A 230,686-nucleotide genomic window follows, 5' to 3' on the forward strand; every position below is an offset into this window, starting at 1 on the left:
AACACTATTGAATGGCCAAATGGAGCTGACTTAGCACCAGAATATTTATATTCAAAATGCGAATAGTTTTCAGTTATTCGGAATCAGATTTGCAGATGCTCGGTTTCCGTATGTACGATAATGAAACTGGTCGCTTCACCACACCTGACCTTCTGTGGAGTGCCTTCCCAGCTCATACGCCATACCACTATGCATACAACTCACCACTGACTTATCGCGATCCGACAGGGCTGGCTCCGGAGAAGGAGAAGGAAAGAGAGGAGTTGATGGGTGTTTTCGAGAATCAATTCGCTGTTAGCCAAAAATTAGAAGATAATCTTGAAAGGGAGTCTTTAATAAACAATCCTCTTTATAATCCGCTTGGTGTTTCTCCGTTTGCGCTTGCTTTTGGTGTAGGTGGTGGAGGAAGTAGGATAGGAGTAGCGGGTGCTGGATATAATGGTGCTTATAAAACTATGGAACTTAATGTACCTAAAAATTGGGATACTGAATCCATAAATGAAGTTTGCAAGCCAGCAAATAACTATCTTAATCAAATTCAGACCGATTTTCCTAATAAAGAAGTTGGATTTTTACTAAGATATGATAGCGAATCCAATAGACTTTTTGCAGACTTTTTCATTGGAGAAAGTGAAACCAAATGGCTAGGTTTATATAAAAGTCCTTATAATAAACCATTAAAATCCAGTGAAATGATAATTGGGTTTGTGCATACTCACCCAAGAGACAAATCTTCTACATTTAGTCCTGATGATCTTAGTGTTATCAGTGATTTTTCACTTGGAAATTATAAATGGACTAATGTCCCTAATATGGCTGATTTTACAATTGAAAGAGGTTGGAAAGATAATTTGATACCAGAATCTACCAAGGTCTTACATAATAACCCGAAAACAATTGATAGGATGTACTTTGGCGTTCATTATTCAGAAGGTTATGATTCATTTAGTTGGCAATCAACTTATAAGAAATACCTTCCTATAATGTATAATAATATTTGGATAATGAAAGGCATTAATCAATATCTCAAGTTTTTAAAAGAACCAAAATCTTTTGGAGCAGATTATCATAATGGGAGTAAATAAATATGCGATATATAAAATTAACTTTGGTAATAATATTAATCTCTTTGTATATTTCAATGTCAGAAGTTAGTAAACATTATAACGATAATATAAATTATTTCTATGATACTTATGGTTTTTGTAAAAGAGATAATTGGCGGGGATTTTTTCTCAAAGATATTAATAAGCTAAGTGAGGTTAAAGGAACTTCTATTAAAGATGTAATGGACAAACTGAAAGTAAAGTATCGTCTTTCAGATATTATTATAGGATGGGAAAATTTTGAAATAGCAATTCTTGATTCTCAAAATTTAATATCTTTGAAACGAGATTATTTGAAAATAAATGGTGTGGCTTATAGATTTGAATATGATAAGCAATTTGATTATCGAATCATTATTTGCTTTGATTCTTTATTGATAAACAATAAACCAATAAAAATATCAAAACAAAAAAATGCTTATTTAAATAAAAATTCAAAAAAACTTCTGGATGCAATTCAGAATACAATAATTAGTAATAATGTGAAAATATATGAAGGCTTGGAATATAAGCCCATTCCAATACCTGATGCTAATAAAGAAGATATTAATGAATAGCATAATGCTTTTACGGTAACTTTACAAACTTATTTGTCATTGTTATTGATTTTATCATTCAAAACAACGCGAAATAAATCCTTTTACAATTTTTAGTAATATTTTGGCGTTCATTATTCAGAAGGTTATGATTCATTTAGTTGGTAAGCAACTTATAAGAAATACCTTCCTATAATGTATAATAATATTTGGTTAATGGGATATTACAGCAAAGGTTCTAACTTAAACAAGAAATTTTGGTGCTGATTATTTTAAAAAGAGGAGAAAATAAATGAGAAAGATTATTTTAATTCTTTGTTTCATTACTCAGATTTCATGCCAAAGCCATGAAATTGAATATCATGTTTTTAGTTATTATGATAAACCCGAATTCTATCATAATCTTGATTCAGATAGTAATAACTATATTGATAGCCTTGAATATAAAGAAAGTGAATTATTTGAGTTGCTCACTAAGAAAGCAGACGCAGAAAAAATTTACAATGTTTTATTAAAAGAAAACCGATTATTTGGTATAGCTGTTTATACTTATCAAGAAAATAAACGGATTAGTTTTGAAAGTGCTCTGTTCATGATTAAAGGTAAAAATAGAAATATTATTGAAATAAATATTTACTACAAAGTACCGACTGAGTTCGAAAACAGCAAGGATTATTCAAAATTAGATAATAAGAATAAAATCGAATTTATTCTTCAATTATCAATGAAAAATTTTGATTATTCTTATACATTTAATAAAGTACAGCGGTATGGTTTTCCAATACCAGTGCCAGATGCGAATAAAGAAGATATTAAAGAATAGCATAATGCCTTTACAGTAACTTTACAAACTTATTTGTCATTGTTATTGATTTAATCATTCAAAACAATGCGAAATAAATCCTTTTACAATTTTTAGTAATATTTTGGAGTTCATTATTCAGAAGGTTATGAATCTTTTAGTTGGGATAAGGGTCATGCAAGTTTGAAAGGATTCTACCAAAATATAAACTTTATCACAGGTATGGGTCAATCTTATAGTTGGAGAAAATATTTGAATAAAAACTATAATGTAGATTATTTTTTCAAAAAAAAGGAAAAAAAATGAAATTCTTAAATATCTTTATCTTTGTTTGCTCATTTATATGCGGTATTGTCAGTACAACATTTTTGGCAAGATGTTGCGATTACGAGATTCGTCAAGAATATATGGGTGAAATTGAAATCATGGAACAATTTAAAAAAGATGGTAAACATCCATATCGTTTTGATGATAAAATCTCAGTGGACATTCAAAAATATAATACAGTTGAAGATATATTATCATTAATTAAAAAAAGTGAAGAAATTGAATCTGTCATAATCGGTATTAAAGTAGAAGAGAATGTTCCAACAAACAGAATACATTCTATAACAGTTGAATGTGCTGGTGATAATGTAAATTCAAACATATATGTTTTAATTTTATCATCTGAAATTGAAGGTGAAAAGACCGAAAAGATTAAAAATCGATATAAGTTTATTGACGAAAAAGTAATCAAAAAGAATTACAATAGGGTACTAAAAGAAAAGATCAAAAGAGTATATCAATACCAACGAAGCAAACTATGGAAACCTGTTCCAGTATCAGATACAAAATAATATCAAATTTAGAACTAAATGAAGAAACGTTTTAATTCAGATACTATTTCTCACGAAGAATACAAATACAACACGGCAGGACGATTAGTGGAATACACCAAGAGCAATATTTCTGGATTTGGTTCGAGTTTCAACCAAAGTTTATTACCACATGAGTCTTTCACTGCAGACAAATGGACATGGGGCTATAAATATAATCATGCCGGAGTGCGTGAGCAAAAGCGTATGCTTACAAGTCCGCATGGGGATGATTGGTATGATGATGAAGGAATTAAAGTTTTCGCTCATCTTTGGGAGTATTATATGACCGGTGCTTTTGGAGAGGAGATTGTGCAATACAAGGGCTTTCAGACGTCTGCAGATGTTGGAATGGGACCGGAGAGAAAAGTATATCTTGGGGCTTATCGCTACCGGGCAGGTGGCGAATTGCTGTACCATCACGACGGGACAAAAGAGGTGAACTTCACGGACAATAACGGTTCTGTAAGACTGACCGTGCATAATGGCGGTGGCATACATCAATACGATTATAAACCATTTGGCGATACACTTTGGACATCAGCAGGCACTATGAACCGAGATAACTTCGACGGTAGTATTTATGATGCAGAATCTGATTTGCAGATGCTCGGCTTCCGTATGTACGATAATGAAACTGGTCGCTTCACCACGCCCGACCTGCTGTGGTCTGCCTTCCCGGCTCAAACGCCGTACCACTATGCTTATAACTCACCGCTGACTTATCGCGACCCGACTGGCTTAGCTCCAGAGAAAGAGAAGGAAAGAGAGGAGTTGCAAGTATTTCTTATACCAGACTTGGATTTGCATGATGGATTAATTAATGAGTTAAAAAATAATCCCGCATACAATCACTACTATATTATTGCAATGGCTGATCTTACATTTGCAAATGTAATGAAATTAAATGATTTTTATTTGTCTTATGGTGGTGGTAGCGGAGGAAGAACTGCGAAAGGTAAAGGCGCTGAGAATGGACAAGGAGGACAGGGGTCAGATAATAATACTAAATCTAATGAACAAGTTGGTAAAAAATCTGAAGATAAAGGAGATAGTGAACTTGGTTGGTTTGGCAAATTATTAGTATTGTTTGGATTAAAGGAAGATGAAGCAAAATATTCTGAAAATAATAAAAAGGGGGCATTTGTAGCTTCACGCAATATGAAGATAACTGGTAGTTCGGTCGATCAAGCACGAAAAGAAAATTTATTTGGAACTAGTAGTGAAAATGAAAAGCAACAAGAAGATGAATATGATGCATATCGTCATTTAATGTGGTCTGCTTTGAATTGTTGGATATTAGGAGAAAAAGAAGCAAGGAAAATTGGAAATGCTCATGAGAATTTTCCAGACAATAATCCAACATCAAAACAGATGGATTTGCATAATAATGAAATTGGTTTTAGAATTGGCAACCAATTAAGAAATATGGGAATATCAAACTATATGGATGCAATTAGAACTGCTCAAATACTATCACAATTTATGATAAGGTCTGGTACTGTAATAATAAATCATCCAATTGGGAAATAAAGTCATGAAAAATATCAAAAGAATTCATAAAGTATTGTTTTTCATATTTTTAATTTTTTTAACATGGATAATAATTAAACCGAATAAAGTAAGTATTCAGCATGAATTATTACTTGACAAAGAATTGCAATTAGGAGAAATGAAATATGATATTAACAAAAGATATCAGCTTAATCCTGAAAGTACTTATGAATGGGCTGATTGTGTTCTTGACACTTTAAAAATTAAAGAATATGAAAATAAATATAGTTTACAAATATTAATTGATAGAAGTGGGTGTTACACTTTTTCAGATGAACTTATTAATCCCGTATTTTATAGGTTAAAAAAATTTAGCATTTGTTTAGAGATTATATCTGATGAAGACAAATTTAATGAATTTAGCAACTATTTATTACAACAAACAAATCGTAAGTATGGAAATTATTCAAAAATAATCTCAAAAGTATCTGAAACAATTTATATTTGGAATTTGAATGACCACTATTTTGTAATATACTCAAATAATAAACCTAAAACATATTATGACCAATTTAAAAGAAGCATTAATCTAACTTGGACTAAGAATATTGACAATTATCTAGATTAATTTTATTAATGAGGTTTAAAACTAAAATAAAAAATATTTAATTGAATTTGATACTCAATAATTTAATTGGAAATAAAATAGATTGACTTTATGGCTATAAATATAATCATGCCGGAGTGCGTGAGCAAAAACGCTTTCCAAATTGAGAATATGTAAATGTGGAATCGTAAAAATAAATAAATGCCATATTAGTCAATAATTAATATCAATGATTGGAGTTTACAAATGGTTATAATTGAAAGAAATAGAATTGAGTTACCACCTTTAATATTTGAAAAATTCAAGGGCAAAAAAGTTGACATTAAACTTATAGATGAAAAGATAGTAATTTCTGAGGTGTCAAGTTTAATATATGATTTAAGAGGTATATTAAAAAATAAAAAAATGAGTACCAAATTATTTTCAAAGTTCAAGGAAGAAGAGAAGGAACTTGAAAAGTGAAAAACAATTTTGTCTTGGATGCCTGTGCAATGATTGCTTTTTTGTCAGATGAGGTAGGTGCTAATAAAGTACAGGAATTGCTTGATTTAGCAAATTACGGAAATATTTCTTTGTACATTCATCAGATTAATTTACTTGAAATTCACTATGGAATTGCAAGGTCTGATGGTATTGGATTAGCTGATAATATTCTAACAGAAATTAGAAAATTACCCATAAAAGTTGTTGATAAAATTGATAATCATTTGTTTGATAGTTCTTCTTACTTTAAGAGAAACTATAAGATTTCCTTGGCAGATTCAATTGCATTAGGTTTAAGTAGATCCCTGAAAGCAAAATTAATTACAAGCGACCACCACGAATTTGATATAATTGATAATGATAAAGAAGTCGAGTTTTATTGGATAGATGATGACCGACTTACAGATGATGGGCTTCCGAATGTACGATAACGAAACATGGTCGCCGGACGCCATACCTGACCTGCTGTGGTCTGTGTATCAATTTTAAAATAGGAATTAAAATATCAGGAAAATTATTCCGTTTACAATTATTTATTAAGGTATATAAAATGTCAGTAATACAAGTAGATTTGGATTTGCTCAAGAACCTCATAAAGGAATCTGTTGCAGAGGCATTAAAAGAAGAAAGAAATCTATTTTATGAAAATGTAATCCCTTTTGTTTCAGATGTGGAAATGCAGGATATAATCAATACTCACGGTGAAAAGCCGGACAAGTCGGAATATATTGATATGACAGAATGGTTTACAAATGCAAATTGAAGTATCAACAAAAGCACAAAAATTTTTAGTATCTCAAACAATAGATTCTCAAAATAAAATTAAACAAAAGATTAGCTCATTAAAACTATATCTTGAAGAAAATAACAAAATTCCTTTCAATAATATGGATATAAAAGTTCTGAAAGGGAAATGGTATCCATTCAAAAGATTAAGAACTGGAAAAATTAGAGTAATATTTGAGGTTGATTTCAAACTGAAAAAATTATATATTGAAGAGCTTGATAATAGAGGTGATATTTACTAAAATGTCTTATGAATATAATAATACGTGAACATCAAATCATTAAACTTTAACAATAAATCCGATTTACAGATGCTCGGCTTCCGAATGTACTTTTCAAATTGAAAATTAACAATTAACAATTGAAAATGAAATCAAATAAAAATATATTGCTTATAATTACTAATAATTGTCAATTTTCAATTATCCATTGTCAATTTGGAACGTGGTCTGCCTTCCCTGCACAAACGCCGTACCAATATGCGTATAACTCACCACTGACTTATCGCGATCCGACGGGCTTGGCACCTGAGAAGGATGCAATAAAATATTGAATAAGTGATTTCGTTACTACTATTATTAAAATTTTGAGACAATGATGCCAGAGATATCAAGGTTTTACGGCTTAATAATTACAATGTATGGTGATGACCATAATCCTCCACATTTTCATGTACAATATAATGAGTACCGTGCTATTATTGAAATTATTAGTGGGGAAATTTTACAGGGTAGTCTCCCATCAAAGCAACTAAAATATATTCAGGTCTGGGCTGACATTCATAAAGAGGAGCTCCTTGAAAATTTTGAAAATTTGAATAAAGATATCAAAACATATTCTAAAATAAAACCTTTGGAGTAACAAATGAAATGGATAGAAAAAGTTTTAGAAATAAAGCCGTTTGAAATAAAAACACTTTGGAACGACGGCAATATACGAAATATTGATTTTCAACCCTTCTTGGAAAGTAAAGGGAAAAAAGTTAATTCTTCTTACCATCAATTACTCAACAAAGATGTTTTTGTAAAGGCGCAATGCGATGGAACAACGATTTTTTGGCAAGACTTAATCGAATATAAAAATCTTGATGGCAGAATTTGCAAAGGCAACCTTGATATTTCGCCGGAAGTATTATATGAATTAGCCCAACATTGATTATTATGTGCTTATATTCTGGTCGCTTCACCACACCAGACCTCTTGTGGTCTGCCTTCCCTGCTCAAACGCCGTACCACTATGCGTATAACTCACCGCTGACTTATCGCGATCCAACTGGGTTAGCTCCAGAGAAAGATAAGGAAGGTGAGGAGTTGCAGGTATTTCTTATACCAGACTTGGATTTGCATGATGGATTAATTAATGAGTTAAAAAATAATCCCGCATACAACCACTACTATATTATTGCAATGGCTGATTTTACATTTGCAAATGTTATGAAATTAAATGATTTTAATTTATCTTATGGTGGTGGTGGAAGAACAGCTGATGGGACTGGTGCTGAGAATGGGCAAGGAGGATAAGGTTCTAGTGTTGGTGGATTTTGGAGCTCAGTATGGAATACTATTACAGGGATATTCAGTAGTGATGATGAAAGTGAAAGAGGTAGTGGATGGGTATGGAACGGTGTAGATTACGGTAGTAGAGAAGCATTAGTTGCTGCTTCAAAACGTATAACAGCCGAAGAGAATGCATCAAGACAGCCAATATCAAATGATGGTTTTAAATCGGCAGCTACTCAATATGCTGGTGTTGATGTCTGGGAAAAAAAAGAAAATGGTGATACAAATGATAATTTTGGTTTTGTACAAGATATAAATGGTGTTGCAGATTTTTCAGCATCATTAATGCAAACAAAACAATTAGGTGGTGTTGGTTTGGGTTCAAATGGAAAAGTATATGCAAATTCACTTCTGAAAGGTTCAAAACCTTTTTATGGAAATCAATCAACTACAGTTGTATTAGCAAAATCTATCGGTAAAAATTTGGGGTATGCTACTTTAGGTGCAGGGATTTTATTGGAACTTGGAGCAAGTGCAACAGGTGAACAATCCTGGTTTAGATTCGGTGTGGATGTGGGTGCAATGGGCGGTGCATGGTGGCTGGGTGGCTGGCCTGGGATCTTAGCCGGAGGAATTTATTCGATTGGTATGTCTGAATTTGACAGAAAACCGGATGGACCAGGTTGGAACACAGGTAACATGGGGCTTAATCCTTCAGATAATACCCGTACATATAGAAGAATCAAATAGGAGGAATTTAAAATGTATGCATTTATTTTTTATGGAACGTATAGAGCATTGAATTCTACTATTTTATCTAAAGGAAAAGAAAAGCAGGAAGATAGAAGAATTAGTGCCGTAGCTCAGACATCCACAATTATAGGATTACATATACTCACTATTTTATTCTTTTTACATAATAGATTAAATATTAATATTATTTTATTAGAACAATCTAATTTTAAAATTTTTGTTATCAGTTTAGTAGCTATTTTATGGATATTTTGTCATTTACGATACGTGAATAGGTTAAAACAATTATCAGAAAAATATAAACCGATTTTTGATAAATATAAATATTTAGATAGAATAGTCGGATTTGGCAGTTTTATAATAAGCGTTATTTTATGTATTTTATTTCTTGGCATACTTTGACCTCCTTTCTTTTTTAATGTTTTTGCATTTTATCATATTTTTATGAATTTATATAAAGAAATTTGAAAAAATACGACTACAAACCGTTTGGTGATACTTTGTGGACTTCAGCAGGCACTATGAACCGTGACAACTTCGATGGCATTACGTATGATGCAGAATCCGATTAATACCGACACCATCACCTAATATCAATATTACATTTTTTATAGAATCGCCACCGAAATTCTCAAGGGTTGAATAATCTCCGGGTACATCTTCAGAGAATTTCAAAGAATCATAAGTAAAAACTAAGATATCTCTTTTGGGCTTCTCATCAGAGCAGGAGCTTATTAAAGCAATTGCTAACAGAAGTGTTAAAATATAAGTCGTATTTCTTTTCATATCACTGCCTTAATTTCTTAAATATTTTATGATTGTCGAATAATTGATTTTCAATTCCAATTGCTTTTAAATCAATTGATTTACGGGTAACTTCAATTAACCAGACGTGTAAATCTTTTGAGGCGAAACCTCCCTTAAGAAACCATCTGTTTGTATCAGGTTCTCTTAAAGGCGCTCCAAGACCACCTTCTCCAATGTAAGTAATCCCACGCTCTAAATCAATTTTTCCATTTCTAATCGGAATTGTTCTTTTAAGACTGTGACCATCTGATTCTATTGCTAAATCAATATTATATTTTTCAAATAAAGGTATCCAATTATCTCTTACTCTTTTAAATTTATATTCATTTGTATCTTTTACGGCCGGGAAAGCCGGCTTGTGATAATTCACAAGCAGCCATTTTGATTTTTCTCTCAATTCAGGAAGTTCTTCTACAAGCTTATGATACTGCTCACCTGTTAATGAAATTTCAGTATTCAGAGTTATGAGTGAAATATCATTCGTAACTTTTGAACTGTAATAATAACTGAATGCAATATCCTCATTAATATTATTTTCTCCTAAATAAAAATTTTCAAGGAAGCCAATTTCAGTGTCGTGATTACCCATAGACACAAAATAAGGAAGTATTCTGTTATCTGAACCGTAGGAATATTTCATATCATCAAAAAACCAGTAAAGATGCCTCCAATCAGCCGTAGTGCCGAAATCGGCGCCATGTATCATAGCATATATATCAGGATTATCCTCAATCAGCTTAGCTATTAGCTTCATCACATTCTGCCTGTCTATATGCGGTGTTCTTCCTGCATATCTGGGTTTATCGCCACCAAGACGTGAATCTCCCCCAGCGACAAATTTGATTTTTTCAATATCATCCGGAGCCGTGATAAAATAATATTCATCGGAAAAATGTTGAGATGTTACCGGCAGGTGTGTATATCGTCGGGTTTGGTGATAGAGTAGAAAAGTTCGTGAAGATCTGACTAAGTTGAACGTTAAATGTTATTGAGTTGAAAGTTAAATAAGAGTTAGATAGTCGAGACTTCGCAAGTGTGGTACATCTTGCATTATTCTTTTATCCGCGAAATCTTTTTAATCCTTTATTCTGACCAAAATGAGCTGTAATATATAGAAATTTGTGAAGTTTTGATTTATGAATGATGGAAAAATTCAACATTGCCAAAACTAATTGTGTATATATTGCGTTTAACTACATAATGTATTTTTGTTTGAATACTTTATGATAAATGCCAAGAATTTATGTGATTTTTTTTTGGAAGAAAAATAATTTGAGGGGTAGAATCTATGTTACATGCAGATATCCATGCCGATGAATACACAAACCCTAATGTATTAGGTTTGACTGAATCTGATACACTTGTAATTAATGCACGCTCAAAACAACTCATGTCTGAAGGGAAGCAAGTTTTTAGATTTGGGTTAGGGCAATCTCCATTCCCTGTACCGGATAGTATTGTTGACTGTTTAAGATTAAACGCACCTCAAAAAGATTATCTGCCCGTTCAGGGACTTCAAGCACTCCGTGAAGCAGTCGCATACTTTCACAGAAGAAAAGACGGCATTGATATTAATCCGAATTGTGTAATTATTGGTCCAGGCTCGAAAGAACTTGTATTTCTTTTACAACTTGTTTTTAATTCTGAAGTTATTATAGTAAGCCCATGCTGGGTTTCTTATGTTCCGCAGGCGAAAATACTCGGCAAGGAAATATCAGTCATACATAGTCGGTATCAGGATAAATGGCATTTAACTCCAAAACTTTTTGAAGAATTTCTAACAAAAAGAAATGTGGGGAATAAACCTTCTTTGATGATACTCAATTACCCAGGTAATCCGGATGGTGGCTCAATAGAAGAGCGTGATTTGAAAGCTATTGCCGATTTAGCAAGAGAGCATCATATTTTCATTTTATCAGATGAGATTTACGGGCAGCTTCATCATCAAGGCAAGCATATTTCGATTGGCAGGTTTTATCCTGAGGGAACAATCATTAGTTCAGGATTGTCAAAATGGTGTGGTGCCGGAGGTTGGCGACTTGGAACTTTTGCATTTCCGGAGAATTTGTCATGGATCTTAGATAAAATGGCTATTGTGGCAAGTGAAACATATACTTCAGTTAGTGCACCGATTCAATATGCCGCTGTTCAAGCGTTCAGAGGCGGAAGCGAAATTGAGGAATATCTTTGGCAGGCACGAAAAATACTTTCTAATCTTGGCAAAGAATGTGTACAAATTTTGAAAAGAGGCGGCGTAAAAGTTTATGAGCCAACCGGCGGATTTTATCTGTTTTTGGATTTTTCTAAGTTTGCAAAGAAATTGAATGCTAAAGGCATTACAACATCAAAGCAACTTTGTTCACAGCTTCTTAATGATACTGGTGTAGCAATTCTGCACGGAAGTTCTTTCAGCAGACCCGAAAATGAATTTTCTGCTCGTATGGCTTATGTTGATTTTGATGGTGCCGGAGCACTCGCAACTGCCAGAACAACTCCGTTACATAAATCATTACCTGATGATTTTAATGAAGTTAATTGTAAAAATGTCATTGAAGGTGTAAATGAAATTGTGAAATGGTTCAAAGGGTTGTAGAATATCAAAAATATTTTTTCTGAATTAATAAATTAAAATAATCAATCGAGCAAGATTAGGATAATTTTAAAAATATTGGTTATTCTCAAATATTAAACTTAAGTGGAATTCATATCATACTTCAGGAGGTCATTTCTTATTATAAATTTACATAAAAAAACACTTAGATATTGGATTTTTCCTTACTTTTACAGTCTTATGTTATTGAATTTATGCAATTAATTAATTTCTATGCATATAAAGAGTATAAATATAAATAATTTCAGGAATCACTCCAATACTCAAATTGAATTTGGCGATGGCGTGAATGTTATTAGCGGGCAAAACGGTTCCGGCAAGACAACAATTCTGGAGGCTGTATCAGTTGCCTCACTTTCAAAAACATTCCAACCCTGCCTGGACATATCATTAATTAAGTCAGGAGAGGAATATTTTAGTATAAAAACTTCTGCCATCAGCAATGTTGATGCGCCATACAACGTTCAAATCGAATATCGCAAAAATCAACGAAAAAAAATCAATACATCAATTGGGGATAATCTAAATCCAAAAGATATAATCGGAATTATACCTTTAGTTGTTCTTTCTCCTGATTTTAAGTCCCTGACATTCGGCTCACCTCAGGACAGGAGGCAGTTTCTGGATATGATTCTGTCCCAATCAGGCAGGCACTATGCTTCAGAAACACTAAGATATCGTAAGTTATTAAAACAAAGAAATTCAATGCTATCAGAGTATTTGAAATCAGGTTCAACAAATCGCGATTACTATGAAATTCTCACAGATATGCTTATTAAATCCGCTGTCGAAATATATTTCAAAAGACTTAATTTTGTATCAGAATTTAAAAATTTCTTTGAAACATCATATAAATTTGTAAGTAATAATATTGAAGTACCTGAGATAATTTATATGCCTGATACAATCAAAAATGATGAAATAAAAGATAAAGATTCAATAAAAGAATTGTTGCAACGAAGATACAGCGATCTGAGCTCATCTGAATTCAGACGTGGCTCTACGTTGTTTGGACCCCACAAGGACGATATTATTTTCAAAATTAATGGTTTGAATTCCCGCGAAGCTGCCTCGCAGGGTCAGCACAAGAGTCTGCTAATAAGTATTAAACTTGCTGAGTTTGAATATCTAAAAGATATTTTGAATGAAACGCCTGTCATTCTTTTTGACGATGTGTTTTCAGAGCTTGATACCCAACGCAGCAATGCAGTTTTTAGCAAAATCATGGAAAATAAAGCTCAGACATTAATCACACTAACAAATGCCGAGAGATTTTCTGATTTAAATAACATTTCAACCGTTTATTATGAAGTTCAAAATGGAATTGTAAGGAGGCACAATGTTAATAAATAGAGATGCATTAACACTTGACGATTTGATTCAGGTTTACATAGAAAAAACAGGTCTTCACGAAGAGTATGAATTAGCATTAATAATTAATAATTGGGCAGAATTGGTAGGTGAAAAATTTGCGGAAGTTTCTAAGCCCGACACATTGAAAAATGGCGTTCTTACAACTCGATGCAGCTCTTCAGTGTGGCGTAGCGAACTGTTTATGAGAAGGCAGCAAATAATTGATAAAATCAATGATTATAGAAACAAAGAAGTGATAAAAAGCATGGTTATTCGCTGATTTATTCGTATATTTGTAAGTTATAATATTTACAAATTTCAAAAATAATTTAATTATGAGCGACGAGAAAGAAATCTTAAGTTCAGATGTAGCTTTTGAGGCTATAAAAGCAATTGAACAGGACTTGCCGATTACCAACGGCGATTACAGTGAAGGCAGTATAACAGTACTCGAAGGTTTGGACCCTGTCAGGAAAAGACCTGCGATGTACATCGGTGATGTAGGCGAACGCGGTCTTCACCATTTGATTCAGGAAGTTGTTGATAACTCTATAGATGAAGCACTTGCAGGTTACTGTAAAAATATCACGGTTATACTTCACAAAGACGGTGCTTGCAGCGTAGAAGATGACGGACGCGGAATTCCGACAGGTCCCCACCCTATAAAAAAAATATCTACTCTCGAAGTTGTAATGTGTACTCTGCATGCCGGAGGTAAATTTGACAAAGCATCTTATAAAGTATCCGGTGGTCTTCATGGTGTTGGGGTATCTTGTGTGAATGCCCTGTCAGAATATTTTGAAGTTACAGTACAGCGAGAGGGTAAAATATTCAAGCAAATTTACAAGGAAGGCGTTCCCCAAACAGAAGTCGAAGTGATTGGTGAATCTTCACTTACAGGAACCAAAGTTTACTTTAAGCCTGATTCAACAATATTCAAAACTACAACATTTAAATTTGATAAAGTTGCTGAAAGACTTCGCGAACTTGCATTTTTAAATAATGAAGTGACTATTAATTTCATTGACGAACTGGAAGAATTGAGTGAAACTTATCATTATGAACACGGTTTGCTTGACTTCATAGGCTATATTGATATTGATAACAAAACATTAGTCAATCCGATTTTGATAACAGGCTCTGATATTGGAGATTCTCAAGTTGAAACCATTGTTGAAATATGCTTCCAATATAACGGTGGTTATACTGAAAATGTACTTTCTTATGTAAATAATATCAATACAGTAGAAGGTGGTACACACGTTTCAGGCTTTCGTTCTGCATTGACAAGAACTCTTAATTCTTATGCCAATAATCTCAACAAAAAAAATAACGGCAAAGTTAATCTTACAGGAGATGATTTCCGTGAAGGTTTGACTGCAATAATATCAGTCAAAGTAGCTGAGCCGCAATTTGAAGGACAAACGAAAACCAAACTGGGCAATGGTGAAGTAGAAGGTATAGTACGCTCGATTGTGAATGATAAATTATCACAGTTTTTGGATTCAAGTCCATCAGAAGCAAAGAAAATAATTGATAAAGCTTTTGTCGCAGCACAAGCTCGTATTGCAGCAAAAAATTCAAGAGATTTGATCAGACGTAAAAATTCTTTGGAAACCTCTACCCTACCGGGTAAACTTGCAGATTGCTCTCTTGATTCACCTCAGGATACGGAAATATTCATAGTCGAGGGTGACTCAGCGGGTGGCTCTGCAAAACAAGGCAGAGACAGAAAATTTCAGGCTATTTTGCCTCTCAAGGGTAAGATATTGAATGTTCAGAAATCAGGTCCTGCCAAAGCTTTAGAAAATGAAGAAGTAAAGACAATAATCACTGCACTTGGTGTTGGTTTTGGTGACTTCTTTGATATGACAAGGCTAAGATACGGCAAAGTAATACTTATGGCGGATGCCGATGTGGACGGTTCGCATATCCGAACTCTTCTGCTGACTCTGTTTTTCAATTATATGAAAGATTTAATTATTGAGGGCAAACTTTTTATTGCCCAACCACCCCTTTACAAAGTTAAAAAAGGTAAACAAGAATTTTATGCTTTTAATGATTCAGAGCGTGACGAAATCATTGACAGATTCAGGAAAGAATCACCTAAAGCAAAAGTAGTTATTGAACTTGAAGAGGGAGAAGCTCCGGTTGATGCTGATGCTGTTGTATTGGAAGAAGCCCGAAAAGATGGTATCAATATTTCAAGATTTAAAGGACTTGGAGAAATGAACCCTGAACAGCTCTGGGATACAACTATGGACCCTGAAAAGCGAACGATTTTACTTGTAACTCTTGGCGAAGCGGCTCAGGCATCGCGTGTTTTCCAAATGCTGATGGGTGACAAAGTCGAACCGAGACGTGAATTTATAGAACGAAATGCTCAGTATGTTAAAAATCTTGATGTTTAAAATTATATTTGCCGGAATTTCAAAATGAGTAAATTTTTGTTTATTACAATTTCAAGTTTATTATTTGCAAGTATTCTGCTGGCAACTCCCAGCCATGAAGCAGCACGCGAGACAGCAAGACAGTTTTTGAAAGATTTTAGAAATAATGATGCTGAAGCTATGCAAAGCCGTTTTAATGAAACTGTTAAGCAACAACTTCCTATTGAACAAACTGCTCAAATTTGGGGTCAGATTACTTCATTATTCGGCAAATTTCTTAATCAAGGTGAAATTTTATCAAGTGATTATAATGGTTTTGTGATATGCAGTTCGCTATTATCATTTGAAAATGGTTTGCTTGAAGCAAAAATTACAATTGATAAAGATAATCTTATATCAGGATTTTTTATATCGCCAAAAGAAAGAGAAGAAGATTATATTCCTCCAAAATATGCAGATACTACTCAGTTTGCTGAAATCAGAGTTCGCTTCGGAGAAGAGCCTTTTATATTAAATGGTGCAATATCTCTACCCAAAAGCCAACAACCATCACCTGCAGTTGTATTGATTCATGGTTCGGGACCACATGATATGGATGAATCAATAGGTCCGAATAAACCATTTAAAGATATTGCTTGGGGACTTGCTTCCAATGGTATTGCTGTTTTCAGATTCAATAAACGAACAAAGCAATATCCTGAAAAAATGATGGAAATTTTCAACGATGCAGACGTTTATGATGAAGTAATTTATGACGCAGTTTATGCAGTAAATTTACTCATTGAGAATGCTGCACTGTACAATATTGATGTAAATAAAATTTATGTTTTAGGACATAGTCTTGGCGGAACTTTAGTTCCAAGAATTGCCAGAGAACAAAAAGCAATTGCCGGAATTATTAGTCTTGCAGGTATGTCGAGAAAACTTGAAAATACACTTCTTGACCAGTACAATTACCTCTTTTCACTTGATGGTGAAATTGATGATGAAGAAAAAGCAAAAATTGAAGAGTTGAAAATTCAAATTGACAGAATGCTCTCCCCTAACTTAAGCAAAGACACACCCTCTGATTCTTTACCTCTTAGTATGCCGGCAAAGTATTGGATGACATTCAAGGGTATTAATCCGGCTAAAGAAGCATCTGAACTTGATACCAGGATACTAATCATGCAGGGTGCCAGAGACTATCAGGTTACATTGCAGGATTTTGATATTTGGAAAAATGCTCTGAAGAATCATAAGAAAGCAGACTTCCTTCTATATGAAGACCTGAATCATTTACTCCAAACAGGTGAAGGCAAAAGTAAACCTGATGAATACTACAGACCTACTAAAGTTGATGAAAGAGTAGTAGAAGATATTATCAAATGGATTAAAAAATAATTTTTTTCAATTAGGGCGATTTTTGTTTCGCCCTAATTGAAAAATGTCACTTGGAAAAACTGCATTTCATACTAATAACATCTTTGGCTGAATAACCTGATATTGCCTCAAATCATTTGTTAACATAAACAGGTATCATATCAGGTTTGCGATAATCAGCAAAAGTTAACCCTTCGTATGCCAACTCAAATACTTTTGAATCCTTAAATGGCATGTGGTTAATTTGATTCTATCTAAACAGTTCGAATACAGAAATAATATTACATAATAATGAAAAAGATAATAAATTAAAAATAAATATTACAAATTACTATCCAAAAATTTGAATTTTTACAAAAACTGTTTTATTATTTGATAAAATGTTAGTAATTTTATTTTTCTGAATATGGAAAAAACAAAAATTTATTTTTATTAACTAAAAGGGAGTTCGAATGGCTGATAAAAAATTTGTACCATTTGTACCTGCAGATTCAAACATGGCTGAAATGACAATCAAAGCCCTGATTCTCGGGTTAATAATGGCAGTCGTACTTGGTGCTGCAAATGCATATTTGGGATTAAAAGCCGGTATGACTATAGCCGCAACATATCCAGCCGCAGTAATCGGCATGGCATTACTAAAGATACTAAAAGGTTCAATATTAGAGGAGAATTTTGCAAGAACTGTAGGCTCAATTGGTGAATCAGTTGCCGCAGGTGCAATATTTACACTTCCGGCATTTTTTATAGCCGGAATTTGGAATCCATTCTTTACATTTGAGAATTATTTTGCTGCATCTCTAATACTTGTATTTGGTGGTATTCTCGGTATTATGTTTGTTGCACTTCTGAGAAGAGTAATGGTTGACGATAAGGAACTGCCATTCCCCGAATCAGTTGCTGCAGCTGAAATCCACAAAACCGGGCGTTCCGGCGGAAGCAACTCGATATTTCTCTTTGGCGCTATGGGATTTGGAGCCCTTGTAAAATTGATGGCTGAATTCAAAATTTTCCCTGCAATATGGGAGAAATTTGTTGTATTTTCAAAGCAAACAATAACAGGAACTACGTTCTCCGGACAGGGTGGGATATTTCTGAGTTCTCCCGGTGTAAGTCCTGCATATATGGGCGTTGGTTACATAATCGGACCGAAGCTTGCTTCACTTAACTTCAGTGGTGGCTTAATCGCATGGGGACTTTTAACTCCGATGATATTTTATTTTATGTCCCCATTTATAGATTACAATCTTTGGGCAGCTGTATTGGCAGAAGCTAAGGGAATGACATTAGCTGAAGCTTCCACAAGAGTCAATGACCCGATATTCCAGATGTTCGAAATTTGGAAATATATAGTAAGACCAATTGCAATTGGTGGTATGCTTGTTGGCGCTGGTTTTACTCTTTTTAAAATGAGAAAAAGTCTCGCTGCCGGTATTGCACGCTCAGTAGGCGATGTAAAAAAAGCCGCTTTGGGTGAATCAACCGGAACTGACCGGACTGAAAAAGATATTCCTTTCAATTGGATAATTCTTGGTATTTTGATTGTAGCAATTGCAACATTCTGTATAACTTACTTTATTTTTGACACAACAATATTAGTTGCTGTAGTATCATCAACTATTATGATAATACTTGCCTTCTTCTTTGCAGCAGTGTCGGGATATTTAGTCGGGATTATGGGCTCAAGTAATAATCCTATTTCCGGTTTAACACTTACAGCATTGGTTGTAACAGCTCTTGTTCTTGTTGCACTTGGCGTGACAGGTGATGAAGGCGGAGTTGCTGCAGTTCTTGGTGTTGCTGCGATAGTTTGCGTTTCGGCTGCAGTTGCAGGCGAGATGCTTCAGGACCTGAAAGCAGGTCATATTTTGGGTGGTACGCCATGGAAAATGCAGGTTGGCGATATCGTTGGTGTCATTTTATCAGGCTTGGTTATGTTTTTCGTACTATCATTCCTAAATGACGGAGATATAGCCAAAGGACTCCAAGAGGGCTACGAGGGCGGTTTCGGCAGTAAGAGTTTATCCGCACCTCAAGCCGGTCTTATGGCAATATTATCTCAGGGTATAGTTGGCGGTCAAATGGCATGGCCCCTTATTATCGTAGGCATGATTATGGGATTTGCATTTATACTCATGCAGGTGAAAAGTCCGATGCTTGTCAGTGTCGGTATGTACCTACCTCTCGAAACTACATTCGCAATTTTTATTGGTGGTATGATAAAAGGTGTAGTAGAAATGGTAAATGAACGAAACAAATTCAATACTTTCCAAATGGCGAGAGTTGAAAATGTGGGCGTACTTCTCGCTTCAGGCTTAATAGCAGGTGAAGCATTGATGGGACTTATATTCGCAGGATTTGCAGTATTCGGTATATTTATGCCACATATTTTCCCGGGAGCTCCATTCCTTATAAGTCTTGGTGTAATTGGTCTCATTGCTTACATATTAGTTAAGATCCCGGTAAGCAAAGCAGGAGACCCGAATGAACCTGCTGCACCATCAGGTATGTAATTTATTATTGCGAAATACAAAAATTTCCCCGTTTTGAAAATTTTCAGAACGGGGATTTTTTAATTGATAATCATATTATTCTAATACAGTTCTTGAGAATTACCTAAACTCCCAATTTTTCCTTTAATAATTTTTGAGTATAAGGAATCAGACCACCCGCTTCCACTATGGCTTTTCTTGCAGCAGGAAGTGGTATTATCGGGAATGATTTTCCCTGAGTATGGTTAATAACAATATCAGGTTGTAACTCAATATCATCATTGATTTCTGCTTCAATCTCAGGACAAATGACAGTATTAAGACCAAGATTGATTGAATTTTGAAGAAAAATTCTCGCAAAATCTTTAGCAATAACCGTAAGATTATGCCCTTTCAAAGTTGATACAGCTTGTTCTCTTGAAGATCCACAACCGAAATTCTTACCACCAATCAAAATTGCTTGATCACTCTTCGGCTTTTCGTTCAACGACTTATTTAAATCTTTAATATCATCGAAAGCATATTGTGGAGTTTCAGTCGGAAGCACAGTAGCCATATATCTTCCCGGATAAATAATATCAGTAGATATATCATCGCCAATTTTATATATTACTTTTGGCATTTTAATTTTCTCCTTTTTGAGGGTTAGTAATTACGCCGGTCAGAGCTGAAGCTGCTGCAACTACCGGCGATGCAAGATAGACATCTGAAGTAGGATTCCCCATACGACCTTTGAAGTTTCTGTTGGTTGTGGCAAGAGCTGTTTCACCGTCGCCCAAAGCACCCTGATGCACCCCAAGACATGGACCACATCCTGAATTCATAACTACAGCACCGGCTTTCATAAGGTCGGTAACATATCCTGCTTCAACAGCCTGTGTATAAATCCTTGATGATGCAGGAAATACGAGCATTCTTACACCTTTAGCCACTTTTTTGCCACGAAGTATCTCAGCAGCTGCGGCTATATCGTCAAGCCTGCCGTTAGTACAGGAACCGATAACAATCTGATGCACTTTTGTACCCTCAACTTCGCTAACCGGCTTTACATTATCAACAGTATGAGGACATGCTATTTGAGGCTCTAGTTTGGTCGCATCAATCTCAACAATTTTATCATAAACAGCATCTTCATCAGCTGTAATTATATCAATAACTCCTGTTACCCCTGCTTCCTCTCTCAGATACCTGACAGTTTCTTCATCAGGTGGAACGATACCTGACGTAGCACCTGCTTCGACTGCCATATTGCAAATTGTAAGTCTTCCGCTGGTGCTCATATTTTTTATGGTTGAGCCATAGAATTCGAGTACTTTAAAATTAGCACCCTCAGCTGAGATTTTCCCAATAAGGTACAAAATTAAATCCTTTGGAGTTACAAATTTCGGTAATTCTCCCTCGATTATAACTTTGATTGTAGCAGGTACTTCGACATTCAGAATACTTCCCAGCGCCCATACCGATGCCATCTCCGTAGCACCTATACCGAAAGAGAATGCACCTAAAGCCCCGTGAGTAGTTGTGTGGCTGTCTGTGCCAACAATCACACTTCCGGGAAGTACATAACCCATTTCAGGTAAAATCTGATGGCAGATACCACCCTCATCTCCACGAACATCGTGAAATTTTGATATACCTTGTTGGTCAACAAATTCACGTACTTTCTTTTGATTAGTAGCTGTTTTCTTGCTCTCAGCAGGCACTCTGTGGTCAAATATTATGGATATTTTTGAAGGGTCCCATACATTGGCAGTCTCCCCTATTCCATTATAAATTTCAAGAAACTGGTTGAGTACAAGAGCAGCATTTTCATGTGACATTGCAAGCGATACTTTTGGTTCAAGTACATCGCCAACATTAACTTCTGGTTTACCTGAAGCTTTTGCCAATATTTTTTGTACAATTGTCTGTGGCATTATTTTCTCTGATAATAATTTGTTAATTATATTAAATATATAAAGTTAAGCCATTAATTCAAATAATTTATTTTAAAATTAAAAAAATGTCATACTTAACAAATTTTAAGACGGCATTATTAATACGATATTTTGATAGATTATATCAATTAGGATTATTGTAAATACATTAAAAGGTTGGTTTCAATTGCTTTTTTCTCTATTCAAAATTTATGAAAAGTTTATCCCCAGCAAATATTGGAATTAAACTGAAATAATGTTTGAATATTAAAAACAAACCGGACGAAAAATATTTATTTCAAATAATTTTGAAATTAATCAGTTAATTTATTTTATTATAAATTTATTTTGAAGAGGTAAAATGGAATTAACTTACTCAAGTTACTTAATGATTGATGAACTCAAAAAGCTTCAGTCTCTAAAATCAAATCCACCTGAGCATGATGAAATGCTTTTTATAATAATACATCAGGCTTATGAGCTATGGTTTAAACAAATACTTCATGAAACTGATGAACTTTGTCGCAGGCTTGATGCAAATTCAATCACCGATGCCCAAAAATCTCTTAAAAGAATCAATACAATAATGAAAGTTATTGTTCATCAGGTTGATATTTTGGAAACTATGACTCCACTTGAATTTCTTACATTCAGAAATTATCTCGAAAGTGCAAGCGGATTTCAATCTACTCAATTTCGTGAATTGGAGTTTGCACTTGGACTGAAAGACAGCAATGCATTGCGCCGCACTGATGCGGAATCTGATGAAAGGGCAAAGCTCGAAATGAGATATAATTCCCCAACTCTTTGGGATGTATTTTTAATTTATTTAAAGAATAATTCTTACAACATTCCTGATGATTTACTCAATCGTGATTTCAAGCAAAGAATTGAACCCAGCGCAGAGGTTCAGAAAATTCTTGTTGATATTTACAGAAATTCTCCTGTAATTTCTCAATTTTGCGAATTACTACTTGACCTTGATGAAGGGCTTCAGGAATGGAGATACAGGCACGTTCAGATGGTTATGCGGACAATTGGAACTAAAATGGGAACCGGTGGCTCTTCAGGGGCTGACTACCTGAAAAGTACTTTATTCCGTCAGGCTTTCCCTGATTTATGGATTATCAGAGCGGAATTTTCAATATGATAAATATTCAGTCTCTATATAACTCTCCAAATTCTCTTGAAAAATTTTACACTTCGTTCAATGTATCCGAGAGAATTTTACTTACAGGGCACTCTCATCAGGCGTGGCCCGATGTAGCTTATGACGGTCTTAGGCAATGCTGGAATGATGCCGCCGGACTAATTGACTACAAATGGTCTAAAGCATTTGAAAAGGCTGATGCTGTACGAAATGGCTATAAAAAACTGATGAATGACAGTAATGGAGAAATTGCGCTTGCTGCAAATACTCATGATTTATTACTTAAATTTCTATCAGCTATGGATTGGAAAAATCGAAGAAAAATTATAACAACAGATATGGAGTTTCATACTGTCAGAAGGCAATTAGACAGACTTTCAGAAGATTGGATTGAAGTAGTAAAAGTTCGGGCTGAACCATATGATGACCTTGCTGAAAGAATTTCTGATTTGGTTGATAATAATACTGCTTGCGTTATAGTCTCAAAAGTTCTTTTCAAAAATGGCAGGATAATCAACAATCTTGGATTAGTTGAAAATAAATGCATGGAATTTGGGACTTATTTATTAGTGGATGCTTATCATGTCCTGAATGCAATCCCATTTGATATTTGCAGCGAAGGACTGACAAACAGTTTCATCACAGGTGGAGGTTATAAATATTGTCAGCTTGGTGAAGGCAACTGTTTCTTGCGAATACCTGAAAATTGTTTGCTTAGACCTGCATTTACAGGTTGGTTTAGTGAGTTTTCCCAGCTCGCAGAAACAAAGTTTCCGGGTGAAGTTCCGTATGGTGAAGGACATTACAGATTTGCAGGCTCAACTTATGACCCGGTTTCTCACTACAGAGCTGCTGAAGTCTTTCAGTTTTTTGAAGAAAATGAGCTCACGCCCGAAATTCTTCGGGAAGTGAATCTTCATCAGAAGCAAGTTATGGCTGATTTATTTGACAGGATTGATATGGAAAGCAAAATAATTAAACGTGATAACGATGTTCCTCTTGAAGCATCAGGCGGATTTCTTGTACTTAAAACTAAGTTTGCCGGAATTATAAGTCAAAAATTATTTAAACATAATATTTATACTGATTATCGAGAAGACCACCTTAGACTTGGTCCGGCTCCATATATCTCCGATAAAAAACTTATTTATGCTATTGAAGCACTTCAAGAAATTGTTAAACAAATAAAATAAATCAAATGTCAGAATTATACAGTGAATATTCAACCAAGCTCAAATCATTCAGTTATTTATCATTTCTAATCATAGTGCTGAGCGGAGCATATTTAGTCAGCGGTTTAATTGCAGGCGATAAGCAATCGCTTTCTGAATCTGTATCGGGTGGACTATTAGGACTTTTTGCTGGCGGTTTTTTATATCATTTCAGCCGCAAGAAACGCACTTTAAAGTTATATCCCGATAAAATTGAGTATCTCAAGCCGCAGCCTGAATTTACTGCAAACTGGGATGATATTATACTTGTTAAATCATTTCAGGAAATGAACAGAAGAACTGAAAATTTAGTAATTATGACCAAAGATGAGCAGGTCTTATCTATTTCTACAGCTTTTTTTGACAGAGAAAAGTTAATTAATGCATTTCGGGATATACAAATTATTCTATCTGAAAGAAGTGGTATAACCTTTGAGGATGACCGTAAGTGGGGAAATTAAAAAAATAAGGCTGTTATGATGAAATATCGTAACAGCCTTAGACTAAGGATTATTTCCTTTTTTTATGACGATTCTTACGAAGTCTTTTCTTCCTTTTATGGGTAGCCATTTTATGACGTTTTTTCTTTTTACCGCAGGGCATAATCACTCCAAATGAAATTATTATAAATATTTTATTCTGCACTATATAAGTTTACAAATATAATGCAAAAATGTATATAAACCAAAAAAAAACGGAGATAATTATAAAATCATCTTATAATTATCTCCAAAAATAAAAATCTTAGTCGTTTGATTTTAAATTATCATTGACTTTATTCAAAAATTCAGGTGAAGGCTTAAAAACAGGTACGTATCTTTTTTCTAAAGGTACTAATTCACCTGATTTTGGATTGCGTGCCATTCTTGGTTTTCTACTTTTGTGTTTAAAAACACCAAATCCACGCAATTCAATACGCTTACCGGCAGTAATTGCATTTATAATACTTGCAAAAACACCATCAACGACTGCTTTGGTCTCGATTTTTGTCAGACCGGTTGCTTTTGATATTTCATCAACAATATCAGCTTTTGTCATAATTTCTTTTCCTATACAATTTTAATACAACATTTTATGAATTTTCATTTTTACAGAGTTCAAAATTACAAATAAGTTTTATAATTAAAAAGATTTATTTCATAATTTATTTTTTCTAACCTATTGTATTTTAAGAATTTTTTTATTATGGGAACATTCGAAATTGTAAATTATACATACAAATTAACGAAATTACTGTTAATAACCTATAAAATTTATTGCAAAAATTTAACACAAACTACTTTTTTATAAATTTTTTCAAGATTTCTATTTCATTCGAACCAAAGAATTTAAACAAATATAACATACAAAAGAAAATTATCAAAAGCGAAACTTTGAATACTATTAAAATATTATTTTCTATAAATCCTGTCAGATATTTATCAGTAAAGAAAATACCGGCAGTAGCAACAAGAATCAGAGCAACTCTCCTCCACTCATAGTTTACAGGAAATATCTTCATAACGATGAAATAAATAATCAATACCGATACAAAATATGCTGCCAATGTAGCCCATGCAGCTCCTTCGTAGCCCATTTTTGGTATAAGTACAAAATTGACAGCTATATTGACCAAAGCAGCAATCCCAACAGCCAAAGGAAGATACTGAGTTTTCTTCTCAATCAGAAGACCTGCACTCAAATTGGTAAATACACCGTTGAAATAATACGCAAAAAGTATAATTGGTATGATGTGCATACCTGACCAATACTCCGGATTGATAAAGTATTCCCCTCCTATTCCGGGTATTCTGACAATATAGCCTATAAACATACTTATTGTCAAAAATATCAGTGCTGCAGCAAGAGTAAAATATGTAAATATTCTAGCGAAAAGCTCTTTAGCGTGGCTGTCCTTGAAGTGTGACAGATAAAACGGCTTCCAGGCATATTCAAACACAGTAACAAAAATCATCATAGGGATTCCAAGCCGGTAATTGACCTGATATGTTACCACATCGCGGAATGAATCAGTAAGCTCAGTAAGAATCGGTCTGTCAGCCACTTGAAGGATTATTGCCGCAAGGTTTGCGGGAATAGTGGGAAGTCCGAATTTCAACATTCTAATAAATAACTTATTGTCAATCTGAGCGAGAAATTTTTTAACTATCATCGGCAAAAGATAAATAACTCCTATTGAAGAAGCTATTAGCTGTGCATAAAGCACTCCTTCTGCCTGCAATTCAAATCCAATCAGCAATATCAGATTAAATGCTACAGTAAGGAAAATCAATGAAAACCTGATTGTAGCAAATTTTTTCGCCTGATTTGTCATTCTCATATAACCCATTGGTATGAGAATAGCTGCATCAAGCATGGGGATAAGAGCAGCGAGTCGTATTAAATAAGCGGCTGATGTTACTTCAGGATTTGCAATAATTGAAGCAATGAAATCCGAACTTATCAATATAATTGCCGTAAATGCAACACTGATAATATTTATTATCAAAAATGAATGTGTAAAGACCTTTGAAGCCTGTTCTTTGTTATCGTGAGAGTAGAATCTGAAAAATGCTGATTCCATCCCGAAAGAATATATGACATTTATAAATGCCAGAAGTGCATATATGTAAATTATAAATTCATATTCGGTACCAAAAAGTAAATTGGAATATATTGGTGTCAATAAAAAATTAAGAAATCTGCCAAAAACTGTGGCAAAACCATATATTAAAGTGTCTGAACCGAGTTTCTTAATTTTGGAATACATTTTTCTTTAAGTTTTATAAGATACAAAAATAAACAAAATATATTTAATAATGAAATTATGAGAAAATCATACAATTTACAAATTAAATTTATTAAAAATAAATTTAATTGATTTAAATTAAAAAGATTTTTGTATTTTATATCTGTCAAGAGTGTTATTTTTTAAAATGTTAATTAAACAGGTCGTAAAATGAGAACTACTACTAAATCGCCACCTAGAAGACTAATTCTGAATCTTCTTATATTCTCATCCATAATAATAGCTTTCAGCAGTACCGAACTTATAGCTCAATATAAACGAAATATTGTCTTTGAGATATTTTCCGAAGTATGGTGTGGACCCTGTGCCTCTTTAACACCAATGCACAAAGCATGGCTGAAAAACCATCCAGATTATATACCTGTTTACTATTACTCATACTTTATGGTAAATAATCAAAAGGTTATAAACGCACAGGAAGATTATAATTATCGAAAAAACTTATATTCGGTACCATTCTTCCCATATGCAAGAATAAATGCAGTCAATGCGCCAAATGAAGCATATCCGGGCTTTCCTACAGATACGAACAGAATTAATGCTATAATTGACACGATGTCCAAAACAACACCCGTAAATGTAGATATTAATTTTGTCAATAATGGACATAGCGGCTCAGTAAAAATTGACATAACAAGCAATATCGAACTTAATAATAAAGTTCTCTTTGTTTATTTGATTGAGAAAGAACATATCTATTCATCACAGCAAAACGGTATGACTGACTTTAATTACATCATGCGAAAGTCACTTCCCAAAAGCAGTGGAGAAATATTTTCAATCAAAGCCGGTGAAAAATTGACTTATGATTATAATTACACGCTTGATACAAAAATTAATACTGATTTATATGCTACAGTTATTGTGCAGGATATATCAACAAAATATATTTATCAGTCCGGTAGTGTGTTTAAGTCTTTTGCAACATCAGTTAATAATGAATCTTCTTATTCCGAATTGCAAATTTACCCAAATCCGGCATATGATTTTATAACCATCTTTCCTATCAATAATGGACTTAATCCCTATGATAAAAGTACGAAAGTTCAGATATTTGATGTACTTGGAATAGAGGTAATGTCTACAGAGGCACTTCTTGAAATGTCCTCATACAGAGTTGAAATCTCTCGTCTACCCGTAGGAGTATATTTTATCCGTCTTGGTGATAGATTTCAGAAATTTATGAAAACAAATTGAAAAAAATTGTTATAATAAATTAAGCCCGAAAAATCAATTTCCGGGCTTTACTATAAAAAGATACTTATGCAGAATTAGTGACCTCCGCCACCGCAACCGCAAGTTTTTGCATTGTTCGGATTGTTAAATACAAATCCGCTACCATGCATATCATCCACATAATCCAAAGTAACACCCATCAAATAAAAAAGGCTTTTATTATCAATAATTAAATTTAGATTATGTAATTCAATAAGTTTGTCAAAATCATTCACTTCTGAATCGAAACCAAGTATATAATTCATCCCTGAACATCCTCCACTCTGAGTACCAAGTCTAAGTGAATATTCATCAGGTACACTGTTCTCTTGTCTGATTGAGCTGATTTTATCCAAAGCTCTGCGTGTAATCATTATCGCATCTTGCTCATCTGAGCCTGTTACACCGGTAGGGATAAGTTCAACTTCTGTATCATTGATTACTGCATTCATATTTACCTCAAATTTAAAAAAAAGAATTTAATAATAACTATAGGAACGATTTTAAGTTTTTATTATTATTAAAAATTATTTATTTGGAATTTTAAGTTTTAAAGCATCGTAAATATCGTTGATATAATCCTTATTTTCCACTAATACTATCAAAATATCTCCTGACTCAACGATTGTCGCTCCGTTAGGTGTAATGAAATTATTATTTCTGTTTATCATAGCAATTATAGCAGTTTTAGGAAAATTCAACTCTACAATTCTTTTTGAGCAGGCAAATGAGTTCACTGGAATTTCTATTTCAAGCATTTCTGTTTTAACCCTGTCAGTCATTTGAATTTCTATTGGGGATATCGGCTTTACTTTAGCCGGTAAAGATACTCTGAGCAATCTTGCAAAGAAACTCAAAGATGTACCTTGTACCAATATTGAAGTCAAAGAAATAAAAAATACTAAATTAAATATCATGTCTGCTTTTTCAATTCCGGCAAGCAGTGGATATGTTGCAAATACTATAGGAACAGCTCCTCTAAGCCCAACCCAAGAGATGTAAGATCGCCGTCTCATCTTCATTTTGAATGGAGCTAAAGCAAAAAATACACCAAGTGGTCTTGCTACAATTATTAAAAATAAAGATACAATAAGACCCAAACCTATAACTGGCATAATATGTGAAGGAAAAACAAGTAATCCAAGAGCTAAAAACAGTACGATTTGCATTAACCAGGCTAATCCGTCAAACATCTTGAATATTGTTTTTTTGTGAATGAACTCCTGATTGCCTATATAAACAGCACAAAGATATACAGCCAGAAAACCGTTTCCGCCAATAAAATCAGTAGCAGCAAATGATATGAACATCAACGATATAACAAGTACAATATAAAGACCCTCAAAATCAAGTTTGATATTATTTATAATGTATTTTGATAATTTCCCGAAACCCAAGCCTGCTATAGAACCGATAGCCATTTGTTGAAGAAATAAGGGTATCATTGTAAGAGGTGACAAATCCTGATTTATAACAAGACTTAAAAAACCAATTGTTAGCACATAAGCCATAGGATCATTACTACCACTTTCAAGTTCCAGAGTAGGTCTTAAATTACTTTTCAAAGCAAGACTTTTTGACCTTAGAATTGAGAAAACTGCAGCAGCATCAGTTGATGATACAATAGAACCCAATAACATAGCTTCATAAATTGTAAAATCTGTGATATACCAAATGAACGTTCCTAAGCTAACTGCTGTTAACAAAACTCCTATTGTTGATAATGAAACTCCCTGCCAAAGAACCGGTTTGATTGTCGTATAATTAGTATCAAGTCCACCGGAAAACAGAATGAAATTAAGAGCTACAACACCGATAAACTGAGCTAAAACAGGGTCATTAAAATATATACCTCCTATTCCTTCAGAACCGGCAAGCATACCGATACCTAAAAATAATATCAATGTCGGCACTCCAAAGCGATATGAAGTTTTACCGGCTATTACACTTAGAAAGAGCAATATCGAACCAACGAGTAATATGTTTTCTATTGTTAAATTCATTATCTATCAGCTAATAATTTGCTCGCCATTTATGAACACAGAAGAAACTTTTGATACTGAACTAATTGAATTTCCTTCAATTACTACAAAATCTGCTTTACACCCAATTTCAAGTTTTCCGATATTTTCAACATTTACAGAAATATACGGATAATCAGTATAACATTTCAGAGCTTCAGATTCAGAAAGCCTTTCATCAAAAATCGAATTATCAGTTTCCAAATCATATTGTCTGCTGATAAATGCATCTATTCCTAAAAATGGGTTATGAGATTCAATGGGAAAATCAGAGCCTCCGATTACAAGTACTTCATTATCAATAAAAGTTTTCCATGGGTAACCGGACTTCAGCAATCTTGCGTTGCCAAGCCTTTTTTGAGCCATTTTAGCATCACTAACAAAATGAATAGGTTGAACCGATGCAATTATATTTAATTGCTTATATCTTTGAATGTCATCAGGATGAACAGTCTGGGAGTGTTCGATTCTAAGATTAATCGTTGAATATGGTTTCAGCTCTCTGAATTTTTCAAACGCATCAATTACTTCTCTGACAGCTCTGTCTCCAATAGCATGAATGACAACATCAAATCCTGATTCATCAGCTTTTAGGATTTTGCCAAGCATATCATTTGATGTCAACAATAATAATCCCCTTTCACCGGTTTTGTCGCTGTAATCATCAATTAGTGCAGCTCCATACGAGCCAAGTGCACCATCAGAAAAAAGCTTGATTCCCTGTATAGTGAACATTTCAGATTTATAAGGCAAAATTTTCGCATTGAAAACTTCATCATTTTGACAGCTAACATAAGCGAAAACCCTTATTGGCAATTTGCCGGCTTCATTCAATTTGTGGTAAATACTTACCATTTGTGGGCTTACATCCATATCATGAACAGCAGTAATGCCGGATTTTAAGCACAAATCCAAACCTTTATCAATGAATGAAGTAATTTGAGATTCGGTGTATTCCGGTATATATGAATCAAGTAGATTCATTGCATTATCAATAAGCATTCCTGTGGGACTGCCATGTTCATCTCTCAAAATTTTTCCTCCGGCTGGGTCAGGAGTATCACAATCAATTCCGGCTAATTCCAAAGCTTTAGAATTGCACCAGATTGAATGTCCGTCAACACGTGTAAGTGCGAGTGGCTCATCAGGAAAAAATTTGTCTGCCTGAATTCTATCCGGCAGGTCAGTATTATTCCACAATTCATTATTCCAACCTCTGCCAATGACCCAATCACATTTTCTAAAATAGTTTTTTCTGGTAATTTCAAGAGTTTCTTCAGATGAAATCCCTCCTGATACATCCAGACCCGAATTCATCATACCCAAGCCCCACACATGGCAGTGAGAATCTGTAATTCCAGGAATAACTATGCAATCTGAAAATTTATATTCTTTTCCATCAGAGATAATTTCAACAAATTCGCTTTCCGATATTGAAGTAATAATCCCACTTTTTATGACAAGTTTAATTTTTTTCACGTTTTCTCGCCTTTGTTACCACATCCACCGGACAAACAGCCACACACTGAGGCTCGGAGTGATAACCCTTGCAACTCACGCATTTCTTGGGATTGATTTCATAAATATCATAACCCATATATATAGCATCAACAGGGCAGTGTCTGGCACATTTTCCGCAAATGATGCATCCTAAATTTATTTGATAAGCCATTGGTGCCCTTCCTTAAATTTTGAATTCCAATCAATTCCCGGAGCCATACATTGATTATCTAAATGTTGAGCAATTGATGGAATAGGTGTAAATAATTGATATTTCTTTCCGAATATTACTTGCAATGGAGTGTAAATCCATGCTTTGGCAAATATTCTTAAAGTTTGATTGTCTTTTATAAGTAATTTCATAAATCTTAATGGACTATTGACATTCTCATGAGTCAGAGTCAACCATAGACTGCTGTCATAATTTTTTCTTACATAACTTCGAAATACTTTTTCAGCAGATTTTAATGCTTTTTTTGTAGTTAAAAAAGTCATAGTAGTTGAGCCACAGGAACGCCAGTGCCTTTTTCCGATAAATTTCACGAAATACTTTCGATTGTGAAATTCATTTGTGTATAAATCAAGATGGTCATAAGGACTGATGAAGTCAATACCGGTTGTGTTCAAAGCAGACATCAGCTCATGGAAGGTATCAGGCAAATAAAAATAATCATCTTCTGCAAAATAAATTACATCACAATGATTTTGACTTAGCAGCAAATCCATTTGCATTCCAAAAGTTGCTCCGTTGCTTTTTACCTGAGTTTCGATATAATCGGTATCATACTTATTCAGGTACTTTTCAAACATTGTTTTATACTCTTTAGGGCAGTCATCAAGTATTACAAACCACTTAACGCTGAGATTTCCTAATGATTTTACGAGCGAAGCAAGACACAACTCTGAAAGCTTGAATTTATCGTCAGGATAAATTGGCGGTACTTTCGAAATTTTTGGGTAAATTCTGTAAGCTATCGCTAAATCGTATTCTTTATTCAATTTCTGCCTTTTTCCAAAGTTTTGATATTCTTAAATGTTCCTGACTTTTAGAGAAATATTTTTTACTAGTCGAGAATTTCGATAATATCAATTCAATAACGAATAAGTTGAAGAAATATGTCTTTTGAGTAAATTTGAAAAGTTTGGCTTCAGATTTTGTTCCGTGTTTTTTTAAAAATAAGAGCTTGGTTGATATTAACAATTTTTCTGCTTTCTCATTAAAATCACTTTTTTCTCTGCCGGCTCCGCGTATGTGTATCACTCTTGCTTTATTTGCAATTGAGACTTTGTATCCGGAATTCCAAACTCGTTTGCAAAAATCTGCTTCTTCAGTATAGAAAAAATAATCTTCATCGAAACCCAATAATCTGTCAAAAACACTACGTCTGAAAAGCAAAACTGCACCATCAGCGTATTCGGGATATATAATTCTGTTAGTATTCAATAAATATTTATTTAATACTTTTAAAAATGATGTAATAAAAAACATATCGAATATTCCCGAAATATAGCCCGGAAACCTGCCGTAACTTCTTTGATACTTCATTCCAGGATAAAGCTGATGAAAACCTGTTACAGCAATTGATTCGTCTGATTGTATTACATCCAGTGCCTCATTTATGCTACTTCTAAGAAATTCCACATCGGAATTGCTGACTATCACAAATTCTGAATCTGTATTTCTGACACCAATATTAACTGCTTTTGCGTATCCTAGATTTTCAGAATTATGGATAATTTTGATTTCAGGATATTTGCCTCTGATTTCCTCTATAGAGTTATCAGTTGAAGCATTATCAACGACTAAGATTCTCGCACTGCCAATTGTATCAAATACAGATTGAATACATCTGCAAGTGAGTTCACCCGTATTATAATTTATAATTACTATTTCTAACATAAATTGTAAAATTCAAAAATCATTATATTACAAAAATACATTATTTAATTATTCAGAACAATTTAAATTGGAACAATTTGAAAAAAATATACTTTAATATATCTTAATATTTCAATATATTCGTCACATCATAAATTAAAAAAGATTATTTTGATTATTAAAAGGATTCTGCTATGATTTTTGACCTCGATATGATAAAATCAATTTATGCAAATTATGCTAAAAAAATTGATTCCATCAGAAAAATTGTCAACAAACCTCTCACCCTGACAGAGAAAATTCTTTACAGTCATCTTGATTCTGAAACTGAAATTCGTGAATTTGCACGCGGTAAGGATTATGTGAATTTCCGTCCCGATAGAGTAGCAATGCAGGATGCAACTGCCCAAATGGCTCTTTTGCAATTTATGCAAGCCGGCAGACCAAAAACAGCAGTGCCTTCTACTGTTCATTGCGACCATTTAATTTTAGCTAAAGAAGGTGCTGAAAAAGACTTAGCAAGCTCAAAAGATTTGAACAGCGAAGTTTTTGATTTTCTTTCTTCGGTATCAAATAAATACGGTATCGGATTCTGGAAACCGGGTGCAGGTATCATTCATCAGGTAATTCTCGAAAACTATGCTTTCCCGGGCGGTATGATGATTGGTACGGATTCACACACGGTTAACGCCGGCGGTCTTGGAATGATTGCTATTGGTGTTGGTGGTGCAGATGCAGTTGATGTTATGGCAGGATTCCCCTGGGAACTGAAATTCCCTAAATTAATCGGTGTGAAATTAACAGGAAAATTATCCGGCTGGGCTTCTGCTAAGGATGTTATCTTGAAAGTTGCCGGTATTCTCACTGTAAAAGGTGGAACCGGTGCTGTTGTTGAATATTTCGGAGAGGGCGCCAAGTCTTTATCCTGTACAGGTAAAGGCACAATTTGTAATATGGGTGCTGAAATCGGAGCTACAACCTCAATTTTTGGTTACGATGAAAAAATGTATAATTATCTTGCCTCAACAAGTAGAAAGGAAGTTGCTGATGTTGCTAATGGTATTGCCGAACATCTGACCGGAGATGACGAAGTATATGCAAATCCTGAGAAATATTTTGACCAGGTAATTGAAATTAATTTATCTGAACTTGAAGCTCATGTAAATGGTCCATTTACTCCGGACCTCGCTACCCCAATATCAAAATTGAAAGATGCAGTTGTTGAAAATGGCTGGCCCGACAAAATCGAAGTGGGATTAATCGGCTCCTGTACAAACTCATCTTATGAGGATATTTCACGTGCAGCATCAGTTGCTAAGCAAGCAGTGGACAAAAAATTGAAAGTTCAGAGCGAATATACTGTTACCCCCGGCTCAGAAATGGTTCGTTATACAATAGAGCGTGATGGATTTATCAATGATTTTGAACAAATTGGCGGCGTTGTTCTTGCTAATGCCTGTGGACCTTGTATCGGTCAATGGGCTCGTCACGGTGCGGATAAACAGGAAAAGAATACAATTATCACTTCTTTCAACCGAAATTTTGCAAAACGTAATGACGGAAATCCAAATACGCACGGATTTGTTGCCTCTCCGGAAATCGTAACTGCTTTAACTATAGCCGGAAGTTTATCTTTCAATCCTAATACTGATACTTTAATCAATGAAGATGGAATAGCGGTTAAACTTGACCCGCCAAGCGGTGATGAACTTCCTGCAAAGGGATTTGATGTTGAGGATAACGGCTATCAGGCGCCTGCTGAAGATGGTTCAGGAGTAAAAATTAATGTTGCTCCTGATTCTAACCGCTTGCAGCTTCTTGATTCATTCCCTGAATGGAACGGTAGCGATATGACTGGTCTTAAGCTATTAATTAAAGCTAAAGGAAAATGCACGACTGACCACATTTCAATGGCAGGTCCATGGCTCCGTTTCCGCGGTCATCTTGATAATATTGCTAATAACACTTTGACGGGTGCAGTGAATTTCTTCAATGAAAAAACTAATTCTGTTAAAAATCAATTAACAGGTGAATTTGGTGAAGTTCCGGCTGTCCAGCGTCAGTACAAAGCAGCAGGAATTGGCTCAATCGTAGTTGGCGATGAAAACTATGGTGAAGGTTCATCACGTGAGCACGCTGCTATGCAGCCACGCCATTTGGGAGTAAAAGCAATTCTTGTCAAATCATTTGCACGTATCCACGAAACAAATTTAAAAAAACAAGGTATGCTCGCTCTTACTTTTGCTGATAAAAATGATTATGATAAAATTTTAGAAGACGATACTTTTGATATTATCGGATTGTCTGAATTTTCTCCTGAAACACCTCTGACACTTGTAGCACATCATTTAGACGGCTCGAAGGATTCAATCATTGTTAATCATTCTTATAATGCTCAGCAAATCGAATGGTTCAAGGCAGGTGCCGCATTAAATATTATCAAAAAGCAGTTTGCCTGATAATTTATGAATTAATTAATAAACGGCTCATAATAAAGGGGAAATCGCATTTTTTTGTTTTACCTTTTTTGTGACTGTAAGTTTGCTTTTCATAACTTTTTGAAATCATGAAAAAACCCCAAGCGAAACTATCAGTTTGGGGTTTTATTTATCTCTGCAATGAATAAATTTCAAATTTTACTTCATTAAAAAATCGAGATTATCTCCCGGATTGACTTCAAAAATTTCCTGTCCGTATTTAAATATACGTGCTTGTTTTAAGCCAATTAAACTTAATTTGTTATCAACAAACTGAAGACTACTGCCTTCCCTTAGACCAACAACATACATATTTTTATTTGCTTCAAGAAATTCTAAAAGTCTTTGCTCGCGGGTTTCCCCATGATGACCGTCCGGATGTGCATCCAAATAATGTGGATTAATCTGAAACGGTATCAGATTGAGTGCATTAAATGTAGGTGGTTCAACGATCGGCATATCATTAGTAGTTCGTATAGTTGGACAAGCCAAATTCGAGCCTGCACTCCAGCCGATATAAGGCATTCCTACAATAACTTTGGATTTAATCAGGTCTTTCAGGTCATTATCATAAACAGTTTTCAGTAAGTTAAAAGTATTACCTCCACCAACAGCTATACCATCAGCAGAATTAATTATCTCTTTAGCATCTCCTGTATGAACAGAAATAATCTCATATCCCAAATTTGAGAATACATCAGCAACTTTTTTTGTATATTCGTCCCAATTAATTGTAACACCTGCATACGGCACAAATGCAATTTTCTTTACGCCGTTTCCAAAATAGCTTTTAATTGTATCAAAAGCATGTTCAAGATATGTGTAACCTTGTGTTGTGGAGTTACTTAAGAGTAATAGATTCATAAATAATTTTCCTTTTTTATAAAACAATCATAATAATTAAAGTAATTTAAAAAATTTTAGTATAAATAGCAAATATTATTTTGCTTTTTTGAATAAATCACAAGTATTTTTAATTCACACAAATCAAATTAATTATATATTTATCCGTAATACGAGCATTATAAATATAATATAAAAATAATGATATGAATGACTTATTAACAACCGGAATTTTATATTTTACATCATTTTTTACTTTGATAAATCCTATCGGTACAATGCCTGTATTTATGACCATGACTAAGGATTTATCTGAAGCAGAGCGAACTAATACAGCAAGGAAAGCAAGTATAGTCGCATTGATTATTATAATTGCCTTTGCATTTTCGGGACAGCTGATGTTTAAGTTTTTTGGAATTTCAGTTAATAGTTTCAGAATAGTAGGTGGAATAATATTTTTTATGATGGGTATGGATATGCTCCAGGCAAGAATTGGCAGGGTCAAAATTAATGAATCTGAAGTAAAATCCTACGTTAATGACATCTCGATTACACCACTTGCTATACCAATGATAAGCGGACCCGGTTCTATTACTAATGCAATTGTACTTATGGAAGATGCTGATACCATTTCACTTAAATTGCTCCTTTTTGGTTCGATATTTGCAGTTATGGGTTTGACATTTATAATTCTATACAGCTCATCAAAAATTATAAAATTTATGGGTGAAACCGGAAAAAATGTAATGATGCGGCTAATGGGGCTTATTGTAATGGTAATTGCAGTTGAATTTTTCTTCTCGGGGCTTAAACCAATACTTATAGATATATTCAAATAATATGATGTCAGAAAAAAAATATAATTAATATCGTATAAAATAAAACAATATAGCCTGAATTAAATGAAATATGATTATTTTTGCTATTTATATTCAACTTGATTTAAAATAGAAAAAAATAATATGCTTCAGGTAATTCAATACCAAAAAAAAGGTGATATCGTTGTCAGTGAAATGCCTCCTCCTGTTTGTCCTGAGGGTGGCATTTTAGTTCGAAGTTCGTTTTCATTAATTAGTGCCGGAACGGAGAAAACATCTGTATCCAAAGCAAAATCTTCTCTACTCGAACGCGCTAAAAAGCAGCCCGAGGATGTGAAACTGGTACTTGATTTTATCAAAAAAGAGGGAATTCTCTCTACGTACAAACGAGTAAAATCCAAACTTGACTCTTATAAATCATTGGGATATTCATCATCCGGCATTGTAATTGAATCACGAAGCAGTCAGTTTTCCATTGGTGACCGTGTGGCTTGTGCAGGTGCAGGAATTGCAAATCATGCTGAAATTATAGCAGTTCCGTCGAATCTTGCTGTAAAAATTCCTGAAAATGTTGATTATCAATCTGCGGCTTATACAACAGTTGCGGCTATTGCTATGCAGGGCGTCAGACAGGCAGATGTCAGAATTGGAGAAACTGTAGCTGTAATCGGCTTGGGGCTTATTGGTCAGATTACAATTCAACTTCTCAGAGCAGCTGGCTGCAGGGTGATTGGTCTTGATATAAATGAGAAACTATTTGATACTTCAATCAGTTCAGGAGCTGAAATTTCACTTAAAAGTTCCGACGAATCATTAAACTCTGTAATGTCATTCACACGTGGTCTGGGTTGTGATGCTGTGCTGATAACAGCAGGGACAAGCTCAAATCAGCCGATTGAACTTGCTCTTAATATTACCCGAAAGAAGGGGAAAGTGGTTATTGTAGGTGCTGTCGGAATGAATATCCCACGTACACCATTTTATATGAAAGAAATTGACCTGAGAATTTCCTGTTCTTATGGACCGGGCAGGTATGATGTGAATTATGAAGAAAAAGGTATAGATTATCCTGCGGCTTATGTTCGGTGGACTGAAAACCGAAATATGTCATCAATTCTGGATTTATTGTCAAGTAAAACAATAGATTTCAATAAATTAACCACCCATTCCTTCAGGATTAAAGACGCACCTACAGCTTATGACCTTATTACAGGCAAAATTCAGGATGATTATCTTGGAATATTACTTGAGTATGACCTAAATAAAGAAATTTTAACTTCGACTGTTTCAATTAAAAAGATTAAATCCACATCCGAAATTAATATCGGTTTTATAGGACTCGGGACTTTTGCCCGTAATTACCTTATTCCACCACTTCAGAAATCCGGTACTCATTTCGCAGGAGTTTCTTCAAAAGACCCCGTGAATGCCAAATCTGCTGCAGAAAATTTGGGATTTGATTTTTTAACAGCTAATGGCGATGATATTATTTCTGACGATAGAGTCAATACTGTTTTTATAGCATCTCGCCATGATAGTCACTCGGGCTATGTTGTTAATTCGCTCAAAGCAGGTAAGAATGTTTTTGTCGAAAAGCCGCTTGCTGTTAATCAGCTTCAACTTGATGAAATTCGCGATACCTTGAAAGAAAGTACAGCAAGACTGATGGTAGGATTTAATCGAAGATTTTCAAAATCTTTTAAAACGATTTTTGAATATTTTTCAGCAAGAAGTGAGCCATTGTTCATTAATTACAGAATTAATGCAGGATTTATACCGAAATCGCATTGGGTTCAGCAATCGGAGCAAGGAGGCAGAATAATTGGCGAAGTTTGCCACTTTATCGATTGTATGCTTTATCTTACAAAAGCAAAGCCTGTAAGTGTATATGCATCATCTGTTTCATCAGCAAATAAAGAGCTTACTGACCACGATAATGTCTCAATAGTAATTAAATTCAGCGATGGTTCGCTTGGTACTATTTCATATATAGCTTCGGGAGGATCATCACTTCCAAAAGAGTTTTGCGAAGTACATTCCGATAGGAAAACTGCAGTTATGAATAATTTTGAGACCGTTGAATTTTACTCCGGCAGTGAAAGAAAACTAGTCAAGTCAGACGGTAAAAAGGGCATTGATGAGGAAGTTGAAGCGTTTATAAGTTCAGTCAGGAACGGCATTAGTATGCCTATCAAATTTGAAGAGATTTATCTTGTTACTAAAGCGACTTTTGCAGCATTACATTCACTGCAAAATGGTCAAACAATTTTTATAGAAGAATGATAATTGCTTAGGTGTATAATATGAAAATTAATTATATAATTTTACTGATTATTTCAATTTTATTTTTGCAAACTTTAGACTCCAAGAGTCAGCTTTCAAAAGAGCAACTTAAGGTTTTGATGCCATCTGAAAGTCGCTTTGTAACTGACCTGAGTGGGAATTGGGAACGGACAGAAAATATGCGTGACTGGACATCTGTAAGGATTCCTTTGTCTGAGCAGATAGATGAAAAAGTCATTTACAAAAGATTTGTCAAAATTCCTGCTGAAATGGTTGATAACTTTTCTTGGCAGTTGTATTTCCTTGGAATTGACCATAATGTCGAAGTATTCTGGAATGAGCAATTCATTGGAAAATATGTAGGCTCGTTAGTCCCTTTTAATGTAAGAATTCCGGATAATACAGTTAGAAACGAAACTAATGAAATAAGACTTGTCATAACACCTGCCACAAGCAAAATTAAACAAATACGTAATCAGCACCTTAACGCCAGACGTGAATTTTCCGGAATCATCAGGGAAGTGTTACTTTTTGGAACACCACAGGCTTGGATATCTGATATTAGACATAATGTAAAGTTAAAGGGACAAAATTCTGCTGACATTCAGGTTAAAGTCAGTTTGTCAACAGCAGAAATAAAAGCACTTATCAATAAGTTGAAAGTAAAGGATTCAATAAGTGTTGCCTCGAATGATAAAATTAAACTTTCAATAATGTCCGAACTCAGGAAGCAGGGTAGTGGTGATTTGATTCAAATTTCATCTGAGAAAAGCATAACATTAGAAAGTGAAAGAACTATTGATGATGAAATAGCAATGCCTGTATCAGGGATTAATCTCTGGAGTCCTGAAACACCTGATTTGTATTATCTCACAGTCAAGCTAAAAAGAGGCGATTTAACAATTGATGATTATACTGTTCCAATCGGTTTTCGCTCTCTGAAAACAGCAATGGATGGTGAAAATTCTATACTTCTTCTAAATGGTCAGAATTTTAAACTAAAGGGCGTATCTTATGTAGAAGACTACAAAGACCTTGGTCAATCTCTGACTGTTTCTAAGATTATTCAAGACATTGAATTAATAAAAAAATTGGGCGCTAATACTGTTAGAGCAAAATTCAATACCCCGCATCCATTCTTTGTTCATTTGTGTAATTCAAACGGACTGATGATTATGCTTGAACTTCCGATTTATGATGTACCCTCGAGCCTCATAAATCTCGATGAGATAAAAGTTTATAATCAAAATTTAGCTAAGCAATACGTAAGTAAGTTTGATATAAATCCATCTGTAATAGCATGGGGAGTCGGTGAAGGAGTTGATGAAAGCACTGAACATTATAAAAATTTTTCTGAATCAATATTAAAATTATTTGCTAAAGATTCAGATAAATTAAAATATAAAATTCTCCCTCATGGTATAAGCAAAGTTCATACAGAAGGATTTGATTTTATTGGATATTCCGACATCAGACAAAATGTAGATTTCAATCAAATAAATTATGAATTTAAAAGAATTCAGTCCATAATTGATAATAAACCACTATTTATGGCATTTGGTACTGAAATTCAAATAAATAATCATAATGGTTATTCCGACCCTCTTTCTTTAGAGTTTCAGGCTTATAATATATTAAACTCTTTTAAAATTGTTGAAAAGAATAATGGAATTGGATGTATAGTTAATACATACAATGATTATTTACAAAACAAACCTTCACTGACAACCAACAACGATTTACAGTATATCCAAACAAGCGGACTTGTTGACAGAAACCGCCTCGAAAGGCTTTCATTCTCGACTCTTCAGGCATTATTCAATAAAGAAAAAGAACCATTGCTTAACGCCGGCAGTCACACCCGAAGCTCGCCTCCAATTTATCTGATATTCGGAATTTTGCTGGCAATTTTACTTGTATTTTTAATCAACAGATTCAAACGCTTCAGAGAATATATGTTCAGGTCAATTCTAAGACCTTACAATTTTTATTCAGATATACGAGACCAGAGAATAATTTCAAGCATTCAAACTATATTACTTGGTGTGATTTTATCATCTACTGTAGGAATATTTTTATCCTCAATATTGTTTTATTACAAAGACAGTGAAGTTCTTGAATATTTTCTAATGATACTTTTGCCCTCAAATTCAATCAAAGAGTTTGTTTACAGTTTGATATGGATGCCTGAGCTGTCTTTTATTTTTATAACTATTGTAAGTTATATGCTGGCATTTATAACGGCATGGATAATCCGTGTTTTTGCAGTGCTTTCGCGAGCCAGAGTTTACTGGAATGACTGCCTGACAATTTCTATTTGGGCTGCACTTCCTGCTGTCATTCTTTTGCCGATTTCAATTGTTTTAATTAGATTACTGGTAGCTTCACCTGCTACAATTTGGCTGTTTTTATTACTTTATGCCACAACAAGTATATGGACTGTTGCAAGACTTCTCAAATCAATTTCTGTAGTTTTTGATATTCCTGTAATGAGATCATACATAATTGGATTTGTGATAATGTTCATTTCCATTGCAGCGCCACTTGGATATTATCATGTAAAATATTCATTTTTTGCATACTCATCATACTTTTTTGAAGTACTATTAAGCAACTAATGGAGATAATCAATATGCACTATATATTAGAAGAATTAAAATTAATCCGTAAAGGCAAGGTCAGAGAAGTCTATGAAGCCGGAAAAGATATTCTGTTTGTAGCATCTGACAGAATATCTGCTTTTGACGTAATAATGGCTCAGCCTGTTGCAGATAAGGGAAAAATTCTCACAGCAATTTCTGAATACTGGTTTCATGAAACAAAATCAATAATTGATAATCATTTCATTAGTTCGAATATTAATGACTTACCATCTGAAATAACAGAGAAACACTCTGATATGTTAGCCGGTAGGTCTATGCTTGTTAAAAAAGCAGAGCCACTACCTATTGAGTTTGTAGTCAGAGGTTATCTTGCCGGTAGCGGCTGGAAAGAATATAAGTTGAGTAAATCAGTTTGTGGCATTTCACTTCCTGATGGACTTCTCGAGTATTCTAAGCTACCGGAACCAATTTTCACACCTGCAACAAAAGCTGAAACAGGTCACGATGAAAATATTTCTTACAAACAAGCTTCAGAAATTTTAGGTGAAGAAACTGCTTCATATCTGAGAACTATTTCAATAAAATTATATAATTTCGCTCATCAACGGCTGTACGAAAAAGGCATAATACTAGCCGATACAAAATTTGAATTCGGTAAAGATGATAAAGGTAATCTCATTTTAATTGATGAAGCACTTACACCGGATTCTTCGAGATTCTGGTTAATGTCAGACTATGTTCCTGGTAAACCGCAAATGAATTTTGATAAACAAATTTTAAGAGATTATCTGGAAAGCATACCTTGGAATAAACAATATCCACCACCAAATCTTCCTGAAAAAATCCTACGTGGTACTTTAGAAAAGTATGCTTATGCATACGAATTGATTACCGGCAATAAATGGCAAATTGATTAATTATGAAAGCAGGCGGATTCTCACTTGAAAGTCAAACTGTAAGCTTTATTGATTGGAAAATAATAGTTTATACTCTAATCTTGCTCCTGGCAGGAATGTTTTCGCTTTATAGTGCTACTTACGGCTCTAATATGCAGGAATCATTCAATAGGCAAGTTATTTCAATGGGAATAGGAATACTTGGAGCTTTGGTTCTTGTATTTCTTCCTAAGAATCTAATGCGAAATTTAGCAGTTGTTTTCTATGGTATATCATTGATTATGCTTGTTGCTGTGCTATTTATCGGTGATGAGGTTTACGGCACAAAAGGATGGATAAGATTTGCAGGATTTTCACTTCAGCCTGCAGAGTTTGCAAAATTCGGTGTAATTGTGATGCTTGCATACTTTTTATCATCGAAAGGTACAGATATCAGCAACATTCGTGATTTTTCCATTTCTTCATTGATTGTGCTTGTTCCTATCGTATTGATTTTTCTACAGCCTGACCATGGTACATCATCAGTATTACTTGCAATTTTTTTTGGGATACTTTTTTGGAGTGGATTTAGTAAATTATTTCTTTATTTTATAGTATCATTACCATTCATTGTAATACTATCCCTTAAAGGTTTCTGGTTTATGTCGGGTTCTGTTTTGTTCTTTTCAGTTATAGCAGTTTTTTTTCGCAACAATTGGATTTCAAAAGGTTTGGTGATTGGTGTATTCATAGTTTTTGGTTATATAGCTCCGGTCTTGTACAATGGTCTTCTTGACCACCAAAAATCCAGAGTCGAGAGCTTCCTGAATCCGGGATCCGACCCAAGAGGTCAGGGTTACAATGTAATTCAATCAATGATGGCTGTTGGAAGTGGCGGGCTAACAGGCAAAGGATTTTTGCAGGGAACACAAACTCAGCTCAGATATATTCCAATGCAATGGACAGATTTTATTTTCTCTGTACCAAATGAGGAATTCGGTTTCATAGGAGGTTTTGTTATACTCTTATTCTTTGGATTGCTCGTTTTAAGAATACTTAATGCGGCTAATGAATCCGACGACAAGTTCTACAGCATAGCTATATTTGGAATTGCTTCAACATTTTTGTATCACATAATCATTAATGTGGGAATGGTTATCGGACTTGTACCTGTAATGGGGATACCGCTGCCGTTTTTGAGTTATGGAGGTACTTCTATGATAATGAACCTGGCATTTATTGGATTTATTTTAAATGCATACAGAAACCACAAAAGAAAAAGATTAGTTTAAATATTCGATATTAATTATGATTAAAAATAAGAAAATTATTGTTGTCCTTCCGGCTTACAATGCAGCATCAACTCTTGAAAAAACATATAGTGAAATTCCTTTTGATATAGTAGATGAAGTTGTATTAGTAGATGATTTCAGCCGTGACAATACAGCTGATGAAGCCGGAAGACTTGGCATAAAGCACATCATAAGACACGAAAAAAATAAGGGTTATGGTGGCAATCAAAAAACTTGCTACAACAAAGCATTAGAGTTGGGTGGCGATATTATAATTATGCTACATCCTGATTACCAATATACTCCACAACTGATTGAATCTATGTCTTATATCATTGCAAATGGAATTTATCCTGTAGTTTTAGGTTCAAGAATATTGGGAAAAGGGGCACTTAAAGGCGGTATGCCACGCTACAAGTATATTTCAAACAGATTTCTTACATTTGTTCAAAATATATTGATAAATCAAAAATTATCTGAGTATCATACAGGTTACAGAGCATTTTCGGCTGATGTTTTGAAAAGTATTCAATACAACAAAAATTCAGATGACTTTGTTTTTGATAATCAAATGCTTTCACAAATATTTTTTGCCGGATTTGAAATTGCTGAAATTACATGTCCAACAAAATATTTTCCTGAAGCATCATCTATAAATTTTTCCAGAAGTGTTAAATATGGTCTCGGAGTTTTGAAAGTATCTCTGACACATATGTTAAATAAAATTGGGATATTGAAATCAGATTTATACTACAATTGACAAATTTGCTTATAAAAATTCCGAGCTGAAAGAATACGGAAGCAATTCATCTAAAGTTGTTCTGAAAATATTTTTTATTCTGTATTTTTCATCTAAATTTACTAATAATATTTTACAGCTACCATCATTATTGAATTCTGATATTTTCTGACGGCAGAGTCCACATGGTGTTGGTGGCTTATTGCTTATTCCCCTTGCAGCAACAGCTATAGATTTAACTTCAATGCATCCGGTTTTGACCATCGAATCAATCGCTACCATTTCGGCGTGTGATGTCAGAGTAAAATCAACACTTTCAATATTACATCCTGAATGAATTTTGCCTGAACTATCCATAAGTGCAGCTCCGACTTTGTATTTGGAATATGGTGAATAGCTGTAATCAATCATTTCAACGGCTTTGTCAACCAATAATTTTTCTTCATCATTCATTTTTTTTAAATCAATTTGTTGCATTGTCTAATCTCCTGATTTCATCTTCAGTTAAGGTTTTTAGTGCATACAAGTGCCAAGTTACTCCGATACCAACAGCAATCAAAATCAATCTCACCCATAAAATTTCCACCAAAAAAAATGATACGCCAAGCGTAAGCCATGTCAAAATTAAGGATTTAATTCTTGCTTTTGATTCAATTCCTCTGAATTCGCGATAATTTCTTATCATTCTTCCAAACATTTTGTTTCTGATAAGCATCTCGTAATATTTTTCAGAGCTTCGAATAAAAAACCATGCTGCAAGTATTATGAATATTGTCGTGGGCCATACAGGTAAAAATATACCGATGATTCCCAAAATTACACAAAAAATCCCCATAAACTGATAGAAAAAACGCTTAAATATATTTGGTTCTATCTTGTATTCATTCATTAAATTTCATACTTAAATTATCAGATACGTTAAAAATGAATAAAAATTTTAATTTTGAACTTACTAGTAGGTTAAGTTTAGATCTACAAGTCAAAACATGGGAAATCATAAGCAACTAAATTATTGAAAATTTCATCAAAATCTTAAAAATATTGTAATTGAAAGCCACGATAATTTAATTATATTAAAAATTACAGATGCATTGGTTAAGCAAAATAATTTTAAAAATCAATGCGATTATAGTATAAGTTTGTGAAAGTATAAAATATGATAGAAATTTTTGAAAAAACAAGCATTTTTACTGATTTTATTTGGTTAACTAATTTTAACATTGTAAATTGCTTTTTATTTTAGTGTAATTTTAAAAAAGGTTATCAGAAAATGAAATTTGTCAAAATATTTTCCTTACTCAGCATTTTAATAATTGCTATAAGCTGCTCTGAGCAAAAAACACCAGAAAATAATTCAGGAAACGATATGTTGGATGAAATGACAAACAGAATTACCACTTATGCACCAATTGATTTGAAAGTTGATATTTCTCACCTGACAGAGCGTGAAAAAATACTGATTCAGAAATTGATTGAAGCAGGAGAAATAGTTGACCGTATATTTTGGAAACAAGCATCCCATGATGCTATTGCAGTTAGGGATTCACTAAGGGCTCTCAACACAGACGAGGCAAATAAATTTCTCGAATTCGTAATGATTAATTATGGTCCTTATGATGATTTAACAGACAAAGCCAGATTTGTCGGTATTGGTCCTGAAAGGCGACCTGTAGGTGGAGGTTTTTATCCCGAAGATATGACAAAAGAAGAATTTGATGCATTTGTTGAGGCAAATCCAACACTCGCAGATGTATATAAAAATGATTATACAATCATAACACGTGAAAATGGAAATCTTAAAGCAATTCCTTATGGAGTGTTTTACCCTGAGTCAATGGAACTTGCAGAAAAGCTTCAGGAAGCAGCAAATTTCGCAGATAATGAATCTTTGAAACGTTTTTTAATTATGCGGGCTGATGCTATTCGTACCGATAATTATTTCCCAAGTGATATGGCTTGGATGGAGATAGTTGGAAGTAATATTGACGTTGTGATAGGTCCAATTGAAAACTATCAGGATGAAATGTTTAACTATAAAACGGCTCACGAAGCTGTAATTATGGTTAAAGATATTGAAGCTACAAGAGAACTTGAAATGTACAAAGCAAATCTTGATAATTTCGAGCATAACTTACCAATTGACGATAAATTCAAGAATAAAACAATTGGAGATGGCAATATTATTCAGGTATGTAATGTGGTTTATTTTGGTGGCGACTGCAATCAGGCAATTAAAACTATTGCATCGGCACTTCCAAATGATCCGAAAGTTGCTGATGCAAAGGGTAGAAAACTTTCAATGTTCAAGAACCACATGGAAGCTAAATTTGAAGCCATAGTCAAGCCGATTGGAGAATTAATGTTTGTACCAGAGCGTGCAAAATATTTAAGCTCAAAAGCATTTACAAGTTTCGTTACACTTCACGAGGTCTCTCACGCACTTGGACCAAAATATACTTCAAATGCAAATAAGGAAGAAATCAGAGCAGCACTTAAAGAAAGATATTCAGCAATTGAGGAGACAAAAGCTGATATTTTGAGTATGTTCAATCACAAATATTTAAGAGCAACTAATCAATATACCGATGAGTATATAAAACAAGCTATGACAACATATGTTGCAGGATTATACCGGTCTATTCGTTTTGGTGGTGGAGCACATTACAGAGCAAATCTGATACAACTTAACTATCTAAAACAAGGTGGAGCTATTTTGCGCCTCCAAAACGGCAAATTCGACATTAACGAAGAAAAATTCTTTGACGTTGTTGAAAATTTAGCTAAAGAAGTTTTGATGATACAGGTAAACGGTGATTATGATAAAGCCGGTGAAATGCTTGACAAATTTTCGGTAGTTACTCAGGAAATTGAAGAAGAAATTAAAGCACTCTCGAATATACCGAGAGATATTAATCCTAAATACATTTTTTAAAAAATTAATGATGACAGGGAGGCGTTATGCCTGAAATTAAAGTAACAAAAACAGAAAAAACAAGAATTAATAACGTTAACTGGGATAATCTTGGATTTGGTGTTTATTTTTCAGACCATGTATTTATAGCTGAATATAAAGACGGCAAATGGAATGACGGAGAGATAGTCCCTTATGGTCCGATACCGATGGAACCGACAATGTGCACTCTGCATTACGGACAATCAATATTTGAAGGTATGAAAGCATTCAAAGCAGAAGATGGCGGTATAAATTTATTCAGACCTGACAGAAATGCTCACAGATTAAATCATTCAGGTTCGAGAGTATGCATCCCACCTTTTGACACTAATCATTTTGTTGATGCTTTGGTACAACTCATAAAAGTTGATAAAGATTGGGTTCCAACAAAAAGAGGACATTCGTTATATATTCGCCCGCTTGCTTTTGGTGATGGAAACTTTTTAGGTGTTCATTCATCCAAAACTTTCAAACTGATAATTATGACATCACCCGTTGCTTCTTACTATCCTGAAGGTCTTGCACCTGTGAAGATATTAGTTGCGAAAGATTTTGTACGTGCTGTTCGAGGTGGACTTGGTTCAGCAAAGACTGCTGCAAACTATGCTGCATCTCTTCTAGCAAGTGAAACTGCAAAGAAAGAAGGATATTCACAGGTGCTCTGGCTTGATGCAGTTAATCGTCATTTTGTTGATGAAGTAGGCGCAATGAACATTATGTTTGTTATAGGTGATGAAATAGTTACTCCCCCTCTTGATGCAGGTACTATTTTACGTGGTGTTACACGCGATACAGTTCTTGAACTTGCACGCGATTATGGTCTGAAAGTCAGCGAACGAACAATCACAATTGAAGATGTATTTGAATCTCATAAAAAAGGTGAACTCAGGGAAGTTTTCGGAACTGGTACGGCTGCAGTTATTTCGCCTGTAGGGCATCTTCATTATAATGGTGAAACAATCATCATTAACAATATGGAAATTGGTCCGGTTGCACAGCGCCTTTATGATAATATCACCGGTCTGCAATACGGTGAAATCGAAGATACAAAAGATTGGATTGTTAAAGTTAATGTGTAGTGTTAAAAAAAATGGGCTGACTTGATTTAATAAAAGTCAGCCCTTACTAATTTCATAATTTTCAATTCTTCTCAGAATTATTATTCGATGATTCTGAAATCTTTATATAAATTGGTATCAAATCAATATTTTCTTTATCGGCAATCTGGATTTTTTGTCTGCAAATTTCGATAAACAAAGTTTAAACTTCTTATACATTTGTATTTTTTTTTGAGAAAACTTTCTTATCATATTTCGGAACTAACCTAAATGAATCAGATTTCCTGTCGTTGTCTGAAATTAAATACATCAAATATTCTGAATTGTAAACCCAATTATATCTTGAATTCATTTTTGAACTTATTTGAGAATTATCCCTTAATTGACAAAAATGTTTGATCAAAAAAATCAACTACTTGCTTTAAATTGTCAATTAATAAAATTCTGCAACGACTCTGCATGAAGCTGAATCTGCATCAATTTTTAAGGGTAAAGCAATCACATTGAAGTTTCTAACATTTATTAATGATTTTAGATTTGTTAAATTTTCGATAATCAAAATATCATTTCCAAGAAGCATTTTGTGAATTCTATATGGGTGTCTGTCCGGACTTGGGCTGTCCATTCCGACAATCGAAACACCTTTATTTATTAATACATCTGCGAATGATTCTTGAATATCAGGATATGAGTTATAGTATTCCTCACTCCCAAAAATATCCTCAAAACTTGTATAAATCAAAACAATATCGCCAATTGAAATATCAACATTTTCAAGCAAATCCGAATTAATCTCCTTTTCTCTCGCATCTATCAAATGACCTCTACCGAAGAATTTATTAATAGGAAAATCACACAATTTTCTTCCTCCGTCTATCATGTGAAGCGGTCCATCCATGTGCGTTCCGATGTGCATTCCGGAATTGAGCACATAGTTATTATAACCTGATTCAACGTATTTAACAGTATGAGTTATTGAAGGTGATAAATCACCCGGGAATGCAGGCATTCCGTCCTGCATTAAAATAGATAAATCCAATATCTTATTATTCATTTTTTTGCTCTTAATGCTGTTGAATTAACTGTAAAATCAAGCCTTTTAAAACTTTCCGGCTCTTCATTATATTTTTTTTCACCAATGAAACCAATCATAGCGGCATTATCCACACAATACATAATATCCGGTGCAATCATTCTTATATAAATTTTTTGAGTCTCGAAATCCAGTTTTTCCCTTAGTCCGGAATTAGCTGATACACCTCCGGCAATAACTACTGAAGAAACTTTAAATTTTTTTGCCGCTTTGATGGTTTTATGAACCAATACATTAACAATCGCAGATTGAACTGAAGCAGCTAAATCGTAAGCGATATTATCGTCAATTTGTCCATTCAACTCTTTATGTATGAAATATCTCACTGATGTCTTCAAACCCGAGAAGCTAAAATCGAAATTATCATCATGAATCATAGGACGCGGGAATGTATATGCTGTCGGATTACCTGTTTTTGCCATTTTGTCAATAATAGGTCCACCCGGATATGGCAACCCCATCAGTTTAGCAATTTTATCAAATGCCTCACCGGCAGCGTCATCTTTGGTTAAGCCGATGATTTCATAATCTCGGTATGATTTTACATAAAATAATGCTGTATGCCCTCCGCTGACAACAAGCGCAATGAATGGAAACTCCAAAGTGCTATCCTGCAGGCAACCCGAGAAAAGGTGTCCTTCAATATGATTAACCGGCACAACAGGCAAATCATATCTTAGTGATAATCCTTTCGCAAAATTTGAGCCAACAAGTAAGCTTCCGGCAAGTCCGGGTTGATTAGTCACTGCAATTGCATTAATGTTATCAATTGAGCAATTCGCATTCTCCAAAGCTTCACGTGTTATAGCTGATACAGCTTGAAGATGAGCTCTTGAAGCAAGTTCCGGAACAACACCACCGTATTTTGTATGAAAATATTGCGATGAGATAATATTACTGAATACTTCAGAATTGCTTACTACAGCAGCTGATGTTTCATCACATGATGATTCAATTGCAAGTATCATAATTCCAATACCAGATTTCTGATTAATTCCAATGCTTTGCTTGCTGCTCTTTCCCGATTCAACAAGCGGTCATTTCCAAAATTATATAATTTAGCAGTTGTTTCTCTTTCGTTCGAGATTCCAATCCATACAGTTCCAACCGGTTTTTCATCAGTGCCGCCTTCAGGTCCGGCAATTCCTGTTATTGAAATTCCTATGTCTGAATGGAATATGCTTCTGATATTTTGTGCCATCTCAATAGCCGTTTTCTGGGATACTGCTCCAAAAGTATTGATAGTATCTCTATTTACTTTTAAGTTGTTATTTTTAACTTCATTTGAGTACGCAATTATACCTCCTACAAAGTATTCTGAACTTCCTGATACTCTGGTAAGCCATTCTCCAAGTAAACCACCTGTGCATGATTCGGCTACAGAAAGTGTAAGTTTTTTTTGTTTGAGAATATCTCCAAGAACACTTTCCATAGTTTCATTGCCGTAACCAATAATAAATTTTCCGGCTTTATCAATGATATGCTGTTTCATCTTATCAAGAATATTTAAAGCTTCATTCCGGGATTTGGCTCTGCTACCAATTCTCAGTCTTACACTCCCTGCAGATGGTAGATATGCTAAATTAGCACCTTCAGGAAATTCATCAGGTTTGCCGATTAAATCTGCAAGATTCGATTCGAAAATTCCGGCAGTTTTAATAGTCAGATAAAGCTGAACCGAATCAGAGTATTTTTTGAAAAATTCAGTTGCAATTGGAAGAAAATCATTTTGAATTATGTATTTCATTTCTGTTGGAACGCCGGGAAGAGCAAGAACTAATTTTTGGTCTTTATCAAATAAAATACCGGGTGCTGTCCCTACCCTATTTCTGAGTACTCTTGATTTTGAAGGAACTAATGCCTGCGCTCTGTTGACGTCAGTCATCTTGCGATTGCGGGATTCAAACCATGATTCGAGGTAACTTAAAGTTTCACGGTGTATTATAAGTTCATCATTAAAATACTCTGTCAGTACACCTTTTGTAATATCATCATGTGTTGGACCGAGCCCGCCTGTTATTATTACTACCTCAGAACCGCTGATTAACTTTTCAAGTTCAGACTTCATAATAACAGCATCATCAGGTACGGTTGAGTGCATATATACAGAATAACCGATATTTGTCATAAATTCAGAAATAAATGCCGAATTACTATTTATGACCTGCCCGATACAAATCTCATCACCAATAGTTAATACTGAAAATTTCATAAAATTACCATTTTTAAAATAATAAGGGATTGTCCGTGATATTTGAACAATCCCTTTTAAATCAATAACATAATTTAAGACAAATTACCGAAATTATGCCTGAGTTTCATCTTTAGTTTCAGCTTCTGTTTCTGTATTTTCAGTTGTAGTATCAGCTTCTGCTATTTCTGCAACTTTTTCCTCTTCAGGGGCAGCTTCAACAACATCAACATCTTCAACCGGAGCAGCTTCTGTAGCAATCACTCCTTTAGGGGTAAGTATTTTTTTATTCACTACAGTATCGTCGAAAACTATACCTTCGAAATCTTCATTTGATAATTTCTTATAGTCAAGATTATACTCTTCGCTGAAGAAACTGGCTTCTGAGCTGTCGTAAGTTACTTCCATTGGAGCACTGTCAGCATTTGGTACCGGATGAGCTCTGTTATAATCATCAATAATTTGCTTGTCTTTATTGCGGAGTGCTTCAACTACTGATAATACAATTTTCTTTGCTTCTTTGTCGAATTCAACAACTTTAAGCGGAAGCATATCGCCAATTTTGAAATATTCGCTGATATTCTTAACCGGAGCAAATGAAAGCTGTGATACAGGAACAAAACCGTCAACACCTTCAGGCAATTCTACTATAACACCTTTTTCGATAATTCTTTCAATTTTAGCTTCAGATTCTTGTCCGATGCTGTAAGTAGTTTCAAAAGTATCCCAAGGATTAGAATTAATTTGCTTATGACCAAGAGCTATACGTCTTTGTTCTGGGTCAATGCTAAGAACCATCACTTCGAGTCTGTCACCTTTCTTGACAAATTCACCGGGGTGACGGATTTTCTTAGTCCATGATAAATCACTGATATGAACAAGTCCATCAACACCCGGTTCCAATTCAACAAATACACCAAAATTGGTGAGATTGCGAACGATACCATTATGTTTTGACTCAACAGGGTATTTCTTCATTAAGTCTTCCCATGGGTCCGGATCGAGTTGTTTCATGCCAAGAGCAAGTTTTTTATTGTCTTTATCAATGTTTAATACCATTGCATCAACAACCTGACCCATAGAAACGATTTGCGACGGATGCTTAACGTGCTGTGTCCATGACATTTCGCTTATGTGGATAAGACCTTCAATACCTTTTTCAATTTCAATAAACGCACCATAATCAGTCAAGCTGACAACTTTACCTGTGACTTTAGTAGATTTTTCGTATTTGTCACCGATAGTATCCCATGGATGTGGAGTAAGTTGCTTCATACCGAGCGAAATTCTCTTCTTATCGCCATCAAAATCAAGCACGACAATTTTTACAACTTCATCAAGAGATACGATTTCTGAAGGATGCGTTACACGACCCCATGAAAGGTCAGTAATATGCACAAGACCGTCAACACCGCCAAGGTCAACAAACACACCGAAGTCTGAAATTGCTTTAACTGTACCTTCAAGTACAAGACCTTTTTCAAGGCGTGACATTATTTCATTACGTTGTTCTGATAATTGTTCTTCAAGAAGAACTTTATGCGAAACAACAACATTTTCACTTGGATGATTTACTTTTACAACTTTTACATCAATTGTTTTGCTTACCCAACCATCAAAATCTCTAACAGGACGAACATCAATTTGTGAGCCCGGAAGGAATGCTTCTATACCAAGAAGGTCAACAACCATACCACCTTTGATTCTGCGTAAAATCTTTACTTTGGTAACTTCTTGCTTGTCGAATAATGCTATAATATCTTCCCAGATTCTCATGAAATCTGCACGGCGTCTTGAAAGAAGCAGTTTTCCACTGGAATCTTCCATTTTTTCGATGAATACGTCTATTTCATCACCGATTTTGTAAGTTTCGGCATTAAGTAGTTCTGCTTTTGGCACTACGCCAAGAGATTTGAACCCTATGTCAACAAAAACTTCATCTTTAGTGATGTTGACAATTTTACCGTTAACAAGTTCATCTTCTTTAATTGTTTTGATTGCACTGTCAAACATTTTTGAAAATGTTTCATCATCAAGTTCAAATGAATCAAATCCACCTTCCAAAAAGTTTACAACAGCGTCTGCGTCGTAACGTTTGACCTGTTTTTGAATGCCGCTCATAGGATGTTTGGAATCAGCTCCCTGAAAATCGCCTTCTGCTACAGCGACAACATCCTGATTCATATTAGCATTTTCCGACATTAAAGTCCTCCAAAAAAAAATTATATTAGTTTAACAAATAGTGCAATATTGCACCGGAATTATTTTTTCGTTTTTGTAAATTTTAGCCTTGCAAAATAACACTTAATTTTATAATAAACAAATAATTTAAGTGATTTTTTTTAAATTAGATGAAATTTTTTTTAATAATGTCTTTTTTGAAGCGTCTATTTGATTTTAAATTTATAGAATGTGAAATAATAATGATTTCAAATAAAGCTACTTTTTCTGCAATTGAATTAGCTTCAATTTTTGGTGATAGTAAACTTATTAATTTTATAGAAGATCAATCAGTATGTGGAATTGTAACCGATACAAGAATAATTGAAAAGGGCAATATTTTCATAGCTTTGATTGGCGAAAAATTCAACGGACACGATTTGGTTTCTCAGGCTTTTGAAAAAGGTGCTTCAGCTTGTGTTATAGAAATAAAATATTCTGAAAATATCCTGCAAAACTTTCCCGAAAAATCATTCATAATTACTGATAATAATTTAGATGCATTAGGTAAAATTGCAAATTATCACAGAAGAAGATTTAATTTCCCTGTGCTTGGAATAGCCGGCTCAAACGGCAAAACAACAACCAAAGAAATGGCTGCGGCAGTACTTGCTAAAAAGTATAAGGTGCTCAAAACATTCGGAAATTTTAATAATAAAATTGGTCTGCCACTTATGTTACTTCAATTTTCTGAGGATTATAATTTTGCAGTACTTGAAGTTGGCACAAATACTCCCGGAGAAATTTACGACTTATCAAAAGTATCAGAGCCAACTGACGCATTGATTACAAATATCGGGAAAGAGCATCTCGAATTTTTAATAGACCTCGACGGTGTCGAACTTGAAGAGACATATATATTTTCTGCAGTAAGGTCAGGCGGACACGCTTTTGTAAATTATGATGATGAGCGATTGAAAAATTATGGACATATTCTAAGCAAATTTACAACTTACGGCGAACATGAGCATGCCACAATAAAATGTAGTTACGAACTAAATACTAAATTAAATCCACGAATTACAGTATTCAAGCAAGACAAAACCAGCTATTCGTTTGATATGCAAACCGTTGGTTATGCTTCAGCTCTCAATGCAATAGCGGCAATCGCAGTAGGAACTCATTTTGATGTAAAAGATAGCGAAATTGCAGAAGCATTATCAGATTTCAAGCCGCTTGAAGGTGAATCGGGATATGGCAGGATGGCAATATTTTCAAAGAATAATATCACAATTATTAATGACACATATAATTCTAATCCTGACTCAATGAAAGCGGCACTAAAAAATATTGAAATGTTCAAATCCGATGGACTCAAAATTGCTGCGCTCGGTGATATGCGTGAGCTTGGAGAATCAGCATTTGAAGAGCATCAGAACACTTTAAAAAATGCTTTAGAAGTATGTGATTTGATTTTTGTAACAGGAAATGAGATGAGTAAAGCTGCTGAAATTCTTAAATCTGATAAAATTAAAGTTTATGAAGATAAACAGACTTTATCAAATGCAATAGCTGCTTCTCTCAAACAAAATGATTGCCTGCTGGTCAAAGGCTCACGCGGTATGCAGATGGAACAAATAGTAAATAATTTAAAAGAAATTTTATAAGAATATTATAATGAATACATATAATAATGATAATATAAAGAATAAAGTTCGCGAAGATTACAGCAAAGTTGCACTTTTAAATACTTTAGATAGTAGTAGCGGTTGCTGTGGTTCACCAATATTAGTTAATTCAGAATTATCGCTTAATATGGGTTATAAAAATTCGGATTTAAAAGCTGTACCTGATGGTTCCAATATGGGTCTTGGATGTGGCAATCCACAAGCAATCGCATCAATTAAATCAGGGGAATATGTACTTGACCTTGGCAGTGGAGGCGGGTTTGATTCTTTTCTTGCTTCACCTCAGGCAGGAGAAAGCGGCAAAGTTATTGGTGTTGATATGACCCCTGAAATGGTCAGCAAAGCTCGAAGCAATGCCGAGAAAAGCGGGTTTTCAAATGTGGAATTCAGACTTGGTGAAATTGAGTATTTACCGGTTGCAGATAATTCGATTGATGTGATAATATCTAACTGTGTAATCAATCTCTCACCCGATAAGCAGCAAGTGTTTAATGAAGCATTTCGTGTACTAAAGTCTGGAGGCAGGCTTGCTATTTCAGATGTAGTTGCATTTGCTAAATTTCCTGATGAGGTTCGTTCAAACCTGACTCTTTACTCAAGCTGTATTTCGGGTGCTGAAGAAATTGACAAACTTGAACAAATTATTCGTAATTCAGGTTTTGAGAATATCGAAATCAAGCCAAAGGATGAAAGCAAAAAATTTATGAAAGAGTGGGCTCCGGGAACTAATCTAACTGATTTTGTTGTATCAGCCACAATTGAAGCTGTAAAACCATGATTATATTACCCTTGAAATAATAATTGAATTATAGAATGATGAGCAATAACGAAGTATAAATATCAATAAAAAAAATTACACCTAAACTAAATAGATTTTAAATTAAACAGCCTAATTATAAAAAAGCCCTCAACATAATTTGAGGGCTTTTATTATTTTAATCAACCAATGAATATCAAGCAGCCCAAGATATTTTTAACAGATAACTAAGCAAAATACCGGCTGCAACTGCAGAGCCAATAACACCTGATACGTTTGGGGCCATTGCATGCATCAATAAGTGATTATTTTTATTTTCTGCAAGACCTAATGCCTGAACAACTCTTGCACTATCCGGAACTGCTGATACACCCGCTGCACCAATCATAGGATTAAGTTTATTATCTCCCTTAAGGAATAAATTCATTAACTTAGCAAACAATACTCCGCTTGCGGTAGCAACCATGAATGATAACGCACCTAAAACGAAAATGAGTATTGACTGTGGCGTTAAGAATGTTGTAGCCTGAGTTGAAGCACCAACAGTAACACCAAGCAATATTGTTACAATATCAATCATTTGTTTACTGGCAGTATCTGCAAGTCGTTTTGTAACACCGGATTCTTTGAGTAAATTACCAAAGAAGAGCATTCCGAGAAGTGGCAATGCACCCGGCGATATGAATGTCGTCAGCAATAACCCAACAACGGGGAAGAACATTTTTTCCAACTTGGAAACTGCACGCGGCGGTTTCATTCTGATTAAACGCTCATCTTTTGAAGTCAGAAGTTGAATAATCGGCGGTTGAATAACTGGCACAAGAGCCATATATGAATAAGCAGCAATTGCAATCGCACCGATAAGTTCGGGAGCGAGCCTCGAAGCAAGAAATATCGCAGTAGGACCATCAGCTCCACCGATGATACCGATAGCGGCTGATTGTTCGAGAGAAAAACCCATTGTAAGTGCAGCTAAAAATGTTATAAATATACCAACCTGAGCAGCAGCACCCAAAAGCATCAGCTTTGGATTTGACAATAGGGTTGAAAAGTCCGTCATAGCACCGATACCGAGGAAAATTAAGGGTGGATAAATACCCTGAAGTACACCAAAATACAGGTAATTCATAACACTGCCGGACTCATAAATTCCAAGCTGCAAACCAACACCTTCCATAAAAGGTATATTACCAATTAAAATACCAAATCCGATAGGAACAAGCAATAGTGGTTCGTAGTCTTTTTTTATAGCTAAATAAATAAAGATTATACCAACAGAAATCATTATCAAATGTCCCCAGGTTACGTTTGCAAAGCCCGAGAACTCAAGAAAATGCATCAAACCTTCCATGATTAATTGCCCCCTATCTCAACCAGAACATCTCCTTCGAGTACTGAATCGTTCACATTAACCTTAATAGCAGAAATAACTCCATCTATGTCAGCTTTTATGTCATTTTCCATTTTCATCGCTTCCATGATCAGAATAGTATCTCCGACTTTAACTGTATCCCCAACCCTTCTCTTAATTTCAAGAATTGTACCTGGTAAGGGTGACTTTATTGACATAGTCGTTGAAGCTGTCGGTACGTTTGTTTTTTGTCCGGGATTATTGTTGGGAGTAGTGATTGAACGAACAAGTTTTGGAGTTTTTATAATAGGCTTATCTAATTTTATGTCAACTTGATAAACTGTACCATTTACTTCAACTTCCGCAACATTATCCTCTATGTCTCTAACTTCGACATCATAGTCGTTCCCGCGAATAGCAAATTTAAATCTTTTCATTTTTTTTCCTGATTGATATTTTTATACATGTTTTCTGATATTGTAAATTTTCGAACTCCATGGAGCATAAGGTCGAGGAACTCTATCTATTGTCAGAATAGCACTTTCCTGGTCGTGTACCTGTGCGAAATACAAGTGAAGCGCCATGCTGATAGCAGCATTGATTTCACCTGAAACATCTTCCTGATTTGCAGAAGATACTGCCACTTTTTCAGAAGGGCGTACATTTCTAAGTTGTATTTTTTTTATTACTTTAGCTGTGCCTGCAACTGCAAATGCTGTAATCGTCAATACAGCAAAAACAATCACAATCCCTACAACCGACATTACTGTAGCATCGTCCATGTACTGATTTTGCAAATCGAAAGTGATACTATTCAGACTTTTAACACCCGCATCCGATAATCCCGCGATTAGTTTTGTCATACCATTTAAAATTTCGTATGTCATCATCATATCTCCTTATAATGGTATGTTGTCATGTTTTTTGAGTGGATTGTTATCCTTCTTAGAAGCGAGCATCTGTAAAGCACGAATAATTCTAAATCTTGAATTTCTTGGCTCTATAACATCATCAATATACCCATATTTTGCGGCAACATAAGGATTTGCGAATTTATCTTTATACTCCTGTTCTTTTTCAGCAAAATATTTTGCTCTGTCATTCGGATCAGCAAATTCAGCAAGTTCTTTACTATATAATACTTCTATTGCACCTTTTGGTCCCATTACTGCGATTTCTGCTGTGGGCCAGGCGTAGTTTATATCACCGCGTAAATGCTTTGAACTCATTACATCATAAGCACCGCCATAAGCTTTTCTCAAAATGACAGTTACCTTAGGTACTGTTGCTTCTCCGTAAGCAAATAACAGCTTAGCACCGTGAATAATGATGCCGCCGTATTCTTGTGCTGTACCCGGCAAGAATCCGGGAACATCTACAAGAGTAAGAATTGGAATGTTGAAAGCATCTGTTAATCTTACAAATCTTGCCGCTTTACGTGAAGCATTAATATCAAGTACACCTGCAAGATAGTTTGGCTGATTAGCTACAATACCAACCGGCATTCCATTGAATTTCGCATAACCTGTAACAACATTCTGGGCATAATTTCTTTGAATTTCTAAAAATTCGTCATCGTCAACTATTGAGTGAATGACATCCTTCACGTCGTAAGGTTTGTTCGGATTATCAGGAATAATATAATTTAATTTATCTTCTAATCTGTCAATTGGGTCAGAGCAGGAGTAAATAGGCGGGTCTTCCATATTGTTTTGTGGAAAGAAGCTCAATATTTTGCGAATAAGCAATAATCCTTCTTCCTCATTCTCTGCCACAAAGTGATTAACACCTGATTTAGTTGCATGAACGTGTGCGCCGCCAAGCTGCTCAACTGTTACATCTTCATTTGTTACTGTCTTAACAACTTTTGGACCGGTTACGAACATATAGCTCGTACCTTTTGTCATGATTGTGAAATCTGTTAATGCCGGCGAATAAACAGCACCACCTGCACAAGGACCGAAAATTGCAGAAATTTGAGGAACAACACCCGATGCCATAATATTACGTTGAAAAATATCAGCATACCCACCGAGTGATTTCACACCTTCCTGAATTCTCGCTCCACCACTGTCGTTGATACCGATAATTGGGGCACCGACTTTCATGGCTTTATCCATTACTTTGCATATTTTCTGGGCATACATTTCTGATAATGAGCCACCAAAGACTGTAAAGTCCTGTGAAAATACAAATACTAATCTACCGTCAATCGTTCCATAACCTGTTACAACACCATCAGATAAAACTTCGGTACCTTCAAGTCCGAAGTCGCGTGTTCTATGTGTAACAAACATATCAAATTCTTCAAAACTTCCCTCATCCAAAAGCATACTGATACGTTCGCGTGCTGTGTATTTTCCCTTCTTATGTTGGGCTTCAATTCGTTTTTCACCACCACCGAGGCGTGCTGTTTCACGCATCTTCATCAGCTCTTTGATTTTTTCTTCAATCATCGCCATAATATTTCCTCAAAAAGAGTAAAACTAAATAAAAATTAATTTTCAAATTAATAAAATTCATTAATACAAAAATACATACATAATTGTAAATAGACAAGTTTATTGTGAAAAACATTGTCAAAAATTTGTTTTTTATAATAATATATTCACAATAAATTCATTGTTAGTGTCATATTTATAAAAAAATCCCTGATATTACATATCATTGTTATAATATCAGGGAATTTAAGATTTCAAGTAGGAATATTTTTATGCTGTAATTCTTACCGGCATAACTAGCATTAATAATTCATTTGCATCTGATTTAGGAGTTATTAAAGCAGGGCGATTCGGTTCTGAGAAGGACATATTAAAAATATTATCCTGTGTATCTTTTGTATCAATATTTTCAAGTGCATCAAGAACAAATTTATAATTAAATGCAATAGAAAATTCAGGTCTGTTAAATTCACATGATATAATTTCATGACCATGTTTGCCGGTTTCTTCATCTTCAGCAAACACTTTAATTTGATTTGATTCGATGAAAAATCTCACCTGACGGGATTTTTCATTCGAGAAGAGTGAAACACGCTTCAATGCAGTAATAAACTCATTAAGATCGGCTGTAAGCAAAAGCTCATTTCCCTTTGGAAGCACTGATTCATAAGGTGGGAATTTCTCATCAATGACTCTTGTCATGAATGTGGAGTTTTCCATATCAAATCTTGCGTGAGTTATCTTACCATAATTTTCTATGGTAGTCATAATAACATCTGAATCAACTTTCTTTAAAATTTCAACCGCTTTCGCTGGGAGTAACAAGTCAAAATTTTGTGGAAATATGGGTTTATCAGAATTAACCGTACATTTAGAAAGTCTGAAGCTATCTGTAGCAACAGCATTCACAAAAGTTTCGCGGAATTGAAAGAATACACCTGTCATAGCTATTCTGTATTCATCAGTCGAAACACTGAATATTGTTTTGTCAGCTAAGCGAACAATTTGCTCACGTGTAAATTCAGCTCTGTTATGCATTGATGAAACAACTCCTTCTGCTTCATCAAATGCTGCTTCAGTATCGAAAAGTTGAGGTATGTCTATATAATCATCCGGGTCAAGTCCTTTCATTTCGTAAGTGCCTTTAGCTGAAATAATTTTTACCTCAAAATTTTCGAGATTAGTCTCAAATTTGATGGAGCCGACAGTTCCCAAAGCTTTAATGATTTCATTCAGCATTCTTGCAGGAACTAAAATCGCTCCTGCTGTTTCGCTGATAACTTCAGTATTTGCAACTATTGTAATATTTTGATCAGTAGCAATAATTTGCAACCTGTTACCGTCAAGTTTGAAATAAAGATGCTCCAAAACCGGAACTGTAGATTTTGGTGGTACTGCCGGAAGTACCTTTTGGAGTACTTTCTGTAAATCCGAAAGTAATACTGTAAATTCCATTTTTACGCCTGTTGTATGATATTAAAAAACTTTTTATTATTTTGCATAAATTAAAAAGTAAATTTACAAATTTAGTTTTTGAAAACAAAAATAAATATTGATTTTTTCACTTATGGAACTGCTATGTTGATAACTAAATATGGAGTAGATAATTTTTTAGCTATAATTGTAATATCATTACTTTTAATAGCTTTAGGTACTTTTTTGCCAAAATCATGGTTCAACTATATACCCCTAAGCTTTGGTATAATTTTATTTATATTTGCCTTTGTCTTTTTCAGGGACCCTGAAAGAGTGATACCTACTGAAGTTTTGGAAAATGATAAATTCATTTTAGCACCTGCTGACGGCAAAGTAGTTGAAATAACTGATGACATTGAAAAAGACTACGTTCAGGGTGAGGCAATCAGGATAAGTATTTTCCTATCTCCGCTTGATGTTCATGTTAATCGAAGTCCTGTATCGGGCAAGGTTGAGTATTACAAATATTTTCCCGGTGAATATCTTGTAGCCTATCATCCAAAATCTTCAGAGCTTAACGAACACAGTAAAATCGGCGTGATTACATCATCAGGAAAAGTAGCTTTCAAGCAGATTGTTGGAGTGCTTGCCAGAAGAATTGTATGCGATGTTAACGTTAACGACAATCTAAAAGCCGGTGATAAAATCGGAATGATGAAATTCGGTTCCCGAATGGATATTTTCGTGCCTAAAGGAACTGAGTTTATGTCAAAAGTTGGAGACCGTGTAGTTGCAGGTGAAACTATTATGGCAAGAATGCCATAATTATTTACTAATTTTTCTCGCTCCATTTTGTAAATATTTCAGTTAATATTTTCAGCCCGTCTGATAGTGCGGCAGGACCGGGTTGGAGAATTATACCCGAATCAATTTCGAAAATATTATTACTTTTTACAGCATTGATGTTATCCCAGCCCTTTCTTTTTAGCATAGTTTGTTTTCGGAAGGGCTTTCCGCACCATGAAGCTAATATTATGTCGGGATTTCTTATGATAATTTCTGTATCATCTTCTACAATTCTGCCATTTGCATTATGCGATAAACGATGCTCTTCAAAAATATCTTCTCCACCGCAAATTTCGATTATTTCACTAACCCAACAAATTCCGGTAATTATCGGGCTAAACCACTCCTCAAAATATACTTTAGGTTTTCTTTTCAATTTTTGGGCTGCAAGTTTTGCTTCTTGTATATTATGATTAAGCTCTTCAATCAATCTGTCAGCTTCAGATTCAAAACCTGTGATTGCGCCCAATTTTAAAATCATAGATAAAATCCCTTCGACACTTCTATGATTAAATGTATAAACCTCTACCCCATTTTTAATCAAATCACTAACAATATTTGCCTGTAAATCAGACCATGCGAGAACTAAATCCGGCTTCATATCAAGAATTTTGTCAATGTCAGCATCAAGATATCTTGATACAATTTCTTTCTCGAGTTTAGCTTTTTCAGGTCTTACAGTATATTCTGTAATGCCTGTTATCAGCTTGTCTGCACCAATCCTATAGAGAGTTTCAGTAGTTTCTTCAGTCAAGCAAATAATTCTTTCAGGATATTTTGGGTTTATGATATTCATTTTATTTTTTCCAATTTAATTTATTTTTATGTAAACGTTTAATTTATTCAAATATTCAATTTAAAAAAAAATGCCCACTTCATTTAATAAAAGAGGGCATTGATTTATAGAAATCTAAAAAAATTATTTGAGACTATTTAGAAATCTTTCCCAGATTTCGAGTTGTTCTTCATTTAAAAGTTCAGCAATAGCATCAAATAATTCATCACGACAATCTTTTAATCCTTCACGGATTTCAACTAAAGCAGGATTGTTGATCATAGCTTCCCTAACCTTTTGATTAAGCTGATTAATCAACCTCTGAGCCTGTTCACGAGTAATATCTCCGCTTTTGACCTGCTGCATAATTTCACGTCTTTCAACATTAGCACGCTGTACGATTGCTTGCCTTACAGCTTGAAGCTTACGGAACCACTGAATTTCGCAAATATGGTGTTTATTGAGCAATTCTCTAAGAGCTGCCATTTGCTCATCATCAAGTTCCATTGCTCTGATTACTCTTTGCAATATAATTTTGTTTCGGACATGTGGCGGCAATCTTCTTTCGTCTAATTTGCCATCAGGGCGCATTGGCTGTAATTCGTCCAATTTGATGTCACTGTCAATAGTGGCTTCAGTGATTTCAAAGTTTTCGACATTGTATTCGAAAACTGAAAGTTGATCGGGTGAAAGACTATCACTACCTGCGATATTGTTACTTTCACTGCAAGAGCTTAGAAAGGCAAGAGAAATACTCGTTACAATTATTAAAGATAATTTCAGAAAATTCATAGAAAACCTCAAATATTTAAAAAGAAATTATTTATTTACGATTTTTAGACATACAAAATTATAAAAAGGTTTAATCTTTCAATCAGAAAAAAATGAAATTTCAAATATTTTCAAAAAAATTTAAATAAATATTTCATTCAGACGATATATATTAAAGTAAAGTATTGAGTTAGTTAGAAATGGAAGACCTAAACCTACAAATGAAAATTAAGGACGGAATCGAAAAAATTGGTCCACAAAGCTATGGTGTTAAGAATTACTATGTCCGTCAGAGTAGTAATAAATCTCAGCCAAGGCTAAAGCATTTCAGAGTAGGAGAAATATTGCAAGGAACTATACTCACAACAGACGGAAATGGAACAGGACTTGTCAGACTTCCAAGCGGAGACTTTAATTGTTATCTGCATAAAGGGCTCAAAAAAGGAGATGAGCTATTTTTTAAAATTACAAGTGTTGAACCCGGACTTGTGATTAAAGTTCACGCAGTACAGTCATTTTTTAAAAGAGTAAAAAGAAAAAAAGAAGATATTGTCAGAATACTCGATCTTCCACAGGATGATATTTACTATTACACAGCTGATATTTATCTTACTTTTAAAAATATGATATACAAAGATGATCTGCTGAATTTTTATAAATTCTATGAGCGGGTACCGAATAATAACGTTTATGATGTTGAAGCTCTTAGCAGGACACTTTTCTGGCTCTCAGAGTCAGGTATTTCATTCGAATTTGATATTTTCAGTACCTCATATAAATATTTTTATGGCATGAAATATATGGATAGTTATATTAGCAGTGTACTTCTAAAAAAATTTTCGGAACTACCTGAAAATCTAAAAGCGATATTAAACCCCTTCAGAATGAAATATTATAATTCAAAAAATGAACCAAATTTAGGTGTTGACTTTTTATCAGTAAATTCAGAAACTCAGGGCTTAAATTTTTATACTTTAATGAAAAAATTATCTTCATCTCAATTATTTGACAACAATGAATATCTTACAGGCAGAATTTCTGATTTTATCCAGTCAATGTACTTTTGGAATACGATTTGTACAGGTAGTGATGCTGCTTATCACTGGACATTTCCTTTTATGATTGCCGGAAAGACTAAGCTTATCACATTAGTAGTCAGATCTCAATTTAATATACGACGAATGATGGGAATAAGCACTGGATCGTACGAGGATATTGATGTTGGAAATATTTTTAGCATTATTTTCAATCGTCACAGCAACGAACTCAAAAATTATTTTGATAAATCACCGAATATTAAACAAATATTGGAAATTTTCGAAAAATATTTATCTGAGAGTGGATTAAAATTGCTCGCCATCCATTATTATGACGACGAGCTTATTACTGTTGAGTCTGCAGAAGGTGCTGTAATATCTACAAACAGAAGCATTTCATTTGTGGTTTAAATTAGTCCACATCAATTCAGGTTATAATTAATCTTTCAATTTTTTGTATTTAATTCTGTGTGGACCTGTATCACCAAGTCTTTTCTTCTTATTTTCTTCGTATTCGCTATATGAACCTTCAAAGAAATAAACTTGTGAATCCCCTTCAAAAGATAAAATATGTGTAGCAATTCTATCCAAAAACCATCTGTCGTGGGATATAATAACAGCACAACCGGCAAAATTTTCCAAACCTTCCTCTAATGCTCTGAGAGTATTCACATCAATATCATTTGTAGGCTCATCAAGAAGAATTACATTTCCTTCACCTTTTAAAGTTTCTGCAAGATGCAATCTGTTGCGCTCACCACCTGAGAGTATTCCGCATTTTTTTTGCTGGTCAGGACCTGTGAAATTAAATTTTGCTACGTAGGCTCTTGAATTTACGGTTCTACCACCAAGTGTCATTAAATCATTACCACCCGAAACCTGCTCATAGACGGTCTTATCCAAGTCAATACTGGTATGAAGCTGATCAACATAGGACATTTTCACAGTTTCACCGATAGTAATGTCTCCATTATCAGGATTTTCTAATCCCATAATCATTCTGAATAATGTAGTCTTACCTGCTCCATTGGGTCCGATTATACCAACGATTCCGGCAGGCGGTAGCTCAAAACTGAGATTCTCAAATAAAATTCTGTCGCCATAAGCTTTTGTAAGATTATTTGCCTGAATCACATTATTGCCTAATCTTGGACCGTTAGGAATGAATATTTCAAGTTTTTCTTCTTTTTGTTTCACATCTTCATCAAGCATTCTTTCATAAGCCGAAAGTCTTGCTTTTGATTTAGTTTGCTTGGCTTTAGGTGACATACGCACCCATTCCAACTCACGTTCGAGAGTTTTCATACGTTTTTCATTCTGCTTGCCTTCTTCTTCCAGCCTCTTAGACTTTTGCTCAAGCCATGAAGTATAATTACCTTTCCAAGGAATTCCTTCGCCGCGGTCTAATTCAAGAATCCAGCCTGCAACATTATCGAGGAAGTATCTATCATGTGTTATTGCAATTACAGTGCCTTTATACTGCCTCAGGTGTTCCTCAAGCCACTGAATTGACTCAGCATCAAGGTGGTTAGTAGGCTCATCAAGAAGAAGTATGTCAGGCTCACTAAGAAGCAATCTGCAAAGTGCAACTCTTCTTCTTTCACCGCCTGAAAGAATTTTTATAGGAGTATCCCCATCCGGACAGCGGAGAGCATCCATAGCACGATCGAGCTTATTGTCAAGTTCCCAGCCACCATATCTCTCGATTAAATCAGTCAGCTCACCCTGACGGTCAATGACTTTCTGCATTTCGTCATCTTCCATTGGTTCGGCAAATTTTGCTGAAATATCTTCATATTCCTTAAGAAGGTCAACTATTTCCTGAACACCTTGTGATACAACCTCTTTTACAGTTGCATTTTCATCAAGTTCAGGCTCCTGAGATAAATGTCCAACCTTATATCCGGGGGAGAAAACCACATTACCTTCATAGGCTTGGTCAAGTCCGGCAATGATTTTTAATAGAGTAGATTTACCCGAGCCGTTTAATCCTATAATGCCAATTTTGGCACCATAGAAAAATGAAAGGTAAATGTTGTTAAGAACTCTTTTATTTGGAGGGAAAACCTTTCCAACTCCAACCATAGAAAAAATAATTTTATTGTCTTCTGCCATTTTTTTAATTATAATATTTTACAAATCTTAATTTACTGTTTTAAATGAATTTATCAAGCTAGGAATTTTTGATTAACCTGACTGCAAAAGCTCCATCCATCTTGGTTATATGAGGAATTGAATAATAAAAACCGTTCTTACAAAGAGCCGGATGAATATAATTTTCTGCAGGGTCAATTGAAAATTCAGGATGGTTATTTAGGAACCAATTGATGTTATCTTCATTTTCTTCCGGTTCGATGGTGCATGTAGAATAAATGATTACTCCACCCTTTCTTACAATTTTAGATGCATTTTCAAGAATTTTTCTTTGATGGGGAATTAATTTTGCGAGGTCCTCAGTTTCTTTTTTCCACTTAATATCAGGTTTTTTTGCAATTGTTCCAAGACCTGAGCAGGGAACATCTGCAAAAACAATATCAGGGGATTCATCAAATTTGTTAGTTTCGGCATCTTTGGTTACTGTTTCGATAATATCAAGCCCCAATCTAACTTTTCCGTCATTGATAAAGCGAAGTTTGGATTCATGTTTATCAACAGCCAGAACCTTTCCTTGATTTTCCATCATTTCAGCAAGTAAAAATGATTTCCCACCCGGAGCGGCACATAAATCAATAACCGACTGACCGGGCTTTGCGTCAGCAAGTCTTGCTGCTATCGAAGCGCTTGGATCCTGAATTGTAATTTTACCGGATTTAAAAATTTCGCTTGATGATATATCATATCTTGGAGATTCCAAAAGTAATGTTGATTTGTGAAACGGAGACTCGGAGTATGTAATATTATGTGTTTTGAAGATTTCCTTAATTGAATCAATGTCAGTATTTGTTTCAACAACTCTCACCGGAACATAAGGTCTCTGATTGTTGTAATCCATAAGTTTTTCGGCTTCCTGCAAACCGAAACGTTCAATCCATCTTTTGACCATCCATTTGGGATGAGAATACAAAACCGCAAAGAAATAAATTTCATCCTCAGCCCTATCCGGGTATCTTATATTCTCAACATTTCTTGCAATATTTCTAAGTACACCATTAACTATAGCAGCTGTTTTATCGCCCTGTATTTTCTTGACAATTTCAACTGATTCGTAAATTGCAGCAGGGATAGGTATTCTATTCAAAAAAAGCATTTGATATAATGCAATTCTCATAGAATTTTTTACTAAATTCAAACATTTCTGATAATCTCCATGATAAAATCCTGTAAGAATCCAGTCAATTTTTCCTCTCCATCTGATTACACCATTAACAATTTCATTTAGTAATGCTTTATCCCTATGGTCAATATTTTCTTGCCTGAGTTCGTTACTAAGTAGTTTATCAATATAAGAATCACTTCTGTCATATCTATTCAAAATTCTTACTGCAAGTTGTCTGACGGTCGGTGAATATTCAGAATTTTCAATAAATTCTTCGCTTCCTGAAAATTTTTCCATAATAAATATTAGTTTAAATAGTTATTTACATAGTTTCAAAACCATATTACGTAAAGTATAATGCGTCTATTGTATATTTATATTGTTATTATTTTTAGTTTGACCTTTGCATCACTTGGTCAAACACCTTATGTATCAACTCCTTTAATGCCGGCAAAGGATAGAGTGCCGGGATATTTTGGAGTATTAATCGGATTGGGGCAGAATTTTCAATCCGGGGAATTTTATGTTGATTGCTCCGATTGCATTTTTGAATCTGGAGTTGGTACCGGTTTTACTATTGGAGCCGCCTATGACAGAGTTGCACTTCCATGGCTAAAATACGGCATTGCCGGTTTCTACGATTACTCTGCTTTAAGCAGCACGTTCAGGGAAAATGAAATAATACCATTTGAGCTTGAAAATAGTGGAATCAGAGAAAATATCAATGTACAATTCCGGCATACAGCCGACCTGAATATTCATAATTTAACAGCGATGCCATATATCAAAATGGAGCCTTTCAGTTTTATGTTTTTCAGACTCGGATTTGGAGCTTCATATATTTTCTCTTCATCTCTTAAGCATGACAAGGAATTACTTCAAAAAGAAGCAACGCTTAGTAACGGTGCTGTCGTAACGATAAGAATTCCGGGTAGGACAGGATATCGGGTTAATGTACAGGATTCTGAGATAAGGCAATTAAACAACTTAGTATTAAGTTTGATGCCGGCATTAGGTTTTAAGATTAATTTCAGCGAAACGACCTATCTGATGCCATACCTACAATACAACGTACCTTTTAATGATATTTCAGATGAGGGTCAGAACTTCAGATTGAACCAATGGAGATTTTTCATTGAATTAGGATTCAAGTTGCATTAATTAATTTTCATATATGATTTTTTTAAGTACATATTGTAAATTTTTATCGCAAATCAACTAAAATTTCTTTGTCTTTTGAATACTTTTCACTAAATTAGTTTTTTACAATTTACAAATTGTGAAAAACTTTTTTTTTATTAATTTATGATTAAAACTTGATAAAAGTGATTTTTTTTTTGGTTTCATAAAAAAAGTTTATTAACTTGCTGTGAAGTTTGTGTAAATTTTGAATCATAAATTTTGTTTTTTGAAAACTTGATTATAAGTACTTGTAAAATCATATTATTATGAAATTTACCGGGAATAAACGGAATTTTTAATTAGCAATAAATATATTTTAAGTTATTTTAAACAGGTATGAGCTTATGCAAAGAATTATTACAGTTATGTTTGCTCTGACATTTATGTCTTTACTAACGGGTATAAATCTTTTTTCACAGGCTACCGGTACAAAGTCTGAAGCAATGCAGATTAATGCCCCGGGGTCACTTTATTTACTGAGTGCTGAAATAGTAGTTCAGCAGGGTGATAAAGGAATTTTAGGCAAAACACAAAGGATAAAGATTATTAATCTCGGTCCGATTGTAAATTCACCGGGTGTAGATTATGCACCTACTGTCAGTGCTGACGGTAAAACTTTGTTTTATGTATCTGATCGCCTGGGTTCAAAGGAAAATAATGGCACTCCCTCGCATGATTTCTGGGCAGCCAAGAAGAATGATCGCTTAGATACTGTATTCTTCACACCATACAATATTGATACATTAACCGGCTTAAATTATCTCAATGTAAATACAGAGCTTAATGAAGGCGCTGCATCAATTTCGGCTGACAGACAAACTCTCTATTTTACAGCTTGTGACCGTCCTGATGGCTTTGGGAAGTGTGATATTTACAAGTCCACTATAGAAGGCGATAAATGGGGCAGACCTGTAAACCTTGGCGCTAATGTAAATACTGATAACTGGGAATCCCAGCCATCAATATCTCCTGACCAGAAGCGTATATATTTTGTTTCTACAAGAAAAGGTCCAAACAGTAACGGAAAACCTGTCATCGAAAATATGGATATATGGTATTGTGACTGGGATGATGATCTTGAAGACTGGAAACCGGCAGTAAATCTTGAAGCTATCAACACTAAAGGATGGGAATATACACCGTTTATTGCTGCTGACAATTCTACATTGTTTTTTGCTTCTAACAGCCATAAACCAAATTATGGTGGTTTAGACTTTTATTTTACAAGGTATGACCCGGTATCTGATTCATGGTCTAAACCTGAAAATCTTGGACAGCCTATTAATACTAAAGATGATGAAGCATTTATTACTTTGCCTGCATCAGGTGACATAATTTATTTTTCTTCAACAAGAAAAGATTTACCCGGATATCAGGGAAATCTTGATTTATTTATGGCATTTGTGCCTTCGTTCTTCCGTGCTGTTACAGTCCTTACAACAGTAATTGACGAATGCTCTCAAGAATTCATCCCTGCTGTTGTTACAGTTAAGAATCCTGTTACAGGCAGAGTTGTTAAGGACAGCATAACTACATTTAAACCAAAATTTGAAGTAGTGATATCAAATCCAGATTATGGCAATCCTAAAGACTCATTGAAATATGTTGACCTTGAAATTACAGCAGCACACCCGAAATACGGCAGTAAAACTGTTACTCAGCGGGTTACACGTCCTGATATGACAGAAGATCCGGATGAAGTCAACAAGCCTGCTGATGAAATTGATGTTGTTATTACTCTTGGACAAAGACCAACTCTTGCACCGGAAATTGATGAAGCTGAATATATTGCTCAGCAAAAAATCAATAAACCAAGTATGGGTAGCTGGAGAGGTCTTGTGATGAAAGAAACAAAAACCTGGAATCTTTATCCCTTGCTTAATTATGTATTCTTTGACCAATGCTCTGATGAACTTCCTGAAAGATATATACTTTTTGATTCACCTGAGCAGACAGAAATATTTACTGATACTACAATTCTTGGTGGTACATTAGATAAATATTATCACTTATTAAATATTTACGGATACAGATTACGCAATAATCCTGATGCCAAAATTGTTATTAATGGTACTAATGATGGGCTAACGCAGTGTGAAAAGAATAACACTAAACTTGCTGACTCAAGAGCTCAAAAAATATACAATTACTTGCGGGATATTTGGCAAATTAGCGAATCAAGAATGAAACTTGAACTTCATAATAAACAAGGTACTCCAAAAGTTCCAACAAGTACCAGAGTTGACTCAATCGGTGTTGAAGAAAACCGTCGCGTTGAAATCTGGTGCAGCGATTGGGAAGTTGTAAAACCTGTATTTGATATTGGTTCTGTAACTGAGCCACAGCCAAGAAATATGACATGGGCTATGAAGAACGGTATAGAAGATGCACTTGTTGTTAAGAGAAGAATTGAAATTAAACGTAATAACGAAATGTGGAGAACTATCTCTGACATTGGAACAATTGACGAAAAGAAAGAATGGAACTGGCAAAGCACTGCAAGAGTTTATCCTACTGATGAAGTTGCATTCACTGCTCAGCTTGTTATCACGACTCAAACCGGCGCTGAATGTACTTCTGACGAGGTTGATATTCCTGTTCTTCAGGTCACACAATCAAGACTCCGTACTGAAGGTACAATGGATACTACTCGTGAAATTTACAATCTAATTCTATTCCCATTTGATAGTGATAATGCAGGACCTCTCAATGAAAGAATCATGAGAGATTACGTTTATTCAAGATGTCGTCCAACTTCCAAAATCGAAGTAATCGGACACACGGATGTTGTTGGTATGTATGACCATAATATGAAATTATCAACAAGACGTGCTAACTCAGTTCAAAATGGAATCAACAAGGAAACTAAGAGTACATACAATCAACTTAATTCAAAAGGTGTAGGTGAGGAAGACCCACTTTACACAAATGACCTTCCTGAAGGCAGATTCTATAACAGAACTGTTCAGGTTATTGTCCGTACTCCGCTTAGTGAATATGAAGATTAGTATTTTAGAAGTATCATAAAAGAAATCTCCTTTAGCCGTCTGGAAAATTAATTCAGACGGCTTTTTTTTTATGTAACTTTTTGGACTTTAGTTTGTCTATATATTTTATAAATTATATCATTTTGTGGATTAAATTTTATGAAGCGTTCGATACTCTTTTTGTATATATTTTCAATTTTCGGTGCTAATATTTTTCCGGTTTTTAGCTATTATCCTAAATTCGAATATAGTAACAAATATTTTGATTTTATGGATTATTCAAAATTGATAGTCAAAGTAAATGGCTTTAACGGCTATGATAATTTGATAAATCATCCGAAAATTTCAAATCTCAGGATTAATTCATATTTCCATATAAATCATGATGCAAATCCACCATTAGGCAGTCAAAATGTATATACGATTTCATCATATAATGAATTAACAAAGTATTTCGAGATTCACTTAGAAGATTATACAATTAAGCAAGCATCAGAACTTGCTGATGAATTGAATCAAATGGATTATATTCAGGTTGCATATTTTGAGCCCTATCCTGTCCCACCATCGAATGCAACACCTGATTTCAGAAATAGACAGGAATATTTCAAACCGGCAAGCCTTGGTACAGGATATTCGCAGATAAAGCACCTGCCCGGGGCAAAAGGTAGTGGCATAAAGTATTGTGATGTTGAGTATGCTACAATATTAGACCATGAAGACTTTGACGATGAAAAATTGAAGGTCGCTAATGCAGAATTTTCTTACCCTTCAACCAGCTGGCATGACCATGGTGCAGCAGTTCTTGGAATTGCATATGCTTCTGAGAATGATTTTGGAATTGACGGAATGATAGGAGATGCTGAAATTTATATTGCATACCCTTGTTACAGCACTCCAAATTGCAATTATAACGTAGCACGGGCAATACTTGATGCTGCTAATATACTTGATTTTGGAGATGTAATTTTAATTGAACAGCAAACCAATATTCCTTACCCTGCCACCGGTCGCTATGGACCTGTTGAGTTTTATGCCGCGTCTTTTGACGCAATCAAATTTGCAACAGAAAAGGGTATAACTGTTGTGGAAGCCGGAGGCAATGGAGGATTGAACCTTGACACTAATTTTCTTAATGGAGTTTTTGATAGAACTGTCCGAAATTCAGGCGCTATTATGGTAGCAGCCGGATCTCTGGAAAGTAACCGAATACTCGGTTTCTCTCCCTACGGAAGTCGAATTGATTTATTTGCAAATGGAGAAAAAACTACAACAGCAGGTTATGGTGCAGCATTTAATGATCCACAAGCAGGTAAAACAAGGGCTTATACTCATTCGTTTGGAGGTACTTCCGGAGCATCAGCAATTGTAGCACCTGTTGCCGTATCTCTTCAGGGTATGTTTCACGCAATGACAGGTGCTAAGTTAGACCCAAAAACACTAAGAGATGTACTTTATGATACGGGAACTATCTCAGCTACTTTGGATAAAAATATTGGTAAAATGCCTAATCTGGCTGATGCTTATAAATACATTTTAGATAATTACACATCAGTTGAAGACAATAATCAAACAGATGAAATTGATATTACTATTCTTGGAAATTCTACTATATTGATTGCTAACCTATCAGCAAATCTTTCGGATAAATCAATACAAATATTCGATGTACTGGGAATTGAGGTTATATATGCAGGTGCAGGACTTTGCGTATCCACAAAGAGAATTGACATATCCCATTTGCCGGCAGGTGTATATTTTGTCAGAATTGGTATTAAGGTAGAAAAATTTATTAAGATGTAGGGAGTCAATTCTTACGAATCTAATTAATTAAGTGGAAAGTGAGCATCCTAACCGGTGGATTATTTTTTTTTTGCTTGTGAATAATAGTGTATCTGCTTGCTCGATAACTGATACTTAATCCTATTAAGTAAAAATGTCAAACTAATATTACGATTAATTTGACATTTTTTTATTTGATTTCACGGATATAATTACATCAACCTTACTTCTTTGGAGCTGATTTAGTTGCTTTTGTATCGCAACAATCTTTGCCGGATGATTTAGTTGATTTATCTGTTGAGCAGCATCCATCACTTTTTTTATTAGCAACAACTTCTGCATCATAACCCATTTTAGAAATTGCTTTAGTTATTTTTGTTTCATCAGTTTTCGAGGCATCATACTTCACAGTTACAACTTTGCTTTCTACATTTGATTTAGCCTCCATCACACCAGAAGATTTTTTCAAACCTTTTTCAATCTTAGATGCGCATGAGCCGCAATGCAGATTAGTTTGAATGTTTACTTCTTTTGTATCAGCAGCAAATAAATTCGTTACAGCAAGAAGTAAAATTGCTGTAATCAATGATAAATTCAGTTTTTTCATAAAAATTCTCCAAAAACAAATTAATAAATATATTTAAAAGTAATCATTTTTTAATTAATTCTAATGCTTTGAGTATAAAATTGTCATATTCAACAGCAAGATTTGTTACTTCATAATCCATAAGTATATCAGGCTGAATTGAACTTCCAAAAATTGCTTTACCTTCTTCAGGTGAGTTTACCATTAGCCCGGCAAATGATACTCCCATATTGCCATACAGTCTGAAAGCAATTGATTCCGAAGCATATCCGCTTGTCGGTTGACCGAGAGTCTGACCTATTTTGTTGGCTTTAGCCATAGAAATAATAGCTTCGGCATAACCTGTAGTTTTCTCGTCAATCAAAAATATCAACTTCTTATCTGAAAGTTTACCATTTCCTGAAATATCTTTACCACCGAACTCAATATTCGTTAACTCATGATGATTTGGGAAAGTGTAAACAGGTACAGACCATTTTGGAGTGCTTAATTCTCCGGTTTTGAAAAATGCGAGCAGGTATTCACTTACCGATGTAAATCCACGCAAATCAAGTATCAATCCTTTTCTTTCTGACAAAGGCTCAATATAATCTCTAAGTCTGACATCATTCATCTCGGTTAAATCAATATAAACATAGCCACTATCAAGCTCAGCAATTGCAGGAGGGCGAAATTCAAATACATTTTGCATCAAGAAGTTACGTTTGTACTTATCTTCAATTTCCGAACCGTCACTTTTGCGGAATTTCAAAATAGCTTCTGAGTCTTTATTACCGGAACGTATTTCAGTCAGAGCTTTTAGAATTTTTAAACTATTATTATTTCCCGGAATTATGTGAATTATATTATTGAGAATATTATTAATCGGAATGCCGTCAATGCTAACCAATTCATCACCATAAGAAAGGTTTAAAGTAGTATCAACAACATTGCTGACTAATACTCTGTCATTAATATAACGCAAAACAAATGGGAAAGAATAATCAATTGCTATTTCTGGATGCCAGGCTGCAGACCTTCCGTCTTTCGTTATAAGTAAAAGTGACCTTACAGTTGCATGAAAATCATAAATATCCTTATCCGTTGACGACTTTTTTAAAGCCACGGTCAGTGCTGAATCAAGAGTTCTTTCTTCAATCGGATTTGGAGAAAAGTGCTTAATTATATTCCACAGCTTTATTGTTGCTGCTATTCTTGTATAATTGTCATTATAATTCAGATTATAACCACTTGGTTTAGTTACTATATCTTTTTCAGCTATATTTATTTCTGGAAGCGGCTTATCACCATCACCATAGTAAATATACGGGTGATGCAAATATAAATCGTTAGAAATTTTGTGTGAATAATATTTTCCAATTAAAGGATAATTTAATCTTCCATTATTATCAGATTCAATTTTTAGAGAGAACTTTCCTTTTGTACTTTCAAGACTATCAGTCAAAATTGAGTAACCTGCTTGTATCACTGCATCTTCGATACTCCAGTATTCAGGCATACCATTTTCAGCAATTAATTCAAATCCTGAATTGAAAACAGTAATTTCATCAATTTTTTTTCCATTCTCGACAATATCAATTTTTACATCATCAAAATATGATTTACCCTCTCCCAGAAATACCAATGCTAACTTAATAACATGAATATCATCAGGCAAATCCATTGAAACTTCGTATCTTTTCCAGCTTGATGACATAGCCGGTGTTTCAGCTGAAGTAGCGGCGACATACTCTCTTGATGCTATTTTGTCTGCTCTTGCCCAAATCTGAGCATTAGCACCGGGTGATGCTTGTTCTACTTTAATTGATGCACTGATTTTTACTTGTTTACCCTTATACTTTACCGCATCAATTAACTGTACCGCAGATGCTTCCCTTGCTCTTAGGGTTGAAAAAGCATTGATTGTAACAGCTGAAAATAATTCATCAGAGCGATCAACTGGTCCCCCGTTATATTTTTTTAATAAAGCGAAATGGTCAATACTTTTATCCGGCTTTGGAACCATAGATTCATAAGCTTGTTTTTGATTTATCAATGCAAGAGGCGAAAGAGATTTTGCATAATTTTGAATATTTGAAATTAGTTCTTTCTGATTTTTGCTTCTGCTGACTTTTGCAATAGCGTCAAGTGTCAGAATTTCTTCCTGACTTGAGATTAATGTATTGGCAGGATTGAAAAAATGTAAATAACCATAAGCTTCAGATAAAGCTTTTAAATTGGATAACTCAATATTTGTAAGCTCTTTTGAAGGCTCATCTTTTGAATTATCGGGTTGATGTATTTCAATTTTGAAATCATCAAGCCATAGCTTGCCTGTGCCTCGAATAAGTCCACCGATACGTAATTCATTAGTCTCAGGAGGTACAATGAATGTAATACTCTGCTCACCCCAAGTATTTGACGTTATAGGTTTTTCTTCCTGATATATTGAAAAAGTTATATCTTCCTTTGTTGACCTGCCAATAGCCCATAATTCGCCCTTAGACATCGTGTTTGTTGATTCGAACTTAGCCATAGCCTTAATTGTAATTTTGCGATTTCGGTAAGGTATAGCATCTAAAATCTGATAAATAGGTAAAGTTGTTGCTTCTATGTCTGATATATCAATATGTTTCTGAGGATTATTAAGAAAAATGCACAATTTGCCTTCAGCAGGTGACTGATCACTTGTTTCGATTATCATTCCTGCCTCTAACTGCTTTCTGGAGTAGCTCCACGAAGGAGGTAAATATCCAGGCATCCCTTTTTCAAAATTCAAATTGTCAGGATGAAACAAAGCCTGAGAATTTGTAGTAAAATTATTTAAAAATAGAACTAAAATTAGTAAAAATAGTGTTTTTTTCATTTTGAAACAGTATTATTTAAAATATATCTATAATAATTTGATAGGACGATTAAATCAATGCTTAATTAGCATTTTTGTTTATAAAAGTTAACTCTTTTTTTATTTTCAACATTTCTAATCATCAATTATATAGAAATTTTGAGAACAAAATCATTAAAATTATAAAATTCATAGTTTATTTAATAATATTTTATAAATTTGCATAATTAAAATCTATCATTTAAAAATTAGTTTTGGAGAATTTGACATGTTAAAATATCTGAGTTTGTTGATAATTTTGGTCCCGGCGATTTTGTTATCAAATCCATTTTCAACAAAAAAGGGCGGACACTGCTTTACAATTGATATTCCTGATTATATGTTACCCACATATCAGTTGAATGATGTTGCCTCACTTCAGTATGAAAATATCACACGCGAAGCATATACTCTCGTAATTGATGATTCAAAAGATCGCCTTGAATATCTTGGTATGAAGTTTATGAATCCAACAGAATTTTTATTGAAATTTACTGACAGTTACTTGCTTGAAGCTGAAAATCGCAAGATTTCTGATGTTAAGGAATTTTCAAATAACGGAAATCTGATTGCTCAAGCTGAACTAAGCTGGACTCAGGAAGGTAATGACTTTTTCATGATAATTAGCGTTATTGAAACAAAAACTCACTTTTATAAATTACTAAGTTGGTCACTTCTCGAAAACCGCGATCAGCAATACGATGATTTTATCAAAATATCAAAATCTCTTAAAGATTAGGATCCTATAATTATGGATGAATTCATAAAAGCAGCAATTGATGAGGCTAAACGAGGAATTGAGGAAGGTGGTATTCCTATTGGCTCTGTAATTGTTCATAACGGTAAGATAATCGGCAGAGGTCATAATCGCAGAGTGCAATCAGGAAGCGTAATACTCCACGGCGAAATGGATGCTTTGGAAAATGCCGGAAGATTACCCGCAAAAGTATATCGCGAGAGCACGATTTATACTACTCTTTCTCCTTGCTCTATGTGTAGCGGTGCAATTGTGCTTTATGGAATTCCTAAAGTTGTAATTGGAGAAAATCAGACTTACATTGGCGAAGAAGAATTGCTTCGAAGCCGCGGTGTTGAGGTGGTTAATCTCAACAACGAGGAATGTAAGTTGATGATGAATGATTTTATTAATAAATTTCCAGATATTTGGAACGAAGATATTGGAATTTAGCACGATTATTGATAATATACATATTATATTCAATCATTATGCTTTTTTAAATATTGATTTAATATAATTTTAGTTATTTTTGTTTGTATAATTAATACAATGAACTTAAATAAATGATATTTAACGAACAAAATCCGGTAAGTTTGGTATTTGCTGACGATCACGAAGTTGTCAGAGCGGGCATCAGACGTATGTTGTCACTTGATAAAACCTTCAAGATAATGGACGAAGCAAATAACGGCAGAGATGCTCTGGACTTAATTCTTTACCACAAGCCTGATATTGCTTTGCTTGATATTATGATGCCGCAAATGTCAGGTGTTGAAGTTACACGCGAACTTAAAGAAAGAAATTCTGAAACTTTTGTTGTAATACTCACTGCATTTGAAGACGGAGCTCACCTCGAGAAAGCACTTTCAGCAGGCGCTGACGGCTATCTTACAAAGGATATTCCATCTAAAGAGCTTATAGCGGCACTACATACAGTAGTTACAGGAGAGAGAGTTTTTTCTAAATCAATTGTTCTTTTGGCTCAGAACAAATTTATGACACGTGGCTCACAAGTCGAGCCTCATATAAAAATTACTAAGCGAGAGCAGGAAATACTGAATTTGATAGCAACCGGAAAATCAAGTGTGGAAATTGCCGAAACACTCTATCTATCAGTCAGGACTGTAGAATCCCATCGTTACAATGTTATGCAGAAATTAGGAATCAAAAATACAGCCGGATTGATAAGATTTGCAGTACTTAATTCTGATACTTTTAATCAATAGTTTGCATATTGAATCATAATATTTAAAAATACTTATCTGCTCATATCGTTTTTGAATATAATTATATTATGAGCACAATAAATGAAATTTGACCGCATTTTAGATTATTTGATGTTCCGCGAAGGCGGGCAAGAAGATAATTTCACAGATAATCCGGCAGTTACCACCGGATCTATTGTTTGGGGTGTTATTCTCAGAACTTCTATAGTAATAATTGTAACATTAATTTTATTAAAACAATACGATTTTCATCAGTATTGGTGGTATTCCTTTTTTGCTATCTGGTTTTTTGTTGGATTTCCTGCTTTCAGGCAGTACCAGAAATTTAAAGAAAGAATCAAGGTTTTGGAGGAAGAAACTCTTTGCGGTAAATGCAGACATTTCAATGAAGGTGCCCAAGTCTGCCAGATTTACGATATGCACGTAAGTAAAAATCATATTCCTTGCGAAGGTATGAGCTGGGAACCAAAATTATAAGCATTAATATCTGCTTTAATAATTTGTATTTGATTTATGCCAATACAAAACAATTATTTGGAGTCACATTTTCTGAAGTAGATGAGTATTTATTTCTATTAAAATCTTTTTTGATATACTTTAATAAAATAAATAAATCATTCAGGATTTATTTCCCATTACAAATGACTTTAAAAAAATTTGAAGAAATATATTATAAATAAAATCCACACACATATTGATACAAAGAATGCGTTTTATGTTAATATTCAATAAAATATTATTCAAAATTCAATAAATATTTTTTAGTAATTTATAATTGTGTTACATTTGCACTTCTTAAAATATTTTCTTTAATAAAAGTACTTAATATATATCTAAAAGATTGTAACTATGTATAAATATTTGATTTTTTTACTGTTAATATGCTTAACAAGCAAAATTTACTCTCAAAATGAATGGGGTGGTACCCCATATGGCTATGTTAAAGCTGACGTTTTTTTGGATACAAGGCAAGTAGTAAACGTTAGAGATGGTCACGTACTCCTCTACCCCGCTCCGCGTCTTGAAGCAAATGGTGAAGATGCTAATGAAGGATTGAACTTCAACATTTTGGCAATTCAATCAAGATTTGGATTTAGAATTAAAGCTCCTGATTTCCTTGGAGCTAAAGCAAGTGGTGTAATTGAAGGTGAATTCTTTGGCTCCACAAATACTGATATCGGGAGTGTAAGACTTAGACTTGCTAATGTCAAACTTGACTGGGGTAAACACGAAGTAGTTGCCGGTCACGACTGGCATCCATTATTTATTGCTGAAGCATTAGCTCAGACAATATCTTTCAACACAGGAATACCTTTTGTAGCATTTGCAAGAAATCCGCTTGTTACTTATACCTATAAAACTGATAACTTCAAAGCTATGCTTTCAGGAGTAACTGAGATGGAGTTCCCAAGTACAGGACCTCAGGGACCATCTACTTCATACCTTAGGAATGCAGGATTTCCTATGCTGAATCTCGGACTCAGATACTCGATTGATAAGTTTTACTTTGCAGCAAATGCAAATTACAAAGAACTGAAGCCGCGTTTAATAAGTGATCAGGGATTCAAAGACCATAACGTTACTTCCGGATTTACTGCAAATTTTCTAATGAGATACAAAACTGATGATTTCTATATTACTGCTTCAGTTCTTCAGGGACAGAATACTTTTGATTTGTTGATGTTGGGTGGATATGCAGTTAAAAGCATTGACCCAACTACAGGAGTATGGGAATATTCCGCAATGAATACCCGCTCTGCATGGCTTGATATGCAATATGGTAAAGACCTGACCTTTGGAGTTTTTGGTGGCTTTGAAACCAATTTGGGTGCGAATGATGAAATCGTAGGTAATTACTATGCACGAGGTATAACTCAAAATAAAGACGCCGGTACGGATATTGATTATATTTATAGATTATCTCCACGTATTGCTTATAAATTAGGTAAGACACAAATCGCCACAGAGCTCGAATACTCGGCAGCCGCTTATGGCAAAAGAGACAACAAGGGTAAGGTAAGTGATTCGCAAGAAGTAAGAAACCTGAGAATACTCGTTGCTGCTTTTATTTTCTTTTAATATGCTTATAATCACTGACAATAATTAGAAGTGCTATATTATTATTAAACTTCCGAAGTTTTGAAAACTTCGGAAGTTTTTTTTTATCTTTCATGAAATTGTCAATTGTCAATTGGTGAAAGCTACGTAGTTGCGAACTATTAATAGCAAAAAGATACCCAACACCACCACAAAAATCAATGTTCCCAAAAATCTTTGTGCAATCAAATACCTGAAAGTAGTCTTGTGCCACTTTCATCTGCAATTCTTGATGTTTGTTTTGTTGGGCATAAGGCAAAATTTGATAAAATGATTCACTAATTAATTATCATCAATATATGAAAAGGATTGTGGTGGTGCCATATTAAACTCTGCTTTAAGGCATTTAGGGTTCTTATACTTAAAAAACTTCTTAATTTTTATTGCAAACCCTCTTTCTTTATCTGAAAAATATCTATAATAAAAGTCTTCTGAAACCCCTGAATACTCGTGAGTTAAATGCCAAAGTGTATCAATATCAAAATTTAATATTTCATCTATTTCAAATTCACCAATGACCTGTTGAACTGGAGATGAAGCATAAACAATTATTGACTTGACACGTTTATTTTTGAATATTGATCTTCTATACTCAAATTTTTTTGTTCCATCAAAAATTTTAAATGCAAATTCTGGTTTAATTGATAATAAGACTTTCATTTGTTCCCGTTTCTCTTAATATTATTTCAAATTGGGTTTTAGTTATTCTTTTTAATCCTCTAATCTCATTGTCTTCACCTGAAAGAATTCCTAAATCTAATAATCTTTGACGATTTATTCTTTTACCTGTTGGGAATGAATGAGTATATAGAAAATTTATGATGAAAGGTCTAGATTTTGGAGACCAATTCCAATACTTTCTAAGTTCATTATCGGAAAATATACTTCTTTTTCTACATTTAAGTATAAAATCATTTTCATCTGAAATATCAGTAATTTTATCTTCAGCAATTGCAATTGTAGTAATTACACTACTATAATAGGCGGATCTACCTGATGCTGCAGTTCTATAAAAAACAATGATATCCCCTTTTCTTATATCTCTTTCAATTGAACGAGATATATAAACTTTGCTAATTGCATTTCGATGTGGTTGATTTTCAATAAAATCGAAAGGAGACTCAGTCGTTAATATTGAATCAGGTAACAATTCTGTATGGTAATCTGGATAAATCGGTATCATAAATATATTTGTTTCTTTAGATAGATATGGAAATGTGAGTTTGGGATTATTTATATTGAATGCTGGAGTAAAATCACGAACATATACTAATTCTTCACCATTATTTGATGATTTTGTACCATAGTAAACAAACCCCCATTCCTCAAGCAGCCCAATCAATCTTTTCTGCTCTTCTCTTTTATTGAAAATTGTAACATAAATTTCATCAACTTTATTTTGAATAGCATTATCAAAAATTATTTTCATAAATCGCTCACCTAATCGTACCCCATTGCTTATGACTTTAAATGTACCTATTTTTAATCTCTTTTTTGGTTTAAAGACTGGGGCAATATCTGAATAATTTTCATCACGATTTTCTACTTTCAAGAAGAGAAATGAAAGAATTTTCCCTTTATTTATTGTCACGTAAGCAGTTTCGTCTGATTTTTTCAAATACCATTTCTCGAACCCTGAATAATCTTCTTTGAAACTATCAAAAAAAGTGTCAGATAAATTTATTTCACCGAATAAATTTTTTGTTACCGAAAGTACTTTATAATCAACTAAATCAGGATTTTCTGAAACAACTTTTTCCAGAAAAGAATCAATTTTAAAAACTCTATCATCAATTCCTAGAAGTTCTGCCTTTTTATGTATTTTCTTATCTTCAGTGATTAGAAAATCTATTCTTTCACTATAAATTTCATTTAAAAGAATTGTATCATTTCTATCATTTTGATTAACATCTAAAGTTTCTGAAACAACAATTACTTGAGGTCGCAATGGAGTTGTTGTTTTTAAAATCTCATAGCTTTTAAGTTTTACAGAAAGTGTATCAACCGTTTCCTTATTGCTATTTTTTTCAATCTCTTCAATAGTAATAGGGTGTACGCATTTTGTATATTTACCTTTATCTATCCATCTAAATAGAACTCCAATATCAACATTGAAGACTCTACTTGCTTCACGATGAATAATTATGTTTGTGTCTAATAAAACTTTCATAATTAATCTGATTGCATAATTTACAATTCCTAATCACCTATCTACATCTTCTCAATAAATGATTTTACAAAAATAGCAAAAAATATAATACTTACACATATTTTTACTGCATTTATTTTCAAGAAGTTTTCCACTAATAAAGCCTTCCCAAAGCTCATCACTCAAGGAAGGTCTTTTATTTCATCATCTCCTTCAGGGTCTTGTCCTGAAATAGGTTGACACAAAATTGGAGAAAAAGATGTCACAAAAGAAAAAATTTCTTATTTTAGGAGACAAGCGAATGTACACAGAGAATTTTAAAAAATCTGTAGTCGCCGAAGTAGAATCAGGTCGCATAAGTAAAGAAGGCGCTCGCATAAAGTACGGCATAAAGGGAAATTCAGCAGTACTTAATTGGTGTCGGCAATACGGCAAGAATCAATATAAACCAAAATCACCAGGTAGTTTAACTATGAATGACAAGTTGATATCACAAACATATAAAAATCGAATAAAAGAATTGGAGCAGGAACTATCTTCCAGCAAATTGAAAGTAAGTTATTTAGAAAATGTAATTGACGTACTTCAAGAACAGGGGGTAATAGATGCTGTAAAAAAGCCAGATACACCGCCATTGGTCTCACCAAAGCGGTCAACCCGAAAGCATCGATAGAAAGTATATGCAAAATAGCATCATTGAGCCGTCAAGCCTATTATAAGCATAACAGCAAGATAGAACTAGACACAGTAAACAATCATAAAGTACTTTCAATGGCTCTGTCTAAGCGTATACGTAATAGTAAACTAAGCTGTAAAAAGATATATTCAATGATTAAAGAAAGTCTCAAAACTGAGAATATAAAGTTAGGTCGTGACAAATTTATCAATCTGATGGGTGAAAATGGTTTTCATGTAAAGCGAAAAAGACGTAATCCCAACACAACAAAAAGTAAACATACATTGCCAACATATACAAATAAACTCAAAGGTATAAAGATAAATAGAGCAGACCAGGTCTGGGTTAGCGACATAACCTTTGTTCGAACTTCACAAGGTTTTATGTACCTGTCATTAGTGACAGATTTATACAGTAGAAAGATTTTAGGCTACAACTTGAGCAAGAGTCAAAAAACTTCGGAAGTAATAAAGGCTTTACAAATGAGTCTTAAAAATAGTAAACGTCAGTCCGAGACCATCCACCATTCAGATCGTGGAATCCAATATTTATGTAGTGAATATACCAAGCACTTGAAATCAAATAATATCGAAACAAGCACAACAAAAGGAGGTAGTCCCCAAGAAAATGCAGTCGCCGAAAGAATAAACGGAATCTTAAAGCAAGAATACGGAATCTCAGACTTAAGAATAAATATTCCTCAATGTCGAAAATTAGTTAAAGAAGCAATCGAGCTATATAACAATGAGCGCCCACACTTAAGTTTAAATATGAAGACTCCAGAACAGTATTACAATGAATTTTATTGCAATCTAAATAACAATATTCGATGATATTAATCGAATTTATTTTATAATTTATTTGTCAACCATTTTTAGGACAAGACACAGAGAGTTGAAACCCCGTCCCCGTCCCCGCCCCTCGCCACCTTTTCTATTAATAGTACGCTACTACGTAGCTAAAATATGTGTTTCCGGTGGGTTTCATTTTTCTATAATCATTTAATCTCTTCGAGATTATTCCCGTGCTACAACATCCATTTTCTATTAATGTTACGCTTCTACGTAGCTAAAATATGTGTTTCCGGTGGGTTTCATTTTTCTATAAATATTTAATCTCTTCGAGATTATTCCGGTGCTACAACATCCATTTTCTATTAATGTTACGCTTCTACGTAGCTAAAATATGGGTTTCCGGTAGGGTTTCATTTTTCTATAAATATTTAATCTCTTCGAGATTATTCCCGTGCTACAACATCCATTTTCTATTAATGTTACGCTACTACGTTGCTTTTTCCCGACCCCCGACCCCCAACCCCATCCCCTATCCCCAAACCCCCGACTCCAGAAATACCTAAGCTCATCGAACAATGCTACAACTAAAAAATGGATTTTAAGCAGACTCACTACCGGAGTAAAAAAGCCAGCAAAAATTCACCGACAAGAAAATTAACAAATGCCGATTGGGCATATACATATTAAAAAAGTCCGATATTTTGTTCAATACCGGACTTTTTAAAATTAATTTTTTTGAATCTGCAAATTATCTCGAATTACTTTGCCTACCATAGCTCTTTGCTGAATTACTACTTCTTCCTGCAACAGGTGCATGATTAGCACTAGGTCTCGCATTGTTAGGTCTTCCACGCTGCTGTTTAACAGGTTTTTCGGGCTTGAGATTCATCAAAGGGAATGGATGGTCTTCAACAACAGGAATATTCTTTGAAATAAGCTTTTCAACATTACGCAGATGTTCCTTTTCCAATGCGTCACAAAATGAGTATGAAGTTCCTTTTGCTCCTGCTCTGCCTGTTCTGCCAATTCTGTGAACGTAAGTTTCCGGAATGTTCGACATTTCATAATTGATTACATATTCCAAATCATCAACATCAATTCCACGGGCGGCAATGTCGGTTGCAACTAAAACACGTGTTGTTTGTGATTTAAAATTTGCTAAAGCCCGCTGCCTGGCATTCTGAGCTTTATTCCCGTGAATTGCTTCTGCGGCTATGTTGTGATTTTGAAGAATTTTTACAACTTTATCAGCACCGTGCTTGGTATTAGTGAAAACCAATGCCGTTTTAATATTCGTATCTTTCAAAATATTCAATAACAGAGCGTTTTTATTTACCTTGTCAACAAAATACACAGATTGCTTGATGATATCAACTGTTGATGATGCCGGAGTAACTGATACTTTTACCGGTTTCTGCAAGATAGAGCCGGCAAGATTTACAATTTCAGGTGGCATAGTCGCTGAGAAAAACAGTGATTGCCTTTGTTTAGGAAGTAAAGTCAGCAATTTCCTGATATCGTGAATAAAACCCATATCAAGCATACGGTCTGCTTCGTCAAGTACGAAAATTTCTACATGCTTTAGAGTCAGGAATCCTTGATTTAGCAGGTCTAAAAGTCTGCCGGGAGTGGCAATCAGTATATCAACACCACGCTGGAGTACATTAGTTTGAGGTGTTTGTTTAACGCCACCAAATATTACTGTGCTGACCAAACCTGTATGCCTGCCATAAGCTTTGAAACTTTCATCAATCTGTATTGCAAGTTCACGTGTAGGAGTAACAATCAGACTTCGGATTTTTCTTTTTGAACCGTGTGGTTTGGTGTTGCTCAATAATTGTAATATCGGTATCGCAAAAGCTGCAGTTTTACCGGTACCTGTCTGTGCACAACCAAGCAAATCTTTCCCTTCTAAAACTTTAGGGATAGACTGTGTTTGAATTGGCGTGGGATTTGTATAACCTTCTTCCTGAATTGCTTTTAAAATCGGTTCGATTAAATTAAGAGATTTAAACTCTATTTTAGATTCTATTTTTGAAACAATTGTTTCATTTTTCTTTGTCAAGTAAAAAACCTTGTGGTAAATAAATATTAATGCAAAAGCATTAGACTAAGTATAAACGATTGATTAAGAAATTTAGTGGTTCAATGTTAATATAAATTTGAATTTCATTATGCTGGCTTAAGTGGAATAATATCTTTTACACAATCTTAATTCCGCTTCTCAAAATCTCTTCAACTATTGGATTATCGGAATTAAAATCATTCTTACGAAATGTATGTGGTTGAATATCAATGCTTGTTTTTAAAGTGGCACCGGCAATTTTTTTTAAATCAAGAAATCTATTTCCAACAAAATCATCTGAAATAAGAGCAACATCAATGTCGCTCCATTCATTATAAGTGCCTTTAGCATAACTCCCAAAAAGAAAAGCTTCAACAATTTTAATCTGTGATTGCTCAATTTGTTCAACTAGTTTTTTGACTAAATCTATAGCTTTATTTGTGCTTTCAGCCATAGGTATTACTTTGTAATTTGATAATATAAAAGTAACGATTAATTCAATAAATATTGTTTAAAATATTAACAAATTGCTTGTGAAAAATCTGTATTTTAAATCAAGAAATTGCAATTTAAAAGAAATAATTTCGTTAATATTTGTTTGAATATGTATAGTAAGTAGAGATATACAAATGCCGGAAATATCACGTTTTTTTGGAATTATAATAACGATGAATTTCAACGACCACAATCCACCACATTTACATGCTGAATACGGTGAGTTTGAAGCAATTTTTGATATTCAGGGTAATTGTATTATTGAGGGTAATTTACCACGAACTGCTATTAAACTTGTAAAAATCTTGGATTAACATACATAATGTCGAATTATTAGAGAATTGGAATTTATTGAGAAATTCTTTACAACCAATTAAGATAACCCCATTAAAATAAAAATGATAAAAATTACAAACATATCTCACATAGAAAATTATCTACTGAAAGTATCTTTTGATGATAATACATCAAAAATTCTTGATTTTGAAAAAATACTCGAATTTAAAGGAATGGCACAACCACTAAAAAATATTGATTATTTTAAATCCGTTAAGTTATTGAGAAATGGAAGAAGTTTCGGTTGGGATAATGATTACGATTGTTGTGCCGATTGGGCGTACAGATATTGAAAATATAAAAGTCCGGCAATTATTATTACCGGACTTTCTATTCATAAAAGACTGACTACCAATTACAAATTCAATCTAACTCCAAATCTAAATGTAACAAAATTGTCCTGAAAATCTGTCGAGTAAAAGCCAATTTGAACAAATATGGATTTATTTATATCATTGATTATGTTGTAACCCAAATTCATTGACATTATCATTTGAGTACTAATGTCAGAGCCGGTCATGATACCACCTCCAATAGTCATATACAAATTTTCAATTTTTTTAGGATGAAATTTAAGACCAATAGTAGTAAATCGCAGTGATTGAAAATTATCGCCTTCATCTGTCTTAAAATTCATACGTGTACCTTCTGTCAAAACCTGAATATATGAAATTGTTTTGGGTAGTTTGTAATCGAAAGAAAATCCAATTGATGAACCATGTATAAAATCCGTACCCGTAGCACTTTCAGTCAATCTTGTACCTGTAAATAGTCCGTTATATCCACCAAATACTCCCAAATAATATGGGGAATTTTCATTGATGGGAGTTGTTTCCAAATACTTGTCAGTGGAAGTTTGCGACATTGCATTTTGACCCATAGATAATGCAATAAAAAAGAGGCAAGCAATTGTGAGGCTGATTGCTTTGATTTTAAGAGAGCTGAACATAAAATACTCCAAAAATAAATTATACAACAAGAATTTTGTAAGTATTAGAAACTGTTCATATTTGTACTTCAATATATTTGAAAAAAGAATATACAAAAGTATATTAATTTTTTGAAATCACAAAAGAAAAAATATTTTTTTGATAATTAAACACATATTTTGAGATTTTATTTTAAAGCACATTTTTATCTAAACTATAAATACAATATATTTTTATATGTAAAGTTATATCAATATAAGATATTACTAAATAGTATAAGATTTTAATATGAAAACAGTATCACTAAAAATAGACAATTCTATATATGATGATTTAGAATCAGTATTAGCCAATTTCAAAATATCAAGAAACAGATATATCAACGATGCAATTAGATTCTATAATGATTTCCAAAAGAGACAAATCCTCGAAATCGAATTGGAAAAAGAGTCGAAACTTGTCAGTTCAGAATCAATGAAAGTTTTGGGAGAATTTAGTGAGTTGGATTATGTTGACTAAACAGTTTGAAATCTGGCTTGCAGATTTGAACCCACAAATGGGAACAGAACCGGGAAAGACAAGACCTGTACTAATCATACAAACAAATTTGCTTAATAAAATTCCGCATCCATCAACTATTATTTGTCCAATTACAACAAATGTTGAACCTGACTCTAAAATATTAAGGGTGAATATACCTCATAATACAACAGGACTGAATAAAAATAGTGATATTATGATTGACCAAATTCGTGCAATTGATAATAAAATGTTAATCAAAAAAATTGGTGAATTACCTGATAATTTAATATCAAAAGTGAAAATGAATTTGATTATACTTTTGAATTTCTAAATTTAAAAGGAATCATATTTTGTAATTCTATGTTTTATAAATTAAAATTAGTACCAAAACTAATCTTCAGGAAAACATCCTTAAAATCGGTTTCTGCTCCACCAATTTGAATAAAAAATGATCTATTTTTCTCATTAAAAAATTCATGACCGATATAAAATGACCTAATAAATTGAGTTTCTCTACCTGTCATTATTCCAACTGATGTTGAAAAATATAAAATCTTAACAGGAAACTTAATACCTATTGTATTGAAACTAATAGATTCGTAGTTCTCTTTGCCATTTTTTTCAAAGTTCATAAAGTTAGATTCTGATAAGAATTGTAATTTTACTTTTGAATATTTAAATTTGTATTCAAAAAGAATTCCAAATGACATTCCATTGACGATATTGGTACCAACGATATCGGAAGTCAGGGGAGAATTGTTAGGTATTCCTGTATATCCAAACGAGAATCCTACACTAAATGGTGATTGATTTATCCGTATAGTATCAGTTTGAGATAAAGACTCCGCTTGTGAGAATAATAAAATGATTGCAAACACAAGTTTGCTTACAAATAATAATTTTTTCAACATCTTTATCCACTCCAAATCATGAAATTTTAAATAATTGTATTTCATTTACAAAACTAAAAACTTGATAACTTTATTGGTTGTACCGCTGTTAATCCTCAAGAAATATACACCGCTTAGCACATTACTTTTAATATCAATAGATAATGGATGTTGTGATAATACTTTAAAATTATCATTTCCTATATTATTTCCGAGAATATCTGTAACAATTAAATTGTTTAATAATTCATATTCAATATTTATGTTTGTATTCAAAATTCTGTTGTCAACAACGATTGACAACATTTCAATTGAATTATTTATAACTTCATTTTCAACAGATACTGTATTAAAATCAGCCTGCCATAAATTCCGATGATTTGAAATACAATAAAGGAAATTTTGATGTATAAAAGTACCCCGAAAACCTTCGTCACTTTCAAATAATATATTCCATGTATTACCTGAATCATTTGAAAAAAGTAATATCCCAACGTTAGTAGTATTATTTTTCCCTGAGATAATAATTTTGTTATCAATAAAATTTGTATTAAAAAATGAGAAATTACCAGATAATCCTGTTTCAACTTTTCGCCAGTTTTCTCCATAATCTTCAGACTTATATATCTCACCGTTCTGGTTTGATACTATACCAATACTACCTTCAAATTTAATATTCCTAACTGCAGAACTATTATTTTGATTGAAATAATCAACTTCTTTCCAATTTTTACCGAAATCAGTCGATGTTAAGACTTGTCCGTTTCCACTGCCAATAAATAATTCACTATTAGCTTTTGAAATTGAGTTTAATATTTTTACATTGTTTAATTTAAGATAATTACTTGTTAGTCCGCCATCATAAGTGAAAGATATGAAACTGTTTTGATTTAAATCACTACCTACAAAAATGCATGTATCGTTTCCAAAAAATTCATATCCTGTTATAAAAATTATATTCCCACCAAAATCATTTAAAAATTCTGACCAATTTAAACCGTTATCTGTTGATTTTAGAATTGATGGCATTGTCCCCGATGGATGTAAAACGGACATATAAATATCATTATTATTACTAAATGAAGAGAAAATCCATCTGTCTTGGATATTAATGACCTTAGAACTAAAATCATTTAAGTCAACTTCCGTTATTTTGCCACCCACATTGAAAAGTAACACTTTGTCCTCAAAATGGACAAAAGCGGATATTGAGTCAGGTCCCGTGTGAACATTTGTCCAATCAGAGCTTAAAACTGCTCTAGAAGATAAGAGCAAAACAAAAATTAGAAATTTCATAAATACTGTCTCCAACAATTCATTTAAAATTCTTATCAAATTAATCATCCCGCAGTAAACAGCAGGGTATCAAAATAATACATATTAAAATGTAACTACTCAGAAGTATCGTTTTTCAAAGGGATAAAGCCCTTTGTTACTGTATTCCGCAACCGCTATAGCAGTACGCAAATAAAAATATAAATGCAAAATTTTGTGAATAACAACATATTTACAATTAAAATATTACATTGGCAATAATATAAATAGAATATTTGATAATTTTGACTGAGTAGTTACAATAGATTTGAAATATTAGCTAATAATTAATATTCTAAAATCCAAGCCAACTAAGGATCGTTGTTACTGCAACCACCACAGCACCAATAACCCCTCCTAGATTACCAACTGCAACCCCATAAGAAGCTAGTAAAGAACGGTATGCAACAACTGGAACTGGTGAACCATCATCAATTGCCTTTGCAGCAGTCAATGCATCCATTATGGTCGCACCCGCTGCGGTATACCAACCTATCCATTCAGGATTTTCTTCATTATCGTAATCTTCTTTCCAGATATTCCACCCATTATTAGGATTATTAATAGCATCATCCCAATATACTAAACTAAATTTTGATACTGCAGTAGCTGAGAAAACAACTTTTTTCTCATGTTGAGAATAAGTTAAATTTGAAGATACTGAATTCTCAAGTAATTTTATTTGATTAATTGTAGCATCAACTTGATTAGAAGTTGAACAAGTAGCCATAGTTTGAAATAATTGATTTAAAGAATATGCAATGTTGCTTGAAAATTGTTCATACAAATATTCTTCAAAAGTTTGATTAGAATCAATTGCATCAATTATAAGTTGAAAATGTGCTTCATTTGAAGAAATCAATGCTGCTGGAAGTACTGTAATTGAATAAACCGAATCACAATAATTACTTATGTGAGTAGTTACTGAACTACCAAATGAAGCAGCACCAGTAGAACTTACGTATTGATTAATTACATAATCACCAATTTCATTATGCATATAGCCAATAGAATCGTATGGATTAACAGGGTTCCACAAATTATTGTATGACCCGCCAAAAGATAAAGGCTGTCCGTCAAAATTTTGATTAACAGACTTGTCAGAATCAGAGCATGATATTACAGTTATGCTTAGCAATATATATATATATATATATTGCACTTGGAAGATTTAAAATAACTCATCATAAAACCTTTTTATAAATTTAACAAATAAGTCCTGCACCAAAGTAAAAATATTTTATCAATCTACCAAGTTTAAAATGATTTATAATAAAAATATTTTAAAATATTATTCTTATAAAATATCTGACCGATTTAATAGTTATACATTGATTAATTTACATATATCATAATATTTATATCGGAGTCAAAAAATGAACTATCTTCTAACTGAAGAGCAATTAATGCTAAAAGACCTTGTCGCAAAATTCGGTAAAGAAAAAATAGCTCCTGTAGCTGCTGAAAATGAAAGAAACCACAGATTTCCTGCTGATATTATTGCAGAAGCCGGTGAAATGGGGCTTATGGGTGTTGCATTCCCGGATGAATATGGTGGTGCAGGTATGGATTTTGTTTCGTACTTCCTTACAGTTGAAGAATTATCCCGCTGGTGCGCCTCGACAGGTGTGATTGTATCGGCACATTCATCCCTTGTTTGCGACCCGATTTACAGATTCGGAACTGAAGAACAAAAACAAAAATATTTACCCGGATTGCTTAGCGGTCAAAAAATTGGTTCATTTTCATTGACGGAATCAAATGCCGGTTCTGATTCAGGTGCAACTCAGACTACAGCAAAATTTGACGGTACAAACTGGGTATTAAACGGCTCAAAATTATTTGCTACAAATGGTAAAGAAGCTGACATTTTTGTACTGATTGCCTCAACTGAACCATCATTAAAAACTCGCGGAGTTACTGCATTCATAGTTGAAAAGGAAACTCCGGGTTACAAAATCGGCAAAGTAGAACAAAAGCTTGGTATCCGCTCATCATCAACAACAGAAATTATTCTTGAAAATGTTGTGGTTCCGCCTTCAAATATGCTTGGCGAGCTAAATAAGGGATTCAAAGTTGCAATGACTACGCTTGATGGTGGTCGTATTGGTATTGCTGCACAAGGACTTGGAATAGCCCGAGCTGCAATTGAAGATTCGATTAAATATGCTAAAGAACGCTACCAATTTGACCAGCCGATTGCAAATTTCCAAGCTATTCAATGGATGATTGCAGATATGTGGGTTCGCTACGAAGCTGCTTGGCTATTGACCTGGCGAGCTGCAAAAATGAAACAGGAAGGTCTTGATTATAACCGCGAGGCAGCTATGGCTAAGCTCGACTCATCTGAAGTTGCTATGTTCTGTGCAAACCGTGCTATTCAGATTCATGGTGGCTACGGCTATACTGAAGATTTCAATGTTGAGCGTTATTATCGTGATGCAAAAATTTGCGAAATTTATGAAGGTACAAGCGAAATTCAGCGTCTTGTGATTTCACGCAGTTTGTTGAAATAATTTTTAGGATAAGCGGAGAAAGAATGCATAAGATTAGAGTAGTAACAGCGGCGGCATTGTTTGACGGGCATGATGTATCAGTAAATTTGTTCAGAAGGTTATTGCAAAAGCGTGGTGCTGAGGTTGTTCATATAGGTCATAACCGTAGTGTAAAAGAAGTTGTTACAGTCGCATTGCAGGAAGATGTGGATGCAATTTTGGTAAGTTCTTATCAGGGTGGGCATAACGAATATTTCAGATATATGGTTGATTTGCTTAAAGAATCCGGCGCTCCGAATATTTTGGTGTTTGGCGGTGGCGGTGGTGTGATTCTTCCTTCTGAAATTGAAGCACTTGAAAATTATGGAGTAACTCGAATTTATCACGCTGTTGATGGTCAGAAAATTGGAATTGACGGTATTGCAGATGATATTATCGCAAGAATTACAAAAAACATCGAAGAAAGCAGAAAAAATATTGAAATTTCTGAGGAGTTAATTTCTGCAAATAATTGTGAAAATCCTTTGACAATTTCCAAGCAATTAACTGTAATTGAAGATAATGATGATGAAATTCTTCGCAGCAATTTAAGAGAATTATATAAAAAATATGATAAAAATAAATCTCTTGTTTTTGGAGTTACAGGTACAGGTGGTAGTGGTAAAAGCTCTTTAATTGACGAGGTGATTGGTAAATTTTTGTCTTTTACTGATGCAAAAATTGGTGTTCTTGCAGTTGACCCTTCGAAATCCACAACGGGCGGCGCTTTACTTGGTGATAGAATCCGTTATAATCAAACTTTTAATGAAAGAGTTTACTTCCGCAGTTTTGCAACACGTAAAAGTAAAACCGAAATTTCACTTGGATTAAATGATTCAGTACTTGCTCTCAAGTCATGCGGTTATGATATTATTATTGTTGAAACCAGCGGAATTGGACAAGGCGATAGCAATATCACAGGAATCTCCGATAAATCTTTATATGTGATGACTTCAGAATTTGGGGCTCCTTCGCAGCTTGAAAAAATTGACATGCTTGATTTAGCTGATTTTGTGGCAATCAATAAATTCGAAAAGCGTGGCTCTGAAGATGCATACCGTGAGGTGAAAATTCATTTCCTCCGCAACCGCAATCTGAAAGTAGATAAAACTATTCCGCTTGATGAGCTCGAACTTCCGGTATATGCTTGCTCAAGTAATCAGTTCAACAATCCGGGGGTTAATCGCCTTTTCCGTGATATGCTGAATTTAGTGAGAGAAAATAATCCTGCTGTTAATGTGAAAGAAGATTTAATCTCAATGTTACCCACAAAATTTGACAGGTACAACGGATTAATCAGCCATGACAGAGTTTCCTATCTATCCGAAATTTCAGAAACTGTAAGAAATTATAAAAATCGTGCTTTAGAGCAGGTTCAGATTGCAAAATATGCGAATAGTTTAAAAACTTCTGCGGAGATAATTGAAAATTCACAGATTAAGGATGAAGTTCAAAAAGAATTTGATAAAAAATATAATGAATTAAGTGAAGATTCCAGAAAATTTTTAGAATCATGGACTCAGGTCAAAGATGATATGAGCCGTGAAGAGCTGAATTACACAATTATGGGTAAGGAATTTTGTATTAATCTTTATACAAAATCGCTTTCCGGTTCGATGATTCCGAAAGTTGCCCTTCCAAAATATGATGATTGGGCAAATTTGCTTAAATTTTATTATTTTGAAAATCTTCCGGGTTCATTTCCTTATACAGCCGGAGTATTTCCATTCAAGCGTACTACTGAAGACCCGAAGAGGCAATTTGCCGGCGAGGGCAGTCCGGAAAGAACTAACAAGCGATTCCATTATTTATGTGCAAATGATTCTGCAAAGAGATTATCAACTGCTTTTGACGGAATCACACTTTATGCCGAAGACCCTGCTGTTCAGCCGGATATTTACGGAAAAATAGGCGAAGCCGGCGTTTCGATTTGCAATATTGATGATATGAATGTTCTGATGAGAGGATTTGACTTGATACATCCACTAACATCAGTATCAATGACGATAAATGCACCTGCTCCGATAATGGTTGCATTCTTCTTTATGACTGCATTTCGTCGCGAGCTTGAAAAAGTGAAATCAAGTGGAAAATTACTAACTGATCCTGAAATTGAACAGCTGAAAATTGATACTTTCCGAAAAATTCGCGGAACTGTTCAGGCGGATATGCTGAAAGAGGACCAGGCGCAGAATACAATTATTTTCTCAATTGATTTTGCAATGAAAATGATTGGCGACTTGCAGGAGTACTTATCTAAAAATCGCATAATGAATTATTATTCTTTATCAATTAGCGGTTATCATATTGCGGAAGCCGGTGCTAATCCAATTACACAGCTTGCTTTTACACTTGCTAACGGATTTACTTACGTGGAATATTTCCTTAATCGCGGGCTTAAAGTTGATGAATTTGCACCGAATTTGTCCTTCTTCTTCTCAAATGGTATGGATCCTGAATATTCTGTAATAGGGCGAGTTGCCCGAAGAATTTGGGCTGTAGCTATGAAATATCGCTATGGTGCAAATGATAAAAGTCAGAGATTAAAGTATCACATTCAGACTTCCGGCAGGTCGCTTCACGCTCAGGAAATTGATTTTAACGATATTCGTACCACATTACAGGGCTTACTTGCGTTCTATGATAATTGTAATTCACTGCATACAAATTCTTATGATGAGGCAGTTACAACTCCAACGGAAGAGTCAGTAAGACGCTCAATGGCAATTCAGCTTATCCTTTCAAAAGAATTTGGTATGCTGAAAAATGAGAATCCAAACCAAGGTTCATTTATTATCGAAGAATTAACTGATTTGGTGGAAGAAGCTGTACTGATGGAATTTAACCGTCTTTCAAGGCGTGGTGGAGTTCTTGGTGCTATGGAAACACAATATCAACGCTCGAAAATTCAGGAAGAATCTATGTATTATGAATTCCAAAAGCAGACGGGCGAATATCCTATAATCGGCGTGAATACTTATCTGAATGAAAGTGAGAGTAATCCTTATGAATCTATGCAGGTTATACGTACAAGTGATGATGAGAAACGGCAGAGAATCAATGAAGTTAATGCTTTCAAATCTAAAAATGAAGCTAATTTAGAATCTGCTCTTGACCGCTTACGTACAACTGCACTGAAAAATGGCAACATTTTTGAAGAACTATTAAATACAGTTCAATACGCAACTATGGGACAAATTACTCAAGTACTATATGAAATTGGCGGAAAATATAGAAGAGGAATGTAGTACAATTGATAATTGATAATTGAAAATTTAAATTAATGGACTTGGCTTTTTGAGGTTAAGTCCATTTTTTGTTTGGAATGAAATATCTAAATTGAATTCACCTGATTTATACTCTATTTTTCCAATAATCTGGTTTTCTTTTAGAGTGCATTATTGCAACAATAACAATTTTCTTCTTATCAATAAAGTAAATAATATTATATGGAAATCGCTTACATGGGCATTTTCGGGTTCTATCAGACAACTTTTTCCATAGATATGGAAAATAAATAATACGTTTAATTGATTTTTTAACTTCCTCTGCAAATTCGTTTCCCAATTCGCCAAGTTGCTTGTTATAGTATTGAACGGCTTCCTTTAATTCGTTTTCTGCAGGTTCGAGAAATGTAACTTTATACATTTTTAAGTTAGTTTTAATCTGTTGAAAACTATTTCGGAATCAACTTCTTTAATATCACCTTTGATGTAAGAATCAATTCTTTTTTCAGATTCAACCGCCCAGGAAATTGATACTTCATCATGAGAATCAGAATCAAAACTTGTAATTAGCTTATCAATGATTTCTAATCTTTCAATTGGTAAAAGTGAAAGTAAATCAGCTACTAATTCATCTTTTTGTAAAGTTTGCATATTTAAAATTCCTTAATATTTATATCTAATATAAACGAGTAGATATAATGAATATTATTGTTAATTATTTCAGTCCTTGATATTATAACTAATCAATTCTTTTTCAGATTTTTTGATAAAAACGCCCTTTTGTGAATGACTATTCTCTAAATGCTCTATTTTAATTAAACCAACTCCTGGTGAACAATAATGATAATCATCGAATCCGTGACCTGTGCCCATTCTAGCATAAAATTTGTACTTAATGCATCTAAATTTACCAGCCCGAACAGTTATTGTCGTATCAATATTTTCAACTTTGCAAAGACCAAAATCCGATGAATAAAAATCACCAACATTACAGGGATACGTGTATATCAAGTAATGGTTTAATTTGTAATTTGGGTCAACATAAGAAAGTAAACTGTCATTTATATATCCGAAACTAAATATTCGACTAAAGTACTTTATATAAGAAAATCTAAAGTCATCAATAATTGTATCGCTCAATACCTTTATTGTATCCATTTTATATTTGACTAAACTATCCTCACCCTTTACTTCGTATTCTTGATAAATCCAAATATTTCCCTTGTCAAGAGGAAGTATTCTCTTGATTTTTGATGGTTCCGTCGGATTATCACAACATTGCAATAACAATATTACTGATATTACGATTAAATAATGAATTTTTCTCATCTCACTACCATAAATTTTTGTGAATAATTTCCTATTCGAATGAAATACACTCCTGCGGGTAGTTTCTCTACATTCATCCGATGACTGGCAGTCATCGGATGAATTTTTTCGGACATTACCTCAATTCCATGTACATCAAAAATTTGAACTTTATAAACTTCGGAAGTTTCCAAAACTTCCGAAGTTTGAATTGTGATGAAATCGCTTGCAGGGTTAGGAAATATCCTATTATCAAAAGGATTTATAATTTCTTCATGATTTACTTTTGTCAGAAAATCGGATTTGAAAACACCATCATATTTTGTTCCTATATAAGCATTATTATTATCTCCAAATGTAATATCAGTAATGATAATACGACCAATTGATGTATCATTTAATGGGAGCCATTTGTTACCATTATCCTTAGAAAAATAAATCTGATTATTTCCAGTTGAATAATATAGAATATTGTTATTATCAATCTCCATGAATCTCACACCATCATTTGGTGAATCAAGAGTTGTGAAAGTTTTACCGAAATCAACAGACCTGAAAACCGCATCACCACCCTGCCAGGCATTCATACTTATAAACAAATCGCCATTAGCATTAAAATTGACAAAAGTACCATAATTTTCAGGTACATCAACAGGTAGTTTCCGAAATGAATTACAATTGTCATCAGAAAAATAAACACCTTCATGATAAGTACCAACAAGTACATATTTGTTCTGATAAGTTGCAATTGAAACAATTTGATAAACATTCAAATCAATTGTATGCCAAGAAACTCCATTGTCATCTGAATAATACAAATATCTGCCACTGGCATAAATTCTACCGTCGTCAGATTCTGCAAAACAAGTATTTGTTTCAGAGTCAGTTTCAAGATTTTCAATAATATTCCATGTTTGACCTTCATCTTTTGATAGAAGCACACCAATTTCACTGGAAGCATACAGATTACCGGATTTTGAGTATAAAATTGCTGTACTCTCAATATCCGAACTTATTGGTAATTCTAATTGCTCCCATTCGATTCCGGAATTTGTCGTTCGGAATATTCCGCTTGTTGTGGATGCAAAGACATTACCTTTTTGACTAATAGCAATTTGATTCACATTTGAATTAATAATCCCAATGTTCTTTTTTTCTCCTGAATTTTTAGCAATATCATAACATATTACGCCATTACTCCAGGTAGCTGCAAAAATATAATCATCTTTATTTGTAAGCGATTGAGACAGTACTTTTGGAAATCCATCGAGTATAATCCATGTATTACCACCATCGGACGAGCGACAAACTAAACTATCACCAGTAATATATGCATCGCCATTTTCGTCAATCATAACAGCCGTCACATAATTAATTGGGATTGAGTCTTCCACAGGCAGCCAAGTTAAGCCAAGGTCGTTTGATATATATACAATATTTCCAATTCCAACTGCAATAAAGTTGTTGAATATTTTATTATATGCAGTATAAAATATGCCCCTCCTGAATTCAGCATCATTGATTATAATTCCAGACCAGTCTTTCCCGTTATTTGTTGAACGGGTTATACCATTGCTGTAAAAAGACATAATTATAACATTATTAGAATCAAAACTAATTTGCGAAAAATTTCGGGTATAAATCGTTTTCCACGTTAGTCCTTTGTCGGTAGAAAGGTGCAATCCGCCATAAAATAATTTAGCATAAATATTCCCATTTGCATCAATTTCAATATTTTCAACATCCATATCAAGAAAATTTGGTTCTCTTAATATTTTAATAAAATTCATATTGGTATCAAATAATGATATGCCTCCGGAAGTATTTCCCAAATAATAATTATTATCCGAATCGAAAGCAATAGCAGAAATTTTTGAAGCAATTTTCTCCCAATTATTTCCATTATCTTTTGAACGGAACAAAAAGGAATTTGAAGAAATTGCAAATAAATTTCCCTGCTTATCTTTGGTAATATAAGACAGTTGCCCGGAGTATGGACCATTTGTCTGTTCCCAAACAGTTTGAGAATTAAGACTTATTGAAACAAGAAACAAAACGAAAAATACTACATACTTCATGATTTTTCTCCATAATTTTTTCTACTTCTTTCAAACTTCTCTCATTACATTCATCCGATGACTGGCAGTCATCGGATGAATTGATTCCTTCACATCTTCACAAATTTCTCTACACGAGTACCAATTCTAATGAAATACACTCCTGCGGGTAGTTTCTTGACATTCATCCGGTGATTGGAAGTCATAGGATGTATTGATTCGGACATTACCTTTATTCCCAACACATCGAATATCTGAATTTTTGAAACTTCGGAAGTTTCCAAAACTTCCGAAGTTTGGATAGTGATGAAATCGCTTGTGGGATTGGGAAATAAAACTAATTCATTCTTATTTTGATATTCAGTAACATCTGTTGTGGTCATATCAAATTTAGCGATGAAAATTTCCAAATTTAAAGATACATCAAAGGTGAAATCACCACCAAAAGAAATAGAATCTGTAAAATCGCCGGATATTATTAACTTATCATTGTTATCAATGCAAAAACTTCTTGGTGCAATCCACTTTGGTACAGGAATTCCATAAGCTCTTGATATATTGCTTATTGCTTCGGTTTGAATTATAAATATGCCCCTTTTATCTAAACCTAAAATCTCTTCTTTTCTACTATTGAATTTTTTCCCTTCCTGTATTTTTCCATAAACATAGCATCTATTTTTATGAGCTTTCAAGTATGAAAATTCTAAACCACCTACTGAACCAGCAATTGTCTCAGCCCAGATACATTTACCGTCCCTATCGTGTTTTGTTATGAATGACGCTCCGTTGTATCCGGCATCTATTTCAAAACCATTATCTAAAAGTATTTTGCCATTTGAAATGTTTCCAACAAAATAAAAATTTCCTAATTCATCTAAATCAAAATCGGAAATTCCTAAGCCTGAATGATTTACCAATTTTGTAAAATCAAATGTTTTTGCCCACAGCAATTTTCCATTTTCATCATATCTTACCATCAGCCATTTATTAACAGCATTTTTATTTTCAAAACTAATTGAATCTTCAATAATAACCGAGTTTGAAAAAGACATGATAACATTCATATTATTATCAGAGTCAGTCTTAATAGCAGGAATATATACTGAATTTGTACTGTCATTTTCAACTGCTGAAGTGAAGTTTTTAGTGTAAATGAGGTCGCCATTTTTACTGTATTTAGCTATAAAATGACCTAATTCTCCATTTTTAGTATATTTTTCATTTTCGATATGCAGAGTGTCACTTATATACTCTCCTGCTAATATTACATTACCTGCATTATCAACTGTTAAATTTGTAGGGTTGTCAGCATATTTACTTCCCATAGTTTTAGCCCATAACAACTTACCATCTGTATCAAATTTTCAATGAATATATCGTCATTACCCTCTCCTTTGAGCTCAACTCCATTACTAAATTTCATGCCAGATGATTCAAATCTGCTGCTTACATAGAAATTACCTTCATTGTCTGAAGCCAAAAATAATTCAATACTCGTAGTTGAAATATAAATTCGATCAACCCAAATGCACTTCCCATCAGGTGAATACTTTGCTATGAAATAACTGTTCTTCCAGTCCTTTATAAGTTTGATACCATTATTAAAATAAAGTGTATCTGATGAATAGTAGCCGACAACAAAAATATTACCATCATTATCTGTATCAATCACTGCTGAACTCTCCCAATCGAATCCACGAATCAATTCAGCCCACTCGACTTGCTGAGCATCCATTTTTGAAAACAACGAAAATGCTATTATCAATAAAAGGCAAAATCTTTTCATATTCCACTCCTTTTGTAGTACATTATTTGTACTAAAAACTTTTTTCATAATTGTCAAAAAGTCAATTGCAATATAATAAAAAATTGATTATTTTAAAATGAAAATTTCTATTTTTAATTCAAAATATACAATTCGATATTTCTATATTAACGAATATCATATTTTATCTAACAGATTTTTTTAATTTTCTTCAATTATTCACAAATTCTTAAAATAATATTTCTTAAAATACGAATAAGACTATGTGAATGTAGTACAAATTGCTAATTAATACTTTGAATACAAGTTCGGATGTAACAACTAATGGAATCAGAGTAAGGGTATTTCCCCAGTACATACCTGCGAGTCAAACTCCCGGAGATGGCAGGTATTATTTTGCTTATACTGTAATTATTTCAAATGTAGGCTCTGACTGGGCTAAACTTCTTTCGCGACACTGGATAATTATTAATTCAGAAGGTGATCCTGAAGAAGTAATCGGTGAAGGAGTTGTTGGCTATTTTCCGGAGCTGAATCCTGGTGAATCATTCACATACACGAGTTTTTGCCCCCTTAACACCGAATGGGGCACCATGGAAGGCGAATATCAATTTGTTGGCAAAAGCGGAGAAATGTTTGTTGCCAAAATTGGTAGATTTTATCTTGTTAACTCTACTGATATAGAGGTCGGCGAATGATAAATTCAATCGGCAATTATTATCCCGATATTTCTGTTACAAGAGTTAGAAGCACATATGGATTTACAGATGTTGATGAAAATAAAATTGCCAATACTAAATTTACCGATAAATTAAGTGAAGATAAATTTACAAAATCAAATAATTCTGCTGATGAATTATCAAGCGAAGAAAAGAAATTAGTCGAACGTTTGAAGCGAATCGAGCAGCAGGTAATAGCCCACGAGCAGGCACATATTGCCGCAGGAGGAGGTCTTGTAAGGGGTGGTGCTTCTTACAGCTATCAATCAGGACCTGACGGGAAGCGTTACATAGTTGGCGGAGAGGTTCAAATTGATGCTTCTCCTTTGCCTGATGACCCTGAAGGCACTATTTCGAAGATGCAACAAGTCAGACGTGCTGCTTTAGCTCCATCTGACCCATCGCCTCAGGACAGAGCTGTCGCAAATGAAGCATCAAAAAATGAGATGAGTGCAAGAATGGAATTATCCCGCATGCAAATGGAAAAATTCAACAGTAATTTGAATATAACACCTGAATTTGTAAATGCCTATGCTTAATGTCTTTAGATGTATCGGATATGAATTTAGTGTATAATAATATTATATATTAAAATTATTTAAAAATAAAAATTATACTTACAAGTTAAGTAATAAAATTCAGAATTACTATTTAGTAAACTATTAAAGAGGAGTTATAATGTCAGCATTAGTTTTAAATATACATCAGGAAACCCCTGAAGCTAATAAAATCGAGAAAGTAGTATCAGCAATTCGCGATGGAGCCGTAATTCTCTACCCTACAGATACACAATTTACTTTGGGTTGCGCCTTATCAAATAAGGAGGCAATCTCCAGACTTCGTAGCATTAGACAGCTTCCTGATAATCAGTCTCTTACTTTTCTTTGCGACTCATTATCAAATGTTTCGGAATTTGCTAAAGTCAGTGATGAGGCATATAAACTAATCAAACGATTGATACCCGGACCTTATACATTTATTCTTCCGGCATCAAAACTTGTCCCAAAATTTGCCCAGAATCCTAAGCGCTTAACTGCCGGTATAAGAGTTCCACAAAATAATTTGTCTCAGGCATTATTGAAATCGCATGGCTTTCCGATAATTTCAATTTCAGCAAAATTACCTGACAAGAATTTCGAGCATCCTGATGAAATTATTGAAGCTTTCTCAAAGTTTGTTGATATTGCTGTAAGCTCCGATAAATATTCTTTCGAAGGCGAGTCAAGTATTATTGATTTAACTAGCGATGAATTCCAGATACTTAGAGAAGGTGCAGGAATGAGCAAATTACGTGAATTTATAAATGAATAATTTCTTGCATACGGCTTCGTTAAGATTTAATAGTAAAACTGATATAATTCTGCGAAGCCGTATATTTTTTTGTAGAGAAAATATATAAATAAAATTGATTTCAAATGTCAAAAGAAAAATTTCCGGTTACACCCGCAATCAGATTTTTGAGGGATAATAAGGCAGCTTATGATGAATATCTTTATGAATATAAAGAGCATGGCGGCACAGCACAATCAGCTGAGGAATTAGGTGTTGATGAACACAATGTAGTGAAGACCTTAATTTTCAAATCCGACAGAGATATTATCTGCGTACTGCAACATGGAGATTTGGAGGTTTCTGTCAAAGAGCTTGCACGTCAGATAGGTTCTAAATTGATAGAGCAGTGCGACGAAAAAACGGCTTTTAATCACACGGGTTATAAATTTGGTGGGACAAGTCCATTCGGGCTTAGAAAGAAAACTAATATTTATGCCGAAAGTACAATTTTGAACTTAGATAAGATTTATATAAATGGTGGTAAGCAAGGTTTTTTAATAGGTATAAATCCTGATTTACTGATTAAATTATTGAATGTTTACCCTGTTGATGTGGCAATTATAAAATAGGAAATTATGAAGAAATTTTTGCAAATATTATTAGTATCAATCATCTTTGCCAATATTGGCAATGCAATTTCGAAGCCTTTAGCAGCGTATAAAGTAGATAATCTATGGTATATAATTGATGAGGAAGGTAAAGCAATATTCAATCCGATAAATTTAAAATTTGTAGCAGGCTACTCAGAAGGATTCTATAAAGTTTACCTCGAAATTGATAGTATCAAAATCTGGGGCTTTATGAACGACAAAGGTGAAGTTGCAGTTCCTATGTGTGATGACGTCAGGTTATTCCGAAATGGAATGGCGATGATTAGCGATTTGATTGACAAAGATTCAGAGCTCCGTTTATTCGGATTTATAAACAAAGAAGGGAAAATGATTGTCCCAAAAGAATTTTTAGATGCTGTTGATTATTCCGAAGGTCTGGCATGGGTAATGAATCGTGACTACCGCGGTTATGTGGATACAACCGGAAAAATGGTAATACCTTGGGATACAACCGGATTTGGCTCTGCTTTCAATGAGGGATTAGCCGCAATGACAAATAAAGATGACAGATTTGGATTTATTAATAAAAAGGGTGAAGTTGTTATTCCATACCAATATGATGAAGTAACAAATTTTGTCAACGGACTTGCAAGGGTTAATATTCTTGGTAAATGGGGATTTATTAATCAAAAAGGTGAACTCGAAATAGAAGCTGATTATGATTTTGCACTTGATTTCGTCGAAGGTTTCTGTTTTGTCGGAGTTCCGGAGAGAAATGCCACAAACTATAAGCCGAATTGGGGTATAATCAATCGTGGCGGTGGCAAAGTTGTAGATTTCCGTTATGAGGATATAAGAGATTTCCATCAAGGTCTTGGAGCAGTTCTCGAAGATGGCAAATGGAAAATTATTGACTATTTTGGAAATAAAGTAGTAGAAAAGGAATTTGATAATATTGAGTCATTCAGAGATGGTCTGGCTTGGGCTGTAGATGGTGATAAATCAGGCTTCATTGACCCTACGGGTGAATTTAATATAGTCATACCAGAAGAAGCTGAAGTGCTTCTGGATTTAAGACTCAATAAATTAGTTAAAAACAAAAAGTAAACGAAAGCAACCAATACCAAAAACAAAAGGCTGTGATTAATCTCACAGCCTTTTGTTTGTACTCAGAGGGGGAATCGAACCCCCACGGGCGTAAAGCCCACAGGATTTTAAGTCCTGTGCGTCTACCAATTCCGCCACCTGAGCATCCGAAATAGGAATACAAAAATAACACTTTTTTGTGAATTGAAAAAATATTTTTTCAATAATGATGAATTTTGATAAAATATGCATTAGATTTTGATTAGATATATATATTTATTATTACTTTTGAACTATGAAAAAATACGGCATATATATACATTTTCCATATTGCGTGCATAAGTGTTCCTATTGCGATTTTTATTCTATTGAAAATCTCAACTCAAGAAATAAATTCACAAAACTGCTCACCAAAGAAATTGAAATGAAGTTCGCTGAATTTAGTGATGAAATTCTAGTGGATTCAATTTTCATAGGTGGAGGCACACCTTCACTGATGAAACCACATCATATCGAACCGGTGTTTAAAATAATCAGAGATAATGTGACACTTACTTCAGATTGCGAAATAACTATGGAATGCAATCCGGGTACTATAGATGTTAAATTCCTCACTGTTTATAAAGAGCTGGGTGTAAACAGGATAAGTTTTGGTGTTCAATCCTTTATTGAAGCAGAATTGAAATTTCTGGAACGCATTCATTCTAAAGATGATATTGCAAAGTCTGTTAAATTGGCAAGAGAAGTTGGATTCTCGAATATCAGTATTGATTTAATGTTCGCACTTCCTAATCAAACTCCTGATAATTGGTATTACAATCTAAATAAAGCAATTGAACTTGAAACAAATCATATATCCGCATACAGTCTGATTTATGAACCCGGAACTCCTCTATATGAAGATTATAAATCAGGAAAAATAGTTCCTCAAAACGATGAAAGTGATTCTGAGCTTTATTTCATGACAAATGAGGTGCTATCAAAAGCAGGTTTTATGCAATATGAAGTATCCAATTATGCAAAATCGGGCAGTAAATGCAGGCATAATTTAAGATATTGGAGTGGTGATGAATATTTCGGATTCGGTCCTTCAGCACATAGTTATATCGGTGAAAGAAGAGCCTGGAATTACAGAAGTAACGACAAATATTTCCAATCTCTTGAAAATGGGAATTTCCCGATTGAAGGGTTTGAAGATTTAAGTAGGAACCAGATGATTTTTGAAAAAATTTATTTAGGTCTTCGAGCCGAAGGAATAAATTTTGATGAATTTGCAAATTTCTATAAAATTGATTTATTTAAATGTCATAGAAATTATATCGAGAAATTAATTTCAGAAGGATTTGCAGAATTAAATAGCGGAATTTTGAAGCTCACAAATAAAGGGTATTTTACCGGAGATAATATCACGGTAAAGTTTGCATCTGCAATTGAGTAATTATAAAAACTATAATATCTGAAATAAATAATCTAAAATTTTTATATTTCAAAATTTTTAGTTAAAATTGTAATTATTGTAAATTCAAATTATAAAAAGGAAATTATTATGAAGCACATTTTTACAATTATAATTTCATTTTTCATTTTGTCATTATCATCAACATTTTCTCAATACGGGAATTTTCAAATGGATAACGGCAATATAAGAGGTTATTATGGGAACAATCCTAATTACGAGGAAACTGTTATTCTAAAACCGCCTGTACCCGGAATTGCAAAAAAGTTGTTTCTATATTTGAGTGGCACTCAGGCAAACCGGGATACAATCTGGGTTGTTGGTGACCCTACTGATGGCACATTGCCTCCATCTATGTGGTGTCAGTATATAAATACACATAATGCATACGTCATTGATTATCCGGGAACTCCCGGATGGTATGAAATTGACTTATCAGGGATTACACCACAGAATGGCAAAGATGGCTTGATGGTAGGCGGAATCAATGCAGTAGCAATTCAACATATTATTAAGCCGGGAGGACCATATTTTACTTTGGACAGACAAGAGCAGACTGCAGCCACAGCAAATTCTTTCTTAAATGATGTTTATAAACCTAATCCTCAATTCTATAACATAGCCGGAACAATTATTTCATTAGCTCAAGGAAGGTATATAGTCAGACTTGAAATGGATTATCAATTCAAAGATAGCGAAGGTAAACCCGGCGAGAAGCCCGAACCTTCGCTTCCTGATGTAACAGTCCTGCGCGGGCTTGTAAATACAAGCAATACTCCGATTATATCTGAAATGGCTTCAGTAGCAGATTTTAATCATGATGGTTATGATGATATTGCAATAAAAGGCAGCTACTTTTTAAATAATGGTGATGGCACTTTCGAGAATATTTCATCAAAAATTAATGTTAACAATAGCGGTTCAATCTGGGCAGATATTGACAATGATGGCTTTATGGACTTTTATGCAAATCGTGGAGGTGCTAACGACAGAATTTATTGGGGTAAATCTGACGGAACTTATGAGGAAAGTTCCGAAAATGTTTTCTCAACAGATTCTCCAACAGTTTCTCCATTACTTCTTGATTATGACGGCGATGGACTTTTAGATATATTTATTGCTAAAGGTCGCCGTGAGTCAGGTGGTCAGGAAACTTATTTTCAGGATAAATTATACAAAAATCTTGGTAATAGAAAATTTAGAGATGTTACATTAGAGTCCGGTATTGCTGCGGCTGAACCGGCACCGTTTCTTGATACATGGGGGGCTACGGTTTGCGATTACAATTCGGACGGCAAACCTGATATTTTTGTAGCAACTTACAGATTAGCTCCTGATTTACTTTACAGAAATAACGGCGATGGCACATTTACAGAGGTTGGCAGGGCAACAGGTGTTCGTGGTGCACCGACATATTATGATAATTATTTTGGTCATGGAATGGGTGCAGACTGGGGAATGTTGACTTTGGGAGATAATGACCCTGATTTGGTAGTTGGAAATCTCAGCCATCCTGATTCTCGCGCATTGTCTTCTAATCCATCACTGGTTTGGGCTAATAATACCGGCGGGAATATTTTTTCTGATGTAACAAGAATGACTTCTCTCGGGTTCTACGAAATGAATGCAGGGATTATGGTTGCAGATTTAAACAATGATGCAAGGACTGATATTGTACATGCTCAATATGCATATTATAAAAAAGGGGATGGGCGTGATAAGAACTCGAGAGTTTATCTGAATGAACACGGTCATGGATTAGCACCTTTTTATCTCAGAGATATCACATGGGAATCAGGTGCGATTATCCACGGTGCATGGGTACCTGTGAGAGGTGACTTTGATAATAATGGCGGTGTGGATGTATTAATAGCCTCCAGCAATGAAAATGTGAAATTATTTGATAACCGGTTAACTCGCAGCAACTGGATTGCCTTTAAGCTTAAAGGAGACGGGAAAAATGTTAATCGTGACGGATACGGAAGCTCTGTTTCATTAAAAATGGAGGACGGCACACAAAGAATGGCTCAGCTTCCGGGAACTATACTTAATGGCAGAGCAGGACAAAGCAGCAATGACCTTCATTTTGGGTTGAAAAATGATGCAATTGTAAAAGAAGTAACCGTTAGATTTCAGGATGGCAAAACTCTTACTTTCGACAGTTTATTTGCGAATGTTAAATATCTAATTGATTATGATGGCAATATTTCAAATATTACTTCTTATAAGCCAATCCTTATATTACCTGAAAATGGAAGTAAACTTGAAAAAGGTTCCACAGTAATATTTGAAGCACAATTGCTCGGGAATTACAAAGATTATACTTTTAAATTAATCAGATACTATGATAATCAATATGTCAGTTTTATTAATGGCGAATTACCAAGTGAACCGTCAAGATTCATTTCTACTTATTCTACTACGATTCCAGGTATCTATTTCTGGCAAATAATTTTGAAAGATGAAGATGGCAATGAAGTGAGTTCTGATGTCTGGAAATTTGAAATTATAGAACAAGCACAGCCAATTGTGAAATTATTAATACCGGAAAATAACTCTTCAAATATTTCAAGATTACCGCAATTATCCTGGACAAAAGTTGAAGGAATGAAAGCTGTTAATATTCAGTTATCAGAGGATAATTCGCTTACAAATTTAGTATTGGATGTTAAAATTGAGTCAGAAGATATGCCTTTATTATATTTGTTAGAAGAACCACTTAAAGCAAATACATTGTATTACTGGAGAGTAAGAGTTGCTGAGGAATTGAAAACTGATGGTGCAACAGATTGGAAGCCTTGGTCAAATGTATCCAGATTTACGACCGGAGAAGCTACTTCTGTAAATCAATCTAATGAAATCAGATTTGGCTTTACAAATGTATATCCTAATCCTTCTTCAGGAAATCTGAATATTGAATTTGAAGTGCCTTATTTTGCCAATTTGTCAATAGTTGTGTTTGATACAAACGGCAAATTAATCACAGATATAACTTCAGCATATTTTGAGCCCGGAGTCCATAATGTTCGATATGACTGTAGTAAACTGCCTTCAGGTGCATACGTCATCAAAATGTCTGATGGAATCAACATAAGAAGCGAAAAATTAAATATTGTCAGGTAAAACGGACTAATTTTTGGGAGAGTCCAATAACAAGTTGGACTCTCAGTCTAATTGGTTAATCATTTAGTTTGCATTCTCGATTTATAAAAAACTTTGAATTGATGAAATCAAAATTCAATATTAAGTAATACAAATCGTTTAATTTAATTTATAATTAATATCTCAGAAAATGGCAAAAGTACTTGTAACCGGTGGCACCGGATATATCGGCTCTCACACTGCAATAGAACTAATTGGTCTGAATCATGATGTCGTTATAATTGATAATCTTGCAAATTCCGAAATCAAAACACTTGACAGAATAGAAAAAATTACCGGTATCAGACCGATATTCTATAATGCTGACGTTACAGATTTTGAGCAACTAAATCAAATTTTTACTGATAATCCTGATATTCATTCAGTTATACATTTTGCAGCATACAAGGCAGTCGGTGAATCGGTAAATTTCCCTTTAATGTATTACACAAATAATATTGGTGGTTTGCTGAGTTTAATTAAGGTAATGGAAAAATTCAAATGTAAAAATTTGATTTTTTCGTCTTCATGTACTGTATATGGTCAGCCGGATATTCTTCCTGTAAGCGAGACGACACCCTTGCAGCCAGCAAATTCACCTTATGGCAACACAAAAAAAGTTTGTGAAGATATAATAAAAGATTATATTGAATCAGGCAAGGAAATGAGAGCAATTCTTTTAAGATATTTTAATCCTGTGGGAGCTCATCCGTGTGGTTTAATCGGAGAACTCCCACAAGGAATACCCAACAATCTGATGCCATTTATAACTCAAACAGCACTTGGATTAAGAGAAAAACTAATGGTATTCGGAAATGATTATAACACACCCGACGGTACAGCTATACGTGACTATATTCACGTAAGCGACCTAGCTGATGCACATATTAAAGCAATTGAATATCTTGATTCAAAACCTGATAATTTTTTGGATATTTTCAATGTTGGTACCGGTGAAGGATTTAGTGTTTTACAAGTTATCGAAAGCATCAATAAAGTATTGGACAAGCCTCTTCCCTACCAAATTGTTGACAGAAGAGCAGGCGATATTGAAAAAATTTGGGCTGATTCAACGAAAGCAAATAATTTTTTAAACTGGAAGCCTAAATATAACCTTGACGATATGACAGCTACATCATACAAATGGGAATTAAATTTAAGAGCCGATTCATAATTTTTTTGAAGAATTCTTATCAGTGTAATGGACGATACCTGCAAAAACTAAGAAAGAGATGATATATCCTGCAAAGGAAATCAAATTCACTTTCAAGTCACCATGCCATGTCCAGAGGTCTAAGAGCGGGAAGTCCGAGCCTATAGGAGTCAGAAATGATATTTTGCTTGGAAAATCGTTAGGATAATCAGGCGTAGCCCAGAATAAACGCATATTTATGATTTGTAAAACAGTTAGATACCAAAATATTAATTTTGATTTGAATACATCAAATTCACTTGCTATTCGCATAATCATAATATAAACAACAGGCATTGACCAGTAAACAAGCCTTTCAGTATCCGAGCCTCCTGCCAAACCTAAAATCGCAATTAGTATCATAAAATAAGCAGATAATTTATTATTTTTCATATAAATATATGCATACTTCCATTTGTAAATAACAATAAACAGAACAGGACCAAATGCTAAAAGCCATGAGTGTAAATACATAAATAATGACTTTCTGTAAATCCAGCTAAATGCTGAGTTAACAAATGAATATGATGAACTGCTTTCTACAAGAAATCGAATAATAATAATTCCCGCTATTCCGGACAAAAACGGAATTAAACCTGATTTATCAGTAAATTTGATAATAGGTAAATAACTTAATAATTTATTTTTTGTTAAATTATTATCTCTCTTTGAAACACTGATACTTGCAAGAATAAATACTAAGGCAGGAATTAACCCGATTTCTCTGACAAAAACTGAAATGAAAGTGAGAATCGAGAACAAAATGATACTGAATTTTTTATTTCCGGAATTACTAAAAATATTGTAAAGCACTATCAGCAAAATCAATGTGAGCAGAACTGATACAGGATCAGAATGCACAGGATAAAACCACGACAATCTCAGAGGAGAATGCCAGGCACCCGCAAACAAAAAGACCGGAATTATACGATGATAAATATTTTTGAAATAGAGACTAAGCCAAAATAATAGTGCAAAAGGAATAAGAGAACCTGCTGTAATATTTACAATCCTGAACCCATACAGAATATCATCCGGAGATACAATAGATGCAAGAAATGGAGTTCCGACACGATAAACAAAAGGAGCTCTTGCAGTTGGTGTATTGCCTTTAGCAAAATCTTCAGCTATCTTGTGATATTCAACACCATCGAAACCACTGCCTTCATTATAAGTGATTTCATTTTGAAAATGATAAGACAAAACGTTTACGGCAATAACCAACAAGGCTGTGATTATAATCTCAAGCCCAGTCGGAAACCTACCAACTTTTTGTCCAAATATTGACATCTTAAGTTACATTTTCAATAATTACAGCATAGCCCTGCCCCACTCCAATACACATTGTACAAAGGGCATACTTTAAGTTTCTTAGCCTGAGTTCATAAGCAGCAGTTGTCAGCAATCTTGCTCCTGACATTCCGAGGGGATGACCAAGAGCAATAGCGCCGCCATTTGGGTTAATTCTCGGGTCATCATCATCAAAACCCCAGCTGCGAATGCATGCAAGCCCCTGTGCTGCGAATGCTTCATTAAGCTCAATAATATCAATATCATTAAAAGTCAATCCTGCCTTTGCAAGTGCTTTAATTGATGCTTTCACAGGACCAATTCCCATAATTCTCGGCTCTACTCCAACTACTGCAGAAGATACAATTCTTGCAATTGGTTTTAGATTATGTAATTTTGCGGATTCATCATCAGCAATTAAAAGAGCAGCAGCTCCATCATTCACACCCGATGAGTTGCCTGCAGTAACGCTGCCTATTGATTTGAAAGCAGGTTTGAGCCTGGCAAGAGCTTCAATAGTTGTTTCAGGTCTTATGAACTCATCATCTTTAAATATAATGGGTTCACCCTTTCTCTGAGGAATTTCTACCGGTACAATTTCAATATTAAACCTTCCATCAGCTCTTGCATTCGTAGCTTTCATCTGAGAATTATAAGCAAACAAATCCTGAGATTCCCGGTCAACATTATACTGCTCTGCTACATTCTCGGCAGTTTCTCCCATAGTATCGGTCCCATACTGAGCTTTAAGCTTTGAATTCGGAAATCTCCAGCCGATTGTTGTGTCATAAATCTCAGGTACTCTTCCGAAAGCTGTATCACTTTTAGCCATTACAAAAGGAGCACGACTCATACTTTCTACACCACCGGCAATAAACAGAGAACCATCCCCGGATTGAACTGCTCTTGATGCATTAATTACAGCCGACATACCCGAAGCACAAAGTCTGTTAACGGTTTCACCCGGAACTGTATACGGCAAACCTGCAAGAAGCAGTGCCATACGGGCAATGTCGCGATTATCTTCGCCTGCCTGATTAGCACACCCAAGGATAACATCATCTATTGCTTCAGGGTCTAAATCCGGATTTCTATTGATTAGTGCATTGATAGCAATTGCAGCCATATCATCAGGTCTTACAGGTGATAAGGCACCACCATACTTACCGATAGGGGTTCTTACTGCATCACAAATATATGCTGATTTAGTAGTATTACTCATTACTAATTACCGTATTATTGATTAAAAATTCTTTTTCAGTTCTGTAAACTGTTCCTCTGAAAACGCCAATCATAACACCATGTTGGTTTTTTATAAACACATCATAAATACCAATTTTATTTGTGATTGTAATTTCCACCGATTCAGCAGTCAGAATATCGCCTACTTTTGATGATTCTGGATAGCTCATTTTGGCATTAAGCGAAACTGAAATTCTGCCATAAGAATTTGCTGCAAAAGCAAGACATGAATCAGCCAATGAGTAGCTAACTCCGCCGTGCAGAATATCAAATCCGTTGAGCATATCATCGCGTACCAACATCTCGAGTTTGGAATAGCCTTCAGATATTTCTATTATTTTAATACCCAGATGCTTACTAAACCTATCTCCTGAGAACATCTGATTTACTATTTGATTTGATTTTGCCAGCATTTAGTACAAAGGAATTTTACATAATTTGGTATTGACGAATAAAAAACTCAATATTTTTTAATTAAAACTAATCAAGCACTAATGAAAGAATCAATACGTCATTATTTTTATGTATCATAAACATATTTATCATAATGAAAAACCTATTAAATCAAGTAATAAATATTTCAAAAAATCCGTCTGTCAGTATAATATTAAATACTCACAGAACCAAGCCCGATAATATGAAAGACCAAACTCTACTGAAGAATTTAATTAAAGAAGCAGAAACAAGACTCTTGGAAAATTATGACAAAAAATTGGCTCAAATCTTAATTGAAAAATGCAATGAATTAAGTGATTCTATTGACCACAATTATAATCTCGAAAGTTTAGTTTTATTTGTTAGTGAGGATTTTGCAGATTTCACAAGACTTCCTGTTGAAGTAGAAAATCGTGTTATAATTGATAATAATTTCGCAACACGAGATTTAGTAAGAGCATTACATTATGAAACTTCATACTTTGTTCTGGCTCTGAGTCGTGATAAAGCAAGGCTTATTTTAGCACATACCGATAAAGTAGTAGAAGAAATTACCGAAGGATTTCCTTTCGACAACACTCTTTATACAACAGATAAAATAAAATTATCGTCTTCAAAGGGTCAGGATAATTTGATTGAAGAATTTTTCAACAGAATAGACAAAAATTTGAATGAAATCAACAAAGAGAATAACTATCCTGTAATTTTAGCTACTGAAAGCAGAAATTACGACAATTTTATTAAAGTAGCTGATAAAAAAGAAATGATTGTTGGTCAAATTAATAAAAATTGGGACAATGATGAAGCCCATAACATAGTGCCTGAAGCATGGCAACAAATGAAATCATATCTTTCAGAAAGAAATAATGAACGAGTTTCAGAACTAAAAATTGCTGTCAGCACGGGAAAATTTTTAAGCGATATAACTGATATTTGGAATGCTGTAAATCAAGGACGCTGAAAAACACTTTTTGTGAAAAAGGGATATTTTCAACAGGCTGAAATTTCAAATGGCTCAGTCAAATTATTGGATGGCAAAATTTCAGACGGCATCAATTTCATTAATGATATAATAGATGAAATGATTGAAATAAATCTTAAATTTGGCGGTGATACAGTCTTCCTTGAGGGCGATGAATTATCAGATTTTCAGAGTATTGCGTCAACAGTACGTTTTTAATTTGAAATGTTTAAATTAACATAATTATGAAACATTTTTTTTTCTTATTCGTTTAGTTATCGTTGTTAAACTAATCCGGTAAATTTTTATGACTTTTTTAAAAAATCTTTTATTACTAACTATTGCAGTATCTATAATTATGATAACATCAAATGAAAGTGCTGAAGCACAATCAAATCCAAGATACGAAATGACAGTATCTCAAAAAGGTGAAGTAATCGGCACTATTATTTTAGAGCTTTTCCCCGATAAAGCACCAAAGCACGTGAAAAATTTTGACAGTCTCGTAGCAGCTAAATTTTATGATGGCTTAGCTTTCCATAGAGTAATCCCCGGATTTATGATTCAGGGTGGTGACCCAAATACTAAAGACAAGCCAAGAGAAACTTGGGGTATGGGCGCTCCCGGGCAAACTCGCGTACCGGCTGAATTCAATGACACTAAGCATGTAAAAGGCATTTTGTCTGCAGCAAGAACTCAAGACCCGAACAGTGCAACTTCTCAGTTTTTCCTAATGCATGGAACATCACCTCATCTTGACGGTCAGTACACAGCTTACGGCAAAGCTGTTTCAGGTCTTGAAGTTATTGATTTAGTAGCTAATACTAAAAGAGATGCAAAAGATAACCCACTTGAAAAAGTTACTTTCTCTATCAAAAAAATTAAGTAAATTTTTCTGACTTATAGATTTTCTGAAAAATGGGCTTCGTCACTTTAGATGAAGTCCATTTTCTTTTAAGTATTATACTCGGAATTTGCAATAAAGTTGAACAAAATTATTTTTAAAAAAAGGCTATCTCCTCATGAGATAGCCCCAAAAAGAGCTTTTGAGCAGTGTGATTTGATTTCACTTATTTAATCTGATAATACGGCTATAACATCATCAGGTGCCTGCACAAGTTCAACTAATACGCCTTCTGAGCAAAGCGGAAACTCTTCGTTACCTTTAGGATGAATAAAGCAAACATCAAATCCGGCAGCACCTTTTCTTATGCCACCAGGAGTAAATCTCACACCTTGTGCAGTAAGCCAATCTACAGCTGATTTCAAATCATCAATCCACAGACCGATATGATTAAGCTGAGGTTCGTGTACTTTTGGTTTCTTTTCAGCATCAAGAGGCTGCATCAGGTCAACTTCGACAGCATAAGGACCTTTACCCATACGTAAAATATCTTCATCAACATTTTCAGAGGCACTTGAAAAAGTATGAACTTTCTCCAAACCCATTATATTTACCCAGAAATTCGATAATTTACCTTTGTCAAGTCCGCCGATTGCTACTTGCTGGATACCTAAAACTTTAAATGGTCTCATAATTTCAATCTTTATTTTTAAAAAATACAAAGTTACATTTTCAAATTTAATAAATTTTATTGAAATTTTAGCAATATAATGTGAAAAGTGAAATTTAAATTTTCATTTTTTATCTACAATTCTCCCAATAAAAGAAATTTTTCGCAAGTGTAATGAAATAAGTTTGATGATTGAAGAATTTATCTTATTTTTGAAGATTACATGTTGACTAATAAAATAAATGAATAAAATAAGAGTAACAAAATCGCTCGTACCTAATCTGCTGACATTGGTAAATCTCTTCTCGGGATTTGCAGCAATAGTCTATACAGCAGAGGGAGATATCAAGCGAGCTGCATTATTTATATTTATTGCAGCGATATTTGATATGCTTGACGGACTTGTCGCTCGTCTAATCAATGCAGCAAGCGAGTTTGGTGCAGAACTTGATTCACTTTGCGATGTAGTATCTTTTGGAGTAGCACCATCATATATGCTATATAAAGTATATTTTTATCAATTTAATGAGTTTGGTATTCTGCTTGCAGCTCTTCCGGCACTAACAGGTGCAGCCAGACTTGCAAGATTCAATATTCAGCTCACAAGTCTTGAAGATAAAATATATTTTAAAGGGCTTCCAATTCCATCAGCAGCACTAACAATTATATCATTTATTTTATTCGCAGATTTTTATTCCTTTGGAAATTCAAGCTTGACATCAGTTATATTCATTGGATTGACACTTGTTGTTGCTTATTCAATGGTATCAACCGTTAAGTTTGACAACATTCCAAGACCATCTAAAAAGTCATTTCAGCAACGTCCGATAATCATGGTATTATTCATAATTGGACTTTTAGCTTCAATTATATCGTTCGGAAAATTAGTCTTTGCATTTATGTTATTTTATATTTTGGCAAGTACAATCAGGCATTTATATCACTTTATCAAAGATACAAGGGAACCTGATGATGAGCTTGACGATATTGAAGAATCGGAGCCAACTCCGTTTTAATTTGCAATAAATTAACAAATAATCAGTTATAAAGTTTATATTCAAGAATTGGTAAAAAAATGAAAATATTTAAAGCTAAAATCAACATAACTTTGAGAGAAAGCATCCTCGATGTTCAGGGTAAAACTATTGAGCATGCCCTTCATTCGCTCGAATATCAAAATCTCAATCACGTCAGAATTGGCAAATATGTAGAAATCAACGTTACAGCAGTGAGTCCGGAAGCAGCTTATGAATCGGTTTCATCCGCTTGCTCGAAACTAATTGCTAATCCGATAATTGAAGATTATTATATAAATATTGAAGAAATCAGCGAGTGAGTGCAATTATGAAGTATGGAGTTGTAGTTTTTCCGGGTTCAAATTGCGATCATGATGCTTTTTATGCTGTATCCGGCAATGCTGGTTATGATGTTGAATACCTTTGGCATAAAGACAGTAGCATACCGTCTGATATAGATTGCATAATACTTCCCGGTGGTTTTTCTTATGGTGATTATCTCAGATGCGGTGCTATTGCACGCTTTTCACCAGTTATGAATGAAGTAATTAAATTTGCTGACAGTGGAAAGTATGTCATCGGAATTTGTAATGGATTTCAGATTTTGACTGAGTCAGGTTTGCTCCCCGGGACTTTACTTAAGAACAATAACCTGAAATTTATATGTAAAGATGTTTATCTTAAGGTTGAAAATAATAATACTGATTTTACACATCAGTATTCTGAATTTCAGATAATCAGAATACCTATTGCTCACGGCGAAGGCAATTATTTTGCTGAAACAGATGTAATTAATAAACTTGAAGATAATAATCAGGTTATATTCAGATATTCATCACCTGATGGTGAGATAAATATGGAAAACAATCCTAACGGCTCAATAAATAATATAGCAGGTATAATTTCAAAAAATGGGAATGTACTTGGAATGATGCCTCACCCTGAAAGATATAGCGATAATCTTTTAGGTTGTAATGACGGAATTGACATTTTTAATTCAATAGCAAAAAATTTAATTTAAACATAGGTGAGAATTATGACATTAGCAATGTTTGGAATGCCCGGTGGAATGGAATGGATTTTAATCATTCTTGTAATTGTACTTCTTTTCGGTGCTAAGAAAATCCCAGAATTGATGAAAGGTTTGGGAAGCGGTATTAAAGAATTCAAAAAAGCCGCAAACACTGAAGAAGAAGAAAAAAAGAACACTCAACATTTACCGGTTGATTAATTCACAAAAGGCTAATAGATGTTTGATGTTGGTGGTGGCGAACTTATTTTTATTATTTTAGCAATTCTGGTTCTTTTTGGACCCAAGAAGATACCCGAGTTTGCTAAAATGATAAAGAAAGGTATTACTGAAGTGAAACGTGCTCAAGCATCTTTCACTGAGCAAATTACTGATGTATCCGGTGAAATTAATAAGCAAACTGCATCTATAAAAAGCAAAGTGGAGCAAGACCTTGACTTGAAGAATGACCAGAAGCAATCTTAATATTCAGATTGCTTCTTCATTTTTATTTTGAATTATTGTATTTCCAACTTTTGGAAATTTTACCGGTATAATTATTTTAAGACATCTTTAATTTTTATTTCATTTTACTTGATAATCGGGGAAAATTGGACAAGTACTTTTTTTAATCGTCTCCCCTGCTCAATAACAACTTAAAAAGTAAAAATAAATATTGCAAATCATTGTTTATTTAAAGTTACAAAATATGTAATCAAAGTATCTTTGAAATTGAAACCGCTATCAATAATACTGTAATTAATCTTAAGTTGTCCTTCAATTGACATTTTATTTTCCGACAACTGCCCCTCAAAGTGATAATTTGAAAATCCCACAAATTTAATTTTTACATCAGGAGTTGCAAAAATACCATCTACATTATCAACCAAATGCCTTTCTATAGTTTGTGAAGAAGTACCTTTAATGCTTTTGTGAAAACCATACAAGTCTCCATTTCCAGAAATTAAACCATTTTTTGAAGTAATTTCACATGTATATCTTGCAGTGTCTTTATCTATGATAGTTTGACCTTTCCAAGTACCGTCAACATCAGACTTTACAGGATTAGTTGAACTGTCATCACCGCATGACCACAAGAATATAAATAATGATGCCAAAATTAGTAAAAATCCTCTTTGCATTAGAAAACCTATATAAAATTGATAAAAAGTAATTTACAAAAATATAAAATATTTATTAAATATTGTAGTATTAATACAAACAATAAAAGAAAATGAGTTCTATTAACTTACTTAAAATTTATTTTTCCTGAATAGCCCAATTAATTAATGATACCAAAGAATTTTTAGGACATGATTTGCTTTAAAATAATTTCAGCACAATCACTTTTACTCATAGGTAAATAATCAGTGATATCCAGATTTTTACTTATAATAGAAATAGTATTATAGTCACCTCCGAATCCGCTTCTATCACCTCCTGATTTATTTGCAATTATCAAATCGCAGTTTTTTCTTTGGAGTTTTGCTATAGCATTTTCAATCAAATTTTCTGATTCCAAGGCAAAGCCAACAAGAAACTGCCTATCATTTTTGATTTTGCCGATTTCGAATAGTATATCTTTTGTTTTTTCAAGTTCAATTATAGGACTATCACCAGCCGTTTCCTTCTTGATTTTCCCCTTTACTGGATTCTTTGGCTTATAATCAGCAACAGCTGCAGACATTATAAAAATATCAGTTTTACCAAAATATTCCATTGTAGCATTATACATATCATCAGCACAAACAACATTAATTCGGTTTATCCCGCTTGAGCATTTTAAATTTACCGGTCCTGACACTAAAATAACCTCAGCCCCATATTCAAAAGCCTTTTCAGCAATAGCAAATCCCATTTTTCCGCTCGAATGATTGGATATAAATCTTACATCATCAATCTTTTCTTGAGTTGGTCCGGCTGTAATTAATATTTTAGTACCTTTGAAAAAATTCATAAATTACTCTTTTTTTTAAGTAATTCATAATCGAGTTCAGCATTCCATTTGTCTTTTGAAATTGATTCTTCAATCGGTTCGGTAGCATTGTCAAAAATATGATTCAAAGGTGAATCATCATTATTAATAATATTATCGTTTTTAGAATATGTAACATTGGTCTCATATCTTGTCTCAGAGCTATTTTTCAGAGTTTCTTCCAATACTGTTACTATATCCTCAATATCAGGAAACCTTCCCGGACCAACGAAACCGCTGGATAAATCACCCTCAACAGGTGGAATAATCAAAGCTCCATCCTGACGAACCAATTCCAATGAACGTTGAGTTGCGGGGTGAATCCACATTGTAGAATCCATCGCAGGTGAAACTAAAAGAGGAATTTCGGTAGGAAGTGCAATAGCTACTGAAACAAGAGGTGTATCGCAAATGGAGTTCGCAAGTTTGCCAAGAGTTGTTGCAGTGCAGGGTGCAATTAACATAGCGTCGCAATTATGAGCAAGCTCAATATGCCAGGCACCTGATGTTTGGGATTCAGCATCAAACATATCTACAATTACTTTATTTCTGCTAAGATTTGCCATTATCAGAGGAGTAGTAAATTCAGTTGCCGATTTAGTCATTAATACATGAACTTTTGCACCTTTTTTTATAAGCTCTCTTACAAGAAGAGGAGCTTTGTAAGCAGCTATAGAGCCTGTTACACCTAATAAAATTGTCTTATTTTCAAGAATATTTTTTTTCATTTTTAATTGTTTAAATTAATTAAATAAATTATTTAGTCATTGTCAGGCATGATTATATCAAATGCTACTACAACCGGACAATGATCTGAAATCTTCTCTATTTCACTTTTAGTATAAGCATATTGAATATTATAAATAAACTGGCTGTTGGCGTAATATCTGGTTGCAGCTGATTGATTGACTACAATATGGTCTATTAAGTCCCAGTTTGGATTTACACAGCTTTTATTGTCCTGAGTCAGGAATATAAACTGCCCGTCATCAACAAGCGGAACCATATTTTTAGATTTCGGGCGTATTGGATTGTCATTGAAATCGCCTACAATAATGATATCTTGTTCGGTTGAATTATTAACTATTGAATCAGCCCAATTTCTGAGCACTTCAGCTTGTTGTTTTCTCATATCATAGCTGGCAAATCGCATTTCTTGAGTGCTGTCATATCTTGAAGTTGATTTTAAGTGAACGACCATCATAATCCAGTCAAAATTTCCTTTTTTGGCTGAAATTACAAGTCCGGCTCTGGTTTTATTTTTTACTACAGCAAGAGGTTCGTAATTCTCAATGAACTCGACTTTAACTTCTTTTTTGAATACAATAGCCGGATTTTGTATATAACCGGTACTACCCATAATATATTTATAATCAGGCAAATATTTCATTACTCTTTTCAAAGCATCTTCATTTTCGATCTCCTGAAGACCCAAAATATCTGCTCCGGTATTGATTATAACACTTGCAAGACGTTGATAATCGCGTTCGTTTCTCATCAGTCTGTCACCAACACCATCACCCAACCATTCAATGTTGAAAGTGCCCACTACTACTGTTTGATTTTTGTCAAAAGATACTTTTGAGCAGGAAGCTAATCCAATAAAAAATATGATTATAAGTATTTTTAAGAGTTTCATTTTTTCTCCATCATATATCATTTTAAATTTTTATACTATCTTTATTTATAGTAACAAGCATTGTCTTGTTTATACTTTCGATTTCAATAATCAGTTTATTTTTTCCTTTAGACTCCAGATATCTGCCTTTATAACCTTTGAAAATTCCAGAAGAAATAAAAATTTCAGTTCCTTGTTCAAGTATTCCGTCTATAACTTCAATTTCAGTTTTCTGGCTTAGAATATTTTTTATTAAATCAATTTCCGAATCACGAATAACAGCAGGTATATTATTAAACTTGATGAACCTTACTATGCCGGGAAATTTTAAAACATCAAACAATCTAAATTTTGGTATTCTGATGAAAATATAAGAAGTGAACAGAGGCATTTCGACAATTTTCTTCCTGTCACTCCAGTTTCTTTCAGATTTAACAAGTGGCAAATATGCTTCATACCCATTGACAATAAGACCCTCATAGACTTTTTTTTCATACCTGCTTCGGGTATAAAAAGGATACCATTTCGGAGTTAAATCGTCTTGATTGTTAGAACCGTTATTCATCAAAATTAATTAATAAAAACATAAATTAACAATTTATTTTGACGTTTTTTAGTTTATAGTATTACAATCGAATTAATAGTATTATTTTTGTATGTTACTGAAGTACGTTTTTTCAGAAATAATTTTGAAAATCGTCTTAATTTTTGTATTTATGTAAGTTTATTAAAAGCATAAAGGAAAAAAGTGGAAATCAGAGTAAGATTTGCTCCATCACCAACAGGATATTTACACGTAGGCGGACTTCGGACTGCCTTATATAATTATCTTTTTGCCAAAAAAAATAACGGCAAAATGATATTAAGAATAGAAGATACAGATAGAACAAGATTAGTCGCAAATGCTCAGGAAAATTTGATTGATGCTTTGAAATGGGCTGGAATTGATTATGATGAAGGACCGGATAGTCCGGGTAATTATGGTCCTTATGTGCAATCTGAAAGATTGGAAATATATAAGAAATACGCTTTAGAATTGGTTGACAAAGGAAAAGCATACTATGCATTTGACACAACTGTAGAAATTGATGCTATGCGAAAAGCTTCATCAGAAACTTTTGGTGCTAAATACAACAGGTATGCTATGAGAAATTCATTCACATTAGGCGAGATAGAAACCCAAAAACTACTTGATTCAAATTCTGATTACGTAATAAGATTATTTGTTCCTTTCAATGAAGAAGTTATCTTTGCCGACAGAATAAGAGGCGAAGTCAGGGTTAGTACAAACGACATTGATGATCAGGTACTTCTAAAATCTGATGGTTTTCCAACCTATCATCTGGCAAATGTTGTTGATGACCATCTTATGAAAATATCTCATGTCATTAGGGGTGAGGAATGGCTTCCATCAACACCTAAGCATGTATTATTATATCAATATTTTAGCTGGCAGGTTCCTGAATTTGCTCATTTACCTTTGCTTCTTAACAAAGACAAATCCAAACTCAGCAAACGCCAGGGATCAGTAGCCGTAGAAGATTTCAGAGATAAAGGTTATTTGCGGGATGCTTTTGTAAATTTTATTGCGCTTTTAGGTTGGAATCCTTTTGCTGATAGGGAAATATATAATATTAACGAACTTATAGAATTCTTCAATCTCGATAAAGTTAATAAAGGCGGTGCTGTATTTGATACCCAAAAGCTTGACTGGATGAACCAACAATATTTAAAATCCGCAAATGCAGATGATTTTATTACTGAAATATCTGATATAATATATAAGAAATTCGGCAAAGTTTTCTCCGATGATTATTTGAAAAAAATATTCAATTTATTTAAAGAAAGGATTACTTTTGTAAGTCAAATTCCTGAAATTGCTGAATATATGTTCACCGATATTAAAGAATATGACTTAGACTATATGAAAAAAAGATGGCTTGACGATTCTGAGAGCTTAATGCTGCAACTTATTGAAAAATATAACACCATTGATTCATTTACTCACGACGATATTTCAAATATTACAAAAGATTTTGCTAATCATAACGGTAAAAAATTAGGTGATATAATTCATCCTATCAGACTTATGATTACAGGTATTGCCAGTGGAGCAAGTATGTTCCATACTATGGAAATATTAGGAAAAAACAATTGCATTGATAGAATGAAGCTTTTTCTGAATTCAAAACCATATTCAAATAATGGATAAAAAGAATAAACATAGAATTTACTTTTTGCTGTTTGTAATTCTGTCAGTTACATTTTATTTGATTACAGGCTGTACTTCTGTTCCAAAGCCACCCGATTGTATTAACAAATCAGCTCTGAATGCGGTGCTTTCCTGGGGCGAATCTAAGAATGGTGAGATTGATGAGTACTATATTCTTAAGATGAATGGAGAAATCAGTAAGGTTAAGGGAGACATCTCATCAAGACTTAGTTTTATGCCACCTGATAGTCTTTGCGAAATACTTAAGGAAATTGGACGTCTGATAATTGAAGTACAAAGTCTTAATGTTCCGGCTGATCATAATAATTTTATTATGTACAAAAATCCGGATAGAGACTATTTTTTCAGAGCATTGTGGAATCCTGAATTTGATAATTCGGGCAATCGGGATTTCAAAAAACTCTATTCAAGACTTGATAATTTAATTGATAAAGAAAAAAAATGATTGTATTAATAGTTGATGATAATAAAGATTTTAGTTCTACACTTGCTGATATAGTCGGTTCTTTCGGCTATGAGACAAAAACAGTTCACAGTCCCGCTGATGCTTTCAATTTTACTCAAAGGTATCATAAAAGCATAGGACTTGCTTTGCTTGATATTGAATTCGCACCTGAGGAAACTCTTGATGGACTTGATATTTTAGAACATATAAGAAAAAATTATCCTTCAATTCCCGTTGTCATGATTTCCGGCAAAGGAACGATTGAATCAGCAGTTCGTGCAACAAAGCTCGGTGCAGTGAATTTTATCGAAAAAAGTATTGTCAGCAAAGAAAAAATTAGAAATGTCCTTGAAACAAGTCTTGCAACGACTGATAAAAAAGGTGAATCTGAGGACATTAGAAAGTTTTTAGAAGCAAATGGAATTATTGGCAAAAGCAAATCAATGTTATCAATTGGCGATAGTATAATCCGCTATGGCAGAACTGATTTAAATGTAATGATTACAGGTGAAACCGGAACAGGTAAGAAACTTGTTGCCAAAGCGCTTCATGCCGCAAGTCGCAGAGCAAAGAGCCCCTTTGTTACTGTGGATATACCCAATATCCCAAGGGAACTTTTTCAAAGTGAACTTTTCGGACATATTCGTGGCTCTTTCAGTGGAGCAACCGAAACCAAAAAAGGACTATTTCACGAAGCTAACAAAGGTAGTATTTTCCTTGATGAGATTGGTGAAATGACTCTCGATTTACAATCTAATCTTTTCATACCTATTGAAGAGAAAGTCGTCAGAAGAGTTGGCTCTGTACAAAGCGAGGAAGTTGACATCAGATTTATTTCCGCTACCGATATGGACTTGATGAAATCAATGAAAGAAGGAAAATTCCGTGAGCAGCTCTACCACAGACTTCGTGAATGTGAAATTTCTATACCTCCTCTTTCTGAAAGGCGCGAAGATATTCATGATATTATTGAATTTTATGTCAAAAAACATAATGATGATTTCAGTGAAAGCAAGTTTTTCTCTCCATCTGCCATTGAATTTCTATGTGAGCAGACATGGCATGGTAATGTACGCGAACTGGCAAGTGTGATAAGAGTTGCAATGCAGACTGTTCAGCATGAACAAATTGAAGTAACCGAACTTCACAAAATTATAAATTCTAAAGCAATGTTCCATACAAGTGAAGATCGTGCTAAAGAATTTTTCTCAGATGGCAGAACTCTCAAAGAGGATTTGGCTGAAGTTGATAAGAAAAAAATCGAATCTATACTTCAGAAATACAATGGAAACGTTAGTAAATCCGCTGCTATGCTTGGTATAAGCAGAGAAACCCTACACAATAAAATTCGACGTTACGATGTGGATGTACAATTGTTCAGAATCAAAACTAAAAGAAGTGATAATATTTAAATAATTCTTTTGATTTTTAATAATATTTTTTTATGAAATGAGTTTTTAAAAAGGAAATTCCTATTGGAGTTATTCATTCATAGGACAATAGATGAATAGAACCTACATCATCTCAATAAATGATTTATAAAATTAAGTAAATTTCTACATTCTACCAAAATAAAATGAAAATTTAAAATAGATTCATTTAGTAATTAATTGGATAATAGTGCCCTTTGTTGAATTGTGAAACCTCATTCTTAAATTGTGGAATTAAAGGAATGATAGATTCTAATTTGCTGTTGATACTATTCAAAACTACAACTGCTATATTGTATCTTTTTATACTTTGCTGACTTGAAATATTTTTGTCAATTGTTAATAATATATCAAAATTATTTATTGAGCAATTTTTTAGAAGCTCACCATTTTTTAAGCCACTCCATCCCATTTCAGCAACGGTATAAACTTCAAAATCATTAAGATAGGTCTTTAGTTTCTTGGTTATACATTCATCAAGCAAAATTTTCATTTAAAATACTATAAGTGTTTTCAATCAATTTTTCAGAAATTTCAAGGACTTTTAATACTTGTTCTTTTGTAACTGAATCAAAATCATCAATGAAACTATCAATTGTTTCGCCGGATTCCAAATAGTCGAACAGGTTCTTCACAGGAACTCTTGTCCCGGTAAAAACCGCAGTACCAGCCAAAATCTCGTTGTCAATATTTACAGGATTATTTGTCATAGAATTTTATCAAATAAATTTGTCATACAAAATATGACATAATGTTCAGGAATTTATTTTAATGATTTGGAAAACTGAACTAAAATACCTTTGAAGTTGTCAACCTGCAATTAACTTGAATAGAAGCTCAGAGTTTTATTTAACCACGTCACCCGCCATTGAGCCAAACGCCTGTTGGCAGTAGTTGTTCTCATTTCCGTTCTTCCATTTCTTCTTCAAGCCTTTCACGTCTTTCTTGAATTGCGTCAAATATTCGTGAACATTCGTCACCTGTGCAGTTAGCTGCAATAAATCGTCTCCAATCTTCAACAGCGTCTTCAAGTTGGAAAGCAATGTCTGTAAGTCTTTGTGAGGTTGCTTCACAGTCAGTTTGTATTTTTATTCTAACTGCCTTCATTTCTTCTTTTTCAAGTTCAGGCAAATCACACTTTGTTTTGTCGCAACTTGTTTTTGCGGTTGAAGCAAATCGTTTCACATTATTGTGTAATGTCAATAAGCGATAAATAACACTTTCAGCCTGTGGCAACCACTTATCACTTGCTTGTCTTGTGGCTCTTTCGGTTTCCTTAGTATAACCCAACCAAAAAGCTAAAAGAAATAAGAATAAACTGAACAACACTTGAACAATAGGAGTAAAGTCGTCAGGTCTAACCGCTAAATAAATTGGAGCACCAATAAATACTAAGCCTGCAATTAGCCATTTCCACCAATTATCTTTGTTAATCCACTTATTTGAAGGCGGATTATAGTAGTCGTAATTTTCAATGTCAGCCATTATTTAAATAATTTATCTTCGATTAATTTGAGATTTTTATTTACAAAGAACATATCAGGTTCGTGTTTGATTGCACGAACTCGAATTTCAAATTGCGGGTCTTCGGGGGATTGATTGTCAAACAAAATAAGTCCAATACCAAACTGTCTGCATAGCGTATCAAGTCTCGTAATATCTTCAATCTGTGAGTTATTTGGAACAACGATATATGATTTGTGAGAAAATATTCTGTAAGCACAAGCCTGTCCAAAAGCAGTTATTAGTCCATTGCTGTCTGTTTTTATTTCACCTACTACAATCTCTGTTGGAAATTGAATAATGTCGCTACGTTTCGTTTCCCTTACTCCAACTACATCAGGTGTTCCCCATTTGTCGCGAAAAATATTACCGCCAAGTCCAATGGCACTTGTGCATTCTTCAAGTTCATTAACTAACCAGTCTGCAAACGGTTGGTAAAAGTCTTCTTCTTTAATTGATTTCTTTTTTGAAGTTTTTACGGCTGCTGTTGGTTGTTGGTCAGGTTGTGTTGCAAAGTCTTCTGTAAATTTTAAAAGTCGGAATACACCCCTGTCTGGCTTATAAACTTTGTCAGGAAATGTTGCTTCCAAATCCCAAGTCGCACCGCTAATTGTGTTTGGATTGAATGAATTGTTTTGTTCCAGAATTTTCCGTTTCAAGTCAGAATATCTAATGCCTTCAGGTTTTCCTTCCAAAACTTCAAGTGCAATTTTTCTTATCTGTCCTGTTATTGTTGTTGTCGCCATTTATAGGTTTATTTCATTTGTTACGTGTCGTGTTACAATTACTGCCAATAGTCAGGCGGTAGGCGAAGTCCACCGGATTTCTGCTTGCCGACATGTTCGGCGACGGTTCGATTCGCTTTTTATTTTCGCCTGCCGCCTGACTACTGCCCGCAAGATGAGCGAAGCGAATCTTGCTGAACGGTTACGTATATGAAACGTTTGGCATTTCGATGCACTTTCCTGTCAAGTTACAACCACTTTGGATACGGGCTGAAACGTTCGACAACTCACTATCTGCCAAATGTTTTATATACGATGTTGGCAGTAGTGCTTTCTATTTCACAAAGTAATTTCTCCATTTTCTTTCTTTCCAAAAAATAAATATCGACCCTATTAGAAATATTACTCCTGTTGCAATACCCACCATTGTATAAAATGGCTTTTCGGGAATTCTAACGCTTAATTCAGAAGCAAAAGCGGCATAAAGTCCTAAAACAGAGTAATACATAAACCACAAGTGAATAACCTTGTAATCTCTTTTTATGCCTTTAAGAAGTAAAGGAATCATACCGGCAATTAAGGTTGCGAAACCAACGAATGCTAGAATATGAAATATCCCAAACTTACCTGTTAAGTTGTATATTCCTAAGGCGGAACTACAAACTAAAATCATTGAAATTACATAAATGTAGCCTATCAGTTTATGTCTTTTTGTTCCTTTCGGCTTGAACAAAACATAAGCGCCTGCAATCATAGCAATTAGAGCGGTAGCAAGGTGAAACCACCCGAGTGAAGAGTTTACAAAGTCATACATTTTCAAATTCCTTTGATTTGTTTTTGAATTTATTATGCCATAGAATAATTAAAGGTGTGTATAGGCAATAAGTCACTCCCCCTACGACTGATGCCCAAATAAATGAAAACTCATTGATTATTAGGGTTAAAATTATTGATATCAAGGGTACCACAAACATTATTAGAAGTCTGTTTTTCTGAGATTTAGTGTAAAATTCTTCGAAAGCATTGAAATTTAATTCTGCTTTCAGTCTCAATGCTCTATGATAGAATAGATATAAAACAAAATAGAGCGCAAAAGCAACAAAGCCATAGTAAATCATAAGGTAGGGTACTTGGTCACCCTGAATATTAACAGCAATTTCAGTGTTAAAAAAGAAGTTGGTAAGGAACAAAGTCAAAAACCGTAGTGGGTAGACGTAAAAGATAACCAAAGCAATAAAAACCGTATTCAAAATGGTTAATCTCGTGTCATTAAGCGTGTAAACTTCCGAAAAGCCTAAATGCTCATTCCAAATGAGAACAATGAAAGAAATACTTATTAAGAACGCAGGTAGTGTCTTGGTAAACGTTAATAAGTCTTGAAACGAATTTGGGTTTGTCAGATTGAAAATGAGCAGGGTTATGGCAATTCCAAAAACAGCATCAGTCAAGTTGTCAAGTCTTGATGCAGTTTCACCCCGATATTTTATTCTCGGGTCGTGCTTTCTATTTTTTAATAATTCATTTCTCATTGTTGTCTGTTCTTTTGCATTACTGCCAATAGTCAGGCGGTAGGCGAAGTCCACCGGATTTCTGCTTACCGACATGTTCGGCGACGGTTCGATTCGCTTTTTATTTTCGCCTGCCGACTGACTACTGCCGGCAAGATGAGCGAAGCGAATCTTGCTGAACGGTTTGCAGCTATACGTAGGCAGGGATTTTCACCGCTGAACTTCCTACGAAGAACTGAACTTCAAATTTACCACTTTTCTGTCCTACGAAGCACGAAACCCCTGCTTGCGTATAGGTGATGTTAGCGGGTTGTTGTTTTTCATTCGTCCAGTTTTTACTTGTACATCATTTCGTATGTTAAAAGTAAATTTCCTGAATTAAAATCTTTCTTTTCTTTTAAAACCAAAGAATTAAGTCTTTCTAAATCAAGAAACATTGGTTTGCCCTTTCCCAATAAAACAGGAACAATCATTAAGCGAAGTTCATCTAATTATTGTAAATTTACTAAGGATGAAATTAAATCTCCGCTTCCATAAACAATTATATCTTTTGAATAAGTGTTTTTTAGCTCACTAATTTTAGAAGGTAAGTCGTTTGAAATTAACTCAGCGTTTTTCCATTTTAAAGAAGTGAGAGTTTTAGAGAACACTACTTTCTTTGTTTCATTCATCAAAGTTGACATTTCTGGGTCTGACTGCATGGCCATTTCAGATGTCCAATACTCGTACATTCCTTCATAGGTCTTTCGACCATAAAAGATTGCTTCTACTGTTTTGAGTTGATTTAAAGCAAATGCGTTGAATTCTTCATCTACATTAAACCAATCAATCGTCTGGTCTGCTGCTTCAAAAAAGCCGTCAAGGCTTATAAGGTTAAATGCTACTACTTTTGCCATTGTTATTATTTTGTCTTTAATTACGCTAAAATTTATATTTGTATATCTCCTGCTCTAAATGACCATCCCATATGTTTTTCAATGTCTTGTCTTAAAATCATATTCAACTGAACGCCTGTTAGCGGGTCGTTGTTTTCTTTTCGTCATATTCTTTTACTTGTTTTTTGGTTGCAAGTCCTTTCCAACTTTGTTCAAGAATTTCAGTTAATAATTTTTTGTCATAATTATGTGTCCACATACAAATGTATGGATATGCTTTGAAGTGGTCAGGCAAATGAAAGATTTCAGGATGGCTGTCTAAATATTTGTCTCTGATTTCAAAGTTAAGTCGGATTGGAATAAATTCTCCACTGTCGTGAAGTCTGCACATTAATTTACCACGAACTTTTACAGATGGTGTTCCTTCGTGGGATACGCTTTCTTCTGTGTCGGGGAAAGTCAAAGCAATATTCTTTACTGCTTCAAAGTCCGAATAGGTAAAGTTTATAGCTTTGTTTTTCATTGTCAATTAGTTTGAGTGCTTACCGCCCAATAATTTCCTGCAAAATCATAGAAAGAACCCCTTGTATCTGGGTCGCCTTGTTTGTTAACTGGTTTTTCAATCAACTCACAGCCGTTCTCAATAGCTTTGTTAAAAGTCTCGAAAACATCTGGTACATAAATGTGAAGCATTGTCTTATTTGCTTCATAATTTTCAGTACTGTCACTAATCATTATCACAGAATCATCTAATTGCAATTCGATATGAGCAATTTTCCCGTTTTCGTGGTCAAATCTTCTTAAAGTCTTAGCTTCAAAAATAATAGTCAATAAGTCCACTAACTTTTGAGCATTGTCAATAATTAGATAGGGCGAAAGCGAATTGTAATTTTTAGGTTTATATTGTTTCATTTTCTTCTCTGTTTATTCTTTTGTTGTAGTTTTCGTTACAATGCCCGCTAATAGTCAGGCGGTAGGCGAAGTCCACCGGATTTCCGCTTACCGACATGTTCGGCGACGGTTCGATTCGCTTTTTATTTTCGCCTGCCGCCTGACTACTGCCCGCAAGATGAGCGAAGCGAATCTTGCTGAACGTTTTGGCGCTTGGCGCAGTGGCGGGTTTCGGAGTACAAAACTGTCAACCAAGCACATAAATAGAATGTTCATTTATCCACTCTGAAATCGCAATTTTGTCAAAATGCTTTTACAATTTTTTTTTTCTTATTTGATAACTTTAAGTTCTTGGCCAATTAGTGCGGTACTATTAATCCATCCTGTGCCAACAATATTGTCATTTCTATCATAAGCTTTTACTTCATACCAAGGTATATTATTTTTAGTCTTTACAGATAATATTGTTATTCTACTTTCAAGGGGCAATTCTTTAATTTTGTTCTTTGCTTCAATCGGGTTAGATGGATTAAGTTCTGGCATTAAAGGTGTAGATTTTGAAACTGAATAAGTCCTGCCCTTCTCAAGCGACTGGAAGTTGCCATATTTTGACTTTGTCTCAACTTTTGCATTTATTGGCAAGTAAAACATTATTTCATATTGTCCCATTCCTTTTTCCTTAAAATCTGGGAAAGGGTTATTTGAAAAAGGGACGACTGCATAAATTTTGATGCTATCTGAAATCTTGTCAACATCAAAACCAAGACCTGATACAGCCATATCTTTTTGTTTAGTTGCTAAATCAGCTTGCCATTTATTATTATCAAGAGATATTGTTTGAGTGCTTTTCAATTTACCGACAGTCGACTTCTCATATAGATAGCCTACAGAAAACTCGGAGGAGTTTCCTTTTTCCCAATATGATCGACTGACTGTTAATAAAACTTCAATATCATCAGGCAGGTCTGTTAAAATGGCAACGTCAAGTAAATTTCCATTTAAAGAATAATCAACTTTAAATTGTTCATAAATCTTTACTTGCTTATTTGATTTTTCAGTATTGTGATACTGATCAGTGTTTTTGTTATTTCCGCACGACACTAATGTCCCAACTATTGTCAAGATTATAAGACTTTGTTTCACTTTATTCATATTTCTCTTTTTAGTTTGTTTTTAAAAAAAGCGTGGTAACAAATATATAAACGCTATTGTCAAATTTTTATTAAATAAATTATCACTTATTTACTTCCTCTCAATAAATGATTTGCAAAATTACTGAATTTGCATCATTCCAGCTAACAAAGATAAATACTCTTAAAAAAACTTATAGAAGTAACGATGAACCATAATTATTTTTTTTAAAAGAAAAAAGATGTCAATTATTCGAAAAAGTTAATTTGCTCTAAAGTCCATTTATCATTTTTGACATCATACTGAATAGTAACAGCATATTTAGTTCTAATCACAGCACCGAATGAATTTTGAGAATCAACATAACCAGTTACAGTCCATTTCCCTAAATCAATATTATTAGCCGTATATTCTCTAATATTTCCAAACTTAGCAGTACTCGGACTTTTTAAATTATCTTTAACAAAGATTTGAGAAAAAGTGATAGCAGCAATTTCATTTGAGTTGGCCTTCTCTTTTTCTTTTTGTAGTTTTTGATTTTCTTTAGCCTCTCGTTCTACACTTTCATGAGCTAATCTTGCTCTTTCTTCAATTTCTCTTTGTTCTGGACTTTTTGAAGATTCATTGATAATTGAAACAACAAATAATACAACAATAAATCCTATAAAAGCGAGGAGTGTATATTTAAAATATGTCTTGTTGTATTTATACAACAAATATAGTAACCAAATCCCACCTGTTAATAAAATTAAAAATATATCAAGAAAAGTAATCTTTTTCATACGCAACTCCGATAAAAAAAAATATTTGATACATATACATGTTTATATTAAAATCAAATTTGATCCTATAAAATCATTTTAAAGTATAACAAAAATATGGAAAATAATTATCATTATCAAATATTATTTTTCAAATTCCAAAAAAATGCCCAATATTAAAAAAAATATTGGACATTTCACATCCTAACATTATAACTTTATAACTTTAAACATTATAACTTTAAACATTATAACTTTAAATACTATAACATTATAACTTTCAACATTATAACTTTATAACATTCAACATTATAACTTTCAACATTATAACATTATAACATTATAACATTATAACATTATAACATTATAACTTTCAACTATTTCAGTTTATCCATATCGCGTAAGATATCGCCGATTTTGGGAGCAGAGATTTCAGTTAATTCGTAATTGACGCGTGTGTATGGTTTGTCAATATTGATGAAACGTGCAAGATTAATCGGAGTACCAATCACTACTGAATCACATTCAGTATTATTGATAGTAGTTTCGAGGTCTTTCATCTGCTCGTCGCCGTAACCCATAGCAGGTAATAAAATACCGATTTCAGGATATTTTTCAAAAGTTTCAGTGAGCTTGCCAACTGTATATGGGCGTGGGTCAACATAATCAGCGGCGCCATATCTGCGTGCTGCGACCATACCTGCACCCTGATCCATTTCGCCGTGTGTAAGAGTAGGACCGTCTTCCACAACAAGAACGCGTTTGCCTTTGATGACTTTCGGGTCATCTACGATGATTGATGAAGCTGCAAGGATAATTTGAGTCGTTGGATTGTACTCACGAACATTATCAAGCACTTCTTCGATATCTTCAGGATAAGCGGAGTCAATTTTATTAACAACAATCACATCAGCCATACGGAGATTCACTTCACCCGGATAGTAGCTGATTTCGTGTCCCGGACGAAGCGGGTCAACAACTACGATTTGGAGGTCAGATTTGTAGAAAGGCATATCATTATTTCCGCCGTCCCAGATAATTACATCAGCTTCTTTTTCAGCTTCGCGAAGGATTGCTTCATAATCCACACCTGCATAAATTACACTGCCCATAGCGATATGCGGCTCGTATTCTTCCATTTCTTCGATAGTACATTTGTGCTTAGTCAAGTCTTCAATTGCAGCAAAACGTTGTACTTTCTGAGCTTCCAAATCACCATAAGGCATTGGATGGCGAACAGAAACAACTTTCTTGCCCATTGACATCAACTGGCGAACAACTTCGCGTGTTGTCTGGCTTTTACCGCAACCAGTACGAACTGCACAAATTGAAATAACCGGCTTAGTTGATTCAATCATAGTCGGAGTAGAACCCATCATTGAGAATTTTGCACCTGCTGCCATTACTCGTGAACCGATGTGCATAACTGTTGAGTATGGTAAGTCACTGTAAGATAATACACATTCATCAATGTTGTTTTCTTTGATAAGCATTTCGAGGTCGGCTTCGTCATAAATCGGAATGCCTTCAGGATATAATTCACCTGCGAGTGAAGCAGGGTATTTTCTACCGTCTATGTCCGGAATCTGAGCGGCTGTGAACGCAACCACGTTAAATAACGGGTTGTTACGATAAACCGTATTAAAATTGTGAAAATCTCTGCCTGCGGCACCGATTATAATCACATTAATTTTTTTCACTTTACACCTAAGTTTTTATTTTTAAAACACAAAAATTTGCGATTCATTTATTTCAAATCATTACATTTTGCTAAAATCAATAAACAATTACATAATTGTTAAAAGAATTTAACTTTTTGTTAAAGTTTCAATTACAAAAGTAAGAAAAATTATGTTAATAACAATTTTAAAATGTCAGAAAAAGTAAATTATTGATAATTTTAACTCATATTATAATCAAAATATGGTAAATATTAACAATAAAACCGAAATATTAAGAATCCGATTTATAAATTATTGACGGCAAAATTGAAAGAACAAGTATACTTCCGACTACTATTAGTGATATAATTGAATCAATATGATAAAACTCTGATACAAGCATCTTCAAACCAATATAAGAAAGGACAAGCCCAAGCCCGTACTTTAAATACTTAAACTTATTCATTGAGTTTGCCAGTAGAAAATACAAGGCTCTAAGACCTAATAATGCAAATATGTTCGATGTATAAAGGATAATCGGATCTTTAGAAATTCCAAAAATCGCAGGTATTGAATCAATTGCAAAAACAACATCGGTCATCTCAATCACGGCAACACAAACAAAAAGTGGAGTAGCAAGCCATTTGCCGTCAATTTTTGTAAAAAATTTACCTTCATCGAACTTGCCTGATACAGGAATAAACTTTTTGATTATTTTAACCATAGTATTTTCGCTTGACTCACCAAGAGATTCATGCTTTCTGAGTGTTTTAATACCAGCAAAAATAAGAAAAAAACCGAAGAAAATCAGAATCGGATTTAGTTTAACTAAAATGCCAAAAACTTCCATTTCAGGCAGATATGTCAAATTTATCAGCCAAACACCGGTAAAAATGAATATTGCTCTAAAAATAATTGCCCCAATGATGCCCCAATACAATACTTTGTGCTGATAAATTTCAGGTACTTTGAACATAGCAAATATCAAAACAAAAACGAAAAGATTATCAACCGATAAGGATTTTTCAATCAAGTATGCTGTTATATATTGTGTTGTTTTCACTCCTCCGTAATTATAATAAATAAACCACGAAAATGCCAAAGCAACTAATACCCAAACAATTGTCCAAATTAAGGCTTCCTTAGAGCTTACTTTGTGGGGTGTTTTGTTAAATACTCCCAAATCAATAACAAGCATTATTAACACAATAACGCCAAAAAAAATTAAAAGCAGAAGTTCTGACATAAGTTTAAAAAAAATAGTGGGAAAACATAATTCATTACAATTGGTTTAAAGATAAAAACGTCAATCGAAATGAAAATCACACCAATAACGAACTAGTTTATTTCTTAATTTATTTATATTACTTTATGCTTAAATACATTATTTTAATGTTATTCATGGGAATAAACCTTTATTCTCAATCAACGATTGTTTCACTTACAGGCTCTGTTAAGAATTATCTCACTGGCGAGCCTCTTGGGATTGACATTCGCGTTTTTAATTCTGAAGGCAAACAAGTTGCTATATCAAAAAGCAATTCGCTTGATGGGTACTACTTCCTGACTGGCTTACACCCGGACTCTGTTTACTTCATTCGTTTTATGGATTTTGCATATCTGTCTGACTCGCATGAATTTCAAGTGCCGAACACTACTAAATATCAAGAATATTCGCGAGATTTCCTTGTCAAGCCAAAAAAAGTCGGCTTAAAATTTCCACTCAAAGTAATTCCTTTTGATATTGGCAAATCAAAGCTTAGAAGCGGTGTGGATTATTTTTTGGGTGATATTGCCAATGTTATGAAAATGAATCGCCGGGTTAGTTTTAAAATTCATGCTTATCCTGATAAAGAGAACAATTCTGCTTTCAATCAGGAATTATGCAGCCAAAGAGCTGAGTCATTGAAAAAATATTTTATTGATAAAGGTGTAAATGTTGACAGGATTAATATTCAGGGATATGATAATGTTGACCCTCAGAATCCACCACCTAAAACCAAGCAGGCTAAAGGAAAAAGATATACCGGAAGTATTTATTTAGAGATAACCGGAACAAATTAAAATTATTAAATTCATTATTTTGTTATTATAAACATTTTTTTATGTAATAATAAAAATATTACTCCGTTACTTGATTAGTTTAAAATCCGAAACTCCTAAACAAAAAAATCGTATGATTAATAAGACATTAACTGTAGTATTATTTATATTACTTATGCCGATTTTGTCTTTTTCCTCATCAATGTATGAGAAAATTGACTCACTAACCAAATATGCAAGTATATTAGGCAGCTCAGATTATCATCAGGCTATTTCTTTGTGCGATTCAATAATTTACTTATGCATCAAACACGACTATAAGAAAGGTGAAGCAGAGGCATTGAGAATTAGAGGCAAGTCTCTTTTTTATGGAGTTCAATATTCAGAAGCTCTAAAACACTATGTAATGAGTAAGGAAAAGTTTGAAGAACTTAATGATTTGTTCGGTGTTGCAAATGTAAATAATAATATTGCTGTGGTTTATAGTTATTTGGGATTTGATGAGAAATCTCTTGAAATTGACCTCGAAAATCTAAAGCTTAGGGAAAGAATCAATGATTCATCGAATATTTCCGGTACTATTAACAATATCGGGGTAAATTATCGAAAACTTGGATTACCGGAAAAGGCGCTGGAATATTTTAGACAAGCTTATAATAAATCTATTAACCGCGAAGATTCGATTGCTTTCAGCAGAGTTTTAAATAATATTGGCTTGGCATTTCTTGACTTGAATATTTATGATTCGGCATATTTTTATTTTAATTATTCATTGGAAATTCGAAAAAAAATCAATGAGTTACAGGGGGTTAAGAATAGTTATCAGGGATTGGGAAACTATTATTTTGCAATCGGAAATTATACTATGGCAAAAACTTATCAAGAAAAAAGTCTTGATATTGCAAATAATTTAGGCATAGTTTATGAAATCGAGTCAATAACATCGGATTTGTCAAAAACATATGAAGCATTATCACTATTTGAGGATGCATTTAATGCTTTGAAATTAAACAAACAAATGACTGACAGCATAAAGACAAATGATGTTGCTTCACTATTGACGAGATTGGAAATGGAAAAAACTTTTGCCGTCGAAAAGAAAATCCGGATGCTTGAAGCAGAAAAAAATGAACTTGAAAATCAGGCAATAATTAAGAGTGAACGCATGCAGAAGTTGTTCTATTTAATTGGCTTGATTTTACTTTCTCTTTTAATTCTGAAAGCATATTTTGACTTGAGAAATAAGAAAAAGATAAACCGTGAATTACTTGATTATCAAAAAGAAATTATTAAACAAAAGGAAGAGATTTTAGTACAGCATGATTCTATTCTGGCTCAAAATGAATTGCTCGAGCAAATAAACAGCGAAAAAGATAAATTCTTCTCAATTATAGCTCATGACCTGAGAAATCCTTTTATGGCTTTTTTAGGATTAACAAAAATTTTATCAAATAACTTCATGCAGTTAACCCCAAATGAAATAAAAGAATATACAAATAATCTTTTTGATTCTGCTGAAAATTTACATAAATTATTAGAAAATCTTCTCGAATGGTCAAGAATTCAAAGAGGTATAATTAAGTTTAACCCTGAATATTGTATATTATCATTTATAGTTCAGCAGAATATCGAAATTCAAACTGAATTTGCACGCCAGAAAGGAGTGAAACTTATAAATCATATTCCTGCTAAACTAAATGTTTTTTGCGATATATCAATGATAAATACTGTACTAAGGAATCTAATATCAAATGCTATCAAATTTACTAATACCGGCGGTAAAATCGAAATAGCTGCAAACACTGATAAGAATAATGAATATGCCACTATTTTTGTAAAAGATTCAGGCGTCGGTATGGACTCAGAAACTATTGACAAGCTTTTCAGAATTGACCAAAATGTGACTAATGATGGCACTTCAGGTGAAAAAGGCACAGGACTTGGGCTTATACTTTGTAAAGAATTTATCGAAAAGCACGGAGCTGATATATGGGTTGAAAGCATATTAGGAGAAGGTTCGACATTTTTGTTTACTTTGCCGGCAAAACAGAAAATATAGAGCAAATGTTTAAAATCTCAAACTATAGTAATGATTGCATTTTTACCCTAAATAATTATCTTTAAAATACAATTTTTTTGAAATAATTTAGTTTATCTTTAAATATTAATAACTTTTACCAACATAACATTTTAACCATAATGAAAAATATAAAAAATTTATTATATATTAGTTTATTCTTGTTATTTGCGTGTTCAAATGAAGAAGAAAAACCAATTAATAACTCAGGTAGCAATTTAAGTTTCAAAATTGCAGTCTTCAGTGACCCGCACTATTTCGACCCTGACCTTGGTGATCCGGGTGAAGCCTATGATTTGGCTGCAGCCAATTCAAGAAAAATGATTAAGTATAGCGAGCAAATTCTAAATTCAGCAATCAATCTATTTTTGGAAAGTCAGGCTGAAATAATAATTATTCCCGGCGATCTCACAAAAGATGGTGAAAAGACAAGCCACCTTAAGTTTGCTGATATGATTCGAAAGCTCAAAAATGCAGGCAAGCATGTGTTTGTAGTTCCGGGTAATCACGATGTTGCAAATCCCGAAGCTTATGGATATTCAGCTACTGATAAATACAAAACTGAAAGCGTTTCTCCACAAGAAATTAAGCAAATTTACAATGATTTCGGGTATTCTGAAGCATTATATCAGGATGAAAATTCACTTTCTTATATTGCTGAACCAATAAAAGGTTTGTGGATTGTAGGAATGGACGCATGTCGTTACAGAGATAATACTGCAGAAAGTCATACTGTGGGTGGCAGATTCGACCAAAGAACACTGATTTGGCTTGAAGATTTGCTCAAGAAAGGAAAATCCGAAGGCAAGCTTATGCTTGGAATACTGCATCACGGTATATTGGAACATTTCGCAGGACAAAAAGTAAATCCGGTTACCTCCGAATTCGTGATAGATGATTACAAACAAATCTCAGAAATGTTTGCAAAAAACGATATGAAATTTGTTTTCACAGGACATTTTCATGCTAATGATATCGTCTCCGAGCAATTTGGCAATAATTTTCTATATGATATCGAAACAGGTTCGCTTCTTACCTACCCCGTTCCTGTTAGATTTATAAATGTAACAAACAGCGAAAGAATGGATGTCTCTACTGCATATATTGATAATGTTGCAATTGATACAAAAGGTATGACTTTTCAAAATTATGCAAAAGATTTTATCACAAATGACCTTGATAATTATGTAGCAGAGCTTCTAACAGCACAATTTCAGCTTGACAGTACTATTGCATCAGATTTTGCTTCAATTGGTGTTCAGGCTTTTCTGTCTCATTACAGAGGTGATGAAATTATAACAAGTGATGCAATTGATATAATCAATAAATATTCAAATAGTCAGGAAATTACTGTGATGTTGCTATCTGGAGTGATTCAGTCGCTATATACGGATTTAAACCCTGCTGATAATAACATTTCAATTGATATGAAAACCGGAAAAATTTTGAAATAAATTTTTTTTGTCATTTTCATATTAAAACCCCACTGTTTTCATAAATTTGTGGGGTTTTTTGCAGGTTATCACTTATATTTTATTATTTTTGAAAAATAATTTGAGATTTTTTTTAAGTTAATGTGTTACTATTATATATAGCCTTACAAATTTGGAAAAATTTTTGAAAAAGCTCGTTTTATTAATCGCTGTACTAAATATTTTTGCAATTAGCAACTTGCAGACCCAGTGGCTTGAAAAAGCAGGGTATTGGGAATTATCTGAAAAAATTCCTGACCTGCGGGATTTGAAAATTCTGCCGGATGAAAATCTAATCATCACTGTGAGCAAGGATAATACCATCCGCCACATCGAATACGACAGTGGTATAATCCTCAAATCCGGCAAACCCACCGAACTCACTGCAGACAACGACTACGCCAAAATCTCCAGCGATGGTAAAACGACTGTGGTGGCGAGGTATAAAATTGTTAGTGGTAGAAAACCACTAAAAGATTTAGAAATAGTTATTTTAAATAATAGTAATTTAACTCAAATTGGTCAATTTACCCTTAATAATGATTCGCTTTTAAAAGAAGAAAAACCGTCATATTTCAATTTGAATAGTTTTGAACTGATTGTAAAATATACTGATTATGATTATGAACATAAAAATTTAATTATTGCTATTGAGACTGGAATTGATTACAGATATCAGGATAGTTATCAAAATAGAACATACGGCTCTATATTTAAAATTAATTTTATCAATTCGCCAATAATAATAACAAAAAATATAAGTTATGCACCAAAATCCGTAATCAAACTGCAAAATTTAAAGAATTATAATTTTGCATATATTGGTTATGAGAATGGAGCATCAGGTTATTACGCTAAAGGTGGTACATATTTCAAAAAAAACTCACTTCAACTATTAGATAATAATATTATACGCTTAGTTCTTTTTGCATCATCATTCAGTGGAGATGGATATAACGAGGACAAAGGTTATCTTTGGCCCATGGAGCAAGTTTTGGAATCTAATAATGATTCTATTTTATATGTTAGAGGAGTTGGAAAACTTTACAACTTCAATTTAAATACAAAACGATTTACTGATTCCGTAGAAAGTAACTTTCTGAGAAGTAAAATATGGTTTTTAAAAAACACAAATTATATAAGTCATTTGAGTAATAATGTTTATTCAATATACGGCTCATTAAATTTAAAAAAGTTTATTGATTTCACGCTACCATCTGACTTTTTATATCCTCAACCATATATTGATGAGACCAATAACAGAACACTATTTACTCTGAAAGATAATCGTATTATTTACAAATCTTTTGATATTCTTAACGATATTCCTAAGGTTGGTTTTTACTGGAACAAAGATACAATTTATAAAAATGATTCAATTAATTTCAGAGCAGTGTCAAATATGGAGGGTTGTACTTATGAATGGAATTTCTCAGAAGGCGATTTAATCAGCACAAATGAAACTGATATAATACACACCTTCAAAAGTGCCGGTGTATATAGCGTTTCTCTTGATATAATCGAACCTAATGGAAACCGACATACTTTCATAAAGAATTCAATTATAACAGTATTGGAGAAAGTGAAAGCAGATTTTGAAACAACGATATCAAATAATGAATTACCCTTAAAAGTACAATTTACAGACAAAAGTCAGGGTACTATTGCCACTTGGTTATGGAACTTCGGTGATGGCAATACGTCAACTGAAAGTAATCCAATACACGAATATAAATTTCCGGGTGATTTCAGTCCGAGTTTAGTTGTAAGTGATGGAATTGACAAGGATTCAATCAAAAAGTATGAATTTGTATTATATATGATAAACACACCATCATTAAACAATAGTGACACTACTATTAAAATTAATTCAAAATTAGCACAATTCAGAAATGCTTTTAAAACTTTAGATGGTTTAAATTTAAATTGGACTAAAGAATACTTTGTACCTTATGGATACCTTGACTATGGAGAATACTATGCTGAAATTGGTTCAATTATTTATGATTATAATTTTTCTGAAATTAATAAATATGCTAAAACTCATTTTCTTTTTGAATATAACCAAAGATTAAATGCTCCTCAATTAATAAATTTCGAAAAGCTTGTTTACAGTATAAATATAGGATATTCAATAGGCACACATACATATAATTTTTCAAATAATGAATATAAAGAATTTTCTAAGTCTATATTTAGTTCGTCCGTTTTTATATTGGGTAATCGAAATAATTCTATCTTTTGGGTTTGCAATATGCCCCAAAATCCATTAATTATTAAGACCGATTACGATTTTAACATTTTATCAGAATTATCAATTCCGCCAAATGCAATACAATACCTTGCTGATACACTTGATAACGGATTAAATTTGATATTTAGAGAAATGAATAATGCCTATTCCTTTTTCTCTATTTCACCTCAGAATAAAATCAATTACGAAAATACCTTCACCCTTGATACAAATATCACTCTCACAAACATCAAATCCGTTCATGAAAATTTGATTTTACTGCATGGATATTACAAAGATGATAGGAACAAAACAACTTATGCGTACTTTGCGAAATATCATCCGCTTGATAATACTTTGAAAGATACAATTTTGTATAGCAGGACGGATATTCGGAAACTTGAGCGGGTGAATAATTCTACTTATGCCGCGATTGGTCAGAGCCGTGGCAGGCAGGGATATTTATTACTCGATACAAACCTGCACCAAATCATAGATGTTAGAGTTGATAGTTTGACCGGTGAAATCAAAGATATGATTTTGCATGATAATAAAGTTTACTTATTCACAGAAAAAATCGTATCACTTCCGACTATGGCATTAGGTGCAAAAGAAAGCTACCAGACAACTGCTTCAGTGCTTGGATTGCCCGAAGATATCATCGCATCTGTCGAAGATTCACCTATATTTTTCACTGAAAAGCTTACACATTCAGCTTATCCAAACCCGACAAGTGAAGTCCTGAACCTGAAAGTTTTGACAAATGAATCAGCAAATTATACAATCAAACTATATGACATTTTTGGCAATTCACTGCTGAATATACACGATGGATTTATTCCTGCCCACATTGAGAAAATTTTCAGCATCCCAACTACATCACTACCTGTCGGCTCATATTATTATGTGATTACCGGTGGTGGAAATGCAGAAAGAGGGAAAGTGATGGTGGTGAGGTGATAAAAATATTTTTATTGTTTAACGTCAATAAATCTAAATCATTTAATTAATTAATGGAACTTATATAATGACTATAGAAAGAACAGAGGATGAAATAATAGTCAGACTGCCTGTAACATTCGATATTGATGAGTTGCAAAGGATGATTGACTTGCTCGAATACAAGTCAATTGTGTCAAAATCAAAAGCAACTCAGGAACAAATTGATGAATTATCAAAAGATGTAAGTAAGTCTATTTGGAAAAAGATGGTTAGTGAGAGGACTACCGCCTGAAAATAGTTGTTGATTCAAATATTGTATTTAGTGGAGTTCTTAATATAAAAATCAAAAAATAGGGCATTTGTTGTTAGAAGGAATCAGTATATTTGATTTTTATTCAATATATCAATTTCAATAAAATCAATTTAAATTTACGGCAGTATAAATCCATCCATAACATCCACAACACTTTTTACCCTACCGAAGGGAGCAGAAATCTGAACACCCTGAATATATGATTTCATAATATCCAGTGTTTCACGTGCAATTTCAATGCCGACCTTAATCGAATCATCTTTTGAATCCTTATGTACTCTTAGCCGTTCGATTACAGATTCAGGTACATTGCAGCCGGGAATTTCGTTATTCATAAACTCAGCATTCCGGATTGATGTAAGGGGCCAAAGTCCTGCAATGACAGGTAATTTGATGTGTTGAATTTTTTCTAAGAAATTTTCAAATATTTTCAAATCAAATACAGGCTGAGTAACGATATACTCAGCACCAGCTTCAACCTTCCAGTCTAATCTGCGAATTTCCTCATCGAGATTGACAGCCCCTGGATTAGCTCCGACACCAATAAAATATCCTGTAGGAATTCCAATTGGCGAGCCGGAAATATCAAGCCCGTGATTGAGTCGATTGATTATATTAACAAGTCCGATAGAATCCACATCAAAAACGGCAGTAGCGTCGGGATAGTTACCAAGTTTTGGTGGGTCACCTGTAATAGCGAGAATATTCTTCAGACCCAAAGCGTAAGCTCCAAGCAAGTCAGACTGGATTCCGATAACATTTCTGTCACGGCAGACATAGTGCAGTACTGTTTCAATGCCCACTTGTGTTTGAATTTGAATCGCGAGTGAAAGAGCTGACATCCTTGCACTTGCACGAGGACCATCGGGAATATTAATGACATCAATTCCCTCATAGAACATCTCTTTAGCTTTTTCAATAACCGGAGCTGAAAGCAATCCGTGAGGCGGCAAGAGCTCAACAAAAGTAACAAAGTGACCGGCAGAAAGTCTTCTTGCCAGACGTGACTTTTGGGGCTTTTCAATTAAAACTACATCTTTTGGTGGAATGATATTAACTTTCTCGAACTCGTATTTTCTTTCTTCCTGCTTGATAGCATTGAGCATATTTCGCATACGTTTGATGTGCTCCGGTCCGGTACCAACACAGCCGCCAATGATACTTGCACCTGCCTGAACAAAATGCTTAGCGTATTCACCCATATATTCAGGTGAAGTAAGATAAATATTCCGACCATCAATATTTCGCGGCTTGCCTGCACTTGGCATTACAGCGAGAGGTTTGTCAGTAAGAGGACGAACACGTTCAAGCCAGCGAAGCATTACCTGTGGTCCGACTGTTGAATTTACTCCCAATACATCTGCTTTACTTTGTGATAGCATTGAAATTATAAATTCCGGCTCTGCACCTGTGAGAGAAGTGCAGTCTTCATCTATGGTCATTTCGGCAATAACAGGCAAATCGCAAATTTCTTTAGCTGCTTCGATTGCAACAAGAAGCTCTTCAGGATATATAAAGGTTTCAAAAATCAGCATATCCACACCACCGTCAACCAATCCTTCGATTTGCTCTGTGAAAGCTTCTTTTGCTTCTTCGACAGAAGTTATCCCGAGTGGCTCAATTTTGATGCCGAGAGGTCCTATTGCACCAGCTACATAAGCATCATTACCGGCTGATTCTTTAGCAAGTTTTGCACCCTGAAGATTAATTGTATAAACCTTGTCTGCGAGCTGATATCTACTTAACTTATATTTGTTAGCGCCGAAAGTATTAGTTTCAATTACATCTGCACCTGCTTTTAAGTACTCATCGTGAATTTGCTTTACAAGTGCAGGATTGGATAAATTGACTTCATCGAAACAACGATTTATGAATATTCCGCGATTATATAATTCTGTACCAAATCCACCATCGAATAATAAAACTCCGGATTTGATTTTATTTAAAATTTCGTTTATTTGCTGCATTTTGTATATTAAATGAAAAATTACTCAATTAAAAACTATAATAACGTTCAAAGACTTTGATATTATATTTATAGTAATTATCTTTGAATAATATTTGTTTGCATTTTTCAAATAATATGATTATAAAATATAATTTAAATACATCAGAACCAAATTACCCTATTCAAGCTAAAGGGTATTACTATACAATTTTTCTTGTTTTGATTTTCTCTGCATTCTCTGAAATATTACTCAGTCAGGATATAGAATATGTAACTGCAAAAGTAAAATCCGGTGATGGCATAACAAATTTATTAATGCGTTATGGCTTAGATGCTAATTCATACAATATAGATTTCATCAAAGAGAATAATTCTTCAAAAATTACTTCCCGCAATGGTTTGATGGTTGGAGAATATTATTTGCTTCCAATCAGAATTTATAAATATAACTCTAAAAGCATCAGAACTACTTTAGATATTTCAGATTATGAATTTGCTAAATCAATACAAAATTACAATTTGAAAATGCACAGAAAAGGATTAAAATCAGGTGATTATAGAAAAGATCTCATTCTTTGGCTACCACTTTCGATGTCATCAGATTCGAAAAAAACTTCAAATCAGACAAAGGAACTAAAAAACCTTACAAGTCAGGTTACGGAGCCACTTTTTGGAGATAATTATAAGATTGTTAAGATCATTAATCATACCTTAAAGGATTGTATTTTTTATATTGTCAGCGGACACGGTGGTGTTGATCCGGGTGCAGTGGGTTATAAAGACGGCATAGAACTTCATGAGGATGAGTATGCCTATGATGTTTCTCTGAGGCTGGCAAGAAGATTGATTGAATATGGAGCTGATGTATATGTGATTGTGCAGGACCCGAACGATGGAATCAGAGATGATAAGTATCTTAAAAATTCCTATGATGAATTTCATATTGGAAATGAAGCAATACCACTTCAGCAGAATGAGCGGCTGACAAGGCGAACAGCAATTATAAACGAGCTGTATAACAAAAATTTGTCCAGAGGTAAAAATCAGTATTGCATTGAAACTCATGTAGATTCAAGATATACAGGTAAAAATGTTGATATCTTCTTTTATTATAAAGACGGTAATACCGATGGCAAAACAATGGCTGAAAATCTTATGAAAACAATCAAGCAAAAATATGAAAAAGCCCAGCCCGGACGCGGGTATGAAGGCTCGGTTAGCTCTCGGGGACTTTATATGTTGCGTAATGTTAAACCTACTTCTGTATTTATCGAAATAGGGAATATTCAGAATCCACGAGACCAAATTAGAATTATCGAGCCAAACAATCGCCAGGCAATTGCAAATTGGCTAACCGATGGAATTATTTATACAATATCGGGAAAAAAATAACATAAAAACCACATTATTTTATTTTAATTTAGCAAATAGTGTTATATTTGTAATGAAATATTTTGCATTTTTGTCATTAATAATGGTATCATTATGAATATATTAGTAATTAACTGTGGAAGTTCATCGCTGAAATTCCAAATTGTACAAACGGATTTAGACCTAATCGAAAAACAGCAAGATGTGCAGCTTGCTAAAGGTTTAATCGAACGCATCGGTAGTCAGGCTCTAATTTCCTACAAAGCTGACGGACAGGCAACATATAAAACAACTGCCCCAATCCGCGACCATAAAGCTGCAATAATGCACTTGATTAACTGGATTACTTCTGAAGATTCGAAGATACCCGGCATCAACAGTCTTGAAGATATTCATGCAGTTGGTCACAGAACTGTTCACGGTGGCGAAACATTCAGCCAGTCGGTAAAAATTGATAACGATGTAATCAAATGTCTTGAAGACAATATAGATTTAGCTCCGCTTCACAACCCCGCCAATATCAAGGGTATAAAAGCAGCTCGGGAAGTTTTTGGGCTCTCTATTCCACAGGTTGGAATTTTTGATACATCTTTCCATCAGACTATGCCTGAGGAATCATATCTTTATGCTATTCCTTATCAGTATTACCGCAGGTATAAAATCCGTAAATACGGTTTTCATGGTACTTCACACAGATTTGTTTCATTCAGATACAGAGTTTTGGAAGGTGTAACTAAAGAAAAAACTAATATTATTACACTTCACCTTGGTAATGGTGCTTCAGCCTGTGCCATCAAAGAAGGCAAATCAATTGACACTTCAATGGGATTCACGCCGCTTGAAGGTTTGATTATGGGTACACGTTGCGGGGACATTGACCCGTCAGTTGTTGAATTTATTTCACACAAAGAAGCTTCAACCATGGACGAAGTATTCAATATGCTTAACAAACGCAGTGGTATTATGGGCATATCCGGTCTTACAAATGATATGAGAGACCTCTTGGAAGAAGAAGCAGAACATCAGGACAGACGCGCAATTCTTGCTGTGAAAATGTTTAGTCAAAGAATTAAAAAATACATAGGAGCTTATATTGCAGCTATGAATGGCGCTGATGCAATTTGCTTTACAGGTGGTATCGGAGAAAATGCAGTTGAAATCCGCGAAAGAGTATGCGAAGGTCTTGACTGGCTCGGCATAGAACTTGATAAAAAGAAAAATGCTTCAACTGTAGGCGGCAAAGAAGGCATTATCAGCAAGAAAGATTCAAGAGTGAAAGTTTACGTGATTCCTACAAATGAAGAGCTTATCATGGCTCGTGATACTTGCCGTGTTGTACTTAATGCACCTTTATCATAATTAATAGGAAAAAAAAATGTCACAAAATCCTTTTATAAATGAAATGCGTCAAAAAGCAAAAGCTGTTAATGCTACAGTTGCTTTCCCTGATGCTGAAGATTTGAGAACTTTACAAGCTTCTGAATATCTTCTTAAAGAGAGTATCGCTGTTCCTGTTTTGGTTGGAAATCCTGATAAAATCACAGGCGTTGCTAATGAAAACGGAGTTAATCTCGAGGGAATAATTATTCATGACCCTGAATCCAGTGATTTGCATAACGAATTTTCAAATTTACTATTTGAAAAGAGAAAAGCTAAAGGTATGACCATAGAGCAAGCGCAGGCAACAGTGAAAGACCCGCTTTATTTTGCCGGACTTTTGCTGGAAACTGACCGCGTAAAAGTTGTCGTTGGTGGAAATGTATCATCTACAGGCAATGTTATGCGTGCAGCTATTTATACAGTTGGTGTTGCCCCTGGTATATCAATTGTCAGTTCATTTTTTATAATGACATTCCCTGATAAAATGTTATGTTTTGCTGATTGTGCTGTAAACCCTGATCCAAATCCTGCTCAGCTTTGCGATATAGCAATCAGCTCAGCTACAAATTTTCAGGCAATTACAGGTGTCGAACCTAAGGTTGCAATGCTTTCATTTTCGACTAATGGCTCTGCTGAACATGACTTAGTCACAAAAGTCAAAACTGCTGCTTCAATGATGAAAGAAAAGGCTCCTCACATACCATCAGATGGTGAGATGCAACTTGATGCAGCTATCATACCTGCTATCGGTAACAAGAAATTCCCTGGAAGTAAGGTAGCCGGCAATGCTAATGTACTTGTATTCCCCGATTTGAATGCTGGAAATATCGGCTACAAACTAACTGAAAGATTAGCCGGTGCTGAAGCTGTAGGACCAATTGTACAAGGTTTGAAGAAACCTTATTGTGATTTATCACGAGGATGTTCGACTGATGATATGATAACTGTATCCGCAATTTGCAGTTTGATGGCGAAGTAGTTTATTTAATAAAAAAAATTGGCTGTTTCAATAGTATAATTTACAAATTGAAACAGCCATTTTTATAAATTCAAAATTTTGTAAGTTTTATCTTATGATATTGATTTTTTCAGTTCGGATATACCAAGGAGAATAAAGGATTAGCTGATATGCTCCGGTAGAGAATTTATCAAGATTTATTTTATAATTGAATTCATCTGAATCCGAATCATCTCTTTGCCAAGTAACTATTTCTTTCATATTTCCTGAAGAGTTTAGCAAAACAAGCCTGAATAATCCTCTCTCAGTGGAATATACCGAGATGTTTACTTCAGAATCAACTACTGGATTAGGATAAACAGACATTTTTGTGGGCTTAAAGACCTGAATAGGTCTTATTGCCAAAGTGCATGACTCTAAAATCAAATCACCTGAATCGAAAGTATTTTTAAATAACTCATTGCCCCAATCAATTTTGTTTATAACAAACTCGCCCGGCTCGGTATCACCCACGAGAACTTTACCTTTCAGTCGGAAAATATTATTCTCATGAGAAGATAAATTAACCGATACGCCCTTGATTGAAATATAACGAATATTATCAATAATGAAATTTTCAATTATTTCACCGTTTGTTACAGATTCAGGATAGAAATAGTTTGCGGGAAAACTTAAATCAACTTTAAAGGGCATCCTGAATGATGTATCGGTTTGTGTTGAGATAATAGTTCTTACCGGAATTTCGATTATTTCAGCAGGACTTGCTTTCAGCGACAAAATTTGAGATTTGACAGGAACTATAATATCGCCCTTAATTTCAGCATAATACTCCATTATACAATACGGTGATACAACTTCAACAACAAAAGTATCAATAATTTTAACAGGCTTTTTACTGAAAATTTCAATCTTAAATTCTCTTTTATCACCTGATTTAATTATATTGTTTTGTTTAATATTATCAATTATTTTTAATTGGTAAGAATTTGCGGCTATAAAAATAGAGTTTACTGCCAAATCCTCCATTCCGAAATTAAAAAATTCAAGATTGATAATATGCGGCTTATCAATTGGAATTTCGAAGAAATGCCCTGCGGATACATCTGTAAAACCGGAATTTGTAATCAAGCCTTTGACAACAATCGTATCTTTAGATGAACATCCATTGGGATAAAAAGTCTCCAAATAATATATTCCTGGATAGGAAATTGTAGTTTGCCAGCCTTTGCTTCCATTCGACCAGTAATATTCCAAAGTGTCACTTTTGATTGAAGCTTCCAGTTTGGAAAATGTATTTTGACAAATTAATGTATCTCCTTTAATTCTAACCTGAGGAGCATCCTTAATTACAATTTCCACACTATCAGAAGAAATATAATCGCGGTATTTAGCTATAACTTTATATATTCCATTCATTTGGAAATTTGCCTCAGTCAGGGAAATATTTTTATTTGTTGAGTAGAAACCATTTGGACCAAACCATTCAAATTCAGCACTGTCAAAATCAGACTGCAACAAAGCTCTTAACCTGAGAGGGTTGTGCTGACAAGTTTCACTGTAATCAATTTTCACCTTAAACTGATACAAACTTTGGTTCAAATTTGGTAGCCCTAATCTTGACCTTACACCAAAATCACTACCAAGAAAAACCCCTTCCCTGATATATATACAAGAATCACCGTGTTTTTCAGGATATGGAATTACACCCAGATGCCTTTGCTCGTTCTGAGCGACGTAAATTTTACCATTTGGAGCAAGCTGAAGCGCACCGATAGAATGAACATTGGGAACAGAAGCTACCAGATGTTGACTTGCTTTTATTGAATCAGCATCATGTATAGATACATCATACTGATATATCGTGTTTGTACTATAATCAGTCACATAAATTAGTTTCCCGCTTGGAGAGAACTCAAGCCCGTAGTTATTAACCCTGTTGTCGGTTGAAATTTGAATTGAATTGCTTAGTACGCCGCTTTCATTGTCAAATTCCTGTAATTCAATAAAATTGAATCCTTGTACTACATAAGCAATCTTGTCACCTTTGGGTGAAGATTTAATGTGTCCTATATATTTATCGGCATCACCCATGTGTCCGGTAAGGCTTTCGCTGATAATACTTTTTGTAATGCCATTTTCAGTGAGTAAATATGCAAGTACATTTTTGTTTCCCCATTCGTGGCTTAATATCCATATGTCTTCGTCGTTTTGATGAAAAACGGAAGTAAGTTTTTCAGTTATCGGAACATGAAGAAGTACATTATACTCAATAATATCACCAAGTCCGTCATTTAGATGCATATCCAAGACAGAATATCGCAAACCTCTGTTTTCATAGAGTGAAGGGTCAATATTTTCAATATATTTACCTGCATCGGTTGTGAATATATAAAAAATATTATAAGATTTCGGCTTTCGGACAATTAGAACACTTTGAGTAGAGGAATAATGACCTGTAAGCTCCTGTTCCCTGTTTATTATCTTATTGTTTCTATTCCATACTCTAACTCCATCTGTATAGAAAAGCAAGTTGCCGTTTGTGTCTGAAATTGATGAGCATCCCTCAAGTGTACTTAATCCGGAGTTACTAATTGGAACCGGATTGCCGTCGGGCGTATTGAAAGTAAGAGCGGCGTTATCACCCAAATGCCAATTTACAGTCTCATTTCTCGAGTCAGATATTGAGACCATTACAAAAAAACTAAATAATATTAAAAGTAAAAATTTCAATTTACTAATCTTTAATTACAAGTATTCTTTCGGTAATAATATTCCAAGGTGATTTTAAAACTACCTGATAAATACCTTGGATATATTTATCGGGATTAATTTGAATAATTTGTAAGTTCATATTTTCAAAACTATTAAGCTCATAACTTTCAATTAATCTTCCGTCAACTGAATATATATCAACAAAATGTTTGCCAACTTCCTGAGATTCGATAATTATTTCTGTAAATGCCCTTACAGGATTAGGACTAATTTTCATATTCAACGGTTTGTATGTTTTAATAATTCTATAATCCTGAAAACATCCTTCAATACTCAGCGAACCCTGTGAAATTGTATAATGAATAAAATCAGAGTTCAAATCAATATCTTTTATCAATATTGGACTTGGAGCTTCCTTGCCAACAAGTACTGTGCCACATACTTCTATATTGCGACTTGTTCCTGCCGGAAAAGCACTCTCATCCATTTTTAAACGTAAAGTTCTTATGCTGTCAAGATATAGTTTCTCAAGTAAAATACCACCGTTGACTGATTCAGGGAAAAAATGTTCAGGAATCATATCAAGACTGAATTCAGGAGAATAAATTATATCGCCGGAGTTTCCACAAGTAGATTTTACATTTATCGGAATACATATTTTATCGCCGGGTGCAGCAGTCATTTCCGGTGCTGAAAATTCAAAATTTGAGTATACTTTTAAATAAATCGGTATAGAAAACCTTGAATAGCAAGGCTTTTCGATAGTAATTACAATTTCACCATTATAAATTCCCGGTTTATTCAATCCGGGAGTAAATGACACGTTATGGACATAAACTCCTTCTGAAACATTATCAATAGTCTGATTTACATCAAAAACAAAATCATCACCAAAATACTCAAAATCGGTAAACTCAATTACTTCTGACGAGTTATAAATGATTTCAAGTTCTTGTAAAGACAAATCACCAACGCAAAGAGAGTCAATTCTTAATTCTCGTTTTGAAAATTCAGCCGACAGACTTATATCAGTTACTACAACTTCTGCAGTATCTTTACAACCGTAATCATTTTCAACAATCAGTTCATACTTTCCTGCTGAGTAAACTCTAATAAAATCAGTCGTATCGCCTGTTGACCATTTATAAGATTTATATCTTGAATTAGACTGTAATGTTAGAGAATCATTTAAACATAAATATGATTTATCAGCATTGATTGTTAAATTAATTTCTTCAGCCACAAAAACTTCAACTTCGCTGCTATCTTTGCAACCGAATTGATTAGTAATTATTAATTTATATTTTCCACTTTCTTTCACTGTAATAAATTGCTCATTGCTTCCTGTTGACCAAAAATAATTATAATCCGGTTCTGCAAACTTACTTACCAGGTTTACTGAATCACCATAACATAAAATCAGAGAATTATTATACTCAATATCAGCAACAGGATTATCATAAAATATTATCATAACTGAAGCCGAATCCATGCAATAGCCCTGATTTGTTACATACATTTTATAGTAACCGGACTGACTTATTTCACGTGACAATTCAGGATAACCATCAGCCCAGATGTACTTCCATACAGAATTTGTATCGTTTGGATAAAGTAAAGTTATTTCACCTGAACAAAGTCTTATTGTGTCTTTTAAATTTAAATCAACTACCGGTGATTCCACTTCATTTACATAGACAGAATCAGTGCCGCTGCAACCACCGCTTCTTGTAACTGTAACGGAGTAGAAACCTGCTTTATTAACAAAAATTGACGCAGTAGTATCACCTGTAGCCCATTTAAACTTATAATCCCGTAATGGAGTATAAATATCTTTATCAAGTGATAATTCGATTCCCTGACCGCTGCAAATTGTAGTTTCGTCTTCAAATATGATAGATAAATTATCGGCATTATCAATATCAACAAAGACTGTATCTGTAGGACATCCCGCCGGATTTGAAATGAGTAACCAATATCTGCCCGGACTATTGATTAAAATTTCGCTTTCATTTGAACCATTTGACCATTCATAAATATACTCAGGTGCCTTGTATCTTGAGCTCAGCTTAATTATTTCAGGCGGGCAAATTGTATTTGGTCCTGAAATTTCAGCAACAGGATAATCATAAACATTAATAATTGTAGAGTCAGCTTGGAAAAACTGCCCGTCAACCGATACCCGACAGACATATTTTCCTGAGTTTGCAAGTCCTGCTTTAGGAATAACAGGGTTTGGCAAATTAGATCGAAAACCGTTAGGTCCGGTCCAATCATAAACATAATCTTCATCTTCAGGATATACTATAGAGAATAATTCCAGTGAATCCCCATCGCCAAGACAAATTTCCCTGCCATAAATATCAACACTGTAGTAAGTTCCGGTAATTATATTATTTGGGAGTCCGAAAAGTGATAAAGCTCCATTTAATCCAAAAGCACGTTTGTTAAATCTACAATATGGAGAGGGAACATTAGGCTTATCTATTACAGCCAGCATTGTATCATATGATAGCGCCATATAAATCTTTCCGTTTGGAGCAAGCTGCATTTGACCGAATTCCTGAAAGCTGAAATCCAAACTATCATAAACTAAATTCAAGCTGTTGGAAATCTTTAAGGAGTCAAATTCTGAAACATCAAATTGGTAAATACGACCAAAGAGATTATTTACATAAACAAATTTATTATTTGATGAAAATTCAAGACCGTATAGTGCAGTAACCTCCTCCTGGACAGGAATACCCAAATAACCTGTAAAAACTCCGCTTGAATTATCAAATCTGTATAATTCTAAATTATTAGCTCCATAAACAACATTCCCCATCAAATCACCTTTTGGATTAAATTTCATCTGTCCAAGTGAAAATTCAGGTGAGGCAGGAAATGGAAAATAGGTTGGTCCGATATTGAATATTTTAGTATCAACAATACCCCCTTCAGAAAGGAGTGATATAATAAATTTATTATCATTCATACCTCGTGCAATAATCCAGTAGTCTTCATTATTTGCGTGTCTTACAGCAGTCAATTTTTCTACAACAGGTGAGTGCAAAACCATATTTTTAACTATAACTGCACCTCTTCCCTCATCTTCATTCATATCAACAATCGAGAAACAATGTTCGTGCTCAGACTCACCTTCATAAGGTCCTTTATCGGTTGTGAAAATATAGAAAATATTTTGAGAGCCCGGCTTCTTTAAAATCAAGGCTGATTGAGTGCTGGAGTTATGTCCTTTTAGGTCTACTCCGTTAATCATAATGTCATGATTTTTATTATAAACATATACACCGTTTGTATAAAAAAGAAGATTTCCATCGGGGTCTGATATTGATGCACAACCCTCTAAGGTATATAATTTCCCGTCGTTTAGAGTTGCAGGTATTCTGTTTGTTGTATTAAAAGTCATTCCGGCATTTCTTCCAAAATACCAGTTATCCCAAATTTTTGGGTTATTAGAGTATAAATCTGAAATAAATAAAATTATTACAAATAAACTACATAATATATTTTTGAACATATCTTCAGCATACTATTTTACAATAATCAATTGTGAGCTGTTAACATACCATGGAGACAAAAGCCTCAAAGTATAGACTCCACTTGGGAAATCAAAAGTTGATACTTTATAATCACGCATAAATAATTCACCGTCGGAACTCTCCCATTTGTCAATCAAAAAAGAAGTTCCAGTTGAGTTAATCAACTCTAATACAAATATACCTCTTTCTTGGGAAATAACATCAATTTTCATAAAATCTGTTGCAGGATTGGGAGTAATATTAACAGAAGTTGAAATAAATGATTTTATAGTTCTGATATCAATGGCACAGGCATCGGTTTTAATTGAGCCATGCTCATAACTTCCTCCAATTGGATCAGACCATTCAAATTCGGAAATTTTAACTTCAGATGGTATTTCACTACCTATCATTGCCACGCCGCATACCATTCCTAAAGTGCCACTAATACTTGACAAATTCAAATTATCAAACATGATTTCAAGTAGTCTTTTTCCATTGACTATTTCATTTCGTAATATTCTTCCGATGGATAAATCAATTGGCAAAAAATACTCTGAATCGAATAACAAAATAATTCGGGCACTTCCGTTGAAATTTATAGTATCAGTACATTCAAATTTATAATAAATATCAAAACATATCGTATCACCGGCTATTGCATCAACTTCAGGTAGTGATATTATACTTGTAAAATTGCTGCTACCACTTATGAACAATTCCAATGAATCAGGACAATAATGCTGATAATACACTTTAAATTTTCCGATAAAATTTCCTCTGTTTAATGGCTTAAAAATTAAAGGTAACTGAAGGGATTCACTAGCTGAAACCAACTGTCCTTCAGGATTTGAAGTCAATTCAAATTCATCAGAACCTTCGTAAATCACCTTATGAATTTGTATTGCAAAATCTGAATTATTTTTTATAAATGATGACATTTCAGAAGTTTGACCGGGACATATTAAATCAAAATTCAGATTTTCGGCTTTAACATCAATAAATGTATTGAATTCAGGTACATAAATTGAATCTTCAGCTATGCAGCCATCATCTGAAATTGCAGTTACTTTAATAAATCCGGGATTGTAAACTTTGATTTCATTTCCAGTACTTCCGTCTTCCCAAATAATCTCATTATAGTCACCTGAAACACGGACAATCAACGAGTCATTATTGCATAAATATGGAATATCCAATGATAATACAATTTCCGGTATTTTTGCCGAAATAATTTCAACACTGTCGGTTGAAAAACATCCGGTCTTATTCGTTACAGTCAAATAATACATTCCCGGTTCAGTTACATCTATAATCTCTCCTGATTTTCCATCAGACCATAAATAAATGTTATCTGCATCAAAATCAGCAACTTTTAAAGAAGTCGTTTCGCCAATACAAAGTTTATTCCTGCCATCAATTATAATTTTGGCAGCAGGTGCATCAACAACTTTCAACTCAAATTCAGCACTGTCAATGCATTGTCCGGCATTTAAAGCGTAAAGTTTATAAGTTCCTGATTCAGAAATTATTCTTGGAATTTCATAAGAACCATCATCCCAATAATAAACCCAATTGTTTACAATACTATCAGGTTTAACTTCAATATTATCACCTTGACAAATAGTTTGGGGTGCGTCGTAATTAAGCATGAGAACTGGTACCTCGTAAAAACTTGTTCTAACTGTGTCGTAACCCTGACAGCCGGAAGAGTGAACTACAAAAACACTGTATTCACCATCAGAGTCTATATCAATAGATTTGGAAGTCTCCCCTGTTGACCATAGGTAAGATAAATTCGACTGATTGCCCTGATAATTCACACTTGCAGTTAGTGTAAGAATTTCTCCGGCGCAAGCTGTTGTTCTACCCGTAATTTTAACAGGAAGTCCTTTTCCTAATTCAATATTTATTGAAATTGTATCACTACATCCAAACTCATTTATAACAACTAAAAAATATTTGCCGGAATTAAAAATTGTCAGATTTTCCTTAGTTGATGAGTTATTAAGCCAGAGATACCGATAATTATCACCTTTAGGATTAGCAGATAAAATCAGTGAATCAGCATTGCAAATATTTTCTTCATCCAAAATCATAATTTCCGCTTTAGGTTTAGGATTAATCTGAATTTCAAACTCCGATTCTGATTGACAACCATCTTTGTTTATGGCTATTACTCTGTAAATTCCTGAATCAGAAATTTTTCTCGGAAAATCTTTGTTACCATCTGACCAAACATAATTTACTAGCGAATCTTTATTATTGACATCTACACTGATTGACTGACCTTCACACAATTCGATGTAACCATGAATATTTAATTCGAGTTTTGGATTTTCAGACCTTGTGACGGTTACTTCATCTGTGTAAACACATTGATTTTCAATTGTTACAAGAACTGCATAAGTACCGGTTTTGTTGACTGAAATTTCACTTGTCGAATCACCTGTTGACCATAAATATTTATATTTTAAAGTGGAGTCATAAGGTGTAACTTCGGCTCTTAATTTGGCTAACCCTTCTGAACACCAAATTGTATCTCCTAAAATTTTCACCTTGATATTATTGTATCGAACGACAGTAATTGTTGAAGAATCCTTACATCCGATTAAATTTGATATTACCAATTTATACTCGCCAGGCTCATCAACTGTTATTTGAGGTGTAGTTGCTCCGGTTGACCACCAGTAACTATATTCATCATCCTGCTCTCGAGAATAAAGCTCAACTGAGTTATTTCTGCATATAAGTCTATCTCCCTCTATTACTGCTTCAGGTGCATCAAGAACAGTAAGATAAACTTCTGCGCTATCAACACAACCATACTCTGAAGTAACGTATAATTTATACAATCCTTCCTGATTGACTGTTATAAATGGAGAACGACTGCGATTGCTCCAAATGTAGCTAAAATTATTGTTCAGAGTGTCACAGGTAAATACAGTAAATCTTCCTTTACAGATAGTTTTTGTGCCGTTTATACTTATATTAATTTGTTTGCCGATTCTTAAAAAAATTGAATATCTTGTTATTAGTTCCTGTCCATCTATATTGTAAACAGCTGTAAGTAAATATGTTCCTGAATCAGAAAGTGCGATATTCTCAATGACCGGCTTTGGAGATATTGATTGAAATCCATTTGGTCCGGTCCAATAGTAAGATGATTCATAGCGAATGGTATCATATAAAAAATCATCAGTATCCAAAATAACATCAGAACCTTCGCAGGCAGCAAAACTTTTGTAATTATCCGGACTTTTAAATACTTGTGGCAATCCTAATTGGCTCAGACTGTCATTTAGAAATACATTCCTTTCGAGAAATCTTGCACCGTTGCCCAAAGTATTTGGCGAATCAATAATATGAAGGTATGAAACATTAAGGGGAGCTAAATATATTTTATTATTTATGCTACGTTGCAATGTGCCAACATGACCTTCATTATGAGCTAACTGCAAAAAAGATGATTGGATTGCATTCTTATCATACTCAGAAACATCAAATTGGTAAAGAGAATAAAATCCAAAAGGGCTCTTGCTACGGGTTATGTATAAAACTTTTCCGTTTGGTGAAAATTCTGCACCGTAAAGACTATAATTATCCGGAATATCTATTTGGATTCGATTATAAAAAACACCTGATTTATTATCAAATCTAAACAATTCCACAAATTCGGCTTCATAAGCAGGAAGAGCCGCAACACTGCCATTAGGTGAAAACTTCAAACATCCGATTGTATTATTATTTGATGTACGTGTAAAACCAATTGATGTAATTACAGTATCTTTAATTCCGTCTTCAGTGATAAGATATGCATAAAAATTATTATTTTTCCAGCCACGCGCAACAACCCAAATATCAATTCCATTGGCATGATAGGTTGCACTCAACTGCTCAGAGGCTGTTACAATCAGCGGAACATTAAACTCTATAAAGTCGCCTTTACCTTCATTAAGAGTAATATCAATAACAGAATAATTGATTCCGCGATTTTTTTCGCCTGTATATTCGCCTGCGTCCGCAGTAAACAAATAATATAACGTTGAGCTTCCGGGTTTTGGAAAAAGTATTGCTGATTGCGATGATGATTGGTGACCTGAAAGTGGAGTACTTGGAGTATTAATCATCTCATTGCTACCATTGTAAACAAATACTCCATTTGTGTAAAGTAAAACATCTCCCTGAGCTGATGATACTGAAGCAACACCCTCAAATTGTGCTATTCTATTACCAAAACGGAATTGAGGTTCATTATTTGGAGTGTTGAAAGTTAAACCGGCAAAATTACCAAAAAACCAGTTAGAATACTCTAACTGACCTTTTGCCATCGTGACTGCAAGTATAAAAAAAATAATTCGTAAAAATAATTTCAACTCAATACTCCTTTTGCAAGGAAACCGATGACATTTAGTTACCGGAACTGCCACTTAAATTTTAAATATCGTATCTTAATCCATCATAGTTATGTCATATTCTAAACTAAACATATCATTAATATTCTATAAATAATCTGCTATTATAACTCTTTTGTTAAGAAGAACTTTATCAATATTTATTTTTAGTTAAATTCATTTTTTTTGATTAATTTTACATTTAATTGTTATATGATATTTTTGTAATATTTTTTTAGGTTTAAAATTTTTACTATTTTTGCTTATTAGTTCCTTAAATTTGTAATAATTACATATGACTAATATAAAAACAAAGTATCTGAATCTATGCTTAATATTAATTTTATTACAGCAGGGAATAATTTTAACTAATGAATACAAAGCTGATGTTTTCATAGACTTAAATCATGATTATGTTCCTGTCTCCCCTATGGTTCATGGTGCATTTATCGAAACAGTGCATGATTTTGTAAGTGGTAATCTTGGATTTGCAGCACAGGAGCTTAGAAATCGTGGATTTGATATGAATTATTACGAATTTGGTGTATCAAGATTCTGGTGGAGATATATCGAATCAAAAGAAGCAGATTATTATCTAAACCGAAATGATATGTATAATAAGAATGGGGTTTATTCTCAGGCAATATCCAACAGCAATGAAGGAGTAAATGTCGGGATTTTTCAGGATACATATTTTTCAGATGCCGGTTCTAAGTTTTATATTTATATGAAATCCGATAGCCGGATTGAAGTCAATTTTATGATTAAATCTCTTATCAAAGCTGACAGTATAATTTTCACTTCGCCACTCGGAATCACAGAAAATGAATGGAAAAAATTTGAAGTAGAAATCCCTGCCGGTATGAATATTTACAAAAGCAGACTTGTAGTATTTTTTAGTGATAAAGGGACTCTGCTTATTGATGAAGCCTCACTATTACCAAATGACCATGTCAATCAGGTTCGACGCGAATATTTTGATTTGTATTCATTATGGAGACCGGGCATTATTAGATATCCCGGTGGCACAGTAGCAGACGAAGAAGCAGCCAGATGGTTTTTTGGAATCGGTGATATTGACCAAAGGCAGTCTCCAAATTTATACACCGGTGAAGAACAGAGATGGGAAGTTGGAGTTAACGAATTTGTAGATTTTTGCAAAACAATTGGAGCTGAACCACAATTTGTTACCAATATGCTGCTCGGCTCGCCGAAAGAATCCGCTGATTTGGTGGAATATCTGAATTCTGACACTAGCACTTATTGGGGTAAGAAGCGAGCTGAAGATGGTAATCCGGAGCCTTACGGTGCAAAGTATTTCGAGATAGGTAACGAACAATGGCATTCTGCATATTTCAATGCTTCTCAATTTCGCAACCATGCAAAAGAAATGATTAAAGTTGACCCAAATATTCATCTGATTTTTGGTGGAAATCTGTGGGATTATTCAAATTTTTTCAATATAAGCGTTGACATCGCCGGAGATTATTTCAGTTCTTACGGCTGGCACTACCTGCATTTTGTTGATACTTTGAATCTACCGGATATTGAAGTTTATAAAGCTATTGTAGCAGGCTATCAGGGACATCAAATGTTTATAAATATGTTTCGCGACTGGCGAAGTGCAAAAAATCGTGAAGATATGAAACTCTCTTTAACTGAAATTTGGACTGCATATTACGGTATAAATTGGTTTTTTACAGAAAGATTGAAAAGCTTTGAAAGCGGATTGTGGACAGCAGACCACGCACTTCAGACTTTAGAAAATTACGATATAATTGATATTGTCAATCACACATCCAATTCCGGATTTTTCGAAAGAGGTTACGATAAAAACGGGAAGCGGCAAATTTTGGGAAGTCCGTCATTCTATGCTTTAGCAATGATTTCCCGTCACAGTGGGAAGTATTATCACAAATCATTTGCAAAATCACCTGTTTTCAATGCTGAGCATCCAAACCTACCATGGGCTGAGTATAATGTCCCATGGCTGAGGGTTGTTGTAAGTTCAGATGAGGACTCATTGTATCTGGCAGTAATTAATAAACATCCTGATGAAGACTGCATATTCAATCACAATTTAGGGATTGTATCAGGAAAAAAAGTGATGCATTATGAGCTTCACACGAATCACTTTAAAGATAGAAATCTGATTGACAGTGATGAGCCAATTTTGCCAAAAAATTATGAAATTGATGTCAGTAATGAATTTAAAGTCAAACGAAATTCCATAAATATTTTCGTGATTCCAAAGGTGGTAATTTCAGATGTGATATTGCAGGATTTCAGTTTAAAAGTTTACCCGAACCCTGCTTATGATAAACTCTTTTTACAAAATGTCCCTGATTCAGCCATTAGTATAGGAATCTATGACTTACTCGGTAACCGGATTAGAGAAATAACCAATATCAGCAGAAGAGATTTTGATATAAGTTTGAATGGACTTGCATCGGGATTTTATATACTTCGAATGAATCTTCCACTTGAAAAAGTTACAAGAACATTCTTGAAATATTAATTTTTAATAAATTTGATTGATTGGTCTGATATTTTGATGAAATAAATACCTTTAGATAATTTCGATAAATCTAATTTGATTTTATTATCAAATACTTCATTATTAATCTGGTATAGATTTCCAAGAAAATCTATTATTTCAAAAGGTGTATTTGCATCAATATTTTCTATAATCAAATATTCGTCAGCCGGATTAGGATATAACCTTATGGCATTGTAAGGTAATTCTGTAATTGACGTGAAATTTTGAACATCAGGAAATACTTTTAATTTTGGATTAAGTATTCTCCAGCCGGATTTTCCAAGCCCGTTATCAGTTCTGAGATTAAAAGCAATTTCGGAAATTTTTTCCTGAAATTCACTTAAAACCATAGTTTGTGGATAATGATAAGATGAAAAGTTGCCATGAAATCCCCACAAATTCTCATCTTGTACTCCCCCACTCCTACCACTTCCACGAACTGTAAAGTCATCTTTGATATTTTTTATTCCACTAAATTCATCAGTAATATAAACAAGCCCTAAATCAAAGTTTGCTTCGATGTCAAATTTATGATGAAATCTTAGAATATATCTGTTATAGCTCTGCAAATTTCCTATTCCAAATCGAGCATAAGAATTTTGATTTGATTTGTATTTTACATTTTCATTACTAAGGAGAATTTTATCATCGTTAGTATCGATTACATTCCATTCACCATCAAAAACCATATAATCAATTGAATCGCTGCTCAATAATTCATATTCATAATATTTATAAACAATTTGCTCAAATTCTATAGCTTTGGGAAAACCAAAATCACAAATAAGTTTAAATCTTGCAGCCCTGCCATTCTCAATACCATTTGGCAAAATTTGGAAAAGAAATTCTTTGACCTCATTTAATTCCAAATTTATATTGGAAAAAGAGCTATTCAAAATAATCAAACTGTCCGAGAAAGATTCCAATTTTAAATTCGCAGAAACAATTTCTTTCAAACCAATATTCTGAATTTTTAACGATAAATAGAAATCATCTTCAATATTGATAATATCTTTGTCATATAGAGCAATATTATTATCGGCTGAAAACAATATATTATCGTAAAAAGGAATTAATTTTTCTGAGTCGGCAAGAATTTTATTAAAAGGTGCCCAAAAACCATCAATCGCCCTGCCAATTTCAAGTGTCATAGCAAATACTTTATTGAATCTGTCATCACCTATATACATAAAATCATCTGAGGTACCACGATATGGAAACCTTATAACATCAACATCCAAACCGAAAATATATCCGGTGTTATTGTAATTATCATGAAGGAATGATTTATACCAAGCTGAATCTTGACTATTTGCCGTAAGATAAGAAAAAGGATGCACTACACAATCGCCATATGTATGTATATTAACTGCTATTTTAATATTATGACTTCGCATAAAATCTCTTACTGCACGGGTTTCCGGCTCTGAAAAAGGCGATTCACCTCTGTAAGTTTCGAGATTGCCACGCGATGAGGAGCCGTTGTTTGGAGCATCCCATGCATAATCAGGACCATAATTTCGATTTAAGTCAACACCGACAGAGCCATCTGAATTAATCCTTCTATTTTTTCTCCACATACCTCCACCTCCGGGATATGTAGTATCATTAAAAATTACACCATCAGGATTAATTACGGGAATTACGAAAATTTCCTTATTTTCAAGGATAAACTTAGATTTATAGTTATTATTATCATAACCATCAAGCAAATGCCATAAATAATAAATCAGCGAAAAAGCACTTCCCGGCTCATTTCCATGATGAAGTGATGTATATAATACTTGAGTTTGAGAAATTTCTGAAAATGAAAACTTATAGCTGTAAATAATATTATTTTCAATAGAATGACCGATACTATCTTTAAAAATATGATGAGGATATTTTGCAATCATTTTATCAAATTCATCATAAATTTCTTTACAGGTAAAATATCCCTGCAAGGAGCCGGGACTGAAGCTCTCAGGTATTTCTAAATATATAACGGGAGATATTTCATAATCTTGTACAAAAGCTGAATGTGTAAATGTTGAGTAAAAAAATATAATAAATATCAAAATGCTTGATTTTGGAAAAGAAATATTTGCTTTTAAAGAGTCAAGATTCATTTAAATAACTATGAGTATTAATACTCTCTTCTGAATGGTACAAACCAAGTTTCACCAATACTTAAGTCAAATCCGAATCTACCAAAATATTCATTAACAAGTCTTGTATCATTCGCTGTCCGGTAACCAAGGGTGAAAGAGAAATCCAAAAGCAAAGTACCTTGAAATGGAAACTGCATACCGATCGAAGCGATATACTCGGCAACTTGATTATCCAAAACTCTATAATATAATTGATTATAACCTACACCGAATTTGTATGAAACTCTATCTGAAAAATCTGCATTTAGTGAAGGATTACCAATACGATTAACTCCTAATGATGCCATATAAGCATTTGTAAATTCAGTTTGTGAACCGGGATTAAAATCGAAATTTGCGAAATTTTGCATAGAGAAATCAGCGCCAACTATGAAGTTTCCACTGCTATAAGAGGCACCCACCCCAAAAAGTGGCGGTATTGAAAAGTCCATATCCGATGTCATAGTTGTATCCGGTATTGTTGGTGAGCGAAACTGAGTTTCCCTTTGCAGACTTAAACCCGGCTGAGCCTCGTAAGATATACCCAAAATTAAGCTCTTTACAGGTTCAAAAAAAGCCCCAGCTTTTGCACCCCAGCCATTAACGAAGTCGCTTCTTCGGGTTGTATATTTAAACGAATAGAAATCATTATCAAATTCTGTTTCCCGAAGGCTTTCAACAACACCAAAAGAAGCATGCACAGAGCCACCAATTCCAAACCAATCAGTAATTTTAGTTGAGGCACCGAAGTAAGCTAATGAAATGCCTCCTTTCCCCTGATATGTAGTAGTTCCGTTCATGTCAAGTCCCATTTCCTGAATCTGGGTTCTGGTAGCAGTCAGGTAGTTAATATTGCTGTAAGGAACAATTCCAAGACTTGCTGCCGTACTTGTTGCCGAATCAACTGCAAAAATAGCAGAGAAACCTGAAATAGTACCGTTATTATGCCAAATTGTGCTTTCCTCTGTGGAAGCTACATTTTGATTAAATTTGTATCCTGCTTGTAATCTTGTATTTGTAACAAAACTCCACATCGCAGGATTTCTTAAATTTATCGAATTTTCAGCTGGGAAAGCAATTTGAGTACCTGCAAGTCCGGTATAAGATGCATTGCCTCCGTAATTGATGTCTCCGACACCCAGAATCGAAAAATTTGAACCACCTTGCGACAGAATAATCAGAGGAGATAAAAACAGTAAAATTGCAATACCAAAAGATAATTTTAATTTCATTTCCCGGGCTCCAGATAAGCAGGATTAAGAGAGTAAATTATTTTTAAAGTTGGGCGTTTGGATTCATCGGGTTCATCAAGTCCGAAAAAAGTAAGCCTTTCAAGCTCTCGGGACTGATTTTCAATTGCATAGGGAGTCAATTCTAATGTGAATTTGCCACTGAACTTATTGATATATTGAAATATCGATGTCAGACTTGGAAAAATGTACTTATTTGTACCAGCTTGTCTGAATCCAGTATAATTGAAAAAATTACTTTTCTGTTCATCAATATAATAGCCCATTTCTATCACGGAATCAAGGGGTACATTACCGGCACGAGAATTTTCAGGGTCTAAAGTTAATTCGAACTGTACTTTATGAAATCCGGAATATTTGGGGATCATTGTGATATCAAAATCAAATTTAGTCCAATAATTCAAACCATTCTGGATTACCACTTTTTCTGTGTCGGGTATAGATGATTTTAAATATGAAACATCAATGCCGGAAACCAGATTCAGGTATTTTGTTGTATCAGCTTGGGCATCCTTATACTTAACAACTACTGTTGATGATAATAATTTTGCAGGAGCTGCTGCTTCAAATCTATGAATGACATTAGTGTTTGGTTTAGGAATAAATGCAAGCCCCCAATTGGGAATTCTTTTTGGAACCATTGATTGTGAAGTTGAATCGAAAACTGTTTCTGTTTTGAGCCATTCGATAATCAGATCATGTGGTAGTTCAATTTTGATAGGGTCAATAGTATCAGCAAGCTGAATATTACCTTCCCACTGACCTATTTTTTGAGTTGAGAAGTAATTTGCAGGACTAACCATGACTGAATCATAAGTTGTTGATTCAGGAGTCCAGCGTCTTATTACCTGATAAATATCAAAACCGAAACTTCCTCCGAGAGTATCACCATAAGCATATCTGTCAGGATACAAGGTAAGTTCAGCCGATTCAATTAAATCAACTGTAATATTGCCAAGAGTATCAGGTAAATAAGCAAAATTAATAAGGCTTATAGCTTCCATATCCTCAAATTTTCCTATGAAAACTGAGCCATTGTTAAAAATTGGTAACTTCGGTGAATAAACAGATTTACCAGTAATAATCATAGTGTCAAGTGAACTTAAGAAACTTACTGCTACTGTATCAGGTAGAAGATTTATTGCCAAATCACTTGGTTTGTCATTGCAAGAAATCAAGCTTACAAATAAAACTGTCGCAATAACTAATGAAAAAATCCGATTTATCATATAAAATTTTTACTCTTTCATTATTGTTCTGTAAATATTGTCGTATTCCTTTGCTCCTCCAGACCAGCTGAAATCTTTATCCAAAGCATTTCGGATAATTCTTTTGAAATCTGTCTTGTTACTGTACAAATTGACAGCTCTTGAAATTGCATCAGAAAAATCTTTTTTATCATAATTTGTAAAGACGATTGAATTACCAGTTTGGGTAGCATCATTGTAATTTTCTGTAGAATCCTTCATTCCTCCTGTATGACGCACAATTGGAATAGTACCGTATTTCATGGAATACATTACATTTAACCCACAAGGCTCATACATTGAAGGCAACATCAAGAAATCAGCTCCCGCTTCAATTTGATGAGATAAGTCTTCGTCAAAAGCGAAAACCGCTTTGAATTTTTCCGGATATTTTTTCTCAATTTCCGCAAGTTGTATTTTGAGCTCATTATCACCCTGCCCAAGAAGTAGAATCTGCAAATCATTATTTAGAATTTTTTCAGCTGTTTCTATTAGTAGAGAAACACCCTTTTGATACCCAATTCTTGGTATAAATCCGAGGAGGGGCTTTTCCGGGGCAACAGGAAGTCCAAACTGCCGTTGCAGAAATACTTTGTTTGAAATTTTGAAATCATCAAAATCATCTTCTAATTTTTGGTGAATCAGTTTATCTCTCCGTGGATTCCAAATGTAATCGTCAATTCCATTGAGGATACCTTTGAAATAACCGACTTTACTTTTCAATACATAATTAAGTTCGTTTCCATAAGTTGTATCATCTAATAATTCATTTGCATAACTTGGACTTACTGTTGTGATATAATTTGATAATTCTAAGCCGCCTTTAAGAAAATTCATCATATCTTTATGAATAAAAACTTCCTTCAATTCGTTGCTGAGTTCTGTTTTTAAGAGTTCTTCCAAGGGAAATACACCCTGTCTATAAAAATTATGTATTGTGAAAACTACTTTGGTTTTGTTAAATTTACCGGCATAATTGTTCTTCATAAAGGCAGGTATTAGTGCAGTTTGCCAGTCATTACAATGAATTATGTCAGGGATCCACTTTAGTCTTACACAAGTTTCAAGAGCGCTTTTAGCAAAAAATATAAATCTCTCGGCATTATCAGGATATGCAGACCAATTAATCGGGTCGTGGTAAATACCTTTTCGTTGTTCAAAATAATCCTGATTAGATGAGAAATAGACTTGTACTTTATTCTTTTTTGATATGATTGTAGCCGATTTTATATTAGCTAATTCAGTTTTGTCACCAACAGCAATTTCTACATCTCTAAGTCGGCTTACATTATGAATTTTGCTTCGTCGCTCGTTCAGAACCCCATATTTTGGACATATAACCCTTATATCATGCTGAAGTTCGCGTATGGCAAGAGGTAATGAATGCGACACATCAGCAATGCCACTTTCTTTTGCGAAAGGATATACTTCGCTTGAAACGAATAATACTTTGAAACTCTTTGCCATTATTTAAAAAATCATAAATACAAAATTATAGAATTACAAAAATAAGCAAATTCAGACAATTTCATTCATTATAATAAAATTTAACTCAATTTTTTATTTGAAAAGTGTACTAAATTACATAATTAGACTTTGCTAAAAAATAATTAGTTTAATTAATTATTTTTTTTTATTTTTACAGTTATTCTTATGTTAAATATTAAACAGGTTATATTATGTCAATAGCTTCTGAATTTAAAACTTTCATTTCGAGAGGAAATGTTGTTGATTTAGCTGTAGGTGTTGTTATAGGAGGCGCATTCGGAAAAATAGTGAGTTCGCTTGTATCTGATGTAATTATGCCGCCGGTCGGTTTGATTTTAGGTGGTATGGATTTCAGTCAAATGTCACTTGTGATTAAGGAGGCGGTCGGAGATACCGCTGCGGTTACCATTAATTATGGAATGTTCGTACAAAATATTGTTGATTTTCTGATAGTTGCAGCTTCTATATTCTTATTTGTAAAAGGCATTAATAAAATGAAAAAAAAGGAAGATGCCGCTCCAGCTGAGCCTCCTCCACCACCAAAACAAGAATTGCTTCTTGAAGAAATTCGCGATTTACTCAAAAAATAAGTGTTTATAAGAATTTAAAAATCCCCTTCACAATATTTCAATTGTAAAGGGGATTTCATTTAAATATAACTTTAAATCCGGATGATTAGCTTTTAGAGTCTTTCAAAACGAGCCTGGAAGAATCTCAAATACTTAGGTTCGTAAACCATTCTCAATCCTTTTGCTTTATCTCGATGGTTATATAACTCTTCAACCCAATAAGCCACCACATCAAAATGTGCCTGAGTATAAACACGGCGTGGAATTGTTAATCTTACAAGTTCGAGTTTCGGTTTATGGTTTTCACCTGTCTTGATATCACGACCAGCTGAAACGATACCTCGCTCCATAGCACGAACACCTGATTCAACATATAAATCAGCAGCAAGTGTCTGTGCAGGGAATTCTTCTTGAGGTATCTGAGGATAAAATCTCTTTGCATCAAGGAATATAGCATGACCACCCACCGGCTTAATGAATGGAATATCAGCTTTTTCGAGTAATTTACCGAGATATTCAACCTGTCTTACACGAGATGCAATATTCTGGTCCTGAACAGATTCTTCAAGACCGATAGCCATAGCTTCCATATCGCGACCTGCAAGTCCGCCATAGGTATGCAAACCTTCGTAAACAACAACCATATTACGCAATTCTTCGAATAAATCCCAGTCATTGACTGCAACAAATCCACCGATATTAACAAGCAGGTCTTTCTTTCCGCTCATTGTAGCACCATCAGTGTATGAACACATTTCACGAAGAATATCTTCAACTGGAGTATTGGCATAACCTTCTTCTCTTTGCTGAATGAAGTAAGCGTTTTCGACACCACGTGTGGCATCAAGCATTACTTTGATACCGTGTTTGTGTGCAAGGTCTCTTACCTGTCGCATATTTTCCATAGATACAGGCTGTCCGCCAGCCATATTAACAGTAACAGCAAGACAGATATAAGGAATCTTATCGCCACCTACTTTATTTATCAAATCTTCAAATTTCTGAAGGTCAATATTACCTTTGAAAGGATGTAAGCTCTGTGAATCATGAGCTTCGTCAACAATAACATCAACAAAAGTAGCACCGGCTTTTTCCTGATGGAATCTTGTTGTTGTAAAGTACATGTTACCGGGAACGAAATCACCAGCTTTGATTGTTGCCTGTGAGAGCAAATGTTCGGCGCCACGTCCCTGATGAGTTGGAACTAAGTATTTGTAACCGTAATACTTCTGGACAGCAGCTTCAAGACGATAGAAATTCTTTGAGCCGGCATAAGCTTCATCGCCCATCATCATTCCTGCCCATTGAGCATCACTCATGGCATTCGTGCCGCTATCGGTCAGAAAATCAATATATACGTCTTCTGATTTGAGAAGGAAAGTATTATATCCTGCTTCGTGAATAGCTTTTTTGCGGTCTTCGGGACTCGTCATTTTAAGCGGTTCTACCACTTTTATTTTGTAAGGTTCTGCCCAAGGGATGTATTTTCCTGACATCATGTAATCCTTTTTTAAATTTTAAAATATGTAAAAATCTATTTATGACAAAAAATGAATAATCTTTTCAAAATTGTATTCATTAAACTTCTCAAATATAAATAATTATGCTATTTTTTACAAATATTTTGAATAAAATATAATAATTCCTTATTTTAGACATCATAAATTTTGTAATTTTGAAATTGGATTTTTATAATTTGAAAAATTTTACTAAATATTCATTTTTTTATATAATTTTGGTAATTGCTTCTTTTCTAACGAATGCCTGCAGCGAGACAACAAGGCAATACCGTGAAACAAGAATTAATTACGATTCACTTGCTGCGTCCATACCCAAAAGCGACACTTTGACGATACTTGAAAAGCAACAAAATGATACCAACTCAATCCTGAAATATTACATCTCGGTGATTTATCCTGAATTAATTCATTATGATAATGAAAAAGCTCAGAAAAAAGTCAACTTGGGAATATCCGGCAAATTGACCGAAATTATTGAAATGTTTGTTATGGATCAGGAGTTCATGTTTGCAGATACAACTGGAATGAATCTTCCTGAAGATTTTGATGAATTTGAATCAAGATATAGTTTTCTTGCAATAGATTATGAATTAATCAATAATTCACGCGATTTGATGAGTTTGATTTTAAATATAGAAAAATACATAGCTTTTGCTGCTCATCCGATTTCATACCATAAATCATTGAATTTCGATATGAGTAGCGGTGAAGAAATTGATTTATATAATTTCATATCCGTAAATGACTCTTTGTTTTTAGACAAGTTATCTGAAGTCAGTTTCAACAAAATTACCGCAATGAATTTGTCTGATTCTGTTTGGATTAGAAATGGGTTACTACCCCTTTGGGATAATTTTAAAAATTACAACATCACTCGCGACAGCTTATATCTTACATTTGATGTTTATCAAGTAGCTCCTTACGCAGTTGGTCCTGTCAGAGTTTCATATTCCTGGCAGGAGCTGATTGATTCGACCCGTAATCATGACGAAGACGTAATTATCGTCGAATAAAAAGCACTCATTTCAAACAAATCAAAGACCTGCACATTTTCTGCTGCAGCAAAGGGCTGAAGCCCTTTGTTGCAACTTTTGATTTTACTTTCAACTCAAGAACATTCAACATTTAACTATCTCACATCTTCACAAATTTCTCCACAATATTGCCAATACGGATGATATACACTCCCGCGGGAAGATGAGATACGTCAATTTTCTGTGTGGACAGGTCAAGCCCTATCCCTACAGATAAAACCTCTAATCCAAGCATATCAAATATCTGCACTTTATCAACCATAGGGTTAACCCTATGGTTGATTTCAGGGATAGAAATTGTAATATAATCACTTGCGGGATTGGGGAAAATCAAGCCGTTATAATCATTTGGAAATTCAGAATGGACATCTGTTGTTTTGTGGTATTTCATTGCAGAGTAAATGCCGTCATATATGGTTGATATTATTGGTAAATTACCCATAAAGGTTACTTGCTGAACGGTACGCGATGAACGGGTATTTGGGTCGGTTCTTGACTCATCAATCCAGGTATCACCTCCATCAGTTGTATAAAACTGTCGTCCATATTTTCCAACTACAACTCCTCGCTTATAATCTCTGAATGCAATTTGAAGGAATATTGCACCAACCTTCCCAGCGGATACTTCAAAATTATTTTGCCAGGTAAAACCACCATCAGTTGTTTTAAAAATTACAGATTTATATTTTGAACCCGTAGAATCAAACTCATTGCTACGATAACCAACACCCCAACCATTATTATTGTCATGAAAATAAAAAGAAGAAATATAATTAGTGGGTTCATTATCTTCTTTTAAATATGATAAAGTTGCAAGATTCCATGTCTTACCACCATCAGTAGTTCTGACTGTACCCGTTGTACGAATATATTCAGATTTTGATATTTGCTTTATGATTAGTACATTAGAGATAAAATTATCTTTATCAATAGCATAAACATTATTTGAAAAGTTATCACCATATCTTATAACAAATTCATCAGGTATATCTAAATCTAAAGTCGAATGTGTTTCGTAAGTTTTCCAACCATCCTTTGTTATAAAAAGATAGATATTCGTACTGGCTATACCGACATTTGTATCTGCCATACTTAATCCTCTTATATAATCCATTGGGTCTTTGTTGTGGTCAGGATTCAAGGGTTTCACTTTAATGGTATCAAAAGTTAATCCACCATCACTACTTTTTATGATTTCATATTTCTCTCTACCTATAAAAATATAATTCTTGTAAGGATTTGAAATTCTAAATGAAAATGGGGGAATTATACCTAATTCCCGGTCATTTTGATAAGAATCTGTTATTACTTTCCAGTTCTGCCCAAGTGTATCCGATTTAATGATAACAATGCTATTTAATCTTCTGCCCAAAACATAACATTCTGTTTCATTATATGAAGATATATCGTGTAATGAATAATTATTAGGATATGTTTGCATCCAATAGTATTGTTGAGAATACAAACTAACGTCTAACATACACATTAAAATAAATACGATCAACTTTTTCATTTTCTTTCTCCAAAGTAACAAACCGCTAATGAAACATTAGCGGTTTGTTTGATTATATTTTATTTTGTGATGATAATCTTATCTGATTTAACAACTTTGCCGTCAATCATTATTACATAACGATATACGCCGCTATTTAAATCAGAAATACTTAAAATACTTTCAGTTGCGTTGTTGGTAATTGTAATCTGTCTGCTTAACACCTGTCTGCCTATTAAATCATAAATTATGATTGTAGCTTCTGTATTTTTCAAAACACTTTCATCCTTTATACTACTAATATAATTATTTTGTTGATTGACAGAATGATTAAGATGATTTATAAAATTATCATCTTTGGGTTCAATTAGCGGTGGATACCACTCATAGAACCAATCACATTTGGGATAACAAAGATATCCTCTACCCCAAATATCAAATATCATGTGTGGGTCGCACTCTTGCCACTCATCCGGACCCCAAATTGGTGTAATTGTAACATCAGTATTCAAATCTCTGCATACTTCGATTAGCATTGAACAACAATCAGTATCATCGCATTTTTTATGAATCTTAAATTCGTGTGGAATTATTTTGATATCAAAAGAGATAAAACCAGTTGTAGGGTCTCTAATGATTTCAACCGAAATTGTATAATTGAATTGACTTATCCAAGCCCAACATGACCCAATTCCGACCCTCCATGTTAGATCGCAACCAATTGATACAGGTTCAAATCCCATCGGATTTAACTTTATAATTCGATAAACAGCTTCTTTGAACAATACTTCTTCATCACAGAAGTTACATTCAACAGACCAATACCTTATGCCAAATACTTCAAGTTCCTGTTCATCTTCACAATTAACACGCGATCTAAACCATACCTGAATTATACAATTTGGACATATATCTGAAGTATATGTTAGTGAATCTAAATCGTAAGAAATTGCACAAGAAGTATCGCAAGGTAGAGGAATCCAGTCAGGAATTACAATGTTTGAATCACATTGAACGAAATATTCTAAAATGCAGGGATCTGGATCTCCGGGATATCTTAATAAAGTGATTACAGCAACACTCATTTCACCATAACCAATACAACCATCAAATTGTGTAATTGGTTCATCTTCTAAACAATAAGGTTCTTCACCTGCTTCGATACCTTGAAGTGGATTACTGTAATAATAGAATTGAAAACAGTCAAAGTGTTCTGGAATATTTAGATTATGTTGTACATAGCAATCAGTTTCACAAGAATCTGGCATAGGTCCAATTGTCATAGTAAACCAATCTTCCATCTCTTCAGGGCAATCACAAGGACATTTGTAGATTTTATTAATTATACAAGGCTCATTATCGTCTTCATGGCGAAAAAGTGTCAATACAACAACAGTTTCTTCTCCGAATCTCAAACTGTATTGATTTACATAAGTATGAAAGTGATGAATTGACATAATTTCTGAATTTATAATTTCCCCACCAATCAGATTATTTACCACTATCTTAAAGTGTGAGAAACAAGCATCATAAGGAGGAGGAATATCTAAACTTAAATTAATCAAACATACAGTATCTTCGGGGGTTATTGGTTCTTCTTCGTTTCCGAAAGTAAGCCACTCATCAGGATTATATAACATTCCACAATTACAATTTTGAGCTATTGTACAGGGTCGCTTATTCAAAGTGTAAAAAGCCATGTCCTGATCAGAAGTTGTGATTCTCTTATTGCCTGCAAGATAAATCAAATTTTCACTTTGATTGAATTTTATAGTTTCTCCCGTATTCCAATCGGCATCGCTATAAATATAAGCAAGTTTTGTAAGTGTATTTGTAGATGTTAAGTTCGTATTAATTGAACCAACCATTATTGAGTTAGGAGATACAAAAGGTAGCATTATATCAGCGCCATAATAATCAGAACTTTCAATCGCAGTTGTAGTATTACCGGCAAATAAAATTGAATTACATTCATCATCATAATCTAATGAAGTAATAACGCTTGAACCAGTTCCACCAAAATAACTTGAATATGACAGATTATACAAGTTCCCATTAGGCTCAAATACTTGTACAAATGCTTCAAAAGGGTCATAGACAGTTTGAGTAGTACTGTAGGTAGTGTCATAAGCATTTGTAGTCTTTTCTATACCATCAGTTCTTACGGAACCACCAATATGAATTGTTCCATTTTTTACCATGATACATTTTGCACCAATGTGAGAACCCATAATACAATAATCTGGTAGTACCTCACCGGTATATGAATTATATAGTATTTGTAAGTTTTGATTTTCCATTGAATTATATCTTAATTTTGTTATGAAACCCATTTCTGTGTTAATAGGTTTATTTGAGATATATGCTCCATGACTTATATCAAAACTTGAACTTGAACTACAAGTATTACCTGTAATATAAATATAATTATCTTCATCAATATCAATTGCTTCTATTGTTGTACTTCCATCACCACAAAATATTGAAGAGAACATTAAATCATAATGAAAATGGGGATTAAATTCTGGTTCTAAACCCACAATAAAACCAAACCCAGAATAATTGCCAAAAATAGTCTGCGTTGTTATTTCATTTAATTGATAATAAGCTGGATCCTGATCCTTATTAAAAAAAGTACCTGTTATGTAAACTTTTCCACTTGAAGACACCTTAATATCAGGATTACCTGATACATCTACAGCCGTACTAAGATAAGTACTAAATTTTAAATTTCTATCTGTTTTGCCAAATACAGCAAAAAAATTATTTTGAAGTATATTAGATCCATGAATAAAATAAGTATACTCATCAAAAATTGGGTGAAGTAATGGAAAACTTGTTTCATCAGAACCTGTTCTACCAACAATATATATGTAATCATCGTCCACCTCAATTGCTGCAGCACATTCAGTCTCTTCTCCACCGAATAGAGTCATCCAATCATATCCAGTTAAATCAGAGTGTATTTTTCCAATAATAACATCTGTCCCACCGTTAAATGCTCCTGCATTAGGAAATCTCTCATCAAATACATGACCACAGAAATAAATATCACCATTTGCATCCAATACCATATCGTAAAGATATTCAGGACTGCCGGAGTTTGTGATAATATATGATTCAGCCATTGTCAGCGGATCAATTACCAAAACTTTTGACTTATCATATTCACCAATATTCAGTTTTAGTTTATTGCCAGTGAGTACGAAAGATGAATTAACTGTTTGCTTGCTATCGTCAGAATTTTTCTGATAAGCGTACAAACCTTGCTTTACAACTGGCTTCAGACTTGTTTTCATCACAAGTTCACCATTTTCGAGTTTGTTTTCCTGCGCCCCTTTGATTTCAAGTTCGATTTGCGTTGGGTCAGCATAAGGCTGAACAATATAGTCATATCGAACTTCTCCATCATCAAAGTAGTACCGCATGTCAATACCGTCATAAATGCCTTTCAGCATTACTTCTTCGTATTGCATTACTCCGGTTTTGTGTTTGGATTTGTCATTACCAACAAAGTAATTCAGTTTTGTTTTTCCTTCACCGATTTTTTCAAAATCTGGAATTTTAGATTTTTGAAATTCAAGTGCAATTGCATAAGCTTTAATTTCCTTATTTTGCATAGAATTTCTGTCAATTTCACTTGTAGTTTCTACTTCAAACTGCTCAAATACCATTGATTTTTTAGTAATCCAAACTCGGAGCGAGTTACTCTTTGCAAGAAACAGAACATCGGAATCCCATTGTCCCTTATTCTCAATGAATGAATAACTCTGCTTGATGCTGTTTGGATTAATTTCTCCCATAGTAACCTGAGGCAACATGATTATTGCTAATAAATATAAACAAATTGCGGGTAAATAATATTTACCTGGCTGTCCGGCTGTCCGGCTGTCCGGCTGTCCGGCTGTCCGGCTGTCCGGCTTTCCGGCTGTCCGGCTGTCCGGCTTTCCGGCTGTCCGGCTGTCCGGCGGCTCTTCGAGCCGCCTAAAAATAAATTAGAATACATAATAAATACTCCTAAAATTAAAAATAGTGGCACATTATTTGCACCAATTAATCTCTCAACCCACTTAATAAAAAGAACAAAATTCAAAATTGACAGAATCACAACAATAATTTAATAATAAATAATTAATAAAGCAAATTTTGTATAAAAAAATATTTATTTGTTAAACTCCAATAGGATATAATTAGAATATTATATAATACAGTTGAGCAAATTGGTTTAACGGACAATTAAAACATTGCTTTAGTGAAAGTCAAATAAATCATCAAAATACAATTTTTCAATCAAAATGCGTCCTGATTATTTTATATTATTTTGGTAAATGAATGAAATTAGAGCTAATCACAATTGATTTTTGGAATACTTTATTTGATTCAAGCAATGGTATTAAGAGGAATGCAGTTCGTCAGCATGTCTTCGCAGGCGAAATTGCAAAACTCAATGTCACTATTTCACAAGAGGAGTTTCAGAAGGCAGTCGAGGCATCATGGGAATTTTTCAATAATATTTGGATGAATGAGCAAAGAACCCCCGAAACTTATGAAACAATTGAGTATCTATGGAATTTTCTCAAACTTCCCCATAATCCGGATTCAATCAGGGAGCTATCGAAGGCTTTTGCCGAATCAATTCTTGATTACCCTCCACAACCCAATGAAAATGTAGAAACTACCCTAAAAGAACTTAAGAAATCGGGTTATAAAATCGGGCTGATATCCGACACTGGCTTCACACCGGGCACTATACTTAGAAAAGTCATCGAAAATGAAGGGCTTCTTGGTTACTTCGATTCATTCAGCTTCAGCGATGAAACTGGAGTCTCAAAGCCGAATGCCAAAGCATATACTAAAATTCTGAATGAACTTCGTATTAAACCTGAACTTGCACTGCATATCGGCGATATAGAAAAAACTGATGTCAAAGGCGCCAAAAGCATAGGAATGAAGGCAATCCGATTCAGTGGCGATAATACAGCTGTACTGAATAAGGACAATCCCAAAGTTACTGCGGCAGATGCTGAAATTCATAACTGGTCTGAGTTTATGAATGTTTTAAACAAAATTGAAAATAATTAATAAATTATGAAATTTAAATATTTCTTTTTATCACTTTTTATCATATCTTGTATTAAGAACGATAAAGTTCAGATAAATGCAGACGAAATTCATGATATTGTCGTAATAGATTCAAATATTGAAACTGACAGCTTATTTACAATTATCGGTGTTGGTGATATTATGCTCGGAACTAATTTTCCGAGTGAGAAACATCTGCCTCCAAAAGGTTTAAATCTTCTTAAACCAATGTATGACATCATACAATCTGCCGATGTTAGTTTTTGTAATCTCGAAGGTGCTGTTGCTGATTCAGGCGGTAAAGCAAAAACTTGCTCAGACCCAAAAATTTGCTATGCCTTCCGTCAACCTGAATACCTGATGAAAGACCTTAAAGGTGCCGGGTTCGATTTGATTTCAATTGCCAATAACCATATTTTCGATTTCGGATACGATATTGCATTAAATACTGCAAAAGTACTTGATGAATATGGATTTCGCTTTGCAGGTACTGATTTCAAACCTTGGGATACTTTAACAGTCAAAGGAAGGAAAATAGGGTTTGCTGCTTTTGCTCCAAATCCGGGGACAATTAGTATTATTAATTATGACGTTGCAAGAAAAATCATCACACATCTTGATAGCATCTCAGATATTGTGATTGTCAGCTTTCATGGAGGTGCAGAGGGAAAAAAGGCTCTGAATGTAACCCGAGATTATGAAGAATTCTACGGTGATAACAGAGGTAATGTCTATGAATTTGCTCATAATGTAATTGATTTTGGAGCTGACGTAGTCTTTGGGCACGGTCCACATGTTACACGTGCAATTGAAATTTATAAAGACCGGTTTATAGCATATTCGCTTGGAAATTTCTGCACTTATGACAGGTTTAATATCTCAGGATTAAGTGGAATAGCACCGGTTATTAAGCTCAAAGTTGATTCCAATGGAAAATTCGAGGAGGGCGAAATTATCTCAATTAAACAGATCGGCAGAGGTGAGCCGATAATAGATGAAAGTAAAGCAGCACTAAAGGAGCTAATAAGACTTACTAATGAAGATTTCCCGGAAAATAGAATCATTTTTGAAGATATTATTTTCAGAAACAAAGATTAAAAACAAATTTTTAGATTGATTTTTCGTTAAATTCATTTTGAAATATATAAATTGATATAATATGAAAATTATAAGCTGGAATGTAAATGGGATTCGTTCAATAAATGGTCAGAATCCATCGAAGAAGTTTGACAAAATTACAAAAGAAAATAAATTATTTGATTTTATTAATCGTGAAAATCCCGATATTATATGTATTCAGGAAACAAAAGCCGACTTAGAACAGCTAAATGAAGACTTGAAATATCCACCGGGATACTACGGTTTTTATCATTCTTCAAGATCAAAGAAAGGATACAGCGGTGTTGTAACATATTCAAAAATTCAACCTAAAAGTCATAATATTAGTATTGGAATTGAAAAGTTCGATATAGAAGGAAGAATCGTCGAAACAGAATTTGATGAATTTATTTTATTGAATGTATATTTCCCGAATGGCACATCCGGAATGCATCGTGTTGACTATAAGCTTGAATTTTATGACGCACTTTTTAATTATCTCGAACCCCACAGAAAATCCGGGAAAAGATTAATTATATGTGGCGATTACAACACAGCACATCACGAAATTGACCTTGCAAGACCGAAAGAAAATATTGATACATCAGGTTTTATGCCGATTGAACGTGAAAAGCTTGATAAAATAGTAGGGCTTGGATATGTGGATACATTTCGACAGTTCAACAATGAGCCTAATCACTACACATGGTGGAGCAACCGGGCAAGAGCACGTGAGAATAACGTAGGCTGGAGAATTGATTACCACTTTGTTACTGAGAATTTAATGCCACTTGTAACTAATTCTTACCACCTGCCTTCTGAGGAAGGCTCAGACCACTGCCCGATAGTTTTGGAAATAAATTAAGTAATATTTAAAATGAAAATCAACAAATTAGCAATTATAACAATTTCAGTAGTTTTGATTTTGATTATATTACAACTTATAATTGTAAAACATGATAATCCTGAAATCAAAACCGTACCTGATTGGGATTCAGATTATACAAAAGAAACCTTTTATGCCATTTGTGCTGATTGCCACAGCAACGAAACTCGCTGGCAGTGGTACTCTCATATTCCGCCATTTTCTCTAATTATTCATCGTGATGTGAATGAAGGTAGAAAACATTTCAACATTTCCGAGTATGTCCGCGAAGATGGAATAAAATCCGCTTATGAATTTAATAAAGGCGAAATGCCACTATGGATTTATACTATAATTCATTCACATCCTGCTCTCAGTGAGCCCGAAAAAACTAAGTTTTTTAGCGGTTTAGAAGCAACTTTCGGCAAATATGAAAAAAGTAAAATTGATAAAAATATTTACAATCATCCTGAAGATTAGGTGAAGGAATTAAGATACTAAATAATCAGCCCTAAAGTCTTATATTATAAGAAGAAACGATTCATAACGCAAATTTAAATAAAAGCGAAAACCCCACTAATTTTGCAATCAGTGGGGTTTTAAAAATTATAAATTACTGTAAAACCTATTTTCTGTATTTAGATATAAATTCTTCCACTTCAGGAATACCGCCTTGTAAAACAAGATATCCGTTCGATGGCTCACGTTCAGTAATTTCACCATTTACAGGTGTAAGCATAATATTTTTGACTTCTTCGAGGTCAGGAGTCTGCCCTAAAGCCCAGCATAATTTCATAAATGCAACCTCAGGCAGCATATTAGCGGTAGGCACAACACCCAATTCCATCATTTCACGTCCTGTTTCATAAACATACATCTGAACATAACCCCATAGAGTCTGAACCGTCATATATACGGCAACACCGGCATCCTGAGCCCTTTTGAGAGCAGGATAAAGAGGTTTGTTGACATGCCCAAGACCTGTACCGGCAATAACTATACCTTTGTAACCTTTCTCGACCATAGAATCAATCATATCAGGCATCATATTAGGATAATAGTAGACCATTCCGACTCGCTCTTCAAAATATGGCATAAGCTGAAAATCAGTATCCTTTCGGCGACGGCTGTAGTCCTGACGGAGTGGAGTAATTTTTTCGCGATTAATCATTGCAAGTGGAATATCTCCAATTGTTCTGAAAGTAGAGCGATAAGATGAGTGCATCTTCCTGACACGGGTGCCACGATGCAACAAGCCGTAACTATCCGATGTAGGTCCAAACATGCAGACCTGAACTTCAGCAATATCAGATTCAGCTGCAGCCTTAACGCTGTGTATCAAATTCAAAGCTGCATCCGAAGATGGTCGGTCAGAGGAACGCTGAGAGCCAACCATTACGATAGGAACAGGGGAATTCTGTATCATAAATGATAAAATCGCTGCTGTATGATGCATAGTATCGGTTCCATGACCGATTACAATTCCCTGAACTCCGCTTTCTATTTCCTCGGCAATGGCTTTGGCAGTACCGATCCACTGTTCAGGTCCCATATTTTCACTGAATACACCATATAATTTGACAGTTTCGAGATTACAGTAATCAGCAAGTTCGGGCACTGAGCCATATAACTCACCCGGAGAGAATGCCGGAATTACTGCACCTGTCCTGTAGTCAAGGCGACTTGCTATAGTGCCGCCAGTTCCGAAAAGTTTAACTCTTGGTTTACCTTTATCATAAGGAAATTCTTTTTCAGGAATCTTGTAATGAGCTACTTTTCTTCCTTTGATGTTGATTTTAGAAATTTTTTCGGCTCTGATACCAATATTATAACCTGTAGCCATTTTTATAACGAGGTGCTTATCATCAGATGTTTCGGAGCGTGGGAGTATAATACCGGAATAAAAAGAACCGTCATTGGTTTCGACATCTATATCACTCCAGACCAAAGCATTGAACTTCTTGAGCACTTCAAGAGTATTTCCTGAATATCCTTTGAATAATTCTTTCTCGTCCATTACTTTTTCTCCGATTTTAATTTTTCATCAATCATTTTAGCAACAGTCTGACCTTTAGCTCTGCCGCGTAATTCTCTCATCACAAGTCCCATATATACTTCATGCATATTTTCTGGATTGTTGAATTTTAAACGTTTTATTTGAATATATGAAGTACTGACTCTGGTTTTGATTTCCTCCTCCGTACATGGCATCGGGAAAAGTGCATCAATAACTTTACCACTTGTTAGAAAATCTTCAAGAATCAGCTCTGAAGCCTCTACAATAATTCTTTCGTTTTTCAGAGAATTAAATATGGCAGTAAATATTTCCTTATTTAAATTAGCTACTTTGTGTCCGGATCTTTTTAATTTTTTTGGTATTAAAATTAAAATTTTAGCTGCAATTTTACCATCAATACCAAGCTCTCCGGTTGCATAATCAAATACTTCAGCAAATCTTGAAACAGCAAGGTCCGGAATAATATCTTCAGGCACACCGAGTTTACGGTAACGCTCTTCACGTTTCCAGATTTGCTCCGGCATTTGCTCTCTAATCGCAGTTTTTCTCTCTTCTGTAATCGGTACAGGTGGCAGATCGGTATCAGGGTACATTCTTTCCGGTCCGGGTAGGATTCTTTCAAAACCATTTGTTCCGTCCCGAAGTGCCTGACGAGTTTCCGAAGGGATGCCGATTGTGACTTCTTTACACCTGATAATTATTTCACTTGCACCCATATCAGCATCCTGCTCAGGTCCCCATACAACTATTAATGCATCGTCTGAGCTTGCATTCATAGTTTTCTTGAGAGAATTCCATTCGGCTGAAGAAATATTTTCGCCGATGTTATCTGAATGGATAATATTTGGAAGCGTTGTCAAACAAGCAATTACTCTCACTCTGTCTGAAATTTCTCTGGAGAAAAATGTGTCAGTTTGAGTCTGCCATTTTAAATAACCTCCAAAACCTTTTACCAAAACGCAATTTACTTTTCCACCGTTGTGAATGCCATCGCTTATTGGACTGTAATGAGTTTTCCGGAGTAATTTTGTTACATCCTTGAACTCGGCTGAGAATGTATCAGGTGTGATACCTTTTTCAGCAAGAACCTCCCTCAGACGGAGCAAATTCCACTGACGCATAGCTTCGTTATATGTAAGCAGTGGGATACGCTTGATATTAGGAACACCTTTGATTTCAATTCTCGTGCCACCTCTAACAGAAACGTTAACATCTTCCCTACCGGCACCGATACCTGTACGAACTTTTCCGGTTGACCTTACAAGTCTGCGAAGAATATTATTTACTTCAGCAACTTCCTGAGGAGTTTTCATCTCAGGATATGTCACAGTCTCAATCAATGGCATACCAAGTCTGTCTGTGATATAAACACGCTTGTGCCCGACATCACTTACTTCACGACAAGAATCTTCTTCGATTGACATTTGAATCAAATTGATAACTCTATCCTTATACGGAATTTTACCTCCAACACAAGTTATCGCTGTACGTTGAAATCCGGTAGGAATTGAGCCGTCAAGGTACTGCTTACGCGCAATATGCAGCTCATCAACAATAAAACCATTGAAAAGCATACCAACTTCAATAGCAATATCAAGTGCCTGATCGTTAATCAGAAATGGAGGTGTATCATCCATTTCGTAGGTACAGACAGTGTCGTAGTGTATTCTGTAGATAATATCTTTTTTGGTTTTGAATTCCATCAGCGCAGTGCCGTCATACTCACCAAGCTCCGAAAGAGTTGGACGCATGTGTCTTAAAATTTCGGCATTGTAAGAACTTTGGTATTTTCCTGCCGGACAATGACAGAAAAGTTTTTTCTCGGTTAGAAGCTGCTGATGAACTTCAAGACCTGATTTAAAGCCTACTCTTTCATAGTCTTCGGGGGTCATTTCCTCGAAAGGTTTGAAAATAAAATCATATTCAGCCATAATAGACCCTTATAAATATCATTTAAGCAAAATTTCATTCATATACAAAATTAAAAATATTTTTTTGAATATTTAACAAAAAATAAACTCAAAATTACGAAAAATAAATGAATTTTAATGTATAATTAATTAATTAATCCCTATAAATTGGGCATATTCTTCAAAAATGTCAGATTTATTATAGTTTTTCTTAAAATTTTTAAATTCATAAATAAAACCTGTAACTTTTTTGGGAATAAATCAGTCTATATTGCAAGAGTTCAATGACAGTTTTTTTTAATAAATTATTTTCAGGAGAGTGGATGATGACTGAAACTATAAAAAATAAAGAAATAGCACTCCTTAAATACGGAGCAGCTGAGCTTAAAGCTTACTCAGGAAAAGCCACACTAAATGGCTTTGGATCTGCACTCTTATTTTTTGCTGTATTGGCAGCATTATTGGGAATAGTGACTGTAAGCGAATTGAAAGTAAACGAACCTCTTGATTACTTTCCTAAAACTATTGAAACAATTTCAATAAAAGTCAAGCTTCCTGATATAATTCAATCCACAAAACCGCAGGTTTCCGGAGTAGCAAATCCTGAATCCGGCACAATTAAAATTGCTGGAAATTATAAAGGTGTTGATGATAAAATTGCTACTGTAAATATAAGTGATATCGCATTATTTGAAAATACAGGCAATGCATCGGCTACCTTGGGTAATGCTGATAATTACATCAAAACTCTTCCGATTATTGAAGATGTTGCTGTTGTAAAGCAGGAAATTATTGAAACAAAGCCAGCCGAAAAGGAATTCTTTTTTGCTGAAATAGAGCCAAAAGTTAATTTGAACAAACTAAATCAAAGTATTGTATATCCACATTTAGCTAGAAAAGCAAATGTTGAAGGACAAGTTTTAGTTAGTGCATTGATAGGCACTAACGGACAAGTACTGAAAGTGAAGATTGAAGAATCAAGCAATCAACTCTTTAACAATGCAGCAATTGAAGCTGTAAAAACACCCGGCATTTTCACTGCTGCTTTTCAGGACAATATGGCAGTAAATTGCTGGATAACAATACCAATTTCATTCAGATTGAAGTAGTTGCAATATCTAATTAAATTTTTCTAAATATTTCCCATCTTTACGGGATTTGAAATAGTAATCTGGTGTTTTTGCAGCCAGTCTAAGCCGTCAGTTACTGCTTTAGCTGCTGCGATATTTGTAACACACAGAATCTTCTTGTTAAGAGCTGCAGAGCGTATCAGGAGGTCATCCTGATATGCTTTGCGTCCCAAAGGAGTATTAATAACCATCTGAATATTTCCGCTATGGAGCATCTCTATAACATTAGGATTACCCTGGTCAATTTTATGCATCAGATTTACAGGTACACCATTCACATGTAAAATGCTGTAAGTACCTAAAGTAGCGTAAATACCATATCCTAATTTGTGCAATTTTCTTGCAATAGGCACTACAAGCTTTTTATCATAATCATTTACACTTATGAAAATATTGCCCTTTAGCGGTAAATTATGCCCTGCTGAAATTTGTGATTTCACATAAGCTTCTCCGAAAAATTCAGAAGTTCCCATAACTTCACCGGTGGAACGCATTTCAGGACCTAAAACTGTATCAACTCCGGGAAATTTTCCAAACGAAAATACAGGAGATTTTACTGAATAATTATCACTTCCCTGCGATTTCGAAATATTCATTCCCGATAATTTTTCTCCCAACATCGCTTTAATTGCAAGCTCGGTCATCGGAATTCCGGTTGATTTTGATACAAATGGTACAGTTCGGGAGGCACGGGGATTCACCTCAATGAGATATACTTCATTATCTAATACTGCATATTGAATATTCATAAATCCAATAACTTTCAATGACTTTGCAAGTTTATATGTTATTTCTCTTATATTATCACGAATTTGAGGAGTTATCGAATAAGATGGAAGAACAGAACAACTATCCCCCGAATGAACTCCGGCTTCTTCTATGTGTTCCATAATACCGGCAATAATTGTATAATTTCCATCAGAAACAGCATCAACATCAATTTCGATTGCACTTTCAAGGAATTTATCAATCAATACAGGATGATTGTCGCTAACTCTAACTGCCTCATTGAGATAAGTCAAAAATTCATCGTCATTATAGACTATTGCCATACCACGACCGCCAAGCACATAAGAAGGTCTTACGATTACCGGATAACCAATTTCTCTTGCAAATTTGAGAGCTTCATCCTTAGTTATTGCAGAATTTCCTTTTGGATATAAAATATCCTGCTCTTCTAAAATTTCGAGAAGTTTGCCTCTGTCTTCTGCTGCATCTATACTTGTCTGACAAGTACCGAAAATCTTAACTCCATATTCTTCAAGCTTTTTGGATAATTTCAACGGAGTTTGCCCACCAAGCTGCAAGATTACACCTTCGGGCTGCTCTAAATCAATTATATTCATCACATCTTCAAAATAAACCGGCTCGAAATATAATTTGTCAGAGGTATCATAATCCGTGGAAACAGTCTCAGGGTTACAATTAATAAGAATCGTTTCGTATTCTGTACCCTTTAAAACCAATGCTGCCTGCGAGCAGCAGTAATCAAATTCAAGTCCCTGCCCAATTCTGAAAGGACCACCTCCAAGTATTGCAATTTTTTTCTTTTCAGATTTTACTGATTCATTTTCTCTTAGATAAGTAGAATAAAAATAAGGAGTATGTGCCTCAAATTCTCCGGCACATGTATCAACACTTTTGTATGTTGGTAATACTCCAAGATTTTTTCTTAACTCTCTTAAATCAGCGGCATTTTCACCTCTCAACTTAGCAATTTGTTCATCGGAAAAGCCATTTAATTTCAAGATTTTAAGAAAATCAGTTGATAACTCTGCTGAATTTTTAATTTTAAATTCAAAATCAATTATTTGCTGAATATTATCTAAAAACCACTTATCAATTCCGGTAAATTCATTGATTGTATCAATATCGGCACCGAGTTCGAATGCACGCTTGACAAGAAATGGAGTATCAGGAGTTGGCTTTTTGAGTTTTTCAAGTATAGTTTCTATTGAAAAATCGTTAAATTTATCCGATTCAAATCCGGAAGCACCAATTTCAAGTGAACGAAATGCCTTTTGAAATGCTTCGCGGAAATTTGAGCCAATTGCCATAACCTCACCGACTGACTTCATCTGAGTTGTCAAAACCGGCTCAACTTTGAACTTTTCAAAATCCCAGCGTGGTACTTTTACAACGATGTAATCCATCACCGGCTCGAAAGATGCAGGCGTAGTGCGGGTAATATCGTTTGTAATTTCATCAAGAGTGAAACCAACAGCAAGTTTTGCCGCAATTTTTGCAATTGGAAAACCTGTAGCTTTAGAAACCAGAGCTGAACTTCTTGACACACGCGGATTCATCTCAATAACACGCACATCTCCATTTTTGGGATTCACTGCAAACTGAATATTTGAGCCACCTGTTTCGACGCCAATTTCTCTGATTACTGCGATTGAGTAATCTCTAAGTCGTTGATATTCTATATCACTAAGCGTCTGAGCCGGAGCTACTGTTATACTGTCACCTGTATGAACGCCCATTGGGTCAAAATTTTCAATAGAAGCAACAATTATTGCATTATCTTTCTTATCACGAATCACTTCAAATTCAAATTCTTTCCAACCGACAAGTGATTCTTCAACAAGAACCTCGCTTATAGGCGAAAGAGATAACCCATTGATAATTATATTGGTAAACTCTTCCATGTTTGTAGCAATTCCACCACCTGAACCGCCGAGAGTGAGCGAAGGTCTTATTATTATTGGAAATCCAATCTCTCCTTGAAAATCAAGGGCTTCCTTAAGTGAGCTGACAGTTTTTCCTTTAGGAGACTGCAACCCGATATTATCCATCGCCTGCCGGAATAATTCACGCCTTTCAGCTTTTTCTATTGATTGCCTGTTAACACCAAGAAGTTCAATATTATACTTGTCAATTATGCCCTTGTCATATAGTTCTAAGCTGATATTTAGTGCAGTCTGACCACCAACTGTTGGCAAAATTGCATCAATTTTTTCTTTTTGAATTAATTGTTCAATAATATCTGTCGTAATTGGCTCGATATATACCTTGTCTGACAATTGCGGGTCAGTCATTATTGTAGCAGGATTACTGTTAAGCACAACAACGTAATATCCCAAAGACTTAAGCGCCTTCACCGCTTGCGAGCCGGAATAATCAAACTCTCCTGCCTGACCAATAACAATCGGACCTGAGCCGATGACTAAAATTCTATTTATATCAATTCTTTGTGGCATTATTCTTCACTAAATTATAAAAATCATTGAAAACTATATTATTTACATCGTTTGGTCCCGGTGATGCCTCCGGATGAAACTGTACTGAACAAATCGGCAGGGTTTTGTGTTTGATTCCACTAACAGTATTATCGTAAAGGTGTAACCACGTTAAATCCCAATCATTATTGGACTTTAGCGAGTCCATATTAATAGCGTAATTGTGATTTTGTGATGATATATAAACATTTCCGTTATCAATATATTTCACCGGATGATTTCCACCGTGATGCCCGAAAGGAAGTTTATCAATTTCAAGCTCAAAAGCTTTACCAATTAATTGATGTCCAAAGCAAATACCAGTTACAGGAATATTATTTTGAGCAAATTTATTGATAAAATCAATATTTTTTACAATTCGCGGGTCACCCGGTCCGTTTGACAGAAAAATACCATCAAAATCTATATTTTTCAATTTATTATCTAAATCATCGGAGAAAGGAATCAATATAACTTTTGAGAAATATCGCAGTAAATCAATTATGATTGTTCTCTTAATTCCAAAATCTATTGCAGCAATTACAAGATTATTATCTGCATTCCCTGAATATTCACGAATCTCTTTTTCAATTACCGATTCAAACACATTTACATCTGAAATTGAGGGAGAATTTCTCACCATTTCGATAAATTTTTCAGGGTCAAGATGCTCAGTTGTAATTCCGCCCTTAACAGCACCGGAATTACGTATCTGCTTAGTTAATGAGCGGTTATCAAGATTATGAATACCAATTATTCCAGAATTTTCAAGATAAGTGGCAAAATCCATTTTTGAATTAAAATTCGATGGAATATTTGATAGCTCGCGGATAATTACTGCCTCAGCCATAATTTTATCCGATTGCGGATTCTCAACCGTAATCCCATAATTACCAATCAATGGATATGTGAAATTAATAATCTGCCCTTTGTAAGATGGGTCTGTCAGAATTTCTTCATAACCCGTCATCGCAGTATTAAAGACGACTTCGCCAAAAACTGTACCGTTTCCGGCAAAGCAATCGGCAAAATCATAATATCCGTTTTCAAGTGCTAACAGCGACTTTTTTTGCATTTATTTCTTTTTATTTAAATTAATTACTAATAATGGTAAACTAATAAGCAAAGTAACAATTGTTATCCACTGACCAAGCGCAAAGGATTCAGAAGCAAATCTAAGCTCAACTTTTGACGCTCCTTTTGGAATTTCAATAGCACGAAGACTATAATTAGCGCGATGTAATTTAGCCGGCAACCCGTCCACAAATACTTTCCATGCTGGATACCAAATTTCAGAAAGCACTAAAATTGCATTAGTTTCCGGATTCATAATTTCGTATCTCAGGTAATTAGCTTTGTATTCCCTGCAAACTACCTTGGATTTAATTTCTTCATCAGGATTCAGATTAACTTTTACAGCATCCTCAAGAATAACTTCTTTTGTAAAGTCATAATTTCCGCTTTTCATATTATCACTTACGTCTAAAGCATTGAAAATATGAGCTTTATTAACAAGCCATGCGTTTGGAAGTCGGTCAAAATTTTCTTCAAAAAATGGTTGGTTTGTTTGAGAATTAAACTTCAATACATATTTAACATTTAATAAATCGTAAATCTCATCAGCAGTATTAAGAGCTGGATTAACGCGTTGCAAAACAAGAGGGTTATATCCTTCTGTATTCATAAATTTATCAACCATACCCTGATTTCGTTTAGTTGCCATATATGGAGGTGAGTACGAGCGTGTATTGACACGGAAAATATTTTCGGGTGGATTTGACTTAAATGATTCAAGCATTTTTCCATCCATCTGATAAGCAAGTTTAGGGTCTTCTTTGGATTGATTGAAATCGCTCCCTGCAAGATACAAATCCAGAAACAGTACAATTGTAAGAACAGCACCTGCAACAATATAGTTAACTTTATTATTTCCAAACATATAAGCTAATGCTGCTGATATTGAAAAATATAAAAGTCCAAGCAATGCTGAATTCATTGAGCTATCACCTGCATTTCCACTTACAATTGAAATTATTACAAGTAACGCTACAATTCCGATTGATATAAACATATTATTTTTCAATTCATTAAAACTGACTTTTAATAATTTGTCAAATCCGATTCCCGCAAAAATACTAAAAGCAAATACTACATAAATCATCATTCTTGCAGGATTTCTGAATTGTCCGAAAAATGGCAAATTGTAAAATATTCCATGTACGAAGAAATTTGAACCCAAAGCGTGCAAAAATCCAATCGCTGTCATAATAATTAGAAAAAGCGTGAACTTATCTTTGTAAGTGCTTAATAAACCAATAAATCCAAGTAGGACAATCACGATTCCAAAATAAAATGCTGTTTCCCAATAATAGAAATAAGGTGCCTGCTCTCCATTTGCAAGAATAAGATTGAAATTAGTCGGATTTGCAGCATCACCCGTGATTTTTCCAAACTGGTGAGGATTTACAAAATTTGAAATCTGCTTAAATTCAAGAGAACCTTCTGCACTTTTTTCAACGGTCATTTCAGCTCTAATTGACATATCGGCAAGTTCATTTGAGGTCAGAAACTGAATCTGAAATATTCCTAAAGCAACTAAAAATGCAGCTGCACCTGAAACAATTGAAATCACAAATTTACTCTTTTCCGGATTTTTGATATTATTTACTAAGTGCCAAATATAATATAAACCAAGGAAAAATGCCAAATAAAGTGTAGTTTGCGGGTGACCTGAAAGCATTGAAATTCCCAAAATCAGCCCTGCTGCGATACCAAAACGATAATCAGACTCATCGAATGCTCTGATGAAAAACATAAAAACGAGCGGAAACCAAGCAAGGTGATAAACAATCATGGGGTGTATTACATGGCATACCATCATCATTGAAAATGAGTAACCTATTGCACCAATTGCACTTCCCATCTGACTTATATTTTTGCTTCTTAATAGGAAGAAGAAAGTAATCTGTGCGATGAAAAAGTGCATTATAATTACAAACTGTAAGCCCCAAACTGAAAGATGTCCATTTGAATCAATGAAAAATGATAACAAACGATTTAAAGGATAAAAGAAGCCCACCTGCAAATCCGCTAAAAATGGCATACCACTAAAAACATAAGGATTCCAGAAAGGAATAGACCCCTGACTTGCCGCTAAAGCCGCATAAGTTTGTACCGGATAAACATATTCTACGAAATCTTCCCAAAAAAAGGAAGTTCCAAAAAGCTGACCCGCAAAAAAGATTACAGTTGTGAGAAGAAATAATCCGATGAAATAATAATTCGGAAATTCCTTAACCTGAATTTCCTTCGCTTGAGGTGTTTCTTTTTTCAGAGTTTTTTTCATAATTTTTATATTTAAATTTACATTTTTTTAGCAACAAGAACAATTGAAAGCCCGAAAGGAAGCATAACGCTTGGTATCAAACTTTTTTCGAGCATAAATAATTTTGTAAATACATTATTGACAAAATCTGGAACTTCATCAATCGGTGCATCATTTTTCTGTCCGGCACCTGTAATTTTATCAATAAATCGTTTCAAAACAGCGGGTGGAAAAAGAATCGTATTAAAATATGAACTGTACATCACTTTAAATCCGGCATCTCTGAACAACTTTTTGAAACGTGTAACAGTATATCGGCGGTAGTGCATGTGAATTTCATCGTGGTGGCTCCATAACCATTGATAAGCAGGAACGGAAGCAAACATATATCCGCCATTATCAAGCAAATCATACGCTTCTTTTACAACTTTTGCATCATCTTCAATATGCTCAATAACATCAAGCATTGTAATCGCATCAATTTTTCCGTATTGATTTTTGTCGAATTGATTCAGATAGCAATTTTTGAGATTTGTAAGACCACGCTTGCGGGAATAATCAAGTGCAATATCAGATGTGTCAATGCCGATAACATTGCAGTCGCTTTTCAGAAGCGAAGCAAAACCGCCGGTACCACAGCCGACATCAAGCAAATTTAACGTTGGTTTCAGTTCACAAAATGTTCTGACGGTTTTCTCCAAAATCCTGTTTCTGGCTATAAACCACCAGTAGCTGTCTTCTGCTTCAAATTGTGAATGATATACTATTTCTTGCATAATTTATATTATAAAAGTATTTTTCATCTTGACTAAAAAATCTTTGCAATATACAAGAAAAAAAGGGAATAAAAAAATGTAATAAGGATATTCAATAATTTATGAATAGTTTCACAAAATTTAGCGGAGTTTGATTGTCATTTTCAATAATTTTTCTCTCATTTATTTATTCACTAACAATAAAAATTATATCCCTTCATTAAAAATGTACAGATATATTAGTAAGAAACTGGAGAAATCTGTGAAGATGTACGTATTAACGCAAAAAAGATAAGAACTGCAACTTAATTGTATTTGCCGTGTATATCTTATAAAGAATTTTATTAATCAAAAGTTGGAGTTTGAAATGAAAAAGTATTTGACGGTATGTATTTTGTTAATTATACTTATTAACACAAATTTGTATTCTCGGTCCGGGTGGACGTTTTTTAAGTATAATGATTTACCTGTTCCGGGAATATCATTTTGTATTCAGTCTGATTATAATGGTGGTGTTTTTCTTGGTACTACCGGTGGTCTAATGAAACACAATGGTTATGAATGGACTAAAATCTATTATAATGAGCTTAACCCAATGGAAACATATAATAAATTTAACATCCGTCGAATCACTGTTATGGGTGGCAATGTTTGGGCAAGCACAAATGAAGGGCTGATAAAATTTACCGGCTATGATAGCAAGCATTATAATGTATCAAATACTCCTTCTATGTATAATGATAAAATTCGTGGGATTGCACCAGATAAATATGGTAATATTTGGTTTGTAAATCATACATTAGGTATTTTTAAATTGGATAAATCATCGGATACTGTTGTCTATTATTCCATACCGCAATCAACACCACTTCCTTTTTCCCAAGATATTCCAATGTTTTGCGATGCTTATGACAATCTATGGTATTCTTGTGCTGGAAAGTTCGTAAAATTTAGTGAAGGTAATATAAAAATAATTGATGAAACGGAAATTCCTGAACTAAAGAAAGATACTGTTTCCTCAATTCAAATTATGTCAGATAATTCGATAATTGTGTTAATGAAGCGAAGTATTGGAAATTATAAAGATTACAATGGAACAATCACTTATAACGCAATTGACATACCGTCAGGACTTATGAACGATAACGAGTATTTCTCTATGGTAAAAGTGGATTTGGAAGGCAATTGCTGGATATTGTCAAGATTATATGAAGGACAAGGTATTTCATCAAAATATTTTTATAAATATAGTAAAAACAAAGAATGGACAAAATATGAATTCCCAACATTTGAAGGTACAACTCAAAATTTATATGCTTTGACAGATTTTTCAATTGATGAAAAAGGAAAAGTCTGGTTCTCAGACCCATATTTTGGAGTTTTCGTTTTTGATTCAAAAACTACATCAGTTAAAAATGCGATTTCGATGAGTTCAATTAATATTTATCCCAACCCCACAAGTGATTATATTACAATCAGTTTTCAAACAACCGATGTTTTGGAAACATCGGTTGTTTCTAAAGTGCAAATATTCGATATGCTTGGAGTAGAGGTAATGACTGAATCAATTCATCCGATGACTTCGAGTCATCGGATGAATATTTCGCACCTGCCGAGAGGCGTGTATTTCATTCAAATTGGCAATTATTCAGAAAAATTTGTTAAATTGTAATTTTATTGGAAGGAAATATTTATGAAGTTTTTTCTAACTGTTATTATAATATTGAGTTTTGTTCAGTTTTTAAATTCTCAAGTTATATTTGTTGATACTACAATTAGTTATCAAACTATTCAGGGCTGGGAATGTGGCTCATCCACTGTTGCCGTGCAAGGCAAAAATATCGAAACTGATACTAGTTTATCCTATTTTAGAAATGATTTGATAAATATTATTGCTGATTCAATTGGCATAACCCGTATGCGTCTCGAAGTCAGGTCTGGCTCTGAAAACTCTGCTGATAACTGGAGAAAATATATTGATAGTTCCATAAGTTACGATGATTGGCGAGCTATTAGATACGCAACCGTAAATGATAATGACGACCCAGATATTTTGAATATGGATGGTTTCCATTTTTCGGAATTAAAAATTAAGATGAGAAATTCAGTACTACCTTTGCGTGAAAGGTTAAAAGAAAAAGGTGAAAATTTATATATTAATTTATGTTATGTGGCTTTCACTCCACAAATAACTGACGGAGATTTTCACCATAGAGACCCAAGGGAATATGCAGAATTCATTTTAGCTGTGTTTAAATTCATGGATAGTGAATATGGTTTTGTTCCTGATGCAGTCGAAGTAATTTTAGAGCCAGATGTTGCAAAATTTGGGGATGGTAAATTAGTTGGAGAATGTATGGTTGCAGCTGGTGATAAATTAAAGGAAAATGGATATTTTCCAGAGTTTATTGCACCTTCAACTACAAACTTAATCAACGCCAATTCGGAAAATTATATTGGGAAGTTTCTTAAAGTACCGAGAGTATTTGAATATTGGAAAGAATTTTCATATCATGCTTATACAGGAAGAGTGGATTCTAACCTTACAAAAATAGCCGATCTTGCAAAAGCAAACAATGTAAGGACTTCTATGCTTGAATGGTGGACTAATGGCAATACTTATGAAACATTGCATAAAGATCTAACTTTAGGAAACAATTCAGCTTTTCAGCATTATTCGCCATTATGTATTCCTTTTGGAGTTGATTATACAGGGCTTACTAAAATAGTTTTTAATAGTCAGGATGATTACAGAATCATTATTCATGATAATGTCAAATATATTCTCCAATATTTTAAAAATATTAGACCCAGAGCAGTTAGGAAACATGCCATTAGTAATAATAGTATTCTAAATCCTGTAGTTTTCAAAAATACAAATGGTAATTACGTTGCTATTGTTACATCGCAAGGTAAATCAGATATTAATATAGTTGGCTTACCACGAGGAGAGTATGAGCTGATTTATACAACCGGATGGGGGAATAATCCTCCAACAAACTATATGGTCAGCAAGCCAAATCAAATAATCAACGAAAATGATACTTTAAAAACAAATATTTCTGACAGAGGACTAATTGTGATAAAGCAAATAGATAAAATTTCACATGTAGATAATATTGAAGTTTTTAATAGAATATTAATCTCTCCCAATCCCGCATCGGAATATATTGATATTTCAGGACTTATAAACCCCACGCTTAAGCATGGGGTTGATGAGCGAGGCGTTGATGAAGTAGCAGGAGAAATCAAAATCTATAATACCTTCGGTGAATTATTTATGTCCCTCAACCCAGCCCTCTCCCATGAGGAGAGGGAGATAAGAATTGATATTTCTCTCCTGCCAATCGGCATATATTTCATTCAAATTGGAAATTATTCAGCAAAATTTATGGTGATAAAATGAAATTTATACTAATTCTGAAAATAATTTTAATTGCTGTAACGCAGATTACTTTTGCACAAACTTGGAATAAAGCAATCAAAATCACATTAGGTGAAGAGGAGAAGGTTTTTATATACACTGAAGACAGATGTGATGTTCTTGACTTGCCCGATGTGTATGCACATCCTATAAGAACACCTGACGGTATAATGCTTGTTTCAGGCAATGCTCCTGACAATTATTTTATGTTTGGTGAAGATTTTAATTCACTCAAACGCAGTTGCGAGCCGGTTTTTGTTTCCGGAGATAAATGGTCTGCTGATGCATTTCGTCATCAAGAGTGGATTACATCAGTTTATAGCGAAGATGGTATAACAATACATGCCTTAGTTCACAATGAATATCACGACCCTTTTGCAGAAAACTGCAAACCCGGAGTTACCGACCCCTCAAATCCATGTTGGTATAATTTCATTAGTTATGCAAAATCTACAGATGGAGGCAGAACCTTTGTTCAGCCGGAAAGTCCTAATCATCTTGTAGCTATGATACCTTTTAAATGGAATGCTAATGCTGTTGAACGTGGTGCACCTCCCCCCCATGGCTACTTTGAGCCAAGTAATATTGTCAAGCATAATGGACATTATTATAGCTTGATGTTTGCGATTCTCTCTAATACAAATGCCGGCATAAGAGGTACTTGTATTATGAGAACCGATGATATATCCAATCCCGGCTCGTGGCGCATCTGGGACGGAAGCGACTTCAATATACCCTTGGTTAATCCATATACCAATCCTCCTGCAGATTCAAGCAAGTTTTTACCTGAATTTATAAGCCATAGAACTATCAGAGATTTGCGTGGCAGTTTGACGTGGAATACCTATTTAAATCAATTTATACTTGTCGGAGCCGGAGTTCATAAGGTTGACGGTATTGAGACATGCGGGTTTTTCCTTTCTCGTTCAGATGATTTAATCAATTGGACTCAGCCACAGTTAATCCGCGAAACAATTTTGGGTTGGCAACACTGTAACAGGCAAACTCCAGATCAAGCCGCTCGAAACATAGTTCAAGAAGCATATCCCTCGCTAATTGACCATGATGCACCGGATATTAGTTTTGCATATTCTGATTCAACTGCATACCTGTACTTTATGCAGAATATGGATAATTGGAAGCAAGGCGGTTGGGGATTGCGTCGCGATTTAGTAAGAATCCCTATTACTATTCAAAAAATTGAGCCAATCAGTGTAACAGAAGAATATTTTAATAATTTTCAATTCAAAGTAACTCCTAACCCCGCAAGGGATTATATTGAAATTATTCAACCTTCGGAAGGTTCTGTAGTAAAAATCTACAATACTTTAGGCGAAATAGTAATGGAATTGCCTGATGTAGCACATCTCGGAGATGTGGCACATTTTAAACGCATTGATATATCGTATTTACCAGCTGGTTTATATTTCATTAAATTCGGAAATTATTCACAAATATTTATGGTGATAAGATGAGAAATCATGATTTAAAACAAAAATTGAAGGACTTATATATGAACAGAACACTTTTTATGTTAACTTTGAGCATTTTTCTGAGTATTAATGGAGTTTGCTCTGCACAAATCGGAAATCGGAATTGTACCCATAGTCAACTCCATATTAATCCAATTACTGATGATCATATAAAACATGTAGAATTTTTAATTGACTCCTTAAATGCGGCAGGAGTTTTTAAAATGCACAAATCTTTAGGAAATACAACCGACAATGTGAAATTTGAATTTCCCTTGAGCTTTACGCCCGATACCGCAAATGGTATTTATTCAGCTTATATTAGAACCGGAGGTGGTTTTTTTGACCATGACCAAACAAGTGGACTGCTTGATTATATGGGAGGTACTCACACATACGATGGTCATAAAGGTACTGATTGGTCATTATCTCCTTTTAGATGGCATACAATGGACAATAATCTTGTGAGTGTTGTAGCAGCTGCACCCGGAGTAATTGTAACAAAGATTGATGGAAACTACGATCGTGTATGTTCTTGGAAGGATAGTCTCCGAGAAGGTTGGAATGGTATAATAATACAGCACTCTGATGGTACGAAAGCTTGGTATATTCATTTCAAGAAAAACTCATTAACATCAAAGAATGTAGGTGATTATGTTGAAACAGGTGAATATCTTGGCATTGTTGGCTCCTCGGGGATGTCCGGCGGACCACATTTGCATTTTCAAGTGATGACAGCAAATAATAAAGCAGTTGATCCATTCTTAGGTCCTTCTAATCCAGACATTACTGAAAGTATGTGGGTGGAACAACCTCATTACATTGACAAAGGGATGAACAGGTTGTTGATTGGTTCATCAGCACCGATTATTCAGCCTTGTCCTGAACCAGAAATATTAAATGAAAAACGCAATTTTATTTCAGGTGATTCTATTACTTTATCGTTTTATCACAGATTTTCACTTCAGGATGATTTTACTTGTAGGATTCGCAAGCCCGATGGTACTATTTGGGATGAAATTAATGGGACTGCTCGAGCCGTCAGCACTTGGAATAAGAAATTGCCGAATGATGCTCCAATTGGTGTATGGCATTACGAAGTAGAATCTAATTCAACTATTTACAGTTTGACTTTTAATGTAGGTAATACTTATGCATTGCCTGAAAAAGTAGTTTTGCTTTCACCCATTGATGAAACTATTATCAAAAAAAGTGAGGTTAAATTTCTTTGGCACGAAAGCAAACCTGATGTAACTAATTATCGAATTGAATTAAATGAAAACGATTTTGTGTGGCTCTCCGATTCAACTTTAACAGATACAACCTTAATACTCAATAATTTTAAATTAGGAACAGAGTTTTTTTGGCGTGTTAAAGCGAAGAATTCATACGGATGGGGCGATTGGAGCGAACTTTGGAAATTTTCGATTGATGATAATACAAGTGTGAATGAGAATGAATACTATTCCGTGAAATTTTTCTTTTCCCCCAATCCCGCAGAAGAATATGTTGAAATTATTCAACCTTCCGTAGGTTTCGAACCTTCGGAAGGTTCAGAAATAAGGATATATAATGTATTGGGTGAATTGGTAATGACAGATTCAATTCATCCGATGTCTAAAAGTCATCGGATGAATGTTGAACATTTGCCTGCAGGAGTGTATTTCGTGAATATTGTAGGTTGCAATGGAGCTTGCTCCATTATAGAGAAGTTTGTGAAGCTTTAGAAAAGGTACATTCTTTAAAAAAAGGAAAGCAATTATTTATTTTATATGACGTTTATTCAAAAATAATTAAGAATATTTTAATGAGTAGATATAAAAAAATATATATTAGCATTTTATCGGGAAAGTCAGATAAATCAATTGATTTTAAGGATTTTCTGAATTTTTTGCTTCACCTTGGTTTTAAATTGAGAATAAAAGGAAGTCATCATATTTTTATAAAGAGGGTATTCCGGAAATATTAAATATTCAACCTGATAAGAATAATAAAGCAAAACCATATCAAGTGAAGCAGGTAAGAAACATTATTTTAGAATACAAACTTGAGGAGTATCAATATGAGTAAATATGAAATTTTAATATATTGGAGCGATGACGATAATTCCTTTATCGCTGAATTACCCGAACTCCCGGGCTGTATGGCTGATGGAAAAGACTATAATGAAGCTTTAAAGAATATACAAGTTGTTATGCAAGAATGGATTGAAACAGCTATTTCGTTAGGTAGAACAGTACCTGAAGCAAAAGGTAAATTGATATATGCCTAAAAAATGGTGTATCAATTTAAATTTTTTTCGTTCAGAAGTAGAAGAATGTATCCTTATTGCATAAGTCTTATATTCCACTAAAATTAATTATAGCAATGGAGCTTGCTCAACGATAGAGAAATTTGTGAAGATGTGATTTTGTTGAAAGTTGAAAGTTAAAATAATATTCAGCAACAAAGGGCTTCAGCCCTTTGCAGCAGAAGGGAAAATGCCGCTATGACGAATTTTTCATTGATTGAATTGATTATTCAGTTCAAAACAGATCAATCTATATAAATTCGGGGTACACGCTCTTTAATTGCCGTCGTGATTTCATAAGGGATTGTCCCCATTACCTCAGCCAGTTCATAAGCTGTAATGGTATCATTTCCCTGTACGCCAAGGAAAACGACTTCATCACCGATTGTTACATCATCATTTCCAACATCAATCAGGCATTGGTCCATACAAATAGTCCCGACAAGCTTATATCTCCTGCCGTGAATGAGGCAATCTGCTTTACCGGATAATATTCTGTGATAACCATCGCCGTATCCAAAAGGCACAACTGCCACTTTTTTCTGAGAGTCGGAGATATATTTCAAGCTGTATCCAACGTTATCACCTTCAGAAACAGTGTTAATATTAATTACTTTTGATTTAAGTGTCATTACCGGCTTTAAATCCAACTTTTGGGACATATTTTCAAAATCCATATATCCATATAGCGAAATTCCGCATCTTGCAATGTTATACTTAGGGTCAGAGAAATTAAGCACACCCCCGCTGTTAAGAGAATGTATATATTTGAAATTATACCCGGCGGCTTTTAATTTTTCGATTGTATCATCAAATTGATTCAACTGATAATTGGCAAAAGTTCTGTCATCAAGCTCTGAGCTTGCTAAATGAGTGAGAATGCCAATCATTTCAATGCCGGCAAGACGGCTTGATTCATTCATAAATTCAATTGCATTCTCAGGTTTAATACCATCACGATTCATCCCTGAATTGATAAAAAGATGAGTTTTGATTTTCATATTTCGCTTGACTGCCTCTTCCGACAACTTTCTCAAAACTTCAAAGTCCTCAACAGAAGCCTGAAGATTATATGCCGCATAAAAGTCAATATCTAATTCAGTGCCCGGAATCAGAATAAAAATTTCACCGGTGTCTCCTTCTCTTCTAAGTCTTACGGCTTCATCTGCAAATGCAACTCCGATGACATCAACACCTTCTTTTCTTAGCTCTTGAGCTATTCTCACAGCGCCATGTCCGTAAGCATCAGCCTTGATTACAGGCATTATATCAGAATTTCCTGCTGCCTTACGAATCATTTTTAAATTGTGCCGCAAATTAAATAAGTTTATTTCAGCTATTGTCGAACGCATAATAATTTTTTATTTTAATCAAAATTGCTTATTTTCAAATATATTATTTGGTAAAGAATTAATATTTAGTGACGATTATATTAAAAATATGCTATAAAACAATTTTGATGGTGAGAAAATGAATAGAAATAATATCGCAAAATTATTTAATTTGAAAATATTATTTTTTTTGTGTTTAATTTATATCATTCCTACTCTGGAATCCTGCAAAACTGCTGAAGTATGCCCGGAAATCAAAGCTTCAGGGAATGCCTCATCGAATGTAAATACTCCTGATGACCAGCTTTCGCCTTTCATTTTTGATAAAGATGTTTTTTACACAAACAGAAATCGCAAAGCACAGAAATTTTCGATGATGACAGGTGTTCTTCGTAAAGATGAGATTATCAATACTATTCCTCTTAAGGATGTAAATATTAACTCTATCAGTGATGGAGGATTAATTAAGCTGTACCGCAAGAATATTCTGAACAGAACATTTGCTTATTTTGCAGGAATAACAACTACTACAAAAGTACCGAACAGCGACATTTATTTCACATATAAAAATGATAATGATAGCTGGGTTTTGCCTGTTATGCCTGAAAATATAAATTCTGAATATTACGAATCATATCCCGCACTTTCTTATGACGGCAATCTTCTTGTTTTTGCATCAGATCGCCCTGGTGGGCTTGGCGGGATTGACCTGTACGTATCTGTAAAAAATGAAAATGGCATATGGTCGCAACCGATTAATCTCGGTAAAGATATCAATACTGAAGGAGATGATATTGCTCCTTTTATAAACCTTGACGGAAGTCTCATTTATTCAACAAATGGTAGGAATGAAAGCAATACATTTGATGTATTTATAGCAAATGAAACAGAAAGAGGCATCTGGAGAAACTCACACAAACTTCCGGCACCAATAAATACAAATCACAATGAAACCGGAGCTAGTCTGTATAATAATAATATTTATTTGTCATCTGACAGACCAGGTGGTTGTGGAGGATATGATATTTACACATTCAGACACTGCGGAGATGTTATCCTTGAAGGCATTGTAGAGGGTGAGAAGAAAGAGCTTCCGCTTGAAGGTAAACTCTATCTTCTTGACGGTAATCGTGAACTGATTAATGTTACAGAAATAAAACAAGACGGGAAATTCAGATTAGAACTTCAGCCATCAAATATTTACTATTTGCAGTATTTTAATTCATGTGTTCCGAATTATGTTCCTGAGCAGCTTGTTATCGCACCATGTTCTGATACAACTGTTGTTAAGATAATGGTAAAATTTGTCATTCCTGCATCAACACGTAAATTCGACTTTGCTAATTACAAAGTGCCATTTTTTGTTTCCGGGTATTATCACCCCAATACACCATCAACACTTGATAATTTAAGGTTGAAATTTGCTTATAACCTCATTGGAAATGAACCCGAAACTAAGTATATCGAAAAGCCCGGTGAACAATATGATGATTTCGCTATTATTGTACAAGGTGCTTTAGACGATGCTATCGAGCATATCGGACGTATGCTCGAAAATACAAATGAGGATTGTATCAGAAATCAAAGAAGCTTCAAAATTAAAGTCAATGGATTTGCAGACCCAAGACCTATTTCAGACTTCTCAAAATATGCAGATGAAAGCATTAATGATAATATCTTGAAATTCTCAATCGAGAAAAACGCCATTATTGACAATTCAAAACTTTCGCTTCTCAGGGCTTATTTTACAGCAAAATATATAATGACAAAACTCAAACCGAAGGTTACTAACGAACAATTCTCAATGATAAAATGGGAAATTGAAGGACTCGGTATTGACGAAAGTGATAAGACAAATGAGCTTAAAAGGCGTGTAAACATTGAAATTGGAGTTGTAGAATAACTTTTTTTGCAATAATATTTTTTCTCTTAACATAAATTACTTATTTTAGTAAATTATAAACTTGTATTTTAGTTTTTTAATATTCATGTAATTTTCAATTAAGGAGTGCTTAATGGAAGAGATGTACAACGATGGCTTTACAAGTGAAGACATTGAACAAAACAAAGTGATGTCACTACTTGCCTACATTATATTTTTTATCCCTCTTCTGGCTGCTAAAGATTCAAAATTCGCCAGATATCATGCTAATCAGGGATTAGTATTGCTTTTACTAGGAATCTCAATTTCACTTGTTTCAAGTATTATTCCAATCATCGGTTGGTTCATAATTGGACCTTTAGGAACAATTTTTGTTATAGTTCTTGCTGTGATGGGAATTATCAATGCATTAAATGGTAAAGCTAAACCACTCCCTCTAATAGGTGGAATTAGTTTGATCAAATAAGTCATATTTCTTTTTAGCTTTCGGGCTCAAATACTTTCATAGATTGTATTTGAGCTTTATTTTTTTGCATATTTATAAATCTCCAAGATTTAGAATTATATAAGCAAGTTATTAATTATAAGTTACTCAGTATAAATGGCAATTGTTACTTAAGATTACTTAAAAATTCCTCAGCTAATTTTAAGGAACTTTCGAGTTTATCTTTTTCCATATTATCAATTTGGTGGATTATAAGTTTCATCCTTGGATTTTGAGCAAGCACATCACGATTTTTGAAAATAAATCTTCTGTAGAGAGCATCCCAGATATCGCACCATTCATCTTTTTTATAATCACTCATTTTCAGGATATAATTTGAGCCTGATAAATAAGGTTTAGTACTCATCAATCCACCGTCTGCATACTGGCTCATTCCGTAAACATTAGGAACCATCACCCATTCATAAGCATCTACAAACATTTCCATAAACCAATTATAAACCTCATCAGGGTTAAATTCGCATAATTGCATAAAATTTCCCAATACCATAAGCCGCTCAATATGATGACACCAGCCGTGCTTGAGGTTTTTTTTGATTGAATCGTCAATAGGCTTGATGCCGGTTTCACCTGTCCAAAATGATTTCGGAATACTTCTTTCAGCTTTCCAGAAATTGGAATTTCTCTGGCGATTACCTTCAATTACATAAACAGCACGGATGAACTCCCGCCAACCGATTATCTGCCGAATAAAACCCTCAAGTGAATTGAGGGGATAATCATAATCGTCATGAAATTCCAAAGCTCTGTTTACGATATACTGAGGCGATAAAATACCTGTATTCATAAATGGTGTAAGCACTGAATGAAAAAGAAACACCTCTTCAGACAGAATCGCATCCTGAAAAGCTCCATAATTTTCCATTCGTGTCTTAAGAAATTCATCCAAAAATTGAATTGCAGATTGAAATGTTACGGGATATTTGAATTCTTCAGCTCTTCCGGGATTATCAGGAAAATGTTTGTTTATATAATCAATAGCCTCGTAAACATGCTTATTTTTTTCAGGAAAATTTATTTCAGGCAGTTTTACATTATCAGGCATTTTTTTTCTATTTTCTGTATCAAAACTCCATTTACCACCAATCGGTTTTCCATCTTTGATAAGAATATCCAATTTTTTTCTTTGTTTAATATAAAAATCTGCCATTAAATATTTGCCATCATCGAAGTATGAAGCTGCTTCATCATGTTTGATCATAAAATTAGGAGTATTGTAAAGTTTTCTAGTCATACCATATTTTCTGCAAAGACTGTTAATTTCAATTTCCATGTGATAATCAACAGTTTCAACGTGATGGATTTTTTTTACTCCTCTTTCAGAAAGCATTTTGAAAATATCTTCAAGTGAATTGCTTCTCCAGAAGGCAATATAGTCAACATCATAGCCATATTTTGTAAGGTACTCTTCATAGAATTTCATACTTGCCCTATGAAGAACAAGTTTTTGTTTATGAAATTTTCTTGATGTAAAATACAAGCTTTCTTCCACAATGAAAACTTTTCTATTTGTTTTGATGCAAGGATTATATTCGTAAATATGATTAGGAAAAATTAGTGAAACTTCCATAATACTCTCAATCAAAATTATTTTTAAAATTTAATTTTATACAATATCAAAAGTAAATAAAAAATTTTCATTTTAATAAAATTTTTCAAATATTTATTAATATTAATTATAATATTTGTTTAATTCTAAAAAAATCAATAATTTTGCTAATATATTTTACGATTGTTGAATTTAGTTTTACGAGAATTTATCATGAAAAGGTATCTTATAATATTTTTTTTATTGTTAGGAATTTCTAAGTTGTATTCACAGGGAGCAGTCAATAGCCCGGCTGTTATATTTCAATTTATTGAAAAATCTCCAATTATGTATCAATTCTCAGAACTTAAAGATACAATTTTGCCACCTGACAGGTCAAAGAATGTATTAGAGAACAAGTACAGGCGCATTGTTGATGGTGATGAAATCTTTGTAATAGAATATGATGATGAAATTTTCAGCAACGAACTTTACATTTTGGGTATGAGTTTATTGAATTCCGGAAATTATGATGATGCTGCAAGTAAATTTAAGCTACTTTATGAAAATTTCCCTGATTTTTATAAAGCATTAACTTTGCAGGGACTTTGTCTACTTAAAAAAGGCAATGCAGATGACGCACTTGACTTATTGAGAGACGCAATCAGTGAAAATTTTATTGATTTTGAAGCACATCTGTTACTTGCTGATTTGTATGATGAGATGGGATTGATAGATGTAGCAATCAGACATGTCCTTTTTGCAAATATAATTAATCGCAATAATCCTGAAATCAATAACAAAAGACTTGAAATTTTTAAAAAGAAAGGATTTAGCAATGTAGAATGGTTTTTTGTTCCGCAAATAAAATATAAAGCAAGTAAAAGCGACGTTGAAATGATAGTTAAAGAGCAATATACCGGATACGCAATGGCTGAATCCCTTTGGAAGTTTGATGATGAATATCGAAAAACCAAAAGTGACCCTGATGCAGAGATTAATTTGAACAGAACTTATGAATGTATTTCAACACATGCAGCAGCTGTTTCGCGATTTCCAATGTATTTCGATACTCCTGAAGGCAAATGCTTCAAAGCCGCTTTAGAAAATAAAATGGTAAGCGAATTTGTATATTTCGAAATTATATTACCTGATTATCCGGCAGAGGCATTGAAATTATCAGAAACCAGAATCCACAAAATTGCAAATTATATAATAAACGCCAGAGGCGAAGTTAAATAACAGACTTGTTTTTATAAGAGAAGATACTGATACAATGAGAAATATACCAGCTTCAAGAATTACCGGAAAACTACGCACAAAAAACAGCAATGGAAAGTCATTGACCTCTTATGATTTGTATTTCAATCGTGAACTTAGTTTGATTGAATTTCAGCGAAGAGTATTAAGTGAAGCCGAAAATCCAAAACAACCTCTATTGGAGAGATTGAAATTTTGTTCTATTTTAAGCTCAAATTTAGATGAATTTTTTATGATAAGGGTTGCCGGACTTAAAAGCCAGATAGCTGGTGATGTGGTTGAGCTTTCTTATGACGGAATGACTCCAAAGCAACAACTAAAGGAAATCCGCAAAAGATTACTGCCAATTTATAAGAATCAGGAAAAAATCATCAAGGAACAGATATTCCCTGAATTAGCTTCAAACGGTGTGGTGATAGACCATTACAACAATTTAAATGACAATGACAAATCTGATTTGAAGGAATATTTTCTTACTGAATTACTTCCTGTTCTGACTCCACTTTCGTTGGGACCTGCAAATCCATTTCCAAGATTGATTAACAGAAGCTTGAATATTGCATTTGTACTAAGTGACGGAAAAGATGATTATATAGAAAAGAATGTTGCTTTTATTCAGGTTCCAAACGTATTGCCAAGGTTTATTAATATTCCCAATGAAACCGGTATCAGATATGTTCTGATTGAGCATATTATCATTTCTTTTGCGGATATTATTTTCCCCGGATTAAGAATTGAAGCAGCAAATACCTTTCGGGTAACCCGTGACGCTGACTTTGAAATCGCAGAAGATGAAGCTGAAGATTTGCTTTCAGAGATTGCTGAACAGGTAAAATTACGCAACTGGGGACGAGCTGCAGTACGACTTGAAGTAACTGCAAAAATGCCGGATTACTTAGCAAAACTGCTTATGAAAGCTCTTGAACTCGAAGCAGATGACTTGTATATTCATGACAGACCACTTAATCTTGTTGATTTTATGGAACTAATGAAGTTAGATCTTAGAAATCTAAAAGATATCCCATTTGTATCAAAGAAAATACCTGAATTTGATGGTGAATTTGATGATATGTTTAATTATTTAAAATCAAATGAGATACTTGTACATCATCCATTTGATACTTTTTCGGGTTCGACTGTAAAACTTATTTCAGACGCAGCTTGCGACCCTGATGTCCTTGCTATAAAGATTACACTTTATCGTGCCGGAAGTAATTCTGAAGTAGTGGAATCACTAAAAAAAGCTGCCGAAAACGGAAAATATGTTACTGCATTTGTGGAGCTTAAAGCCAGATTTGACGAAGAGAAAAATATAATATGGGCTAAAGCTCTCGAACAGTCAGGCGCTCATGTCATATATGGAGTACCCGGACTGAAAACGCATTGTAAAATTGCATTAGTTGTTAGACGAGAATCCGGTAAAATTAAAACCTATATACACTTGTCTACAGGTAATTATAATCAGGTAACTGCTCGTCTTTATACTGATATTGGATACTTCACATCTAATGAAAAATTCGGTCAGGATGCTACTCATCTTTTCAATTACCTTACTGCATATTCTTACCACAAAGACTGGAATCATCTAATTGTTGCGCCTGTTGACCTTAAAAACAGAATTCTGGAAATGATTGAACGTGAAATTGAACTACATACGCCTGAAAATCCGGGAATGATTTTCGCTAAAATGAACTCTCTTGCCCATAGGGAAGTAATTCCCGCTCTATACAAAGCATCTCAGAATGGTGTAAAGATTCGTCTTCTGGTTCGAGGAATTTGCTGCCTGAAGCCTGATGTTCCGGGTTTCAGTGAAAACATTGAAGTAAAGAGTATTATTGGTAGATTCTTAGAACATAGCAGAATATTTTACTTCAAAAACGGAGGAAACGAAGAGTATTATTTGTCAAGTGCCGACTGGATGTCTCGAAATCTGCAGAGAAGAGTGGAGTTAATGTTTCCAATACTTGATGATTCTCTAAAACAGCAGTTATGGAATATTTTGAATATTTATTGGGATGATAACTGCAACTCATGGAGACTTTTAAATTCCGGAGAGTATGAAAAAATCAAGTGTCCCGAAGATGAAGAACCTATATCAGCTCAAGACTATTTTCTTGAAGAAATCCGCAATTATAAGTTGTTTTAACCATTATGAAAATTGAACTTAGAATTGCACTCAGATATATAATCACAAAAAGGTCATTCCATTTTATTTCTGTGATCACTATTTTATCATTAATTGGTATTACAGTAGGTGTAGCAGCATTAATTTCAGTACTATCAATATTTAACGGGTTTCAGAATTTGACTAAAGCTCAGTTTATTGGTTTTGACCCTCACCTGAGAATAGTACCCGAAAAAGGAGCATGGATTGATGCAGATGAAAAACTAATTGAGAAAATAAGGAGTATGCCTGAGACGAAGCAAGTAACAAAAACTATTGGCGGTAGAATTGTAGGAATAAATGACAAAGAATTGCAAGTATTTTCGCTTGTAAGCATTCCTAAAGAAGATTTGGATTTTCTCGAAGGTGTAAGAAAAACAACTATTTTCGGCAATTTTTCTATACAAACGAGCAGTGGATTTCCCGCAATGGTAATGGGGAATGCTTTAGCTGACAGACTTAGGGTATTACCGGGTGATACTATAAAACTTGTTTCACCCAAGATGATAGAGCAGTCAGTCGTTGGTTTTCAGAGGCAGCGCGAAGTTAGGGCTGTTGTAACCGGAATATTCAATTCCAATATTAAAGACTATGATATTATGTACGGTTTTGCTTCGGATACTCTTGGCAAATTACTATTGAATCCTAAAATCGGACATTACTCAACTATAGATATTAAACTTCACAAAATTGAAAACCTCGAATATGTCAAGAGCAATTTGCATACTTTAACTGCCGGCATTTCAAATATCAAGATTCAAAGCTGGCAGGATCTAAATCCCGATTTATTCAATATAATGAGATTTGAAAGATTTGCTACTTTTTCAATATTAAGTATTATTATTGTACTTGCAGTATTTAATGTTCTGGTTTCTCTGTCAATGACAGTAGTCGAGAAGCGTCAGGATATTGGAATACTTAAAGCTCTTGGTGCAGGCAGAAGCATGATTCGGAATATATTCCTTTGGGAAGGTATAATAATTGGCATTGTCAGTACTACAATTGGTACGGCACTTGGACTATTTTTGACATGGGGACAAATAAATTTCAAATGGTTCAGAATTGATGCAAGTAAATTTATAATTGATGCAATTCCTGTTGCAGTTTCTACAAGCGATGTTGTAATTGTTGCTCTATTCTCATTATTTTTAACGTCAATTGCAACAATATATCCGGCATTCAGAGCATCATCAACAGAAGTTATTGAAGCTATCCGAACCGGATAGCAGTATTTATCTCATAAAATCACGACGTATTTCTCTCTCGACATCACGTTTTTTCACATCTTCTCGTTTGTCAAATTTCTTCTTTGCTCTCACAACAGCAATTTCGACTTTTACAAGATGACCCGAGAAGTAAATACTGAGAGGCACAATAGTCAAACCCTTTTCCTCCACTTGCGACTTAAGTTTTGCTAATTCCCGCAGATGAAGAAGGAGCTTCCTGTCACGATTTGGCTTATGATTTTCTCGATTCCCAAAATCGTATTCTTTTATATGAAGATTATGTATGAAGATTTCTCCATTTTCAAACGAAGCATAGGAATCCTGCAGATTGCATTTACCGGCTCTTAGTGATTTTACTTCAGTACCCTGAAGAACAATACCACACTCATATTTTTGCAAAATCTCGTATTCAAATCTTGCTTTCCTGTTCGATACTACAATCTTAATTGCTCTCTGACCACTTGTTGGTTTGTTTGATTCCATTATGCTATTCTAATTAACTCTTTAAAATTTACTCAAAAATACGAAAATTTAGATTAATAATAATAAATCGGCTAAAATTCTAAAATATTTCAGACAAATGTAAATTTTTTATATTTAACCTCTTGCCATAATAATTAATTTGAGTAGTTTTGTACTTTGTTTTTAGTACATTTCTAAAATATAAAATAATCAGAATGAATAAAATCACTCAACCATTAGTAGATTTGATGCGAAGGATGAAATTATGGATGGAAGGATTCGCCGAACGCCCCGGAGCGATGTACATTCTCGCAGGACTTGCATTTATAGAATCTTCATTTTTTCCTTTACCGCCTGATATTTTGCTTATTGCCATTGCTGTGTCTGCACCTAAGAAAGCTTTTAAAGCAGCCCTTTGGTGTTCGATAGGTTCTGTTTTTGGAGGAATTTTCGGCTATTATATCGGCTATGGGCTTATGGAAACCGTAGGTATGAAAATAGTTGATTTTTACCATGCACACGAAGTATGGAATAAATTAGTTGTTACTTTTCAAGGTGAGGTAGGATTTTGGTTTTTAGCAGGTGCGGCGTTCTCCCCTATTCCTTATAAAATTGCTACTATTGCAGCCGGAGCAACCAAGATGCCAATTATGGAATTTATTTTAATCTCATCACTTGGCAGAGCTGCAAGATTTTTCATTGTTGCAGGAGTGATATATTATTTTGGACCAAAAACCAAAGACTTTATTGATAAATATTTTGATAAGTTGTCGCTTGCATTTTTAGTGTTGTTAATTCTCGGATTTGTATTAGTAAAATATATAATATAAAATATCTTGAAAATCAACAAAATAAAGTTTACAGAAAGGTATCTGAATTTTATAGAGAAAAGTGTTGACCGACTGCCGGACCCATTTTTTCTCTTTGCAATTCTGGCATTGTTAGTAATTCTTGCATCGTATATTGGTGATATGTCAGACCTTTTTGCAATACATCCGGGCACAGGACAGCGAATTGATGTTATAAATTTAATTTCTAAAGAAAATATCGCCAGAATGTTTACAGATTCTGTTGTAAATTTCGTAAATTTCCCTCCGCTGGGTGTTGTACTGGTGATGGTTATAGGTATCGGAATTGCCGATAAAACCGGTTTTTTCAAAGTGGCAATAGGTGCTTTCTCTCAATTTGTACCTCCAAGATTTATAGCTCTGCTCTTTATATTTTTGTCTGTAAACAGTAGTGTAATGGCTGATTCCGGTGTTGTACTGATGCCACCCCTCGGGGCAATGGTTTTTGCAGGAATAGACAGGCATCCTCTTGCCGGATTGGCTGCGGGATTTGTCGGTGTTTGCGGCGGATTTAGCGCAAGTGTTGTTATTACCGGACTTGACCCGCTATTAGCGAGTTTGACTGAGCCTGCGGCTAAGCTCATTGATGCAGAATACCAGGTCTTCCCCACTGCAAATTACTATTTTATGGCATTTTCAACTTTCTTTGTAACGATTATTATAAACTATATTACTAATAATATTGTTGAGCCACGCGTCAAGGATATTGAAGTTTCAGGAACTTATCTTAATTTAGACCGGACTATCGAAAAACCTGATGCGACTCAAAGAAGAGCACTTTTACATTCTCTGATATCAATGATAATTTTTACGGTTATAATTTTATTAATGACAATTCCGGAAAGCGGAATTTTGAGAGATAAAGCCGGAAACCTGCTTCCATTCTACCGAAGTATAATATTTTTGATTATGGTGGGATTTTTTGTTGCCGGAACAGTTTACGGAATATCAGCAAAAGTAATCAGTTCAGGCAAAGAACTTGTAAAAATGAGTTCTGATATGATGAACACAATGGGCGGTTACATTGTCCTTTCATTTATTATCGCTCAGTTTATAGCATATTTCAATTGGTCAAATCTCGGTATAGTTACTGCAATTAAAGGCGCTGATTTCCTTCGTGATTCCGGTTTTACAGGTGTTCCACTTGTTGCAGGATTTTTGGTATTTTCGATGGTAATCAATATTTTTATAGCAAGTGCATCAGCAAAATGGGCAATCCTATCCACTGTATTTGTGCCTATGTTCATGCTGCTCGGAATGCCTCCTGAAGTTACGCAGGCAATATACAGAGTAGGAGATTCTGTCACAAACTTTATTACTCCAATGTTTCCGTATTTTCCGATTATCATAGTTTTTGCTCGTGAAATATCCAAGGAAATTACATTCGGGAAGTTGGTTTCACTTCTAGTTCCCTATTCGATAGCATTAAGCATAATCTGGGGAATAATATTAGTTTTGTGGGTATTATTTGGTATTCCTATGGGACCTGGAGTACCAAGCTCACTGAATTAATATCCTAACAAAATACATATCAATACTTAACGTCTATGTTTTTTATTACTAATCAAAATTTATTTATTTATTCGCAATATTTTAGGGAGATTGAAGTATGAGTAACGAAGTTTCTGCAACACAACAGGAATTTGAATTTAAAGCAGAAATGAAGCAGCTTTTACATCTGATAATCCATTCATTATATACCCATCCTGAAGTCTTTTTGAGAGAATTAGTTTCAAATTCATCCGATGCGATGAATAAAGTCAGGATAAAAAAATTAACTGATTCTGAAATAATCAGTCCAGATACCGAGCTTAGAATTAACATTATGATTAATAAAGAACAACAGACGTTCTCTATTGAAGATTTTGGTATTGGTATGACCAAAGAAGAATTGATTAATAATCTGGGTGTTGTAGCCAGTTCCGGCACACTAAATTTTCTTAAATCTGCCAAAGAATCAGGTAAGCCAATTGATGCAAATTTGATTGGTCAGTTTGGCGTCGGATTTTATTCCGTCTTTATGGTCACAGACGAAGTTGTCGTCGAAACTCGCAGTTCTGAGCCATTTTCCAAGTCTTACAAATGGACATCCAACGGCGAAGCTTCATACACAATTGAAGAAAGCGAACGGGATACGCGCGGTACAAAAATTTCATTCAAGTTTAAAGATGAATACTCTGATTTTGCCGATGAATTCAGAATCAAAAATATCCTAACAAAATACTCGAATTTTGTCGAATTCCCTATTTATGTCAACAACGAAAAAGCCAATAAAGTTGAAGCTTTATGGCATAAGAAAAAGGATGACATTAATGATGAGGAGCTTACTGAGTTTTATAAATTTATAAGCAATGATTATCAGGACCCGCTTGGGCATTTACATTTGAATATTGAGGGCAATATAAATTTCAAGGCACTTTTGTTTATACCGTCTGTAGCACCTGCAACTTTATTCAGAGATTTTAATGAAAAATCTGTTCAACTTTATTCAAATAAAATATTTATTCAGGATAATGCAATTGATTTGATTCCTGAATATCTCAGATTCCTGCGCGGTGTAGTTGATACAGAAGATTTACCTTTGAATGTATCTCGTGAAGTTACACAAAACAGCCCTATAATGGCGAAAATCCGAAATGTGATTACTTCAAAAACTTTGTCAATGCTCGATGAATGGGCTGACAAAGAAAAAGAAAAATATAACAAATTTTTTATTCAGTTCGGTGCTTTGTTTAAAACCGGATTAAATTCAGATTTCACAAATAAAGACAAAATTACCGAATTACTCAGATTTGAAACTTCTGAATTTCCTGAGGGAGAGCTCCGTTCTCTAAATTCTTACGTAGCTTCAATGAAACCTGATCAAAAAGATATTTATTACGCAACCGGAAATACACGAGAACAACTAGAAAAGAATCCAAATTTAGAGTATTTCAAAAAGAATAATTTAGAAGTTATTTATTTCACAGACCCGGTTGATTTATTTGTTATGCCATATTTATTTGAATATGACGGTAAGAAAGTAGTTTCAATCGAGAAAGCTGAAATTGACATTAAGGAAGATGATACTAAGCAAACTGATACAATTGGCAAAGATGCAGCTAATTCTTTAGTAGATGAATTCAAAAAAGTATTAGGAGACAAAGTAGAAGATGTCATAATCTCGAAACGTCTTGTTGATTCACCCGCTTCAGTTGTACTTGGCAAGGAAGGATTTGATCCGCAAATGGAAAAAATGATGAAAATGATGGATAAGGACTTCAAGGCATCAAGGAGAGTTCTTGAAATTAATCCAAGTCATCAGCTCATAAAAAATCTCTCCAAATTGCATATTGCAGGAAATAATTCCGAGCTTTTATCAAAAAGTATTCAACAGATTTTCGAAGGCTCTATGCTTATAGATGGCAATTTGGAAAACCCTGTTGATTTTGTCAAAAGAATGTCTGAAATTCTTACAATAACAACCAATCAATAATAGAAAATAATTTACTATAGGATAATAATACATGAAGTTATCGGAATTTAAATACTCAACAGCAAAAAATAGCATTGCTAAGTTTCCGGCTGAACCACGTGATTCTGCTAAATTGATGCTTATCAACAAAGAAAACGGCGATATAAATGAAATGAAATTCAATAATATCATTGACTTATTTCATCGCGGTGATTCACTTGTCATCAATGAAACAAAAGTATTTCCTGCAAGACTTTTTGGCAAAAAGGAGAAGACCAATGCCAAAATCGAAGTAATGTTGCTCCGTGAACTAAAAGCTGAAGATAGGATTTGGGATGTACTTGTTGAGCCCGCTAGAAAAGTAAGAATTGGAAATAAAATCTATTTCGATAACGGCAAATTTTATTGCGAAGTAATTGATAATACCACTTCAAGAGGCAGAACAGTAAGGTTCAGTTATGAAGGAAATTTATTCAGCATTATTGAACGAATCGGCGAAATGCCAATACCTGAGTATATCAAAAGAGAACCAACAGACCTCGATAAACAAAGCTATCAGACTGTTTTTGCAAGCGAAAATCAACTCGCCTCAATAGCTCCTCCTACCGCCGGGTTACATTTCACAGAAGATATTCTCGCGAAATTGGAGAGTAAAGGGGTAAAAATTGTTAGGTTGGTGCTCAATATTGGTCAAGGCATTTTTGAGAAAATCGAAGTTGAAGATTTGACTAAACACCGAATGTATTCAGAATATTTCGAAATCTCAAGAGAAGCTGCTGAAACCATAAATAAATCATTGAAGCTCAAGAAAAATGTATTTGCGGTTGGAGCTAGTGTGGTTCGTGCTTTAGAAGCTTCTGTACTTACAACAGGTGCAGTAAAACCTAATCGTGGTTGGACTGACAAGTTTATTTACCCACCTTATGAATTTAAAATTGCAACTCATTTCATTACTAATTTTCATCCGCCTGCTTCACCTTCGATGCTTATGGCATCTGCATTTGCCGGACATGATAATTTAATGAAATCTTACAAAAGAGCACTAAAAAATGATTACAGATTTTTTGCTTATGGCGACGCCATGATGATTTACTGATAAATCAAATTTATTTTTTGTCCAAAGGCTGTTATCACTAAATGAAAGCAGCCTTTTTTGTTATCTCAAATATCAATAATTATCTTACATTTATCCTTTCAATTTATATCTTTCTCCATGTATTTCTTCAGGATTTGTAAATCTATGACAAAAAGGCACTCCTATAAGGCTCTGCATGGATTGACGAAACACTCAATTCAAGTATATTGCAGGGATCAACTTAATTTATATTTTCTCGAAAACAGATATAAAAGAAGTGCAGAAATAATTCCGATAACTAAAAAAACAAGCCATATATATTGAGGTGAATATTCATTCCATAGTAATTCGGTAGCACCTTTTGCAGAAGTATTTGTAAGATTCATTAAAGTCATAAGAGCGTTGGAATGGTCAAGTTCAGAGTTATATTTAAAATTATTGTTAATATAATCAATTGCAAGTGAGCTTTTCTCAGCATAATTCTGGTACAAATATCCTCCAAGAATTGACCCGCCTCCAAGTCCAATAGCAAGCGACAGACTTATAAAACCCATATAAGTAGATTTTTTCTCTTTGGGTGCAATTTCTGACATATAGCGACTGAAATTGGGATTTGTAATCATTTCACCTGTTGTATAAATTAACATACCAATTATCGCTGCAATACCGTATTGCGACCACCCTGAAAATGTCAAACCGACTGCAGCAATTATTACACCTATAATCAAACTTGTTGTTATTCGGAATCCTGACAGCATCCAATTGACAAATACAACTCCTATTATTATTAAACCGGAATTAAGATTATAAAGCCATTTGAATTCTATCATCTTTCCAAGACTTGTCTGCATAGTCATACTTTCCGGTAAATTCATTGCTAATGCGATATCGGAAGTATCTATCCAATCATAAATAAAGTTTGGAAGTGTTTCATAGAATTGCATATAAATGATCATAAAGCCTGATAGAATCAGCACGATAAATATTACTTTTCCTTCGATCAAGCTACGGAACGTATCTTTTATAATCATTGAATTGTTACTTTCGTTACGGTTATTATCCTGAATGAAAAGAACAGGAATAATAGAAAATAAAAGAATAACCCCCAAGCCTATAAATAATATTTGCCATGAAAAACTTTCAAGATATTTTGCAAGTGGCGGGGCAAAAAAGACTGCAACATTTATAAGCATCACATTCATACCCCATGCTACTGAGGAATTTCCTGAACTGACTTTATCAGCAATCATTCCATAAAGTGCAGGTCTGTACAAGCCTAATCCAAATCCTATAATCAAAACTGAAAATAAAAATGAATAAAATTCTCTCTGAAACGCTGCTAAGAAAAATCCAAATACTGCAATTATAATTGCAATTACAAGCATTCGCTTTCTGCCGAATTTATCAGCAAAACCACCGGTCAGAACGGGTGTAAGATTCTGAACTAAAGCCCAAACAAGAAAAATCAATCCCTTCTCGGTATGCTCAAAATGAAGACCACCGACTAAATCTTTCTGCGAAATATAAACTGCCATTTGCAGAACCAAAGCTGCATAGCTTAGTCTTTCCAGCATTTGTATAAATTGCAGAAGCCAATATTTTCCGGGTAAACTTTTTATTGATGATATTAATTTCAAAATTTTCTCAAATAAATGCTAAATAGTTTATAACTATAATCATGTATATTGAAATTATTAGAATTCCGGTGATATTCAAAATTATTCCTGCTTTTATCATATCTGCAATGAGAATTTTTCCTGAGCCGTAAACAATTGCATTTGGTGGTGTTCCAACAGGTAACATGAAAGCAAATGATGCCGAAAGAGTTGCAGGCAACATTAAAATTAAGGGGTTAATATTATTGGATTTAGATATTGAAGCCAATAGTGGCAATATTGCATTTGTTGTTGCCGTATTTGATGTCATCTCAGTTAGAAATGTAAGAGATGTTGATATTGAAGCAATCATTACAAAAGGCGGCAAATCATGTATATTATTAATATTATTGCCAATCAGTATTGAAAGCCCGGAATCAGTAAAGCCTTTTGCAAGAGCAAAACCACCGCCGAAAATTAAAATCACTTCCCAGGGGACTTTAGCAAGCACATCAATGTCAAGCAGTTTACTTCTTTTATTATTATCCTTAAACTTGGATGGAAGTATAAATAATATCAATCCTGATAAAATCGCCACTGTACCGTCATCAATAAAACCTTGATTAGGCATTAATTCAGACCATCCGGAAATTACTATAAAATCGAGGTCAATTGGAGTTCTGAAAAGCCATAGAAGCACAGTAGTTAAAAAAACAAATAAAACAATTTTTTCCTCATAACTTATCTTCCCTAATTTTAAGAGCTGTTCCTGAATAATTTTTCTATCTATTTGCAGGGCAGTATGAGGCTTAAATAATACTTTAGAAAGCAAAAACCATGTAAAAAAAAGCATTGTTATCGTAACAGGCAAACCGAAAATCAACCAATTAGCAAAAGTGATTTTAGGAAGTTCGGGAAAACTCATTTCGTAAACACGTTGGAAAATAAGATTTGGAGCTGTTCCTATAAGAGTACCTATACCTCCAATTGATGAAGCGTAAGCAATTCCAAGCATTATGCTCACTGCAAATGTTTTCACCGCCGGTGCACCGTATTCTTCCTCAAGCTCATAGATAAAAGCCATACCAATTGGAAGAAGCATCACTGTTGTTGCAACATTTGATATAAACATCGAAAGTACAGCAGAAGCAGTCATAAATCCAAGTACAATCCCGGTATTGCTCGTACCCAATAATTTTATGATTATAAGAGAAATTCGTTTATGAAGCATCCACTTTTGCATCGAAAGTGCGATTAAGAATCCGCCTAAGAATATTAAAATCGTGCTGTTGAAATATTCTCTGGCTATGTCATTTCCTGCTATAAGCCCCAAAAAAGGCATTGCAACTATCGGTACAAGTGAAGTTACACCAAGCGGTAGTGCTTCAGTAATCCACCATATAATCATAAGTACTGCTACAGCAGCCATTAATGATTCTGTTGGATGTTGTGAACTAATTGGAAAAATCAGAAGCAGTATAAATAAAATCAGCCCTGAAAAAAATCCAATCGGCTTTGAGTTTGCAATTATTTTGTTGGTTTTCACGTATTTCAACTTTATTGATAAGTCAAATAAATATCTTACAAATTCGGTTTTAAATAAAAATTGTGAACGAAATGAATTTGCAGATGTTTTAAACGAGGTGACAAATATGAAAATTCAAAATTTCCCCACCATAAAATCCGAGAGTTAATATTTCAAACAAGCAAAATATAAATCATATATATTAAAACAACTTAGCTGCTTCTTCTATTATTTTTGACTTTGCATCATCAAGACTCATGTCGAAAAGTCGTGCGCCTGCTGCATGAAAATGTCCACCACCACCAAATTTAGCAGCTAATTGTCGCGCCGAGATAACGCCTTTTGAGCGGAAAGATACACGAATTTCATTTTTAGAAGGCATATTAGAAATTAGAACACCCAACTGAATTCCTTTGAGAGCAAGGGTTTTCTCAACAAAGTTATCAATATCTTCATTCTTTGCTCCTGTACTTCGGAACATATCATCAGTTATCATCATTAGAGACATTTTTCCATCAATATACAATTTAATATTTCTAAGAGCTTCACCTAAGATATGTGTGGCAGCAAGCGATCCTGTGTTATAAATATTATCATAAATACTAACCGGATCAGCACCGCACTCAATTAATTTTCCAATTGTAATATGAGTTTCTTGATTTGTTCCAGGGAATCTGAAACTGCCAGTATCAGTCATTATCGCTGCATAAATTGCAGATGCAGTCTGAGAGTCAATGATAAAATTTTCAAAAATCCTTATCAAATTAAAAATCATCTGCCCTGTTGATGTTTCTTCTGTATTAATAGCATAAAGGTCAGCAAATTTCTGGGGCTCAATATGATGGTCAATTACTATTTTGAAAGCTCGACTGTTTGAAACCGGTTCCTGAACTGATTTTAGTCTTTTGGGGTCGTTGAGATCAACAATTATTATCAAGTCAGCGGAGTAAAAATGTTGGATATCTCTTGATTTATCAAAATGAAGTATTGAATTTTCAGTATCAAGGAATTTTAAATTATCCGGTGTTGGACTGTCATTAATTATGTAAACCTTTTTACCAAGGTGTTTCACCAAATTCCTGAGTGCAATTTCAGAACCGATTGCATCTCCATCAGGATTTGTATGAGTAGAGATAATTATATATCTTGATTTTTCAATTTTATCTTTGACAATAAGTAAAACTTCATTGATATTCATTTACTATTTACCGATTTATGTAATTAGGAAAAAGACGGAAAATATTAGACTAAAGTGTTATAAGCCGGCAAAATCATTAATCAAATTAACATCTCATTCCGGCAAAAAATATAAGAGGACACTATCTAATTCGAATAATAACAGACCTGTTCATCATTCGACCGTATGGAGTATCATTTGAGAAAATCTCACTTTCAGGAAATACTACTTCAAATCTGCCGTTGGGATTAGCAATCAGCTTACGGGCTTCCGCAGCTCGTTTGAGTGCCAGATTTCGGTTATAGTCATCAGTTCCGATATTATCTGTAAGAGGTATAATCTCAATTATTCTTCCCTCGAAAGACTTACTTCTTATATAATCAAGTGCAAATGAATTAACTAAATAGAAATCTGCTTTATCAAATGTTGTATAACCTAAAATAAATTCTTCAATTTCAGCATTTTTATCGGATTTATTCAAGTTAATATAGCTTCTGATTAGTTTTTCATCGTGTGTGAGATAAAACGCTGACTTAGCTACAGCAACATTGCCTTCAGAGTCTTTTACTTCTGCACTAATTTCAAAAGTATTCGGCTTATTCTGGGGACTGACAAACATACCGGAAGAAAAAACAAATTGATTTGTACCCATTGTTAGTGATGTCTCATTTTCACCGTTAAGTATGGTAGTGCCCTTGAACGATGCAGTATCTTCAGCAAAAAATATAGGTGTGATTGCCATAACTTTATTGAAATTATACATAAGTTCTTCGCTTGATACTTTTACCTCAATCATGCCTCCGTCAGTTGAGAAGTCAAAATATACTTTTCGCGCTTCTTCGGTCAGATATTCATTATTGTGTTTTTGATTTTTGATTGTTCTTGTTTCTGTAGTAAACAATTTATTTGCAATACCGGCATCTGTTAAATTTTTGGATACAATGTCTAAACGTTTTTTAAGAATGGCGATATCCTCATCTTCTGTTTGTGCAACAATTTTGAATTTCGTGTCAGGGTAAAAACTAATATGCTCAGCAATTATCTTAGGATAATTATTTGGAAAATCGAGTTTTTCATAAGATTTAAAATTTCCGTCATATAAGTCTGAAAGTTTGTTCGAAATACTGCCAATCGGAACTGTCTTGGTTGAGTTTCTCTCAAAAATCAGCACCGGCATAAGAGATGCGTAAGTAATATATTCAAACTTGTTTATAGTAACTTTAAGAGTATCACCTGAATTTACTTTATTGTAATCAAAATCAGTCAATAATTTCATCTCAGGTTTACGAGCCAGGGGTGGAGGTTGCGGAGCGGGCGGCTCGGGTGCAGGTGGCGCCAGAGGTCTTGGAGGTTCAGGCTTTTTAATATTGTAATGAAGAGCTATTCCGAGAGTAACTTGATTTATATTCAAATCAAGATTAGAAGCCAGCTGAGTTAATCCATAATTGAAAGAAGCGTTAGCAAATACTTCATAATCGGAAAATTTATAGACAGGGTATCTTCCACCTATACTCAAAGCGGCAAATATCGCTGAAGATTCCGGAATATCAGCTCTTGCTGAATTAAAATCCCGCGTACCATCGGGGAAGGTCACATCCTGTGGTGAAAGCAGTACTTCACGTTGAAAGAATTCTTTTGATAACGGAATACCAACATTAAAGCCAAGCTTAACACCCAAAGGAAGTTTATTTGAAGGATTAAACCAAAAAGAATGTTCTGTATTAAGCAAAGGATAAGTTATGTCGAGCATATGGTCAACAAGAATCCGCTCATACGAATCAACGCCTAAGTCATTACCTATGTATTGATTAATTGAATAAGCAGCTGATAAATCATTATAACCAAGCATTAGCGAGTAATTAATATCATATCCGAACAGATTGAACACATTTCGGATTTCCCCGCCAAGATATATTGAGGGTGCAATACCAAAAGCAGACTCATATTTAGGACAACAGTTTTTGTAACCCCCAATTTGATTGAAATCTGAACTATACAAATTACCGTTTAGATTTACTGCACCTTTCAGTATATATTCACTGTAAGGATTTGAAAAAGCCGAATTACTTATTAAAATAATACCGATTATAATTAAAGCTGATTTATTCATTATTATGTTTTATCTTTCTATGTTCGTTATCTTAAAATAATTAAATTGATTACAGAGAAGTCATTTTGGGAGCTTAATCTGATTTTATAATTTCCTGTGCCAAATTTTGCGAGATTTAAATCAAGAATATTATCACCAACTATGCCATTGAAATCATCACAAATCATTGTAACGTTGCCTGTGTTGTCAATAATCTCACATTTAATTTCGGCATTTTCTAATAATTCAAATCTGATTTTTGCCGCTACTACTGCGGGATTTGGTATTACAAGCATTTCTCCGATAATTGCATTTCTCGAAACAATGTATCTATCTTCACAAATTCCATCAATTATGATTTCACCAGTATCCCTTACAGTTGTTACAAATTTACTCCAAACGGAATTTTCAGTCATTATAAGAAGTGACCTGTCAGTATCTGTAAGACCTGCAACACCTTTAATGACAGCTAAGGTATCGCTTTTATCAAAGTCACCTTCCACTTCGATAGTAAATGTTCGTAAACCATTTTGAACTGTATTGCTTAAGAGCTCTCCCCTGTTGAATTTTGTCATAATTTCGACGGGCAGGAATATTTTGGAATTCACAGTGAATTCACCGACAAATTTACGAACACCTGCGTAATGACCATTTTCAGAATTGCTGTATATTACCGGAATTCTTACATCTTCGTTGTAAGCTTCGGTCACAACAGTTGGAAGTGTGAAAACACTAGAGCCGCGATAAAAATCAAGATTGATAAATCTCTGAACAAGACAAGGGTTTGCATCAATTATAAGCTGCCCCTGACTCTCATCAACAGTATTCCAACGAATTTCAATTAATGTCTCCTCGCCGGGCTTTAAATTAAAACCTCCGGGAGTCAATACTTCAAATACATTTGGCTCTGAGGTTCTGAAATTCTCAAAGAATACATCAGTCAAACCGGAATTTTTAAGCAATAGTCCCCTTACAGGTATTTCAGGAATAAATCTTAATGTTTCATGAGAAATATCAACAAATGAACCAATTCCGCGACCTCTGATTTTTGATGTCTTGAAAATTCTGACCTGATTTGAATGATGAATAAATATTTCTGCTTCATGCAGGCCGAGTTCACTAGGTACATACATTATATCAACAATAAATATTTCTCCGGGTTCAAGAACTGTATCCCTTATAAGCCTTCTGTTACCGAAGTATGCATCCTCATTATCAGATAATAAAGTATAATTTACGATTAAAGGGACGGGGTCGTCATTTCTAAATAGAGGAAATTCCCTTCTGACAGTATCACCAATACAAACATCTCCAAAATCAAAACCATCATTAAGCAAAGTTAATGTACGCGGAATCGAGTAAGTTTCAAATGGTATTTTATACTGTTTCGAACAATGAATTAATATCAAAGTATCACTGACAATGCCTGTATCAAGAGGATTATAGACTATATCAAAATTAAGACATTCGGTTGCAAAAGCAGTATCCCGTTTCCATTCTGCCGGCATCCTGAAATTTACAGAGTTTTGGAAATAAGCATCCTGAATATCAGCCATTGAGCGTCCAATATTACATATTGAAGTTATATTATGCAGATTAAATGTCCCTTGATATGTATCATCAATTCTTACAACTTCGTCAGTAATTTTTGGCAGTTCAAGAATTAAATTTCCCGCACTTTGGTCTTCTTGTGGATATGTAAATGTGCGATATACTATATTATCAATAAATGCATTAGATGTGGATACTATCGAAAACCCTGATGGAGACATCTTCATATCAGTCATAATACCTGAATGTCCAAACATATTTGAGCTATTTTGATTTGTGGTTAAGTCATACATTGCGATTTGCTTGTCAGTTTCAGAACCGACTACAAGGGATGTAGAAGTCGGATTAAAATAGAGTGCGACAGGATTTCCTGCTGATGGGTCAAAAACGCGTGCGATTTTTTTGGATTCTATATCCACTAAATAAACGTTTGTTCTTAAGCCAGAATTATCTGCTTGAGTTCCGAGTGATAAAAATCTTCCGTTTGGAGAATAAGCAATATTCAGAAAATTGGGAAAATTATTAAAATACAACTCATCAAAGACTGTAAATTCATCCAATCTAACGAGTTTAACCCTGCCATTTATCAGAAGAACAGCAGCAGAATCAGAATTTGAATTGAACGCAATATCCATAATCGGAGATTCGAAATTTATCTCTCGTAATAGTTCATCTGTTTCCATCGAATATTGTAATATTCTTGAGCCGTATTCCGGAAAAACTGCAACATATTTTTTAAGTCTGTCACTCTTAGTATTTCTAACTCTGAATCCTTGCGGCAAAGGTATTTTCTTTACAGGATTTATTTCAGCGGAATTGAATACAGCGATTGTATCATTCTGCATAAAGAAAGGCAAGGTAAAATTGCGGTATCCAACATAAAATTTGTCATCTTTTGCAGTATATTCGATGCCAAAAGAATAAAACCTTTGTTCAGAAAATTCATCATTTTCTTCTATAAATTGACGATTTAATATTTCAGATTTACCACCTGTTGCTAAATTCCAAGTAAGCACCTTACCCATTGAGTTTATAGAAGATAGCTTTGTCCCTGGATAATTATAATTTACGGCAAAAACCGGTAATCTGTCCTCGCTGAGAATTTCCTCTTTACTATTTTGAAAATCCTGTCGAACTCTGAATCTAAAAAAGCGATTTTCAATATTAGGAAGTCGCCAGGTATAAGTTGAGTCTATAACAACATCAATCATCTTCCAATCAAGACCGGCATTAGTACTGTAATAGATTTCGACCGGATTATTCGGATCGTGACCCTGCCATTTAATAGTTACATCCTGACATGGTGAAAGCACTGTACCCGGCTTAGGTTCGGTAAGTACTAATAACTTTTCAATAGCCACTTTGAATGAATTACCATAAAGTGGAATATTTCGTTTCATACCATTATTGAAATGAATTGTAAGTATATCCTGATAGTATATATTTTCCAATGGAGTAAATCTGATATTGACAAGGTAATCAATACCCGCAGCAATTTCAGCAGGTGGCTGACGCTTTTCGCCTATTTCAGGACCAAGCCAGTCAATTATGAATATTGGTGTTTGAGTTGTTAATGAATCAATTTTAATTGGAATTTGCTGAAATGTTCTGGAGTTCTGTAAATAGCCGTTAAGCTTAATTTGAAAAGGTATCGAATTACCCGGCTGCACAATAGGCCAGCTGGCATTTCTTATCTGTTGATTATTAATACCTGCAATTACCGTAAGTATAGGAAGCCATTCCATTCTACCCCTGAGATTTATTCTGTAAGGAAGGTTTTTGTACAAGGTTAAAAGCTGAGCATTATATTCGCTGTTTTTGGTAAAGTCATAAAGTTTAGTATAATAAGTTATAGTCTGCCATCCACCCTGTAGCGGTGTGACTTCAAGTGGCTCACAAACCATTGATTCTTCAAGGATATAAAAATCCTTTTGAGTAAGCGCAACAAAATTGCCACCGTCTGTAACATTGACATTTATTCGTATTAACGGGAAATCCTCTGTATTTACATTAAACAGTGGAGGCACATTCTGTAAATTTATATTAACCTGTGAATAAGATACTATCCAAGACGCAGAGAAAAAAATCAGTAAAAATAGTAGTCTATGCATAAAAAAACTTTTTCGACTTTGTAAAATTTTATATGCACATATAGACGCTATCAAATATCATTTAGTTACAGATTTTTTTCTAAATTTAAAATTTATTTAATAATAACATAAATACATTATATACTAAATACTCCGATAGAAGAAATTTAAAAAAAAAGCCCCAACTTTTAACATTGTATCATTATGGGGCTTGACATATAACCTTTGAATCAACTATTTTGAATCAAAATGAAATTTCCTAATCACAATTGCTGCATTTAATACCTTATTTAACAACAATAAATGATTTAATATCAGTTACAGTTGGAGAAATCATTTGAATAAAATAGATTCCGCTGCTGAATTCCGAAAGATTAATATTTAACTCTTTTAAACCTGTTGTGTTTTCAAATGAAAATGATTGTATTACTTCTCCTAAAGGATTGAAAATAACAACATCAGTTTTACTAATTTCTATCAAATTCAATACGACATTAATTTCAGATTCAGCAGGATTCGGGCTTATACTATTGATACCTGCAGTTCCATGAGGATTGAACAATCTTGTCCCACCCTCCTGGCAGATACCAAGTAAATTAAATACACCATCAATTTTTTGGATATTAGCATCAGCACCTAATGTTTTAATTTCTGTAATCTCAAGTAAAGTGCTCTCAGCATCGCCCAAACCGGCTGTAAAATTGATATTACCAAGAATGTTTCCTTGTGAAAGTGGAATATTTTTAATTTCAATTTCTGCATAGTCATCGTCAATCTCAACTGCAGCAATTCCTTTTGGAGCAAGAAGTGTACGGTTAAACTTAATTTTGATATCAAATCCGGTTATACCTGATTCAGCAAGATTTACAGCATTATTAATTTTTAGTGGAACGATTACTGTTTCGCCGGAAAAAGCTGATATATCAGGTATTTCTATAACAGCACCAACGGAGCCTGCAATACCTTTTATTTTTGACGTAAATAACCTACTGCATTCTTCAACTTCAAAAATAGGATCAATAATTATTTCTCCAACTTCTTTGGGTGTATATCTGACAGGTAGTTCAAAATAAGTACCTGATGAAATTTTAATTGGAAAAATAGAATTTTCTACTTCAAATGGTGGAATTATGTTGTTAATAGATAATATAGTTATATCGCGAATTCCTGAATTATCAAGTATTATAATTCCATCTCTAAACTGACCTACAAATGAATTAATCGTAATGTCTTCAACTTTTAACTCAGGGTTCTTTATATGTGCAGTAATATTAATATTATACTCATAGCCACAGATTGCATCTTTGACAGTAATAATTTCTGAAATAAACTCTTCATTTTGAGAAGATTTTAGTTTTAATTGAATAGGCTGCTGTTGATTTGGACTAATGCCAAAGATATTTGACGATAATTCAAATTTATCTGAAGAAACTATTACAACATCAGAATAGATTGTACCGCGATTATTAATAATAAGTACTGTATCTTTTTCCTCACCCGGACATATAAATCCTAAATCAATATAGTTCAGTTCGGGCTTAATACTAACACTATCTTTCCTTGCAAAAATTGGTATAATTAATTCCGAATTTGAAGCTGAATTTGACTTAATAAATATTTCAGCATTTTTCTCACCAGGACTATTAGGCTGGAACAGTATATCAAACTCAATTACATCGTTTTGCTGTATTGTTATCGGAGAACTTGTTAAAACCATAAAATCTTGACTGTCAGCACCATGAATAGATATTTCATCAATTAACAATGGATTAATTCCGGTATTTGTTAGCTCAATCTTACCGATAGAACTTGACTCACACACCAAATCATCCATTTTTAAATAATCGAATAAAATTCGCGGGCTTAAATCTACTCCCAATCCAAATAATTGAATAACCGCCGGGCTACCCGGTCCATCGTAGTGAAATTCAAGATTACCGCCTGTCATACCAGCTTCACGAGCGAAAAACCTTAAATCCATAAGTTTCTCTTCACCGGGTTTGAGCTGGAATGGTCCGGCGCCTGAAATCGTTGTAAAATCAGTATCATTAGGCTTTGCATGTCTGGTTTCAAGTACATAAAGAGTCATATTGCCGATATTTCTTATAGTTTGCACCTGAATAGTGTCTTTTGTAT

General features: G+C 34.0%; 200 protein-coding genes, 1 tRNA gene and 1 pseudogene (2 of these 202 running past the window's edge). 106 read left to right on the plus strand and 96 right to left on the minus strand.

All coding sequences use genetic code 11. The features are described from left to right. From KF896_03350 to KF896_03430, 17 genes are all read left to right on the plus strand, one after another. Nucleotides 1-66, plus strand: partial view of a DUF2442 domain-containing protein gene (locus KF896_03350; GenBank protein MBX3042731.1) — the end only. 174 nt of this gene lie to the left of the window's left edge; only the last 66 of its 240 coding nucleotides appear in the window; its start codon lies off the left edge, out of view; it ends in the stop codon at nucleotides 64-66. Further along, nucleotides 57-1,085 (plus strand): hypothetical protein, encoded by a 1,029-nt coding sequence (locus KF896_03355; protein MBX3042732.1) that lies wholly within the window; start codon nucleotides 57-59, stop codon nucleotides 1,083-1,085. Before KF896_03350 ends, KF896_03355 begins: the two co-directional genes overlap by 10 nt. Nucleotides 1,086-1,141: 56 nt before the next feature. Next, nucleotides 1,142-1,663 carry a hypothetical protein gene (locus KF896_03360; protein ID MBX3042733.1) on the plus strand — a complete coding sequence of 174 codons (522 nt, stop codon included), beginning with the start codon at nucleotides 1,142-1,144 and terminating at the stop codon, nucleotides 1,661-1,663. Nucleotides 1,664-1,934: 271 nt separating this feature from the next. Next, a complete protein-coding gene (locus KF896_03365) occupies nucleotides 1,935-2,465 on the plus strand; it encodes a hypothetical protein (protein MBX3042734.1) in 531 nt (176 codons plus the stop codon). A 281-nt stretch (nucleotides 2,466-2,746) separates the two neighbouring features. Beyond that, nucleotides 2,747-3,283 (plus strand): hypothetical protein, encoded by a 537-nt coding sequence (locus KF896_03370; protein ID MBX3042735.1) that lies wholly within the window; start codon nucleotides 2,747-2,749, stop codon nucleotides 3,281-3,283. Nucleotides 3,284-3,301: 18 nt separating this feature from the next. Continuing rightward, nucleotides 3,302-4,834: a hypothetical protein gene (locus KF896_03375; protein MBX3042736.1), complete on the plus strand. Its 1,533-nt coding sequence runs from the start codon at nucleotides 3,302-3,304 to the stop codon at nucleotides 4,832-4,834. A gap of 4 nt (nucleotides 4,835-4,838) precedes the next feature. Further along, the gene (locus KF896_03380) at nucleotides 4,839-5,423 is read left to right on the plus strand and encodes a hypothetical protein (protein MBX3042737.1); all 585 of its coding nucleotides are present in this window, start codon (nucleotides 4,839-4,841) and stop codon (nucleotides 5,421-5,423) included. A 225-nt stretch (nucleotides 5,424-5,648) separates the two neighbouring features. Then, nucleotides 5,649-5,864, plus strand: coding sequence for a hypothetical protein (locus KF896_03385; protein ID MBX3042738.1), 216 nt, complete (start codon nucleotides 5,649-5,651; stop codon nucleotides 5,862-5,864). Further along, entirely contained in the window at nucleotides 5,861-6,316 is a 456-nt protein-coding gene (locus KF896_03390; protein ID MBX3042739.1) for a PIN domain-containing protein, read from the plus strand. The genes KF896_03385 and KF896_03390 overlap by 4 nt, the downstream gene beginning before the upstream one ends. Nucleotides 6,317-6,435: 119 nt before the next feature. Beyond that, entirely contained in the window at nucleotides 6,436-6,648 is a 213-nt protein-coding gene (locus tag KF896_03395; protein ID MBX3042740.1) for a hypothetical protein, read from the plus strand. Next, nucleotides 6,638-6,913: a type II toxin-antitoxin system RelE/ParE family toxin gene (locus KF896_03400; protein MBX3042741.1), complete on the plus strand. Its 276-nt coding sequence runs from the start codon at nucleotides 6,638-6,640 to the stop codon at nucleotides 6,911-6,913. The genes KF896_03395 and KF896_03400 overlap by 11 nt, the downstream gene beginning before the upstream one ends. Nucleotides 6,914-7,038: 125 nt before the next feature. Beyond that, the gene (locus KF896_03405) at nucleotides 7,039-7,224 is read left to right on the plus strand and encodes a hypothetical protein (GenBank protein MBX3042742.1); all 186 of its coding nucleotides are present in this window, start codon (nucleotides 7,039-7,041) and stop codon (nucleotides 7,222-7,224) included. Between the two features lie 44 nt (nucleotides 7,225-7,268). Further along, nucleotides 7,269-7,532 carry a DUF4160 domain-containing protein gene (locus KF896_03410; GenBank protein ID MBX3042743.1) on the plus strand — a complete coding sequence of 88 codons (264 nt, stop codon included), beginning with the start codon at nucleotides 7,269-7,271 and terminating at the stop codon, nucleotides 7,530-7,532. 3 nt (nucleotides 7,533-7,535) lie between these two features. Continuing rightward, nucleotides 7,536-7,826, plus strand: coding sequence for a DUF2442 domain-containing protein (locus tag KF896_03415; protein ID MBX3042744.1), 291 nt, complete (start codon nucleotides 7,536-7,538; stop codon nucleotides 7,824-7,826). A 5-nt stretch (nucleotides 7,827-7,831) separates the two neighbouring features. After that, entirely contained in the window at nucleotides 7,832-8,191 is a 360-nt protein-coding gene (locus KF896_03420) for a hypothetical protein (protein MBX3042745.1), read from the plus strand. Nucleotides 8,192-8,515: 324 nt separating this feature from the next. After that, the gene (locus KF896_03425) at nucleotides 8,516-8,920 is read left to right on the plus strand and encodes a hypothetical protein (protein ID MBX3042746.1); all 405 of its coding nucleotides are present in this window, start codon (nucleotides 8,516-8,518) and stop codon (nucleotides 8,918-8,920) included. 12 nt (nucleotides 8,921-8,932) lie between these two features. Next, entirely contained in the window at nucleotides 8,933-9,325 is a 393-nt protein-coding gene (locus KF896_03430; protein ID MBX3042747.1) for a hypothetical protein, read from the plus strand. 144 nt (nucleotides 9,326-9,469) lie between these two features. Here the strand turns inward: KF896_03430 and KF896_03435 are convergent, their stop codons facing one another. Then, a complete protein-coding gene (locus KF896_03435) occupies nucleotides 9,470-9,709 on the minus strand; it encodes a hypothetical protein (protein MBX3042748.1) in 240 nt (79 codons plus the stop codon). A gap of 1 nt (nucleotide 9,710) precedes the next feature. Then, nucleotides 9,711-10,484: a metallophosphoesterase gene (locus KF896_03440; protein ID MBX3042749.1), complete on the minus strand. Its 774-nt coding sequence runs from the start codon at nucleotides 10,482-10,484 to the stop codon at nucleotides 9,711-9,713. 534 nt (nucleotides 10,485-11,018) lie between these two features. Here KF896_03440 and KF896_03445 point away from each other — a divergent pair. The 6 genes from KF896_03445 (at nucleotide 11,019) to KF896_03470 (ending at nucleotide 19,959) form a co-directional block, all read left to right on the plus strand. Continuing rightward, nucleotides 11,019-12,323 carry a pyridoxal phosphate-dependent aminotransferase gene (locus KF896_03445; protein ID MBX3042750.1) on the plus strand — a complete coding sequence of 435 codons (1,305 nt, stop codon included), beginning with the start codon at nucleotides 11,019-11,021 and terminating at the stop codon, nucleotides 12,321-12,323. A gap of 231 nt (nucleotides 12,324-12,554) precedes the next feature. Further along, on the plus strand, nucleotides 12,555-13,694 hold the full coding sequence (recF, locus tag KF896_03450; GenBank protein MBX3042751.1) for a DNA replication and repair protein RecF: 1,140 nt from the start codon (nucleotides 12,555-12,557) through the stop codon (nucleotides 13,692-13,694). Then, the gene (locus tag KF896_03455; GenBank protein MBX3042752.1) at nucleotides 13,681-13,974 is read left to right on the plus strand and encodes a DUF721 domain-containing protein; all 294 of its coding nucleotides are present in this window, start codon (nucleotides 13,681-13,683) and stop codon (nucleotides 13,972-13,974) included. The genes recF and KF896_03455 overlap by 14 nt, the downstream gene beginning before the upstream one ends. A gap of 55 nt (nucleotides 13,975-14,029) precedes the next feature. Next, on the plus strand, nucleotides 14,030-16,105 hold the full coding sequence (gene gyrB, locus KF896_03460) for a DNA topoisomerase (ATP-hydrolyzing) subunit B (protein MBX3042753.1): 2,076 nt from the start codon (nucleotides 14,030-14,032) through the stop codon (nucleotides 16,103-16,105). 24 nt (nucleotides 16,106-16,129) lie between these two features. Next, nucleotides 16,130-17,467: a DUF3887 domain-containing protein gene (locus KF896_03465; protein MBX3042754.1), complete on the plus strand. Its 1,338-nt coding sequence runs from the start codon at nucleotides 16,130-16,132 to the stop codon at nucleotides 17,465-17,467. Between the two features lie 431 nt (nucleotides 17,468-17,898). Continuing rightward, nucleotides 17,899-19,959, plus strand: coding sequence for an oligopeptide transporter, OPT family (locus KF896_03470; protein MBX3042755.1), 2,061 nt, complete (start codon nucleotides 17,899-17,901; stop codon nucleotides 19,957-19,959). A gap of 103 nt (nucleotides 19,960-20,062) precedes the next feature. Here the strand turns inward: KF896_03470 and KF896_03475 are convergent, their stop codons facing one another. Both KF896_03475 and KF896_03480 read right to left on the minus strand, forming a co-directional pair. After that, complete coding sequence (locus KF896_03475) at nucleotides 20,063-20,560, minus strand: 3-isopropylmalate dehydratase (protein ID MBX3042756.1); 498 nt, start codon at nucleotides 20,558-20,560, stop codon at nucleotides 20,063-20,065. A 1-nt stretch (nucleotide 20,561) separates the two neighbouring features. Further along, entirely contained in the window at nucleotides 20,562-21,854 is a 1,293-nt protein-coding gene (locus KF896_03480; GenBank protein MBX3042757.1) for a 3-isopropylmalate dehydratase large subunit, read from the minus strand. A 361-nt stretch (nucleotides 21,855-22,215) separates the two neighbouring features. Here KF896_03480 and KF896_03485 point away from each other — a divergent pair, with 361 nt between their 5' ends. The 3 genes from KF896_03485 to KF896_03495 are packed head-to-tail and all read left to right on the plus strand — an operon-like array spanning nucleotide 22,216 to nucleotide 24,676. Further along, nucleotides 22,216-23,004: a tryptophan 2,3-dioxygenase gene (locus tag KF896_03485; GenBank protein ID MBX3042758.1), complete on the plus strand. Its 789-nt coding sequence runs from the start codon at nucleotides 22,216-22,218 to the stop codon at nucleotides 23,002-23,004. Beyond that, on the plus strand, nucleotides 23,001-24,197 hold the full coding sequence (locus tag KF896_03490) for a kynureninase (protein MBX3042759.1): 1,197 nt from the start codon (nucleotides 23,001-23,003) through the stop codon (nucleotides 24,195-24,197). Before KF896_03485 ends, KF896_03490 begins: the two co-directional genes overlap by 4 nt. A 5-nt stretch (nucleotides 24,198-24,202) precedes the next feature. Continuing rightward, nucleotides 24,203-24,676, plus strand: coding sequence for a hypothetical protein (locus KF896_03495; GenBank protein ID MBX3042760.1), 474 nt, complete (start codon nucleotides 24,203-24,205; stop codon nucleotides 24,674-24,676). Between the two features lie 283 nt (nucleotides 24,677-24,959). Here KF896_03495 and KF896_03500 read toward each other — a convergent pair whose 3' ends face one another. Then, nucleotides 24,960-25,253, minus strand: coding sequence for an integration host factor subunit beta (locus KF896_03500; protein ID MBX3042761.1), 294 nt, complete (start codon nucleotides 25,251-25,253; stop codon nucleotides 24,960-24,962). 238 nt (nucleotides 25,254-25,491) lie between these two features. Beyond that, nucleotides 25,492-26,964 carry a polysaccharide biosynthesis C-terminal domain-containing protein gene (locus KF896_03505; protein MBX3042762.1) on the minus strand — a complete coding sequence of 491 codons (1,473 nt, stop codon included), beginning with the start codon at nucleotides 26,962-26,964 and terminating at the stop codon, nucleotides 25,492-25,494. Nucleotides 26,965-27,153: 189 nt separating this feature from the next. Between KF896_03505 and KF896_03510 the strand changes: the two genes are divergently transcribed. After that, complete coding sequence (locus KF896_03510) at nucleotides 27,154-28,200, plus strand: Omp28-related outer membrane protein (protein ID MBX3042763.1); 1,047 nt, start codon at nucleotides 27,154-27,156, stop codon at nucleotides 28,198-28,200. 74 nt (nucleotides 28,201-28,274) lie between these two features. Here the strand turns inward: KF896_03510 and KF896_03515 are convergent, their stop codons facing one another. The 6 genes from KF896_03515 to KF896_03540 all read right to left on the minus strand — a co-directional run bounded on the left by KF896_03515 (nucleotide 28,275) and on the right by KF896_03540 (nucleotide 33,639). Further along, on the minus strand, nucleotides 28,275-28,670 hold the full coding sequence (locus tag KF896_03515) for an iron-sulfur cluster assembly accessory protein (protein ID MBX3042764.1): 396 nt from the start codon (nucleotides 28,668-28,670) through the stop codon (nucleotides 28,275-28,277). Nucleotides 28,671-28,745: 75 nt separating this feature from the next. Beyond that, entirely contained in the window at nucleotides 28,746-30,221 is a 1,476-nt protein-coding gene (locus KF896_03520; GenBank protein ID MBX3042765.1) for a potassium/proton antiporter, read from the minus strand. Nucleotides 30,222-30,227: 6 nt separating this feature from the next. Further along, nucleotides 30,228-31,718 carry an amidohydrolase gene (locus KF896_03525; protein ID MBX3042766.1) on the minus strand — a complete coding sequence of 497 codons (1,491 nt, stop codon included), beginning with the start codon at nucleotides 31,716-31,718 and terminating at the stop codon, nucleotides 30,228-30,230. After that, nucleotides 31,705-31,911, minus strand: a complete 207-nt coding sequence (locus KF896_03530) for a 4Fe-4S binding protein (GenBank protein MBX3042767.1) — start codon at nucleotides 31,909-31,911, stop codon at nucleotides 31,705-31,707. The genes KF896_03525 and KF896_03530 overlap by 14 nt, the downstream gene beginning before the upstream one ends. Then, complete coding sequence (locus tag KF896_03535; GenBank protein MBX3042768.1) at nucleotides 31,896-32,738, minus strand: glycosyltransferase family 2 protein; 843 nt, start codon at nucleotides 32,736-32,738, stop codon at nucleotides 31,896-31,898. Before KF896_03535 ends, KF896_03530 begins: the two co-directional genes overlap by 16 nt. Next, nucleotides 32,731-33,639, minus strand: coding sequence for a glycosyltransferase family 2 protein (locus tag KF896_03540; protein ID MBX3042769.1), 909 nt, complete (start codon nucleotides 33,637-33,639; stop codon nucleotides 32,731-32,733). Before KF896_03540 ends, KF896_03535 begins: the two co-directional genes overlap by 8 nt. A 173-nt stretch (nucleotides 33,640-33,812) precedes the next feature. Here KF896_03540 and KF896_03545 point away from each other — a divergent pair, with 173 nt between their 5' ends. Continuing rightward, a complete protein-coding gene (locus KF896_03545) occupies nucleotides 33,813-36,077 on the plus strand; it encodes an aconitate hydratase (protein ID MBX3042770.1) in 2,265 nt (754 codons plus the stop codon). A 177-nt stretch (nucleotides 36,078-36,254) separates the two neighbouring features. On the opposite strand, the gene pepE is transcribed toward KF896_03545, so the two are convergent. After that, nucleotides 36,255-36,959 carry a dipeptidase PepE gene (gene pepE / locus KF896_03550; GenBank protein MBX3042771.1) on the minus strand — a complete coding sequence of 235 codons (705 nt, stop codon included), beginning with the start codon at nucleotides 36,957-36,959 and terminating at the stop codon, nucleotides 36,255-36,257. A 185-nt stretch (nucleotides 36,960-37,144) separates the two neighbouring features. On the opposite strand from pepE, the gene KF896_03555 reads away from it, so the two are divergent. The 6 genes from KF896_03555 (at nucleotide 37,145) to KF896_03580 (ending at nucleotide 45,569) form a co-directional block, all read left to right on the plus strand. Then, the gene (locus tag KF896_03555) at nucleotides 37,145-37,777 is read left to right on the plus strand and encodes an NAAT family transporter (GenBank protein ID MBX3042772.1); all 633 of its coding nucleotides are present in this window, start codon (nucleotides 37,145-37,147) and stop codon (nucleotides 37,775-37,777) included. 123 nt (nucleotides 37,778-37,900) lie between these two features. Beyond that, nucleotides 37,901-40,039 carry a bi-domain-containing oxidoreductase gene (locus tag KF896_03560; GenBank protein ID MBX3042773.1) on the plus strand — a complete coding sequence of 713 codons (2,139 nt, stop codon included), beginning with the start codon at nucleotides 37,901-37,903 and terminating at the stop codon, nucleotides 40,037-40,039. 20 nt (nucleotides 40,040-40,059) lie between these two features. Beyond that, nucleotides 40,060-42,657, plus strand: a complete 2,598-nt coding sequence (locus KF896_03565; protein ID MBX3042774.1) for a hypothetical protein — start codon at nucleotides 40,060-40,062, stop codon at nucleotides 42,655-42,657. Further along, nucleotides 42,657-43,559 carry a phosphoribosylaminoimidazolesuccinocarboxamide synthase gene (locus KF896_03570; GenBank protein MBX3042775.1) on the plus strand — a complete coding sequence of 301 codons (903 nt, stop codon included), beginning with the start codon at nucleotides 42,657-42,659 and terminating at the stop codon, nucleotides 43,557-43,559. The genes KF896_03565 and KF896_03570 overlap by 1 nt, the downstream gene beginning before the upstream one ends. Nucleotides 43,560-43,561: 2 nt before the next feature. Continuing rightward, nucleotides 43,562-44,809: a rod shape-determining protein RodA gene (gene rodA / locus KF896_03575; protein ID MBX3042776.1), complete on the plus strand. Its 1,248-nt coding sequence runs from the start codon at nucleotides 43,562-43,564 to the stop codon at nucleotides 44,807-44,809. A gap of 16 nt (nucleotides 44,810-44,825) precedes the next feature. Beyond that, nucleotides 44,826-45,569: a glycosyltransferase family 2 protein gene (locus tag KF896_03580; protein ID MBX3042777.1), complete on the plus strand. Its 744-nt coding sequence runs from the start codon at nucleotides 44,826-44,828 to the stop codon at nucleotides 45,567-45,569. 9 nt (nucleotides 45,570-45,578) lie between these two features. Here KF896_03580 and KF896_03585 read toward each other — a convergent pair whose 3' ends face one another. Together KF896_03585 and KF896_03590 are read right to left on the minus strand one after the other, a co-directional pair. Then, nucleotides 45,579-46,025: a cytidine deaminase gene (locus KF896_03585; protein MBX3042778.1), complete on the minus strand. Its 447-nt coding sequence runs from the start codon at nucleotides 46,023-46,025 to the stop codon at nucleotides 45,579-45,581. Continuing rightward, on the minus strand, nucleotides 46,012-46,437 hold the full coding sequence (locus KF896_03590) for a YbaN family protein (protein MBX3042779.1): 426 nt from the start codon (nucleotides 46,435-46,437) through the stop codon (nucleotides 46,012-46,014). Before KF896_03590 ends, KF896_03585 begins: the two co-directional genes overlap by 14 nt. Nucleotides 46,438-46,818: 381 nt before the next feature. Here KF896_03590 and KF896_03595 point away from each other — a divergent pair, with 381 nt between their 5' ends. Together KF896_03595 and KF896_03600 are read left to right on the plus strand one after the other, a co-directional pair. Continuing rightward, entirely contained in the window at nucleotides 46,819-48,480 is a 1,662-nt protein-coding gene (locus KF896_03595; protein ID MBX3042780.1) for a hypothetical protein, read from the plus strand. A 26-nt stretch (nucleotides 48,481-48,506) separates the two neighbouring features. Continuing rightward, a complete protein-coding gene (locus KF896_03600) occupies nucleotides 48,507-49,580 on the plus strand; it encodes a branched-chain amino acid aminotransferase (GenBank protein ID MBX3042781.1) in 1,074 nt (357 codons plus the stop codon). A gap of 412 nt (nucleotides 49,581-49,992) precedes the next feature. On the opposite strand, the gene KF896_03605 is transcribed toward KF896_03600, so the two are convergent. The 4 genes from KF896_03605 to rpsA all read right to left on the minus strand — a co-directional run bounded on the left by KF896_03605 (nucleotide 49,993) and on the right by rpsA (nucleotide 54,964). After that, nucleotides 49,993-50,613 (minus strand): cyclase family protein, encoded by a 621-nt coding sequence (locus KF896_03605; protein MBX3042782.1) that lies wholly within the window; start codon nucleotides 50,611-50,613, stop codon nucleotides 49,993-49,995. Next, nucleotides 50,610-51,620 (minus strand): tRNA (adenosine(37)-N6)-threonylcarbamoyltransferase complex transferase subunit TsaD, encoded by a 1,011-nt coding sequence (tsaD, locus tag KF896_03610; protein ID MBX3042783.1) that lies wholly within the window; start codon nucleotides 51,618-51,620, stop codon nucleotides 50,610-50,612. Before tsaD ends, KF896_03605 begins: the two co-directional genes overlap by 4 nt. After that, nucleotides 51,617-52,864 carry a competence/damage-inducible protein A gene (locus KF896_03615; GenBank protein MBX3042784.1) on the minus strand — a complete coding sequence of 416 codons (1,248 nt, stop codon included), beginning with the start codon at nucleotides 52,862-52,864 and terminating at the stop codon, nucleotides 51,617-51,619. Before KF896_03615 ends, tsaD begins: the two co-directional genes overlap by 4 nt. A 93-nt stretch (nucleotides 52,865-52,957) precedes the next feature. Beyond that, nucleotides 52,958-54,964, minus strand: coding sequence for a 30S ribosomal protein S1 (gene rpsA, locus KF896_03620; protein MBX3042785.1), 2,007 nt, complete (start codon nucleotides 54,962-54,964; stop codon nucleotides 52,958-52,960). A 302-nt stretch (nucleotides 54,965-55,266) separates the two neighbouring features. Between rpsA and KF896_03625 the strand changes: the two genes are divergently transcribed. Together KF896_03625 and KF896_03630 are read left to right on the plus strand one after the other, a co-directional pair. Continuing rightward, entirely contained in the window at nucleotides 55,267-56,670 is a 1,404-nt protein-coding gene (locus KF896_03625) for a UDP-N-acetylmuramoyl-tripeptide--D-alanyl-D-alanine ligase (GenBank protein MBX3042786.1), read from the plus strand. 10 nt (nucleotides 56,671-56,680) lie between these two features. Further along, nucleotides 56,681-57,469 carry an arsenite methyltransferase gene (locus tag KF896_03630; protein ID MBX3042787.1) on the plus strand — a complete coding sequence of 263 codons (789 nt, stop codon included), beginning with the start codon at nucleotides 56,681-56,683 and terminating at the stop codon, nucleotides 57,467-57,469. 175 nt (nucleotides 57,470-57,644) lie between these two features. Here the strand turns inward: KF896_03630 and KF896_03635 are convergent, their stop codons facing one another. From KF896_03635 to dnaN, 5 genes are all read right to left on the minus strand, one after another. Then, nucleotides 57,645-58,799: a sodium ion-translocating decarboxylase subunit beta gene (locus KF896_03635; protein ID MBX3042788.1), complete on the minus strand. Its 1,155-nt coding sequence runs from the start codon at nucleotides 58,797-58,799 to the stop codon at nucleotides 57,645-57,647. Between the two features lie 2 nt (nucleotides 58,800-58,801). Then, nucleotides 58,802-59,236, minus strand: a complete 435-nt coding sequence (locus KF896_03640) for an acetyl-CoA carboxylase biotin carboxyl carrier protein subunit (GenBank protein MBX3042789.1) — start codon at nucleotides 59,234-59,236, stop codon at nucleotides 58,802-58,804. 21 nt (nucleotides 59,237-59,257) lie between these two features. After that, nucleotides 59,258-59,686 (minus strand): OadG family protein, encoded by a 429-nt coding sequence (locus tag KF896_03645; protein MBX3042790.1) that lies wholly within the window; start codon nucleotides 59,684-59,686, stop codon nucleotides 59,258-59,260. Nucleotides 59,687-59,698: 12 nt separating this feature from the next. Continuing rightward, nucleotides 59,699-61,261 carry an acyl-CoA carboxylase subunit beta gene (locus KF896_03650; protein ID MBX3042791.1) on the minus strand — a complete coding sequence of 521 codons (1,563 nt, stop codon included), beginning with the start codon at nucleotides 61,259-61,261 and terminating at the stop codon, nucleotides 59,699-59,701. Between the two features lie 249 nt (nucleotides 61,262-61,510). Continuing rightward, on the minus strand, nucleotides 61,511-62,695 hold the full coding sequence (gene dnaN, locus KF896_03655; protein ID MBX3042792.1) for a DNA polymerase III subunit beta: 1,185 nt from the start codon (nucleotides 62,693-62,695) through the stop codon (nucleotides 61,511-61,513). Between the two features lie 123 nt (nucleotides 62,696-62,818). Between dnaN and KF896_03660 the strand changes: the two genes are divergently transcribed. Beyond that, the gene (locus tag KF896_03660; protein ID MBX3042793.1) at nucleotides 62,819-63,481 is read left to right on the plus strand and encodes a phosphatidylserine decarboxylase family protein; all 663 of its coding nucleotides are present in this window, start codon (nucleotides 62,819-62,821) and stop codon (nucleotides 63,479-63,481) included. Nucleotides 63,482-63,488: 7 nt separating this feature from the next. On the opposite strand, the gene KF896_03665 is transcribed toward KF896_03660, so the two are convergent. Then, nucleotides 63,489-64,298, minus strand: a complete 810-nt coding sequence (locus KF896_03665; protein ID MBX3042794.1) for a cobalamin-binding protein — start codon at nucleotides 64,296-64,298, stop codon at nucleotides 63,489-63,491. A gap of 123 nt (nucleotides 64,299-64,421) precedes the next feature. After that, the gene (locus KF896_03670) at nucleotides 64,422-65,069 is read right to left on the minus strand and encodes a hypothetical protein (GenBank protein ID MBX3042795.1); all 648 of its coding nucleotides are present in this window, start codon (nucleotides 65,067-65,069) and stop codon (nucleotides 64,422-64,424) included. Between the two features lie 200 nt (nucleotides 65,070-65,269). Between KF896_03670 and KF896_03675 the strand changes: the two genes are divergently transcribed. Continuing rightward, entirely contained in the window at nucleotides 65,270-66,496 is a 1,227-nt protein-coding gene (locus KF896_03675; protein ID MBX3042796.1) for a hypothetical protein, read from the plus strand. Nucleotides 66,497-66,523: 27 nt separating this feature from the next. Here KF896_03675 and ettA read toward each other — a convergent pair whose 3' ends face one another. Continuing rightward, entirely contained in the window at nucleotides 66,524-68,200 is a 1,677-nt protein-coding gene (gene ettA, locus KF896_03680; protein ID MBX3042797.1) for an energy-dependent translational throttle protein EttA, read from the minus strand. Nucleotides 68,201-68,258: 58 nt separating this feature from the next. Beyond that, nucleotides 68,259-69,638, minus strand: coding sequence for a 16S rRNA (cytosine(967)-C(5))-methyltransferase RsmB (gene rsmB, locus KF896_03685; protein MBX3042798.1), 1,380 nt, complete (start codon nucleotides 69,636-69,638; stop codon nucleotides 68,259-68,261). 60 nt (nucleotides 69,639-69,698) lie between these two features. Here rsmB and KF896_03690 point away from each other — a divergent pair, with 60 nt between their 5' ends. From KF896_03690 to KF896_03700, 3 genes are all read left to right on the plus strand, one after another. After that, nucleotides 69,699-70,502 (plus strand): hypothetical protein, encoded by an 804-nt coding sequence (locus KF896_03690; GenBank protein ID MBX3042799.1) that lies wholly within the window; start codon nucleotides 69,699-69,701, stop codon nucleotides 70,500-70,502. Between the two features lie 365 nt (nucleotides 70,503-70,867). Next, the gene (locus KF896_03695; GenBank protein ID MBX3042800.1) at nucleotides 70,868-73,531 is read left to right on the plus strand and encodes a PD40 domain-containing protein; all 2,664 of its coding nucleotides are present in this window, start codon (nucleotides 70,868-70,870) and stop codon (nucleotides 73,529-73,531) included. Between the two features lie 138 nt (nucleotides 73,532-73,669). Continuing rightward, nucleotides 73,670-75,313, plus strand: coding sequence for a S8 family peptidase (locus KF896_03700; protein ID MBX3042801.1), 1,644 nt, complete (start codon nucleotides 73,670-73,672; stop codon nucleotides 75,311-75,313). A 202-nt stretch (nucleotides 75,314-75,515) separates the two neighbouring features. On the opposite strand, the gene KF896_03705 is transcribed toward KF896_03700, so the two are convergent. Both KF896_03705 and KF896_03710 read right to left on the minus strand, forming a co-directional pair. Beyond that, nucleotides 75,516-75,899, minus strand: a complete 384-nt coding sequence (locus KF896_03705) for a heavy-metal-associated domain-containing protein (protein MBX3042802.1) — start codon at nucleotides 75,897-75,899, stop codon at nucleotides 75,516-75,518. A gap of 43 nt (nucleotides 75,900-75,942) precedes the next feature. Next, nucleotides 75,943-78,723, minus strand: coding sequence for a hypothetical protein (locus tag KF896_03710; GenBank protein ID MBX3042803.1), 2,781 nt, complete (start codon nucleotides 78,721-78,723; stop codon nucleotides 75,943-75,945). A gap of 340 nt (nucleotides 78,724-79,063) precedes the next feature. Here KF896_03710 and KF896_03715 point away from each other — a divergent pair, with 340 nt between their 5' ends. From KF896_03715 to KF896_03735, 5 genes are all read left to right on the plus strand, one after another. After that, nucleotides 79,064-79,480, plus strand: coding sequence for a hypothetical protein (locus KF896_03715; protein MBX3042804.1), 417 nt, complete (start codon nucleotides 79,064-79,066; stop codon nucleotides 79,478-79,480). Nucleotides 79,481-79,492: 12 nt separating this feature from the next. After that, nucleotides 79,493-79,930, plus strand: coding sequence for a nucleoside deaminase (locus tag KF896_03720; GenBank protein ID MBX3042805.1), 438 nt, complete (start codon nucleotides 79,493-79,495; stop codon nucleotides 79,928-79,930). 113 nt (nucleotides 79,931-80,043) lie between these two features. Continuing rightward, complete coding sequence (locus tag KF896_03725) at nucleotides 80,044-80,706, plus strand: response regulator transcription factor (protein MBX3042806.1); 663 nt, start codon at nucleotides 80,044-80,046, stop codon at nucleotides 80,704-80,706. Between the two features lie 81 nt (nucleotides 80,707-80,787). Next, on the plus strand, nucleotides 80,788-81,183 hold the full coding sequence (locus KF896_03730) for a hypothetical protein (protein MBX3042807.1): 396 nt from the start codon (nucleotides 80,788-80,790) through the stop codon (nucleotides 81,181-81,183). 372 nt (nucleotides 81,184-81,555) lie between these two features. Further along, the gene (locus tag KF896_03735) at nucleotides 81,556-82,785 is read left to right on the plus strand and encodes a hypothetical protein (protein MBX3042808.1); all 1,230 of its coding nucleotides are present in this window, start codon (nucleotides 81,556-81,558) and stop codon (nucleotides 82,783-82,785) included. On the opposite strand, the gene KF896_03740 is transcribed toward KF896_03735, so the two are convergent. The 3 genes from KF896_03740 to KF896_03750 form a co-directional block, all read right to left on the minus strand. Continuing rightward, nucleotides 82,772-83,023, minus strand: a complete 252-nt coding sequence (locus KF896_03740; protein MBX3042809.1) for a hypothetical protein — start codon at nucleotides 83,021-83,023, stop codon at nucleotides 82,772-82,774. The genes KF896_03735 and KF896_03740 overlap by 14 nt on opposite strands. Before the next feature lie 62 nt (nucleotides 83,024-83,085). Continuing rightward, nucleotides 83,086-83,463: a hypothetical protein gene (locus tag KF896_03745; protein ID MBX3042810.1), complete on the minus strand. Its 378-nt coding sequence runs from the start codon at nucleotides 83,461-83,463 to the stop codon at nucleotides 83,086-83,088. Continuing rightward, nucleotides 83,441-84,973, minus strand: coding sequence for a hypothetical protein (locus KF896_03750; GenBank protein ID MBX3042811.1), 1,533 nt, complete (start codon nucleotides 84,971-84,973; stop codon nucleotides 83,441-83,443). Before KF896_03750 ends, KF896_03745 begins: the two co-directional genes overlap by 23 nt. A gap of 280 nt (nucleotides 84,974-85,253) precedes the next feature. On the opposite strand from KF896_03750, the gene KF896_03755 reads away from it, so the two are divergent. Together KF896_03755 and KF896_03760 are read left to right on the plus strand one after the other, a co-directional pair. Next, nucleotides 85,254-85,625, plus strand: coding sequence for a hypothetical protein (locus KF896_03755; GenBank protein MBX3042812.1), 372 nt, complete (start codon nucleotides 85,254-85,256; stop codon nucleotides 85,623-85,625). Next, entirely contained in the window at nucleotides 85,586-86,461 is an 876-nt protein-coding gene (locus KF896_03760; GenBank protein MBX3042813.1) for an IS3 family transposase, read from the plus strand. The genes KF896_03755 and KF896_03760 overlap by 40 nt, the downstream gene beginning before the upstream one ends. A 709-nt stretch (nucleotides 86,462-87,170) precedes the next feature. On the opposite strand, the gene KF896_03765 is transcribed toward KF896_03760, so the two are convergent. Beyond that, entirely contained in the window at nucleotides 87,171-88,442 is a 1,272-nt protein-coding gene (locus tag KF896_03765) for a DEAD/DEAH box helicase (GenBank protein ID MBX3042814.1), read from the minus strand. A gap of 181 nt (nucleotides 88,443-88,623) precedes the next feature. Continuing rightward, nucleotides 88,624-88,941, minus strand: coding sequence for a nucleotidyltransferase domain-containing protein (locus KF896_03770; protein MBX3042815.1), 318 nt, complete (start codon nucleotides 88,939-88,941; stop codon nucleotides 88,624-88,626). 175 nt (nucleotides 88,942-89,116) lie between these two features. Between KF896_03770 and KF896_03775 the strand changes: the two are divergent. Together KF896_03775 and KF896_03780 are read left to right on the plus strand one after the other, a co-directional pair. Further along, nucleotides 89,117-89,378, plus strand: a pseudogene (locus KF896_03775) (DUF4160 domain-containing protein). Nucleotides 89,379-89,380: 2 nt separating this feature from the next. After that, on the plus strand, nucleotides 89,381-89,611 hold the full coding sequence (locus tag KF896_03780; GenBank protein ID MBX3042816.1) for a DUF2442 domain-containing protein: 231 nt from the start codon (nucleotides 89,381-89,383) through the stop codon (nucleotides 89,609-89,611). 62 nt (nucleotides 89,612-89,673) lie between these two features. Here the strand turns inward: KF896_03780 and KF896_03785 are convergent, their stop codons facing one another. Beyond that, entirely contained in the window at nucleotides 89,674-90,267 is a 594-nt protein-coding gene (locus KF896_03785) for a hypothetical protein (GenBank protein ID MBX3042817.1), read from the minus strand. Between the two features lie 268 nt (nucleotides 90,268-90,535). Here KF896_03785 and KF896_03790 point away from each other — a divergent pair, with 268 nt between their 5' ends. Both KF896_03790 and KF896_03795 read left to right on the plus strand, forming a co-directional pair. Continuing rightward, the gene (locus tag KF896_03790; protein MBX3042818.1) at nucleotides 90,536-90,766 is read left to right on the plus strand and encodes a hypothetical protein; all 231 of its coding nucleotides are present in this window, start codon (nucleotides 90,536-90,538) and stop codon (nucleotides 90,764-90,766) included. Continuing rightward, nucleotides 90,756-91,100: a type II toxin-antitoxin system PemK/MazF family toxin gene (locus tag KF896_03795; GenBank protein MBX3042819.1), complete on the plus strand. Its 345-nt coding sequence runs from the start codon at nucleotides 90,756-90,758 to the stop codon at nucleotides 91,098-91,100. The genes KF896_03790 and KF896_03795 overlap by 11 nt, the downstream gene beginning before the upstream one ends. A 34-nt stretch (nucleotides 91,101-91,134) precedes the next feature. Here the strand turns inward: KF896_03795 and KF896_03800 are convergent, their stop codons facing one another. The 3 genes from KF896_03800 to KF896_03810 form a co-directional block, all read right to left on the minus strand. Next, nucleotides 91,135-91,680: a hypothetical protein gene (locus KF896_03800; protein MBX3042820.1), complete on the minus strand. Its 546-nt coding sequence runs from the start codon at nucleotides 91,678-91,680 to the stop codon at nucleotides 91,135-91,137. A 45-nt stretch (nucleotides 91,681-91,725) separates the two neighbouring features. Beyond that, entirely contained in the window at nucleotides 91,726-92,955 is a 1,230-nt protein-coding gene (locus tag KF896_03805) for a hypothetical protein (protein ID MBX3042821.1), read from the minus strand. 313 nt (nucleotides 92,956-93,268) lie between these two features. Continuing rightward, entirely contained in the window at nucleotides 93,269-94,111 is an 843-nt protein-coding gene (locus KF896_03810) for a hypothetical protein (protein MBX3042822.1), read from the minus strand. A gap of 238 nt (nucleotides 94,112-94,349) precedes the next feature. Between KF896_03810 and KF896_03815 the strand changes: the two genes are divergently transcribed. Together KF896_03815 and KF896_03820 are read left to right on the plus strand one after the other, a co-directional pair. Further along, nucleotides 94,350-95,489: an acyl-CoA dehydrogenase gene (locus KF896_03815; protein MBX3042823.1), complete on the plus strand. Its 1,140-nt coding sequence runs from the start codon at nucleotides 94,350-94,352 to the stop codon at nucleotides 95,487-95,489. 23 nt (nucleotides 95,490-95,512) lie between these two features. Continuing rightward, the gene (locus tag KF896_03820; GenBank protein MBX3042824.1) at nucleotides 95,513-98,755 is read left to right on the plus strand and encodes a methylmalonyl-CoA mutase family protein; all 3,243 of its coding nucleotides are present in this window, start codon (nucleotides 95,513-95,515) and stop codon (nucleotides 98,753-98,755) included. A gap of 106 nt (nucleotides 98,756-98,861) precedes the next feature. Here the strand turns inward: KF896_03820 and KF896_03825 are convergent, their stop codons facing one another. From KF896_03825 to KF896_03850, 6 genes are all read right to left on the minus strand, one after another. Next, nucleotides 98,862-99,155 carry a type II toxin-antitoxin system RelE/ParE family toxin gene (locus KF896_03825; GenBank protein ID MBX3042825.1) on the minus strand — a complete coding sequence of 98 codons (294 nt, stop codon included), beginning with the start codon at nucleotides 99,153-99,155 and terminating at the stop codon, nucleotides 98,862-98,864. 2 nt (nucleotides 99,156-99,157) lie between these two features. Then, nucleotides 99,158-99,385: an addiction module protein gene (locus tag KF896_03830; GenBank protein MBX3042826.1), complete on the minus strand. Its 228-nt coding sequence runs from the start codon at nucleotides 99,383-99,385 to the stop codon at nucleotides 99,158-99,160. 69 nt (nucleotides 99,386-99,454) lie between these two features. Beyond that, nucleotides 99,455-100,063: a hypothetical protein gene (locus tag KF896_03835; protein ID MBX3042827.1), complete on the minus strand. Its 609-nt coding sequence runs from the start codon at nucleotides 100,061-100,063 to the stop codon at nucleotides 99,455-99,457. Then, entirely contained in the window at nucleotides 100,060-102,120 is a 2,061-nt protein-coding gene (locus tag KF896_03840) for a T9SS type A sorting domain-containing protein (GenBank protein MBX3042828.1), read from the minus strand. The genes KF896_03835 and KF896_03840 overlap by 4 nt, the downstream gene beginning before the upstream one ends. Nucleotides 102,121-102,209: 89 nt before the next feature. Next, entirely contained in the window at nucleotides 102,210-103,424 is a 1,215-nt protein-coding gene (locus tag KF896_03845) for a T9SS type A sorting domain-containing protein (protein MBX3042829.1), read from the minus strand. Then, complete coding sequence (locus tag KF896_03850) at nucleotides 103,388-103,885, minus strand: hypothetical protein (GenBank protein ID MBX3042830.1); 498 nt, start codon at nucleotides 103,883-103,885, stop codon at nucleotides 103,388-103,390. The genes KF896_03845 and KF896_03850 overlap by 37 nt, the downstream gene beginning before the upstream one ends. A 275-nt stretch (nucleotides 103,886-104,160) precedes the next feature. Here KF896_03850 and apaG point away from each other — a divergent pair, with 275 nt between their 5' ends. From apaG to KF896_03875, 5 genes are all read left to right on the plus strand, one after another. After that, entirely contained in the window at nucleotides 104,161-104,562 is a 402-nt protein-coding gene (gene apaG, locus KF896_03855) for a Co2+/Mg2+ efflux protein ApaG (GenBank protein ID MBX3042831.1), read from the plus strand. Next, complete coding sequence (locus tag KF896_03860) at nucleotides 104,559-105,122, plus strand: hypothetical protein (protein ID MBX3042832.1); 564 nt, start codon at nucleotides 104,559-104,561, stop codon at nucleotides 105,120-105,122. The genes apaG and KF896_03860 overlap by 4 nt, the downstream gene beginning before the upstream one ends. 139 nt (nucleotides 105,123-105,261) lie before the next feature. After that, nucleotides 105,262-105,894, plus strand: coding sequence for a threonylcarbamoyl-AMP synthase (locus KF896_03865; protein ID MBX3042833.1), 633 nt, complete (start codon nucleotides 105,262-105,264; stop codon nucleotides 105,892-105,894). 104 nt (nucleotides 105,895-105,998) lie between these two features. After that, on the plus strand, nucleotides 105,999-106,484 hold the full coding sequence (locus KF896_03870; GenBank protein MBX3042834.1) for a Cys-tRNA(Pro) deacylase: 486 nt from the start codon (nucleotides 105,999-106,001) through the stop codon (nucleotides 106,482-106,484). A 6-nt stretch (nucleotides 106,485-106,490) separates the two neighbouring features. After that, complete coding sequence (locus tag KF896_03875) at nucleotides 106,491-107,573, plus strand: WG repeat-containing protein (protein MBX3042835.1); 1,083 nt, start codon at nucleotides 106,491-106,493, stop codon at nucleotides 107,571-107,573. 59 nt (nucleotides 107,574-107,632) lie between these two features. On the opposite strand, the gene KF896_03880 is transcribed toward KF896_03875, so the two are convergent. Further along, nucleotides 107,633-107,717 (minus strand) — tRNA-Leu (locus KF896_03880). A 130-nt stretch (nucleotides 107,718-107,847) separates the two neighbouring features. On the opposite strand from KF896_03880, the gene hemW reads away from it, so the two are divergent. The 3 genes from hemW (at nucleotide 107,848) to galE (ending at nucleotide 113,323) form a co-directional block, all read left to right on the plus strand. Then, nucleotides 107,848-108,990: a radical SAM family heme chaperone HemW gene (hemW, locus tag KF896_03885; GenBank protein MBX3042836.1), complete on the plus strand. Its 1,143-nt coding sequence runs from the start codon at nucleotides 107,848-107,850 to the stop codon at nucleotides 108,988-108,990. 108 nt (nucleotides 108,991-109,098) lie between these two features. Continuing rightward, nucleotides 109,099-112,131, plus strand: coding sequence for a VCBS repeat-containing protein (locus KF896_03890; protein ID MBX3042837.1), 3,033 nt, complete (start codon nucleotides 109,099-109,101; stop codon nucleotides 112,129-112,131). Nucleotides 112,132-112,300: 169 nt separating this feature from the next. Then, on the plus strand, nucleotides 112,301-113,323 hold the full coding sequence (gene galE, locus KF896_03895) for a UDP-glucose 4-epimerase GalE (GenBank protein MBX3042838.1): 1,023 nt from the start codon (nucleotides 112,301-112,303) through the stop codon (nucleotides 113,321-113,323). Here the strand turns inward: galE and KF896_03900 are convergent. The 3 genes from KF896_03900 to KF896_03910 are packed head-to-tail and all read right to left on the minus strand — an operon-like array spanning nucleotide 113,318 to nucleotide 116,286. After that, nucleotides 113,318-114,631 (minus strand): hypothetical protein, encoded by a 1,314-nt coding sequence (locus KF896_03900; protein MBX3042839.1) that lies wholly within the window; start codon nucleotides 114,629-114,631, stop codon nucleotides 113,318-113,320. The two genes, galE and KF896_03900, sit on opposite strands and share 6 nt — an antisense overlap. A 1-nt stretch (nucleotide 114,632) precedes the next feature. Continuing rightward, entirely contained in the window at nucleotides 114,633-115,853 is a 1,221-nt protein-coding gene (gene pcaF, locus KF896_03905; GenBank protein ID MBX3042840.1) for a 3-oxoadipyl-CoA thiolase, read from the minus strand. Continuing rightward, on the minus strand, nucleotides 115,846-116,286 hold the full coding sequence (locus KF896_03910; GenBank protein ID MBX3042841.1) for a hotdog fold thioesterase: 441 nt from the start codon (nucleotides 116,284-116,286) through the stop codon (nucleotides 115,846-115,848). The genes pcaF and KF896_03910 overlap by 8 nt, the downstream gene beginning before the upstream one ends. Nucleotides 116,287-116,420: 134 nt before the next feature. On the opposite strand from KF896_03910, the gene KF896_03915 reads away from it, so the two are divergent. From KF896_03915 to KF896_03925, 3 genes are all read left to right on the plus strand, one after another. Beyond that, on the plus strand, nucleotides 116,421-117,269 hold the full coding sequence (locus KF896_03915) for a hypothetical protein (protein ID MBX3042842.1): 849 nt from the start codon (nucleotides 116,421-116,423) through the stop codon (nucleotides 117,267-117,269). 12 nt (nucleotides 117,270-117,281) lie between these two features. After that, nucleotides 117,282-117,488, plus strand: a complete 207-nt coding sequence (locus KF896_03920; GenBank protein ID MBX3042843.1) for a hypothetical protein — start codon at nucleotides 117,282-117,284, stop codon at nucleotides 117,486-117,488. A 190-nt stretch (nucleotides 117,489-117,678) separates the two neighbouring features. After that, nucleotides 117,679-118,158 (plus strand): peptidylprolyl isomerase, encoded by a 480-nt coding sequence (locus KF896_03925; protein MBX3042844.1) that lies wholly within the window; start codon nucleotides 117,679-117,681, stop codon nucleotides 118,156-118,158. 185 nt (nucleotides 118,159-118,343) lie between these two features. Here KF896_03925 and KF896_03930 read toward each other — a convergent pair whose 3' ends face one another. After that, nucleotides 118,344-118,805, minus strand: a complete 462-nt coding sequence (locus tag KF896_03930; GenBank protein MBX3042845.1) for a VOC family protein — start codon at nucleotides 118,803-118,805, stop codon at nucleotides 118,344-118,346. A gap of 220 nt (nucleotides 118,806-119,025) precedes the next feature. Between KF896_03930 and pssA the strand changes: the two genes are divergently transcribed. From pssA to KF896_03955, 5 genes are all read left to right on the plus strand, one after another. After that, entirely contained in the window at nucleotides 119,026-119,799 is a 774-nt protein-coding gene (gene pssA / locus KF896_03935; protein MBX3042846.1) for a CDP-diacylglycerol--serine O-phosphatidyltransferase, read from the plus strand. A 65-nt stretch (nucleotides 119,800-119,864) separates the two neighbouring features. Further along, on the plus strand, nucleotides 119,865-120,119 hold the full coding sequence (purS, locus tag KF896_03940; GenBank protein ID MBX3042847.1) for a phosphoribosylformylglycinamidine synthase subunit PurS: 255 nt from the start codon (nucleotides 119,865-119,867) through the stop codon (nucleotides 120,117-120,119). A gap of 8 nt (nucleotides 120,120-120,127) precedes the next feature. Continuing rightward, nucleotides 120,128-120,820 carry a phosphoribosylformylglycinamidine synthase subunit PurQ gene (gene purQ, locus KF896_03945; GenBank protein ID MBX3042848.1) on the plus strand — a complete coding sequence of 231 codons (693 nt, stop codon included), beginning with the start codon at nucleotides 120,128-120,130 and terminating at the stop codon, nucleotides 120,818-120,820. 27 nt (nucleotides 120,821-120,847) lie between these two features. Continuing rightward, nucleotides 120,848-121,030: a twin-arginine translocase TatA/TatE family subunit gene (locus KF896_03950; protein MBX3042849.1), complete on the plus strand. Its 183-nt coding sequence runs from the start codon at nucleotides 120,848-120,850 to the stop codon at nucleotides 121,028-121,030. An 18-nt stretch (nucleotides 121,031-121,048) separates the two neighbouring features. After that, nucleotides 121,049-121,294 carry a twin-arginine translocase TatA/TatE family subunit gene (locus KF896_03955; protein MBX3042850.1) on the plus strand — a complete coding sequence of 82 codons (246 nt, stop codon included), beginning with the start codon at nucleotides 121,049-121,051 and terminating at the stop codon, nucleotides 121,292-121,294. Between the two features lie 197 nt (nucleotides 121,295-121,491). On the opposite strand, the gene KF896_03960 is transcribed toward KF896_03955, so the two are convergent. The 5 genes from KF896_03960 to KF896_03980 all read right to left on the minus strand — a co-directional run bounded on the left by KF896_03960 (nucleotide 121,492) and on the right by KF896_03980 (nucleotide 124,966). Next, nucleotides 121,492-121,950, minus strand: coding sequence for a hypothetical protein (locus KF896_03960; protein ID MBX3042851.1), 459 nt, complete (start codon nucleotides 121,948-121,950; stop codon nucleotides 121,492-121,494). A gap of 164 nt (nucleotides 121,951-122,114) precedes the next feature. Continuing rightward, nucleotides 122,115-122,765: a phosphopantothenoylcysteine decarboxylase gene (locus KF896_03965; protein MBX3042852.1), complete on the minus strand. Its 651-nt coding sequence runs from the start codon at nucleotides 122,763-122,765 to the stop codon at nucleotides 122,115-122,117. Continuing rightward, complete coding sequence (locus KF896_03970) at nucleotides 122,762-123,511, minus strand: hypothetical protein (protein ID MBX3042853.1); 750 nt, start codon at nucleotides 123,509-123,511, stop codon at nucleotides 122,762-122,764. Before KF896_03970 ends, KF896_03965 begins: the two co-directional genes overlap by 4 nt. Before the next feature lie 32 nt (nucleotides 123,512-123,543). Continuing rightward, nucleotides 123,544-124,422, minus strand: coding sequence for an endonuclease/exonuclease/phosphatase family protein (locus tag KF896_03975; protein MBX3042854.1), 879 nt, complete (start codon nucleotides 124,420-124,422; stop codon nucleotides 123,544-123,546). A gap of 22 nt (nucleotides 124,423-124,444) precedes the next feature. Beyond that, nucleotides 124,445-124,966, minus strand: coding sequence for a UpxY family transcription antiterminator (locus tag KF896_03980; GenBank protein ID MBX3042855.1), 522 nt, complete (start codon nucleotides 124,964-124,966; stop codon nucleotides 124,445-124,447). A gap of 183 nt (nucleotides 124,967-125,149) precedes the next feature. On the opposite strand from KF896_03980, the gene KF896_03985 reads away from it, so the two are divergent. Genes KF896_03985 through KF896_03995 form a run of 3 tightly spaced genes read left to right on the plus strand, consistent with a single transcriptional unit; the run spans nucleotide 125,150 to nucleotide 128,491 of the window. Further along, on the plus strand, nucleotides 125,150-126,613 hold the full coding sequence (locus KF896_03985; GenBank protein MBX3042856.1) for a glutamate--tRNA ligase: 1,464 nt from the start codon (nucleotides 125,150-125,152) through the stop codon (nucleotides 126,611-126,613). Continuing rightward, nucleotides 126,606-127,079 (plus strand): hypothetical protein, encoded by a 474-nt coding sequence (locus KF896_03990; GenBank protein ID MBX3042857.1) that lies wholly within the window; start codon nucleotides 126,606-126,608, stop codon nucleotides 127,077-127,079. The genes KF896_03985 and KF896_03990 overlap by 8 nt, the downstream gene beginning before the upstream one ends. Beyond that, on the plus strand, nucleotides 127,076-128,491 hold the full coding sequence (locus tag KF896_03995) for a sigma-54-dependent Fis family transcriptional regulator (GenBank protein ID MBX3042858.1): 1,416 nt from the start codon (nucleotides 127,076-127,078) through the stop codon (nucleotides 128,489-128,491). Before KF896_03990 ends, KF896_03995 begins: the two co-directional genes overlap by 4 nt. A 187-nt stretch (nucleotides 128,492-128,678) precedes the next feature. On the opposite strand, the gene KF896_04000 is transcribed toward KF896_03995, so the two are convergent. The 6 genes from KF896_04000 to KF896_04025 all read right to left on the minus strand — a co-directional run bounded on the left by KF896_04000 (nucleotide 128,679) and on the right by KF896_04025 (nucleotide 132,266). After that, on the minus strand, nucleotides 128,679-129,002 hold the full coding sequence (locus KF896_04000) for a DUF5615 family PIN-like protein (protein ID MBX3042859.1): 324 nt from the start codon (nucleotides 129,000-129,002) through the stop codon (nucleotides 128,679-128,681). Further along, complete coding sequence (locus tag KF896_04005) at nucleotides 128,986-129,219, minus strand: DUF433 domain-containing protein (protein MBX3042860.1); 234 nt, start codon at nucleotides 129,217-129,219, stop codon at nucleotides 128,986-128,988. Before KF896_04005 ends, KF896_04000 begins: the two co-directional genes overlap by 17 nt. A 190-nt stretch (nucleotides 129,220-129,409) precedes the next feature. After that, nucleotides 129,410-129,994 (minus strand): hypothetical protein, encoded by a 585-nt coding sequence (locus KF896_04010; protein MBX3042861.1) that lies wholly within the window; start codon nucleotides 129,992-129,994, stop codon nucleotides 129,410-129,412. Further along, nucleotides 129,994-130,758, minus strand: coding sequence for a hypothetical protein (locus tag KF896_04015; GenBank protein MBX3042862.1), 765 nt, complete (start codon nucleotides 130,756-130,758; stop codon nucleotides 129,994-129,996). The genes KF896_04010 and KF896_04015 overlap by 1 nt, the downstream gene beginning before the upstream one ends. Before the next feature lie 313 nt (nucleotides 130,759-131,071). After that, on the minus strand, nucleotides 131,072-131,551 hold the full coding sequence (locus tag KF896_04020) for a DUF2306 domain-containing protein (protein ID MBX3042863.1): 480 nt from the start codon (nucleotides 131,549-131,551) through the stop codon (nucleotides 131,072-131,074). Then, nucleotides 131,544-132,266 carry a DUF1211 domain-containing protein gene (locus tag KF896_04025; protein ID MBX3042864.1) on the minus strand — a complete coding sequence of 241 codons (723 nt, stop codon included), beginning with the start codon at nucleotides 132,264-132,266 and terminating at the stop codon, nucleotides 131,544-131,546. The genes KF896_04020 and KF896_04025 overlap by 8 nt, the downstream gene beginning before the upstream one ends. 135 nt (nucleotides 132,267-132,401) lie before the next feature. Here KF896_04025 and KF896_04030 point away from each other — a divergent pair, with 135 nt between their 5' ends. Then, nucleotides 132,402-132,545 (plus strand): hypothetical protein, encoded by a 144-nt coding sequence (locus KF896_04030; protein ID MBX3042865.1) that lies wholly within the window; start codon nucleotides 132,402-132,404, stop codon nucleotides 132,543-132,545. A 35-nt stretch (nucleotides 132,546-132,580) separates the two neighbouring features. Here KF896_04030 and KF896_04035 read toward each other — a convergent pair whose 3' ends face one another. From KF896_04035 to KF896_04070, 8 genes are all read right to left on the minus strand, one after another. Next, entirely contained in the window at nucleotides 132,581-132,718 is a 138-nt protein-coding gene (locus KF896_04035) for a hypothetical protein (protein ID MBX3042866.1), read from the minus strand. 18 nt (nucleotides 132,719-132,736) lie between these two features. Further along, entirely contained in the window at nucleotides 132,737-133,141 is a 405-nt protein-coding gene (locus tag KF896_04040) for a dihydrofolate reductase family protein (protein ID MBX3042867.1), read from the minus strand. Between the two features lie 118 nt (nucleotides 133,142-133,259). Then, complete coding sequence (locus KF896_04045; GenBank protein MBX3042868.1) at nucleotides 133,260-133,643, minus strand: hypothetical protein; 384 nt, start codon at nucleotides 133,641-133,643, stop codon at nucleotides 133,260-133,262. A 2-nt stretch (nucleotides 133,644-133,645) separates the two neighbouring features. Then, entirely contained in the window at nucleotides 133,646-134,032 is a 387-nt protein-coding gene (locus KF896_04050; protein MBX3042869.1) for a VOC family protein, read from the minus strand. A gap of 309 nt (nucleotides 134,033-134,341) precedes the next feature. Further along, the gene (locus tag KF896_04055) at nucleotides 134,342-135,133 is read right to left on the minus strand and encodes a hypothetical protein (GenBank protein ID MBX3042870.1); all 792 of its coding nucleotides are present in this window, start codon (nucleotides 135,131-135,133) and stop codon (nucleotides 134,342-134,344) included. A gap of 257 nt (nucleotides 135,134-135,390) precedes the next feature. Beyond that, a complete protein-coding gene (locus KF896_04060) occupies nucleotides 135,391-135,924 on the minus strand; it encodes a hypothetical protein (GenBank protein ID MBX3042871.1) in 534 nt (177 codons plus the stop codon). 356 nt (nucleotides 135,925-136,280) lie between these two features. Continuing rightward, nucleotides 136,281-137,603: a GTPase gene (locus KF896_04065; protein ID MBX3042872.1), complete on the minus strand. Its 1,323-nt coding sequence runs from the start codon at nucleotides 137,601-137,603 to the stop codon at nucleotides 136,281-136,283. Nucleotides 137,604-137,856: 253 nt separating this feature from the next. After that, nucleotides 137,857-138,810 (minus strand): TerC/Alx family metal homeostasis membrane protein, encoded by a 954-nt coding sequence (locus tag KF896_04070; protein MBX3042873.1) that lies wholly within the window; start codon nucleotides 138,808-138,810, stop codon nucleotides 137,857-137,859. Between the two features lie 125 nt (nucleotides 138,811-138,935). Here KF896_04070 and KF896_04075 point away from each other — a divergent pair, with 125 nt between their 5' ends. The 5 genes from KF896_04075 to KF896_04095 all read left to right on the plus strand — a co-directional run bounded on the left by KF896_04075 (nucleotide 138,936) and on the right by KF896_04095 (nucleotide 146,623). Continuing rightward, nucleotides 138,936-139,628, plus strand: coding sequence for an OmpA family protein (locus tag KF896_04075; GenBank protein ID MBX3042874.1), 693 nt, complete (start codon nucleotides 138,936-138,938; stop codon nucleotides 139,626-139,628). A gap of 112 nt (nucleotides 139,629-139,740) precedes the next feature. Beyond that, nucleotides 139,741-141,666, plus strand: coding sequence for a tetratricopeptide repeat-containing sensor histidine kinase (locus KF896_04080; GenBank protein MBX3042875.1), 1,926 nt, complete (start codon nucleotides 139,741-139,743; stop codon nucleotides 141,664-141,666). Nucleotides 141,667-141,806: 140 nt separating this feature from the next. Beyond that, the gene (locus tag KF896_04085; GenBank protein MBX3042876.1) at nucleotides 141,807-143,138 is read left to right on the plus strand and encodes a metallophosphoesterase; all 1,332 of its coding nucleotides are present in this window, start codon (nucleotides 141,807-141,809) and stop codon (nucleotides 143,136-143,138) included. 163 nt (nucleotides 143,139-143,301) lie between these two features. Next, nucleotides 143,302-146,349 carry a PKD domain-containing protein gene (locus KF896_04090; protein ID MBX3042877.1) on the plus strand — a complete coding sequence of 1,016 codons (3,048 nt, stop codon included), beginning with the start codon at nucleotides 143,302-143,304 and terminating at the stop codon, nucleotides 146,347-146,349. 67 nt (nucleotides 146,350-146,416) lie between these two features. Next, the gene (locus KF896_04095) at nucleotides 146,417-146,623 is read left to right on the plus strand and encodes a hypothetical protein (protein ID MBX3042878.1); all 207 of its coding nucleotides are present in this window, start codon (nucleotides 146,417-146,419) and stop codon (nucleotides 146,621-146,623) included. 137 nt (nucleotides 146,624-146,760) lie between these two features. On the opposite strand, the gene KF896_04100 is transcribed toward KF896_04095, so the two are convergent. Continuing rightward, nucleotides 146,761-148,611 carry a bifunctional homocysteine S-methyltransferase/methylenetetrahydrofolate reductase gene (locus KF896_04100; protein ID MBX3042879.1) on the minus strand — a complete coding sequence of 617 codons (1,851 nt, stop codon included), beginning with the start codon at nucleotides 148,609-148,611 and terminating at the stop codon, nucleotides 146,761-146,763. 116 nt (nucleotides 148,612-148,727) lie between these two features. Between KF896_04100 and KF896_04105 the strand changes: the two genes are divergently transcribed. From KF896_04105 to pta, 3 genes are all read left to right on the plus strand, one after another. After that, nucleotides 148,728-149,984 carry an N-acetylmuramoyl-L-alanine amidase gene (locus KF896_04105; protein MBX3042880.1) on the plus strand — a complete coding sequence of 419 codons (1,257 nt, stop codon included), beginning with the start codon at nucleotides 148,728-148,730 and terminating at the stop codon, nucleotides 149,982-149,984. A 90-nt stretch (nucleotides 149,985-150,074) separates the two neighbouring features. Then, nucleotides 150,075-151,322 carry an acetate kinase gene (locus KF896_04110; protein MBX3042881.1) on the plus strand — a complete coding sequence of 416 codons (1,248 nt, stop codon included), beginning with the start codon at nucleotides 150,075-150,077 and terminating at the stop codon, nucleotides 151,320-151,322. Nucleotides 151,323-151,338: 16 nt separating this feature from the next. Continuing rightward, the gene (pta, locus tag KF896_04115; GenBank protein MBX3042882.1) at nucleotides 151,339-152,322 is read left to right on the plus strand and encodes a phosphate acetyltransferase; all 984 of its coding nucleotides are present in this window, start codon (nucleotides 151,339-151,341) and stop codon (nucleotides 152,320-152,322) included. A gap of 87 nt (nucleotides 152,323-152,409) precedes the next feature. Here the strand turns inward: pta and KF896_04120 are convergent, their stop codons facing one another. Genes KF896_04120 through KF896_04130 form a run of 3 tightly spaced genes read right to left on the minus strand, consistent with a single transcriptional unit; the run spans nucleotide 152,410 to nucleotide 162,868 of the window. After that, nucleotides 152,410-154,992: a hypothetical protein gene (locus tag KF896_04120; protein MBX3042883.1), complete on the minus strand. Its 2,583-nt coding sequence runs from the start codon at nucleotides 154,990-154,992 to the stop codon at nucleotides 152,410-152,412. Nucleotides 154,993-155,035: 43 nt separating this feature from the next. Continuing rightward, nucleotides 155,036-158,536: a T9SS type A sorting domain-containing protein gene (locus tag KF896_04125; protein MBX3042884.1), complete on the minus strand. Its 3,501-nt coding sequence runs from the start codon at nucleotides 158,534-158,536 to the stop codon at nucleotides 155,036-155,038. Between the two features lie 12 nt (nucleotides 158,537-158,548). Beyond that, on the minus strand, nucleotides 158,549-162,868 hold the full coding sequence (locus KF896_04130; protein MBX3042885.1) for a hypothetical protein: 4,320 nt from the start codon (nucleotides 162,866-162,868) through the stop codon (nucleotides 158,549-158,551). 358 nt (nucleotides 162,869-163,226) lie between these two features. Here KF896_04130 and KF896_04135 point away from each other — a divergent pair, with 358 nt between their 5' ends. Continuing rightward, on the plus strand, nucleotides 163,227-165,449 hold the full coding sequence (locus tag KF896_04135) for a T9SS type A sorting domain-containing protein (GenBank protein ID MBX3042886.1): 2,223 nt from the start codon (nucleotides 163,227-163,229) through the stop codon (nucleotides 165,447-165,449). On the opposite strand, the gene KF896_04140 is transcribed toward KF896_04135, so the two are convergent. Genes KF896_04140 through KF896_04155 form a run of 4 tightly spaced genes read right to left on the minus strand, consistent with a single transcriptional unit; the run spans nucleotide 165,446 to nucleotide 171,563 of the window. Next, entirely contained in the window at nucleotides 165,446-167,578 is a 2,133-nt protein-coding gene (locus tag KF896_04140; protein ID MBX3042887.1) for a T9SS type A sorting domain-containing protein, read from the minus strand. The two genes, KF896_04135 and KF896_04140, sit on opposite strands and share 4 nt — an antisense overlap. Before the next feature lie 17 nt (nucleotides 167,579-167,595). Further along, nucleotides 167,596-168,831, minus strand: coding sequence for a hypothetical protein (locus tag KF896_04145; protein MBX3042888.1), 1,236 nt, complete (start codon nucleotides 168,829-168,831; stop codon nucleotides 167,596-167,598). Further along, complete coding sequence (locus KF896_04150; GenBank protein ID MBX3042889.1) at nucleotides 168,828-170,078, minus strand: hypothetical protein; 1,251 nt, start codon at nucleotides 170,076-170,078, stop codon at nucleotides 168,828-168,830. Before KF896_04150 ends, KF896_04145 begins: the two co-directional genes overlap by 4 nt. Nucleotides 170,079-170,087: 9 nt before the next feature. After that, nucleotides 170,088-171,563, minus strand: coding sequence for a glycogen synthase (locus KF896_04155; GenBank protein ID MBX3042890.1), 1,476 nt, complete (start codon nucleotides 171,561-171,563; stop codon nucleotides 170,088-170,090). Between the two features lie 218 nt (nucleotides 171,564-171,781). Between KF896_04155 and mscL the strand changes: the two genes are divergently transcribed. After that, nucleotides 171,782-172,174 (plus strand): large-conductance mechanosensitive channel protein MscL, encoded by a 393-nt coding sequence (mscL, locus tag KF896_04160; GenBank protein ID MBX3042891.1) that lies wholly within the window; start codon nucleotides 171,782-171,784, stop codon nucleotides 172,172-172,174. 92 nt (nucleotides 172,175-172,266) lie between these two features. Here the strand turns inward: mscL and KF896_04165 are convergent, their stop codons facing one another. After that, nucleotides 172,267-173,649, minus strand: coding sequence for a tyrosine phenol-lyase (locus KF896_04165; protein ID MBX3042892.1), 1,383 nt, complete (start codon nucleotides 173,647-173,649; stop codon nucleotides 172,267-172,269). Between the two features lie 200 nt (nucleotides 173,650-173,849). Between KF896_04165 and KF896_04170 the strand changes: the two genes are divergently transcribed. Next, nucleotides 173,850-174,686, plus strand: a complete 837-nt coding sequence (locus KF896_04170) for a DUF3298 domain-containing protein (protein MBX3042893.1) — start codon at nucleotides 173,850-173,852, stop codon at nucleotides 174,684-174,686. 121 nt (nucleotides 174,687-174,807) lie between these two features. Here KF896_04170 and KF896_04175 read toward each other — a convergent pair whose 3' ends face one another. The 3 genes from KF896_04175 to KF896_04185 are packed head-to-tail and all read right to left on the minus strand — an operon-like array spanning nucleotide 174,808 to nucleotide 180,205. Beyond that, nucleotides 174,808-176,220 (minus strand): T9SS type A sorting domain-containing protein, encoded by a 1,413-nt coding sequence (locus KF896_04175; GenBank protein ID MBX3042894.1) that lies wholly within the window; start codon nucleotides 176,218-176,220, stop codon nucleotides 174,808-174,810. A gap of 59 nt (nucleotides 176,221-176,279) precedes the next feature. Beyond that, nucleotides 176,280-180,020, minus strand: a complete 3,741-nt coding sequence (locus KF896_04180; protein MBX3042895.1) for a T9SS type A sorting domain-containing protein — start codon at nucleotides 180,018-180,020, stop codon at nucleotides 176,280-176,282. Nucleotides 180,021-180,028: 8 nt separating this feature from the next. Next, nucleotides 180,029-180,205: a hypothetical protein gene (locus KF896_04185; GenBank protein MBX3042896.1), complete on the minus strand. Its 177-nt coding sequence runs from the start codon at nucleotides 180,203-180,205 to the stop codon at nucleotides 180,029-180,031. Nucleotides 180,206-180,531: 326 nt separating this feature from the next. On the opposite strand from KF896_04185, the gene KF896_04190 reads away from it, so the two are divergent. The 4 genes from KF896_04190 to KF896_04205 all read left to right on the plus strand — a co-directional run bounded on the left by KF896_04190 (nucleotide 180,532) and on the right by KF896_04205 (nucleotide 183,724). Beyond that, nucleotides 180,532-181,281, plus strand: a complete 750-nt coding sequence (locus KF896_04190) for an HAD family hydrolase (GenBank protein MBX3042897.1) — start codon at nucleotides 180,532-180,534, stop codon at nucleotides 181,279-181,281. Nucleotides 181,282-181,287: 6 nt separating this feature from the next. Continuing rightward, nucleotides 181,288-182,379 carry a CapA family protein gene (locus KF896_04195; protein ID MBX3042898.1) on the plus strand — a complete coding sequence of 364 codons (1,092 nt, stop codon included), beginning with the start codon at nucleotides 181,288-181,290 and terminating at the stop codon, nucleotides 182,377-182,379. A 61-nt stretch (nucleotides 182,380-182,440) separates the two neighbouring features. Further along, complete coding sequence (xth, locus tag KF896_04200) at nucleotides 182,441-183,244, plus strand: exodeoxyribonuclease III (GenBank protein MBX3042899.1); 804 nt, start codon at nucleotides 182,441-182,443, stop codon at nucleotides 183,242-183,244. Nucleotides 183,245-183,256: 12 nt separating this feature from the next. Continuing rightward, nucleotides 183,257-183,724, plus strand: coding sequence for a heme-binding domain-containing protein (locus KF896_04205; GenBank protein ID MBX3042900.1), 468 nt, complete (start codon nucleotides 183,257-183,259; stop codon nucleotides 183,722-183,724). A gap of 145 nt (nucleotides 183,725-183,869) precedes the next feature. On the opposite strand, the gene gatD is transcribed toward KF896_04205, so the two are convergent. Both gatD and gatE read right to left on the minus strand, forming a co-directional pair. Next, on the minus strand, nucleotides 183,870-185,261 hold the full coding sequence (gene gatD / locus KF896_04210) for a Glu-tRNA(Gln) amidotransferase subunit GatD (GenBank protein MBX3042901.1): 1,392 nt from the start codon (nucleotides 185,259-185,261) through the stop codon (nucleotides 183,870-183,872). Beyond that, nucleotides 185,261-187,192 (minus strand): Glu-tRNA(Gln) amidotransferase subunit GatE, encoded by a 1,932-nt coding sequence (gene gatE, locus KF896_04215; GenBank protein ID MBX3042902.1) that lies wholly within the window; start codon nucleotides 187,190-187,192, stop codon nucleotides 185,261-185,263. Before gatE ends, gatD begins: the two co-directional genes overlap by 1 nt. Before the next feature lie 305 nt (nucleotides 187,193-187,497). On the opposite strand from gatE, the gene KF896_04220 reads away from it, so the two are divergent. Continuing rightward, the gene (locus KF896_04220) at nucleotides 187,498-188,280 is read left to right on the plus strand and encodes an energy transducer TonB (protein ID MBX3042903.1); all 783 of its coding nucleotides are present in this window, start codon (nucleotides 187,498-187,500) and stop codon (nucleotides 188,278-188,280) included. Nucleotides 188,281-188,303: 23 nt separating this feature from the next. Here the strand turns inward: KF896_04220 and carB are convergent, their stop codons facing one another. Genes carB through KF896_04240 form a run of 4 tightly spaced genes read right to left on the minus strand, consistent with a single transcriptional unit; the run spans nucleotide 188,304 to nucleotide 195,623 of the window. Beyond that, nucleotides 188,304-191,504, minus strand: coding sequence for a carbamoyl-phosphate synthase large subunit (gene carB / locus KF896_04225; protein ID MBX3042904.1), 3,201 nt, complete (start codon nucleotides 191,502-191,504; stop codon nucleotides 188,304-188,306). Further along, nucleotides 191,488-192,597, minus strand: a complete 1,110-nt coding sequence (carA, locus tag KF896_04230) for a glutamine-hydrolyzing carbamoyl-phosphate synthase small subunit (protein ID MBX3042905.1) — start codon at nucleotides 192,595-192,597, stop codon at nucleotides 191,488-191,490. The genes carB and carA overlap by 17 nt, the downstream gene beginning before the upstream one ends. Further along, on the minus strand, nucleotides 192,598-194,868 hold the full coding sequence (locus tag KF896_04235) for a hypothetical protein (GenBank protein ID MBX3042906.1): 2,271 nt from the start codon (nucleotides 194,866-194,868) through the stop codon (nucleotides 192,598-192,600). Nucleotides 194,869-194,885: 17 nt separating this feature from the next. Then, on the minus strand, nucleotides 194,886-195,623 hold the full coding sequence (locus KF896_04240; protein MBX3042907.1) for a class I SAM-dependent methyltransferase: 738 nt from the start codon (nucleotides 195,621-195,623) through the stop codon (nucleotides 194,886-194,888). Between the two features lie 346 nt (nucleotides 195,624-195,969). Between KF896_04240 and KF896_04245 the strand changes: the two genes are divergently transcribed. The 5 genes from KF896_04245 (at nucleotide 195,970) to KF896_04265 (ending at nucleotide 202,770) form a co-directional block, all read left to right on the plus strand. Continuing rightward, a complete protein-coding gene (locus tag KF896_04245) occupies nucleotides 195,970-197,274 on the plus strand; it encodes a T9SS type A sorting domain-containing protein (protein MBX3042908.1) in 1,305 nt (434 codons plus the stop codon). 21 nt (nucleotides 197,275-197,295) lie between these two features. Further along, complete coding sequence (locus KF896_04250; GenBank protein MBX3042909.1) at nucleotides 197,296-199,008, plus strand: hypothetical protein; 1,713 nt, start codon at nucleotides 197,296-197,298, stop codon at nucleotides 199,006-199,008. Then, complete coding sequence (locus KF896_04255) at nucleotides 199,005-200,501, plus strand: T9SS type A sorting domain-containing protein (GenBank protein ID MBX3042910.1); 1,497 nt, start codon at nucleotides 199,005-199,007, stop codon at nucleotides 200,499-200,501. Before KF896_04250 ends, KF896_04255 begins: the two co-directional genes overlap by 4 nt. Continuing rightward, nucleotides 200,498-202,225, plus strand: a complete 1,728-nt coding sequence (locus KF896_04260; GenBank protein ID MBX3042911.1) for a peptidoglycan DD-metalloendopeptidase family protein — start codon at nucleotides 200,498-200,500, stop codon at nucleotides 202,223-202,225. Before KF896_04255 ends, KF896_04260 begins: the two co-directional genes overlap by 4 nt. A gap of 335 nt (nucleotides 202,226-202,560) precedes the next feature. Next, the gene (locus KF896_04265) at nucleotides 202,561-202,770 is read left to right on the plus strand and encodes a type II toxin-antitoxin system HicB family antitoxin (GenBank protein ID MBX3042912.1); all 210 of its coding nucleotides are present in this window, start codon (nucleotides 202,561-202,563) and stop codon (nucleotides 202,768-202,770) included. A 263-nt stretch (nucleotides 202,771-203,033) separates the two neighbouring features. Here the strand turns inward: KF896_04265 and alr are convergent, their stop codons facing one another. Beyond that, nucleotides 203,034-204,140: an alanine racemase gene (alr, locus tag KF896_04270; protein ID MBX3042913.1), complete on the minus strand. Its 1,107-nt coding sequence runs from the start codon at nucleotides 204,138-204,140 to the stop codon at nucleotides 203,034-203,036. A 118-nt stretch (nucleotides 204,141-204,258) separates the two neighbouring features. Here alr and KF896_04275 point away from each other — a divergent pair, with 118 nt between their 5' ends. After that, entirely contained in the window at nucleotides 204,259-206,022 is a 1,764-nt protein-coding gene (locus tag KF896_04275) for a PD40 domain-containing protein (protein MBX3042914.1), read from the plus strand. Nucleotides 206,023-206,134: 112 nt separating this feature from the next. After that, on the plus strand, nucleotides 206,135-206,467 hold the full coding sequence (locus KF896_04280) for a hypothetical protein (GenBank protein MBX3042915.1): 333 nt from the start codon (nucleotides 206,135-206,137) through the stop codon (nucleotides 206,465-206,467). A 145-nt stretch (nucleotides 206,468-206,612) separates the two neighbouring features. Here the strand turns inward: KF896_04280 and KF896_04285 are convergent, their stop codons facing one another. Then, nucleotides 206,613-208,076: a cryptochrome/photolyase family protein gene (locus tag KF896_04285; protein ID MBX3042916.1), complete on the minus strand. Its 1,464-nt coding sequence runs from the start codon at nucleotides 208,074-208,076 to the stop codon at nucleotides 206,613-206,615. Nucleotides 208,077-208,268: 192 nt separating this feature from the next. Here KF896_04285 and KF896_04290 point away from each other — a divergent pair, with 192 nt between their 5' ends. The 3 genes from KF896_04290 to KF896_04300 are packed head-to-tail and all read left to right on the plus strand — an operon-like array spanning nucleotide 208,269 to nucleotide 212,684. Continuing rightward, nucleotides 208,269-209,276 carry a tetratricopeptide repeat protein gene (locus KF896_04290; protein ID MBX3042917.1) on the plus strand — a complete coding sequence of 336 codons (1,008 nt, stop codon included), beginning with the start codon at nucleotides 208,269-208,271 and terminating at the stop codon, nucleotides 209,274-209,276. Between the two features lie 34 nt (nucleotides 209,277-209,310). Then, nucleotides 209,311-211,440, plus strand: a complete 2,130-nt coding sequence (gene ppk1, locus KF896_04295; protein MBX3042918.1) for a polyphosphate kinase 1 — start codon at nucleotides 209,311-209,313, stop codon at nucleotides 211,438-211,440. A gap of 5 nt (nucleotides 211,441-211,445) precedes the next feature. Beyond that, entirely contained in the window at nucleotides 211,446-212,684 is a 1,239-nt protein-coding gene (locus tag KF896_04300; protein ID MBX3042919.1) for an ABC transporter permease, read from the plus strand. A 6-nt stretch (nucleotides 212,685-212,690) separates the two neighbouring features. Here KF896_04300 and smpB read toward each other — a convergent pair whose 3' ends face one another. Continuing rightward, nucleotides 212,691-213,167 (minus strand): SsrA-binding protein SmpB, encoded by a 477-nt coding sequence (smpB, locus tag KF896_04305; GenBank protein MBX3042920.1) that lies wholly within the window; start codon nucleotides 213,165-213,167, stop codon nucleotides 212,691-212,693. A gap of 224 nt (nucleotides 213,168-213,391) precedes the next feature. On the opposite strand from smpB, the gene KF896_04310 reads away from it, so the two are divergent. The 4 genes from KF896_04310 (at nucleotide 213,392) to queA (ending at nucleotide 218,544) form a co-directional block, all read left to right on the plus strand. After that, on the plus strand, nucleotides 213,392-213,976 hold the full coding sequence (locus tag KF896_04310) for a DedA family protein (GenBank protein MBX3042921.1): 585 nt from the start codon (nucleotides 213,392-213,394) through the stop codon (nucleotides 213,974-213,976). A gap of 6 nt (nucleotides 213,977-213,982) precedes the next feature. Beyond that, nucleotides 213,983-215,506, plus strand: a complete 1,524-nt coding sequence (locus KF896_04315; GenBank protein MBX3042922.1) for an AbgT family transporter — start codon at nucleotides 213,983-213,985, stop codon at nucleotides 215,504-215,506. Between the two features lie 97 nt (nucleotides 215,507-215,603). Beyond that, nucleotides 215,604-217,469, plus strand: a complete 1,866-nt coding sequence (gene htpG / locus KF896_04320) for a molecular chaperone HtpG (protein MBX3042923.1) — start codon at nucleotides 215,604-215,606, stop codon at nucleotides 217,467-217,469. Nucleotides 217,470-217,500: 31 nt separating this feature from the next. Beyond that, nucleotides 217,501-218,544, plus strand: a complete 1,044-nt coding sequence (gene queA / locus KF896_04325) for a tRNA preQ1(34) S-adenosylmethionine ribosyltransferase-isomerase QueA (GenBank protein ID MBX3042924.1) — start codon at nucleotides 217,501-217,503, stop codon at nucleotides 218,542-218,544. A 215-nt stretch (nucleotides 218,545-218,759) separates the two neighbouring features. Here the strand turns inward: queA and KF896_04330 are convergent, their stop codons facing one another. The 6 genes from KF896_04330 to KF896_04355 all read right to left on the minus strand — a co-directional run. Beyond that, a complete protein-coding gene (locus KF896_04330) occupies nucleotides 218,760-220,160 on the minus strand; it encodes an MFS transporter (GenBank protein ID MBX3042925.1) in 1,401 nt (466 codons plus the stop codon). A 7-nt stretch (nucleotides 220,161-220,167) separates the two neighbouring features. Beyond that, a complete protein-coding gene (locus tag KF896_04335; GenBank protein MBX3042926.1) occupies nucleotides 220,168-221,664 on the minus strand; it encodes an SLC13/DASS family transporter in 1,497 nt (498 codons plus the stop codon). A 181-nt stretch (nucleotides 221,665-221,845) separates the two neighbouring features. Continuing rightward, on the minus strand, nucleotides 221,846-222,841 hold the full coding sequence (locus KF896_04340) for a DHH family phosphoesterase (protein MBX3042927.1): 996 nt from the start codon (nucleotides 222,839-222,841) through the stop codon (nucleotides 221,846-221,848). Between the two features lie 121 nt (nucleotides 222,842-222,962). Then, nucleotides 222,963-224,930, minus strand: coding sequence for a hypothetical protein (locus KF896_04345; GenBank protein ID MBX3042928.1), 1,968 nt, complete (start codon nucleotides 224,928-224,930; stop codon nucleotides 222,963-222,965). A 26-nt stretch (nucleotides 224,931-224,956) separates the two neighbouring features. Continuing rightward, the gene (locus KF896_04350; GenBank protein ID MBX3042929.1) at nucleotides 224,957-228,571 is read right to left on the minus strand and encodes a WD40 repeat domain-containing protein; all 3,615 of its coding nucleotides are present in this window, start codon (nucleotides 228,569-228,571) and stop codon (nucleotides 224,957-224,959) included. Nucleotides 228,572-228,836: 265 nt separating this feature from the next. Beyond that, nucleotides 228,837-230,686, minus strand: partial view of a choice-of-anchor D domain-containing protein gene (locus KF896_04355; GenBank protein ID MBX3042930.1) — the 3' portion only. It continues 3,151 nt past the right edge of the window; the window shows 1,850 of its 5,001 coding nt (coding positions 3,152-5,001); its start codon lies off the right edge, out of view; its stop codon occupies nucleotides 228,837-228,839.

Source organism: Ignavibacteriota bacterium (assembly GCA_019637995.1).
Taxonomy (GTDB): Bacteria; Bacteroidota; Ignavibacteria; order Kapaibacteriales; family UBA2268; genus JANJTB01.

Excerpts from the sequence above, each read along its gene's own strand:
- KF896_03355 (MBX3042732.1), top strand. The coding sequence starts at position 57 with ATGCGAATAGTTTTCAGTTATTCGGAATCAGATTTGCAGATGCTCGGT.
- KF896_03360 (MBX3042733.1), top strand. The coding sequence starts at position 1,142 with ATGTCAGAAGTTAGTAAACATTATAACGATAATATAAATTATTTCTAT.
- KF896_03365 (MBX3042734.1), top strand. The coding sequence starts at position 1,935 with ATGAGAAAGATTATTTTAATTCTTTGTTTCATTACTCAGATTTCATGC.
- KF896_03370 (MBX3042735.1), top strand. The coding sequence starts at position 2,747 with ATGAAATTCTTAAATATCTTTATCTTTGTTTGCTCATTTATATGCGGT.
- KF896_03375 (MBX3042736.1), top strand. The coding sequence starts at position 3,302 with ATGAAGAAACGTTTTAATTCAGATACTATTTCTCACGAAGAATACAAA.
- KF896_03380 (MBX3042737.1), top strand. The coding sequence starts at position 4,839 with ATGAAAAATATCAAAAGAATTCATAAAGTATTGTTTTTCATATTTTTA.
- KF896_03385 (MBX3042738.1), top strand. The coding sequence starts at position 5,649 with ATGGTTATAATTGAAAGAAATAGAATTGAGTTACCACCTTTAATATTT.
- KF896_03395 (MBX3042740.1), top strand. The coding sequence starts at position 6,436 with ATGTCAGTAATACAAGTAGATTTGGATTTGCTCAAGAACCTCATAAAG.
- KF896_03400 (MBX3042741.1), top strand. The coding sequence starts at position 6,638 with ATGCAAATTGAAGTATCAACAAAAGCACAAAAATTTTTAGTATCTCAA.
- KF896_03405 (MBX3042742.1), top strand. The coding sequence starts at position 7,039 with ATGAAATCAAATAAAAATATATTGCTTATAATTACTAATAATTGTCAA.
- KF896_03410 (MBX3042743.1), top strand. The coding sequence starts at position 7,269 with ATGCCAGAGATATCAAGGTTTTACGGCTTAATAATTACAATGTATGGT.
- KF896_03415 (MBX3042744.1), top strand. The coding sequence starts at position 7,536 with ATGAAATGGATAGAAAAAGTTTTAGAAATAAAGCCGTTTGAAATAAAA.
- KF896_03420 (MBX3042745.1), top strand. The coding sequence starts at position 7,832 with ATGTGCTTATATTCTGGTCGCTTCACCACACCAGACCTCTTGTGGTCT.
- KF896_03425 (MBX3042746.1), top strand. The coding sequence starts at position 8,516 with ATGCAAACAAAACAATTAGGTGGTGTTGGTTTGGGTTCAAATGGAAAA.
- KF896_03430 (MBX3042747.1), top strand. The coding sequence starts at position 8,933 with ATGTATGCATTTATTTTTTATGGAACGTATAGAGCATTGAATTCTACT.
- KF896_03435 (MBX3042748.1), bottom strand. The coding sequence starts at position 9,709 with ATGAAAAGAAATACGACTTATATTTTAACACTTCTGTTAGCAATTGCT.
- KF896_03440 (MBX3042749.1), bottom strand. The coding sequence starts at position 10,484 with ATGAAGCTAATAGCTAAGCTGATTGAGGATAATCCTGATATATATGCT.
- KF896_03445 (MBX3042750.1), top strand. The coding sequence starts at position 11,019 with ATGTTACATGCAGATATCCATGCCGATGAATACACAAACCCTAATGTA.
- recF (MBX3042751.1), top strand. The coding sequence starts at position 12,555 with ATGCATATAAAGAGTATAAATATAAATAATTTCAGGAATCACTCCAAT.
- KF896_03455 (MBX3042752.1), top strand. The coding sequence starts at position 13,681 with ATGTTAATAAATAGAGATGCATTAACACTTGACGATTTGATTCAGGTT.
- gyrB (MBX3042753.1), top strand. The coding sequence starts at position 14,030 with ATGAGCGACGAGAAAGAAATCTTAAGTTCAGATGTAGCTTTTGAGGCT.
- KF896_03465 (MBX3042754.1), top strand. The coding sequence starts at position 16,130 with ATGAGTAAATTTTTGTTTATTACAATTTCAAGTTTATTATTTGCAAGT.
- KF896_03470 (MBX3042755.1), top strand. The coding sequence starts at position 17,899 with ATGGCTGATAAAAAATTTGTACCATTTGTACCTGCAGATTCAAACATG.
- KF896_03475 (MBX3042756.1), bottom strand. The coding sequence starts at position 20,560 with ATGCCAAAAGTAATATATAAAATTGGCGATGATATATCTACTGATATT.
- KF896_03480 (MBX3042757.1), bottom strand. The coding sequence starts at position 21,854 with ATGCCACAGACAATTGTACAAAAAATATTGGCAAAAGCTTCAGGTAAA.
- KF896_03485 (MBX3042758.1), top strand. The coding sequence starts at position 22,216 with ATGGAATTAACTTACTCAAGTTACTTAATGATTGATGAACTCAAAAAG.
- KF896_03490 (MBX3042759.1), top strand. The coding sequence starts at position 23,001 with ATGATAAATATTCAGTCTCTATATAACTCTCCAAATTCTCTTGAAAAA.
- KF896_03495 (MBX3042760.1), top strand. The coding sequence starts at position 24,203 with ATGTCAGAATTATACAGTGAATATTCAACCAAGCTCAAATCATTCAGT.
- KF896_03500 (MBX3042761.1), bottom strand. The coding sequence starts at position 25,253 with ATGACAAAAGCTGATATTGTTGATGAAATATCAAAAGCAACCGGTCTG.
- KF896_03505 (MBX3042762.1), bottom strand. The coding sequence starts at position 26,964 with ATGTATTCCAAAATTAAGAAACTCGGTTCAGACACTTTAATATATGGT.
- KF896_03510 (MBX3042763.1), top strand. The coding sequence starts at position 27,154 with ATGAGAACTACTACTAAATCGCCACCTAGAAGACTAATTCTGAATCTT.
- KF896_03515 (MBX3042764.1), bottom strand. The coding sequence starts at position 28,670 with ATGAATGCAGTAATCAATGATACAGAAGTTGAACTTATCCCTACCGGT.
- KF896_03520 (MBX3042765.1), bottom strand. The coding sequence starts at position 30,221 with ATGAATTTAACAATAGAAAACATATTACTCGTTGGTTCGATATTGCTC.
- KF896_03530 (MBX3042767.1), bottom strand. The coding sequence starts at position 31,911 with ATGGCTTATCAAATAAATTTAGGATGCATCATTTGCGGAAAATGTGCC.
- KF896_03540 (MBX3042769.1), bottom strand. The coding sequence starts at position 33,639 with ATGTTAGAAATAGTAATTATAAATTATAATACGGGTGAACTCACTTGC.
- KF896_03545 (MBX3042770.1), top strand. The coding sequence starts at position 33,813 with ATGATTTTTGACCTCGATATGATAAAATCAATTTATGCAAATTATGCT.
- pepE (MBX3042771.1), bottom strand. The coding sequence starts at position 36,959 with ATGAATCTATTACTCTTAAGTAACTCCACAACACAAGGTTACACATAT.
- KF896_03555 (MBX3042772.1), top strand. The coding sequence starts at position 37,145 with ATGAATGACTTATTAACAACCGGAATTTTATATTTTACATCATTTTTT.
- KF896_03560 (MBX3042773.1), top strand. The coding sequence starts at position 37,901 with ATGCTTCAGGTAATTCAATACCAAAAAAAAGGTGATATCGTTGTCAGT.
- KF896_03565 (MBX3042774.1), top strand. The coding sequence starts at position 40,060 with ATGAAAATTAATTATATAATTTTACTGATTATTTCAATTTTATTTTTG.
- KF896_03570 (MBX3042775.1), top strand. The coding sequence starts at position 42,657 with ATGGAGATAATCAATATGCACTATATATTAGAAGAATTAAAATTAATC.
- rodA (MBX3042776.1), top strand. The coding sequence starts at position 43,562 with ATGAAAGCAGGCGGATTCTCACTTGAAAGTCAAACTGTAAGCTTTATT.
- KF896_03580 (MBX3042777.1), top strand. The coding sequence starts at position 44,826 with ATGATTAAAAATAAGAAAATTATTGTTGTCCTTCCGGCTTACAATGCA.
- KF896_03585 (MBX3042778.1), bottom strand. The coding sequence starts at position 46,025 with ATGCAACAAATTGATTTAAAAAAAATGAATGATGAAGAAAAATTATTG.
- KF896_03590 (MBX3042779.1), bottom strand. The coding sequence starts at position 46,437 with ATGAATGAATACAAGATAGAACCAAATATATTTAAGCGTTTTTTCTAT.
- KF896_03595 (MBX3042780.1), top strand. The coding sequence starts at position 46,819 with ATGAAATTTGTCAAAATATTTTCCTTACTCAGCATTTTAATAATTGCT.
- KF896_03600 (MBX3042781.1), top strand. The coding sequence starts at position 48,507 with ATGCCTGAAATTAAAGTAACAAAAACAGAAAAAACAAGAATTAATAAC.
- KF896_03605 (MBX3042782.1), bottom strand. The coding sequence starts at position 50,613 with ATGAATAATAAGATATTGGATTTATCTATTTTAATGCAGGACGGAATG.
- tsaD (MBX3042783.1), bottom strand. The coding sequence starts at position 51,620 with ATGATACTTGCAATTGAATCATCATGTGATGAAACATCAGCTGCTGTA.
- KF896_03615 (MBX3042784.1), bottom strand. The coding sequence starts at position 52,864 with ATGAAATTTTCAGTATTAACTATTGGTGATGAGATTTGTATCGGGCAG.
- rpsA (MBX3042785.1), bottom strand. The coding sequence starts at position 54,964 with ATGAGCGGCATTCAAAAACAGGTCAAACGTTACGACGCAGACGCTGTT.
- KF896_03625 (MBX3042786.1), top strand. The coding sequence starts at position 55,267 with ATGATTTCAAATAAAGCTACTTTTTCTGCAATTGAATTAGCTTCAATT.
- KF896_03630 (MBX3042787.1), top strand. The coding sequence starts at position 56,681 with ATGAATACATATAATAATGATAATATAAAGAATAAAGTTCGCGAAGAT.
- KF896_03635 (MBX3042788.1), bottom strand. The coding sequence starts at position 58,799 with ATGGAAGGTTTGATGCATTTTCTTGAGTTCTCGGGCTTTGCAAACGTA.
- KF896_03640 (MBX3042789.1), bottom strand. The coding sequence starts at position 59,236 with ATGAAAAGATTTAAATTTGCTATTCGCGGGAACGACTATGATGTCGAA.
- KF896_03645 (MBX3042790.1), bottom strand. The coding sequence starts at position 59,686 with ATGACATACGAAATTTTAAATGGTATGACAAAACTAATCGCGGGATTA.
- KF896_03650 (MBX3042791.1), bottom strand. The coding sequence starts at position 61,261 with ATGGCGATGATTGAAGAAAAAATCAAAGAGCTGATGAAGATGCGTGAA.
- dnaN (MBX3042792.1), bottom strand. The coding sequence starts at position 62,695 with ATGGAATTTACAGTATTACTTTCGGATTTACAGAAAGTACTCCAAAAG.
- KF896_03660 (MBX3042793.1), top strand. The coding sequence starts at position 62,819 with ATGTTGATAACTAAATATGGAGTAGATAATTTTTTAGCTATAATTGTA.
- KF896_03665 (MBX3042794.1), bottom strand. The coding sequence starts at position 64,298 with ATGAATATCATAAACCCAAAATATCCTGAAAGAATTATTTGCTTGACT.
- KF896_03670 (MBX3042795.1), bottom strand. The coding sequence starts at position 65,069 with ATGAATTTTCTGAAATTATCTTTAATAATTGTAACGAGTATTTCTCTT.
- KF896_03675 (MBX3042796.1), top strand. The coding sequence starts at position 65,270 with ATGAAAATTAAGGACGGAATCGAAAAAATTGGTCCACAAAGCTATGGT.
- ettA (MBX3042797.1), bottom strand. The coding sequence starts at position 68,200 with ATGGCAGAAGACAATAAAATTATTTTTTCTATGGTTGGAGTTGGAAAG.
- rsmB (MBX3042798.1), bottom strand. The coding sequence starts at position 69,638 with ATGGAAAAATTTTCAGGAAGCGAAGAATTTATTGAAAATTCTGAATAT.
- KF896_03690 (MBX3042799.1), top strand. The coding sequence starts at position 69,699 with ATGCGTCTATTGTATATTTATATTGTTATTATTTTTAGTTTGACCTTT.
- KF896_03695 (MBX3042800.1), top strand. The coding sequence starts at position 70,868 with ATGCAAAGAATTATTACAGTTATGTTTGCTCTGACATTTATGTCTTTA.
- KF896_03700 (MBX3042801.1), top strand. The coding sequence starts at position 73,670 with ATGAAGCGTTCGATACTCTTTTTGTATATATTTTCAATTTTCGGTGCT.
- KF896_03705 (MBX3042802.1), bottom strand. The coding sequence starts at position 75,899 with ATGAAAAAACTGAATTTATCATTGATTACAGCAATTTTACTTCTTGCT.
- KF896_03710 (MBX3042803.1), bottom strand. The coding sequence starts at position 78,723 with ATGAAAAAAACACTATTTTTACTAATTTTAGTTCTATTTTTAAATAAT.
- KF896_03720 (MBX3042805.1), top strand. The coding sequence starts at position 79,493 with ATGGATGAATTCATAAAAGCAGCAATTGATGAGGCTAAACGAGGAATT.
- KF896_03725 (MBX3042806.1), top strand. The coding sequence starts at position 80,044 with ATGATATTTAACGAACAAAATCCGGTAAGTTTGGTATTTGCTGACGAT.
- KF896_03730 (MBX3042807.1), top strand. The coding sequence starts at position 80,788 with ATGAAATTTGACCGCATTTTAGATTATTTGATGTTCCGCGAAGGCGGG.
- KF896_03735 (MBX3042808.1), top strand. The coding sequence starts at position 81,556 with ATGTATAAATATTTGATTTTTTTACTGTTAATATGCTTAACAAGCAAA.
- KF896_03740 (MBX3042809.1), bottom strand. The coding sequence starts at position 83,023 with ATGAAAGTGGCACAAGACTACTTTCAGGTATTTGATTGCACAAAGATT.
- KF896_03745 (MBX3042810.1), bottom strand. The coding sequence starts at position 83,463 with ATGAAAGTCTTATTATCAATTAAACCAGAATTTGCATTTAAAATTTTT.
- KF896_03750 (MBX3042811.1), bottom strand. The coding sequence starts at position 84,973 with ATGAAAGTTTTATTAGACACAAACATAATTATTCATCGTGAAGCAAGT.
- KF896_03755 (MBX3042812.1), top strand. The coding sequence starts at position 85,254 with ATGTACACAGAGAATTTTAAAAAATCTGTAGTCGCCGAAGTAGAATCA.
- KF896_03770 (MBX3042815.1), bottom strand. The coding sequence starts at position 88,941 with ATGGCTGAAAGCACAAATAAAGCTATAGATTTAGTCAAAAAACTAGTT.
- KF896_03780 (MBX3042816.1), top strand. The coding sequence starts at position 89,381 with ATGATAAAAATTACAAACATATCTCACATAGAAAATTATCTACTGAAA.
- KF896_03785 (MBX3042817.1), bottom strand. The coding sequence starts at position 90,267 with ATGTTCAGCTCTCTTAAAATCAAAGCAATCAGCCTCACAATTGCTTGC.
- KF896_03790 (MBX3042818.1), top strand. The coding sequence starts at position 90,536 with ATGAAAACAGTATCACTAAAAATAGACAATTCTATATATGATGATTTA.
- KF896_03795 (MBX3042819.1), top strand. The coding sequence starts at position 90,756 with ATGTTGACTAAACAGTTTGAAATCTGGCTTGCAGATTTGAACCCACAA.
- KF896_03800 (MBX3042820.1), bottom strand. The coding sequence starts at position 91,680 with ATGTTGAAAAAATTATTATTTGTAAGCAAACTTGTGTTTGCAATCATT.
- KF896_03805 (MBX3042821.1), bottom strand. The coding sequence starts at position 92,955 with ATGAAATTTCTAATTTTTGTTTTGCTCTTATCTTCTAGAGCAGTTTTA.
- KF896_03815 (MBX3042823.1), top strand. The coding sequence starts at position 94,350 with ATGAACTATCTTCTAACTGAAGAGCAATTAATGCTAAAAGACCTTGTC.
- KF896_03820 (MBX3042824.1), top strand. The coding sequence starts at position 95,513 with ATGCATAAGATTAGAGTAGTAACAGCGGCGGCATTGTTTGACGGGCAT.
- KF896_03825 (MBX3042825.1), bottom strand. The coding sequence starts at position 99,155 with ATGTATAAAGTTACATTTCTCGAACCTGCAGAAAACGAATTAAAGGAA.
- KF896_03830 (MBX3042826.1), bottom strand. The coding sequence starts at position 99,385 with ATGCAAACTTTACAAAAAGATGAATTAGTAGCTGATTTACTTTCACTT.
- KF896_03835 (MBX3042827.1), bottom strand. The coding sequence starts at position 100,063 with ATGAGAAAAATTCATTATTTAATCGTAATATCAGTAATATTGTTATTG.
- KF896_03840 (MBX3042828.1), bottom strand. The coding sequence starts at position 102,120 with ATGAAGTATGTAGTATTTTTCGTTTTGTTTCTTGTTTCAATAAGTCTT.
- KF896_03845 (MBX3042829.1), bottom strand. The coding sequence starts at position 103,424 with ATGGGAAGTAAATATGCTGACAACCCTACAAATTTAACAGTTGATAAT.
- KF896_03850 (MBX3042830.1), bottom strand. The coding sequence starts at position 103,885 with ATGAAAAGATTTTGCCTTTTATTGATAATAGCATTTTCGTTGTTTTCA.
- KF896_03860 (MBX3042832.1), top strand. The coding sequence starts at position 104,559 with ATGATAAATTCAATCGGCAATTATTATCCCGATATTTCTGTTACAAGA.
- KF896_03865 (MBX3042833.1), top strand. The coding sequence starts at position 105,262 with ATGTCAGCATTAGTTTTAAATATACATCAGGAAACCCCTGAAGCTAAT.
- KF896_03870 (MBX3042834.1), top strand. The coding sequence starts at position 105,999 with ATGTCAAAAGAAAAATTTCCGGTTACACCCGCAATCAGATTTTTGAGG.
- KF896_03875 (MBX3042835.1), top strand. The coding sequence starts at position 106,491 with ATGAAGAAATTTTTGCAAATATTATTAGTATCAATCATCTTTGCCAAT.
- hemW (MBX3042836.1), top strand. The coding sequence starts at position 107,848 with ATGAAAAAATACGGCATATATATACATTTTCCATATTGCGTGCATAAG.
- KF896_03890 (MBX3042837.1), top strand. The coding sequence starts at position 109,099 with ATGAAGCACATTTTTACAATTATAATTTCATTTTTCATTTTGTCATTA.
- galE (MBX3042838.1), top strand. The coding sequence starts at position 112,301 with ATGGCAAAAGTACTTGTAACCGGTGGCACCGGATATATCGGCTCTCAC.
- KF896_03900 (MBX3042839.1), bottom strand. The coding sequence starts at position 114,631 with ATGTCAATATTTGGACAAAAAGTTGGTAGGTTTCCGACTGGGCTTGAG.
- pcaF (MBX3042840.1), bottom strand. The coding sequence starts at position 115,853 with ATGAGTAATACTACTAAATCAGCATATATTTGTGATGCAGTAAGAACC.
- KF896_03910 (MBX3042841.1), bottom strand. The coding sequence starts at position 116,286 with ATGCTGGCAAAATCAAATCAAATAGTAAATCAGATGTTCTCAGGAGAT.
- KF896_03915 (MBX3042842.1), top strand. The coding sequence starts at position 116,421 with ATGAAAAACCTATTAAATCAAGTAATAAATATTTCAAAAAATCCGTCT.
- KF896_03925 (MBX3042844.1), top strand. The coding sequence starts at position 117,679 with ATGACAGTATCTCAAAAAGGTGAAGTAATCGGCACTATTATTTTAGAG.
- KF896_03930 (MBX3042845.1), bottom strand. The coding sequence starts at position 118,805 with ATGAGACCATTTAAAGTTTTAGGTATCCAGCAAGTAGCAATCGGCGGA.
- pssA (MBX3042846.1), top strand. The coding sequence starts at position 119,026 with ATGAATAAAATAAGAGTAACAAAATCGCTCGTACCTAATCTGCTGACA.
- purQ (MBX3042848.1), top strand. The coding sequence starts at position 120,128 with ATGAAGTATGGAGTTGTAGTTTTTCCGGGTTCAAATTGCGATCATGAT.
- KF896_03950 (MBX3042849.1), top strand. The coding sequence starts at position 120,848 with ATGTTTGGAATGCCCGGTGGAATGGAATGGATTTTAATCATTCTTGTA.
- KF896_03955 (MBX3042850.1), top strand. The coding sequence starts at position 121,049 with ATGTTTGATGTTGGTGGTGGCGAACTTATTTTTATTATTTTAGCAATT.
- KF896_03960 (MBX3042851.1), bottom strand. The coding sequence starts at position 121,950 with ATGCAAAGAGGATTTTTACTAATTTTGGCATCATTATTTATATTCTTG.
- KF896_03965 (MBX3042852.1), bottom strand. The coding sequence starts at position 122,765 with ATGAATTTTTTCAAAGGTACTAAAATATTAATTACAGCCGGACCAACT.
- KF896_03970 (MBX3042853.1), bottom strand. The coding sequence starts at position 123,511 with ATGAAAAAAAATATTCTTGAAAATAAGACAATTTTATTAGGTGTAACA.
- KF896_03975 (MBX3042854.1), bottom strand. The coding sequence starts at position 124,422 with ATGAAACTCTTAAAAATACTTATAATCATATTTTTTATTGGATTAGCT.
- KF896_03980 (MBX3042855.1), bottom strand. The coding sequence starts at position 124,966 with ATGAATAACGGTTCTAACAATCAAGACGATTTAACTCCGAAATGGTAT.
- KF896_03990 (MBX3042857.1), top strand. The coding sequence starts at position 126,606 with ATGGATAAAAAGAATAAACATAGAATTTACTTTTTGCTGTTTGTAATT.
- KF896_03995 (MBX3042858.1), top strand. The coding sequence starts at position 127,076 with ATGATTGTATTAATAGTTGATGATAATAAAGATTTTAGTTCTACACTT.
- KF896_04000 (MBX3042859.1), bottom strand. The coding sequence starts at position 129,002 with ATGAAAATTTTGCTTGATGAATGTATAACCAAGAAACTAAAGACCTAT.
- KF896_04005 (MBX3042860.1), bottom strand. The coding sequence starts at position 129,219 with ATGACAAATAATCCTGTAAATATTGACAACGAGATTTTGGCTGGTACT.
- KF896_04010 (MBX3042861.1), bottom strand. The coding sequence starts at position 129,994 with ATGGCTGACATTGAAAATTACGACTACTATAATCCGCCTTCAAATAAG.
- KF896_04015 (MBX3042862.1), bottom strand. The coding sequence starts at position 130,758 with ATGGCGACAACAACAATAACAGGACAGATAAGAAAAATTGCACTTGAA.
- KF896_04020 (MBX3042863.1), bottom strand. The coding sequence starts at position 131,551 with ATGTATGACTTTGTAAACTCTTCACTCGGGTGGTTTCACCTTGCTACC.
- KF896_04025 (MBX3042864.1), bottom strand. The coding sequence starts at position 132,266 with ATGAGAAATGAATTATTAAAAAATAGAAAGCACGACCCGAGAATAAAA.
- KF896_04030 (MBX3042865.1), top strand. The coding sequence starts at position 132,402 with ATGAGCGAAGCGAATCTTGCTGAACGGTTTGCAGCTATACGTAGGCAG.
- KF896_04035 (MBX3042866.1), bottom strand. The coding sequence starts at position 132,718 with ATGATTGTTCCTGTTTTATTGGGAAAGGGCAAACCAATGTTTCTTGAT.
- KF896_04040 (MBX3042867.1), bottom strand. The coding sequence starts at position 133,141 with ATGGCAAAAGTAGTAGCATTTAACCTTATAAGCCTTGACGGCTTTTTT.
- KF896_04045 (MBX3042868.1), bottom strand. The coding sequence starts at position 133,643 with ATGAAAAACAAAGCTATAAACTTTACCTATTCGGACTTTGAAGCAGTA.
- KF896_04050 (MBX3042869.1), bottom strand. The coding sequence starts at position 134,032 with ATGAAACAATATAAACCTAAAAATTACAATTCGCTTTCGCCCTATCTA.
- KF896_04060 (MBX3042871.1), bottom strand. The coding sequence starts at position 135,924 with ATGAAAAAGATTACTTTTCTTGATATATTTTTAATTTTATTAACAGGT.
- KF896_04070 (MBX3042873.1), bottom strand. The coding sequence starts at position 138,810 with ATGTCAGAACTTCTGCTTTTAATTTTTTTTGGCGTTATTGTGTTAATA.
- KF896_04075 (MBX3042874.1), top strand. The coding sequence starts at position 138,936 with ATGCTTAAATACATTATTTTAATGTTATTCATGGGAATAAACCTTTAT.
- KF896_04080 (MBX3042875.1), top strand. The coding sequence starts at position 139,741 with ATGATTAATAAGACATTAACTGTAGTATTATTTATATTACTTATGCCG.
- KF896_04085 (MBX3042876.1), top strand. The coding sequence starts at position 141,807 with ATGAAAAATATAAAAAATTTATTATATATTAGTTTATTCTTGTTATTT.
- KF896_04095 (MBX3042878.1), top strand. The coding sequence starts at position 146,417 with ATGACTATAGAAAGAACAGAGGATGAAATAATAGTCAGACTGCCTGTA.
- KF896_04100 (MBX3042879.1), bottom strand. The coding sequence starts at position 148,611 with ATGCAGCAAATAAACGAAATTTTAAATAAAATCAAATCCGGAGTTTTA.
- KF896_04105 (MBX3042880.1), top strand. The coding sequence starts at position 148,728 with ATGATTATAAAATATAATTTAAATACATCAGAACCAAATTACCCTATT.
- pta (MBX3042882.1), top strand. The coding sequence starts at position 151,339 with ATGTCACAAAATCCTTTTATAAATGAAATGCGTCAAAAAGCAAAAGCT.
- KF896_04120 (MBX3042883.1), bottom strand. The coding sequence starts at position 154,992 with ATGGTCTCAATATCTGACTCGAGAAATGAGACTGTAAATTGGCATTTG.
- KF896_04125 (MBX3042884.1), bottom strand. The coding sequence starts at position 158,536 with ATGTTCAAAAATATATTATGTAGTTTATTTGTAATAATTTTATTTATT.
- KF896_04130 (MBX3042885.1), bottom strand. The coding sequence starts at position 162,868 with ATGGCAAAAGGTCAGTTAGAGTATTCTAACTGGTTTTTTGGTAATTTT.
- KF896_04135 (MBX3042886.1), top strand. The coding sequence starts at position 163,227 with ATGACTAATATAAAAACAAAGTATCTGAATCTATGCTTAATATTAATT.
- KF896_04140 (MBX3042887.1), bottom strand. The coding sequence starts at position 167,578 with ATGAATCTTGACTCTTTAAAAGCAAATATTTCTTTTCCAAAATCAAGC.
- KF896_04145 (MBX3042888.1), bottom strand. The coding sequence starts at position 168,831 with ATGAAATTAAAATTATCTTTTGGTATTGCAATTTTACTGTTTTTATCT.
- KF896_04150 (MBX3042889.1), bottom strand. The coding sequence starts at position 170,078 with ATGATAAATCGGATTTTTTCATTAGTTATTGCGACAGTTTTATTTGTA.
- KF896_04155 (MBX3042890.1), bottom strand. The coding sequence starts at position 171,563 with ATGGCAAAGAGTTTCAAAGTATTATTCGTTTCAAGCGAAGTATATCCT.
- KF896_04165 (MBX3042892.1), bottom strand. The coding sequence starts at position 173,649 with ATGTCAGGAAAATACATCCCTTGGGCAGAACCTTACAAAATAAAAGTG.
- KF896_04175 (MBX3042894.1), bottom strand. The coding sequence starts at position 176,220 with ATGAAAAAGTTGATCGTATTTATTTTAATGTGTATGTTAGACGTTAGT.
- KF896_04180 (MBX3042895.1), bottom strand. The coding sequence starts at position 180,020 with ATGTTGCCTCAGGTTACTATGGGAGAAATTAATCCAAACAGCATCAAG.
- KF896_04185 (MBX3042896.1), bottom strand. The coding sequence starts at position 180,205 with ATGTATTCTAATTTATTTTTAGGCGGCTCGAAGAGCCGCCGGACAGCC.
- KF896_04190 (MBX3042897.1), top strand. The coding sequence starts at position 180,532 with ATGAAATTAGAGCTAATCACAATTGATTTTTGGAATACTTTATTTGAT.
- KF896_04195 (MBX3042898.1), top strand. The coding sequence starts at position 181,288 with ATGAAATTTAAATATTTCTTTTTATCACTTTTTATCATATCTTGTATT.
- xth (MBX3042899.1), top strand. The coding sequence starts at position 182,441 with ATGAAAATTATAAGCTGGAATGTAAATGGGATTCGTTCAATAAATGGT.
- KF896_04205 (MBX3042900.1), top strand. The coding sequence starts at position 183,257 with ATGAAAATCAACAAATTAGCAATTATAACAATTTCAGTAGTTTTGATT.
- gatD (MBX3042901.1), bottom strand. The coding sequence starts at position 185,261 with ATGGACGAGAAAGAATTATTCAAAGGATATTCAGGAAATACTCTTGAA.
- gatE (MBX3042902.1), bottom strand. The coding sequence starts at position 187,192 with ATGGCTGAATATGATTTTATTTTCAAACCTTTCGAGGAAATGACCCCC.
- KF896_04220 (MBX3042903.1), top strand. The coding sequence starts at position 187,498 with ATGACTGAAACTATAAAAAATAAAGAAATAGCACTCCTTAAATACGGA.
- carB (MBX3042904.1), bottom strand. The coding sequence starts at position 191,504 with ATGCCACAAAGAATTGATATAAATAGAATTTTAGTCATCGGCTCAGGT.
- carA (MBX3042905.1), bottom strand. The coding sequence starts at position 192,597 with ATGCAAAAAAAGTCGCTGTTAGCACTTGAAAACGGATATTATGATTTT.
- KF896_04235 (MBX3042906.1), bottom strand. The coding sequence starts at position 194,868 with ATGAAAAAAACTCTGAAAAAAGAAACACCTCAAGCGAAGGAAATTCAG.
- KF896_04240 (MBX3042907.1), bottom strand. The coding sequence starts at position 195,623 with ATGCAAGAAATAGTATATCATTCACAATTTGAAGCAGAAGACAGCTAC.
- KF896_04245 (MBX3042908.1), top strand. The coding sequence starts at position 195,970 with ATGAAAAAGTATTTGACGGTATGTATTTTGTTAATTATACTTATTAAC.
- KF896_04250 (MBX3042909.1), top strand. The coding sequence starts at position 197,296 with ATGAAGTTTTTTCTAACTGTTATTATAATATTGAGTTTTGTTCAGTTT.
- KF896_04255 (MBX3042910.1), top strand. The coding sequence starts at position 199,005 with ATGAAATTTATACTAATTCTGAAAATAATTTTAATTGCTGTAACGCAG.
- KF896_04260 (MBX3042911.1), top strand. The coding sequence starts at position 200,498 with ATGAGAAATCATGATTTAAAACAAAAATTGAAGGACTTATATATGAAC.
- KF896_04265 (MBX3042912.1), top strand. The coding sequence starts at position 202,561 with ATGAGTAAATATGAAATTTTAATATATTGGAGCGATGACGATAATTCC.
- alr (MBX3042913.1), bottom strand. The coding sequence starts at position 204,140 with ATGCGTTCGACAATAGCTGAAATAAACTTATTTAATTTGCGGCACAAT.
- KF896_04275 (MBX3042914.1), top strand. The coding sequence starts at position 204,259 with ATGAATAGAAATAATATCGCAAAATTATTTAATTTGAAAATATTATTT.
- KF896_04280 (MBX3042915.1), top strand. The coding sequence starts at position 206,135 with ATGGAAGAGATGTACAACGATGGCTTTACAAGTGAAGACATTGAACAA.
- KF896_04285 (MBX3042916.1), bottom strand. The coding sequence starts at position 208,076 with ATGGAAGTTTCACTAATTTTTCCTAATCATATTTACGAATATAATCCT.
- KF896_04290 (MBX3042917.1), top strand. The coding sequence starts at position 208,269 with ATGAAAAGGTATCTTATAATATTTTTTTTATTGTTAGGAATTTCTAAG.
- ppk1 (MBX3042918.1), top strand. The coding sequence starts at position 209,311 with ATGAGAAATATACCAGCTTCAAGAATTACCGGAAAACTACGCACAAAA.
- KF896_04300 (MBX3042919.1), top strand. The coding sequence starts at position 211,446 with ATGAAAATTGAACTTAGAATTGCACTCAGATATATAATCACAAAAAGG.
- smpB (MBX3042920.1), bottom strand. The coding sequence starts at position 213,167 with ATGGAATCAAACAAACCAACAAGTGGTCAGAGAGCAATTAAGATTGTA.
- htpG (MBX3042923.1), top strand. The coding sequence starts at position 215,604 with ATGAGTAACGAAGTTTCTGCAACACAACAGGAATTTGAATTTAAAGCA.
- queA (MBX3042924.1), top strand. The coding sequence starts at position 217,501 with ATGAAGTTATCGGAATTTAAATACTCAACAGCAAAAAATAGCATTGCT.
- KF896_04340 (MBX3042927.1), bottom strand. The coding sequence starts at position 222,841 with ATGAATATCAATGAAGTTTTACTTATTGTCAAAGATAAAATTGAAAAA.
- KF896_04345 (MBX3042928.1), bottom strand. The coding sequence starts at position 224,930 with ATGAATAAATCAGCTTTAATTATAATCGGTATTATTTTAATAAGTAAT.
- KF896_04350 (MBX3042929.1), bottom strand. The coding sequence starts at position 228,571 with ATGCATAGACTACTATTTTTACTGATTTTTTTCTCTGCGTCTTGGATA.